Consider the following 193,436-nt stretch of genomic DNA (forward strand, 5'->3'; position numbering starts at 1 on the left):
AAACCGGTCATCACCGGCATGGAAATATCCGTCAACAAAATATCCACCGAGGTTTCCTGCAGGGCATCTAATGCCTTCTGCCCATTGCTGGCATGTCCGACAATTTCCAAACCCGCTTCGGCCCAATCAATAATGTCATACAACCCTTCAATAATGAAAGGCTCGTCGTCCACAAGAAAAACCCTAAACATCCTAACCCTCTTTTCCGTCGTCCATAGGCAGCCATATATCAACTACCGTTCCTTTACCAGGTTCACTATTTAATTGTAAGCCGAACCTGCTGCCGTAGAGCAGCTTTAGGCGTTGATTGATGCTCCGCAAGCCGAAGGATTCGCCTTCGGTTTCCTCTGCTTGTAAGAAGGACTCCAGCTCGCTCAAACGCTCTGGCGTAATACCATTTCCGTTGTCTTCCACTTGCACATGAAGGAAATCTTCCGTTTGTTTCACGCGAATATGAAGCTCATTATCGGTGCTTTCGCTTCGCAAGCCATGAACGATATAGTTCTCAATTACAGGCTGCAGCGACATTTTCATAATGCGTGTAGATGCCAGCTTCCGATCCCACTCGATCGAATACGTGAACTTGTCCTTATAGCGAATCTGGAACAGCTCGAGGTATAAGCGGCAAGCTTCAAGCTCATCCTTCAGTGTATAAATCTTTTTCTGCTGTACCAGGCTGCGGAATAACGCCGACAAGCTGTAAATCATTTCGCCAACGTCATGAGCCCCATGAGAGATAGCACGCATACGAATAACCTCGAGTGTATTGTATAAAAAGTGAGGATTGACGCGTGCTTGCAGAGCCGTTAACTCTGTATGCTTCTGCTTAATATCCGCCTTATACACCCTATCGATATATTGATTCAGCTCTTCGATCATCTCGTTGAAGCTGCGAGAAATTTGTCCCAGCTCGTCCTCTCGCACATCTGGAATCCGTACATTCAGATCACCTTGTTTGACCTTCCGCGTAAAGCGAATGATCTGATTGGTGCGTTTAGAGACATTCATCACAACAAGAGAAGGAATCAAGATCGCGAAAAAGATACAGACCGCACTAATCATAAAGATCGTGCTGCCGATTCGCCTTGAGGATGCTTCAAGTTCATTCTTCGGAATGATCCCGACGACAATAAAATCCCCTTTACTCTGCGTCAGCTTCGTCACATATCCGCTTTGATTCGAACCAATATTCTCGTATAACGAACTAACTTGATTCATATAAGGATAAGGCTTGCCGTAATATTGATCCGAAGAATCAAACAGGACGCCTCCATCCGGTGATAGAACGAGAATCGTTCCCTTTAACTCTTCCTTATCATTCAAGAGAATCTTCCAAATGCCGTCTGAGCTGAAGTACACAACCTGTTGTCCTATATTTTTCAAGGTTTGCTTGTCGTTGATGGGGGTCCTAATCGAGTACAGATGGTTATCCCATTGACCTGCGGCTTCACGGACCCATATATTCGGCAAGGTAACGCTCTTGTTATCAAGCGCCATGACTTCAGGAATGTAGGAGTGGGCTGCATTCGTAGGCACGATCTTCAATTGCCGGTTACGATCAAGCACATATAAGGTCATCTGATCCACACTGTAAAGCATCAGACTGCGAATATCTTCGTCATCTTCCACCCGATTTTTAAAATATTGCAGACCGGCATTCCACGTGCTGTTACCGCCTAAATTGTATTGCTCCAGACCATGCTGCACATACTCTTGGAAAGGGTGCTGCAGCATGAAAGAGATGCCCGCGGCAAGCGAGCTATCCCGATATAAGCCGAACACGATAGACTGCGCTGAATCGTATTTCCCCCCCAAATAATTGTTCACATTCGTCATTGCCTTCTTCTGTATATCCAGCTCTCGATTGATATTCGCTTGCGACATCGAATGGTACATGAAGTAAGAAAACGAAATAATCGTAATGACGGTAATCAATGAGAACAGGAGAAGCAGCTTCATAAACAAGTTATTTTTTAAGTAATTTCGGTACATCTTGCGGAACCCCATCCTGCCATCAACTCCTGCTGTTAATCGGGTACATTATAGCATATCAGCATCCACACATGAATTCGATCCGTTTTTGCGTGAATATCTCAAAAAACTACGACGGACCAAATTAGCGCACACAGCTAATGAAACGAAAATAGACGTTTAACGGATCTGGATGCCGTTAATTGCCTATTTGGGGCGATTATTCCGAACTAACGGACTTCAGCGCCGTTATTCGGTTTCAATTTATCCTATTTTCATCATTTGAAGGAGATTAAGGGCTGTTGAGTCCATTAGATGTTCAAATTCAATCATTTTCGTGGAATAACGTCGCTCCAGTCCTTTAGCCGGGAGAGAGGAATCTGACGTTGATTTCGTACCCACTTTTGCTCAACTGCTCCGAGAGTGTCTTGGGTCGAAGCTCGCGCATGTGCCCGAGAAGCTGGCAATATGCCTCTCAGCTGACCGGCCGTACTGTTTTAAGCGCGTTTTTCTCGCTTATTCGTACATCCTTGAACAATTAAGCGCGAAAAACGCGCTTACAGTTAGAGCTTCTCGGGTCGAAGCTCGCCCTCTTTGCCCGAGAAATTTTCTGCATTTCCATTACAATAAAAATGCCTAAACTGATAACTATCAGCCTAGGCATTGCATTTATTTACTTTGTTCGAGCTGCTTTACAGCATTACCGAAATGATCATTTACTTGAACAAGCGCATCCAAAGCTTTCTCGCGGCTTACGCCAAACATCAGCATCAGAATCGCGACTCTTGCATCTCCCTTAGCTTCCATTCCGACGCGGCGAGCCGTATCTTCATCTGTGCCAGTCGCCTCTTGAATAATCCGCACGGTACGATCCCTAAGTTTCTTATTCGTCGCCTGAACATTTACCATCAGATTGCCATAAACTTTGCCCATTTGAATCATCACAGTCGTCGAGATCATGTTGAGAACCATTTTTTGCGCTGTTCCCGCTTTTAATCTTGTCGACCCCGTAATAATCTCAGGTCCGACAGGCACCTCGATCGGATATTTCACAACAGCACTGAGCTGAGTATCCCGATTACAGCTTATGCCGATCGTCAATAGACCCAACCGGTTAGCCTCTCGTATAGCGCCGATTACATAGGGAGCGGTTCCACTTGCTGTAATACCGATGACTACGTCACCAGCACGTGCAACATCTGCTATCGCACGCACACCAGCTTCTTCATCATCTTCAGCGTTTTCTACAGCTGCACGAATGGCAATTTCTCCTCCAGCAATAATGCCGTTCACAAGCTCCGGCTCAACACCGAACGTAGGTGGGCATTCGGATGCATCTAGAACGCCGAGACGGCCACTGGTTCCAGCTCCAATGTAGAAAAGTCGGCCGCCGCGAGTCATTGCTTCGACCACCGCCTCAGCTGCATCAGAGATTTGCGGTAAAGCTCCGTTTACAGAGAGAGCTACCGTTTGGTCTTCTTCATTCATTAAAGTCACGATCTCCCGAACAGTAAGTCGGTCAAGGTGACTTGACTTTGCATTTCTCTGCTCGGTAACCGTTTGATTAACTTGTTGTACCATGTTACCTTGCCTCCTTTTTATCAATACGCTGCTTTGCGTCTATTTACGGAAGTTAAATGCTGCTATCCGTTGTTTCATTACTTCCGTTAATTCAAAGCCCCGTTCCTGCAAGGCAAGAAGGTAAGCTCCAATCACGGGTGGCCGTTCGAGCAGCCGGACATCGAACATGCCGGACTGTATCAACGGTGTTTGCATAAAGCGATGCTCGAACATTTGATCTGAAAATAAGCCGCCTGTTATCACAAGAGGGATTGTATTTTCCGCCAAATCATGGCTATCGCTTTCCTTCATTGGTTGTTGTTTCTCCATGGAAGTTATAACCGTATTTACGAGCTCTTCTAGCTCCTGAATCGCTTCTTCCACGAGCTTAACAGCAATCGGATCCTCATCGGCTGCAGCCTGCATGACGAGCTTGGATCCATCCGCAATCGCGGTCCGTACATTGTCATGGCCATAAATGGTGTTGATCAATTGCCCAGGATGCTGTAAGGACCAACGTTCAAGAACTAACCCTGTCAAAGCTGTAGGCTCTCCTCGGCCGTCATACGCCCGCATAACAGCCACAAGCGCTTTCCGCCCAAGATCAAACCCACTTCCTTCATCGCCGAGTAAATAGCCCCAGCCTCCGACTCTTACAAATCCGCCCGTCGCCGGATCGAATCCATACGCGATGGAGCCTGTGCCTGAAATGAGCGCAATGCCCTTCTGTCCCCATGTACCAGCAGCCAACGCGGTAACTGCATCATTGTGGACGGTGATCGGAACACCTTCCGGCAATTCGGTTTGGAGCCAGTCGCCGATCCGTTTCCGGTCTTCGGGGCGGTCACTCCCGGCCAACCCAAGGAAGATCCCACCTAATTGGGACATTTCTGTACCCGATTGGTCTAATACATCCCGGATGAGTGTGAGCAGAACACGCTGAACATCTTCCCATGGACGGGACTTCACACTGCTTGATTCACCGCGGCTTTCAGCCAAAATGTTACCTTCCGCATCGCCGAGAATACATACTGTTTTGGTCCCTCCGCCGTCAATCCCAATATAATTAGTTTCAGCCATATTATTTCACCGCTCCTGCCGTCATGCCTTCCATAAACTGTTTCGACGCTAGGAAAAACATGACAATCATTGGCACTGAAGCCAAGGTTAAGCCGGCAAATAGCATACTTAAATCTGTAGAGTACTGTCCGAACAGTGACAGCATGCCAACCGGTATCGTCTTTTTCATATCGTCTTGGATAAAAATCAGCGGGAAGAAGAAATCGTTCCACGCCATAATAAAATTCATAATCATGACCGTCCCCAGTGCAGGGCGAATAAGCGGCAGCAGAACGTGCCACATGACACCGAAATCCGAAGAACCATCAATGCGCGCTGCTTCCTCGAGCTCCTTCGGCAGCGTTCTAAAAAAGCCAGTTAAGATCAGGACAGCAAGCGGCATTCCGATCGCCGTATACACGCTAACAAGCGACCAAACGCTATTCAACAGGGCTAGCTTCTTCATTAATAGGAACAAGGGTACGATCCCAAGCTTAATTGGAATCATCATGCCTAAGAGGAAAAAGAAGAACAGCGCACCATTCCAACGGAACGGATATCGTGCAATATAAAATGAAGCCAAAACGCCAAACAGCAAGATCAAAGCTACGGAAACAACACTAACCACGACACTGTTCCAAAAATATGTTCCAAACGGAATTTGATGGATTAGCTTACTATATGCCGTAAACGATATAGAAGTCGGAAGCGACATCGGGTTTTTCAAAATCTGGATATTCGTCTTGAAAGAGGAGGTCAGCATCAGAAAGATCGGATACAAACTGACCAGTGCACCCAAGTACGCAGCAGCGTATTGGAGCCCCCGAACGGATTTGTTGGTTTTCATGGTGTGCCTCCTTTCTTAATGCTGTGACGATTGGTTCCTTGTGAAGTACAGGAACAACGCGGAAATGGTTGCGATAATGAAAAATAGTACGACTGCCAATGCCGAGCCCAGGCCTAATGCGACCGAATCGCCGCCAGACGAGCCGCCAAAAGCAATCCGATAAAAGAACACAGCAAGCGTGTCAGTGGAGTTGTAAGGTTCCCCTTGCGAACCTTCCATGGCATAGATAAGTTCGAACGCTTCGAATGCATGAATAAAGGTAAACACCGTAATGATGATTAATGACTGACTCATCATCGGCAGAATGATGGAACGGATCAGGCGGAAGCCTTTTACTCCGTCCAATCTCGCCGCTTCGATGACTTCTGTCGATATAGCGTGCAAACCTGCAAGAAATATCAACATGGAGAAGCCTATGCCAAACCAGCTGTTGACGATTGTAATGGATGTTAACGCATAAGCCGGATCCCCGAGCCAAGGCTTAGCCCACGAAACAAGACCGATCTTTTTGAGCAGCACATTGACAATACCATTGTTCGGGTTCAACATAAGTTTCCACAAAAAACCTACGACGATGACAGAAAGCAGCCTCGGTAAAAAGTAAGCCATTTTCAGAAAGTTCGAACCCTTAAGCTTGCTGTAAACCAGATAGGCAAGTACGAACGCAATCACGTTCTGAACAGCCATTTCAACAGCAAAATAATAAAGATTATGACCGAACGCATTCCAAAATAAATGGTTGAACGGTTCTTTTGTAAACAGGCTCACAAAGTTGCCCAGCCCCACAAACTCCCCGCGGGTGTGACCTTTCCAGTCATAAAAACTGTAACCGAAAGCCGAAAGGATCGGATAGATCACGAAGAGAATGTAAACGGCGAGGGCAGGAACCGGGAACAGATGAACTGCTCCCTTTTTCCACCAAGACGATTTTGCAAAGTTATTCATGTGCCCCCACCCCTCTTCTTAAACTGAATTATTTCTTAGGCTTGAACCATGTATCTGCACTCTTTTGAACTTCTTCCGCAACTTGCTCCGGAGTCAATTTGTTCAAATACATGCCTTGAATTGAGTTTTCTAAAGTGGCTTTGGTTGTAGGGTTGCCTGCATTGAAATAGACAACGGATGCGTAAGGCGTAGAAATCGTATCCGCATTCTTAGCAATTTTGGCTACAAGCGGATCTTTCGCCGCGACACCTGGGATTGTGCTTGGTTTCTGCAGTTCATTAACAGCTAGCGCTCCGAACTCTTTCGTTGTCAAAAACTCCATAAATTTCAGAGCTTCCGCCTTATGAGCAGATTTCGCATTCACTGAGAAAGATCCGTCTACCCAAGTTGTAACTGTTGCTTTGCCATCGGCTTTCATTGACGGTACTGGGAACACATCCATTTGCAGATCTGGATTCGTTTTCTTCATAACAGCATATTCCCAATCGCCCATGACCATCATGGCTGCTTGCTCGGAAACAAACATGTTTCTCATATCGTCCATCCCGATCCCTACATAATTATCAGGGAAGTACGGAGTCAAATCTTTGAGCATTTTAATCGAGCTTACATATTCCGGGCTTTTGAAATTCGCTTCGCCGGCAAGAATCTTCTTAATGAAATCAGTCCCGTAAACGGACGGTGCAAGTGTACCTTGGGTCAGGGATAGAATCCAACCTTCTTTTGAGCCGAAAGCAAATGGAGTCACTTTATTTTTCTTTAAAGTATCCGCCGTTTTCAACAACTCATCCCACGTTTTAGGCTCTGTGAGATTATACTTTTGGAAGATTTTCTTGTTGTAAAATACTTGTGTCGAACTGAATACAGTTGGAACGCCGTAGACTTTACCATCTGATCCTGTAGCAGCCAACAAAGTATCTTTCGAGAATACGTCCATTCCCTTGAGGCTTGTCAACGGCTCTAAATAACCGGCATCTGCTAACACAGCACCTGCCGCATAAGGACGAAGATGAATAATATCAGGGCCATTCCCACTTTGCAGACCTGTGTTAAGGGCAGTGTTATATTCCGTATTTTTTATCGGCTTGAAATCAATATCAATGTTCGGGTTGCTTTTCTTGAATTCAGCAATGATTTTAGCGTAAGCATCCGCATCTTCCGTACGCCAGCTTCCCATTGTCAACTTCACTTTTTCCTGAGGTGCTGCCGATGGTGTTGTACTAGCTCCACCAGGTGTCGTGCTAGGAGTTGCGGTATTGCTGTTGCTGCAAGCGACAAGCATGGAAGAAGCAGCGACCATAGTTAATAATGCCCCACTGAATAAACGTTTCATTTAGAAAGCCTCCCTTTAATGTTTACTTATATATTTTAACCTCATGATTGAAATGAGGACAAAACCGTTTCATGCAAAATTGGACGCAGCTCCCGGATCATGTTGTTTCGACCCAAATGAACCGCATTGGTAAGAAATATGACGCTGATGCCCTGTTCGGGGGCAACCCACAAGCTCGTTCCGGTAAAACCAGTATGACCGAAGCTACCCGTAGGCCAGCTTTCTCCGCAGCTCAGAACATTGGCGGGATCATGCTTGACTTCCCAGCCAAGTCCTCGGTCGCCTACGGGAGCAGCTGTGGTTTCTCGCATCAGCGATGGTGGAACAATATCCCAGCGTTCCGGTTGCAACCACCATGCCGCATAGCGGGCTAGGTCGTCCGCTGTTGCGAATAATCCCGCACTGCCGGTAACACCGCCGAGGTGGAAACTCTTTTCATCATGAACTTCGCCGATGATGTAAGCTCCATCTACCTGTTCGGTTGCAGCAATACGATCTTGAAGTTCGGGCCTGGGGTTAAAAACCGTATTCTGCATCTCAAGTGGATCGAATATTTGCTGCTTAACAAAACGATCCAACGGCTCGCCAGACACTCGTTCTACAATAATCCCTAGGAGGATCATACCGAGATCACTATACAGCTTTTCCTTACCTGGCTGAAATAAAAGCTCTTGCGCCAAAATTTCCTCGATTAGGTTAGGCCGAGCTGCTTTGCGCGGAAAATATGGCAAATCCGGCGGCAGCCCGGACGCATGCATCAAGAGATGACGCAGTGTGACTTGCGAATGGCGGAATGCAGGCAAGTAAGCCTGCACGGAGCTATCCATCGACAGTTTCCCTTTGGCCACTAGTACAAGAATTGCCGGAAGTGTAACGGTTACCTTCGTAAGGGATGCGATGTCAAACATTGTGTTCAAACGAATCGGATGTTCCTTTGTGCCGTCGGAGAATGATCCATATGCTTTTTGAAATCGCAAGCGGTTCGATACAGTAATGTCGAGCACAGCGCCGGGTAAGAGCCCCTCTCGCACCCATCCTTCTACCAAGCGGTCCACTTTATCCATTGCGTTTCCCCACCATGACGGCTTGTCTCGTCTTTTCTAGAGATTTGATACTTTCCTCATAATGGCGGCCAGCAATTCCGGCGTACAAAATATCGATCACATTCAGTTGAGAAATCCTCGAGGCCATCGCCCCGCTGCGAATGCTCTTCTCTAAGGTGCTTATAAACAACTGTATATCCGCAAGCTCCGCTACTGGATTAGCTCCAAACCGGGTCAGTGTAATGACAGAGGCACCGTTATTCTTAGCTACAGCGAGAGCACGAATCATGTCTTCGGTTTGGCCTGAATAGGAAATACCGAAAACTACGTCACCGGGAATTAGATTTGCTGCAATGGTTGCTTGAGCATCAAACCCGGTGCCAATTTCACACCAGCGATTAATACGCGTTAGCTTTTGCATGAAATCCTTCGCGATAACCGCCGATGCGCCTACACCGAAGACACCAACTTTTCTTGCGCTGCTCAGCGAATGAATGGCTTTTTCCACACTTTCCGGAGAAAGTACCGTTAATGTATCTTGGATAGAAACAATATTGTTATTGGAAACCGATTTAATGAGATCTACGATAGATCCGTCAGTGCGGATTTCTTGGTACGATTCTGCAGGTAGGGACGATTGTGATAAATCACCTGCGATCCTCAGCTTCAACTCTTGAAATCCTTTACAGTGAAGGGAGCGTGATAGCCTAACAATCGTCGCTTCACTTACGTCAGCAAACTCTGCCAGCTTCTGCACAGAAAGGCTGACTACCTGTTCAGGATGCTCCAAAATATATTGTGCAGCCCTGCGCTCCATCGGCTTTAAGCTCCCTATAGCCGCTTCTATACTTACTAATCCACCTTTTAACATGGGAGTCACCCTCTACGGTTCATCTATAGTTTTGAACTTGCATATCCTTATTATAGAGTTTTATTTCACTTTGTCTATATGTTTCTGAAATTTTATTTCACATTTTGCGTTAGGTTAGGTCCTGATCAATCAACCTGATAACTAAAAAAAAGATCAAGTCTCATTTGATTGAGGGCTTGATCTTATCTTTATCCGTTCACCATTGATACCGTCGATTTATTCTTCCAATCTTGCTATAGATTGAGGTGTCTTAAATCGGGATCCATCGTCATATATGCTAAATTGAGGTCATTCTATCCATAAGTTGGTGCAATAACACCCAGATCGGCAGCTCGCTTTTTCATCTCATGACCTTCAACCATATCGATCCATTCATTTCCTTTCACAGCAACTTGCCATTCGCGCCCTTCATACGAAATAACTCCTTCTACCGTTCGAACAGTCATACCGATAAACGACTTCAATTTTCCTTCACGGTCGGTTACAGCTCTTAAGCCATTTGGAAATTGAAGAGTTACCACACCGTTCCTATAAACCACTGATTCATCCTTCGTATTGACCAGTTCAAATGTAATACCGTCGATAACCCGACTGTAAGCAGTCCCATTCGCAATCTCTTCACCATGATCAACCGCATAAGGCAGCAGTCCTGTAAACCAAAGCTCATCATCTGGTCTAGGCATGATACCGCTCAAACGTTCAACGTAGTCCAACATACACAAAATCGCCGGTGAATAAGTCTCCGTGAAACCTTCCTCTCCTGTCCACGGACTTAGCGCTTGAGCGAATCGTGTCATTTTGTGAAATGCAGCCATTAACGGATATAACACATAGGTGAGTTCTACAAACCTTCCATGATGCTCAAAAGCATGCGGTGCACGGATTAAGCTAAGGAAATTGGATGGCCCTGCCCAGCTGTTATAACTGGAAAAAGGGTCAAATCTCGGATCGTCCATAGCCATCGACGTAAATGGGTATTTGGCAAAAAACTTTCGCGTATTCAACAAGTATTTGCGCAAAGCTTGATCAAAGAAGGCTCGATCTCCCACTTCACATGCGAGCACACGCAGAAGGACATCAGACTGTACACGAACATGCACATCATTTTTATCCAGATCATAAAAGAACTGATCCTTCTCATCAAAACAAAACTGGAACAAGCTGTTTAAGCTCATTTCCGCCTTTTCCCGCCAAAGCTCCCCACTCTCCTCGAGTTCTTCCGCAATTCTCGCTAGGTAGAGTCGCTGACAGTATACATTGGCCGTTAAGTCAGGCGCAACGAATGGCAAGATTGGGGAGTCCGGATTACAAATTCTTGCGTCATTACCATGGGGCGTATCCGGAACATGCCAAAAACGGGGGGATAAATCATGTCCCGTATCAAATGTGCAAAAGGCTTCCACTCCATTCGTTCCGCGTGTATTGCGATAGGTGTACAGCCAATCATCGTAACTCTGCATAGCTGTATACATTTTTCGTAAAAACGTCTTATCCTGCCCATTCAACTGATAGTGATTCCATACACTTCTAGCAAGCGGCGTCACCAACTGAATTTGTCTGTAAGAAGGACCTGAATCCGTGAGTTTATAAGGCATTAGACCATCTTCACGCTGGTAATCAGCAAATAATTCATAAGTCGATTGCGAAACAGAAGGAATGAAACGCGATAACAATTCAGCGTTAATCGTCCCCGTGCTTTCCAACCAGCATCCTAGATAAATACCACCTTCATGCAATATAGGCTTCTCTCCACCCGTCGGTACGACACAGTCCAATAGTTTACGCAGAGCCTCGTAGTACACGCCCTCCAATTTATCGGAAGATGCCGCAAACTTCACTCCCGACTGGTTCCATTCTGCAAGAACGGGGCCATCTGATTCCTTTTTTAAAGGGCCCATCCGCTCCTCCGTATGAATCCCACGCAGCTTGCTTAACAATGCTTCTTTCATATATCCGCCTCTTCTCTCTAGTTAGGAATACGTCTTTTGTCATCCAATTGAAAAGAAATAGACTGCCAATGGCAGCCTATTTCTCCCGACAAGCGGCTTTGTTATTAATTATTTTTATTTATTATTCGTTATTTGTTATTGTTGAAAATTTTTACGGTTCCGTTATAGAAATCCTCAACGCCCTTTTTCACATCTTTTTTACCAAAGCCAATTTCTTGCACAGTTGTTTCAATCAGTTTCGTATATTCCGTATTGCCTGGAGGGTTATAACTGATCGCAAACGGCTCTTTATTCGTCGCTGCCGAGACGCGGCTTGTGTAATCATAGATGATCTGCTCAACCGGGTTGGCATCCTTCTTCAGAAGATCACGCATTTTGGAAGTCACAGGAACACCACGATCATTACCCAAAATTTTCGCCGCGTCGGGATCATTGATCCAATAGTTCATGAGCATCGCAACCTCCTTTGGATGCTTTGTTTTCGCATAACCGGATAATCCTTGGCTCGATTCGAAAACAACACCGGTCCCTTTCGGTCCGCGAGGCAGTTGAACAAGTGCCAGTTTGTCTGGAATCAGGTTTTGATGAGCGCCCAACTGATTGGATGCGAGTAAGCTCATCGCTACTTTTCCGGTTACAACGAGTGATTTACTCGTATCTGACGGCGGATTGGATACTTGCAAAGCTGGTGTTACAACGCCGCCTGTTTTTGTCATCGTATTCCATAAATTGAACCACTCTTCCGCATCCTTCTGTTCAAAGCCTAGCTTAGCATTATCCATATCGTAGAGCTGCTTGCCTCTTTGTTTCAAATAAATATCCATGCCATCGACTGTAAAATTGTATGTCCCGAACACATCTTTACCGAGCTTATCCGTAATTTCTTTGCTGATTCGTCCATAATCGTCCCATGACCAACCATCTTGCGGAACAGGAATACCTGCTTTTTTGAACAACTCCGTATTAACGACAATACCACGTGCATTAGCTCCGGCGGAGACGTGTAGCAGCTTTCCTTTGAAGGTACCGTATTGGATCATCGATTTGTCCATATCGTTTAAATCAAGCTCTTTCCCCACGAATGGATCCAGTTCAAGCAGCACGTTTTTATTCGCATAATCGACTACGTTCCCTCCGAGGAAAAACGCATCTGGCGCAGTACCCGAAGCCAACTGCGTATTTAGTTTATCGAAATAACCTGAACTCGGGGCAAATTCACCGACAATTTTGATATTTGGGTTTTTCTCCTCGAACTTGCGAAGCGCTTCATTGGTACGATCTGCCCGTTTCTGGTCACCCCACCACATAATTCTTAGCTCTACCGGCTCTGCCTTTGCTACTTCTTTAGCTGTACCTGCAGCTGTTGCGTTTGGAGCGCTGCTGTTTCCCGTGCCGGTCCCTGAAGAACAAGCGGTTGTAATGGCCATCAACATGGCTAGTGTTGTTATCGCAAAACGTTTTTTCATCTGAAATCTCCCCCTGAACAAATATTAGAATTATTTAAGACCTGTGGTCGCAATACCTTCTAAAAAATACTTTTGGAAAGAAAGAAAAATCGTCATGATCGGAACTAGTGAAAGAACGGACATTGCGAGCAGCGCACCCCAATCGGATTCTCCCGAAGGATCAAATAACGAGCGAATACCGAGCTGAACGGTAAACAGCTTGATATTGTTGAGGTAAATCATTTGCGAAAAAAAGTCGTCCCATGTCCAGATGAACGTGAAAATAGCGGTTGTGATTAAAGCAGGAACAAGAAGCGGTAAAATGATGCGAAAATAAATCTGGCCTTGCCCGCAGCCATCAATGGTTGCGCTTTCGTCCAATTCCTTCGGAATTCCTCGAATGAACTGAACCATAAGTAAGATGAAGAACGAATCGTGTGCTAACCATTTCGGTACAATCAGCGGTAAATACGTGTTGATCCATTCAATCTTGTTATAAATAATGTATTGAGGAACCAAAGTGACATGGTACGGAAGCATAATGGTGACCAGCATAAGGCTAAACCAAAGCTTTTTGAATCTAAATTCTAGCCGTGCAAACGCATAGGCGGCAAAGGAGCATGTGATAATATTGCCTAGGACAGAGAGCACCGAGATTTGAGCTGAATTCAGGAAGAAACGCCCAAACGTTGTGCCCTGCAGCCCTTTCCAACCATTCATGTAATTGTCAAACGTCACTTTCTTGGGCCAAAGACTTGTATCTGAGAAAATCAATTGATTCGGCTTAAAGGAACTGCTAAGCAGCCATAAGACTGGATAGAGCATCAGCAAGCCAAAGGCGATAATCAACAGATGCTTCAGCAGCTTGGTGTAGTTCGTATTCGCAATCATCTGGTCATCCCCTTTCATCCTTGCCGTCCCCATAGAATACCCAATACTTCGATGTCACGAATACAATGGCTGTTAGCACACCGATTACGACCAGCATAATCCATGCAAGCGCTGAGGCGTATCCCATATCGAAAAAGGAAAACCCTTTCAGATACAAATACAAGGTGTAGAATAAGGTCGAGTTCACCGGTCCTCCGCGTCCATCTCCAATGACATAACCGGGTGTAAACACTTGGAACGAATTAATAATGCTCATCACTAGGTTGAAGAAAATGACCGGGGATAGCAGCGGAAGCGTAATTTGAAAAAACTGTCGTACTTTCCCTGCTCCATCTACTTGTGATGCTTCATAAAGATCAGCCGGCACCTGCTTAAGTCCTGCCAGAAAGATGACCATGGCCGATCCAAACTGCCATACAGACAAGGTAATGATCGTGGACATTATGTAATCAGGGTGAGCTACCCAAGCTGGGCCCTGAAGACCAAACCAACTTAAGAATTGATTGAATAATCCATCCCCATCGAATATTTTCCTCCAAACGATAGCAATCGCAACGCTCCCCCCAAGTAGGGATGGGATGTAATAAACCGTTCGATAAACCCCGAGTGCACGAATCCCTTTATTAAGCGCCAAGGCCACTATTAAAGCAAAAATAAGTCTTAGGGGCACAGATAATAGGGCATATTGAAAGGTAATCCCCATTGAGTGATAAAAGGAGTCATCTTCGTTAAAGATTTGCACATAATTGTCTAGTCCTAACCATCTGGGGGCATTTAACAAATTAAATTTCGTAAAGGATAGATACAGCGACCCCATCATAGGGCCCAATGTTAAGCAGAAAAAACCAACTAACCAAGGTAATAAAAATAAATAAGCTGTGCGATTTTGCCGCGAAAGGGCGGTTTTACTTAATGATGACATGAGAGCGCCCTCCTCCTTCGTGATCGATAGCGATGAATACTCATCACTCGTAAGATCATCATAAGGATTATAGGCGCTCCTTTGAATGCTATTTCTTCGGCTCTTGATTATCAATTTTTTCAGGTACTGTGAGACGCAGACGATAATCAGATGGCGGCATCCCATACATGCGTTTAAATTTAGAACTGAAGTAGCTGGCATTCGAAAAGCCTGTCAGTTCAGCGATATCCCATAAGCTCAGCATCGTTTCTTCAAGCAGTTGTACAGCTTTTGCCATTCGCACATCCGTGATGTATTGAATGAACGTTTTTCCGGCTTTGGCTTTGAACATTTCGGAAAAATACGAAGAATTATAATTAAAACGTTCGGCCAGCATAGTCAAATTAATATCGTACATATAGTTTTCATGAATGAATTGCTCTGCGGCTTGTATCATGGAAAGTTCATCTCCAACAGGATCATTGGCCGAGCTGACAATTTTATATGCCAGGTTATATAGAAATTGCTGTGCTTTAGCTGCCGTATCGAACCCCCATACTTGCTCGGGACGAATCCACAGCTGTTCTCCGTTATCCAAGTCAATACGGGTCGTATAAGCCAGCGTGTCCAGCATGAGATATAGCTGAAAAATAAGTTTAACGAATCTAGCCTGCGATGCTGCGAAAGCTTCATTCAATTCTTTGTGAATCGCCTGTTCGAAAGCAGCAAGCTCGCCACGAGCCAAATAACGCTGCATGACCTTATTCGTTTCCTCCGAGAGTGCAGCCTCCGGCGTTGATAGATTGTGCAGGGTTTGTGAATCTTTATTGCCCTTCAAGTTCCACTCCAAAAGTGAAGACAGATAACCATCCTTCCACTGATTAAGCCCAATAACCATTTTGCCGATGCTAATCACTGGCTGGTATCCCAAATGATCGGTCACGGCAATGCGAAGCGTATCGACCAAGTGATCTAGGTTTGTATGGGACGCCACAGCTATAAAATGCATTAATCCTGCATAGTTCGCATCGCGGAAGACTTGAATTTGACCCGGGATCATCTCTGCAACTTCCCTGCAAACCATTTCAAACGGCAGCCGCAGCTTGTCCGGCGAACGCTCCAATCGCCCCGCGCCACCAGTGCGTTCCATAAAACCAGCTGTAAGGAAACAAACACGGAATTCCTCCCAGGTATCCAATTGAAACAGCTTCGCCTTCTCCCTAATCGTTGCTTCCCGTGCCAATTCCTCTTTAACTAGGTGAACGATAAAATGCTCTTTCATTTCTTTATAATATTGCGAAAGCCGCCACGCCATCATAGCTTGCTGATCACGCTCGTTTCGCTGCGCATCGAGCTCATAAATTACCTTCAGCATAGCCTCTCTGAGTTCATCTTGCGTCACCGGCTTCAGCAAATAATCCCTTGCCTGATGACGAATAGCTGCCTTGGCATAATGAAAATCTTCATAGCCTGTAATGACGATCAGCCGTAAAGACGGATAGTGCTCATGACAAGCTTCCAAAAAGGATACCCCATCCATCAATGGCATGTTCATATCTGTAATCACGATGTCTACCGGATGATTCGTCAACCATGCAACAGCCTCTGCCCCGTTTCCCGCTTCCCCTACAATGGAAAGCCCGAGGCTTTCCCACTCTACTTTGAGCCTAAGTCCTTGCCGAATTTCAGGTTCATCATCGACTATGAGTACACTATACATCTATCATTCCTCCTTGCAGCGGCAAAATAAGTGCTATCTGGGTCCCATACTGCTTTGTGGAATCGATCTCAAAAGCAAACAACGGCCCATAATAAAGTTGGCATCTAGCTAAAACATTGCGTAATCCGATCTGCTGTGATCGGCTGTTCAATATTTGCTCAAACTGCGAGGTTAACGATTCCGTTCTCAGCTGCTGTACCAGCTCCTCTGGAATCCCGGGACCGTTATCCGCAACGGAAAGGATGAGTCGGTTATGTTCATGCCGTACCCGTATAATCACGTTAGCCTCAGCTTGTTCCCTAAAGCTGTACTTCACGGCATTTTCAATTAAAGGCTGCAAAATAAATTTAGGTATGACGCATTGACGCATATTATCGTCTTCTTCGACCGCAATTTGAAGCCGATCGGCAAATCGGATTTGCAAGATAGACACATAATGGCGAACATATTTCAGCTCTTCTTCCAGCGGTATCAGGTCGTCATTTATTTTCAATGAGAAGCGCATCATTTTCCCTAGAGATTCAATCACTCTCACCGTATCTTGTATGCGCTGCTGCATCGCCAGACTACTTAGCAATTCTAATGTATTAAATAGAAAATGAGGATTAATTTGCATCAATAATGCTTTATACTCTGCTTGCTGCCTAAGCAGCTTTAGTTCAAATTCCGTCGTAATATGGTGTCTTAACTGACTCACCATGTTCCTGAACGTTGTCGTCACATAGCCGACTTCATTCCGAACTCTTGCCTCGGCCGGAATCCGATTCTCAGCGGCGTGGAAATCGCCCATCTGCACATAACGCATCGCTGATGCGAGCCGAGAGAGCGGTTTGGAAATCCCATGCGAAAGCCATATAGCAGTAGCAATGGCTGCAACAAGTAATACGGATGCGAAGATAAGGATGTTCGTTCGAAGCTTGTACAGCTTTCCGTATAAATCAGCTTCAGGCACGATGCCAACCAGCAGCCAGTTATTGAGCTTCAGCTTTTTATAAACGAGAATGTCTTTGGCGCCATGCTCATTCTCTACATAGACCACCCCATTCTGGAGATGGTTCGCGCGGATCGCTTCCATTTGTTTCGCTGCCTCCGGATGGGAGGATGCATATTCCTGTTGACCCAAAACGGAATCTCCCTGCCCATCCAACAGGAAAATAGTGCCTTTCTCTCCAAGATGAATCCGACTTAGCGGTTCGAGAAAGAATTCGGATTTCACATTAACTTTCATCATGTTTTTGGATTTTGAGGGCTCAAACGTGCCAATGGGCAGCAATAAACTCAGCACGTCAAATGGCTTCGAACGTCTTACCTCAATCGGATCTTGATGAGCGGATACCCACTGGACTCCTCTTGTTTTAAAATGCTCATACCACTGCTCACTCTTGAACGATGTATCATTCATGATCTGATTATCCGCGGAGATCCACATCCCTTCTTGCCGATACACGGTGACCGACGATACAATCGAATAATTGTTCGTCGTCTGTGTCAAAAATTGGCTTAAATTAATGTTCGCGAGCATCTTTTCCCCGGCGGGCAAAGCAGGATCAGAGAGCGCAATGTCCCAACTTTTCGTTGTACTGCTGTTAAACACAATTGAGGAAACATCGTAGATTTGCACTAGTGCCATGTTGACGAAGGACCCATACTCGTCCATCTTTTCATAGGCTGACGACTCAATGTAGGAGCGAATAATTGAGCGGGATTCCGTAAAAAAAAGGTAAGACATTGTCCCGGTAGAAACGAGCAGTAAAACCACAAAACAAACAATCAATCGGTTTTTGAGCGAATAGAACATCGTGGACCCCCTCAGTCTGCACAACCATCGCTAGTTAATTACATCCATATAACGCCTAGAAGCTAGGGTTTGTCAACAAAAAACACATCCAATGAGGTGTCGAAGTTAATGTTCAAATTGTTATTTGCATAATCCTAGGAATAAAAGCGAATAATTCCTTTATTATGAAATGTTTCCGATTTGGCCTTAGATCATTTTACATTGAGGGGATTGGAAAATGGAACTAAAACAGGAACCCATCAGTACTTCCGTTTCCCAAAATCTAGAGAAATTATTGCAATATTTTAGTCAAAATGAATATCTGGTTGTCAGAAACATCACTACAAATGACGGTCAATCGTTAGCGTCTATTATTTACTTGAATATCCTTGTTGACGAAAACATCTTAAATCAACAAATCATCCGTAAAATGTCCGAAGATCTTCTTTACTGGAAGGGACCCGTTGATGATGCGATTACAGGATCGTTATACTCGTTAGGCGCAGTTAGACTTTTGCCAAATTTAGATGCGGTCGTGAGCATGATTACGGATGCAGGCTTCGTTATATTTGTTGAAGGTCGTTCAGAATCATACGGAATGATGTTGCCCGGATATGAAACACGCGCGATAGACGAACCAAAGCTTGAAGTCAACGTACGTGGGCCACGTGAGGGGTTCACCGAAGATTTGCAAATTAATTTGGGGATGGTTTATAGAAGACTGAAGACATCGGATTTGAAATCTAAATCCTATATTATTGGACGACGGAGTCAAACAAAAGTATCCGTCTTGTATCTCGATACTCAGGTTGATCATACCGTTCTAGAAAAATTGATGAGTAGACTCGATGCTATTGACTTGAATGTTCTAGGAGATAGCGCCCAAATAGAGGAATGGATTCAAGATAATACGTTCTCACCATTCCCGCAAATTCTAAATACGGAACGCCCCGATCGGATTGTTACCGCCTTGAACAGAGGGAAAATTGCGATCATCACCGATGGGACTCCGATAGCTTTAATTGCCCCCAGCTCATTTTTTGAAATGATGCATCCCAGCGAGGATCTTTACGAAAGGTTTTATTTTGCTAATTTTTTACGCTTAATACGGTTGATCACTCTGTTCACATCCTTGTTTGGGCCTTCTTTATATATCGCCTTAACTACCTTCCATCTGGAAATGGTCCCTACACCGCTAATGATGGCCTTCCTTTCTGCCAAAGCGGGGATCCCTTTTCCGAGTTTTATCGAAGCTTTCATCATGGAGGTGGCATTCGAGGTGCTGCGCGAAGCCAGCTTGCGGTTGCCTCGCGCTGTCGGCCAATCTGTCAGTATCGTAGGTGCACTCATCATCGGAGAAGCAGCGGTACAGTCGGGAATCGTTTCCCGTCCGGTTGTGATTGTAGTTGCCATGACAGGAATTGCTTCCTTTACAATTCCGTCTTTTAGTACAGCCATCGCTTTGCGAATGTTACGGTTTCCTCTCATGCTTCTTGCAGCTTCTACAGGTGTCTTTGGGCTCTCTTTGGGATTGTTCGCAATCCTTTTGCATCTATGTTCCTTACGGTTCTGTGGAGTACCGTTCTTAGAACCGGTCGATTCTGAAAGCTTAAGAAATACATTTAAGAAATTCATCCTCCTTCCGGCCCGATATCGAAGTTCCTCATCGTATAAGAGGAAATAAGATTATAAGGCAAAGGTGAAGGGGAAATTTATTTTTGGAATTGAAGGCGAGGGGTATGAAGAACGTTAAATGGTTTCTGGCTATGTGTTCAATCTTGTCACTATTAGTGGGCTGTTCACCTGATAATAAGGAAATCAGCGATATTGATTTAGTTATGGCAACTGGTATTGATTATGACAAGGAAAGCAATAAATATGTAATTACTATTTATTGTGTTTTACCCACATCGACAAGTACGGAGAAAACAGGTAAACAGTCGGAGTTGGTTGATAGTGCAGTTGGAGATTCGATAATGGACGCTGCAAGAAATATGCGTAACCGTGTAGGTAAATCCTTGGTATGGCAGCATAATAAATTCTTTATTATAGGTGAAGCTGCAGCACGTCATTCCCTCTATGATATCGTAGATTTCCTAACAAGGAACCGTCAAATCCGCATAACAGGTCACCTACTTGTTAGTGAGGGGAAAGCGGAGGATTTACTGAAAAGAAAATCCAATATTAGCGAACTAACTTCGAATGTGCTGCTAGGGATCGTCCGAAATGAAAAAGAGTGGGGCAAGAGCTACAGTCTAATGATACATAAAGTGGCCGACCGCTACAGTAATCCATACAGGGGCTTTGTTTTAGGCAAAATAATGACGTCACCAAAGACTGTTTCCTCTCCATCATCGCTGCTTTTAAATGGCGGAGCTGTTATTAACAAAGGGAAATTCGTTGACTGGCTGGATGGAAATGATGTGCGGGTTGTCCATTGGTTATCTGAGAAAAGTAAATGGAAAAACTATGAATTTACAGAATCATTGGAATTCAAATCCACGAAAGTGTCCTATTTTCTTCGAATCTCAAAAAGAGAAATTCACAGCGATTACGTCAATGGCAAACCAAAATTAGATGTCCAGTTGAATTTCAAAGCGACTTTGGGTGAAATGAATCAATATCTTGCACTGAGCGATCCGGTTATATTGGCTCAATTGGAACAAGTTACCTCCAAGCATTTGGAGAAAATCATTCATGATAGCTTAAAACATTTTCAACAAGATCTGAAAGTAGACCTACTTGGGGTTTCTGAATATTTCATCCAGCATCATCCAAAGGAATGGAAAAAGCTAAAAAAGGATTGGGATCATGTATATCCGACAATGTCAATTCCTGTTCATGTCAATGTAGAAATTGAAAAACTGGGCATGTCCCAAATCATAGGTGGCCGATAAATGCTTCTTAATAACTCGCTCTGCTTAATAGCTATTTGTTTGGGGCTGAAAGGATCTATTCGCTTATGGAAACAACAGACTAAAACAGATGCTATAGTTCTCCTGTTCTATTATCTCGTTATAATCGTCTATTTGAATCCCTTCATGGGTTTTTCAAAGCTTACCTTGGAGTCCTTAAACAAGATTATTTATGGTCCTGTCTCCGATTACATGATAGACCTATTAAAAGTACGAGTGGAGGAATGAAGATGACCGATTCTGAAAAAATCAATCATGGTCAATTGGGATTTCTCTGTTTTAGTTTTTTGTCTGGATTCTCAACCTTGTTTTTAATTGAGGCCAAGCTGGTCAAGCAGGATGTCTGGATTTCAAATCTTCTAGCTATTGTTTTTTCAATAGGAATATTATGGCTTCTATCCTATGTTCAATCGCAGCATCCTCAATTAAGTATGACGGAAGCTTGCGAAAAATTGTTGGGAAAATGGCTTGCCAAACTCGTACTTGTCATCTATCTTATCTATTTCCTTGATACAGGTGTGTTGGCTTATCGCGCAATATCTTGGTTCTATACGACGGCTATCCTTCCACACACCACCCCTAACTTTTTAATTTTACTCATTGTGTTGGTTAGTTCCTATTCCGTTTATTTAGGTTTAGGTACTTTAGTACGCACGGTTCAATTTATCCTACCGTTTTTCATTCTGTCCATCTGCATCGTCAGTTTGTTTATTCTGCGTGAAGTGGAAATTAATCCTTTCCTGCCCATGTTTCAAAGCAAATTATCCACAATCATTTACGGTGGGATGCTGTCTTTCGGTTTTCCATTTGGAAAATGCGTTGTCTTCGGTTTTCTTCTATCACGGGTAAAAAATACAAAAAAAACGTTCTCAAGTTTAACAACTGCAGTAGTTTTATCAGGTATTTATTTGTTACTGGCAAGTTATTTAACATTCGGTGCGCTTGGCATACATTTAACCAAATTGTCGGCGTTTCCCTATTTCACTTCCATACAATTAGTTAAATTCGGAGAATATATGGAAAGGATAGAAATTCTTATCATCGCAATTTGGACCATTTTCACTTTATTTGAACTTATTGTGCTTCACTACGTTTTTTTACTCGTGATCAAACAAATTTTCAAGATCAAAGAGACGAAACCTTTTATTTTACCTACTGGACTATTGTTCTATGTTTTGGCTCAGATTAGTTATACAAAGATGATGGATTTGGGAGCCTATGACTTTGAAATTCTTCCCTTCTCCTCACTAATCCCAACCTTAATCATACCTGTCCTTTTAGCTATTATAACTTGGGTAAGAACGCGGCAGGGTGCCGTGCAAGATCAAATGAGCCGAATATAGTACAGCAGATGGTCAAAATCATGCAAGTGGCAACTTATACATGGTTTTATCAAATAAACAATGAGATGGATAGTCAAAATTAACTTCAATGATCTATATCTTGTGATGCTGATCTACAGCAAAATCGATGCGGATATCCTCCTCTATTCACATTTGTATCTCTGTCTGTAACGATGTATTCATTCTTACAAACGAGTAAAAAGCAGTTTTATACGCTGAGCAAAGCTGTAATGATGTTTATCATCGTTGCAGATGCGAGGGGATGTGAAATCGTGTCTCTAACGATGTTTTTCATTCTTACAAACGAGTAAAATTGCAATTTGATACGCTGAGCGAAGCTGTAATGATGTTTTACATTCTTACAAACGAGTAAAAAGCAGTTTTATACGTTGAGCAAAGGCTGTAATGATGTTTTTCATCGTTACAGATGCGAGGGGATGTGAAATCGTGTCTGTAACGATGTTTTACATTATTACAAACGAGTAAAAAGCAGTTTTATACGCTGAGCAAAGCTGTAATGATGTTTTTCATCGTTACAGCTGCGAGGGGATGTGAAATCGTGTCTCTAACGATGTTTTACATTCTTACAAACGAGTAAAAAGCCGTTTTATACGCTGAGCAAAGGCTGTAATGATGTTTTTCATCGTTACAGATGCGAGGGGATGTGAAATCGTGTCTCTAACGATGTTTTACATTCTTACAAACGAGTAAAAAACAGTTTTATACGCTGAGCAAAGCTGTAATGATGTTTTTCATCGTTACAGATGCGCGGGGATGTGAAATCGTGTCTCTAACGATGTTTTTCATTCTTACAAACGAATAAAAAGCAGTTTTATACGCTGAGCAAAGCTGTAATGATGTTTTTCATCGTTACAGGCGCGAGGGAGAAGTGAAATCGTGTCTCTAACGATGTTTTACATTCTTCTATATTTTCTACACAAAAAGGATCTCCCAACTTCAAATTAAAATGAGCCTTCGCTAGCACACAACTAGCGAGGACTCATCCTTTCATTTGAAGCGATTCATTGAAAATAACGAAATGTCATACTCACTTTTGCCTGTCGTAATAAGTTGGGATAAGATTTCGCCGACTACACTACTGAATTTAAACCCATGTCCGGAAAATCCAGCGGCAAAGACAATATGCGGATACTCTGGATGTGCATCAATAATGAAATTTTCATCGGGAGTGAGGGTGTATGTACAGGTTTTACCCATGCGCAGTTCCGTATTGGCAAGAGGCATAAACCGGCTTAAAAACATTCGTAAGTCTTCTTCATCCTCCTGAAGTGCCCCAAACTCGGGAATGGCTTCATCCGGATGGATCCGAAGTCCCCCATCATGACGTCCTACCTTAAGACCAGCTCCCCCCATGCTGGGAAAACCGTAATAATGTCCCAAGGAGGTTTCAAACGTAAACGCAGGAAAGCGTTTCTCCCCGAATAAAAAGTCATCTGCTTCAAACCAGGCAAACGTCTTTCTTTTCGTAACAAGCGGTGGATGGATATTCATAAGAGGAAGCAGCTTAGAAGACCATGCCCCCGCTGTAACGATTAGAGCGCGTCCCTTATAACTTTCGTCGGCTGTTTGGACCGTCACCCCGTCAGAATCGATAGACAACTCTTGGACGGATGAATTCGTTAAAATGGTAACTTGATGACGTTCCAACAGTTCCCGATAAGCACGAATACATTCCTCGCTTTTAAGCACGCCTGAATTCGATTCGAAGCAGCCCACGTAGCCCTCTGGAAGCGAAATTCCAGGCCATAATGTATGGATTTTACTGGAATCCACGGTTTGCAGCGGAAGTGAATAGGCTTCGGAGCTAGAAACAACTTGTTGGATAAAGGTTGAATCACGAGTACCTACATTCAGCACCCCGGTTTGGTAGAACAGTTTTCTTCCCGACTCTCGCTCCAGATCGAACCAAAGCTTTTGTGCTCTGAGGGCTAACGGGACATAGCTCGTCCCTTCTCCATAGGCATGCCTGATGATACGGGTATCGCCATGATGTGCCCCGCGATCGTGCGGAGGGTTAAATGAATCCAGCAGTAAAACGCTCTTCCCTTCAAGGGTCAAATAATAGCCTGCAGCCATCCCCATCGAACCGGCACCAACAATAATTACGTCATAGTTCATCATTCCATCAATTCCCTCCAAATAAAGGTTCAACTCACAATACGGGCTCGAATGACATATGCTGCAGATTCATTGCCAGAATGGCTTATTTTTATATTCACTTTGTCCAATGAAGCTCTCCATGATAGTACGCAGAAGTCGCCCTTCTCTATCCATAGAGACTGATCTTCATTTATACTAAATCTAACTCGGCCCTCGGTACAATAAAAAGCTTCTGTCACTAGTGTAAATTCCACATCATTCTTGTGACAATCGATCTCCTGAGAAGTTCCTTCTTTGATCCATAAAGCTTCTAATTCTCCCCGGCATCCCGCCGCTGTGATGAGATTGAAGTCCGTTACCTTCCCCATACTCCGGGTGACCCATCCACCGCTGAAGCTCTCCTGCTCGTAAGGCTTTAATCCCACTTGATGTAATCCCTCATATTCTAGAATCACCTCTCCTTCAATAACCATTAGCTTTCTCCAAAAATCAGGAAGGCAGGTAAACAAAGAATGCTCATCTTGAATGCTGGCCGTGCTGATTCTCCATAAAAAATTCCGTTGATTATACTCCGCGTTTTCAGGATATATGGCTAGCTGCGTTGTCGTTCCACCTGACCAAGCGGACGTTATTTGCATATTCTTTTTAACGACTTTGATCGAATAAGACATATAGGCATCTCCTTGAAAATATTCCATAAGCGAATGAAAAAAAGGACCCGGAAATGCCAAGTCCCACCTACTAATCTGAACTATGCCTACTCTTACTTTATCATGTCAGCGTACCAAGAAAAATACGATCCTACCGCGTCGTTTTTGCGGATCAGCTTCTTTGTTCTATCCTTAACCTCTTCCGCATTGATGTATAAACGTGCGTACCCCGTATCCATGGCTGCTTGAGCAACGGCAGCCGCCACATTCGGAGCAATCATTGGATCAAATGGATTCGGAATCACATAGTCCCGATTTAACTTATGGGCTGGAACCAAACCGGCAATGGCATAAACAGCGGCTAGTTTCATGGCCTCATTAATCTCTCTAGCACGCACATCTAATACGCCGCGAAAAATGCCCGGAAACGCCAATACATTGTTGATCTGGTTGGGAAAATCGGAGCGTCCCGTGCCAACGATCGCAGCTCCAGCAGCTTTCGCTTCTTCCGGCATAATCTCCGGAACTGGATTCGCCAAGGCAAATATAATAGAATCACGGTTCATGGAGCTGACCATCTCTTTCGTAAGTGCCCCCGCAGCAGAAACTCCAATGAAAACATCGGCTCCTCTCACTGCATCGGTGAGCTTACCTGTTAGATGATCTTTATTCGTCATCCGTGCTATTTCCAGCTTGAACGGATTCATGCCTTCTTGTCTTTCTTCATGGATAATACCCTTCGTATCGCAAACGATGATATCCTTAGCACCCATATGGCCCAGAAGCTTCATGGCCGCTATGCCAGCTGCGCCTGCCCCGTTAATAACCACACGAATTTGGTCCATCGTTTTGTCGACTAATTGGAGAGCATTGATTAATCCGGCCGCAATGACAATAGCTGTACCATGCTGGTCATCATGGAAAACAGGAATAGCACATTCCTTTTTCAACCTCTCTTCAATTTCAAAACAATCCGGTGCAGCGATGTCTTCTAAATTAATACCGCCGAACGAAGGAGAAAGCTGTTTGACCGTTTCAATCACTTTCTCCTTTTCCAACGCATCTAAACAGATCGGAATCGCATCGACACCGGCAAATACTTTGAAAAGCAAAGCCTTTCCCTCCATCACCGGCATAGCCGCATGAGGACCGATATTTCCCAAACCGAGCACAGCCGTTCCATTGGTAACGACGGCAACCAGGTTTCCTTTCATCGTATAATCGTATACTTTATCTTCTTCCATACAAATGTCTTTACAAGGCTCTGCAACTCCCGGGGAGTAGGCAAGGCTCAAATCACGGACAGTGCCTACCGGAACCTTGGCAATAACCTCAAGCTTTCCGGCATACTTTTTATGCATGTGAAGTGCATCTTCACGTAAATTGTTCATGATTCATCACCTTCCAAGGCATTTTGATCAGAGCATTGATTAAATCCATCCGCGCCATTTTATCGCTTCCACCATTCGCTTTAAACCAACGATGTAGGCTGCCAATCTCATATCTACTTGCTTCTGCAAGGATAATTGATAGACGTTGTAAAAAGATTTTTTCAATATTTGTTGAAGCTTTTCATTCACTTCTTCTTCATTCCAATAATATCCCTGATTGTTTTGGACCCATTCAAAGTAAGATACGATTACCCCGCCTGAGCTAGCAAGCACGTCTGGAACGATCAGAACACCTTTATTTGTCAAAATTTCAGTAGCCTTCAACGTTGTCGGTCCGTTGGCCGCTTCTACCAAAATCTTCGCCTTAATATCGGAGGCATTGTCTTCGGTGATCTGGTTTTCAATCGCAGCTGGAACTAAAATATCACAATCTTGGATTAACAGCTCTTGGTTCGAGATGGCATTCGGGAACAAATTCGTCACCGTTCCGAAAGAATCACGCCGATCTAATAAATACTGCACGTCCAAGCCTTCAGGATCGTAGAGAGCCCCTTGAGCATCCGAAATGCCTACCACTTTGGCACCAGCCTCATGAAGGAACTGAGCAAGAAAGCTGCCTGCATTGCCAAAGCCTTGGATTATGACTCGTGCGCCCTCAATCGGAATCCCTGCGACATGAGCCGCTTCTCTTAGCAATAGCACCACGCCCATGGCAGTTGACGATTCTCTTCCAATCGATCCGCCTAAGACGAGCGGCTTGCCGGTAATAAAACCTGGCGAATCGAATTCCCGAATCCGGCTGTATTCATCCATCATCCACGCCATGATTTGTGAATTCGTGAACACGTCCGGCGCCGGAATATCCTTGGTCGGCCCGACCAGCTGGCTAATTGCCCGCACGTAACCACGGCTTAACCGTTCCAGCTCGCCGAAGGACAGCGTGCGCGGATCGCATTGGATTCCGCCTTTGCCTCCGCCGTACGGAAGATCGGCAATGCCGCATTTAATGGTCATCCACATGGAAAGAGCCTTCACTTCATCTTCGGTGACCCCGGGATGGAAGCGAATTCCGCCCTTGGTCGGTCCGACCGCATCATTATGCTGCGCACGATACCCTGTAAACACTTTCACAGAACCGTCGTCCATTTTCACAGGAATGCGTACAGTTAGCAACCGAAGTGGTTCCTTTAACAATTCGTATAAGGATTCTGCGCATCCCATTTTGTCGAGAGCAGCTTGGATAACAAGCTGCGTTCTGCTCAAAACATTCAAGCTTTCCGCCTGCATAGGCTTCTCTTTTACTTCCGTCGGAGCTTCCATGATGATCCCCCTTGAGTCTTCATACAGATTGTAACCCTTTAATGAATCCGTTTGCCGTCCGCGACTACCATTTTTCCTTGCTTGAATACGGAATGAACATGGTTGATCCCAAAGTGATATGGCAGATATGCCAAGTTATCAGCATTGAAAATAACAAGATCGGCCTGTTTACCCGCTTCCAAACTGCCAATTTCATCCGCTTTTCCGATCGCGTGAGCCGCATTGATGGTCACAGCCGTCAGAACTTCCTCCGGCGTCATCCCTAAATTCAAACAGCCCAGCGTCATGACGAGCTGCATAGATTCCGTTGGCGAGCTTCCCGGGTTATAATCCGTGGATAAAGCAACGGGAAGTCCCATTTCAATCATCCTACGCGCACGGGCGTGATGCTTTAGCCTTAAATTAAAGGAGGTAGCCGGCAGACAGACAGCAATGACGCCCGCCCGCTGCATCGCTTCCAATCCTTCATCTGATGCGGCGATCAAATGCTCGGCGGAGATACAACCCAGTTTGCCAGCAAGCTGCGCGCCACCCATTGGTTCGATTTCGTCCGCATGGATTTTCAAGCCGAAGCCCATCGCTTTTGCGGCCAACAGAATTTGCTCCGATTCTTCCACAGAAAATACGCCGTGCTCACAAAATACATCGCAAAATTCAGCAAGTCCCTGACGTTTCACTTCGGGGAGCATTTCTTCAATGATAAGCTGAACGAATTCTTGAGACCGGCCCTTATATTCTTCTGGCACCATATGAGCACCCATGAACGTAGACACCAAATCAACCGGATGTTCCTGATTGAGTTTGCGAGTGACCCTGAGCTGCTTAAGCTCATCATCCAGCGTTAGACCATATCCGCTCTTGGCTTCTGCTGTGGTAACCCCATAAGAAAGCATGGTATCCAAGCTTTTTTTCGCTTTTACGTACAACTCTTCTTCCGAAGCCTGACGGGTTGAACGGACTGTGCTGAGTATACCGCCGCCTTGAGCTAAAATTTCTAAATAAGAAGCACCTTTCAGCTTTAAGGCTAGTTCATTCTCACGAGAGCCGCCGTGAACCAAATGGGTATGAGGATCAATAAGTCCAGGGGTAACAAGCTTACCCTCAGCATCATGCTTCTGAGTTACCGGCCATTCACCGATTTGAGCCAAAACTTCTTCTTCCGTTCCCGCTGCAACAATGATACCGTCTTTGATTGCCACAGCTCCGCTTCGGACTGCTGCAACCTCAGACATTTCACCGCCTCGGCGCGGTTCCTGAGTTCCTTGCATGGTAATCAATGTACCAATATTGTGGATCAGCAGGTCAATTCGATTGTTCTCCATCGTTTCTCCCCCTCGAAATACAGCAAGCCCGAACGGGCTTGCTGCGAGTTATCATCATTCTTTTATATATTCAGAAACTTAGATACCCATCATCGGTACGCGAACGCCGCGTTCCTTCGCCGTTTGAATGGCAATGTCATAACCGGCATCTGCATGACGGATGACGCCCATTCCAGGGTCCGTGTTCAAAACGCGAGCTAATCTTTCGTCCGCTTCTTCGGAACCGTCCGCAACGACAACCATACCTGCGTGCAGGGAGTATCCCATGCCTACGCCGCCGCCATGATGGACGGAAACCCAGCTCGCACCGGATGCCGTATTCACTAGCGCATTTAATATCGCCCAGTCGCCAACAACATCGCTGCCGTCCTTCATCGACTCGGTCTCACGGTTTGGAGAAGCCACGGAACCGCAATCCAGATGATCACGTCCGATAACGATTGGCGCGGACAGTTCGCCATTGCGCACCATTTCGTTAATAGCCAGACCCATCTTGGCCCGTTCCCCGTAACCCAACCAGCAAATACGCGCTGGTAGACCTTGGAAAGCAACTTTCTCTCTTGCCAATTCGATCCATTTACGCAGATGCGCATTGTCTGGGAACAATTTCAAAGCAAGTTCATCGGTTTTATAGATATCCTCCGGATTACCGGACAGTGCCGCCCAACGAAACGGTCCTTTTCCTTCGCAGAAGAGCGGACGGATGTAAGCCGGAACAAATCCAGGGAAGTTAAAAGCGTCCTTAACCCCTTCATCAAGAGCTACTTGACGGATGTTGTTGCCATAATCAAATACGGTTGACCCCAGTTTTTGAAGATCAAGCATGGCCTGAACATGAGCAGCCATCGACTTTTTGGACAGCTTCACATACTGCGTCGGATCGTTTTTACGCAAGTCAGCCGCAGCTTCCAATGAATAACCGACCGGTATATAGCCGTTAAGCGGATCGTGAGCCGAGGTTTGATCGGTTACGAAATCAGGCACAATTCCCCGTTTCACAAATTCCGCGAAAACCTCTGCAGCGTTTCCTACTAGCCCAATAGCGAGCGCTTTTCCCTCAGCTTTCGCTTCGTTCGCAAGCTTCAACGCTTCATCCAGATCGTATACCATGACGTCGCAATAACGTGTGTCGATTCTGCGTTTAATACGGGTCGGATCTACATCTACACCAATAACGACGCCATCGTTCATCGTTACTGCGAGAGGTTGAGCGCCGCCCATACCGCCAAGTCCGGCCGTTAAAGTCAAAGTACCTCTTAATGTGCCTCCCGAATGCTGCCTAGCTGCCTCCGCGAAGGTCTCATAGGTTCCTTGCAAAATGCCTTGCGTACCGATATAAATCCAGCTGCCAGCCGTCATCTGGCCGTACATCATAAGACCCTGCTTATCGAGTTCATGGAACGTCTCCCAGTTGGCATAGGCCGGAACAATGACCGAGTTGGAGATGAGAACCCGCGGCGCATGCGAATGCGTTCTGAATACGCCAACCGGTTTCCCGGATTGTACAAGAAGCGTTTCATCCGCTTCCAGGTTCGTTAGACATTCTACGATCTTGTCATAAGACTCCCAGTTCCGCGCAGCCTTGCCGATTCCGCCATAGACGACGAGATCTTCCGGACGTTCGGCTACGTCAGGGTCCAGATTGTTCATCAACATACGCAGGACAGCTTCCTGCTGCCAACCTTTTGCCGTTAGCTTCGTTCCGTGTGCTGCTCGAATCGTACGTTTGACTTTTTGTTCCATGAATAGTCACTCCTCTATGTTGTGTTCGAATTAATCTCGTTTCATATAGCCCGTTAAGAAAGTCAAGATGACATGCAAAGCGGTCCTGACCGTCGCTCTGCGGGGATCTTGCATGGGATCCACACAAACAATATCAAAGCCTCGCACCTTGGGATGCTGTCCTAATAGGAATACCGCTTCCAACAACTGCCATGAGGTCATTCCGGCTGGAACGAGCGCTGGCACACCTGGTGCATAAGCTTGATCCAGTACATCCATATCAACGGTTACATAAATGGCATCTGTCCCGTCACCGGCAACCTCTAGCGCCTTTTCCACCAAAGCATCGATTCCTTCTTTGGCTACCTGACGTGCCGTATATTGGGTAATTCCTTGCGCCATGGCGTATTCATGATACGCTCTTGAATTGGCGAAGCTGTGAAGACCGATTTGCGCAATATGGCGACCTTCAACCGTGCCCGATTCGATCAACCCGCGGATTGGCGTTCCGTTGGAAGGACCTCCGTCCTCCAGATTCCGGACATCCATGTGGGAGTCAAGCTGAACGATACCCACCTTACCACCGACATGGTGTTTAAATGCTTTCACAGAGGGGCAAGTGATGGAATGATCGCCGCCAGCAATAATCGGGAACAAATGAGGCATTGCTGCATAAACGTTCTTCAGCCCTTGTTCGATATTGGCATGACAGCGCAGCAGATCCGTCACATGCATCTGAATATCTCCAAGATCACGTGCTTGCAATTCCTGCAAATCGACACCATGGTCGATACTGTACGTTGTCACATTTGCAAATAATTCCCGCAAGGCATTCGGTGTCATCGAAGCGCCTGAAATACTGATCGACGTCTTAGAAAGCGGAACTCCGATGAAACCGACTTGGACTTCTTCCACGCCTTCCCAACGGGTCAACCACTGGGATACCTTGGTCTCGAATCGATCCCGCCAATTGGAGTTTCGTACGAATTCCGGCGGATTCAGCAGTTCAATTTGTCTCAAAGCTGCTTCCCTCCTGTAGGTTGATGAAACAAAGATTGTTTGTTTCTATGACTCCATCATACTGAAAAATGGATCATCTGAATCTAGCCGAATTTGCGGAAAGGTAGCACAATATTACGGTTTACCCCGAAATTGAACATTTCGATGAAAACGCTTAAAAGCCAACCCCTGAGCGGATTGGCTTAAAGTGATTATATCTATAACACTAGCACTGGGCTGATGACCGATAGTCCGTCGGGCTGCACCCCATAATCATTTTGAATTTCCTTGCAAAATAGTTCGCATCCTGAAAGCCGACTCGCGCGGCAATCTCTTGCATGGTCAATTCCGTTTTCTCTAATAGATAAACGGCCTTCTCAATACGAACTTTATTTAGAAAATCGACAAAGCTTACACCCGCTTCTTTTTTGAATACATGGGCAAAATAATGGGTGCTTAAGTAACAATGCTGGGCAATTTCTTTTAATAGCATTTTGTCTTGATGATGCTCTCTTATATAGACAATAGCGGATCTCACAATGGGGGACACCTCTAAGGCATGATCGTCCGATACCTGCTTGGCCAGCTTCCTCCAGTATGCGCACAGCTTTTTAACAAATTTGTCATATCGAATGGTACTGTACAAGTCTTGAAGCATTCTCGCGTTTTCAGATAAAATTTCAGAAGCATTACCTCCTAAGTCGACAACCATTCTTGACAAAGAGAGTACTAGATCATAGGCTTCCGACTTAAATAGATCAATATTATGCTTATACGATTGGGAGAGACTTTCTAATAACTCGACCAAATAAGTGATTGAGCCTTCTTCATCACCAATCCGGACACGTGACAGCAATTCGATTTTCTCTTCATGGGTCACCGGCTTTGCGCGTTCTTCCTGAATGCTTCTTTGTCCTTCATATTGAAAAATCATCCGGTTTCCTTGAAAGAAACGGTCGATCAATGATTCTTTGGCTTCGCTGTAGGAAAGATGAAGCTTGTAAGGATCTTCATAATAAGTGCCTATCCCAGCTGAAACGGAAAAGCCCTTCGTATCGACGAAGTTTTGAATTTTCCGGACCATGCCATACGTAACTTGTTTATAAGACGCTTCTACAGGTTGAACCGATTGGAGATCCAATAATACGGCCAGTACACCTTCTCCAACCCATACCCACAGGAATGGTAAGGTGACACTCTCAAAAATGGCATTCACCAACACCTGCCCGATCTCAATACTCCATTGCAATGACTTGTCCAAGGCCAAATCAGTATAACGGTCGATGGACAAAACGATAACGACTTGGGGCCGCGGTTCGATGCCAAGCCGCTCACGCATTTCTTCATAATCCGCTTCATGGATTAACGTCCCGGAAATGAGAAGTTGCGAAAAGGAGGCTTGGGCCGTATCCAATTTCATTGTCTAATCACCTCCCCTATCTTAAAAAAGGAAGCCGTTTTGCTCTTAAACTTCAGAGAAAACTGCTTCCATGTTATTTTATTCTATTTCACCTATCATGTCTTCAACAACCTTTACGATGTCGCCCTCATGAATTTGATGATAGATCGTCACAATGTCCGGATAGAGAAATCGGTCTTCCTCCACCGTCGGCACTTTCGATCGTATCAGATTATATACTGCCGCAATTACCGGAGAAGGTTTCAACGGACGATGAAAATCAAGAGCTTGTACGGCCGTCATTAATTCAATCGCCAAAATATATGTCAATTTCTTCGAAATTTGATAGGCTTTCCTTGAAGCAGCATAGGCGAAGCTGACAACATCCTCTTGATTGGCGCAAGTGGGAACATTATCTACGGAGGCTGGGTGAGAAAGAATTCTAATCTCTCCCAACAGTCCTACAGCCGTATATTGCGGGATCATATATCCGCTGTTTAATCCTGGATTCTTCACTAAAAAACTAGGCAGCTCGCTCAGGTGATAGTTCACTAATCGGTCAATTCTTCTCTCTGCTATTTTTGCCAGATTAGCCATGGCTATACACATAATATCTGCCTGAATGCCAACATAGGTACCGTCGAAATTACCTCCCATTAGAGCAATTCCGTCATTGTCTTCGGGATAAATAACAGGATTATCGCTTACGGAGTTCAGCTCATTATGGATTGTAAAGGCTGCATCCTTCAGATTTTTTTTGGAAGCTCCATGTACTTGAGGAATGCATCGTAAACTTAACGCATCTTGCAATCGATAATCTTTATAGGTTTCAACAATTTCACTGCCTTTAAGGATTCGGATTATATTTTGTGCCGTCTTAGCCTGTTCCTCATGTTTTTTTAAAGAATGAAGTCTTGGATCAAAGGCGTGAATCGTTCCTTTCAAAGCTTCAAGTGACATGGCGCCAGCAATATCCGCGGTTTTTACCGCTTGAATGGCATTATATAGGGTTAGAATGGCCATTGCAGTAACGGAGGATGTCCCGCTGGTCAGTGCCAGTCCTTCTTTACAGCTTAAAGTCGTAGGTTTTAATCCTGCTCTTTCAAGCGCCTCACTGCCTGAGATGAGTTCTTCCTTGTACCATGCTTTGCCCTCCCCAATAAGCACCAATGCCATATGAGCTTCCGGAGAAAGATATCCAACGGATCCATCACCTGGAGCAAAAGGGGTGATTCCTTGATTCAATAGCGAAGCCACAAGCTCTAGCAGTTCCAACCGAACCCCGGAATAACCATGACCCAAATGAATGAGAATCATCAGTTGAATGGCTCTTACAACTTCTTTCTCTAGTGGATCCCCTACGGAAACGGCATGCGATCTAATAATGTTGCGCTGCAGGGTTTCGGCGTCTTCGGTTGAGATGATCTCTGTCACATTACTCCCAAAGCCAGTCGTAACGCCATAAATGATGCGGTTTTCGTTTAAAAATTTCTCAATAAGGTGTCTGGATTGCTTGACGCGATCGCAGAAGCTTTGTGAAAAGGATATTTTGGCCCCAAAACGGGCTACTGCGACAAATTCGGAAATTGAGATCGGATGATCGCCAAGAATCACTGTATTTATGTCTTTGGGATGAATGGGGGCAGTTGCAATTTCCATGAAAAACATCTCCTTTAAAACCAATACATACTATGCAATAGTTGTCGGTTAAATATGCATACAAGAGATGTCCGAAAGACATCTCTTGTCAAAGTTTGATTAATGATAATGGATGTCATCATCCAGAGCAAGTGATTTCGTCTCCGGCGCCCAAGCGATAGAAACGATAGTTCCGATTAGCAGAACTACGCTCATACCAATCATTGATGGGGTCAATCCCATGGAACTAACACTTACCGGTAATAGAAAAGTTCCGATGGCCGAACCGATTCGGCTTATTGCGGTAACAACACCAACACCAGATCCCCGAATTTCGGTGGGAAAGAGCTCGGCTGGATATACTAAGGTAAGATTGGAAGCGGCAGACATAACAAAAGTAAATAAACAAAATATTGAAATTGCCACGATATGTGAACCTGCTGGTAAAAGAGTAAGCGCAAGCAAGGAGACTGTAAGGATAATAAATGTGCTAATCGTAAAACTCCTACGTGTATATTTCTCTGTAAACCACAGACCGGCAACCGAACCGACAAGCAGGAATAAATTCAGAATGGTGTCCATCAAGAACGTCTCTTCAAATCCCATTTTAGCTAAAATATCCGGCAGGAACGTATAAATGGCGAAGTACGGAATGACTTGACATACATAAAAGAGACCGCCAAAAGCCGTACGTTTCCAAAGCTGTTTTTTGAAAAGATCTTGAAAGCGGTACGTTTTAGAGGTATGCTCCAAACGCGTTTCATCAAGCTCCGCAAGTGGTCCGATATGCTTCTTCACGATTTCCCTTGCTTCCTCCACACGTCCCATGCTAATGAGCCATCTAGGGGATTCAGGTGTTCCGATCCGCAACAGAAGAACGATTACTGCCGGGATAGCCGCACTAGCTAGCATCCACCGCCAGGAATCCGGGCCTGTCTTAAGCAGATAATAACCAACAATGTTGGAGACTACATAACCGACGGTCCACATGACATTTAAGAAAGAAAGTAAAAAGCCTCGATGCTTTCTAGGCGCGAACTCGGCAAGCAGCGTCGACCCGATTGCGTAATCGCCACCCAAAGCAAAACCGATCAATATACGCAGGATGAACAGAATCGTAGGATCTTGTACAAAAAATTGTAAGAAAGATGCTAAAGCAATGACTACGAAGTTACCAAGGAAGATTTTCTGTCTACCTATACGGTCAGATAATCCTCCGAGGAGCAGACTGCCGAAAAAAAGTCCGATCAACGCTGAACTTCCTATTAATCCGCTCCAAATCGGGCTAAGGTTCATTTGAGGTCCAATCAAAGTCAGAGCCATTCCTATAATACCAAGAGCATATCCATCAGAAAAATTAGAACCAAACGTAAGTGCTGTAATTTTCAGATGAAACTTATTAAGTGGCGCGTCATCAATCTTATAAGGTTTCATGGATAGTTGTACGGACATAGCAGTAACCCCCGTTTATGAAAATCGATTTTATAAATATCTTGACTACGCCCTCCGGAGGCAAGTAACCACTTTTAAACATGAATAAATGGTACATCCTTTCCTGCAATTTTATCAGGTTAAGTGTCAAGGCTCCTCCTTCTAAATGTCAATTAACTTAACAAAAAATGAATAAAATCATTAAATTGAATATTTATGTTAAGTTTATTAACACTAGAATACCTTCAAACCAGATGAATGGAACTAAACAATATTGCCAAACACTAGCACGATTTTACTTTCCAATTTAGAACCAAACTGATCTCATTATTTTTGATTGTGACTAATAATGTGATACATTCCATTCTCTTTCTTCGTTCCAAAGCGATTTGAAGCGATTTAAAGCGTTTTCAAATTACCGATTTTCCTTTGAAATCCGCTGTAGTAAATAAAGTATAATCGTTCATTATGGATTGCGCTCTAGATAATAATTCGGATTACTAGCACAATATTGCTGGAAAGAACTGCTACTGGAAAGGTATATGAAATGACTTGGAACTGCCATAATTCATTCAGCATACCCAATTTCACAATAAAAATAACCATACAGCAGTTGCTGAATGGTTATTTTTAAAACTTCAAATCACATTATCCCTTCTATTATCGGGATGACGAAGTCGCCGCTTGACGGGGAATCTCCAAGCTTGACTGCTCTTTTTTATTGCCAATGATAAGATGGAGCAGCATCATAAGCACGACTACTATAACCATTCCGCCAAATGCCAGAACGAAGCTGCCTGTAGCATCATGTATCCAACCAACAAAGATTGGACCCAAAGAGCCAATCACATACCCACCAGACTGATTCATCGCTGCCCAAGCACTCGCGGTTTCCGCATCACCTGTTTCTTCCAGCGGCAGCATCAAAACGATCGGAAACAGTCCGCCTGCACCAATCCCGAGTAGGCTGGCACAGAACCAGGGATTACCGTTTATCATGAAAAGAAGCAATCCTGCAAGCTGTAAAATAGCGCAGCCCAATAACCAGTACATCCGTTTAGGAAAGCGCGCAATAAGGATCGGCAGCACAAAACTGACCGGTATTTGAATAACCGTGAATAACGTCAGCATTCCCCCGGCAAATGCTTTATCGTACCCCATACTTTCAATTGCTGGAGCTAGCCAGGCTGTTAACGAATAAAAAATGACCGCCATAAAGCCAAAGAGCAGCGTTATGTTCCACGCTTTCTTATTTCTCCATGGGAGTTTAACCCCTTCTGACGTATTCTTTATTGCTGTTGAATTCGAATTAGAACGTGATGCATGTGCAGCCAGCCGCCACCATACTGGAAGTGCAACAATGGCGAATAAAGCCCATGATGCTAAGGAAGCGCGCCACGAATCTTGCATAAGATTCTGAATCGGCACGGATAATCCTGAGCTGAGAGCAGCCCCAATGACCATTGCTGAGGAATAAATGCCAACTAAGGATGATGCACGATCAGCGAAATATCGTTTAATAAATCCAGATAGCAAGGGTCCCGTTATCGCAATGCCTACCCCCGCCAGAAAAGCGGTAATCAACAGCAGCAACGAGGAAGCCGCGAAATAGCGAAGAATGGTGCCAACACCTATGAGCAAAAGAGACCAAGTCAATGTCCTCTCCAACCCCCACCGATTACTTATCTTAACAGCTGTAGGCGAGAATAGACCCATGCATAGTACCGGAATTGAGGTAAGAAGGCTGGCCAATGCCCCGTTGATTCCAAGATCTTTCCGCATCGTTTCCAACAATGGCGCAATCGATGAAATAGCCGGACGTAAATTAATGGAAGCAAGAAACAGTGCACAAACTAAATATCCAAATCTTAATTTCATCTTGTATTTCCCCTTACACTTTCATTTTGTACGTTCGAGCTGCGCTCAGTTACACTAGTGTAAAAGAAAACGAATAATTGATCAATATTATCATCCCTATTATAATCATAAGCAATACTTATGATATGTAGAGGTGAAAGGCTTGGAATTTCGTCAATTAGAATATTTTATCGCCGTATGCGAGGAATTGCACTTCACCAGGGCTGCAGAAAAAATAGGAATTTCACAGCCCGCATTAAGTCAACAAATACGCTCGCTAGAAGATGAATTAAACATTCCTTTGTTTGACCGTATTGGCAAGAAAATCGCGATTACGGAGGCAGGCTCCATTCTTCTTGAGCAAAGCCGTGATGTTTTGAGAAGTCTGAAAAACGTCAATGAGTTTATCGGTGAACTTCATAATTTACAGAGAGGCACATTAATCGTAGGTGTCTTACCCTCGGATTTGGATTACAGAATATCAAAGATGTTAATTGATTTTTACCACGAATTCCCTAAAATTAAGCTCAGAATCGTGTCTTCCGTTGAGATTGTTGAACAAGTACTGTCAAATGAAGTCGATATAGGCATTGGAATCATGCCTCAACCGGATGACCGATTGGTACGAATTCCTCTGTGCCGTGAAGAATATGTGCTAGCGGTTTCCGAGAACCACGTTTTGGCCGGTAGACCTTCTATTGATATCGACGAACTACGTCATATTGAAACCGTAATGCCTCCTAAAGGCATGATTGGCAGAGAGCTCGTAGACGATTTTTGCCGTGAGTATGGGTTTGAATTAACCACTATTATGGAAACCACCTCACCGACTTCCATTATTAATCTAATAAGGGCAAGCATTGGGGCGACCATCCTCCCACGTCCTTTAATCCAATCCATAAATGCACCGGATCTGAGATGCATTCACATTTCTAAAAAAGCGCCAAGCCGTAATATTGGGGTCATCCACCGGTCCGATCGGTTTCTTGGTCAAGCGGCTAAAGCCTTTATTCAGAAAGTGACTGAGCATTTTAGGCAGGAATAAACGGCTCCTATTCATACCGACATTATTTGGGTGTCTCATTGATATCCAAATGGAGCAGCCTTATGAATCCTTGTAAACATGTTGTGTGGCTTTTGTCACACTTTCGCTCCATTTTATACCTCAAATGTTCTGACCTTCCAGTGTCTTCTTTCCTCATAGACCTTCTCTGTTCTCTTCTCGGAACTCCCGTGGTGATAGACCGTTTATCTTGCGGAACAGCTTCGAAAAATAATGCAAAGACGAAAATCCGTGTTTGTCTGCGATCTCGGTGATGCTCAGATTCGTAAAGAGGAGATCATCCTTTGCCCGATTGATCCTGAATTGGATGACATACTGGGTTGGCGGCAATCCAGTTGCATCTTTGAACAAATCAAAAAAGTATCCACGGCTTATGTGCAGCTCTTTGTAATAGATTTCCAAAGGCTGCAGATTGCCTTGTACCAGATCCTGATCCAATCGTTCAAGCAACTTGGACATGCGGAGATTGGGAATATGCTCCTCTTTCAGGGCAAAAGTTAGAAAAAACTCGATAAACTGCTGGAAGCTGCTCTGAACCTTTAAACTGCGAACGTACGTCCGCCCATTTGTATAGTGATTTTCGGTATAAAACTTCTCGAATAAATCCATCCACAGCCGCAGCTTCTCCACCTTCACATGCTCAGGTAATGAATAAGGAAATGCAGGTCCGATCAGAGTAGGAACCAGCGTGGCTGGATCATAACAGATCATGCTTGGGTGGGTGAACTCGGCCCGACGGTCTACGTAGGACCAATCGAAATAACAGCAGATGTGCACCATCGGGTCTTTGCTGTCCGCAACCCAATGGTGAGACTGCCCTGCTGGTATGTACACGAGAGAGCCGGCTACCGTTTCATAAGTGCGACCTTCGGTGTGAATGACACCTCTTCCCTCGCTAATCAAATATAGGGAGGACGCATAACAGATCCGATTGTTGCTAGTCTGTCCTTTAGAGAATGGGTACCGGGTTGCATAGTACACATAAGGATGTAAGTCGGCGAAATCCATCCATGATCACCACCTTATTCGAAAAAATAAAATGCAATTGATATGACGATTGTACAAATAATTGACGATTTTGCAAATACAAAATATACCGAATACTGTAGTATTTCTAAGTAAGGACGAAGATTTCTAAGGAGGATTTAACATGTTAGATACCAAGTATTTGTTGACAGATGAGCAAATGATGCAATTTATTACCAAAGGATATCTGGTGCTTCAGAACGACATGCCTCATCAACTTCATTTGAGCATCATGAACCAGATCAATCACGTTATGCATAATGAAGGAAACCCTGGAAACAACATTCTGCCTCGTGTCCCGGACATTCAGCAGCTGTTCGATACGCCGATTGTCAAGGGAGCGTTAAGCAGTGTACTTGGCCCAGACTTTTACATGCATCCACATCGACACTGTCATTACAATCAACCGGGAAATCAGACGCCAGGTGGCGGAAAATGGCACAAAGACGGCTATTGGTCTTCCATGCGCAGTCATCGACCGTGGTGGGCGATGATTTTCTATTACACCCATGATATTACCGAAGATTTAGGGCCTACTGCGATCATGCCAGGCACCCAATACTACGAGAAATTTCTTGGCGACCAAGGTGAGACGCTGCTGCCCACAGGCAAAGCGGGTACTATGGTACTCGTTCATTTCGACTTGTGGCATAGAGCTTCGCTTAATGTATCAGAGCTAGATCGTTATATGCTTAAGTTTCAATTTCTCAGATTGAGCGCACCGGAGTTCCCAAGCTGGAATCATCAAAGCAGGGAGATGATTGTACCGGAAGGAACGCCCGCTATCCATATGAATTTATGGCAAGACGTATGGAATTGGCTTCGCGGAGAACCTACGTCCAAGCAGGTTGTCACGACAACGACCGAGGAGCGATTGTTGGCATTAAGGCAAGAACTTGAGTCAGAGAACCCGACCGATCGCGCGCGGGCGGCGGATGAATTGGGACAAATCGGTGTAGAAGCGGCTTCTTGCGCTCCCTCACTAGGGCTTCTATTAAAAGACCCGGTGGAAACGACCGCTTTGAATGCAGCCTATGCGCTTGGACAACTTGGAACTCAAGGGATCGAGATGCTGATCAAGCAAATAACGGAGGGGTCGAGCCTGACAGCGGAACGGGCCGCATACGGATTGCAAGGAGCAGGCACTGAGGCGATTCCTGCCCTTCTCCGCGTTATGAAACATGAGGATGAAAAGCGCAGAGCATTGGCGGTTTTCGTACTTGGGATGATAGGTTCCTCCGAAGGTGAAGTGGTACCCTCACTGATCTCAAGCTTGCAGGATCAGAGCGAGTGGGTTCGCCGAAATGCGGTAGAATCATTAGGTATGCTCAAGAATGCTGGTGAACAGGTTGTTGCGGCATTAGCGAAAGTATTGAAGGATTCTATACGATGTGAAACTGACGATGCTTCAGAATCAAATCTTACGGAATCGATAAAGTCGTATGTAGGCGATCAGCCATACATTACCAATAAAGTCGGATATACTGCAGCACTTTCACTGCTGCGCACTGGTAAGACTGGCGACGTGAAAGATGCAGTCCAATCCTTGGAGCAAGCGCTTTACAGCAAGGACCGTTACGTTAGAGCTTATGCAGCGGAAGCACTCACCCATCTGAGAACGGACGAAGCGGTTGATATCTTGATCCGATATTACCGCACTTCCCGCTGGTGTCCGGATACAAGTAAAGTTAGCACTTTTTAAGGGCCCGATTACTAACTGAATACGAAAGCGCGGCTGTCCTATAAGTGGGTAAATCTACTGGAGGACAGCCCTTTAAGTTCTTGGCCTGCCATTTGACGAAATGCAGTTTTTGCTGGATGATATTCTCATTTCAACAATAGGTATGAACCCTACATAATTGTGCACCAAATGTCGGATTCACACATTCAATTCCTGCTATTCTTTTGATAAAGGAGGTCAGATAAATGGATTTGCTTACAAACATGAATGGTGCTTTAAGGTACATTGAGGAAAACCTTGCGAACGATATTGATTTTAAAGAGGTAGCAAAAAGGGCTTTCTGTTCCGAGTACCATTTTAAAAGGATGTTTTCCTTCCTTGCAGGTATTTCGCTATCGGAATACATCCGCCGCAGACGTCTTACTCTTGCAGCATTTGAGCTTAAAGGCAGCAGCGTTAAGGTCATAGACATTGCTGTGAAATACGGGTACAACTCACCAGATTCTTTTGCAAGAGCTTTTCAAAATTTGCATGGTATTGCACCGTCAGAAGCCAGAAATAATGGCCATTTACTTAAAGCTTACCCGCCAATGACCTTCCAGTTATCCATCAAAGGAGGAAATGAAATGATCTATCGAATTGAAGAAAAAGAGGCATTTCGCATTGTTGGAATTAAGAAAAGAGTTCCTATCCAATTCAACGGGGTTAATTCGGAGATTGCTTCGATGTGGAAAAGCTTAGATAGCGAAACGATCAATAGCCTTAAGAACCTTTCTAATGTCGAACCTATGGGACTCCTTAGTGCATCCACAAACTTTTCTGAGGGCAGAATGGAGGAAAAAGGGGAGCTTGATCACTATATTGGCGTTGCAACAACGAAGGAGTGTCCAGATAACCTAACACAGCTTAATGTTTCTGCCTCAACATGGGCTGTATTCGAAGCAATCGGACCATTTCCTGATACGCTGCAAAATATATGGGGACGCATTTATTCCGAGTGGTTTCCATCCTCAAACTATGAAGCAATTGAAGGACCAGAAATCCTTTGGAATGAGAATAAAGATGTAACCTCACCAACTTTTAAAAGCGAAATATGGATACCGATTTTGAAAAAGTAATTACGGATTGAAGCAATGAAGGAAGGTTCTTTTTGAACCTAGCAACAAAGGAATTGCGCAGTTTCATAAATAAATGTAAAACAGAGCCCGCAACCCCGCGTGGCTCCGTTTATTTTGCGCCCCCTACTATTCTCAAGACTGTTGAAAATAACCGCTTCGGACCCTAGCGCATTGATTTTTATAAAGGCTTTTATTCAATTATTATTGCATATACAATACCTGGACCATGAACACCGATGGTTAAATCATTCTCAATATCAGCGGAACGACTGGGACCAGAGATAAATTGAATACCTGCGGGCAGAGTACCATTTCCTATTTTCAATTGGTTTCCTTCTATTTTTTAATTAAGCCTGCTCTAATGAGAAATGAAGCTTGATTTCCTTCTGAGCATCCTTGCTACTCCATTGCGCGAGACGATAGTTGCCATTTCGATTCGGCATCAACCCAGGAAGAAGCTCTAGTTCCACTTCATCCGATTCAACTTCAGGCTGAATAGTATAGACAGCATTCGAATATAAGACGAAAAGCTTATTCCCATCCACACGGATGACCGTCCCATCGGTTCCATTCGTCACGAGCACCGGAACCGTTACACCAATTGCGGATAATTCCGTATCCTCTGCAGCCTCCACCGACCATGCCGTTGTCACGCCTTCGCGTGCAATGCGATAAGATTCCGTGGTCGCCGCTATGCCTTCGATGCCAGGCCTTGGCAGCATATCAGCGACGGCTCGCAAATAGGTTGGGTGCAGTTCATCATCCGGTGAACGCAAATCCATGTCATTTAAAAGCTGAAGCCCCGTAGACTCGTAACGTATTTTGAATGAAAGCGCATCGCCATCTTCATCCCCACTTACAAGCAAGGCATTCCAATGCAGCTTTTCAGGATGGGTTGGCGCCCCTTCTTCATTCAAGGAATGAAACGTTTCGTGCTTTCTTCTGCCATAGTTAGCTAATCTGTGCCAGACTCCGTACGCATCCCTCCATGACAGGCCGATAGCTGCCGGCGTATGGGGACGCGGAATGATTTGTTTGGCCACAAAATAATTCAAGTGAATATTGCCGCTCAGCCCAGCTATCCCCATCGAGAGCGCCGTTTCCTCCAGATAATCCGCTTTGTGGAGCCGCACCCATCCGGTTGCGTCATGCCCCATTTGCGCAGCAGTATCCATTACGAGATGATAAGCTCCTTGCTGAGGCCTCGAAGTGGCATAGATCCGATTGAAGGATTTAATTAGCACCACATATCCGCCCAAATCCGCCGGTGTTGCCTTCTCGGAAATGCTATCGTCAGCACTTTCAAAGCACGAAGCAGCAATTTGAGCGGCATACAAGCTGTATGTCGAATAATAGGCATAGAACTCCCAACCGTTACGGAGACCGCTATCGAACCGATTTTTCAACAACCTAAATTGGGTGGGATCCTCTATCCAGCGCAGAATGGATTGTAGTGCTTTGCGTGCAGCTCGTTTAAAGATACCTGCCCATTCTTGATCTCCTTCTTTAGCATAAAGCGATGCTTCCCGTTCACACAGATTGGCAAAGGTCAGTTCATTCCAAATAATCTGGTTACTCCTGCCTCCGCAGCTCGTTCCCCCGGTGGTAGACTGCATAAACAGCATCGTTTGAGCACCTTTGCGAAGCTGCCTTTCTAGAAATGTCTTCCATTCGCCGTTATAACCGGCATCTATTAACCCGCTAAGCTGTTGACGCGCAGCCAAATCATAGGCGACCGGAATATTCGGATCGCGGTATAGCCCTTCACGCGTAAAACGCGGCATTTGCGGTTTCAAATACTTATCAATGAAAGCCATAGAGTCCGTGAACCCTTCATTTAGCCTCATCATTTCGCCATGCATGGCATATGTAGCCCAATTACGGATGGTACGGATGTCTGGAAAACTTCGTTGCGTTTGGCAATACGTGACCTCAGGCTCAACGTTGGACAAACTCGCTTTCCATGTATCTTTCCGTTCCGCAGTTACCATCGGCGCCAGTATCTGATACGCCCGAACCAGCATGTGCGTAGTGAAATCGGCATGGTCATCAGGGACTTTATTCTCACCCAAACAGGTACTGGCCCAATCCATCGCGAGCAAAATCTGTTCTTTGAGATCCTTGCAGCGATCGTTGGCTAGTAGAATAGCCCCGGCTTTTACAAATGCAGCGGTTGCATATTCGTGTTCTTTCCCATCGCCTGAATCCAGAACCCCCCCGTATTCACTTAAAAATGGGGCGAATTGACGAACTCGCGCTTCGGCAAAGTCCAAATATTTGTCACGAGTTATTCCGGTTTCTTCGAGATCATCTAACATGCCTTTTTGTTTAAACGCGTCGATGTCTTGCTGAATCGGGTTTACCCCGGATAAGCTTTCTAAATAGTCCAGTTCGTTGGCTGTAAACATGCTGTTCCTCCGATAATATGTCCTGTCATCTTAACTATCTCAATAGTCACCGGCAAAAAAGTTCTTCGTTTCCTTACCTTCTATTAAGCTATCTCACTCATTTCAAAACGAAACTCGGAAATGATCTCCCGTTCTACCTGGGTGCGATTCAACACGATTCGGTAAAATGGAGTTCCCGTTTTATATTGCGAATCCACGAAAATGTGCTCAATTTCCAATTCCCACTGCTCCGGATCGTATACCAACGTCACAGAGTTCATCTGTAAACGCCCGGAACCTGTTTCCTGAGGCTGCACGGAGCTTATGAAAACCTCCTGAAAGGATTCAGGTCTATTAGTAAAAAGGGCTTTATCCGTAATAATCAACTGCGGAGTCTCATTGATCGGACGCTTCCATATAAATTCACGTGTGAGGCCTTCCAATGAAAGGCACGCATAGGCTTTGGTTAAATCCATGACAATTTGAACGTTATCTTCAGATATTTGGCTGTATACAATCTCAGACCGATATGATTTTCCAAACCCTTGTCTACAGCCGTCAATAATCGGAACCGAATGTCCATGAGAACCTGCATTGATCATCTCGTATCGATAGCTTGGTTGGAAATACTGCTTGGTATACAGCCCTAACCCTAGATCCGCCAGTATGTTTTGACCATCGACATGTATAATAAAATGTCCCAAATCATTATGATTGTGTGGCTCTTCATTATGTCCGCCCTTGGCAGCAAAAGCAGTGGTTCCACCTCTCGAATCCCTTACTTTGGAGATTACCCATTGATTACCGGTAAAAATTTGCTCTTGAACCCTCTCATCACTACCCGTTGAGGCTAACGATTCCGTATGTGATGACGACCAAAGCATCAGTCTTGTTGAATCTAGCCAATTGCCCGGAACTGGCTTCAAATGGTACTCTTCATTAGGAAGCTGTAAAGATGGTACATACTGTTTTAACCGTTGAATAAGGCCTGTATTTAAGGTTACTTCGTCAGGTGAATCGGAGAAATTGACCACCTTGCCCCCAGTTAACATGCAAAATTGCGGGAACTGCGCGATTCGTTCGACCTTCTCTTCCGAAAGGAGAGAGATTTGCCCATGTGTTCGTTCTTTCAACAATTCTGCAAAATAGACAAAGTAAGAAAAACCAAACTGCCAATAAGCTGGTCCTTCTGGTGTCGCTCCTTGCTCGTCGAAGCCTGAGAAGTAATTTCTCAGCACCCCAATCACACGCCAAAGCATTCCTGCCAGCTTCTCACTATCTTCGATCATATAGATAGCTGTTGCCCCTATACTTGCTGAGCAAACTGCCGGCCAATTGTTTGTTTTCAATTCCCAGTTTTGCGGAGTTGGATTATTGAAATACACTTGAAATATACGCTTATCGATCTCTTCTTTCACTCGATGAACCACCCAGGGATGTAATCTTTCTTTGAGTAAATACACAGTTTCCGCTAAAGTGAATGCGGTCATACCTGACAAAAGGTCTACCGTTTCACGAGGTGGTGCTGGTTGATCCCAGATGCCGTTCGGGTAATCATTATGGTAAAGTCCAACATGCGCTGGTAAAACCCATGTATATTCGTTACATACGTTCCAGATGGTATTCTCTAATCCTGACTTCCATTCTTGCTTATCCTCTGTCATCGCAAGCATGCTGAACGCATGGATTCCTGCATACAAATGATCTCGCTGTGTCTGAAATACCGCTCTGTTTCCTGTATCACCAAATAAAGTAAACTCAGTAAAAAGCGGTGATCGGACAGGATTTTCAATCAATTCTGCTGCTTGTTTCTCCAGAGCACGCCAGAATTCCGAGTAGTTCACATCTTCCCTGATTCGTCTCCAATTATCAGAAGAAGTTGCTTCTGAATAAAGTGTACGGGGGAGATGTTGCGTCTCCTCCAACGCATTCTTAAGTTGCCGAAAAGTTAATTGCTGTAGCATCTCATTCATCCTTCCCGTAGAACAAGTAATGGGGGAAACTACATCATGCTATCCTCCATTTGTCATTGTACTTTACAAGGTCACCGCAAAGTTTTCCTAAACTGCACTAAATTGTTGTTTTTTCGCACATCTTGATAATCATGGATTAATTAATGAGACGGGGCTACCCAAAGTTCGGATAGCCCAAATTCTCATGAGTGATTCAGTTATGAACGGATTTAGTTAAGGCTATTTTGTAGAAAACTTGCATCCCTAAGCAAATAGGCTGCTGCTTCACTTGAAATATGCTTGCCGCTTTGCGCCTGCACTTCATTTATGAAGCTCTCCAAGTTACCTTTTTCCAGTTCTTTCTGTAAGCTATTCGCAATTCCCCCGTTATCTATCCAATTGTTATCGCTGAAGCGAGTTACCAATGCTTTTAAGGAATCGATCGTAGTGATGGTCTGGAATGTCACCGTCTCTTGGTGCGTATTCCCCGCTAGGTCACTCGATGTTACTGTAATCGTGTGTGAGCCAAGCGCTAACGAATAGAGCGGAATCGTTGTTCCATGCTGTAAAGTCTGTCCATCTAGTGTAACGGTTGTCTTGCTGTTATCCACGCCAGAAATATCATCGGTCACGGTTAATTGCAGCCTTAAATCCCCGGAATCACTGTAGCTATTGCCATCAATAGGCGAAGAGATGGTAACGCTAGGCGTATGTGCGTCCAGATTGAAAGAGATGCTCCGTGCTGTTTCTACGTTCCCCGCGTTGTCAACCGATCGAAACATGATGATATAGCTGCCGTCTTGATTGATGGTTACAGGTGCCTGGTAATCTTGCCAGTTAGCCCCTCCGTCAACACTGTATTCAATTGCGGCCACGCCTGACAAATGATCTTCCGCAGTAAGGCTTACAGTTACCTCATCTACATACCATCCGTTCTGTCCGCCAGGCTGTACTGCGTAGACTGCTGCTGTAATGACAGGTGCGGTTCTATCAATTTTGATAATAGTTGATTTCTGAGTTTCCTGATTGCCTGCAGCATCGATGCTGTAGTACGTGAGCTCATTCAAGCCCTCTTCATCAATTTGAACTGTATTTCCTTCTGCGAACGAACTACCATTTAGGCTGAAAAAGGTTTGCGTAACGCCACTACTTACATCCGTTGCTGTTAACTGAATCGTCTGTGCATCTTGATGCCAACCGCTCTGCGCATCATCGGTCGTCACAGGCGAAGTAATATCCAGTATGCGAACCGTCACTGTGGAGACATCTGAATTTACAACTCCATCGTTTACGATGAAACTAAATGTATCGGTGCCAATCACATCAGGGTTTGGCGTATACGTAAACTCTCCAGTTGACGGATTCGTAACCACGGCAGTTCCTTTTGTGCCATTGCTCACAATGCTGTAAGTCAGGGGATCACCGTTTGCATCGCTCGCAGATAAAGTGCCGCTAAACATGCTAGTTTGCGGCGTAGTCAACTCTGTACTTACGGCTACAGGTTTGATGTTAGCATCTTTGATACTGATATCATCAAAGTACACTGTATTCGTATTACCAGACCACTGATCTCCTAAAATAATCCGCTTAAAACTAGTCACGCCAGTTGGTGATGCAACGAGCTTGCCATCGATGTACATATCTACTTTTGTGCCTGATGTATAGTCCCATTTGAACTCATGCCAACCTGTGGTTCTCGTTACATTTGTTGCCGTATGAGTACCATCTAAACGAATTGCGTATTTCGTTGATGAAGTCGGGGTATTGACTTCAATGGCTCTAGCCGATACGTTATCATCCACAAATCCTGCAACTTGCATATTCGTCGCACTGGCATTGTCATAAAACCACATAGTCACTATTTTGTTGTAGCTGGTGTTGAATATTTGTTGAATCGCATCCATATCCTCATTAACGATAAAGCTATTGCTGCCGGAATGCTTAACAGCCGTACTGGTCGATGGTGTCCCCTTGCCTGGTACCACTACCCAATTATCCAATCCGTTTTCAAAACCTTCAAATGCGTTTAAGGATTGATAAACAGGAGCAGGAGTCGAGTTCTCTGCCAAACCAAACTCATCCACATAACCAGTCAATCCGCCGCCACCTGATTTTTTGGCATATATGGTCACACTAGTATCGCTTGGTCCTGTAGTAAAGGAAAAGTTGCTAGGACGGCTTGCTGTGCCCTTCGTAAAGGTTGTTGTAGTAATCATACTTGTCACTGCACCACTCGTAAGTCCACTAGCTCCAAGTTCAATGTAATCCGTAACTGGATTAACGGTAGAATCAAACAATGTAAAATCAGCAAAATAGCAATTTAGAGGAACCGTAGTATTTGTATTTGAAAACACTAAGTAAACATCTTGAACCCCTGTCACGTTAGCGAGTGCAATGGCATTTCTATAATGCCATTGACCTTTTTGTCCCGAAGTTGCGTCATCGGAAAGAGGATCCGTTGCGACCAGAGTACCACCGTTCAATGGGTCACCAATGTACATCTCAATCTTACCAGTACCAGAGGCAGCAACTGTACCAAAATATACTTTGTCGTACAAGGCCGCTCCGAAATCAACACCAGTAAACTTGAGGGTAGTTTTCGTTCCCGGAATCATGTAACCATTCATGCTGCGATATTTAACAGGAGTAACAGGATCACTTCCAGCAGCCAACGTAGTTGCTGCAACTCGTTTTCCCAACACTTTACCCCAAACACTTACATCATAGGTGGTGTTTGGTTTCAAACCTGTAACCGTTTGAGAAATCCCATCGCCTTCATTCAAAGCAACACCATAAACGCCGTCTCTTATCAAACCGCTAGCTCTGAAATCCCATCCATTATGTTCTACGATTTCTGGTGTATTCGTAGTAGTCCAACCAGTCAGATCACCAGTAGGAAAACCGGCATTTATCAACAACTGCTTATAAGGAATATTGTTTAGCTTGAAAGTCGGGTTGATGTTTGCCGCATTGTCAAAATCGTGGCCCGATTGCCATGTTACGCCGGGTTGAACCGCACCTCTTACAGGTGTAGCAGAAGTAAATCCGTCGGTAACACCGGGAATCACGACACTTCGTTGACTGTCTGGGTTTTTCAGTGCAAAATTTTTGTTGTCTGGATCTACAAACATAGCTTGAAGATTGGTTCTTGTATCTATGGTGTTGCCTTGTTCATAAGCACCACCTGAAGCCTGAGATTCAAATCCAGTATTCTCCAGTATATTGCCCATAAGTACGCTTCCATATGAGCCGATTCCATCCGCAGCGGAATCCCCCCACGTACCATAAGACTGACTATTCGTTTTGTATACTGTATTATTTAACAAAATCATCCGTTCATTGGGTGTGTTGATGAGCATACCTACTGAAACATTCCAAATGATGTTGTTATAAACCACGGCATCGAAACTCAAGTTATCAAAATAAATACCTTCTCCTGGACTATCATGCACGGTATTGTGATGAATCTCTGAACTGCCAAAATTGCTGTTCACAACATAAAAAATACCACCGTCATAGGAGATCTTCATCACGTCATAGATGTCGTTATACGCAATGACTGAGCTAGTGAACGCGCCGCCAATAGCAGCACGACCTCCCGCATGAATACTATTGTGGCTAATCAGATGATTGTACCCATTGACATTGATACCATCGGCATAGAGTCCATAACGGTTAAAATCATGAATATGATTGTTAATCACATTGTTGTCGTGGCCTTTGATAACGATTCCAAAGCCAAACATATTTTTCACTTCACTATCACGAATCGTGTTATGGTCACCATCCAATACTAAACCGGATACAAATCCCGCCAACGTTGTATCAACAGCAAAAGGCTTGTTGTAAGAATCCACCATTTCAACGGTCGCACCCTTGAGCATGTTGTTGCTGGATTTTGCAAAGTTGACACCAGCAGCCCGAATGTTAATTCCGCTGATGGTAATACCTGTACGACCGGCTAAGTCAAAAGCAAACTCTCTTTTCTTCGCCTCAATCTTACCGGTATTTGGATCCGCTCCGCCCGGAACAGCAACATACAATTTTTGGTTAGCAACGTCCTTATACCAAGTTGCTACTCCCGGTACACCAGCTACGCCGGTAATCGGATTTGCCACATCGTAGAGCAGTGCCTGATAGGAGTTTGTGAGGTATAGACCAAACCCGGGAGATGCGGTTTTGGGAAGGTAACCGGTGGTGTAAGGCCACTCAAAATTCAAGGTAGTACTACTGCCTGTAACCTTTCCGGTATAGATGACGAACCCATTCGCCACTGTTGCAACAAGCAGAGCATCTTTCCAAGCATCTGCTGATGTGCTATTAGGCAATGGATTTGCAGCGGCAAGAGCGACATTGTCCATCTGCAGATTGGCTCCCCCGTTGCTAATAGAACCGGAAATAGCCCCCGTTGATGAAAATTTGGCATACTTTGTTTTGTCGAACATCAGGCTGTCAGGAATATTGGGCCATCTAGCTTGACTCAGCGATGTATCATTTCCCGCTGAATCCGTGTAATAGACAATATTGCCATAACCGTTTTGGTAATCCCAAGACATTGGTGCCGAATAGATACCAGCATCTGCTGTAGGAGTCCATCCAGTGACCAAATCACCTCCGGACAAAGTAACATTGTCACCGTTGTAGTTCTGAAACGTCACTCCATCACTTTTAGGTGTAACTGTTTCACGGTAAATACCGGCCATAATTTCGACCTTGTCGCCAGATCCTGCAACTTCGGCAGCTTTTTGGATGGTCTTGAAAGCTCCCCCAATAGTCAAGCCGTTGTTGGCATCACTACCATTTGTTCCATCAACGTAGTAGCTTGTTACAGCTGCTGCAAAAGTCTTTACCGGCATTGATAAAATGGGTGCGCAACTCAAAAGTAAAGCCAACGATAAGGCAATCTTTTTGTGCATTTTCATTACAGTCCACTGATGCATAAATTTTACCTCCATTCGATTTAAATTACGGACTCACTTTTAAACACTTTTTAATAAATGTTAACGCTTTCAAAAAAGCTGTTTAAAAGAAGCCATTGCGTGCTGTAGAAACAAGCAATGACTCCCTTCTATGCATTTGGCCTTTCTTTTACTTCAAACTATTTCTTCGTCTTCAAGAATTCGTCAACTTGCTTTTGTAATTCAGCTGCTATTTTCTCTGAACCCGCTTTTTTCATTTTCTCAATAAATTCCTTGTATTTCGCGTCAGTATCAGTAACAGCTCCTGTTTCAATGATTTGCGTTGCTCCAGAACCCGCATACTCTTTCACAACGGCTTGAATCTGTGCAAGCTCCGTTTTGATTGAATCCAGATTAGGTTTATATCCTAGTAATGGAGAAATCGTTGCACCTGCATTCGTATCTTGCCAAATTTTCGTGAAATTCTCAGGGTTGGCTTGTGTTTCGAAACTATTTGCTGTATTACCAGAAGCCCAGTTCCATTGACCATATTTGGCATCTGAAGTCCCTTGGCCAGAGTAGCCAATTGTTTCAATTTTATTCTCGGAAATCTTCTTGAAATGCTTGCCTTCAATCCCCCATACAAGAAGGTTATACAGATCTTTCCCTTTCTTCGAATCTAATAAATTAAGAAGCTGCATCGCACGCTCTGGATTTTTGGAAGTTCTAGGGATAGCTAAATTGGTGGCATCGGACAAGTTGGAGATCACATACTTCTCTTCCATTGGAATGACCTGAACCGGGAAGCCATATCTTGTACTATCAATCTTCGATTGATCTTCAATGCTGCCAACCATTGTATGGAACCAAGCAATATTTCCGTCTGGCTTGCCTTCATCTTGACGTTGATTTTGCATGCTCAAAATATCTTTACGTATGTAACCTTTGGCATACCAATCTGCCATCGTTTTGATAAACAGCTGCTCTTGCTCGGTTTCATACACATTGACTACCTTTAAGCTTTTCGGATCTTTCAAATCACCAACCAACTTGAATGGTGTAGATAACATGTTGTGATGCTGCATACCTGGAAGATTAGCCGGGCTAAAGCCTTTGCGTAATTGGTTGTTCTGCTTCAACTTCTCTAGGTAACCTTCGATGACAGCGAAAGACTCTTTGGAAACGGGACCATTCTTATAAAAGGTTTCCTGTGCTAGTTTCGGATCGATGTATCCCTTATCGATAAACTCTTTCGGTACACGCATTGTTGGACGATTATCTACCGCTTGTTGATAGTTTGGAATTGCATACAATTTGCCGTTAACACGAGCACGGTCTAATACCCAAGCAGGAATCTCTTTTTTGATATCAGGTGCAAATTTATCAACTAGAGCATCCAACTCCATGTAAGATCCTTTGTTAACCTCACCAGGATAATCCAATGCATATCCTGTCCATGCAATGTCAATCGGCTCAGCCGCCGCTGCCATAAGCTTCCACTTATTAGCAAATTCCGATCCCGTAATCGGTTCGAATTCTACCTTCGTATTCGGTAATAACGTAGCTAAACGCTTATTAAACTCATCCCAAACCTCTTGAGAATCTGCTTGTTTGCCTGCACCGAATGTTACAACCTTCAATGTTACCGGCTTTGTTGCTTCTGTTGCTGCAGCACTTGATGTCGCATTAGTCGTTGAGGTTGGATTGTCAGTACTCGTTTTACCACATCCGGATAATATTAACGCGGTTGTCATACTAAGAACAATCGTCTTGCTAAAAACACTTTTAAGCGTTTTCATTTTTCTTTATCCCCTTTCAATCTGCTCAAATAGTATATTATACAACTCCGAAGCCAAGCAATAACTCCGGAATTGGTATAAACAGGTAATTACCCTTTTACAGCTCCAACTGTAAGACCTTTAGAGAAATATTTTTGGAAAAACGGGAAAACCATCAGAAGTGGTCCTGCAGCCACTATGGCCATTGCAAACCGTAGTGTTTCAGAAGGCAGCTTATATAGATTAATGTTGTCAATATTCGTGTCATACGTCATTGAATTTTTCAAGAAATCTATTTCAAGCAAGATTTTTTGCAACAGAAATTGTAGAGAGTAAAGCTTTGTATCGCGAATATAAATTAAGGATGTAAACCAATCATTCCATCGATCCAGTAGAACGAATAATCCGATGGTTGCAAGCGCTGGCTTAGACAGCGGCAAAATAATTTGCCAATATACTCGGAATTCACTGGCTCCATCCATTTTCGCTGATTCAACCAGCGCATCTGGCAAGCCTTGAAAGAATGTACGTAGAATAATGATATAAAAGGCATTCGCAAGGAACGGTAGAATATACACGAAAATCGTATTATTGATGTGTAAATACTGCGTAATTAGGATGTAGCTCGGTATCAATCCGCCTCCAAACAACATCGTGAAGAAAATGAACAAGACGATTGGTCTGCGAAGCTTAAAACTTTTTCGTGACAGCGCATAAGCGCAAGTCGACATGACGAGCAATCCAAGAACCATGCCAGCTACCGCTTGAACGGAAGTGGTTAAGTAGGCATATAAGATTTGCTGAGGATTCCCGAATATTAAACCATAGGCGGTTAGATCCCAGTCTTTAGGAATTAATTTGTAACCATACTTCAATACGGATTCCTCATTGGAGAAAGATACGGCGATAACCAGTAGAAAAGGAATGATAAACGCTAGACTAAATAATATCATGAACATGTGTATGAGCTTATTGCCTATATTGGCAGTGAATGACTTAGGCATTCTTTAACCGCCTCCTTCTTACTCTTTTGTATACGATTAGAATAAAGCATTTTCTGGCTTCAATTTGGTTACAATCCAGTTACTCATGAGAATCAAGATGAGTCCAACCACCGATTGGAACAACCCCACTGCAGCTGAGATCCCGAAATCTCCATTACGTAATCCACGATATACATAAGTGTCGATCACATCTGTTGTTGGATATAACACACCGATATCTCTTGGTATTTGATAAAACAATCCAAAGTCTCCTCTGAAAATATTACCGACAGCCAGAATGACAATGATGGTCAATACTGGGGTAAGTGAAGGAAGCGAGATGGCGAATATTTGCCTGAATTTACCTGCTCCATCAATTTTGGCCGCTTCAAACAATTCCGGATCGACACTCATTAAAGCCGCATAATAGATAATAGAGCTTAATCCAACTGTCTTCCAAATCTCGGCAGATACGATAATATAAGGCCAGTATTTCGCATTCGAGTACACATCAATCGGCTCAAAACCAAAAAATTGAAGCATTTGATTAAAATAACCTAATGTTGGATTGAATATCGCATAGGTCATGTACCCAATTAAGACCCAAGATAAAAATCGCGGCATGATCATCGATGTTTGATAAAATTTCAAGGCTATTTTCCCGCGAATTTCAAACAGCAATAGTGCAACCGTTACTGCCGCCATATTACCCAAAACGATGAAAATTGCACCATATCCTACTGTATTCCTAGTAATTCGCCAAGCATCCAAGGAAGTAAAAAAGAACTCGAAATTTTTAAACCCGATCCATGCGCTCCCGAAAATTCCATCACTATATTTATAGTCTTTAAATGCCAGAATCACCCCAACCATTGGTGTATAGTGAAAGACTAGGAAATATAGAATAGCCGGTAAGGTTAGGGCAAATAGGGCTATATTCTCTCTAACTAATCGTTTAAATGAATTACTCCCAAGTGACTTCGCAATTACTTTGCTTTTCATTTGATCTGGCGTGTTATGAATGACGGTGTCTTTCATCCTTCGTTCCCCCTTTGCTTAATTTAATTCTACGAAATAGGGGTATAACTGAATAGGGAGGCAAATTAAAGATACGGTTACGAAGTTGCGTAAATCGATAGGATAAAGGCACTAAAAGCAAGTAAAGTAACTTTTTTCAACCAATCCTTAAAATCCCCTAGAAAGACTCCTATAATGACGTATCATTGCGCTATAATGAAGTGACAACAGCGAGAGGATGGCGAATCATGTACAAGCTTATTCTGGTTGACGACGAAGAGATTGTACGCAGAGGGTTGAGATATTTCCTAGATTGGGAATCACTTGGGTTTCAGATCATTGCTGATTTCGAGGACGGTAAAGAGACGATTGAATATTTAAAAACCCATGAGGTTGACATCGTGCTAACCGATATTCGAATGGCTGAGATTAATGGTATCCAGTTAGCCAAGCATATTTATGAGAACTATCCGCAGATTCGAGTCATTATCATTAGTGGTTACAAAGATTTCGAATATGCCCAACAAGCCATTGCATATAATGTAGAGAATTATTTGTTAAAACCGACGAAATACGACGTAATCACAGATGTATTCCAGAACCTGAAGCTTAAGCTAGATCAACAGAAAAACGCTCATATCCACCAGCAACAGCAGTCTGTTCGCTTTGATGAGCTTCTCCCTCTATTGAAAGAGCAATTTTATACCGATCTGGTTATGGGCGCCTTACGGAATACGAATGAGCTTCATAAACGAATACAGTTATTATCCCTTTCCATAGATCCTGCCCATTGCTCTTGCGCTTTAATTGAATTGGAGCTATGTGAGCCGGAGAAGCTGACCATTAAGCCAGAAAAGTTAACCTATTCATTAAAAAGCATTTTCCTTGCTGAGAATGCAAATTTCTTGTATAAAGCCGTTTTCAATGAATATCAGGGGATGAAATTACTTGCTTTCCCAAACCATAATGCAGGCCAAGAGGAGCTTGGAAAGCAACTCGTTGTAGAGCTAAATCAAATTATCTCCCGAATCCGAAACAATTTTGACATCAAGATTCGTTATCACGTGACAGCCACATTCCATAACTTGGTTGAATTAGCACAATTTAGCGTACCGTTAAAACTGGTCTATGAAGAGACGCGAGGTAAAGAGCGGTTGGAGCCGATCGAATATGATAATCTCCTGGAGAAGTATAAGCTATTCATGGCGAATATAACGGACGGCCAAACAGAGGAAACCTTGAGCTTGCTTGACCGATTTATGGACGAGTTTCGTAATTTGCCAATCTCATTTGTGCATCGATTGATCATGGATCTGTTCGCTTTGGTATTTCGATACTATGCTGATCGCGGGCTGATAGGTAAAATACCTCATGAGACCGCTCACAATTACCATGCTGTCATTGAAATCAATAATTTGGAAGAAGTACGCAGGTGGGCCAAGCAATTCATCCGAGAGCTGATGGTGCTCAATGTAAATCCGAAAGAAACGAATGCGAATCTGATCGTCGAGGCAGCGCAGAAGTATATTTTACAGAACTTTCATCGGGATTTATCACTCGAAGAGGTGGCTAATCACGTATTCTTAAATCATATTTATTTTAGCCGAATCTTCAAGCAAGCCTTAGGTATCAATTATATTGATTATTTAACCCAATTGCGCATTCAAAAAGCGATTGATTTGTTAGAATCCCGTCAATATAAAATTCATGAGATTACTGAAAAAGTTGGCTATCTCAATAGTAAATACTTTACCCGCTTGTTCAAACAAACAACTGGTGTCAGTCCTAAGGATTATATTAGGCAAAAAAGCTTGCTTTCAAAAGGTGCTGAGCATGAAAACAAACCGTAATTTAATACAAGCTGTCCGAATGTACAAGTTTCAAAGTCTCTTTATCAAAAGTTTAATCCTGATATTTCTCTTAGTGATCGTTCCATTTACAGGTTTAAGCGTTGTGATGTATGTTCAAATGAATAAAGCCATTGAGACGGAAATAAGCGGCGTTAACATGAACGCCCTTTATCGCGTAAAGGACAGCATCGACACCATATTTAAACAGATGGATCGTGTTTCGCTAGAAATGATTTATCAAGATGATGTCGGTTCCTTCATGTTATCTCCTTCAGACTATAACAATAACAATCTTGCTGCCAAAATGCAGACAATCCATGACAAGATTTCGATGTACACACGTTCCTTTAAATACATGGATTCCCTTTACGTGTTTTCGGAGAAAAATACGTACATGCTTTCCAATCGATTTGACTCTCTTTTAACTGAATTTGATGACAAAACTTGGTATAACACCGTCTATCAGAAAATAGACAGCAATCGCTCTTATTTGGATCTACGTAAACGGAATGATACGTATCCATTCTACATTTCATTTACACGACCTGCTTATCTCTATGAGAATAAAATTGGGGCTGTCACCGCTAACATTGATATTGAAGAGCTTCGTAAATTTTTAAATCAAACCGGTGAGCAATTTGAAAACACATACATCTTGAGTGGAGATGTCGTCGTGTACAGCAATAATCGAAATGAATTTATGTCCAAGATCCATGACGTCGATCTCCTGAATCGTGCTGATGTCCTGTCGGATATTACTGCTCCTACTTCATTGATTAAAACCATTCATAACCAGAAATACATCATTTCTGTGCTCCCCTCAGGGGATAAACATTTGACCTATATCTCGTTGTTGCCTCTCAATAATTACGAGCAAAAGATGAAAGACTTACGTACATTTATGTATTTGTTCTTTGTAATCGGTGGTATCATCGTCTTGGCTGTTTCTTTATTGATCTCCATTAAAACGTTCTCACCCGTTAATCAAATCATGTCTATGATTGAGGACCAGGAAAAGTTAGAGCCTCTCATGGACTCCAATGAGAAAAGCAAATGGAACGAGGTACGAACCATCACCAGTTCGATCTTTCGAACCCTAGATGCGAAGAAAGGTCTCGAACAAGAGCTTCAGCTTCGTATGCATTCCTTACGGAAGGCTCAAACGATTGCCTTGCAAAATCAGACGACACCGCATTTCCTATACAATACCTTGGAAACGATTAAATACCTGGCCATCGAATTAACCAAAGGACACAACCCTGTTTCCAATATGGTAACAGCACTTTCGGATCTCTTACGTCGAAGTCTGGATACTGACCATCCATTGACCGATATTCGCGATGAAATCCAGCATGCCAAACAGTACGTGGAAATTATGCAAGCCAGATATCCGAACAAATTTGACGTCATATGGCAGATTCAAGAAAGTCTTCTTACTTGCCAAATCTTAAAAATTTCTATTCAACCATTATTGGAAAATGCTTTTCTGCACGGTATTATTCCTACCCGTATACCAGGACAGATTATTATTACGGGACTGCGTACGTCGGACGGGATCGTCATCACCGTTTCCGATAACGGGCAAGGGATTCCTGACACTCAGCTCGTTAGTCTTCAGCAAAAACTGGCCAGCGGGGTTAATTTAGAGGAAAAGCATATTGGTCTAAAAAACTTAAATCAACGGATTAAATTACTATTTGGCGATGAATACGGGGTGTTCGTTACAAGAAATCTACACAAAGGCACGGCGGTGTTCATTGTTATTCCGGAAAATAAAGACTTGCACGAAATCGTGTAAGTCGCTGAAACAGCAACAGCCGGTTAAGAGTCATTTGACTCCTAACCGGCTGTTGTCACATCATTCGCTCCATTTTTCGCCACAGCTGCTGCCCCTCTGGTGCTTCTTCCCATAGATCAAAATGAGGGTACATCACCTCATGCCAATTATCCGGTGAATGCTTTGTAGTCAACAAGACATGACGTTGTATTGGGCTCACCCTAGCAGGTAACTCATGATAAGAGAATAATAGTCGACCATGCATACCAATCATATACGTTTGATTAAAGCTGTTTGGTGACTCTGCTTGCTTCTGATAATGGTAATAGACATAGCTCGACACCATCTCTGGTTTCAATCTGGCTATCGAGCCTACTCGATCATCAATAGCATAATTTCCGCGCCAAGATTCGGCGTCTTCAGGTATTCCATCATGAAACACGTCGATCATGGGGATAGCCAATCTATGCAGCGTCTCACTTGCGTTGAAATTTGCATCAGGTTCAGTTGGCCACTTCTCCAGATATCGATCGAAGGAAACGGGCCAATCCCATGTTGAAGCACTCTGACCGCATACTGCCTCGGCATAGACACAAACATACATATCGCAGGTGAACACCGCGACATGCCTTAGACCTGCTGCGGCCCATTCTTCATGAAGTGTAGTTGCATTTTCCTTCACGATTTGCTTGAATTCTTTTGCCGTTCCTCTACGCGCTTGTGAGTAGAACAGTAGTCTTTGCACGCTGCTCCACTCTCCTAAATGCCCAAATAAAATACTTTAGTATTGTGCATGCGTACGTTCGCACGCTCCTTGTCGCTCCATTGATCAGGCAGCAGTAGTTCGAATAATTGAACAACATCGTGATAAGTGCCGGCCATTAAAGCTACAGGCCAGTCGCTGCCAAACATGATGCGGTTGGGACCGAATCGTTCTGCCGTGTGACGAATATATGGCACCAATCGCACGGGATTCATTCCATCTGCGGAAGTAATCATACCAGACCATTTACAATACACATTAAGAAATTCGGATAACTCATCGATGTATGCCGACCAAGGCTCGATTTCACCTGTACGAATAGGCGGACCACCTTGATGGTTAATAACCGCCTTTAAGTTAGGTACGGACTTTAAGCATTTAATTACATTTGGCATCTGATCTGGTCCGATGAGCAGGTCGATAGGAAAACCATCTTCTTCCAACATGCGAAGATGCACTATTAAACGATTTGGTACTTCCTCTTTGCACGGTTCGAAGACGGAACGGTCCAGCCTAATCCCAACAAATTTTGGGTTGTTACGTAAACGTCTATATTCGTCAACGAATGAATCTGCAAAAGGATCAAGCCAACCAACGACACCGAGGATTCGCTCATTTTTACCAGACAGTTCAAGTAAATACTCCGTCTCTGCCACTGTCGGTGCCGCCTGTACGGCGATAATTCCACGTAGACCATTAGCATCTGCAAGACCAAACAGATCCGATGGTACATAATTTTGATAAAGAACCGGATTACTCGGCTTAAGCCAATGATAATCGCCGCGCTCCAGCTTCCAGAAGTGGACATGGCTATCGATATAGGCATGGCTAACATCACTAGTAAATGATTGATGAATAGATGTCATGAATAACATACTCTCCTCATTCTTACTATTGTTGATTACGGCCTCGGATAAGCTTCGCCGTTCCCCCTGCCACTTCTGCACTCCACGGTGTCTCATAGGTCGGTTGATTCACATAACGCTTCATATGAAGTTTCAATTGAATTCCTGCTCCTGGAGCAAGGGTAACCGGTAACCATTTCCCATCGAGCTCTCCCTCGTCAACCTTCTGGCCGCTTTGATTAAAACTCTCCATATAGGTAAACTGGTGCTCACCGAAGCTGCCAGCTTGTACGATCAATTCACGTTCCTTGAACGCCGATAGGTTCACAAGCGTTAAGGTGACAAACTCATCACCAAGCGCTTCAACCAAAGCACCGATGTCCTCTGGAAGTCCACATCGTTTACGGTCAGCATCGAAATAACGCACTCTAGCATGTTGTAATCCACCGTGAGAAATGTGCATAGGAGCGCCAAGCATCATTTGCAGTAAACCTTCGAAATAGACAGGAGAATACTCCTGCCACTCATGAATACTGTAGGGATGATCCCAATCCCAGCTGGTTGGATCCCCCTTAGGAGAGCGAAGCTTCTCCAATTGAATCGCGATTAGCTCCAGATTTTGCTGTAAAATACGCTCTGGATAATCAGGAAATTGCCCTCGCATATATAAGTACCAAGGTACTGTATTTGCAATGTAATGCTTGGTTTCCTTGCGTGTAGCCGGATTTCTACCAGAAATCGTGGGCATATCAATCAACCGGAAATGATCTTCATAGGGAATCCGGTCTACACGTGCCGCATCTTCCTCAGCCATCGATATCGTCCATAAATAAATCGGGTAGGTTGGAACTTGGATTCGGTAGTCTGTCCAGCCGGAATCAAAATGCTTATTCGGAACATGCCATTTCCCATTAATTTCTTTGCCTAGATCCCAATTTCGGTCCAATTGCGAACGTGCCAAATCTAATTTGCTCCGATCACCAGAAAGAAGCACAGCGTTCATACCAGCATTGGTTAGCGGTTCGATGATGGACATGAATCCGTGCGGCCAACGGTAGCCGTAGTAACCTCCCCACCATTTACCATCGTTGTACTCACCTATGATATCGCTTAATCCGACGTTGTCTGGAATTAATCCGCCGTTACGAAGCGTACGCTCTTCCCACGCGGTCAAATAGTCCAATACCCACTGCCGATAAGATTCATCACCCGTATACATAAACGCATTGGTGATCAAGCCGGTTGCGTTCAAATTCAGCGGGACATCTCCCTTCGCTTTCCGTTCGTTCATTCTGGTAATGATTTCACCATAAATAGCATCGTCTGACCACTTGCACTTACCGCTGGCGAAGTCCACACCAGGAATATCCTCGAACGGTGCCAAATAATCATCGAGCACGCCTCTATGTGTTACCCAGTCCTCTTCCGTCATTTGGAAGCGCGGGCCTTTACTACCCGTAATTGGCGAGCGCATTAACTTTCGTTCTGCATCATAGTTCAGCACTTCCGGATTCTTTCCTGTATATAACTCGGCAAACTTGACCGCTCGCTGACTATTCTTCAGCAAATGCGGATCAGACAAGCCAAGGAAATAGAGATATAAGGAGCCCTCGCCATGGTGCATCCAGTCATAATAAGCATCAAATTCGTTATGAATCTGACCATATTCCGTCCATTGCCAAGTAATCGCATCATACATAAGGCGGGACAAGCGTAGAATCTCCTCATTGCCCCCGAGTGCATAAAGCAGGGATAAATTCATGAACGCTTCATAAGGATCATCCGACCCGTCCATCCCTGGCCAATCTTCACGCCAAACGATCGTTCCATCTTCCCGCGTATAACGACGTACATATTCAACCGCCGCCTCGTTCAGTGTATCAATTAACTTCCGCTCCGTAAGCGCCCAAGTTGGCGCTGTCCACGAATCTCGCGCATAGATGGCAGCGGAAGTAGACTTGGATTTGTTAATTGGTGTCATTGGATGCTCCCTCCTACCAGAATGTATCATGTACGCCGCGCAGCTTGCAGACTGCTTCAGCGAAGAAATAGTCGCCATAGATCATTGGGTTGTTAACATGTGCTTGTTTAGGACGGTTGGCAGTTCCCATCCGTAGAATCGCTTCCTCGTTCGGATCATCCCAGGCTGTGTATTTTTCATTTAATTTAAAAATCAGCTTCTCAGCAGCATTTCGATATAGCTCAGACTCGCACTTCGGCACCAACAAACTCAACTCCAGCATGCCGCTGGCTGCGCAAGCTGTCGCGCTTGAGTCCATTGCCATTCCTTCTTCCCAAGGGGCTCGGAAATCCCATGGCGGTAAACCATCTTTGGGAACATTGGCCAGGAAAAAATGCGCTGATCGCTTAGCTGCATCGATATAACGTTGATCTCCCGTGTAGCGTGCGCTTAGTGCCATGCCGTATAACGCCCATGCGGTTCCGCGGGACCATGCCGAATCCGGCGAATAGCCTTGTCCCCCTAGCGCTTCTTGTCTCTCTCCAGTCTCAGGATCGAAGCACACAATATGGTGAGAAGAGCCATCCGGACGAAGAAATTGACGTAACGTCGTATCCGCATGAAGAGCCGCCACGTGTTTAAAACGTGGATCGCCAGACTCCTCACTAGCCCAATATAGCAGCGGCAGATTCATCATGCAGTCAATGATCGCCCAACCAACCCGCTCCGGCTGGTTCCAGGCGCGAATAAACTGGCCTTTCGCATTGTAACGCCCAACCAGATGACTGGCTGCCGTCATGGCTCTCCGCTTCGAAATTTCACAACCAACCAGCTTATACTGCGCCACGGAAGATAAGCTCCACATAAACCCTACGTCATGATGCAGTGGGTAATAGTCGGTAAGTACCGGGTCCATTAAGGCCTCGATCTGTGCAGCTGTATCTTTGAGTTCTTCAACCTTATTCTCACGATACACCAGCCACATCAAGCCCGGCCAGAACCCATTCGTCCACCAATCTGCTTCTTCACTTTCATATTTTCCATTATATGATATATATGGAAATCCAACGCCAACTGACTGGCTCATTCGTTCCACTTTGCCGATGATTTTATCCCAAATTTCGTCTACCCACGGTGCACGTGATGCATCCGTTCCAATGCTTGCATTTACGTTAGACATTCTTCAACATCCCCCTATTACCATGTCATTGGCTGACCTGGAAATAAAATAAGCAGCCGATCCAATTCATCCTGAGGTAAGCCAACTCCATCACTATAGCTTGCATTAAGGGAAAGAGAGCGTAACGAAGTCGTTCCAGTTAATGTTACTGTAATGTCTGGACTAGAAAGGCTAAACCGCATAGCAGGCTCAATCAACCCTTTGGGCTCCGTCTTCCGTAAGAAGGCTATCTCTTGAATTCGACGCTCCGCTTCTTTCACTAGAGGCGAATCTTTCTTAATAAATGGCGCTGGATTATCCGCAAGAAGCCCCATTCCGAGAACGCTTCCATTAATAACGGATACGCCATGCTCTCGGGCAGTCGGCAGAAGCTCATCCATGGCCGAATAATCGATAAGCATGTAACGACAGAATGTCTGTACCGAGTCGATATGTCCTGAACGAACAAAGGGCAGCAGCAGCGCTGGATTAAAAGCATTTACTCCTATGGCTCGAACCTTCCCCTGCTCCTTCAGCTTCAGAAAGGCGGGAATGGTTTCGTTCATTCCTATTTCCGTGTTCAACTCCGAAAGTTCGTGCATTTGAATGAGATCCAGATAATCCGTCCCTAGGCGCTTAAGACTCTCCTCCACAGAACGAATCGTATTGTCGTACGAATAGGACTCCCCCCGCATAACAGCTTTGCTCGCAAGAAATACTTTCTCCCTCTTGCCTTGCAGCGCTTTCCCAATACGGCGTTCGCTTTCTCCTCTTCCATATAACGGTGCTGTATCGATAAAATTGATCCCTAGATCCAAGGCCCGATCGATCACCTCTGTTACTTGCTCATCTGTGACTGGACCGTAATCTCCGCCAAGCGGAGCACCCCCGAGACCTAGCTTTGATACCCGAGCTCCCGTTTTGCCAAATGTGGTGTATTCCACTATGTTCACATCCTTATTGTCTTAGTTAACAGATACCGATATTCCTATTATAATGCACAAAGTCATTATTTAGTTTTGCTGTATGACACCGAAATGTTGTTATTTTGCACAACCCATTGATGTTACATGGATTACGCATAGTAAAAAAACCTCTTTATTCACAAAAAGAGACATCGTCTCCTATTGTAATGAAGAGGTTAACTAATCAATGCAATTCGTTTCTTAACTTGCTTGGATTTACTCCGAAACGCGAATGAAATAATTTTGCGAAATGGTTGTAATTCTGAAAACCAACGTCTAATGAAACCTCTGAAGAAGATAATAGCAGCATTTCTACAACTAAATAGTAGACGATTTATTTTATTTAAACAATCAGCACCAAAAATAATCTTCGTAATAGCAGGATTACATGATAAATTAGCAAGATTATTACTTCATTCTACTTAAAATTCAACTTACACTATAGATTGTGAGATGGATGTCACTTACCATCCTATGACTTCGAGATAAGGGGTGAGAAACATGAACAATCAATTAGAAGTTCAAATGTCGTGGTGGGCGATGGATAATCTGGATATTTTTGAAGGAAATATATTGTCCGACGAAGAGAAAATAGCCTTAATCGCTAGCAATGGTTATGACGGCATTAATGGATTCCTTCCTTCACCCGAGAAAGCTGATTATTGGAAGCATCTTTTAGACAAGTATCACCTTTCGTTTAGTGTAAACGCTTACCCGAAATCGGTTGAAGATTTAGCTGATTTCCTATTAAGAGCAAAAGCCTTTGATGGTATTGGATTTATTAATGCACAAGTCATGCAACCATTCATGACAGGTCAATCTGCCATTCAGCTCTTGAAGGGGATTGAGCAACTGTCTAAAGATGCGGGAATTCCTGTTTTCATTGAAACACATAGGGGTACTATTACCCAAGATTTGATACGGACCGTTGAATACGTTAGAGAACTAAAGTCTCTACCTTTAACAATCGACTTTTCCCATTACATCGTCGCTGGGGAACTGCATACTGTTTCTCAACAAGCGGACGAGTTACTTCTTTCATTACTTTCGAACACTTCTAGCATACATACACGAATATCGAACGGAGAGCAAATACAAATTGACCCTGGTGAGGAACAAAATCATCCGATGTTCTCCCATTTTATGAAATGGTGGCAATTGGGAATGAAAAATTGGCTGCTTCAGGCTAGTACAAATGATGTATTCCCGGTCGTAATTGAACTAGGTCCTCCCCCTTATGCAATAACAACGAATGAAGCAAGCGGGAGAAACAAAGAGATTAGTGACCGATGGCAGCAGTCTCTGTACTTGCAGCGTGTAGTAAGAGATATATGGAACACGATCACACCCTGATTTTGAAGAAAAATCGATAATAGGAGGTTAATGAAAATGTCAGGAAACAGAGCTGTTGTCTACAGTAAGCCAGGTAGTGTAGAGGTTAGAAATACGGAATATCCAGATTTGGTTCTTAAGGACGGCCCAGGCGTTAATCCATTGAATGTGGGTCGCAAATGTGAGCATGGCGTTATTCTTAAAGTCGTGACAACTAATATTTGCGGTAGTGACCAACACATGGTTAGAGGTAGAACGACTGCACCATCAGGCCTCATTTTAGGTCATGAAATTACTGGTGAGGTTATTGAGGTTGGACGCGATGTGGAATTTATTAAAAAGGGGGATCTCGTCTCCGTTCCTTTCAATATTGCCTGCGGTCGTTGCCGGAGCTGTAAAGAACGGAATACAAACGTATGTCTAAATGTCAATCCGGATCGTCCAGGTTCCGCATATGGTTATGTCGATATGGGCGGTTGGGTTGGAGGACAATCGGAATATGTGATGGTGCCATATGCAGATTTCCAATTATTAAAGTTTCCGAATAAAGAGCAAGCGATGGAGAAAATCCTTGATCTAACCATGCTTTCTGATATTTTCCCAACGGGTTATCATGGTGCTGTTAGTGCAGGTGTGCGTCCTGGATCAACCGTATATGTTGCCGGCGCGGGACCAGTAGGTCTTGCAGCGGCTCACTCTGCTCAGTTACTGGGAGCGGCCGTTGTTATTGTCGGTGATTTAAATGCGGAACGACTTGCTCAGGCGAAAAGTTTTGGTTGTGAAACAGTTAATCTACGTGAAAATGGAGACTTAGCTGGCCAAATCGATCAAATATTGGGCTCACCTGAAGTGGATTCAGCTATTGATTGTGTAGGTTTTGAAGCTCATGGACATGGGAAATCTCATGGTGAAGCGCCAGCTACCGTGCTGAATTCAATTATGGAAGTAACACGCGCAGGAGGAAGCTTGGGAATTCCAGGGCTTTATGTGACTGGCGATCCAGGTGCTATTGACGAAGATTCAAAAATAGGTACACTAAAAATTCGTTTCGGACTGGGTTGGGCTAAATCCCATACCTTCGTTACTGGTCAGACACCTGTCATGAAATACCATAGAGATTTGATGATGGCTATTCTTAGCGGCAAAGCGCAAATTGCTAAAGCTGTAAATGCAACACTTATTTCATTGAATGATGCTCCCAAAGCCTATCAAGATTTTGATCGAGGCGTTTCGCGGAAATTTGTTATTGATCCACATGGCCTTGTTAAATAATTAATCCCAATGAACAAAGTGGGCAGGTATAATGGAAACTACCTTGCTGCACTTTGTTCATTTTTTTACTGTCTTCCACAATGAGTTTCAGCCTCTTCTGGTCTTATACATTTGCTATATGTTGGCTCATTTACATACCGTTCCACCGATACTGGTTCACCGTACGGAATCCAAATGGCACCAGCGTCCACACTATACTCCGTATCTGGCTCCATCTTACAAACTAGTCCAAAATACGAAAACGCTTTCCGTTTGAATGTTATGTGTGTATGCTTGCTGTACACTCATCCATTATTATCACCTCCTTTATCTTTGCTTATCGAAAATCCTGCTTTTTCAATTCACTAATATAATCTTTCATCCGTATTACTTTGCTCTCCAAACGCGACTTCTCCGCGGCGAATGCAATAAGATGGCTTTTAACGGAAACATCTGCACCGGTAAGTCCTTTTTCTTTACCCTCACTTTGAACTAGGCGTACGAAGTCTCGCATAATACCCGTATCTCCACCCCCATGCCCTTCCATGTCCACGTCAAGATTAATGACTTCTGTCTCCCGAGTTACGAAGCTAGTCACTTCAATGATGTTCTTCTCCATATCGCCTCTGATTTGGCCGTGTGTGCCCATCAGCTTCACCGATCTGCCACCTTCATAGGTAAAGGCACTCATCGTAAATGCGACTGTCACTTCATTAGCGAATTCCAAATTGACTACTTGGTGATCTACAACATTGTTATCGCAATGATAGACACATCTTCCATACGGGCCTTCCTTCAATTCACGAAGTACACCCTCGTCGCTCGTGTTATTACTGACAACCGTACGCAATACTTCTCCCACCCAATCATCTCGTTCAATATACATTTTGGGCGCATAATACGGGCATTCATCTTTCACGGGACAGCCGTCCAAGCAATACTTAGGCGCCCCCTCTGGCGCATTTTCTTTACGGAAATAGGTCAATGAGCCGAATGAAGAAACTTTCGTACAGTCCGAGTCGACAATCCATTGTAGAATATCCATGTCATGACAACTTTTTGCTAGAATCATCGGGCTCGAAACTTCCGAATCCCTCCAGTTGCCTCGTACAAAGCTGTGGGCTTGGTGACGATGCTCCACATTTTCCGTATGTTGAATCGAAATGAGTTTACCTATTTTTCCATCTGTAATCATTTTTTTAATCCTTGCAAAAAAATCCGTATAGCGAAGCACATGACAAATTGAAAATACACGTTGATATTTCTCAGCGTATTCACCCATGATGATGCATTCCAATGGATCCGGTGACATCGGTTTCTCTAAGAGAACATGATATCCTTTCTCCAATGCCTTCTTCGCAGGCTCGAAATGCATGTTATCCTGGGTGCAAATCAGAATGGCATCAGCCAGCTTTGGGCCTTCAAGGAGTTCTTCCCAGTTTGAAAAACAGTTGGCGTCTTGAATACAATGTGCTTTTTGAAAAAGCTCCCTTCGTTCAGGATCAGCTTCTGCAAAAGCAACGAATTGAAGTTCTTCCGGATTTTTTAATGCATAAGGAGCATACGCACCTGCCCCTCTTTGCCCAGCTCCAATTAATGCAGCAGTAACTTTCTTAATTTGATTTTTCTCCTTTTGCATAATGTAAGCGTTACCAAATTGATTTTTGAATCTCTTATTCCATATCATGCAGCTTCTCATTAGGTTGCAGGCTTCCTACGCCAAATAAGAAGGAAGCCTGCACTGGTGTAAATTATTTGTTTGTAGCTTTCCAAGCATCGAGTTGTTTTTGCTTTTCAGCGATAATCTTGTCTGAGCCAGCCTGTTTTAATTTATCAAGGAATTGCGGTAAGTACTTGTCAGGATCGATGGAACCAGAAGCTAAAGAATAATAAAGCTCAGCAATGACTGCATCGGTGTTCGCCTTCTCTGCCTTCACAGGTGTAAAGTCAAATACAAATCCTAACGCATTGGAAGGTGTGGCGTTTTTATTAAGATCTATCCACATTTGGGTAAACTTAGTATCGTTTCCTTTAGGATCACCTTCTGATAAATAAGAGAGTGTCATGTTACCGAATTCCCAAGGAGCGAAGATTTGGTAGCCCCCGTCTTTGTTCGTTTCAATTCGGTTATCAGCAACTTTCTTATAATGTTTACCGTCAACGCCCCAAACAAGCGTGTTGTAGACTTCTTTATCGGTGTTAAGCAGATTGAGGAACATCATGGCTCTCTCTTTGTTTGGCGAATTTGCAGAGATAGCAGTAATCGTCGCTGAAGCTTTGTCGGTTGTAAGCAGCGGCTTCACGAACTGGAAGTCATAGGACTGTATAGCTGGATTGAAGTTGGACATTCTTCCTGATGCTTCCATGCCAGCTTGCGCGAAAGCTACGGAGTCACTATCGATCTGACCCAATTCAAGCGCATATTTTCCAGCCTTCCGATCCGCTGAGGTTTCTTTTAATGTTGCAGCGTCTTTCTTTAAATATCCTTTGGTATACCAGTCTCTCATCATCGTTACATAGGCTTTGAATTCTGGCGTCTCATATTGATTAACAACCTTGCCTCCATCTTTTAAATAAAGATTTCCGGGAGTCTTAGGATCTCCTAAAGTCTCCATGCCAAACATTGGAGGTGCAGTAAGGAATGGATCGATCTGTTGGCTATATTCCCAAGGTATAAGATTAGGCTCGTTCTTCTTGACTGTTTCTAGGAAAGGTGTTAGGTCCGATAACTTGGTGACCGATTTCCAGTCAATTTTATATTTATCCGCTACTGACTTCTGTATTAAATAACCATACCCTGCCGTTGACTGTTGGAAGACAGGTACGCCATAAATATGTCCTTTTACTTTTACAGCATTCCAAAACATATCAGGAATCCCGCTCTTCATGGCGGGGTATTTAACAATCAAATCTTCTAATGGGGCATAAGCTCCATTTGCTACATTTTGAAAATAATTATTGAAATTACCTGCCGTCCAGACAAGATCGTATGGCTCGCCAGAAGCCATGGTGACTTTCATTTTCTCTTCGTAAGCACCCCAATCAATTAGCTTCAGGTGAACCTTGGCATTAATTTTCGGCTGGATAAGTTTATTTACGGCATCTTCTACGGTCTGCAAATCCTTCTGAGGTGAGTTAGGGAAGTAATAAGTAAGCTCAACTGGCGCTAATGGGGTTGCTGTTTGTTGAACCGCCGATTCCGTTGTTTTCGGTGCTGGAGTTGCAGATGTTGTTGTAGTATCCGTTTGTTTACCACATCCAACGAGTGCGATCGTGAAACCAAGACTTAGTACACCAAGTGTCTTTGCCTTCTTCTTCGTTCTGTTCATTGTCAGACCTCCATATTTGTTTATATATGCTAAATGGGCCCACGCCCAATAAAGCCACGCCTTAAGATTTCACTGCACCCAATGTAAGGCCCTTAACGAAATATTTCTGCAAATAAGGATATGCGAGAACGATCGGCCCCACTGAAATGATGCATGTTGCCATTCTGGCCGTCTCGTCGGGTTGGGCGGCTGCGGCTTTCGCAGTCAAAGCATTCCCTTGGAGGAACGCGATGTTGTTCATAATGGACTGAAGAAGAAACTGCAACGTATACAGCTTGCCGTTCTCAATGAATAATGCGGCAGTAAACCAATCATTCCAAAGAAAAACTGCTGTAAAAAGACCGATGGTTGCGAGCACTGGCGTCGATAAAGGAACGACGAGCTTGATAAAAGTATGAAACTCACCCGAACCATCAATTCTTGCAGACTCTATTATTGATTCTGGAATTGAGGCTTTAAAAAAATTCCTCATGATAAGAACATTGACCGATGAAACTAAGTAAGGTACGAAGAGCACATATAGCGAATCTTTCAGGTGAAGGTACTTTGAGAGCAGGATATACCAAGGTACTAATCCTCCGTTGAACAATAAGCAGAATACAACCAAGAAGGACACGATATGCCTATACTTCACTTCATTTCTTGAAAGGCTATATGCAAATAAAGACGAAATAATAAGATGCAATAGTGTACCTACGAGTGTAACGATGACGGTAACAAGGAAGGCTCTGATAATGGGTGAGTTTCCATTAAGTATGAATTGGTAAGCATTCAGACTAAGTTTCAAGGGAATGAGATGGTAGCCGAACTGGAATATAGACTGCTCATCGGATAACGAAATGGAAAGTACAACAAAGAGCGGGATCAGACATAGGGCGCAATACACCATAAAACATAAATTTATTATCGTGCTGGATACTGTAAATCGTTTGTTCATGCAATCATCCTCCTAAAACAGTGCGCTGTCACGATCATAGAGTCTGATCAAAAAGTTAGATGCAAGAACCAGGACAAATCCAACGCATGATTGGTACAATCCTACAGCGGAAGACATCCCGAAATCGCTCATACTTTTCAGAGATCTGTAAACATAGGTGTCGATTACATTTGTGGCACTGAACAGCACGCCTGACTCCTTGGGCAGGTTATAAAACAATCCCCAATCCCCAAATGCAGCGTAAAAGATTTTTCCAGCCTGAAGAAGCAGTAAAGTGAGCGTGATCGGTACTAGCATTGGAATGGTAATCTTGATGGCTTGTTGAAACTTGCTTGCCCCATCCATTTTCGCAGCTTCATAATACTCTCCGGAAATCCCTGCAATTCCTGCCGCAAAAATAACCGAGAAGTAGCCGATGTTCTTCCATACATAAGCCGCAGGTATAATAAACCGCCAATAGCTGGGTTCTGAATACCACAGAACAGGCTCAATCCCAAATACATTCAGAAAACTGTTTATTATTCCTTTGTCCATGCTTAGAAAAGAAAATAATAAATATTCTGCTACCACCCAAGACAAGAGATATGGAAGCAATATGATGCTTTTATAAGCTCCTGCAAGAAAGCGATTGCCTATTTCGTTTATCAGAATGGCAATGATGAGTGATAAACCAATTCCTAATATAATGAAGATTAAGTTATAGAAGATCGTATTGAATGTAATTTGAAAAATAGCATCCGATTTGAATAGAAACTTAAAATTCGTAAATCCAATCCATTTACTCTTGAAAATCCCTTTAATCGGATTATACTCTTCAAAAGCGATGACAACGCCGAACATAGGCAGGTAATACATGACAAGAATGTAGATCAGTCCGGGAAGCATCATAAAGTAAAATGTCTTATTCTTAACAAGTTCTCCTATTACAGGTATAGAGTGACGAACTTTTCCTCGTTTTTTGAATTTGTGTTGCAATGTAACATTACTCATTGGCATTCTCCTTAGGTAGGCAATCTAAATTATTTTGGTACCCCCATCATAAGTCTCGTCTATCCAAATTGAATACAATAAAAAGAGATAAAACTACAATTTTTAAATTTTGGATGGCTACAAAAATTAACAAAACTCTAAATAATAAACCTTTAACGGCTTTTTTATTGAGATATTTAGGTGGATATAATACATTTAATGTACGTAAGAGAACGAAAATACGAGACGAGGGTGGTCAGCATGAATAGCGTGGTCTCTAGAAGAAAGATAAGTATCTATAAAAAATTATTAATCTCATTTATTGCTATTATCACGTCTTTGATTTTGGCGCTCTCTTCATTGCTGTACTACAACTACACCACCTCAACCAGTGCTATGGTTAAAGGCATGAACGAAAACATCTTGTCCAAGATCAGCTACAGCTCGGTTTATATGGACAATCTCGCTAAGAATTTTTGCAAATCGCTGTCCCTCAACAACTACATCATTGCTTTTGCAAACAGTAACAATGAAGATATTCTAACTTTTGGCAACGCCATCAGGACTCTGGATGCGCTCACGATCCCCAACACGTACATTCATTCCGCTTATATCTATAATAGGAAGCTTGACACTTTCATTTCAGCGCCAGGCACATTTTATTACAGTTCCGAATTCTTTGACCAAGAAATTGTTCAAGCTTTACATGTGGCCGAGCAAAAGAAGCTACCGATTCTTTATCCCATTCCACGTAAAATCACAAATCCAAATGGCACCCAGACGAAACTCACAAATGTCTATACGTATATTTTGTTAGACACGAGTGACAATCAAGCAAACTTTAATAATGCAATCGTACTAAATGTTGATGCGGACTGGTTGAGATTGACGATCACTTCCTTGGATAATAAAATGAGCAGCGATGGCAATGAAATTATGGTTGTAGATGATAAAGGGGTCGTCATTAGCGAGTCGTCCCCAGATATGTTCATGGAAAATATTGCAGATCAAAACTACATGCATCAAATCCTTTCTTCAACAGCTCCTTCCGGCACGATCATTGATCAGCTTCATCAAAAAAAAGTGCTTGTCTCCTATGTATCTTCCGAGATATTAAGGTGGAAGTTTCTGAGTATTACACCGTATGAGACTGTTTTTTCCGCAGTGAGAAGAAACACCTATATCACCTTATTATTCTGTCTTATCGTACTACTCTTAGGCGTGTTCTTTGCCTTTCTCGCTTCAAGAAAGCTTTACCAGCCCATTGGTGCTCTCATCAATAAAACGAATGATTTGGAAACTATGCAGCGTGACAACACTCCCGTCCTAAAGAACGATTTCCTAAAAAAAGTGATAAACGGGCACGTTATTCTTTCCTCAGAGCGCATGGCTGCGAAAGAACAAGAGCTTCTTATTAATTTGAATTTTAGAAATAAGCTGTTTCTGTATCTATTAAAAATTGATTACTATCAAGATTTTGTAGCGAAGTACACGGATAAGGACCGATCGATTTACAAGTATGCTATTGCAAATGTAGCTGGAGAAGTTACTTCACAGCATTATAGTAATGAAGTGATCGATATTGGGGCCGACCAACTTGTCGTTCTGGTAGACCTTACCGATTCACCTGATCCTCCAGACATCTTGTATGAAACTTTTGAGAGCATCGTGGCTGACATTCAGAGCCATAGCCATCAGTACTTTGACTTATCCTTATCGGCATCGCTTGGCTATGTTGTAGATTCAGCAGAACATATCAAGCAGGTCTATGAAGAAACATTGGGCCTTTCCATGTACAGATTGAAATATGGGCACTCTAGCATTTTGACTCCAACACTATTGCAAGAAGTAAATGATGTTGCCTTTATGTTTCCGGCTGCAAAGGAAAAACAGCTTATAGACGCTCTTAAGCTAGGAAATGGTGAAACCGCAAAGGAATTATACCGAGACATGATTAGAACTATGGAGCATGCTTCTTACGGCAACATTATCAATTCTATTATTTATCTGAGTTACTCCCTCCACACTTCCATGAATCAGATCGTCGAAGGGTCACAATCGAAGCTTAATTCAATCTCCATTGATTTTCTTAAACATGTTACGGGGCTGGAGACATTGGATGAGCTCGAGCGATCATTTTTCAGTTTGTTCGATGACATTATTCATTTAAAAGAAGGTGCCAAAGACAAAAAGAAGAATGAGATCGTCAGCACAGTGGTAGACATGATTCAGAATATGTTTCCCGATAAGAATCTTTCCCTAAGTAGCTGCGCAGATGCGTTGTCCATCTCTTCTGTGTACCTCGGCAAGCTATTTCGGACTTCAACTGGTAAATCGGTAGCCGAATATATAACAACTGTACGTATGGAACATATGAAGCATTATTTAGAGCAGACTAACCTGCCTATTAACGATATTTTAGAGAAATGCGGCATTGAGAAGTCGAATTATTTTTATACGACCTTTAAAAAGCACTTCGGGGTTTCGCTGACAGAATACAGATTAAAGGATGTTAAAGTAAACCAAGACAGAAACACTTCCATTTAGTCGGTAAAGAGAACCAAAGAGCCATTGCTAACTCACACGTTAGGCAATGGCTCTCTTGCATTATATTAAATCTGTCTGCTTTATAGTTACACTGTATTACATGGAATTGTTGTTTTCTTGTCATGATTGATTAGGACATGTTACACTATTCTGAGCTAATCATCAGGAGGCAGCAGACGATGAAATTCTTACAAGATGTAGAATTACACGAAATCCCCTATCGCTTTAGCTATCGCAAGATAACGACAGAGAATTATAAAGGATTCTACCATTGCCATCAGGGGATGGAATTTTTATATGTGTATCAAGGCACTGGGCAAATTGTGGTGAATAGCAAAGTCTACACGATTCAGTCTGGCACCTTCCTCTACCTGCAACCATATCAATTACATCACATTCAAGTTGAAGTTCATCCGGATGCCCCATTCGAACGAACGATTATCTCCTTAGAGCCCTCTATATTTGAACCCTATTTTGCTTCATTTCCACACTTGAATGCTTATTTTCAGCATTTATGGAAAAAGGAACTCGAAGAGCAGGTGCTCCAACAAATTGATAATAATAGCTTTATCAGCCAATTATTTCAGCATCATCATGCAGGATTTTCCATATATCAGCACGATGCCAAACAGCAAAATTTCGCTTTACTCCTGCTGCAGATTTTTCAATTTCTCTATGCAAAAGGATTTGGAAATCCAATTGAAAATGGAAATGGATTTAATCCACATAGACAGCTTCGTTATTCTGAAAAAATCATGAATTGGCTAGAGGGGCATTATTCAGAAGAAATTTCACTCGATACGTTAGCGGATCATCTGCATATATCCAAATATTATGTTTCACGTATCTTTAAACAAGAAACCGGCGCTACGTTGATGGATTATATTCTCGCGAGACGAATCAGACAAGCCTGTCTATTTTTAATAACTAGCAACAAAGGGATTGAACAGATCAGCATTGAGGTGGGGATGAACAATTTCCCGTATTTCTGCCAGGCTTTCAAAAAGCTTGTAGGCACGACACCGATGAAATATAGAAAAAAACTACAACAGCATGATTGACGGACAACAATTCATATTTCTTTAGTCGTTTTTCAGAAAGCATTTCCAATCGACGTAATCGGTATAAAAATTTGATAAAGTGGAAAACTATTCCTTGTTGTTATTTTTAATAAAGGAGGTGTCACATGCCCAATCAAGATAATCAAGCAACAAAGGCAGAAGTACAGTCTACGGAGTTAAACAAAATGCCTGTCCCAGGTAAAGATGATACGGAATTTTCCGCAGAGGAAGCAGCAGAGGCATTTAAAGAAAATCAATCCTCCAGCAGCAGCTCACAAAATCAATGATCTTACTATGTCATGCGAAAAAAGCCCGGTTCCACTTGGACCGGGCTTTTCGTTTTCTATAAAATTATTTTTCGCAACAAATTGTCAGATTAATGACCAACCATTATTGGAATTTCTGCACCGTCCGTGGACTCGCCTTCCGACTTCTTGGGCTTTTGCAGCATAAGACCTAGCAATCCGCCGACAACCGCGATACCCAGCAGAACTAAGAACGTGTATCCAAAGGAAGAAGCATACAAGTCTAAATCCGGCTTCTGCTTACCTGATTCAACCATTAAATTTTTCATCTTCGTTGTAAAGATCGTCATCAAAATGGCGATAGCGAAGGACATCATAACTTGCTGTGCGGCGTTCGTTAGCGACGTTACACGCCCAACCAAATTCTGAGGTGCTGATTGGATCAAATGATTATTGAGAGGCATCATAAACAGTCCCATTCCCGCACCTAGCAGTGCAAGCGGCAGGATCACTGTACCTACACCTGAATCGCCAGAAATATTGGATAGTAACAAGGCTGAAATCGTTGTAAGAGCCATTCCCGCCAAGACAAGCGGACGCGCTCCGAAACGATCTGACAGTTTACCGCCAATTGGCATAAATAAACCGGAAGCCAGAGCTTGCGGAAGCATGATGAGCCCTGTCTTCAAAGGACTATAACCATGGGCCTGTTGTAAATATAGAGGGACAAGGAACATAGTTCCGAACATCGCAATCTGTGAAATCCATTGCACGATGATCCCTTTTGTAAAATTACCTGAGCGGAAAACGCGAAGCTCGAGCAGCGGATTCTCACGTCTTAACTCCACAATAACGAATAAAATAAGCGCTACAATACCGATTCCTGAGCCAATCAGCGTATCAGCATCCATCCAAGTGGATTTCCCGGTAATCGGGTCAATACCGCCATTAGAAACACCGTACACTAGCGCTGCAAAAGCAATTGGACCTAACAGCATGCCAAGTAAATCCAAGGATGCAACCGACTGCCGCCCAATATTCGGTAATGTACGGATTCCGAGGATAATACCGATGACACCGATAGGCAGGTTAATCAGGAAGATCCACTGCCAGCTGTGATATTCAACCAACCAGCCTGCAACGACAGGTCCTAGTGCCGGACCTAGCAAGATTGGAATCCCCATCATGCCCATAACTGCCCCTACTTTTCCCGGCGGCGACAGACGATAGATGAATGCCATAGCAATCGGTACCACAACACCGCCACCCAGGCCTTGGATGATACGGAAAGTAATCAGCATTTCAACCGAATTAGCCAGCGCACATAGGCCAGAACCGATCGTGAATAGACCTACCGAGATCAAGAAAATTTTCTTAGCGCCAAATCTGTCGGATAGCCAGCCCGCTAAAGGAATGACCGCGGCTTGTGCCAGTGCATATCCGATCACGGTCCATTGTACTAAGGACAAGTTCAATAGTTTAAATTCTTCCTGCAGCTTGGGAAGAGCAACGTTTACCGCCGTTCCGTCCAATATGACCATGAAAATCCCAACCACAATTGCTACCAAAGGCCCTAGTATGCTTCGCATTGAAAACGGGGCTTCTGTTGCTGCATTGTTATTACCTGAAGACATGTATTCCCTCCATCCGATTCAGCATCCTCTGCTGATCTCTCTTGTCTAATGCTAAATTTACGGACAATTGTCCGTTTCACAAATGATGCTATCGAAATATAGTTTATTTGTCAATAGGCTGGGAGATGTTCTCGGCACGGAGATAGCCTACGCGCTGATTCGGAACTTAGAAGATGATTTTCAGGCAACTTCGGTTTGGTTTGGCCTTCATTCTTGCTTCTATTATCTTTCCCGTCACCATTGTTGATGCAAACCAAATTACTCTCAAAACGTATATGCTTACATTCATTTGCTTATCCGTGAAATGTTGTATTTTGGAGACTGTCGATTGATTCACAACGGGTATTCACAACTCCAAAATGTGATTTTAGAGTCATTCAGCTTTCGTGAGGGCAGATGGGCAATAGTGATTACCAATGTTGTATTTTCTACAACAATTCACACGCCAAAAGGCTATTTTGCAACTTGAAGTTGCATTTCGTACAACATTTTGAGCAACATTTGTTGTGAAATGGTCTATATTGGGCCAAATTGTTGTACAATCTGCAACATCGAGGGGTGAAAGGCTGGATCTAGGCATCAATTGTTGCACTTTTTAGTCAATTTCATAATAAAAGTCCGATTTTTCCAAGTATGGATTCGGGAGAAAAGCAGTTGAATAAGAGCCTTTAGAGACTGCTATTTCTTCATTTCCAGCGTATTTTGTAAAAATAAGAGTCTGTAGAGGCTCTTATCCGTCAAGTAAAGTGTGAACTCGGGAGAAAAGCAATCGGATAAGAGCCTTTAGAGACTGCTATCTCTTCATTTTCACCGTATTATGTAAAAATAGAAGTCCCTAAAGACTCTTAACGTTCAAATGAAGTGTGGGATAAGAGCCTTTAGAGACTGCTATCTCTTCATTTTCACCGTATTATGTAAAAATAGAAGTCCCTAAAGACTCTTAACGTTCAAATGAAGTGTGGATTCGATAGAAATATCATCGGATAAACCTTAAGGAGCTAATTTCACTATTAAAGCACTATTTTCCCACAAGGCGCCATAAACATCGTACGAGCTATTGACATTCAAACCGATTACAGAATTCAGAAAGGGATTTAACCACTTAAATGCCCTGATTTCTAGTACTAAAACGGAGAATAACATGAAATTCTTGGCACCCAATGGATATCTTGGGTAGGTGACTGTTTTTGAATGCGCTATAAGTCCTTATGTAGCAAGGGTTGGAATTATGAAATTGATTCCTTTTTACAACATTATTCTACCGCGAATGAATGAATCGACGGTCTCTTTTGCACAACTTTAGGCAAGGTAATCCGCACTTTCCACAGAACTGTTTCAAAAAATACAACAATTCCAGCCAAAAGCAGCTCTAAAGCATGAAAAAAGGCTAAATTGGGGTAAGCTTAGACTTACCCCTTAATCACTCTAGCGCGCAAAAAAGGAGCTGCCGAAGCAGCTCCTTCCCGCTAAAGAATCAACTTAATAATCTTCGACTCCGCCGGTTCCAAGCGAACGCTTATGTCTCCTGATGACTGATTGGCGGTTCCCTCCCATAGATCATGCAGCTCATAAGTCGCATTTTTGGGCAGACCCATACGCTCGATGGATATACGTTTCTCAACCGTTTCATCTTTATTATAGTTAAACACAGCTATATAACAGTCGTCATCTGCCATTTGGAAAAAAACATCATCAGACGCCGCATCGGTATTTCCCTCAAGCGGAACAAAACTTCTTCCTGTCTTTGCAATTTTTAGAAGCTCCGCCCGGGTTAACCAGTCCTCTGCCCTGATTCTTGCTTCCTCCTTACGGAAATCGTCCCCCATCAGAAGAACCGTTCCGGCAATAAGGGAAGCGTTTAGACGACTCCTGCCTTCCTGAACCATCGTAGGTTCTTGGTTAAAGCTTTTGTACAGAACCGTATGGTCAGGATCATTGAAAGGATAGATGGTCCCATTCATCCACCAACCATATGTTAGTGAATTCAACATATACTCCGTATCTTTCAGTGTACCGAAAGCATCACATGAGATGCGCCTGCTATGGGCGTATTGATGTGGAAACATCGGCGCGATGGACAAGTTGATAAAGAATGGACGTCCGATAACCTTGGGATCAAGCCTATTCTTGATCAACGCCATGCCAAGGTTGTACGCTTGAAGCCCTGTACGCACTTCTTTATCGAAGTGCACGCCTTCCAAAGCACCGTGTCCAAGGAAGTCGAGTTTAATGTACTCGAACCCCCACCTGACAAACCGTTCAAGATGCCACTCCGTCCGCATCAGATTGCCAGGGTGCGTAGGATCAATCGCAAGTCCGCCGTCTAAATCGGGCAAAATTTGCCTTTGCTCATCACGCAGCAGGAGATCACGGTATGTATACTTACCGTCCGTGCCTTCCACAACCCGATCGAAATCGTTCCCCCAGAAGGCAAAAGGCGTCCAATAAATACCGGGCTTTTGTCCATTGTCGCGAACGTAACGCACAGCGTCTTCGAGCTGCTGCTGTGTTAAGTTCGTCCAGAAGGAATCAAAGTTAATATAAACTGTCCCCTGATGATGAAACCCGCCATCGTGCAAGCTTTTTAAGAAGTCCGACGTATGGGTGTAAAGCTCGTAATCGAGCTCTCCCCCTGCCGCCGACCAGCTATTCCATCCAAATGGAACGCCGTGTTCCCATTGAAGAGGTGGAGCTATCACAGCATTGGCTTTTCCGTATTCTTCTAGTCCGGTTCTGTAATCCGCATACATACCCACAAAGATACGCGGTGAAGCAATCGTTTTGCCGATCAGCGTACCGTGAGGAATGCTATCGCGCGTATACTCGCCTGCTGCTCCACCGTATACCTCCAGATGATGAATAGCCGCTCCTTCATGTCCGATCACTTTCAGACCGGTTTTCCATGTATCATGGGTAACCGAACCAACAACTAGCCCTTTTCTCGATGCAGGTTCGAAAATAGCCGTTACCTCATAGCTTTCCAGCTGGTTCGGCATGGCGGTTGATTCGTAACGTACCCACTTATCGTTATCGAAAGGCACCAACAACGCGCGCAGTTCCTCTGCCGCTATTTCCAAAGAAATCGCCGATGATCCCTTAGCTGCGTCCGCTGTCAATGGAGACATATAGTTTGTCTCCAATGCTTCCGATACACCCTCCATCTCAACCCGAACGAAAAAGTATGGCACTTTTTCATAAAGCCAAAACGTCTGCGTCATGACCGGAAGCAATTCAGCCGAATGAATCACAGAGAAGCGGCAGCCTGTACCGAAATCATCATGGATCATTTGAGTGCTGCTAGCGGCCAGTTTGTGCTCCGAATATTCGGTCGAAGCAACGTATTTGCCTCCTTCGATCCGCGCTGCGCTGTAAGCGCCGCTCAAGCAGCTACCGGAATCCCATTCATAATCGGTTAATCCGCTCGCCAGATCGACGATTATTCGGCATATCCCATTTTCTCCAACCACTTGCCCATTTAACTCTTGAATGGTAATCGTACTGGTTGTCATCATAATCCTGCTCCCTTCATGCCTATAGACATTTAAATGAAGAAGGAAGCCGGAACGGTGCCTCGGCTTCCTGATCTGCATCCTCTCTTATTTCCAAAGATCCATGCGTTTCTTGTAGTTGTCGTTAATGATTTTCTCCACTTTCTCATCGCCAGCTGCCTTCATATCGGCAAGCATTTTATCGAATAGAGCGGCTGCATCCGTATCGGACTTGGAGATGATGACTTTCGTAATCGTTTGGCTCATAATATCTGAAATTTTCTGGCTAACGAGCGCATCCGGGGTGCCGCCGGCAGGGCCGAGATTATCATAAGCCGATGTTTCCCACACCGTATCGGACAAGTTCTTCAGAGCCATCTGGTCGATCTCGCCACGCTGGTAACGGCCCGGCAAATCATACGGAGTACCGTCGGAGCCTTTACCGTTCTTCACGAACCAAGTCCATTTGCGAATACCTGTTTTCTTCGCGAAGTTATCCCAATCGTCTTTAAAGCCTTGAAGAACTTCCGGACGCGGCGTATGCTTGCCGTCCTTCATATCCCAGTGCACTCCCTCTATTCCCCACATCAGAAGGTATTGGCCTTCTTCGCTAGCTAGGAAGTCAATGAGTTTCATCGTTCTTTCTGGGTTTTTATTCGTTTTTGTGATCGCAATCGCATCCCAGCCTAGCGAGCTTTTTGGCCCTAATGTCGTTTTTGCCGGGTCAACGCCAGGTCCCACGAGCTTATACGGGTAGAGCTGCTTTTCAGGTCCGCCTGCTTTCTTAAGCACACCGTTAGGCGTTCCGAAATCCCAATAAGCGCCTGGTGATGCAAATACGAGTCCATTAGAAATTTTTTGCTCCCACGTTTGTTTCTTGTTGACTGGCCATTCCGGATCAATCAAACCCTCTCGGTACAGCTTATTCAAGTACATCAGCATGTCCTTATATTTCGGGTCCTTCACATCGTACTTCAGGGCTCCATTATCTTCGAAATAAGTCTTCATCCCCCACATGCCTTTAAACGTTCCGAGCACAGCGCCCATATTTTCACCGTTAAAGCTCATCGGGAATACATCTTTGCCGTCCGCTTTACCAAGCTTTGTTTTGAAATCCTTCAGCAGCGCCTCGAATTCATCTGCCGTGAACGGCTTTCCGCCTTCAGCTTTGTCCGGAGCAATCTCTTTAAGCCAATCCTTGCGCATATTCATGCCGAATACAGGCTCATTCTCCGGGCCGTACCAGTTAGAAAGATAGTAGTTTTTCCCGTCGGTAAACCGTGTCTTTTTCAAAGTGTCCCCATACATTTTCTGCACGTTGGGACCGTATTTCGCAATCAGATCATCCAGCGGAATAATCGCCCCTGCGGCGATGTACTTACTAACGATATCTCCTCCGCGGTCCATTAGCACAAGATCCGGCAAATCGCTGCTGGCGAGCATCAGATTCAGCTTTTCTGAAGGATTGCCCGTTGGCTGCTGAATTTCGATCGTAACACCTGTCCGTTTCGTTATTTCCTTGGCAACCTCGTTCGTGAAGGCGTCGCCTGTATTTTTATCAAAGAACGTCATTTTAATCGGTGTTATATCGTTTGCTTTACTATCGGTTGAGGCAGCTGGCTTAACGCTTGGCGAAGCCGTATTTTCTTTGGTAGAGCAACCAGCGATGACGGAACCCAAAAGAACCGTTGAAAGCAGTACGTTGAACGTTTTCTTGGTCTTGAACATGGATTAAAATCCCCCTTGACTAATTGTATTGAAAACAATCGATTACCTTTTATTGGATATTGTCCTATCCTCTGCGGATTGTGCTCTCAACCACCGCCTTTCAAGAATGAGAAAGCTGGATTAGGCTTTAACTGCTCCCACGGTCATACCTTTAACAAAATACTTTTGCAGGAACGGATATACAATGACAATGGGCAGTGTTGCGACGATCGTTGCAGCCATGCGGATCGAATCTGACGATACGGCGAGGCGTTTGGCGGAATCCGCCATCTGCTGCGCATCCGACACCATTGATGATGTCTGATACTGATTCAAAATTTTGACGAGAACGGCCTGCAGCGTCTTAAGTTCAGGCTTATAGGTGAATACATAGGAATCGAACCAAGAATTCCAATGGCCGATCGCCGTAAACAACCCAATCGTAGCAAGTACCGGAGTCGTCAGCGGCAATACGATCTTGATGAAAATTTGCAGATCGTTCGCGCCGTCCATCTTTGCAGATTCATCTAATTCCCCAGGAAGTTGCTGAATAAATGTACGTACCAATATCATAAAAAACACATTCATAAGACCTGGCGCAATATACACCCAGAAGGTATCTATCAGGTGAAGACTCTTTAAGATCATATAGTAAGGGATTAAGCCGCCGCCGAAATACATCGTAAAGATGAAGAAAAGTGTGATGAACTTCCCGCCGACCAAATCACGCTTGCTGAGCGGGTAAGAAAGCAGACTGATTACCAGAACGGCGAGGGGGGTGCCGATCAGTGTGCGTGCTAATGTCACTTTGACCCCATTGAGGATTTCTTGATCGGATAATATTTGCGTATAGCTTGTAAAGGAAAACTCCCTCGGCCAGAAATAAATGCCACCACGGATCGTATCATCTGCACTGTTTACAGACAGCACGAGAATGTTCCAGAAGGGGTAGAACGTTGCGATAAATACCAGAAGGAGGAACACATAAACGAACCCGGCGAAGACGATATCGCCACGCGATCTTGTTCTCATTCATACCCACCCTTTCCTATCTTTTCGTTTTAGAACAATGATTGTTGATTCATTCGCTTGGACAATGTATTAACGCTGATAACCAAAATGAAGGCAATGACCGATTTGAACAACCCAACCGCAGCGCCATAAGAGAACATGCCGTTCTGCAGTCCGTAGCGGTACGTATAGGTATCGATAACGTCAGAATATTTCAAGATGGTGTTGTTTTGCAACAAATACTGCTGATCGAAACCCGCGTTCAAGATACCGCCAATTGACAAAATAGCCAGAATTACGATCGTTGGGCGTAAAGACGGAAGTGTGACGTGAAACATTTGGCGCAATCGGCTGGCACCGTCAACTCTTGCTGCTTCATATAGTTCGGGATTAATAGCGGCAATTGCAGCCAAATACATGATTGCGTTAAATCCCATATCCTTCCACATATTGGAGACAGCAATGATCCCCCAGAAGTAATGGCCATTTTGGAAAAATTGTACCGGTTCCTCCGTGATGTGCAAAAGCATCAGTAACTTGTTGATCAGCCCCTGCGAGGATAGCAGCGTTATGATGATGTTTGCTGCTATGACCCAAGATATAAAGTGAGGCAGATACGATACCGTTTGTACCACTTTTTTGAATAAGCCGCTCTTCACCTCATTAATCATTAAGGCCAGCACAATCGGAGCCGGAAATCCAATCAACAGCGATAAGAAGCTCTGCGCAATCGTATTGCGCATGATGATATAAAAATCACCACTGGTAAAGAAGTATCGAAACCACTCGAAACCGACAAACTTGCTCGCAAAAAATTGGTGGATAAAGGAACCACCGCCGGGCGAGTAATTGATGAACGCCATGTACAAGCCGAACATCGGACCATATGAAAATAAGATGGTAGAGATGAAGGCGGGCAGGATCATTAAGTATAAATATTTTTGTCCTTTCATCCTTTTCAGTCGCGCTTCCATACGTATAACCCGCCTTTTCCAGGCTGCGGCGGCTTGTGCCGCTCAGTCACAACCAATCATTTTGTATACTCTCATTATAGGAATGAGCAGAAAACAATTCCATACAAGCATCTTCAGAAACGTATTCCAAATGAACGATCCTTTTGAGAAGTCATTGTTTATTTGAGTTATACGTTTTACAATAAATTTGAGTAATATCAGCGTTTGGAAAGGTGGGAACGCTTTCAATGTACAGTATACTGCTTGTAGACGATGAAAAAATGGAGCTCGAGATGCTGGCCGATTACGTTCGTTGGGGAGATATGGGCATTCGTGTTGCTGGAACGGCGAAGAACGGCAGAGAAGCGCTTCAGCGCATGGAAGAACTTCGACCTGATATCATATTAACGGACGTTCGTATGCCGATTATGGATGGACTGGAATTTAGCAGGCGGGCCAAACAAATCAATCGCAATGTCCAGATCGTATTCCTAAGTGGACACGATGAGTTTCAATATATTAAAGCAGCACTTTCCGTGGAAGCGATCGGCTATTTGTTGAAGCCCCTTGATATGGGAGAGCTACAGCAATTAATGGAGAAAGTCAAACAGAAATGCAAGGAATTCCGGATTTCTTCCCAAACCTCTGAAGTACTAAAAGAGACCTATCTGAAGGAGCTGGTCTTGGAAAGCAGTCCCATAGTTAGATCCCAATGGATTGATAAAATGTTACTACTGCCATCTATGATACCTTCGAGCGGTTTTTTTCAAATATTATATATAACAGTTGACCCATCCAGCAATTATGGTGTGGAGCTCGTGTCACTTATCCGCAATTTAACACAGGCGGAAATCCCCCGCTCCTTTCTCTGTCAAATCAAGGAAGGAACATTCGTACTTATCTGCAATAAGCTTGATACCTCGTCATTAGAACTTTGCCATGCTGCGGAGCAACTGATTCGGTATGTAAACGACAGCAACGACGCTATCCTTTCAATCGGCGTATCCGACGTTGGTATGGGTCTCGAAAGCCTATACGATTTATGTGCAGGCGCAAAACGAGCGAATGAAAGCAAATTTTATTACGGCTTGGGATCGTGTACAAAGGCCAATCAAGCTGTCGAGCCAGTCTTCAAAGAGGTGAACACTGAACCGGCAATTGTATCACTTTGTCATGCCATTTCACATTTGCAGGAATCTGCGGCTATCACCGTGATTCAAGACTTCTTTGATACTATGCGCACCTCGAAGGTCGACCGGGACCTGGTATGTTCAAGCTCGTTGCGGCTTATTACGGCCATTGAGCAGCATTTTGCCAATTTACTCGGGGGTGACTCCGTCAATTCGATGTATGTCGACGATTGGAAGCGTATCGCCAATTACTCCACCATAAATGAAATCGAAAATCACATCTTGGAGGTCTGCCATTCCATCCTTTCCCTAATGAAGGAAAAGGACAAGGACAAGAATCTTCATATCATTCATCAAATCGCAAACCTCATCGACCGCAGCTTCAGCAGACAGTTGACCATCGAGGATATCGCTAAACAGGTGTATCTGTCACCCAATTACGTGCGAACCATATTTAAAGATAAAACAGGAGAAACAATATTGGAATATTTGACCCGTGTACGGATTCATCATGCTGCTGAACTGCTTAAAGACAAATCCAAAAAAATCCATGAGATTGCTGCATCCGTTGGCTACGAAAACGTCTCTTATTTTTGCTCTGTGTTTCAGAAGTTCAAAGGAACGACACCCAACGAATACAGGAAAAAACTTTTATGATACAAGCACGATTGCCAATGCCACTCCGGTTTGTAGCCAAAACATTTCTTAATCTCAGTTTGCGCAGCAAGTTGTTCGCCGTCTTTTGCATCGTTTCGATCTTACCCTTATTGTTTTTCGTCAAATATTCCTATGACACGACCAAACGGGAACTAACGACGCAAATCTATACCAATATGATTGCAACGACAGATCAGCTTAACGCCAACTTGGAAACGAAGCTAGATTCCTATTCAAAAATATCCGCATCCATTTATTTGGATAATACGCTGCGGTTGCTGCTGACCAAAGATTACACCGAAAACAGTACTGACTACTTGGATTCGTACATTTACTTCAATAATGTGATTAATAATGTACTGGCAACTAATCCCGACATCCGTGCGGTATCCATCTACACGAGCAATACGACATTTCCTGCGGACAGCGTATATATTAAGCGAATTGATGCTGCGGCAAAAGCAACCAATTGGTACGAGTCAATCTCCCATTCTTACGGGAATGTGACTTACAGCGTATCCGCAACAACTACTGGCATTGAACCTGTATTCAAGCTGGCGCGTTTGCTCAATAATAACAGCCTTAACTTTCCTTACGGTATCCTTACCTTCGATATTGCCGAAGCCGACATTTATCGGCTTATGGAAAAGGAAGATAAACAAAAAGACATTTATATCGTTAACGAAAACGGAAATATCTTATCTAACCGCAACAAAGCGCTTCTGAACCAAAATATCGGCACACTAATCCCCGGTACTTTCGGTGAGAAAAACTCAGGAAGCTTCGATAGTATGTACAATGGAGAGAAATCGCTCGTCGTTTACAACACGATCAAGAATGGCTGGAAAACGATTTCTGTCATCCCTTACAAAAGCTTTATTACCAACGCTCAAATCGCCTCCAAGCGAATTCTAATCATTGCTTTGAGCAGCATAGCGATCTCCGTTGTTTTGATTTATATAACCGCACGGTTCTTCACCAAACGGATTGAATCCCTGCTTCAAGTTATCCGGCGGGTAGAACGGGAAGATTTCAATGTCAACATGACGTTTATGGGGCATGACGAAATTGGCCAGTTATCCTTTGCATTCCAAAAAATGACAGGTCGCCTGAAAGAACTGATTAATGAGGTCTACAAGAAGGAAATTTCGAAGAAAGAAGCGGAAATGAACATGCTGCAAGCCCAAATCAATCCGCACTTTTTATACAATACGCTGGCGTCTATCTCAGCATTAGCCGTTAAGCACAGAGATAACACCATTAATGAAATGGTCTCACACCTTGCCAAGTTTTACCGGATCTCTTTAAATAAAGGAAAAATGATATTGCCCATCAGTGAAGAAATCAAACTCACCAAGTATTACATCGCCATCCAACAGATTAGGTTCGAGGGACTGCTTCGGCTCCATTATACGATTGACGATTCCGTACTTGTTTATCAGACGGTTAAGCTGGCGTTACAGCCATTTGTCGAAAATGCCATCAATCATGCCGTGTGGGACGATGAAGTTGGAATTAATATCATCATCAAGGTGTACAAGGATGATCGTGATATTTATCTGGAAGTGATCGACGACGGGATGGGCATGCAGACTGAAACACTGGAACGTGCTCTGAGTAAAATCGACAACGTCTCGGGTTATGGGATTACCAATGTTGACCAGCGAATCAAATTAGCATTTGGCGACGAATACGGTGTTACGCTTTATAGTAAGTTCGGCATCGGGACGAAGGCGCAAATTCGTATTCCGCTGCACGGTATTAGTTCGTAAGCATGATCAGACTTGCAAAATAGCCTTTTGACGAGTGAATTGTTGCAGAAAATACAACATTGATAACTCCAATGGCCTTTCTACCTTCACAAAGCTGCCGAACCTCCTAGGCCAATTTGGAATCGCCATACCCTAACCCAATAAAAATAGGTAACTAAGTGGTTGTCCCATAAGTAGAAATCTACTTGCGATAGCCCCTTTTGCTCGATTGACCTTCTAGGACACTCGAATCGGATTCAGAACGAAATTCACATGTAAAAAGAACCTCCATCTCCCATGACTTTATTAGTGGAATTGGAGGTTCTTTTGTGTACATTTGGGACATCTCAATCATGCGAACACTTTTGGGAAAGCCCCATTTCCTTACAGCTATTTACTGGCATTTTGGATCAAGTAATCGATATCAGCGATGAGGATCGCAGAGAATTCTTTGGTGATCTTTTTGCCGGTTAAAGCTTCCACAAAGATGCGCAGCGCCTTTAATTGGCGGACAGTCACTTCTTTATTGTTGCTGCGAATAATCGTTTCCACTTTGGCAAGCAATTCCTTGCCTTTGTCTGAAATTGTGATCGAACCGTTCGCAACACCGATGTTGATGAGATCAATGAAATGATTGGCATCGATCTGTACCTGTAGCGTATACGTATTCGCTGTTACGTTGCCGGCCAGATCCGTCCCGGTAATCTCGATCACATGGTTTCCAACGGCTAAAGCCGCAGGGGCAGCATTGATTGGATTGCTCGTGATTTTCTTATCCAGTTGAACGGTGCTATTACTTATGCCGCTTAACGCATCCGTGATCTGAACAGTCAGGCTCAATGGATCTGTTTGCCAGACGGTTAATGGACCTGTTATTCGGACAACGGGTGCTGTGTGATCGATGCCGACAGTCACTTGCTTGGCTTCCTCCACATTGCCGTATCGATCCTTCGAACGATAATGAATGCTGTTAACGCCTTCCTCGGATAGTGTTACAGGTCCGTTAACCGTTATCCAATTTCCCCCGTTCAACTGATATTCAGTCAACAGGAGGCCGGTGCCTCCCGGTTGATCCGCTGCGTTGAATGTCATAATGATGTCTTTGTTGCTAAAAGTTCCGGAACCGCTGATCCCATCCAAGACGACGCTCGTCGTAGGAGGAATAGTATCAAGCTGAAGCTTAAACAGTTTAGACTCGGCCGGCTTCAGGGTTACGTTCAGCTTACCGCTCACCTTATCCTCGGCTCCTGACCATAAGTCTGTTCGCAGATAGTTACTGGTGCCATTCAATCCCGCACGGGTCAGATCGACGGACTTTGTCGAAGAGGAAGTACCGTTGTAATTGAAGACAGCCACATAATAAGTTCCATTGTCATTTAGTACGAACGTATCGGCCGCGCCCGCACCGGTGTTTCCTTCGACCGTTTGGAAAGCTTTGCCCATTAACGCGACACGGTTGACTTCTTTGTTCGTCAACAGTTCGTTCATGTAAGCTTGAGCGGTCACATTGTGAATGTCATCGGAATTCAAAAAGACTGTGCCGGAAATAACGGCAGAAGTTACTCTGCTGCGCGCTTCGTCCAAGGAACTGGCCCTCGACAACGCCATATGATCTGGGTCGGTGTAAGGGTAAATCGTACCATTCTGCCACCAGCCATAGGTGAGCGCGTTCAGCTCATATTCTGTCTCACTGATTTTGCCGTACACATCGCAAGAGATTCGACGGCTGTGTGCATATTGGCTGGGGAATAACGGCGCAATCGATTCGCTAATGAACATGCTGCCGCCTATGACACTGTTCACGTAGGCCATCCCTTGATTATAAGCTTGAATACCGGTGGTCACGGTTGGGTCGGCATGCTTCCCTTCCAAAGAACCGTGTGTTAAGAAATCCAATTTGATATAAGTGAAGCCTAAGGCCTTAAATTTGCCCAAATAGTAGTCCATTCGTGCTTTCGTTCCTGGATGAGTCAGATCAAGCGCATAGGCGCCGTCCAGAGTAGGCAATATTTTCCCAGTGCTATCCTTCAATACAATATCTCCGTACGTATATTGATTGTTTGTACCCTCAACAGTCTGACTCATATTATTGCCCCAGTAAACGAAAGGCGCCCAATAAATACCAGCTTGCTGACCATTTTGACGGATTGTTGCCACCGCATTCTGCAGCTGGGTATCCGTTAAATTGTCCCAATAGGAATCCAAGTTAATGTAGAGTGCACCTTTGTTGTTAAAATTATTGTTTTGAAGGTGCGTCTTAAAGTAATTCGACGTATCTATTACATCTTGGTAGGTGAGATTGCTGCCGTAGGCCCCCCAACTGTTCCAGCCTACCGGAACTTCTTGGGCAACAGAGCCGTGGAAGCTTAAAGGCGGAGTGAACACGGCGTTCGCACGTCCGTATTCCTCGAGACCGGCACGGTAATCCGCAAAATAGCCGACAAACACGGTTGGTGATGTTAATTCAGTACCAGAAATGCTTCCGTGAGCCTCGACGTCGTGCGTAATGTTGGAGGATGCTCCGCCATACACCGTGAGGTTGTTCAATTTATTATTAAATCCGTTCCATGCAATACCCGTCTTCCAAGTATCATGAGTGACGGAGCCGATCACGAGACCATTCCGATTCGTGTTATCATAAATAGCCGTTACCTCATACCCCGTATTCGAAGTGTTGATCGATTGGGCCTTATACCGAATCCAGTTATCATTATCAAATGGGACAAATAGCGCTCTGTTATCCGCATTGCTACCAATATCCACACCGCCACTATTGGTCACAATGATAGGCGCTATGTTATTCGTCGTCATGGATGAAGTGTTAACCGCTTTTAATTGAGTCAGGAAGAAGCTCTTTCCTTCATACACGGTATAAATCTGATGAAGCGCAGGTTTACCAGGCGATTCATTGATGACGGTAAAACGAAGTCCTGTACCAAAGCCGTCATGAACCGGGACAATTGCAGCATCCGATAAGGTATGACTGGTATAACTCTTGCTGGTGACGAGCTCGCCCAATTGTAAGCTGCCGTATACGCCTTTTACAATCTTGGCGTCCTTCCAGGAATAATCCGCCAGACCGCTGTCAGTATGGTACGAAATGGTAGTCTCACCGTTCGAAAAAGTCACGCCATACGTATAATGCGTTACGGTGATGGAACCGTACTGTTTCGACTCGCCGGGATCGCCAAGGCTGCCGCCGACGTTATCGTCCTCGCCAGGATTCGGTTCAATCTTCGGACCGACCACGATTTTATCCAAATCCGGGGAGTAGCCGTTGCCGTCAGCAAACTGGATCGTATTGCTGCCAGCCACTAAAGCTAAAGGTATAACGAACGTATTCACCGTGTTCCAGTCGGATGTTTTCGGAAAATCATACGTTTCAGCGGCTCCTCCGTTAACACTGACTTGTACAGAACGAGGATCGCCGGAAATATAAGAAACGGTTACTTGATAATTTCCGGTTGAACCCACCTCAACCCCATTAAATTGCAGGGAGCTGCCTTGATATAAATTGCCGACTTTTTTGCCTTCGGAACAGCTGATGCAGTTCGAAATGCTTGCTTTGCCTGCAAGTGTATTAGCGGAAGCTTCTGCTTCATAGGTAACGATTTTGGGCGACACTGCGATCTTATCGATATCAGGGGCGTACGCATTGCCGTCAGACAAGAGGATCGTGTTGCTGCCCGCCGCTAAAGAAAGATCAACGTCAAACGTGCCGACCGTATTCCAATCCGTCGTTTTCGGCAGATCATACAATTCGGCCGCCCCTCCGTTCGCACTGATTTGAACGGATCTGGGATCGCCAGAGATATAGTACAGTTTCACCGTGTAGTTACCGGGAGCATTCACTTGGATTTGATTGAATTGCAACGAGCTTCCTTGATACAAATTGCCGACTTTCTTGCCTCCTGAACACGTGCCGCAATTGGACACGGAAGCTTTGCCAGCAAGCATATTTACAGCAGACTCAGCCTCGTAATTTTGTGCGAATGTCGGGGGTGTTTCGCTTCCGCCACCTCCTCCGGGATTCGAAGTTACTGTAGGCGCTATTACGATCTTGTCAATGTCCGGAGAATACCAATTTCCGTCGTCGAACACGATTGCATTCGTACCGGCATTTAATTGAAGCGTGACATCAAAGGTGCCGACCGTGCTCCAATCAGCCGTTTTGGGAAAATCGATATTTTCCGCACTCCCTCCATTTACACGGATGTTCACCGAACGAGGATCGCCGGAAATGTAAGAAACCGACACCTTGTAGCTTCCAGCTTCGCTTACGGTAATTCCGTTGAATTGCAGCGAGCTGCCTTGATAGAGGCCACCTACCTTCTTTCCTCCCGAGCATACGGTGCATTCGGCCGCTGACGCGTTACCGCTCAAAACATTAACCGGTGCTTCCGCTTCGTAGGTTTGGCTTTCCGCATACGCTGTTTGAACGCCAATACCCGCGTTGGAGGAGACCGTCATAAACAAAAGCATGAACAAAGCTACCCATTTCGCAATCCTTTCTCGCATAAAATCTCTCCTTGTCAAATGTAATTACATTCATCTCCATTATAGGAATGAACTCTAAGAGATCTCTACACGATTATTTTCAGAAATATAACGATAATTAACGGTCTTTGTAAATCGCCAGCAAAAAAAGACCCACAGCAACGGGCTGAGGGTCTAATTTTTGAGTCCATTGGGGAATTGTTCAAGTAGTTCTTGCTTGAGAAATTGGTAAAGCTTCGAGCTTGCCTGTTTCAATGGAAATTCCGAAGGTTTGGAGAGAATGCCGAAAGTCATGTCTATAAGACTGCCGCTCATAGGCCGTATCGTTGTTCCTGTAGGAACTGGTTTCAAAACAATCTCTGGCACAAGAGCAATACCTAATCCGCTTTCTACATAATATTTCAAAGCTGTCATACTGCCAATCTCCATAGTGTCTATTGGATTGTTCCCTGATTCATGCAATACCATTTCAAGTTTTCTGCGGTACGGACAGGTTGCTGATGTGATAAGCAGACGATGTCCCCGAATATCATCCGGCGCTATAACCGCTTTTTGGGCAAGCGGATGGTTCTCCTGCATCAAGACCGCAAACTTTTCCTTAAATAAAGGTTCAAAATAGAGCTCGGAACCCAGGTCCGGTGCCGAACAAAGAGCCAAGTCAATATCCCCATTGAGAAGCCGCTCGCTTAATGTTGGCGTGTTTGCAAATTCCACAGAGATACGGATTTTCGGAAATTGTGATAAAAACCTCTCTAAGATACCAGGTATTCGATAACTGGCAGTTGGCTCCGTCACCCCTAAACGGATATTCCCCCTTTCGCCTAATTGCAAATCCGACAAGTTCGTTTGTAATTGCTCTATATTCTTTACAATTTGCAAACTCTGTTCATAGAACAGTCTCCCGGCTTCTGTTAACTTGATTTTTTTTCCGCGTTCGATGAGCTGAATGCCCAAGTCGGATTCAAGCTTTTGAATTTGCATCGTAACGGTGGATTGAACATAATTCATTTCATCAGCTGCACGAATAAAACTACCGTGCTTTACAATCAATTGAAACGTTTTTAATGTTTTAAGATCCATCGAAGTACCCCTAGCTCCAAGTTCAATTTTTTTGAACATATCGATCAATTAATTCAATTATACAAATTCAAATTGGCCATATACAATCATTAATATCATAGTGTAGCAAAAGGAGATGGGCTAATTATGGATTTAAAAGACAAAGTGGCTCTTGTAACTGGCGGTGGTACAGGGATCGGAAGGGCTATTAGCCTTGCACTTGCTGAGCGGGGGGCAACTGTCGCGGTGAACTATTCGGCCTCTAAAGCCGATGCGGAAGAAACAGCACAAATCATCCATACAAAAGGTGGCCGCGCCATAGCCATTAGGGCCGATGTTTCTCAAGACAAAGAAGTCAGGAAAATGGTGGATATATTGGTTCAACAATTTGGGACGATTGATTTGCTTGTGAATAATGCCAGCATTACTCGGCATATCCCATTTGATGATCTGGAAGCGGCAACAGAAGAAGTATGGGATGAGCTTTATGATGTTAATGTCAAAGGTATGTATTTCTGCGCTAGAGCTGTTGCCCCATTCATGAAAATGAATAAACAAGGAGCGATTGTCAATCTCGGCAGTATAGCGGGACAAACAGGATTAGGCTCCTCTCTTCCATACGCTGTATCTAAAGCGGCAGTTCACGGACTTACGAAATCGTTAGCACGCGCCTTAGCTCCAAATATTAAAGTCAACTGCGTTGCACCGGGAGCCGTCGCGACAAGATGGTGGACTGGAAGAGAAGAACAAATGAACAGGTTAGCGCCTAATCTTCTACTGCAGCGTATTTCCACACCTGAAGATATTGCTAAATTTATCTGTGCAGCCTTGGAACAAGAAGCAATGACAGGTCAAATCATTACAGTTGATAGCGGACAAACGTTATAATCAAGATTTTGTATTCCAAGAGCCGTAGCTTATTTCTTGATTAACTTAAAGTCATCATAATGAAACCCCGGCGCTACAACACAGGAGACAAAAACAGGCTCGGTTCCTAGCGGTTTTGCCGTCTGCCAAACGTTGGCCGGAACTAAGGCTTGTGGACACTGTCCATTGATCACATCTGGTCCGAGAATGATCTCTTGTGTTTCCTCAGGCTTGTCTTTTGTACCTCCGAGTGTTAATAACAATGGACTACCTGAATGCCAAAGCCAAAGTTCATCCGATAATACAGTATGCCACTCTGAAAACTCTTCTGGATGAAGCACAAAATAAATGGAAGTAGCCGCGTAGCGAGAACCTGTGTACGCTTCTTTAAGCACCTCTTTTGGAATTTCGAAGGAAGCTTTCCAAAGCTCCTTGTACCATCCGCCTTCACGATGAGGCTTTAAATCTAGTGCTGCAACTAAAGGTGATAAGGATTTTGTAATCATATGGTTTCTCTCTCTCTCTCTTCTATTTCTTTCTATATAAAATTCCTATTATATTATACACTTATAACCGGTAGGTATGGCCAGCAAAAATGCAAAGTTCTTTTCAGTTCTATACTTCCTCCATCTTACCCATAATCACCCCACCTGCAGAGGGACTTTTTTTCCTGAGGAAAAATGTGAGTGGTACTGCTATGACAACAAGTACCGTGCCGATTATAAACAAGTCCTGTATGCTATGGGAGAGTGCGCGCGAGGCCGCTTGACTATCATTAGCTCCTGATTGTCCCATATAACTAAGGGTTCTGGAAGAAAGAATGGTACTGAAAAGGCTGACAGAAAGCGCAGCGGTTCCTTGACGGATCCAGTTCATGAGTGCCGACGCTTGACCTGACGATTGCGACGGTATGGCGGACATACCGGCATTTGTTACGGGCATATTGCTCATAGCGATTCCAACGTAACGAATGGCAATCCAGGTAACGATGAAGATTGTACTAGAAGTCATGCTTAATCGGGACATAGCCCACGTAGCCACAGCCATCAGTATAACGCCGGACAGGACCAAACGGAATGGCCCCACCTTGTTATACACTTTCCCGACCAGTGAAGAAACAAGCGCCATTGCCAGTGTTCCCGGCAGCATGACAAGACCGGTGTGGAGTGTGGATTCATGTTGAATTTTTTGCAGGTAAATCGGGATAAGAAAAGTTCCTGCATATAGAGAAATTGTAATGGTGCAATTCAAAATTAAACTGTAGGTGAACCGTGGTATTTTGAATAAGCGCAAATGAAGTAGTGGTTCGTTTGACTTAAGCGAACGCATAACAAAGTAAGCAATCATGATAATGCCCACAAGCATAAGCAATATCGTTTTCCATGATGTCCACCCCCAGCTATGACTTTGGCTAAAGGATGTAAGCAGCGAGCTCGTTCCGATGATGACTGTAAGGAATCCGATGAAGTCCAAGGACAAGCCTTTCCCCAGCCGATAGTACGGAATAAAACGCTGAGTGACGATCATGGCTATGATCCCGATCGGAACGTTCATGAGGAATAGGGCTTTCCAGCCATAAGATTCCGTTAACCAGCCCCCGAGCGTTGGGCCGAATGCCGGTGCCAGCATGGCAGAAACGGTCCAAAGGCTGATTGCACTGGCTTGCTTCTCTTTTGGAATTACCTGATAAATAATCGTCATCGTAGTGGGCATAATGATACCGCTAAAGAGCCCCTGAAGAATTCGAAACGCGATAAGCGATTCCATATTCCATGCGAAAATGCAAAGTAAGGAGGTTAGTGTAAATCCGCCTAATGCGTAGACATACAGCCGTTTGTAGCTTAATTTATCCCCGATGAATCCAATGACAGGAGCAATAACACCTGTTGCCAGCATGAATCCAGACATCATCCATTGAACGGTATTCAGCGGAGCATTAAAATCGTCCATGAAAACGGGCAGCGCCACATTAATGGTAGTCGTGCTCAAGGCCGCCATGAAATTCCCAAAAAATACAGCAAAAACAATACGCCAGAATGGTTTCTGTATTGAGTCACTACTCTCCACTTCTTTTCCTCCAACTTGCCGCTGTACGTTCTATCCTTTCCTTTAGCATCCTTATAAAATGGACTGGAAGGAATACCGAATAACATCCCCCCTGCTGATTATTCCGACAAGAACGCCTTGGTTTAGAACCGGCAGTTTTTTAATTCGTTTTTTACCCAATATGGCAGCAATTTGCTCAATATCCTCATCCGAATCTACGGTAAAAACCTTCTTTCGGGCGATTTTCATCACATTCAAAGGAAGCAATCTACGAACTCTTTCGTGGAACTCTTCATTGTCTCCCTTGATGACGGCCGTATAAAAATATGAACCGAAGACATGGTCATCGTGCTTGCCGATAAAACGCATAATATCCCCATCACTAATGTAAGCAACCACTTCATTCCGGTCATTAACGACGGGAAGCCCACTGATTCTGTGCTTAATAAACTTTTCAATCACGTCGCGTACAGAATCGCCTTCCTTTACTTTGTAGACTTGACGAACCATGATTTCATTTGCCTTAATGACGGTTCCCCTCCAGTTTAGAAATTGCCTTCTGTTCAAATAAGTTGTATGATGAAACTATATACTTGCATTATACAACTATATGATGCGAAGTCAATCCATATTCAGTCCGTATGTTCGAAGATATTCAAAACATACCGGGTATGTTACGATAAAAGTAATGAAGTTGTATAAAGAAATGAAAACGAGGTAACCTATGACGAAACATCCTGCCGAAACCATTGAGCTTGAATTAACCATTCTTATGCGCCGGTTTATGGCCGCAACTACCAATAAAAAAGTTGGAAATCTGGATCGTTCAGCCTATCTTTTACTTCATCAAATCTCTTCACAGGGATCTGCTGGTGTCAAAGCCTTGGCAGAGGAATTTCATCTGGATATCTCGACAATCAGCCGACAATCGGCCGCTTTGGAACAAAAAGGCTATGTATACCGGATTCTAGATCCCCAGGATGGACGTGCCTATTCCCTACAAATCACGGAAAGCGGGGCCAAAGAACTGGCTTCAAACAAACAGGCTCGATTCGAACGAGTAGCGGAGCTATTGCAAGAATGGTCTTTGGAAGATCAGCAAATGTTCGGAGAACTTTTGAGTAAGTTTAATCGCACTTTTATTTAGACCCTTCTCTATTGACCATTTGCATCAATAAATTGCTTTGTATTCTTTTATGTGATATGATGACCTTATAAAACGTGTTAACATAAATTCACATATTGAAAAGGTGATCATTTGTGTAATGGTACCTTTTTCAATGTGTGATTTTTTTATCTAAAAAAACATGTTAAATAACTATTTGGAGGTAATTGATTATGGAAACAGGAACAGTAAAATGGTTTAACGCAGAGAAAGGCTTTGGCTTTATTGAAGTGGAGGGCGGAAATGACGTATTCGTGCATTTCTCCGCGATTCAAGGTGATGGTTTCAAATCACTTGACGAAGGACAACGTGTTGAATTTAATGTAGCTCAAGGCAACCGCGGACCTCAAGCCGAAAATGTTGTAAAACTGTAATACACAGATACAGTAAACTGTCCTTAACAAGTGTTAAGGGCAGTTTTTTTAATCTAAGGAGGATAACTATGTATTTTCGAAGAAAATCGTTAGAGGATCTCCCTCAGGAAAACACTAAAATCTGGGCTTGCAAGGAAGAAGATTGTAAGGGTTGGATTCGGGACAATTTTGCGTTTGAGTACGTTCCCACTTGCCACCTTTGCCTCTCTCCCATGATTAGCAGCGTGAAGATGCTACCTCTGATTGCCAACTCCAACATAGATATGAAGTCCCTTAATAAAGGCAGACTGATCTCGTAGACGGTTCCATATTGAAATATATCTTGTGTTTCATCCAGATTTTTTATTCTAGATCTCGTTAACTTCGGTAGAATAACAAAAAGGCTGGTTCCTGTTGCGAACAGGAACCAGCTTTTTCCGTTGTATGATGAGATCAACTTACTTGTTGGTTATTCCACGTTGTGATAAACCTGCTGCACATCCTCTAAATCTTCCAAAGCATCAATCAATTTGTCGAATTGGGCTTGTCCTTCTTCTGATAAAGTGATGCTGTTCTGCGCTAACATCGTCAGTTCAGCAATGGCAAACTCCGTGATTCCGGCCTTTTTGAATGATTCTTGAACAGCATGGAACTGCTCCGGATCCGCGTAAACCATAACGATGTCATCTTCTTCAGCAATGTCACGAACGTCTACATCTGCTTCAAGAAAAATTTCCATGATGTCATCGATGCTCTTGCCTTCAATACCGATGACAGCAGTGGCATCGAACATGTAAGCGACTGAGCCGTTTACACCCATATTGCCGCCATTTTTACTGAATGCTGCACGTACGCTTGAAGCTGTACGGTTCACGTTATTCGTTAGTGCGTCCACTATGACCATCGCACCGTTTGGTCCGAAGCCCTCGTAACGAAGCTCCTCATAAATTTCATCCGAGCTGCCTTTTGCTTTATCAATGGCACGATCAATAATTGCTTTCGGCACATTATAAGTTTTTGCCCGTTCGAGCACAACTTTCAGAGCACGATTCGCTTCAGGATCCGGTTCACCCTTCCGTGCTGCTACATAAATTTCAAGGCCGAACTTAGCGTAAATTCGACTTGTATTTGCATCTTTAGAAGCTTTCTTCTCTTTAATGTTATTCCACTTACGGCCCACGATTGATCCCACTTTCTATTTTTATTTCATTAATATAATAACCGATTTTCATTCTAAATGGAAAAAAAGTTGCATCATAATTCCCGTACTAACATTTTTCGTTGTCGTTTTCACGCCAATTTGTTCGGTGGCGCTCGAATAAGTGCGGTTTTCGTGCTTACTTAGCACGCACGCGCGGGACAAACTGCTGAGAAGTCGATTTTCGGCTTCTCAGGCTCTAATGACGAGCTTTAGCTTGCCGAACCGTAAGGAAAGGGCTATCCTCGACCGATTCCCTTCGGATTCGGAGGATAGCCCTCGAAGATGGTTCACATATAGACTTACTTTACTGCTGAAAAACAACCGTCGGATTGGAAAAGATATCGTACACGCTTTCCTTGTGTGTCCCCCCGTAGTATCTCGTCGCAATTCAACGCATTGTGTTGCTTAATACCCGCGTTCCGATTTGAAATATTCTTTGTTGAAACTCCATCTGTCTATATCATATTGCTGGGATTTCAGAAGGCACCTTCAAGTGTGTTACATCGATCCCTTTTTCATCGCGCGCTTTTAAGTCTTTTAGAAACTCAAGGAAGCCATAACGAGGTTTCCAACCAATTGCCTTTTCAGCTTCAGAAAGGTCATGTTGTTCCACTTGCTCAGGCAATTCGATCTCGTATTTATTAAGCAAATGAATGGCGCCAGGAACCTGTGTCTCACACCACTCTGGACCATATTTTCTAAAGTCTTGGATTACTTCTATCGGCATGCCGTGATTCGTATGAACAATTGTACGAAAAAGCCCCACTCTCTTCTCCAAAACTGCCTTGACAGAAGCAACTGTAGCTTCAGCAACATCCCTTCTATCCACACCATTACGAAGCAAACGTGCCCCGAACTCTAAATACGGGCGAGGTATGAACTCATGGTAACGAAGCATGGCTATCGATGCACCGGTCATTTCATGATAAGTCTTACATAGATCTTCCCCAATAACTTTGCTAACGCCATAGACTGACCACCAACCATATGCCATTGAAGAAGCATATACAATAGATTGAATCCCCGCTTGCCTGCAGGCTTCCAGAACATGGAATGTTCCATCCACATTTACAGCAAAAATCGTTTCATCGCTTACGGGTGGATTATGCGCGCAATGCCATGCTGCTAGATGAACAACAGCATCCATTCCATTTACCGCTGAACGCACATCACCAGGGGATCTCGTGTCACACCTAACGAATTCAATTTCTCTCAAATCGTCAGCACTTGGAGGCATAACGTCTGCCATCCTAACCGAAAAGCCTGCTTGAATTAATGCTCTGCAAACAGCTTGTCCACCATTGCCGGCAGCACCGGTAACCAGAACTTTCATGTTTTTACGCCACCTAACTTCGTATTTAGGTTATCTATTCGTCATCCTTAATGATACACCTGCAATTGGATGAAATTTCAGTTCCATCCTTTAGCGATAACCGGTTTCTTTTTATTATTCAAAACCCTACCTAATAAACTCAATTTCTTTTTTCGTTTGAGAGCGAGTTTAACACCTTCAATTAGTAGTATTGATCTCAATTCGTCGCGACGATTGAGCGTGTGTAACCTCTTTATGAACTGCTTGTCCATATTGACCATCCTCTCAAGTGTCAGTAAATGAGTAGCATGACTTCTTATTCTGTTATATATACATTATAAGCTTGCATTGGATAAAATGTTTGTCACATTATAGATGAGTACTGCGCTTATTTTGTCGACAAGTATCGACGGTCGGCATTGGTGGTGTGTATGCTTTGTCAGCATTTTCAAGCAACCACTTTGCAAAGGATTTATGCTCTTGAATCAATTAATAACTGTCGTCTTCCCTGGACCACTAGCACCTGTCACTAAAAACAACGGTATTTTTCCGTCCATGCTTCTTCCCCTAATGAGATAAAAGCAGCCAATCCATATTGGACGGCTGCCTTTGTCTTTCACTTAAATTTCATTCCACAATTTTCTTAAGTTATTCATGCCTATCCGCGAACCGACTTCACAGTCTTCCATCCCTTCGAATTCTACGGTTACATAGCCGTCATAGCCCGTATTTTTGATCAGCTTTATGATTTCTCTGATCTCGATGTCCCCATGGCCGACGATTGCGCCCCTTAAATAATTTCCGTTTGTAGTCCGGAACCAATTGCCTTCTCCCGGGTCTTGATAGTACGGTCTGAAGTAAAAATCTTTAAAATGGATTAAGGAAGCGTAAGGCAGATTTTTGCGCACGCCGACAAGCGGGGGTTCGTCTACGCACATAAAATTACCTACATCCAATGTCGTTTTAAAATTGGGGCAATTCACTTCGGCTAGGACGCGCTGCACCCGATCGCTCGCCTGCACGGAGAAACCGTGATTTTCAATCGTTGTCGTAATGCCGTAGTTTGCCGCATAGTCGGCAATAATTCGGCTTCCACGAACGATAAGCGGTAAACTGTTTTCAAAGTACTCGATTGTCATTTTCTCCGGAGGCAGTGTAAAGGCCGTAACATCATGGCGCATATGCCTCATGCCCAATCGATGCACAAGATCAACGTGCTGCTTGACGCGGTCCATCTCATCTTCGAACGCTTCCTCCGTCTCCTGTACGAAGTTAGCAGGAATCGAATAATTCGATAAATCGATACCGACCGATCTCGCCTTATCTCTGAGCGCATCCGCTAGCTCCAGATTATCCACAAGCGTATAGCCATACGGAACAAGTTCCAGATGCTCGCCGCCGTTGTCTTTTACCCACTGAACAACATCCAGAATTGTCATTTTTTCCGACTTCAACGCCTGCAGCAAACTGTAAGAACTAAGCCCGATTTTCATCTTCATACCTCCAAGTATTCATCGATTAACGTTCAAACTTCGAATCAGCTTACCGAGTAAGCGGCAAATTTGCGTACAATCGGCGTCGCTGCGCACTCGGTAAACCGGACTCTCAGTTCGCTTGTCTTTACCGCTGTAAATCTATCGATTTTCTTGTGACCAATGGCGCTTCCTTTTACAAGCTCCACCCACTCGCCGTTACGCTGCGCTTCAAGCACATATTCCCGTACCCGTTCGCCTTGTGCGATGTCTTCCATAATAATAACATGATCGACGGATTGCTCACCCTGCAATTGAAGCGTTATTTCCATGCCTCCTCCTGTTGTAACGGCAAGCGGAGCGTCAAACCGGCGACGGATTTCATCGCCTAGTTCGATTACGCGCTGCACGTCCACTTCCGGCAGTAAACCGCGGTCATCAGGGGCAACGTTTAACAACAGTGTCGCGCCATGCCCCACAGAGCGGTAGTAAAGATCCATCAAGTGTTCCAAGCTGTGCAGGCTGATCTCGTCGTCAGGATGCCAAAACCAATGGCGTTTGCGGATCGGTACATCGCACTCCGCAGGCACCCATGAGGTAGTGCCTTCCATCCAAGTAAGCATGTCGCTCGTGAACATACTCTCTCGCGCACTCTCCGCTGTATTCCAGCATGGGTATGGGGCAACGCCGTCTTCGTTTCCAACCCAACGAATTGTCGGCTGCCCCATATTGAACACCATCGCATCCGGTTGGTACTTTGTGACAAGTCCGATAATTCTCTGCCAGTCGTACTCCCGGCCCTGAGAACCTGCCCCATCAAACCATACCTCGACAAGCGGACCGTATTGTGTCAACAGCTCGGTCAATTGTTCCGCATAGAAATCGTCGTATGCCGCTTTGTCCGAATAGCACGGCTCATGACGGTCCCAAGGCGACAAGTACAAACCGAACAGCAAGCCTTCCTCCCGGCAGGCATCCGACACTTCGCGGACAACGTCCCCTTGTCCATCTTTCCATGGGCTCGACTTGACCGAATAATCGGTCGTCTTCGTTGGCCATAAGCAGAACCCGTCATGATGCTTGGCAGTCAAAACAAAATATTTAAACCCAGCCAGCTTTGCTGTCCTCACCCACTGGCGCGCATCCAGCTGCGTTGGATTGAACTTAAGCGGTGAGTCTGTTCCCTCTCCCCATTCCTGATCGCAAAACGTGTTCATGCCAAAATGACAAAACATACCCAGCTCCAAGTCCTGCCAGGCCATCTGCTGCAGGGTCGGTTTCGCTAAAACGTCAATATCCATGAATGAGCCACACTCGCTTCCTTTAATTTGTATGATCATCGCCTTAGTTATAGCAGTCAGAAATCGCATAGTTCCGCCATCAGATCAGATCCGAAGGCGGAACATAAGGAAGCTCTAGTATTACTTTTTGGCAATTGCCTTTTGATAGATTTCGATATACTTGCCTAGCTGCAAGCCGTCAAAACCTTTTACATAGCTATCCCAATCTTTCTCAATGTCCTTGCTGCCCGTAATGAACTGCGCCATGTTGGACTTAATGTAATCGCGGATTGTCGTTTTCAGTTGGGCTGCCACTTCCGCATCTTCCAATGCAATGAACACGCTGGACGGATACATCATCTTCGATTGGAAAGGTTCATATTTCGCCGATTCACGCTTCAGTCGAACTTCGTATGCGCCTTCAGCAAACGGATCCTGAAGAGCTGCCCACGAATCGCGGTATTGGAACGTGCGGAGAGACGGACCGATCTGTTCCCAACCATCATTGTGCGTCGTTTTGGTATCAGTTATCGGAATAATCGCATATTTCGCCGGTTTGCCGTTCATATCCAGCTCGCCGTCCTTCGCTTTGCGCCATCCTTGGCCTTCCGGACCGCGCTCTTCAAGTACGATCGCTTCTTCTGTGTATAAATAGTCGGCCAAACGGATTGCAGCAATTTGCTGTTCTTTCGTCGCTTTATTCGTAATCGCCATCTGCGAACTGCCCACTCCCGCATAATACCCTGCTTGCTGCACACCGTTCGGTCCTTTGAGCGGAGGAACGGTTACATACTCTTTATGGCGCGGGTGCTTTTCGTCCGGCGAATGAGCGTAACTGATCAAAGCTGTAGTAATGCCTCCCATCACATTGGCGTCCTGGCGGTTGCCGAGCTGCTGAATCGCATCGGAATTTTGTGTAAATGACGCTGGATCGATCAATCCTTCCTTATATAACTTGTTCAGGTACAACAATCCCTGCTTCCATTCTGCCTTGTTGGCGGATAAATCCACTTTGCCGTCCTTCAACTGGAGGAACGTACCGCTGTCTTTGTCCACCTGGTCGTCGATAATGAACGAGTTCATCAAAAAGGAGGCGATGTTGCCTGCCCACATGTCGTCGGAACCTGTAAGCGGAATTTCATCTTTTTTGCCATTACCGTTCGGATCTTTTTCCTTAAATGCTTTCATCACTTCATAAAACTCATCCGTCGTTGTCGGCATTTTCAGTCCGAGCTTATCCAGCCATGACTGGTTTATCCACAGCTTCTGGGCGTAGTTGCAGTGATAGCACTCGTTAATTTGCGGAAGCGCATAAATGTTGCCATCCGGCGCCGTGATGGAGCTCTTCAGATAAGGCAGATCGGCCATCGCTTTCTTGAAGTTCGGCGCGTATTTATCAATCAAATCGTTCAGCGGAATAAACACGCCCTGCTTGCCGTACTTCATCTGCTCATCTTTGGTCAAGGACCCATGTAAAATCACTTCCGGATAATCACCGCTTGCCAGCATCAGTTGTTTGCGGTCGTTAAGCGCTTTGTCAGGTACTAGGTCCCATTTAATTTGAATGTTCGTCTTGTCCTGAACGTATTTCGTAAATGTATTGGTCTCCATATTCTCGATGCTGGCGAGCTGAGGTGCAAACATTTTAATCGTCATCGGTTTCTTTACAATTGGGTATTGCCCTACAGGTGAGAACACATCGGTCGCGACAGGCGCGCTGGTTGAAGGTGTGTTTGCCGCAGGCGTACCTGATTCTGTGCTGCAAGCGCACAAAACGAGCGAAAAGCTTAATGCTACCCCCATCGTACCCGTGTAAGCTTTATTCCATTTTTTCATATAGACGACTCCTCCCATTTTATCGAACCCTGTCATTTGAATCTAAAGGAAGTAATCTAAGCTGCAAGACTAACGTACCACCACCTTTCAAGTTAATTGAGCTGTTTGGCCGCCATAGCGTTACCCTTTCAATGAACCGATCATGACGCCCTTAACAAAATGCTTCTGCACGAACGGATAGATGATCAGCACGGGGGCACTCGCAACAACGATAAGCGAATACTTGAGCAAGTCCTTCAGCCCCTGTTGAGCCAACATTTGATCCACTTTGGACACCATGGTCGCATCAATTGTGTTCAGAATCAGAATGTTGCGCAGCACGATTTGCAAAGGGAACAAATTCGGCGATTTCAGGAAAATCAAGGCATCGAAATAAGCGTTCCAATGGCCGACTGCATACATCAGCATTAGCACAGCCAGAATCGGTTTGGAAAGCGGAAGCACGATACTGGTAATGAACCGGATGTCGCTGCAGCCGTCGAGTTCCGCAGCTTCGGCGATCTCATCGGGAATCGTTGTCTGGAAAAAGGTGCGGGCAACAATAACCTGAAACACCGCCATCGCCCCTGGTAAAATCATCGCCCAGCGAGAATCGAGCAAATGCAGGTTTTTCACGACTAGATAGAAAGGGATAAGCCCTCCGTCAAACATCATCGTGATGACCAGGAGTACCATAATAAAATTGCGGCCGTAGAACGTTTTTCTGGCCAGCGGATAAGCAAGCATAACTGTCAATGCAACGTTGACAGCCGTACCGGCGACTGCATAAATCAGCGAATTCATGTAACCGGATACGATTTGCGGATTGCGGAACACCGCTTTATAGCCCTCTAGCGTAAACTCGACTGGAAACAGCCACACCTTACCGGATACAACAGCTTGCGGCGAGCTAAATGATGAGCTGATGATGAATATGAGCGGGAAAAGGACGACGATCAGCACAACAGTTAATAGCATGTAGATGCCGAGCAGAAACAACCGATCGCCCTGCGATTCCCGAATCGTTGTCGATTTTAGCATAAATGATCCTCCTTACTGTGGACTGACGCTCCTGAATTGTGCGCAACATCGGGTTCTAGCGACTCCGTCCGTTACCACAAGCTCGAATTGGACAGCTTCTTGGCTATGTAGTTGACACCTACGAGAAGAATCAGGTTGACGACTGAGTTAAAGAAGCCGATTGCTGCTGAAAAGCTAAAGCTGGAGCTAAGCAGACCCACCTTGTACACATAGGTTGAAATGACTTCCGACGTGCTGACGTTGAGTGGATTTTGCATCAAATATATTTTTTCGAAGCCAAGCTTCATAATGTTGCCTAAATTCAAAATAAGCAGAATGACGGAAACTGGGATCAGACTTGGGATATCGATATTAATGATCTTTTGAGGCCTCGACGCGCCATCCACTTTTGCCGATTCATACAGTTCAGGGTTAACGCCTGACAGAGCCGCTATATAAATGATGGCACCGTAGCCCGTATACTGCCATACATCCGACCAGACATAGATCGATTTGAACAAGCTGGGGATGCCCATGAAGTTTGTGTTATCCACGCCGAGCATTTGCAGAAACTTGCTGATGATTCCGACGTTCGGCGACAGTGTTACGATGAGAATGGACACCATGATAACCGTTGAAATAAAGTAAGGCGCGTAAGTGACCATCTGCACGCTCTTTTTGAAAAATCCGTTGCGTATTTCATTCAAAGCCAGCGCCAGTAGGATCGGGGCCGGAAAGCCGACAAGCAGACCGTACATACTGATGCCGAGCGTGTTTTTCATATACATCCAAAAATTCGGCGATTCGAAAAATTGTTCAAAATATTTCAAACCGACCCAGGGGCTTCCCCAAATACCTTTGATGACGTTGTAGTCTTTGAAAGCAATGACAACACCAGCCATAGGAATGTACTTAAAAATAACCAAATAAAGAAGCGGAAGCAATACAACCAAATATAACTGCCAGTGACGCTTCATTTTTTTCCCAACGATGTTTAAAGATGACTTGCTGCCGGGCACTGCCGTTTTATGCTGATTGCTGTTGTTTGGAGGTATGGACGTCCTTAACTCCTTTTGGATGATTGACATTAGCTCCTTCTCCTTTCGTCTGATCTGATGGCGCTTTTCATATCTTAATACTAGAGTGCGATAGCAGGATGCTGCAAGAAACAAGAATCGTGTCCCTAACCTTTTTCGCATAGCCTGAAAATACGCGCAGCTCCGGTTAATAGCCGGAGCTGCTGCTTGATAACCATTATTAAACTGATGGGTGAACAAGCTCTGCAAACTCTTTTCTACCACTTAACCAATTTCACCCAGTTGCCTACGTGCCGCTTCCTCGCGGAATTCGCTAGGGGAGCTGCCAACCACTTTCTTAAACGCGCGGCTGAATGAAATCGCACTCGTATAACCGACCTGTTCGGCTACCTCCTGCATGGAAGCTTGTGATTCCGTAAGGAGACGCTGCGCAACCTGCATGCGAATATCGATCAGGAAGTCGACGAACTTCTGTCCGGTCTCTTCCTTAAACAGCTTACTTACATATTTGGCATTGATGTTGAAGTTTGAACTGAGATAATCGAGCGACATATTCGGATTGGCGTATTGCTCTTCGATGAATTTCCGCATATCGCGAATCGTAGCTGCATGCAGACGCTGCTCCTGCGCTTCCTGCAACACGGTGCCCAGACTATTCAGCAAAGCCAAAGTCTCTTCCCGCATTTGTTCGAGAGAATGGCAAAGATCAACGGTTTCGCTTAGTTTCGGCAAACCGTCTCGTGCCCATATGTCTTGAAACTCTTTTGTCATTCCCGCCATTTCCCGACCCAAATAGTAAATGAAATAATTCATCAGATTCGTAATCTCGTCCTTCGTCAACAGCCCCTGTTTCATTTCGCCAAACAGCTCGTCGAACTTCGTCTTCCAGTCTTCGTCGAGCAGTCTGAACGACTGGACAATGGAGCGAATCGCGTTAAGATGCGAGAACACTTCTGCTTGGCCGTGATTTGCGATGTGCTTGCTTGTAATGAGACGGTTTTCCCCTAGCACAATTTTGTGTTTCAGTGCCGTAAGCGCCTCTTTGTATGAATTTGCAACATCGGAAAGTTGTACAACCTGCTCGCCGATACCGATAGTTACCGTAAACTTAAGGTTATCCTGTGTCCACAGACGAACACTCTCAAAAAGCTCGAGAATCACAGAATGCTCGCTGGCCTCCTCTTCGCCCTCAAGGAAGACCATAACGCTAAGCTGAGACGCGGAAGTCCACTCTGCCCACAGCTCGAGTCCATGCTTGGGGGCAAGTTCCTGAATGACGCTGCGAAGCGCGAATTTAAGGAGATTCTGGTCTATGCGCGAGTATTGGCGGCAAAAGTCGTTGTATTTATCCATTTCGATCACAAGCACCACTTGTCCGTCGGAAGGGCGCGGAAGCTGCAGACTGCTCGTTTCTTCCATCCATTCGTCGATCGTTAAGCCCGTACCGCCTTCAATGAGTTGATGGAACAAGTACCTCGTTCGAAGATGCATGTCCTCTTTGTGCTTTTGCTGATACTGATTAGATTGCTCAATAATATTAACGAGCGCAGACTCGATGAACGAGAACTCATCCCCACCCTCCTTGGACACACTGCCTGACAGCGGAAGACGGTAACCTCGAATACGCGCAACAATCTGCTCAAGCGGTTTCGAATTGCGTCTGGTCACATAAACTAACCATATGAATCCAAATACAATCATCGCGATCCCGATAATAAACCACACGTTATACAGCGAGGAGACGATATGAAACACCTTGCCGTTGACAAGTCCGCTTTGAAAGGACCATCCCGTATAGCTCGATACATAATTAGAGAATATCCTCGCTTGTCCCTTAGAGTTCGAATCTTTAAACAAATCTTTGCCTGAAGCATCCTGAACCCCGATAAAGCTTGCTTTCGAATCGTACAGGTCGGCGATATTTTTTTGCAAAGAATCGGTCGCCACGTTAACAACGATCATTCCTTTCTCGCTCGTTATGAACGGCGCCCCCCGAACAAGACTAACAACAGGCTTACTGCCTTTCACCGTAAACTGTTCAAAGTCTCTAACACCCGACCAGTGTTTGGACAACTGCGGAACCATGGCTCGTTTAATGAACGGTTCATCCTTATAATTGCTGAGTTGATCGCTTGTCGCATTGCTGAGAACGAAATTGTCTTCAAAACGCACCAAATAGATCGAATCGATAATTGGATAGGAAGAGATCATTTCCTGCATTTTTTTAACCGCACTTATGTTTATGTAAACGTTATCTTTTGCATCATTATTAAAGAAATCAATCAATTGCTTATTATTAATCGATTCGGTCATCACCATATTGTCAATCGCTTTCAGGGAGGTATCAATCAGACGCATCGCCTGCAGTGACAACATTTTGTTGGCGTTCAGCGCCTCCTTCCGGCTTTGCTCGCTGAGCAGCTGAAAAAATACGAAAAACGTAAACGTGACCACGATAAAAAAGATAGGTACATACGAAAGCAGCAGCCGATGAAATAACGTTTTTCCCATGTTCAGCCTCCAATTTAGAATACCTGCTACTGTTTATTTCTTTATTCAGAGGTTATTCCCTTCGAACTTATTAAAACTAAATGAAAAAGTCAGACTTCATAGAATTATACGGCCGTTAGCTAAACAGCAAAAATGACCCACAGCAATGGGCTGAGGGTCTGAGGTTTATATATTTAAACCATTCGTCGTTTAGTCTCTATTTAGAAACATGTTCGGCAAACAAATCCACGTATTGGAACAGAAATCCGTGACCGGAATCCAGATAAATAATCAGTTGTGCATTAGGAATGCATTGGGAAACAATACTGTTTCTGCTGTTGCTCCACTTTGTTTAAATGGATTCATGATCTATCTTCTCCCCGGAGATTAATTTTATCCAAAAGATGATTTTTATTTAAATCTTAGGCCATTTGTGGTTTTCTCAATGTCGATCTGAGATAACCAATTGCGCAACCGATGGATAGGATTACAACTATCGTTAGACCCCAATAGATATTGCTATAAGCACTCGCTTGAGGGATGTTCTTCTGCCAAACAAGGGCACTTGCTGTCATAGCAACACCAAAGGCACCGCTAAAAAATTGGAGAAGTTGAAATAGACCGAGTCCTGATCCAATCTGCGATGGCAGCAGTATTCTAGACATTTCATTAGATACACTGCTATTCAAAATAGTGATACTAACGCTCATAAGCATATAAATCAACATGATCGAAACAAATGAAGTTCCTTCGAACAAGGCGAACAAAATGACAGAAGCGAGAAGGAACAAGGGTAAAAATCTGATAATCGTGTTGTTTCCGCGCGCATCAATGATACGGCCAACCCGTCGGGATACGAACACGGCTAATATCGAGCCCGGAAAAATGACAAGACCGGCTTGAATTGCACTTAGGCCATACTGTTTAACAAGGATCTGCGGCATTAGGAATAGTGTAGCAAAGCTACAAAGATACGCTGCTATCCCCACAGCTCCTAGAATGAGAAAAGACCGATTCAAGAATAGTGATGGGAGTACGAAAGGCTCTTTAACCGATCGAATGCGGACGATAAATAAGGCAAGAGCGACAAGTCCGAACATCAACATGATCCATGAGTGGTTGGTTAAGAAAAGCAGAAGTCCTGTCGTTCCAACGCCAATAAATAGTGCGCCTAGGGCATCAAAAGACCCTTTACGCGGCTCCTCCTTCGGAATGAGAACTACAAAGAAAGGCACTAACAGTAAAGTAACTGCAGTTACGACGAACAAAATATGCCAACCTAGGTATTGGACAATGGCTCCGCCGACGACTGGACCTAAGCCAAGGCCTAGCGATATGGAAGACATAATCAGAGCCATTGCTTTACCCCGCCGCTCAACCGGAACATACCGGGAAATCAAGTTTAGGGACAAGGCAGGGATTGAACCTGCTCCAGATGCTTGCAGAATGCGGACGATTAGCAGCATGATGAAATTGTTACTGAACAATCCAGCGATTGCCGCAAGGCTGAGAAATAATATTCCTATAATAAAGAGCCTTCGGATTGGAATGAAGTCAGCTAATCGGCTATACGTTATGGATGCCATCGCGAAAACAATAGAGTAACCCGTCACGATCCACGAGGTAGATGAAGCAGACAGATGAAAATCTTTTGAAACAGCAGGTAAAGCCAAATTAAACATCATCGTGTTCATGATGACGAGTACGATCGCTATACCGAGTAGAAGGGTAACCACACCTTCTTTCATAACACCCTGATCTTTCACATCGATAGAAGTATTCTTTATTTTAAACATCTTTTGTTTACCCCTTCCCAAAGCTTCCCCAAAATTCTTTAGTTCTAATTTTCCCACTGTGGTGGATTTAAATAATTTTTCTATTCAATTATTCATAAGTACCCTCCATTTGAATTTGATTTCAATTCCTAATAATTATTAAAGAACGACCATTCTCAAATAGACAGAGAGATAATCGTTATCGGCTGCGTTATCTAAGCACAACTATACGCCATTTAAGAATGAACAGTCAAATATAATATTTGGATATGAGGATATACCCTTGGTTTTTCGAAGTCGTAATGAATAATATTCAAAGTAAACTGGCTATTCATTTTGACTAACCGTTCTTAAATTACTATACTATCCTTAAGGAGGTTATCCTATGCCCAGACCAAAAGAATTTGATCAAGAACTCGCTTTAGATAAAGCCATGGAGCTATTTTGGCAGCAAGGCTACGAAAGAACTTCTATTCAAGACCTTGTGGAAAAGACGGGTGTTCACCGCGGAAGCCTGTATGATACGTTCGGAGACAAAAATCAATTTTTCTTGACCTGCCTGGATCGGTTCCGTCAAGTTTCCAACCATAGACTTTTTTCTATCTTAGAGGAATCCGGTTCTCCTAAAGAGGTGCTTGCCCATTTCTTTGATAAGGTGATCGACAGTGCCTTGAGGAGCGAAACGCAGCGAAGGGGATGTTTTATTGCAAATACGGCCATGGAGCTTGCAGCAATCGATCCCGGCATCGCCAGTAGGGTTGAAGCTTATAACCTCGATATGGAGTCTCGATTTTACCAATTTCTATTGAAGGCGCAAAAACAGGGTGGTATGAAATTCCACCATACGCTACGCGAGCTTTCACGGTTTTTGGTTAATACGCGCAACGGCCTTTATGTACTAGGCAAAACCGCTTCAGATCGGCAATCTCTGCAGGATGTTGTGAAAGTAGCCTTATCTATTTTGTGAATCGATAAAGCCAAATATAAGTTTCTAATATTAATAAGAACCTAAGAGCCCCAATAAAAAAATGATAGGAATGATGCCAGGGTATAAACGGAAGAGCTGTCCCGAGGAACAACTCTTTGTTATGGTTGCACTTCGTGTTCAAGCAGACTCTCATACGTACTAGACTCAACGGATGTCTTGTGCGCTAGCCACATCGCTTGGCTAAGACTTCATAATCTTCTCCTGCTTCTTATTTTCCGGGATCGGAGCAGGCTCTGAACTTTGGTCGTTCGCGGTAAGATCGATGCCGTAGTCCTTGGCGAACACCATAAAGGTATCAACAAGAACGTTCTCGGCGTGTTCGTCGAGCTGGAATACCCGGGCACCACGGAGACGATTCCGATCTGCGCCGGGCAAACCGTAAGCACCGAAGCCCGTGCTTCCGGCATAGCCCAGCAACACGCCGTAGTAGTTGCCGTGATACGTATTGACGTGATCATGGCCGCAAAAGATGCCCTTGACATCGCCTCTGGCCTGAATTGCTGAAAACATGCCACTATTGATCGGACCGGGGCATTCATCTTCATTCCGTTCCCCCACAATCTGGTGCTTGCCGACGGCCCTTGCATGGTCAGCCTCGGACCTTCCGTCCACGCTTGCGTACCACATGAATCGGTGCTCCCAGAGAGGGATATGAATGAACATAAGCGAAGGCACTTTATAACCCTGTTTCTCCTCCAGCTTTTTGGAGGTTTCGTAATACCACGCTACTTGATCGAACCGCAGCCAGTCCCAGACCGGATATCCTTCGAAGTCTTGCCCAGCTATCGTATGAGGCGCATACCTTCCACTATCCAGCAGCCAGAGGTTGAAGGCCGCCTTCGACCCTTTGGAGGACTGGATCAACAGATTGATATTTCCCGTCCCGGTAATCCCTCGTTCTCCGGGCTGGTTCACATTGTGTTTGTACGCCATATAAAATTGCAGCATATCCTCTTCGCCCAGACCAGCGCTCGGAGTCGAGTCTTCGTCGTGATTCCCGAAGGTTACAGCCCACTTGATTCCGCGCTGCTCCATTGGCTGGGCAATGTTGTTCATTGCCTGCTTCATCTCTATCGCCGTATTGCAGCCCGAGCTAATGTTGTCACCGTTAAGGACGACAAAATCCGGCTTTTCAGCGTCAAGCACTTTCTCCATCAGCTCCACAGTCCGCCGATCGATATGCTCGTCGTCCTGCATGTCGTTGAACTGGACAATTTTGAACTTTCCGTCGTTGTTGAATTGCAGCTTCACATTGTCGTTGGTTGCGGCTTGTACCTTTCCTCCGCCAAACAATTTGGCGGGAACACCCGCCGATCCGAGAGTGATAGCCAGCGCACCCGCCCCACCGACTTTAATAAAATCCCTCCTGCTCATGCTCTTACTTGTCTCATCAAGGCTCATCGAACAGATACCTCCTACTATTTATTGAGATAACCACACTCCCAATCTATCTAAAAAATGTGTGATGTGTATTAATTCGATCTAAAGGTTATGTAAATCTATTAATCCATGACATATAACTCGACTAATCAAGATGTACATGCCGCAGTTACATAGGTTCCGTAACCTGGACCCCAAACCACAAACCAAATAAATTCTTATGGTTTGTTGAGATTGGTTTTCTTCGCCGACACTCATCATGCCGCTAAACTACAAAAAGGCCACCGATGCACCGGCAGCCTTCCTTCATTTTTACTACACAATTCTATATGTCTTTATTCAACATCATTTCGAGAATAAGCTTATCAATCTCAGATGTTGCTTCATTACCTATACGGCAAAAGTTGTCTATCGTTTTCTCTGCTTCATTTTCGATAAATCCATTCGTCGAGGAAATAGTCATCCCTTTTGATGCGAGAAGCGCAGATTGTACCGCTGCACTCGTACAGGTCGCTACTTTCATAGCGCAGCCGCCTTTTGCTCCATCGCACATCATCCCGGATACATTACCGAGCATGTTTTGGATCGCCGCTTTAATCTCCGTTTTCCCTCCACCAAGCAGATAGGTAATGCCGCAGCTTGCACCCGTACCGGATACGGTGACCCCACATAATGCGGATAATCGCCCAAACTTGGACTTGATATGAATGGTGATTAAATGGCTTAGCGCAACGGCACGAATGAGTTTCTCCTCAGAGGCGCCAAGCTTTTCTGCCGCCGCTACAACAGGATTCGTCGCTGCAATGCCTTGGTTTCCGCTTCCCGAATTTGCCATAACCGGCATCGAGGATCCCGCCATGCGAGCATCCGATCCAGCTGCTGAAAGAGCCATAGCATGAGAGATTAAATCGTCGGACAGAATACCTTTTTGCACATTTTCTTTAATCGTTTTACCGACTTCGAGACCGTACGCATGTTCCAAACCATCTAATCCTGCTTTACGGTTTAGCTCAATACTTTGCTTGACCAAACCGAGGTCCGCAAGATCCACCGTGTTCACGAAATCCACAATCGAATCAATCGTTAGCTCGCTTCGATCTTCTTTGGAACTCTTAAAACTCGCGTTGGCACAGCCTCCCATGTCAACGATCTGCCCGTCTACTTCTATCAATGTTATATTCGTATGATTATCCGTAATAACAACCTTCGCGTACCTTTTCTCTGCTTCAATAATAACCTCAATATATAATTTCTTTGGTGTATCGGCGAGATGGACAACAGAAATCCCTCGTTCCACCATATTCTGCGCCACTGAAATATCTTCGGGCTTAATATCGGCAAGCACTTCTAGCTGCTTCTCCGCATTACCGGCAACTGCACCTAACGCAGCGACAAAATCGATCCCTGTCAGGCCAGTACCGGGTATACCAACTGCAAGTGCATTCTTGATTATACCTGCGCTTGCATAAACCGTAATTTTATCAATAGTGCCATCCACATAAGTCCTAGCCTTCGCCGCAGCTAAGGCAATCGCTACCGGCTCTGTGCAGCCAAGAGCAACAACGAGCTCGTTTTGCAGTATGCTAATGAATGTATTCGTCCTCATGATGACCTCCCCTAACACCGAAAGGCACCAAAAGACCTTCGAATGATTCTTAAAATATACTATAGTTGCTTCGCGTAGTTCAACACGTACATTTTGAGAAAATTTGGCAGATAAAGAAAATCCGCCATTTAGGCGGATATCATCGGACCATATTCTTTTTACTCGGCAGCAGGGAACATTCCGGTAGAAATGGCAATACGGTTCCAAGCATTAATCGTATTGATCGCCATGATAAGCGTCACATATTCCTTTTCATCAAAATGCTCCCGCACTTTCTCATAAACGGCTTGTGGTACACCATTCTCCGAGATTCGGGTCACGGTTTCTGTCAACTCCAGCAATGCTCTTTCTTTGTCGGAATAAAAGGGAGCTTCGCGCCATGCAGTGAGTAAATTAATCCTTTGCTGTGTTTCACCCATGTTCCGCAGATCCCTTGTATGCATGTCGATGCAATAAGCGCAACCGTTGATTTGTGACGCTCTTATTTTGATAAGCTCATATAACTTTGCATCTAAACCGCTTGTTTTAATAAAACCTTCCAGCTTCAGCATCGTTTGCAATGCTTCTGGATTTACTTTGTTATACGTTAATCTAACTTCCATTTGAATCTCCTCCGTAACGATTAATTTAGGTTTGCCTCTATAAGACAAATAAGTCCTGAGATTTGTGACAATTCAGCACGGAAGAAATATGTTGAAGTTTATCAGGATTCAAAATCTGAAAAACCTGATTGGCTTGCAACCGTTTCTCATCCATATCAAAACAAATAACCATGTCAGCGATTTGATCCTTTACGAGAACAAGTCCGGTTTGACCGTTGATGAGAATAGGCTTCCATTGCCCCTTCAGCGAGCCTTTTGCTGCAATACCTTCGAAGAGGCTCAGAATACGTTGCTTGCCGAATATGGTATTGAGAGCTGTTCGTCTTTTTCCACCGCCATCAGATATCAGCACGGCATCATCGGTTAGCAAGGAGACAAAATCTTTAAAGTTCCCCGTATGGACAGCATGCATAAATTTCTTTACAAGCGGCTCTGAATCCCCGATTCCTCCAACATTCCGCTCCTTTGCATGGTTGACTTTCACTTTTGCTCGACTATAGATTTTACGGCAATTGATTTCAGTTTTATTTAGCATGTCTGCGACCTCTGCGTACTCATAGCCAAGCACTTCTCTTAGCACGAACACAGCTCTCTCCACAGATGATAATTCTTGCAGCAATACAAGGAAAGCATAAGAAATGGTTTCATCTTGAACGATTTGTCCCATGGGATCATCGTTGTTTGCCATCATCAGCGGCTCGGGCAGCCAAGAACCAACGTAAATTTCTCTTTGCTTGCGAGCCGATTTCAAGTAATTCAGGCAGCGGTTGGTCATCATTTTGACTAAATAAGATTTCAGGTTGCTGATGTTATCCGAATCTAACGTTTGCAGGGAGGTAAACAGATCCTGCATCATATCTTCCGCGTCTGACACAGAGCCTAGCATCCGGTAAGCCACTGAGAATAGTAAATGCTTATACGTGCGATAAATCGTTTCGAAGTCCATAAACTAAATATCTCCAATCTTGTATTAAAAAATGTATGTCGCAAAAAAGCGTCCAGAAACATCTCAACTTCCTTAGCATAGCGCGGTCCGTTCGTAAAATCTATCCTTTCGGCGCCGCCGCGTGCGGCAAACTGATTCACGGTAGAGGGGAAACGTTACATGCTTGTCACGCTCGGATGAGACAAGACTTTGTCTCACTCCCTAATCGACAAAGCCTGTACTCCCCTTAAGTAGTGGAGCTTCCCCGACTTTAGTACAGCTACCATAACCGTCGGCGGTCCGTTTTCGTAGAAGCTCAAAGAAGCTACAATAAAGACATAAGAACGAAGCAGACATACAAAATGCTTATATTTGAGAGGAGACTTATATAATGAACAAATTATTCAGATCCACTACAGACAGTAAATTAACCGGCCTTTGCGGAGGTATTGCAGAATGGCTCGGAGTTAATCCAACCATCATTCGCCTAATCGTAGTTTTTTCTGCTCTATGCAGCTTTGGAACCGTCACACTGCTTTACTTCATCGGCTCTATCCTTGTTCCGAAAATGCCTTATAGCCATATATAATACTAGAAAAGCAAAAAATCCAGCCCTATTAAGTATAACGGGTTGGATTTTTTGCTTTAATTATTGAATAGTTGTTATCGGTGAAATTTCAACCCCAATATCTGTCCCTTGTAACATGGAAGTTATTTTTTTAATGTCGTAAGACAGCACTCTATCTTTTTCCAAGAACGGTACCTGTTCGCGGCACTTGGCATAAATCCACTTTGTCCCTTTGCCCAGATACTCGGGATTACGATAATCAATAGCTTGAGAAGCACATAAAAGCTCAATAGCGATAACGGAGTAAGCATTTTCTACAATTTGCTTCGCTTTTCTGGCCCCGATCGTCCCCATACTTACGTGATCCTCTTGATTGCCTGAAGATGGAATGGAATCGACACTAGCTGGATGAGCCAAAGATTTATTTTCGGAAACCACTGAAGCAGCAGCATATTGGGCAATCATAAACCCGGATTGAAGACCTCCATGTTTTGTCAAAAAGGGAGGTAGATCACCATTTAACTGCGGATTGACTAAGCGCTCGATCCTTCTCTCGGATATGTTGGCCAATTCTGACATACAGATGGATAAAAAGTCCATAGCCAATGCGATCGGTTGCCCATGAAAATTGCCGCCCGAAATTACCCTCTCCTGCTCCTCAAATATGAGTGGATTATCAGTGACTGAATTTATCTCCACCTCAATTTTTTCCAATACATAAGAAATCGCATCACGGCTTGCTCCATGAACCTGCGGTATACAGCGAAGGGAATACGCATCCTGCACTCTTAATTCTCCTTGATTTGTCATCAATTGGCTTCCCATTGTCAGTCTTTTTATATTTTCGGCAACCTGCAGTTGGCCTTTATGTGGTCTAATTTCATGCGTTTGCGCATCGAAAGCGTCCCTGATTCCCAATAATGCTTCACAACTCAGAGCTCCCGTCGCATCCGCCCATTTCGCCAAATTCAAAGCGTCATAACAGGCTATTGCCCCGACCGCGGTCATGACCTGGGTTCCATTTATTAACGCAAGTCCTTCTTTAGCTTCTAAAGATATCGGTTGAATGCCCGCCATTTTCATAGCCACTCCGCCATCTAGACGCCGACCTTTGTAAACCGCCTCACCTTCTCCAAATATGACTAAAGCTACATGCGACAATGGAGCCAAATCGCCACTGGCACCGAGCGAACCTTTCTCTGGCACGACCGGAACGACATCCTTATTCAGCATCTCGATCATCGTTTGGACAACCTCAAGCCGGATGCCCGAGTAACCTAACGAAAGCGATTTGATTCGAAGCAGCATAATCGCCCTAACGACTTCTACTGGCAATGCTTGCCCTATTCCGCAAGCATGACTGCGAATGAGATTTTCCTGGAGCTCTTTTGTATCTTCACTTGAAATATAAGTATCACTGAATTTACCAAATCCGGTAGTAAGTCCATAAACCGTTTTTTTCTCTCGAAGAAGCTTTTCCACATAACTTCTGCTGCGATTCATTTTTTCCACACTTGTATGGTTCAAAGCTACCTTAGCCTTGTTTCGAGAGACTTCAATTACATCTTTTAATGTTAGTGTTATTCCGCTACCTACTATGATTTCTGTCTTCAATGTCTGCATCATGATCTCTCCTCGTATGAAAATATAAAAAAGGAGCCAATACCAAATAAGGTATCGGCTCCTAAATCACTAAAATTACTAATAGCCTGGTTTATTATTAAATTCACTTCCATTGTTTCATGTGCAAAGAATGGTCATTCATCACTAAATAGCTAAATATGATTAAATCCATAGCCAAAGGCTTCATGCTCAAAACCCTTTTTAGGAGCACCAATGGTTCCGTAAATAGATACCGCGATCCACTCGCCGCTTTGCTCAGAGGATTCTCCTAACTTACCGCGAACAATGGAGAATGTCAGCCCTACGGTCCGTAATATATCACCGAACTGTACCATACCTCTGCCAACACCTTGAAGAGCTTCAATGATAGCGTGGTATAAAGCGTGCACTTCGTGATAAATATCTTTATTAATAATTAGATTGTTTTTAGCCGTCGTTTCTATGGCTGCGATAACTTTGTTTAAATCCATCGCTCCAACTTTACCTACAACGTATCGATAGCCTTTTTCTTTCAACTCATTTTCAACAGCTTCATTCCATGAATGATCCCTTAAAACGGCTAATAACATAGACAATTTACCGATCGGAAAAGATGTCTTTTCTGGACTCGTCATTGGATCGCCTCCTAAAAATATTATTTTATACTTTTTGGATCCAAAGCATCGCTTAATGCAATATTAGATAACGTTTACATTTGATGAATTAGCGTGGATGACAAACCTGATCTTTGATTGTCTGTTGCTTTTATTACAATAAAAAACAAAAAAAGATCGCGTTAAAAGTAAGTAGATACTTACGTATCCTTATTACTTTAGCCCGGATCTTCTAAATAACTAATTGCTAAACGACTGAACTGTATAATGAAATATAACATGGTGATTAGTGGATGTCAACAAGAAGAGAATCTATATTAAGCAGCTTTAGGGGCTGGTTCTTTAACAGTACTACGCGCTGGGAGAAACCAGAGGAGCACAACAACAAGAGCCGCTGTTATAAATACAACTGAACCCACTATGGAAACAGAAATAGCGTGTGCAAATTGTTGTTTCAATGGTAACTCTGATCGGTTTACGGTCTCAAAGACCGTAATAAGAATAGCTAAACCCATCGAACAACCCGTTTGTTGTGCGACATTGATAAGACCTGACGCGGCACCCGAATCGCGTGAATCAACATCAGACAGACCAAAAGATGTTAATGGTTGAAATACCATCCCAGCGCCCATCCCCATGATGATCAACGGAACGAAGATTTGCGGAAAGAATTGTGAATCTACTGAGATTTGGCTCAACCAGCTCGTACCTATAATCGCAATGATCAAACCGGCAATTAGCACTTTTAAATTTCCAAACCGGGTTACCAACCAAGGCATAAGATACATCATCCCGAACTGCACACTCGTAAAAGGCAGAAATGCGAGCCCAGCTTCAAAAGAACTAAAACCAAGAACGTTTTGTAAAAATTGCGGGATAAAGAAAAACAATGAAAAATTGCCACACAAAAACAGGAACCTTCCGAGATATGCCCCTGACCGCTGACGGCTCGAAAACAAACGAAGCGGTGTAATGGGTTGTTTCGCACGAGCTTCGATAAACACAAATGCCACTAACAATATAACACCAACAATAAGTGAAATTAATGTCTCTATATTACCCCAGCCATGAGCTGCCGCTTGTACAAAACCAAATACCAGTGCAGTAATTCCGATTACAGATGTCAATGCCCCCATTATATCAAAGCGCCCCGAGTTTTTCTCCGTCTCCTTTAAATATCGTGGCACCATAATGAGCAGGGCAATTCCAATGGGTACGTTGATAAACATCCCTACGCGCCAAGAAATTAAGTCCGTCAGTACTCCGCCAAGGATGAGTCCAATACTGCCGCCTGCTCCTGATACAGCACTGTATATGGCGATCGCTTTCGTACGTTCTTTGGCTTCTACAAAGGTCACCGACAATAATGCGAGCGTAGATGGTGTTGCTATTGCTGCCGCAAGGCCTTGTAATGCACGAGTAATGATCAGAAATTCCGCTGATTGAGCTAATCCAACCATTATTGAGGCAAGCGTAAATAATGCAATACCAACACTAAACATTCTCCTTCTCCCCAAGATATCCCCCGCCCGGGCACCTAACAATAAGAAACCCCCAAAGGCCAAAATATATGCATTTTGTAACCATGTCAAACTGGTTGTCGATATATGAAGTGTACGACCGATTTCAGGCAGCGCCGTTACCATGATGGATGAATCGAGTACAACCATAAGTTGACATGCAATGATAATAGTTAAAATAATTTGTTTAGACTGGTGCATTCAGTTCGCCTCTCCTTCTCAAATGCTTGATTTGAACTATAGCACACAATATTTCTAAAGTAAACATTTTATATGTATTTTGTCTATTTTGTTTTTATTGTAAAATTTGTAGGAAGGACTTTTAGCATACAAAAAGACCTGCTTGATATTTCTCATCAGCAGGTCTTCACTTTATCCATATAGTTTATTGAGAACGAAGCAAAGTAAATTGTTTGGCAAGATAAAGCGGCGTATACGGCATATCCTTACGAAGCCAAGCTACGATTGTACCGATCAAGGCTGAAGATCCGTACCAAATGGCAATATCCTTTTGAATACCTACTGTAGAAAGGAAGGATTCGTTCCCCATTCTCTCTACTCTTGCGGTTACCAATTCCGTCAGCAGCTTTAACAACCGCTCCGTAAAGATCGGGGTACGTTTCGACGCGAGAATAACTTTATAAAATTTAGCATGTTCGGCAATATGTTCAAGCAAGTTCACAAGTAGCGGCCAATCCTCTTCTTCTGTGGAATTCTGATTCCCAGGCGCACAGTTCAAAATTCCATTAATGTCCCCGATCATATCATCCGCCATCTTCTCCAGCATATCCGGAATGTCCCGATAATGAAGATAAAAGGTAACTCGGTTGATGGTAGCGCGTTCTGCGATGCGATTTACCGAAATTTTCTCGATATCCATTTCCTGAAGCAATTCCACAAAAGCGTCTTTAAGCAATTGACGTGTGCGGAGTATGCGGGGATCGGTGCGGGATGTTCTATTATTCATATATCCCTTTCTTTTCCTTTATTTAGCAAGTTACATCTATTTTATATTATGTAAATTATATTACAAACTGTAAATTTAGTCCACGTTAGACCCATCCTCTTCCATGTCCCTCGGGATTGCTCCAAACGCGAAAAAAAGGGTTGAGCCGGTAAGCTACAATTTCCGGAATTTACGTCGTATTTTTTCAAGATAAACTACAAAAAAGATTTCAATGTATACTAAATTACACTTCGTCAAAGTTTGTCGCTTGTAAACAACATGTTTCTGGATATAATTTAATTTACAGTTTGTTTATTATATAACATATTGTAAATTTATTTGATAGACATGAAAGGATGAACTAAGTTGAGTAAAGGTTTAGAATCAAAAAGCAGTTCGATAAAAAAGGGACCGATCTTGTTCATTATGATTTTGGGTGCCTTTCTTGCGACGCTAAATCAAACGGTCATGAGTGTTGCCGTTCCGGAATTAATGGTTGATTTTAACATTTCGGCTGCAACTGCCCAGTGGCTGACAACAGGCTACATGTTGGTTAACGGTGTTCTGATTCCGATCACAGCGTTTTTAATGCAGCGGTTTACTACACGTGAGCTTTTTCAAACTTCGATGTGGATTTTCCTTGCCGGAACGATCATATCGGCCATCGCAACCGACTTTCCCGTTTTGCTGACTGGGCGTCTGATTCAGGCAGCCGGTGCCGGGATTATTATGCCGCTGCTCATGAATGTTATTTTAACGCTATTCCCTCCCAATAAGAGAGGAGCCGCCATGGGCTTGGTCGGGTTCGCCATTATTTTCGCACCTGCGATCGGACCTACTCTTGCCGGTTATATTCTGGAAAATTATCCTTGGGAGACCATGTTTTACGGCATGATTCCGTTTACTATCATTGTTATCATTTGCGGCTATGTTTATCTAAAAAACGTGTCGGAGCGAGTCTACGCCAAAATTGACCTTACCAGCGTCGCCCTTTCCACCGTCGGATTCGGTGTCCTGCTGTACGGCTTCAGCCGAGCCGGCAGCCAAAGTTGGTCAAGTGCGGAGGTGCTTGTATCTATTATTGCGGGAATCCTTGCCCTCGTCTTGTTTACTTGGCGGCAAATCGTTTCTCAAAATCCGCTTCTCGATCTCCGAGCCTTCAAATACAACATGTTCTCCTTAACTACCATCATTAATATCGCAGTTACCATTGTGATGTATGCGGATATGATGCTGCTTCCGCTGTACCTTCAGAATGCCCGTGGCTTTACTGCTCTTGAGTCCGGCTTGCTGATGCTCCCCGGCTCGCTCCTGATGGGCTTCATGATGCCGATCACCGGGAGGCTGTTCGATCGGTTCGGCGCGAAATGGCTTTCCATCGTTGGAATGGCCATTACGATCGCCACTACCATTGGCTTTATTAACTTAACGGACTCAACCAGCTATACCTATTTGGTCCTCATGTCTACGGGGCGCCGCTTCGGCATGGCCATGCTCCTTATGCCTATTACCACAGCAGGTTTAAATCAGTTGCCAGCCAGACTTAATGCGCATGGTACAGCTATTTCCAATACCATCAAGCAAGTGGCCGGAGCCGTAGGTACTTCTTTGCTCGTGACCGTGATGACGAATCGTACCAAAACTCATCTTCAGGAAATAATGGCGACAGGCGGGGCAGATGGGGCAACGCAAAAGCACATGATTATGGAAGCATCCATTCAGGGTATTAATGATGCATATCTCGTTATTGTTGGGATCGGCCTCATCGGATTACTGCTTTCCTTCTTTATCAAACATGTTGCAGAAACCTCAGAGGAAAAGTCCATAGTAAATGTGATAAAGGCAACTGTCAAAGAAGCCTAAAGAATTTTGAAATTGAAAATTAAGGAGAGAGAAATTGTAAAATCGGAATGGATAGTGCTGTTATCATCAGGTAAGTATTCGCTTCCCTGTGTACTTCGTCCGTAATCAGGTTAGTCTTCAGAAGACAGTAAGAGATCAACAACAAAGGAGCTTGCCGCGGCAAGCTCCTTTATCTGTTTATATAGAGGATTTCGAAAGATACTCACTCTTTATATACCTATAAGACCTTAATCTTCCTTCTTCTCTAACCCAAGCATCTATGGATTTTGGTCTTGTTGGACTATTCTAATAAAAAATTAAAGGAAAAGTAAAGGTAACGAAAGCTGCCCAAAGTCCGTAGACCGGCAAATACTTAGTGACGGCATCTTGGATGTTGGAAGGTCCGGTTTTGTTTTGTAGAAAACGCATATAGGCGATCATAATCCAAATTAGATTGGCCCAGATCAGTATGTTTACTCCTAGAACAGCAAGTCTGTTGGGAGTAATCCCATAAGAAGAAAGCCTGAACACGATGGCTGATAAAGCCACACTGTCAATGATAAGAGCAAGAACAATTAGGCCAAAATTTATAAAATCAGAAATGTTCTTTTTCTCGTCTGTGCCGCTTTCGGTAATGGAGAATATGGTGATAGCCAATACACTAAGGAGTATTCCGTTGAAGGATAGGAGGAAATTGCGGTCCAAGAATGGATTTTTCCCGACCCAAATAACCGTAATAAGATAGACCAACAATGTTGCCATTACAAGAGGACTAAAAATTTTGGCTATATATGGTGCTATATTTTTAGCAAGTTTAAGGTTCCTTGATACCAAGTATGTAGCCACAATAGCGAGAGCGGCAGCACCAAATAATACGACATTTTTAAAATAGAATTCAGATATATCCATGCCGACAAATCTAAATAACTGCATAGTTAAACCTGTTAGCAGCATTCCGCTAATTGCCATGCTGGCGTAGAGTATGCAAAATTCCCCATTAAATTTAAGATAGGCTAATCTTAGCCTGCCTCTGCCATATTCATTTCCTGTAAAGGCAAGCCCTACTAATACCCATAAGAATATGGGTAGGTGTATATAAGCCAGGATAATGCTATCTTTATGCTCTAATGGTAAAATATTTAGAAAAAAACCGGAGATTAGAAATGACGATGCTAAGGTGTACAGAACCTTTTTTTTCGGGGTATTATTGGTTATAAAAAAGATAGCGATAAAGGGAAGGATTCCAAAAACAAGGTTAATTGGAGCTATTTCTTGCTGTTCAACAAAATGGAAAAGTATCCTTGTGCTAATCCCGGACAGAATTGCTAAAATCCCCATGGATAAGAAATCTTTCTGAAACAAGGAAGCTTTTTCTGTATGTACCGTCTCCTTGAAATGCAATCTTTCATACCAAACGGCAAGAATCTTCGAATCTGGGTTCTGTTCCCAGGCGTAGGAGAATGATTTTTTAAAAGCTTCGGGTTCTTTTCTAAACATTCTCTCCAGCTCATGGGGGTCAGCCATATTTTCAATAATCAGATTGTTAATGTCCAAGGTTATACCTCCCCCTAATATTCGTCACTTTTGTATTCTAAAATATCGCCAGGCTGACATTCTAAAGCCTTACAAATCGCCTCTAAAGTGGATAATCGAATCGCTTTTGCCTTACCGTTTTTCAATATAGAAAGGTTAGCCATTGTGATTCCAACCCTCTCCGAAAGTTCTGTTACGCTCATTTTCCTTTTAGCCAACATCACATCAATATTGATAATAATTGCCATGTTATTCACCTCAGACCGTTAAGTCATTTTCTGATTTTATATCTATGGCATTTTTTAAAAGCCTTTGGAGAACAGCAGCAAAAACAGCAATCACCATGGAGGCAAAAATCATAACCAGTCCGATTACTATGATACCTGGGGCATCGTCTTTCTCCGCAATGAGATAAAAGAGCGGCATGCCTACAACATACAAGCTACTGATTGTGATTGCACAGTATTTTATATTCTTTAAAGCTCGTATAGATAATTCCGAGAAAGCTGTGTTCTTGTCAATATAGCTTAAAAGTTTAAAAGCTTGATACAGAGCAAAGTAAAAAGGTATCGCCGTTGCATACAAATCAATTAAAAAGAGATATTTTATATAAGCAATATCTGGATACAATTCTACAGCAAAATTCCCTATCTCAGGCACTAAAAATATGCACAAAGCAAGAACAGGAATTCCAATAAGAATAACAGCTATCTTTAAAAAGAGTGTTGTTCCTCGTTTCATAAAAAGCACCTCACTTATTTAATATTAAGTTGACTTTACCATACGATTTATCGTTTTACAATAAAATATTATTGTTTCAACTAACCTCACGTTTGACGAGGCTGCCCAACATTCCCGGCAGCCTCGTGTCCCGTTATTTGATTTCTTCGGTTTTGTTTTTTTCGGTAAGAAAGTAAAGCAAAGCTAAAAGAGGCAAGACGACTCCAATAATAGAGGCAAAATTCCAGCCCCCGTATGCATAAGACCAACCGCCCAAAGATGAACCAATGGCTCCGCCAACGAAGAAAATAGACATAAAAAGCCCGTTAAGACGCCCTCTTGCTTCCCTTCCCAATGAATAAATGACACGCTGTCCAAGTACAAGATTTCCCGACACGGCCATATCAAGTGTAATCGCGGAAAGAAAGAGCAGTATGAGAGCAAAAGTTGAATGGCTTTGAAATAGATAGATTAGCAAAAAAGACAAGACGGCAATGATCATGGCCAGCCCGGTTAACCATTTGCTCCATCCTTTATCCGCTAATCTCCCGGCAATCGGCGCAGCTACCGCACCACCCACACCTACTAAAGCAAATAATGCAATACCTTGTTGTGACATTCCGAAATCATTCGCTAATCTTAAAGGAACCACCGTCCAAAAAAGGCTAAAAGCTCCAAATAAACAAGCTTGATATAGGGCACGGCGTCGCAATGCAGGCGTTTGTTTTAAAAGGCTGCCTAAAGAGACAATTAGTTTACCGTAGGTTACCGATGGGGTAGGCCTGCGCTCGGGAAGAATACGCGACAATAGAACCGTCAATAGCGTGACAACAATCGCCGACAAAACAAATACGGCTTGCCATCCCCAGATGCTCGTTAACAAGCTTGCCACCGGCCGTGCAAACATAATCCCGAGCAAGAGGCCGCTCATCACATTTCCGACTACTCGGCCGCGCTGCTCTTCAGACGCTAAATAGGTAGCATAAGGCACCAATATTTGGGCTACCACAGATCCAATTCCAATAAACAGAGACGCGGTCAAGAATAACGGCGCATTGGGGGCGAATGCGGCAGCTAGCAAGGCACCGACTGTAACCATTAGCGATACTACCGTGAGGCGCCGATTTTCAATAATGTCGATGAGCGGTACGATAAACAGCAGCCCAACAACATAACCGATTTGTGTTAAAGTGACAATAAATCCTGCTGCTGTGGAAGAAATGCCCGTAGAGACACTGATAGGTCCTACAAGGGTTTGAGCATAATAAAGATTGGCAACGATAAGACCGCAAGCGGCTGCCAACAGAAACATCATCCAACCTGAAATCCGGTTGCCTTTCATCACTTGTTCACTTTGCATGATAATCCTCCTCGTAATTGAATTTCTGAGTGTTCTGCAGCACCTATCTTTTAAGCACTGCCATTATAAAATAGATACTAGACGTATAGTTCAATAATTATAACCAAATAATATACTGAACGTATAGTTTTGTAAATGGTCAATTTCATTTTATTTTTATTTAAAAATCAGTATACTAAACGTATAGTTTATATTTTCTAGTTTATTTATGCGAAAGGGGAGGATTCTGGTGCAGGGCAAAAGAGGACGGCCACGTAATGTTGAAACGCAAAACTCTATCCTTTCCGCTTCCTATGATTTATTATTGGAAAATGGCTTTGGAGCAGTTACAGTAGAAAAAATTGCTGATCGTGCCAAGGTTAGCAAAGCCACGATTTATAAATGGTGGCCTAACAAGGCTGCTGTGGTGATGGATGGATTTCTATATGCCGCCTCGGCAAGACTGCCCGTGCCTGACACGGGAACAGTACTCGATGATATTCTGGTTCATGCCACAAATTTAACCCGGTTTTTGGCAAGTCGGGAGGGTAAAATCATTACGGAGTTATTAGGCGAAGGGCAGTTTGATGCAGGATTGGCGGAGGCATATCGGACGCGATACTTCCAACCTCGCCGGCTTGAGGCAAGGCGTCTTATGGAACAGGGGGTTCAGCGCGGGGAATTGAAGAAAAATCTCGATATCGAATTAAGCACGGATCTCATTTACGGACCGATTTTCTATCGCTTACTGGTAACTGGTGAAAAATTGGACGATTCCTACGTGCAACATCTTGTAAATAATGTATTCGAAGGGATCCGCTAAATCTGAAGCCTCTCAGGGGACTGCCCAAATGCTTAAGGAGGCTGCCGATCCATTGATTTCGGGAGCCTTTCACTCCCCTTTAAAGTAGTGAATAGCTGGATAAGGTCTGGCAAATAAAAAAGACCAGCCCATTAGGCCAGTCTTTACATTTATGAAAGCTTCTTTCCAGCAGCATATTCGGCAGATATCTTCTTAAACACCTCATAGCTGCGCTTGGCGCAATCCGAAATCACAATCGGATGAAATCCTGTCACTTCTGCGTATAACGTATCGTGAAGCGGCTCGGCCCAATAGGCCGGAAGCTTATCAGCCCCTAGCTTAGCTCCCATAATCGACCCAACAGTAGCTCCGTTGCAATCGGTATCCCAACCGCCTAGAACCGCTGTCGTAATAGCCAGCTCAAAATCGTCCTTAGCAAAGATCAGCGACGCAGCAACTAAGGCTGCATTATTATTGGTATGGACACAATGATAGTGCTTGAATGCTTCCCAGATCCGATCGACTAAATCCAATTGGTCAACAGCACTGCGCGCAATTTCTACGGCTTGTCGAATATCGTGAGCTAGTCGGCTATCTCTAGGAATTTCACTAAGTCCAATTTCTACAATACGTCCATTATCGGTTTCGTTAAAAGCCGCTGCAATCATGGCTGCCACAAACATTTCCCCATAAATACCGTTCTTCACATGGGAAAAGGAAGCGTCCCGCCAAGCTAATTCAGCTGCCAGTTCTGGATTTCCCGCCGCGCCGTAGGCAAAGCCATCGGCTCTGATTTGAGCTCCAATCCACTCCCGATACGGATTTAACCAGGTTCGCACCCATTCACTCTTCTGTGCCCAGTCCTCCGTTTTTTCACCTTGCATATGGGAGGTTACCTGAGCGAAATTCAAATAAGATTGCGTCTCAGCTGTACACACTTGCTGATAGCTCAGATACTTATGCCATAGCTTGCCAATATCCCAGCTATCAAAATCTAATCCTTTTTCCTCTAAAAGAATTAAGCCTAACACGGTATAACGAATATCATCGTCGGATTCCATAAACTGAATATGTTCTTTCCAGCTTTTCTGACACCATTCATTCACTTTCAAATCGTACTGGGCTGACGCCCGCGAACTCCCTGGGGTATATCCCCGAATGGGCCAAGCATCTGCCCCTTTGAACCAGAGCTCAATATTTTTCCAGCCTGCTCTTCCTCCGCTGCCATCCATAAATTGACGGTTCTCAAACGGTTTCCCCAAGGCACACCCTATACTCCGGCCGAGCCACGCACCTTGAAATTGATTGAGCCATTCAGTTTCAGATTTATCCGCCGTTAGTTTTCGCGGTCCTTCTGGCCGCATGGCAAGTATACTAGGCAAATCTGAAGGCTCTCGATATGGGAAATTACCACTAATTTCAAGCTCCATCAACTGATGATATACCGCCATCAGCTTCGTTTCATCCTCTCCAGCTGTGGCCCATTTGTCATGAAACCCGCTTACATCGCAGCCTTCTTCTCCCCTTTGTATAATTTCCAAATGTACAATATCCTTTAATCGCTCCCAGCCAGCCATCGTAAAACCACCTTTAATGTAAGATTTTAAGCTGATTATACGGATTTAGCTCTAGCGAATCTTCTCAATTTCCTTCATAATTCTCAAAATAATTGCTTAACGCCAAATTGTTTACGGTATTCTTGAGGCGACATACCAACAACAGAGTTAAAGGCTCGATAGAAGGACGCCAAGCTCTGAAACCCGCTGGAAAAACTAATGTTTGCGATACTATCAAGGTTAGTGACAAGTTGTTTCCTTGCTTCGCTAATGCGCAGCTGTGTAATATAATTCAAAAAGCTGCTGCCTGTGTGCTCCTTAAACAAGCGGCTTGTCCGCGCACTGCTCCAGCCTAGATGAGCAGCAACATCTGTAAGCTGAAGAGGCTCAAGAAACCGTTCTTTGACAAATATCATCATTTCTTTGATCTCACGCTGTGACTTGGACATCTTTAGCCATTGCTCGTTGCTAAAAGCAGTCCTGTAATGGCGAAGCAGTGTAACACCCAGCTCCAGCAATTTGCATCGGGAAATCGTAATATAACCCTCAGCTTTCGCGTTCAGCTCCTCATAAATCTGTTGAATTAATGACCCTATTTTTTGGGCAAGCGATGTCCCAGCTGCTATATGATTCTCAAATCTCTCAGAGCGATAAGCAAATGGCAGCAATAATCTTTCATCTTCTTCAAGGAAGAGACTAGGATCAAAATTAACAAAAATATATCGGCTCGGATCATGCTGAGCGGATTGTGCAATATGCAGCTCCGTATTATTGACAATAAATACATCACCTTTGCTAACCTTATACTGCTTATTTTCAAAAACAAATTGCCCTTTGCCTTCCAAGCAATAGCCCATTTCCAAGCTGGAATGAAAATGAAGAGGCTGCAGATACGGTTTGGGACACCAAAGATAAGCATTAATTGGAATTAGATTGTCATATTCTATTTTCTGCTTCATTTAGTTTCAGTCCACCTTCGAAATTATGATAGCTATATTTTACCATTAGCAAAAACTGTTTAGTCTAACTTTACAAGAGCTAATTTCCCCTCAAACAGCAAAAGCGCCCTGTAGTTCCCGCACCCTCGCTGTAATAACACTTTTTGCTAGAATAGCGGCTTGACGTTCCCTTATCTCCGCGTGAGGCAGCTGGGATAACTCCTCGATCGCTCCATAACAGATATAGGCAAGCTAAATGTGCTTATTGCCGCCAACTTTGCGGTATTTCGCGAGATAAGACCACAGTGCGTGCTTATCTGCTGCATTTCCTAACTTACTAGACTCAAGAACGCACAATAAGCACTCGTACCTTGCTAATGCCTCCATTGCCGCAGCCATTCGAACAAATAAGCACGTTCAGCTATCTTATTCTCAGCGAACGCATCGACTACACCCACGAGAGGATCGAATTTCATGGCGAATCCGTAACTCTTGACATATACTAATTTGACCAATAATCTTCATGTTAGAAATGAGGGATCACCATAATTAAACTGGACGATACCATTAAGCGAAAAATAAAAGGGAAGAAACGGATTGGCTCTGGTGGAACGCGAATTGTGTACGATTTAGGAAACGGTTATGTTATAAAGATTGCCAAATCGAAAAAAGGGATTAATTGTAACCGTATTGAAGTAAATATTTATTATTCCTTATTAGAACCGATTAAAAAATATGTAGCTAAGATTAAAGAGTACCATAAAGAATATCACTGGATTGCCATGAAAAAATATGATCGTAAATTCCCAGTTTCTTCAAACTATAAACTAAAACTTATGAAATTGGTAAAAACGTTTCGGGCAAATGGAATTATTCCTTCAAAAGGAATACGTCACTATTATAAACCATATGCACCGAATATCCGGTTAAAGCGGGGTGGCCAGATCGTGATCATTGATTATGGAGGGTTTAAATATGCCCGTAAATAAAAAAATATCAGCGGATCTGGATCGGTCTTGTACCATGCTACAGCGAAAGTACTGGTAAACGAAATCCCTCGGAAACTCGCAAAGGAAACAAATCTCTCCGATCGGCACTTCTTGAAGCTTCACAATCCGTATGCAGATCTGACAATTATCTCGGAGCTCTTTACAGACTAATCGCAGCACGAAACAGTAACAATCGCTGCTCCCGACGCCTTATGATAACTCGATCATATTAAAATACTAGACGCAGCCTTTTGAAAAACGTCATAGCTGCGCCTAGTTTCTTATTGCCATTTTCAGTTCTGCTATATGAGATTTTCAGGAAGTTATCTATTTCAGTAGATAATGACCTGCGTCACCACTTTTTCCGTCTACATGCCTATTTATTTATATTAAGGATGCATACCCAATCAAGTAATTATAGACATACGTATCTATGTATCAGTGTAAATGAACTCATGGCATGAGTCAGAAAGGGGAAAAAAGATCCCATGCAGCCTGAGGAAGAGACGAAACAGAGAATATTGGAGACTTATGGGCTTCCTATAGTGTTTGTTCCCAATGGTGCACTGTTGAATGAAGCGGTTCGGTTCTATGCGGAAGATAGAGAATTTTGCTATACCTTTAGCCAGGAACAAGTTGGGATGACCTTCTTTGAGTTGGATCCTAAACTATCGTTTATTCATAAACCTAGTCTGGCTATGCGTTTTTTGAATGCCCGTTCCGACGTGACCCCTGAAGGAACATCACCTGAAACAGGACGCGGTAGTGATCCTAATGAACTTTACTCGAATCTCCCCATCTTTCGGGAAGTCATCTACCGGCAGATGTGGCCTAGCATTGATGTGGTATTTCAAGGACACGAAGGGAATATGAAATATGATGTGATGCTGCAGCCGGGTGCCCGGATGGAGGATATTCGGTTCATCTGTGAGGGGGCAGACGAGATCCGGATCGATGATGCCGGTAATTTGTTAATCATTACCCCCTTCGGGACGTTCATGGACCTCAAACCGATGGGTTATCAGAAAAAGGATCACATCCAAAACCCAGTCGATTACCAGTTTGTAATTAGAGCCGAAGCGGATGGAAGCCAAAGCATTGGATTTGAGATGACCGAAGGCTATCATACAGGTTATTCCTTGGTGGGTAACGCAGACGCGACTGAAGACATTAATTCCTCCAATTTCCCCATCGAGCCCGGTACCTTTCCTACTACTTTAGGCGGTATTCAAGAAGAATTTATTACAATACGGAGAATTACCTGCCCCGTAATGCAAGGACCAACGGGACTTCTAGGGGAACCCGGACCTCTCAGTTTACCAGAACCTCAGATAACCCAAGAAATGGAAGACTACGCAGGGCCTCCTGAATCGCAAGGATTACAATGTGAGCCTGGACCTTTCGGGTCGCCTGGTTCTCGAACGCATAAAAAACGAAAACGAATAAGTAAAACGAATAAAATAACATGCACCCAATCTCTGAGAACGGATATTGTTTCATTAGACAAACATATAAAAAAAATGATTCAAGGAAAAAACATTATCGGTTTGGGTTCAAGACGAGTTGTATATGATCTGGGTAATGGGTACGTTCTAAAGGTAGCTAAGTCCAAATATGGGGTAAAAAGTAACAAGAAAGAAGTAACGATATGCATGACATCTCCAACCGATATAAAAAAACATCTTGGGCACATACTAAAGCACGATGATAGATACAATTGGATAATAATGAAAAACTATAAAACAAATTTTCGGAGAAATAAGGAAAACATGAAAAAATTCTTGGATATGAAAGGGAAATTTAGGAAAAATCGAATAATTCCTTATGAGATTTCAGGTCGTGATGGACCCAATTATCAAAACCTGCGTCTAAATTCTGACGGGGAGATCATTGTGATTGACTATGGAAATTTTAAGTATCAATATTAATTGTTGCTTATTTACAAAATATAGCGTTTTGTTCAACTGACAGGAGCGATTGTTGAAATATATACCAGTCAATGTCACCACACCCATCCGCAGTGCTTACAAAATTTTTCCTTGGTCGCCACTTTAACGAGGCCTATTTGTGGTAGATTTTGTAACTTATTAGCGCTGTTGAATAGAATAACAAGACACCTTTTGACGGGAGGGGAACATTGTTACATGAAGAAGATTAATAAAATGAAAGTTATCGGGGTAGGTAAGTGGCGAGTAGCATATGATTTGGGTAATCGCCGTGTAATAAAAGTTGCTAAATCAAAAAATGGGAGATCAAGCAACAAGCAAGAAGTAATTGTATATAAATCAGCTCCATCTAGGATCAAAAAACACCTTGGAACAATCACAACTTATGGGTATGGCTATCACATTTTAGTAATGAAAAAGTACAAAAGGAAGTTTCCCAGATCCAAAAAATATAAGAGAAAACTAATCGCTTTGAGAAGGAAATTCATGAGGAATGGAATCATTCCTCATGATCTTAATTCTAATAACATACGTTTAAAAAATGATGGACGAATCGTTTTTATTGATTATGGGAATTTTCAAAAACACCGCAAAAAGTGATATGCACACGTATTTTTACATTCTGGGAGGAGATATCGTGAGCCAAAGAAAGCGGGGAATATCGATCATCACGTGTACGAATAGGCCAAGTTTTATTGGTAATGTTTTGTCAAATTATAAAAGACAGCGTTACCCGATAAAAGAATTAATTATCGTATTAAATAAAAGCGGTATGAAATTATCCAAGTACCGAAAAAAAACAAAGGACCATAAACATGTTTCCGTTTACAAGAGGCCGGAAAAAGTCTCTTTGGGTGAGTGTCTAAATTACGCAATAAAACGGACAAAGCACCCCTATATTGCAAAATTCGATGATGATGACTACTACTCCAAATATTATTTGACTGAGCAGATAAAGGCGATGCGTCGTACGAAAGCGCACGTTGTGGGAAAAAGAGCTTATCTGGCTTTTATCAAAAGGAAAAATCTGCTCATCCTCCACTCAGCCAAAAAACAACATAAATACGTAAAATGGGTGACTGGTGGAACCATTTTTTTTAAAAGGCGTGTTTTTAATAAAGTCCGATTTCCAAACGTTTCACTAAACGAAGATGTGATCTTTGCAAAGAGATGCAGGATTAATCATTTTAAAGTGTACTCCTCAAGTCCTTACAATTATGTAATGATCCGCAGAAAAAACAAAAAAGGCCACACATGGAAAGCCAGTGACGACCATCTTCTTTCAAGAAGCAAAATAGTTGCAAAAACCAGGGATTTCCGAAAAAGGGTCACCCGAGCAAAATAAGATATTTCAAATCAATCTAACACATGTACCAAATTCCCACATTCCATGACGACAATCCCCCTTTATTTCGGCGCTCCACCCTTTTTAAAAAATGAATAACAAGGAGCAGCTGCTACCGTAGACTGCTCCTTGTTTTGTTCAACTAACTTAAATAAAATAATTATTTATTAGCTGTTCTGTTGACATCCTCAATGATATTAGTTCGTTAAGGGCTTTCTTTAGCATGTCATTTTTTCCCTTCATGATAGTTTTCCCATAATGGGCCGATGTATTTTTCTAATGTTTTAACAATACCATCTCTTTGGCTTTCTTTGACATTTCCAATGTCATTTGCAATATCATTTCTAACTCGTATGAGCACAAATAAAGGTGGTAAGTCAGTCTCACGGAAAGCCTTAATCATGGATTCTTCTTGTGGTGTAATATCCATAAAGCATTCTCTTCCTTTCCAGTTTGAATGGAAATCCTGTTATCTCCATAACTTCCCCAAATCTTCAGTTGCACCCTCTCCTTCTGCTCAACATAATCTTATTCTAAACCCTGACGTAAGTGTTAAGGTCAAGCGAAAATAAGTGATGATTAAATGTTAAATGTTCCATTTCACAATGCCAAATCTGATCGGGACCATGGACCATGTTCTTCTCACTCGTTGGGAATGGGATGAAGTATTCGTTGAAAATAAAGTTCCTGACTCGTCTCAAAGTCAATCGGCGCAATGCCTTCCGCTTTCCACACCGTGCCTCTTTGCGTATGATATGAAACTGGCAATCTGAATGGACATGCTATTTATGGGTATAATTAGATAAAATCAATTTTAGAGGAGATGTATATGAGCACATTATATGAGAAGTTTGGCGGCGAAGAGACAATTGCTAAAGTGGTGGACTACTTCTATGATTTAGTTTTAGCAGATGAGACTGTTAAACACTTTTTTGAACATACAGATATGGAAAAACAACGAAAACATCAAACGAAATTTATAAGCTATGCGTTAGGTGGACCTAACCAGTACTCTGGCGGTGCTATGTCAAAAGTACACGAAGGAATGGATTTGCAACCTCCCCACTTCGATGCTATTGTTAAACATCTTCATACTGCTCTTGTACATTTTGGTGTAAGTGAAGTTGATATTAGTAAGGCATTAGATAAAGTAGAGTCCTTGCGAGGAGATATCCTTTATAAATAAAATGGATGGGAAAGGGTTGCCGCTGATGAAGAAATAGTGTTGAACGTCGGAAGCGTCGGGCAGCCATTTGATGGGTTTACTCTGGCCTCCTATTCAGCCAAAAGTTCAACGCAGTGCCAGCCACGGATTTAAATTCTAAGTTGTAAAAAATAGCCCCTGGTGAAGGAAATTCACACCAAGGGCTTATACCGCCGTTCTATCTATAACATAATCCGACCATTCCTTATGAAAGAAAGGATCGGCTGCTGAATCGCGAAACTTAATTTTTGATTCATATGGCTCCCTCCCGACTTAGTTTAATCCAAAAAACTAAAGCCTCCGCGCCGCTATGCGCCATCACATGTCCAAAAATGACATCAACACCGGCTTGTTCGCATGCTTTTCCAATTTTTGAATACATTTAAGTATTCGATAAACAGGAGGACACAAGTCATGTCACAACACGGGCAATCGTTCATGAGAGGTACGCTGGTCTTGTCTGTCGCTGCTTTCATCAACCGTATTCTCGGTTTTATCAGCGGCATGTATATCGCTCGCGTACTGGGCGCAGAGGGAATCGGCATCTTGATGATGGCGCATCCGCTCGTCCCGCTCGTCATTACGATTACGGAGCTTGGATTGCCGGTGGCAATCTCAAAGTTGGTCGCAGAGGCCCACGCTCGCGGCGAACGGATGAAAGTGAGGCGTATCCTGCATGTCTCGCTCGCTGTCACGGGTGTCTTGAGCGTAGCGCTCACGACCATATCGTTACTTGGATCTGAGTGGATCGCATCCATTCTGCTAAGCGACCAACGCGCTTATTACGCGATGCTGGCGATTACGCCGATCGCGCCGATCGTCGCTGTCTCCGCCGTATTAAAGGGATATTTCCGCGGCATGCAGCAGATGAAGACCATAGCCGCTTCCGATGTGCTGGAGTATACGGTGCAAATTGCCTGTGTACTTACGCTGGTCCACCTGATGCTGCCTTACGGCGTCGCTTATGCGGCTGCCGGAGCAATGGCTGCCTCTGTTGTCAGCGAAGCGATCAGCCTCCTTTTCCTGGTGGCAAGCTACAAGCTATACGGTGAATCAAAGATACCGGGCGAAACTTGGGCAAGCCACTTGAAACAAGGAAGAAGTACACTCGGCGAGCTGCTGCAGATCGGACTGCCGACGACCGTGCACGGTGTCATTCATTCGTTATACAGCACCTTCCAGCCGCTTCTTATTACAACCAGCCTGGCGCTGGCCGGCATCGGCACGGCGTTAGCCACGAAACAATTCGGCCAGCTGGCCGGCTATGCGTTTCCGTTGCTGTTCATGCCAAGCTTTATCACGCAGTCCTTGTCCACCGCTCTCATTCCAGCGATTGGCGAGGCAGCGGCGAACAAGAACAGTCTGCTCATACATGAGCGGATGAATCAGGCTATGATCTTGGGACTCCTGATCGGCGCGCCGGCGACCGTTATCCTGTACGAGTGGGCAACTCCACTAACGGCACTTGTCTATAATGCGCCGGAAGCAGGATTGCTTCTGAAAATACTGGCGCCGATGTTTTTCCTGCATTATTTCGACGCTCCGCTTCATGCGATTCTGCTCGGGCTCGGCCGTGCGAAAGCTACGCTGTGGAATTACTTAATAGCCACCGTATTCAAGGGTATCTCGATCTTCGTGTTCGGCAGCCAATTTGGTATTATTGGCGTTGCCTACGGCATCGGTATCGGCATTGTGATGCAAACACTGCTGAACTTCTATTCCATCTCAAGCTCGATCGGATTTTATTGGAGTGTTCGTCCTTATGTCAAGGTTGGGATCTGCATGATGCTGATGGTGATATGCGGACACTGGACCTATAACTATGTTGCCAGCCATGGTATGCCGCAGTTATGGTGCGTAATCACTTCAATCGTCTGTTCCTTGTTTCTCTATTTCGCCGCACTCGTATTGACGGGTACGTTGAATTGGAAAAGTAGCCGCCACAGATTTTCGATTCCATGGTAAGTTTACTTGAAAAGAAAAAAGCAGCCATGATCGGCTGCTTTTTCGCTGTCGGTTTATAGCGTAGAGGTATCCAGCGTCCCGGCTTTAGCCATTACGGACCGTTAATCGGAAATATTGGGGCCGTTATCCACGTCCGGCGATCCATAAATTGGATTCAGCCATGAGCGGAGGCCATCGTGTCAATCTTTAGGTCCTCTCCCAACCGTCTGCGCTCCCGTACTTCTGTCACATTCACATCTATGCCATCTCTTCCGCCCCACGCTCGGCACTTAAGCCATTTTCCTGAACCCATGCCCACATAGCCGCAAAAATAGGCTGCAGATTCCACCCTCGCTCAGTTAGCTCATATTCGACGTGCAGGGGCACACCGGGGTACTGCGTGCGCGTTATAATCCCCTTTTCCTCCAGCACCCGCAGTCGATCCGTCAACGTCTTCGGACTAATCGGGTGTAGCTTTCGCCGCAGATCTCCAAATCGCTTGGTGCCAACAAACAACTCTAGCAGAAGAGGGAGGGTCCACTTACCATCCAAGATTTCCATCAAAGGATCAATGGCTTCGATACAAGAGCGATCCAACATTGACGTTTCCTCCATAGTTCATTTTTTGAAACTACTGCACTTTATTGTAACTACTTTTCAAATATACCACAGTGTTGTAGTCTTATTGAAGAGCCGAAACACAAAGTTCTACGCCATATCGATATTAACCCCTGAGTAGTGCGCGCAACCGGGGCGCTCAATCGATATTAACAGGACTTTGAATCACATCAATAATCTGAATATTCAGATATATATTCCATGAATTTATACGATGCTTGAAACAATTGGCAGATTGGAGGCATACATGCAAAGACCGTTTGATGTAGATGCATCGGAGTATCCGTTCAAGGACCACTGGATGCCTTATCGCGATGGCATGATTCATTACGTTGACGAGGGGCAGGGGCCTGTCATTCTTCTCCTACACGGAAACCCCACCTGGTCGTATCTTTACCGGAACGTCATCAAAGAATTGAGCGGCGAATGCCGTCTGATTGCATTGGATTACCCGGGACTCGGGATGTCACGAGCTCCTTCCGATTATGGCTATACGCCGAAGGAGCATTCTGAGGCTGTCACCGAATTCATCCGGCGAATGAATCTCAAGGACTTCGTACTAGTAGTCCAAGATTGGGGAGGCCCGATCGGATTCAACTACGCTGTAAGGCACCGTGAGAACCTGCGCGGAATTGTCGTGATGAATACCTGGGCATGGCCAGCCACGCTCCCTGCGATGAAGCTATTCTCGTTTGCCATGGGCGGATGGCCCTTCGGATATTGGCTGCAGACAAGGCGAAACTTCTTCGCCAAGAAGATTGTCCCGCATGGGATCTATCATTCCGAGAAAATCACGGATATCTTGAGAAAGGCCTACACCGATCCATTCCCAACCCCAAAATCCCGGAAACCGACTTGGGTATTCCCAAGGCAGATCCGAAAAGCGCGTCCGTGGCTCGCGGAAATCGAGGCGAAACTGCCGGTTCTTTCCAATTTGCCAGCACAGATTCTGTGGGGGATGAAGGATAGCGCGGGCTTTCCACCCGAAGAGATGGCTAAATGGCAAGGTTATTTGAAATTGAACGAAACCGAGTCGTTAGACGATGCCTCCCACTACGTGCAGGAAGATCGGCCGGACCGGGTGGTCGCATCCATCCGCAGAGTCCTTGAGCGGACATCGCAGCAATCAAGAAAGCTAGGCTGAAATATAATCATCATTTATTTTCATCGACTATTAGGAGGCTATCCAATGAAAACAATTCTATGGGCAACACTAACAGGCAATGGTAACTACGCGCAATCGAGTCCGAATAATCCCCCAAAAAAGGAAGCACTCGGCGATTTTGCGGCACATGCTCAAGCAGCTGGGAATTTCATTGTCGGTAGGCGTACATTTGAAGGGATGCAGGCGAGCGGTGGCGGGAGTGCTTTTGCCAGCATGGATATCGTCGTCGTATCGGCAAGCGTGAAAGAAATTCACGGTGTGACGGTTGTCGGCTCACCGCTCGAAGCCTTGAACTACCTGCAGGATAAAGGCTATCAAACCGCCCTCATCTCGGGGGGCGCAGACCTTCACAATGCTTTTCTGGGTCAAGGGCTTGTTGACGAGCTCATATTCAATATCGCGCCGGTACTAGAAGGGAAAGGACTCAATCTATTGATTGACACGGAGAAGTACCAATACAAGGAAATGGAATTGTTGAACTTCAAACCACTCGGCAGCGGCGTCGTTCAATTGCACTATGCGATTGGTCATTAAAACGGCAGCCAGGTAGATCGCACCAAACGTATGAGTGGGGCAATTGAGCAATGATCTGGACGGGTATTAATAAACAAAGGCGTTCATGATGACCCTTTCGCTCCATTTGGAGGGTTCAAACAGTCAGGACTTGGACGGGATTCTGGGGTATATGGTTTAGAAGAACATGTTGAACCTAAAGCAATTTTGGGGTATTGAGGAATAAAGTCTTTTATTACTGAAAATACCATTACTCGTATTCGGAGTAATGGTATTTTCAGCCTGAACTTTTTTCAATTTTTGACCAGTTCTCTCTTCTTTTCTGAGATGCCTTGAGTAACCGAAGCAAGAAAGATTACACTGATCAAAATCGTGATGATTAGAAAAACGGATCGAATGGAACCTAGAGAAAATAAAGTTTGAATGCCATTAGTAATCAGCGGTGAAATAAACTGACCAATGTTGGCAAATCCAGTCATTAGCATAACCGCTAGAGTCATCTGTGCGATCGGATTAATTTAATGACATGTTTCCGTGTGACCGGTATGCCAGTAGCTGCGCTAAAACACATTGTCGATTTAGCTCTTCAAGGCGATTCAACCATTTCGGAAAGAAGAGCGATACTGGAAAAGCATAAGGAGGAACTAAAAAAACAGCAATTGGAGTTGGATCGCGCTTTTGAAGCTGTAAACTATAAATTATCGAAATACGACTCAATTCAAAACGGAAAGTCAGACTCGAGTTCAGAATTCACTATGAACCCTTAATCGGAAGATATCCTGTTAAGGCTAAGAAATAGCCTTTGTCAAAAAAAGAGCGCCTCAGTATGATGGGTTTGTCCACGGGTTCGAAACCCAACACCATCAAGGAGGCGCTCTTATTATGAAGTTTAAAGTATCAAAATTGAATTTGCTTTTAGCAAGTGGAATACCTTTATTCACTTTGAAAGGCTGCCGGCATGAACGGCAGCCTTTGCTCACATAACGGACAGCATTGTCCGGATACTCATGTGTTTACACGAGAAATTGATAATATTCTGAAGAGCTGGGGATGAGGGTGGCAAACGACTGAAACGAACGATACAACTCAGCGATTACGCGATGACCCATCCAATCGGATGGAAGCAAAGACACCGGGAGCATGGGATCCCTAAGGCTAATCTCGCTGATAATCTCTCCAACATGCAAATAAAGGACAAACAGCTCTAAGGGATCCATCCTGCCCCTGATTTCTTTATTCAAAGCCGGCACGAATTCGTCTTGATACCATTGCCACTTCTCCTGATGCAAGCGATGGATGTCGGCTAGAGGCCAAATGTTGGCTGCCCGCTCAGGGGTAATATCACGAAACAAAATCGACGCTTCCGAGATAGTGACGTATTCATCCATGGAGGCCGCATGAATCAATGACAAAAGCTGCTTTCTGTAATCCCAAGGAGAGACATATACGCCTTTATATAGTTGACCGAAGCCAAGCTGCAGCAGCTGCAAACGGAATTGATCCCTTCTTTGCCTCTCTGGCTCCGGTACCTCGAAGTGCACAAAATACCATTTGCGGTTCCAATCCACATCGTATTGCCGCGGTTTCCGGTTCACGAAGGATAAAAACTGCTCCCCTTTGTCCATTATGGAATACAGGGAACGCTCTTCTGCGTGAATATACTTTTCTTTCTTCATTCGTGATAGAACGTTCCTGATTGACTGCTCCTTATAGCCGCGTTTCGTATAAATTTGTACTAATTCTTTAGCATGCATGCAACGCTTTTTTGTCAGCAGGAAAAGTATCTGCTTCTCGATTGACAGCATTCGGTTTTTGATCCCCTTCCAGAATACTTGCTATCCTCATATTACAGTAATTTGACAAAAAAAGAAATAAAGAATATACTCACGTTATCGTCAAACGAATAATAAATAGTATATGGAGGAAGAAAAAATGAACCTTATTTTTCACGGACACTCTTGCATTCAGATCTCGGATGGAGAGCGCTCGATCATCATCGATCCGTTCCTGAGCGGCAATCCCGTTGCCAAAGCGAAAGCCGAGGACATTCAAGTTCAATACATCTTTCTTACACACGGACACACGGATCACACCGCTGATGCGGAAGCTATCGCCAGAGCTAACGATGCAACCATTATCGCTACCTTTGAGCTCGCTACCTATTACTCTTGGAAGGGCTTGAAGACGATCGGAATGAACATCGGAGGAACTGTGGACTTGGGATTTGCCAAAGCAAAGCTTGTTCACGCATTCCACAGCTCTTCAATTATAGCGGACGATTCCCAAAGCATCGTCTATGCAGGCATGCCGGGCGGATTTGTCATGGATTGGAACGGAGTTACACTTTATCATGCCGGCGACACCTCCTTGTTCGGAGATATGAAAATGATCGGCGAGCTCCACGATATTGATTACGCGGTACTGCCGATCGGGGATTTTTACACAATGGGACCTAAGGATGCCCTGATTGCAGCAATGTGGCTGCAAGCAAAGAACGTGATCCCTGTTCATCACAGCACATTCCCAGGCATCGTACAAGATTCTGCTGCTTTCACCGCACAGCTGAAGGAGCAAGGAATCGAAGGCTTCGCTCTCCAGCCAGGAGAACAGCTTACACTTGTAAAATAAAGTGGGTGTCAACGCAATACATATCGACCATGACATCTCATTCTGACGTCACGCTTGAAGCAACGTGTAATTTGAGCAAGGTACTGACTTCGGCGCCGGAAAGCGCTGCAACTCGGGCAGCACAAGCTGAACTTGCAATAGTACGGACACAAGTTCGAGTCGAAGGCTGCGAAGCCCACGCCGGGCTCAAGATTAAAGAAATCTGCTATTTACCAAAAACTCACTCAGACTGATTTTTGAGATGTTTCCCAAATGAAATAGAGACGCAGCGGCACACTTAGACGAGAAAATATTGTCTTAATCTGCCGCTGTTTTAACTATCGGTGTCTGATGTTTCAAGAACAAAACAAATTGGAAGAGGTCTGAGTAGTTGGTTGTTATTAAAGCATTGACGCATCTTCATTAATCTTTAACTAGCAAGTTTTTGCTTTGTAGAACTAAATATATAATTTCTTAATGATATAGATGCCCCACTCAATATTAACGATAAAAATCCCACCAATACTACGTATTGGGTACCTAATTCTGATATAAATAACCCGCCTACAACTGCACCCAATGTTGTTCCTACGTTACAGGAAGAAATAAATAATCCATTGGCAAAATCAGGTGCTTCGGGAGCTGCAGACGCAATTAAATATTGATTAATGTTTGCCATTATCCCTCCGGCCAATATTCCCCAAATTAAAGTTAAAATTTCCATAGGTACGATAAACTGTCCTGTAAAGAATAAAATCATGTAAACAGCACCCAATAACAATGGAAAAGATACTACAGACTTAATTGCACTATGAGTAAGTAACTTTCCTGCGACAATATTCCCAATAATATTGGCTCCACCGAAGAATAATAACGTTAAACTTATGGTATTCGGAGACATATTCGTTACTGTTTTCAGATATTCAGCAAGATAACTATATACTCCGAATATAGCTGAATTTAATAAAATGACAGTCACGATGGAAAGCCATACAATAGATTTTTTTAACACGGAAAATTGTGTACCATAAGAAAGTCTTTCTTCAACAGGTATAGATGGTACAAAAATCAATGTAGCAATGAAAACAATAAAATTAACAATAGCAAAGAATGCCATCGCCATTTCATACGAAACGGCACTATCAATAAAACTTGCGATCGGTACGCCGGCTACCATACCAGCAGATACTCCTATAAATACTTTAGAAACAGCTTTTGGAGCTTCTTCTTTACTTACTGAGGAAGCAGCAACTGTAAATGCCAAAGAACAATAAATTGGATGAAAAAAGGCCGGAATTATACGAGCAATTAATAGAATGGTAAAGTTAGATGTAAATATGGATACAATGTTTCCCAAAACGAAAACACCTAATACAAGTAACATGACCTTCTTACGATTTATCCTAGTAAACAATAACGGCAACGTTGGTCCAGACACAGCAATAGTAAGAGCAAAAAGACTTACAAGCAAACCTGCTTTTGATATGCTGACATTAAAGTGATCAGCAATGGAAGGCAATAACCCAATAACGCCCATTTCCGTATTTAAGATACCGAAAACACCGATGGTTAATATCAGTATCAGTAAATTCTTTTGTTTCTCCATAATCCCCCACCTTTATCACCTTTGATTTCTGCAGCTAACAATTATCGCCAAATAATCCCTGATAAAGTTCAAAAGAGAATCTTCTCCGCCCCATCCAAATGGGTAATATATGAAGAGCTTGTAACCCATATTTTCCTTAATGGAAGCCTGTACACCATAGACAACAATAAACACCATTGCCAATAACATGAAGACCAGCATCAATCCTCGAGTTTGAAGCTTTTCATCCTATCTAAAGTGAACCTATAATCATCCCGCAGAGGGTTTCGTCAAGCTTTCCATCTTTGTATATCACAAGAGTAACAACGGTTCCATCAGGGAGCGGTTTGCCGTTTTTTGCCGCCTCAATCGCTTCCCGGCTTGTATATAGCGGCTCTGTGATATTCCTCGTTTTATTGTAGAATAAAGCACTCCATGCTCAATGTTATACAATATGTCATTTTTGTTGCTTCCACATGCGGAGAATATAGAAACTGTTACCGCCAAACTGAGAAAGAGCCATAAAAATCTTTTCAACCGTATTCCTCCGTTCATGTTAAAATAAAGACTACGATTGATGTATTCTCGACATCTGTCTATAATCTATACAATTAACAAAAAAAATACAAGGCATAAAGCTCGTTAATTTAATCAGTTTTGATGTGTAAACAACAAGTCAACAAAAATTGTCGACTATCTAAAGAAAGGTATGGTGTTAATAAAATGGCAACAGTGGATAGAAGAATATTAAGAACTCAAGAAGCAATAAAAAAAGGATTTCTTGAATTGATGTCAGAAAAAAATTTCGATAGCATTACTATTCAGGATATTTCTGACAGAGCAAATATTAACCGTGCAACTGTTTATCTTCATTACTTAGATAAATTTGATCTTCTGGATAAGATTATAGAAGAACATATCAATAACATGAGTAATTTTTGTGAGTCGGAAACTGAAATGGATTGGATTGAATCCACTGTACATTGCATGGAATATCTTGAAAGTAATTATTTGTTTTTTTCGACGATGTTGGCGAGTGGAGGAGCTCCGTATTTCCGCAGTCGGTTTGTTCAACATAATATTGAAGCGTTCAAAAAAGACGTGGATATAACAAAAGGCAAAAATTCGGGTCAAAACGAAGATGTAATTGCCGAATTTGTTGCAAATGCTTACGTAGGTGTAGTGGAATGGTGGATAAAAAACGGCATGCCTTATTCACCTCGTATTCTTGCTGAACAAGTAGGAGAATTGTTAGATAGAATTTTATAACTGATTGGACACTCAATAAGGAGCAGTTCACCTGGCAATGCTCTATAACTATCCTCCCGTTAGCGCAATAACGGCTACCCCGCGGCAGCCGTTTTGGTTTTTATCTCTCACGAGCAAATTACTGGCATGCGGTTGAGAGGATTGATTCAAGATTTTGTGGTGGACGACCAGTCCGTTTCTCAATGTCTCCCTTTAAACCGGAAACTTCACGCCGATTAGATCTTCACTTAACTCCCAGAGTTGCTCAGCAAATTCGGGATTAGTAGCCCAAGGCCTTACGCCTGGAGGTTGCGGACTATCTGCCGGAACTGCCCTAGCAATATCGACATTCTCGCAATAGACACCTCCCATTCCATCCAACTGCTTGTTTACGGCACACCAGACGATCGTAGCTGCCCCTTCTTCTATTGTCTTAAACTCCTCATTATATTCATTAAGAACTCGCTTTCCATTCTCGTCCATTGCTCCCATTGCCCGCATTTCTTCATCGGATAAATTACGTGACAAATCGGTTACGATGGTTCCTGGATGTACCGAAAAAGCCCTGATGCCATAACTTATCCCTTTCTTATCTAACTCGATTGCAAATAGCGCATTAGCCGTTTTGGACTGCCCGTAAGCTTTCCATTTGTCATACTCGCGTATCTCAAAATTGGGGTCATTGAAGTCTATTCCACTGATCCGATGGCCTCTGGAAGAAACAGATACGACTCTTGCACCCTTTGCCTTAGTTAAGGCTGGCCAAAGACGCGCCGTTAATTGAAAATGCCCCAAATGGTTCGTTGCAAATTGGGACTCAAAGCCGCGTTTGTCTCGTGCAAGCGGTGAGGCCATAATACCTGCGCTATTGATAAGAATATGCAAGGGACGATTCGAGTTAAGAAAGCGCTGCGCGAAAGCATCTATGGAAGCAGGATCTAAAAGATCCATTGTTTCCAGTTCAGCCCCCGGAATACGCGAGACGGAAGCTCGCGCCTTTTCCGGTGTGCGTGCAGGTATAATAACCGTTGCACCGGATTCGGCCAGAACACGAGCTGTCTCAAGACCGAGGCCCGAATAGCCACCCGTCACAATGGCGACTTTGCCTCTTAAATCCTCCCCGCCTAATGCCTCCAGCGCCGTTGTTCGTGGTCCAAAACCTGAATGAATGGGCGCCTGAATGGTTAGTTCATTATTCCTAATCCTTTGCATTTACAATTCCTCCATCAATTTAGTTTTTTATAAGTTTTCCTGTTTTTATATTTTGAAAGTGATTCAGTTTATAATTTAAGATATCTAAAGTAGCATGTATTTCAGTTAATTGAGACTCCACTTGCTTCTTATGCGCATCGAGTATGTTGATACAGATGGGGGAAGTAGGTGGATCTTCTCGTAATATCGGATTGTGTCTTGACTCAATCCCACTTTTCGAGAAACTTCTGCAATCGTAAATGTGGGTTCCATATCTAGCCTCCTTTTGCTTGATTTCAAGCATATTACTTGGAGTATACTCCATGTCAAGCGCTTGATTTTAAGGACTTGGCCTATCTTATTACGCTTCAAGTTCTAAGATAAATATGAAATACCAGTCAGAGACTCCGATACGTCCCACAACCGTTTAGTAATCTGTGGGTTATAAAGGTTAAGCACGGAATTATCAATTTTGGGGTAGCCTTTGTTTCCACCTTTTCCATCCGGACCGATGTATTCACCGCCTTTGAGCATTGGATAAGTTGCTGCATACAGAGTTGGTAAAGACCCCATTGCCGCTGATTGTGTTCCTATAAGTTTCACCACTATTTTCATTAGGGGGCTTGCTTGTTTGCCGGATCCAAGCGAGTACAGATTGGTATTTGCTCTGCCAGGGTGACTGCCCAAACTGATGGTCGTTGAACCGCTTGCCTTCAGTCGTACATTCAGCTCTTGGGCAAATAATAAATTGGCCAGCTTGCTCTGACCATAGAATTTCACCTTGTTGTAGCCTTTGCTGCCATCTAGATTATCAAAATTAATTTTGGCGCCCTTTATAGCGGTGCTGCTTAGCGTAATAACACGAGATGATGGGACATGACTCATCATAGGTAACAAAAGTCCTGTAAGTGCGAAATGACCGAGATGATTACTGCCGAACTGGAGTTCAAAACCGTCCTTGGTTTTTGTAAACGGCGGGATCATGACGCCAGCGTTGTTGATTAGCAAAGTGAGTGAATCATAAGTTTGCTGATACTCATGGACAAAATTGCGGACGCTGGCAAGATCGCTAAGATCCAGCTTCATCAGGTTTAGTGCTGCGCTAGGATACTCCTTCTTAATTTGTCTGGCGACCTCTTCTCCTTTTTCTAAATTCCGGATAGCAAAAACCACTTCTGCCCCTTTTGCCGCAAAAGCCAGAGCAGTTTCATAACCGATTCCGCTGCTCGCGCCTGTAATCACAACCCGATTGCCTCGCTGATCTGGCATTTGATCAGTTGTCCATTTAATTCCCATAACCAATACCTCCTAATTTGATTGATATCTCTCGTATCTCGGTTATAACCGTGCGTATAAGCCACGGATGAAATGTTGATGATATGTCCCGATTTCTGTTCCCTCGCCATTTTGGGCCAATAACTTAGCCGTAGCTTCTCCTATTCCACTGGATGCTCCGGTAATAATGATTACCTTAGATTTTAAATTTTCCATTCTTTATCGCCCCTTAAAGGAAATGTATTAACTTACTGATACAACTCATAATACGACAGTCTTTTCACATAACGTTTATTATTCAACTCTTGTTGATTATTTATCTGTCGTTGATTATTATTATATAGAGAAGATAAGTTAATTCAATCGCTAATAAAGGCACTTTTGTTCCATATACAACAATCAGAATAAAAATGTTCATTAACAAGAGGAGGCATATAAAGAATGAGTACGACAACCAAAATAGATAGACGAATCGCAAGAACAAAGGAAGCCATTAACAAGGCGTTTCTGGAACTGTTTTCCGAAAAAGAACTCGAACAAATCACAATTAATGATATTTCTGAACGGGCAAATGTAAACCGCGGAACCATCTACCTTCACTACACGGATAAATATGACCTGCTTAATTCCTGCATAGATGACCATTTAAGCAAAATGTTCCTATCATGCGCACCAAACGAATTTATTCAAGACAAAATAGATCTAATCAGTGAGCTAAAGCCCGTATTTACTTATTTCGAGGAGAATTTCTTATTCTTTTCTTCTATGCTTTCTAATAATAGGGCCTCTGTATTCCGGGAACGTATGCTGCAGATCGTTGCAGCTAACGTAAAAGAGAAGATAGATAAGCAGGAAATTACTCAGGGACTGGATATGGAATTGATTACACGATTTATGGCTTCAGCTTTTGTCGGTACAGTGGAATGGTGGATTCTAAATAACATGCCACATTCACCTCAAATTATGGCAGAGCAAGTATGGAGATTATTTGAAAAGAATGATATATACAAGGTCGGCTCATCTGCGCCAACGTAACCCATCTTAAACCTTAGAGTGCACTTTAAGTCAACCACAATATGTAAAAAAGTCTTGAGCAAACCGTTGATGGTTCACGCAAGACCCTTTTCTTTTTAAGATTGAAATAATGTTTGTAGAGGCAGTTTAACGATGAATTTAGCCTCCTGCAAATTGCATGTTTTTTATTAATGGTACTTTTAACGATAATTGCCTGCAAAACCGTTTCTTCCTCAGCATTTTCAACAAGAAAGCACATGAACAGCATCTTCTACACATACTTTTCATATGAAGGAATATGAGCGGTAACGAAAGGAAGTTGACATCATGGTGCAGTATAAAAAAATGAATATCGATGGATTAGAAATATTTTTTCGTGAAGCCGGGTATTCGTACAATCCGACCATTATCCTTCTTCATGGATTTCCAAGTTCCTCCCATATGTTCAGAAATCTCATTCCTCAACTGGCAGACAGATTCCATGTCATCGCTCCTGATTACCCTGGATTTGGATATAGCAGCATGCCATCAACGGGAGACTATCCGTACACTTTCGAGAATTTATCCCTAGTGATTGAAAAGCTAATCGCTAAGCTCTACATTTCTCGCTATATATTGTATGTCCATGATTATGGAGGACCTATCGGATTCAGATTGGCTATCCGCAATCCAACGCAGATTCTTGGTTTCGTTATTCAGAATGCGGTAGCTGATGAGAAAGGGCTAGGGAAACCATTCGATCTCTTCAAAGCACTTTGGGCTAACCGAAACCCAGTAACAGAAGCGGCTTTTTCCGAGCTTGTAACATTTGATTTTACAAAAAAACAATATTTAACTGGTGTGTGTCAACCCTACCTGATTAGCCCTGATGGATATATGATGGACCAGTCTTTACTAAACCGACCTGGAAACAACCAAATCCAACTAGAGCTAGGCTATGATTATAGAAAAAATGTAGAAGAGTACCCTGTTTGGCAACAATACTTGAGAACCTATCAACCTCCTACGCTCATAGCTTGGGGAAAAAACGATTTTATTTTTACGTTGGAGGGTGCTCATGCCTTTAGTAATCAACTCATTCCTATTCAAACTTATTTCTTATGCGGCGGACATTTTGTATTGGAGGAACAAAGCTGGCATGTTTCCGAGCTAATTAAAAGCTTTTTCGGTCGCCTATACATTTATCCGCCTTATTCGTCCAACTACATAGAAAAATATCGGTAATGCAATGATATTTATAGGGAAGACGTATTTGATCCACACTTGAGTGGCATATTCCATCGCATATACGGAATTCGAAGGAATGAACGATAACAAAAGGAGGCTTCCTGCGACAGGTACTATTAGTCTCTTCCATTTCGTTATATGGAATAGTTGTGCTATGCCATAGCTGTTCACAAACAAATAAAGGGACATTTTTACGAATACAGCAAAAATCCATACAAATATAATCCATACATCCATGTTTTGAATAAACTCTAGAAATGCTATGAATCGAACCATACTGAAATAGGGATAATGGAGTTCTCCTCCTAATTGAGTTCCAAATGTTGTTACAATCATTACCGCTGTGATAACTCCTATGAGAGATGGCAAAAGTATGGCTAGCAATATCGGTTTCAGTGCACGGTCCGGCTTCGTTAAGAAAGGGAAGAGCATCATGATTAAAATCGACTCTCCAAGAAACGAGGCATTGGTTATGGAGCCTTTTAGAATATTAATCGCCCCTGAATCAAAATAGACAGGCAAAAGAAGTTTAGGATGCACATTAGACAGATTCAATAAAAGGGTTATGATAATGCCCAATAAAAATAAAGGGCCCACAATTTCACTGAAACGAGCTATCGCTTCAACGCTGCCTTTATAGTTGATATAACTCATAGCCACAACGAAGACCAATGAAATAACCCACCATGGCGTATTGTGAAAGAGCACACTTTGAATGGAATCCGACACATCCCTCAGAATCACAGCAGCTACTGTATACCAACCAATGAAATATAATAAGCAAATGAATCTACCAATCCATTTCCCCAGTAATAGCTGACTAAATTCAACAATAGTCAAATTTGTGTGACGGAAGCTTACCTTTAAAGCTACGAAAGTGCTTGTTAAGCCTATAACAGCAGCCACCAATAAAGAAATCCAGGCATCTTGCCTGACAGTGCGAATGGCCGGTGAAATCGTCAGCCAAATCGTCATACTGATTTCTACCGTTAACAGCAGCCAAAATAATTGCCAGTTAGAAATCTTCATAATGGCTCCTTTCTACAAATCCAGCGACTTCCCTATATTCCCAGTACTTCTTATTTTCAGACGTACATCCACTATGACGGAGGCAAGAGGAAATTCCTGATCCCAACGATTTTTTATTGATTTCCATACAATCGGATGCTCTTCATGCAATACTTCTCCGAAACCAAATACATCTTGACCATAATTCTCTTGCACTTTTTTTATCATTTTTTCGATGTGTTCTTTTGTTTTTTTATTTATTTCATGCTCAATTCCAGGTAATTGATTTGCTGAAGAGGGGTTGGTTCTTGTCGTATTCTCCAATATTCGTCCATTCCCAGTTAGTTTAACCACAAAATTAAGTTTACCATCGCTAATTTCGGACGTGATATGACTCCTTAAGTTAGATTCGTAGATCGAGTAAATACCGTGTTCCATATCAACCGTAATATATCGATCACGCTGAACTCCCTTTATCCAAAACATATCCATGGAGTCAATTTGCCCAAGAGTACCAACCATTTCTAGATTCTTATTATACATAGCTGCTTTTTGGATTATAAAAGTATTTCTCTCCTTCTTATTCACTTCGATTACCGGCATACTCGGTCTGATTCCGTCTCTAGTTGAGTCTACGATTAGATCACGAAGTACAGTATCACCAACGCGACAGTACTTGTCCTGATCCACAGCAGCTACAGCCGAGAAAGGGTTAAACGGACTACTCACTTCCAGAGCATCCTTGCCCTCTCCACCCTGTACCATGAAAACATCTGTCCGCAAGCGTGTATCAGGATTTCTAACAAATTGGTCAATTGCATTCTTTATTCCAGAACGAGCCATTTTTTCACCAAAAAATATAGTTCTTCGATGTCCGACAAAAATTCTGCGCGGCAATTTTTCTTGAATATTTTGAAGAGTTTCAATCAAACTTTTTCCCGTTGCCGAAACCACAATCGTAGCCTTCTCTTTTTCACTTTTACTTCCCCCAGTGCTTCTAAATTGTGAAGGAATGGCAATTTGAGCACTCACTTTGAATGAACCGTCCTCATTGAGGTCGATGGAACTCCCGATCCAGAACGCATAGTCGTTAATTTCAGTTCGATCCCAACAGCCTGTCAAGAAGATAACAATAAACAATAATGGGCAGCTCAAATTGAAAGTTCTCATAGTACATCTCCCCATTCTCATTAGGTTTAGATCACATAAATGGGATATTACTTCTTGAATCTATGGTGCATACGGATGAGGGTGTCCTTCCACTGCTTTCTGGTAAAAGGAGCGATTGGCTTCAAATAGGGTACACCAAACGAATTTAACGTTACGAGATGAATAAGAATAAAAACAATACCCATGGCTACACCGTAAATGCCCAGAAGACCGCCTGCAATAAGCATGGGGAATCGAAGAAGTCTGAACGGGAGCGCCAAACTGTATCTCGGGAAGGCAAAGGATGCAATTCCTGTTCCAGCAACAATCATGACAATGGGTGCGGATATGAAGCCGGCTTGAACAGCAGCCTCACCGATGACTAGCGCACCTACGATACTTACAGCTGAGCCAATTGCTTTAGGAAGTCTCAAACCGGCTTCACGCAGTCCTTCGAACATCATTTCCATGAGAAGAGTTTCTACAACCGTCGGGAAGGGTAGTCCTTCTCTGGATGCCGCAATGCTCATCATGAGATTAAGCGGAATCATTTGAGGATGAAACGTAGTAAGCGCTACATAGATGGAAGGCAGAAAAATGGACAGGAAAACCAATAAGATACGTAGGCATCTTACGGCGGACACATAAATAAATCTTTCGTAATGATCCTCAGCGGATTGAAACCCAGACCAGAATGTCATTGGGATGATTAAGGCATTTGGAGATCCGTCTACGATTAGTGCTACTTTCCCTTCCATCAAACTTGCTGCAACAGTATCCGGACGTTCGGTATTTAGAATTTGTGGGAACACAGACATAGGATGATCTTCTATGAATTCTTCCACATATGCAGAATCAAATATCCGATCCGTATGAATGTTATTAATTCGCTTCCTTGCTTCTGCTAAAACTTCAGGGATCACATACCCTTCCATATAAACTAGAACCATTGGTGTTTTAGTGGTAGTACCTATTTCATACGCTTGAAATTTAAGCTGTGTGCTTTTAATTTTTCTTCGGATAAGGCTAGTATTGGTACGTAGAGACTCGGTAAAGCCTTCTCTAGGTCCTCGAATTGAAGCTTCAGTGGTTGGCTCTTCCACAGATCTTTGTTTATAATCACTCAGTTCTGCTAGAAATCCAAAGGATTGGCCTTCTAGAAGAATAACTACTTTTCCCTCGAGAACACCTTCCGTAACCTCAGATAGATCTACTATTTCTTTATACTTAAATGCCAAATCATCCCTATTGGTCGAATTCAAGGATGAAATGGATGGAATCAAGACCTGTTCCAATAATTTGGCATCAATCAAACCATCGGTGTATACAACCAAACAATTTAAAGATGCTGGGCTTTGTAAGGCTCGAATTTGAATATCTGAACAATTGCGAAACTCATATTTGAGCTGATCTTCATTCTCAGAGAGGACCTGGCTTATCGGAAGATTCGTTTGTGGCGAAGTAGTTGAAGTAATCAAGCTGTTCCACTCCTCACTATGATATCTTTATCGTCTCCGCCTTATGGAAATAATATGCATTGGATAACGGTTCTCAGCAGCTGTTGGGTATCTACCTATAGAAAAAAAAGCACAAAATCGACAATCATGTCGTTTGAGCTTTTGGTAAGAATTACAATTTGGAAGGCAAGAAAAAGAACTGTCCCTTTTTAAATTAAAAATCCTGAGCATGCTTGAAATCCAGCAGGACTTCAAACGACTGACCAGAATAAAAAATATCCTGTGCGACCACTGGGCCGCACGGGATAGCTTTGCTTGCAACGTTATTTCTTGAATGATTTATCGTAGGATTGCTGCATAATTTCCAGATAGCGTTTCAGATTTAATTTATTCAAGCCAGTTACATACGCATCCCAGTCCTTATTTAAATCTTTCGAACCAGTAACGAACTGCAGCGCATTCTGGTCAATGTAATTTTTGATGTTCGTCTTCAGCATTGCCGCTTCATCGGCCGTGGTTGGATCGATCCAGATGGCCCAATGTGGAAACACATCTTTGGGTTGCTTAGAATCATATAGATGGGTTGCTTCCTGTAATCGACGCTCGTAGCCTGTCGTGTCATAAATGTCGGTAGCTGCAATCCACCCGTCTCGGAATGCTTTAGGTTGGAAATATTGCGCCATTGGGCTCCAAGACGAGTTGTGGGGAGTTTCACCTGTTAGAGTAGGAATCGTAGCCAATATGGAAGCGACTCCCTTCTCAACTGGAACATCAGTATCCTTTGGTTTTCTCCAGTCTTTGCCTTCTTCCCCGAAGTGACCACGGATTTGACCTTCTTGCGTGAATAAATAGTCGACTAATTTAATCGCAGCGATTTGCGCATCTTTGCTCGCTTTATTCGTCAGAACGAAGGTAGCGCCGGGATCACTCGGGTAATTGTAAGTTGCATAAGCTCCGTTTGGTCCAGCCAACGGTGGAACTGCATCATAAGTTTTAGAGTTATCCGATCCACCAGTAACGAAAATATAAGGATGCATGCCAGCGCCAGCGCCCAATATTTGCGCTTCGGCATTATCGCCGATTTTCTTAAAGGCCGCAGCATTTTGCGTAAACGCCCCTTTATCGATGAGGCCTTCATCATACATCGACTTAACGAATTGCAGGCCTTGCTTCCATTCTGCTTTATTAGCCGCCATATCCACTTTCCCGTTGTTCAAAAGCAGATACGTTTTATCGTCGTTATAGATGAAACCATTCATAAAATACGGAATAATATGAACGCCATAATCCTCGATTGAACCGCTCAACGGCACTTCGTCCGCTTTCCCGTTGCCGTTCGGGTCCTTCGACTTAAATGCTTGCAATACTTTTTTATATTCGTCCAGCGTTTTTGGCATCTGGAGATTTAGCTTTTTCAACCAGCTGGAATTGATCCACATTTTATTCGGATAGGAACAGTGGTAGCATTCGATCAATTGCGTCAATCCATAAATTTTGCCGTCCGGCGCGGTATTCATGGCCTTAAAGTACGGGAATTTGTCCATCGCCGCTTTCACGTTAGGTGCATATTTATTGATCAGGTCGTCAAGCGGTAGAATAACACCCTGCTGCGAGTAGCGTAGAATATCCGTCTGTGAAAATTTATCAACCCACGGTATCAGCATGTAGAGGTCCGGGTAGTCTCCGCTTGCAAGAGATATTTGTCGTTTCTCGGCCGCACCGTCGAAAGGAACCGTCTGCCATTGAAATTTAATATTAAACTTCTCTTCAACTAATTTCGAGAAGCTGTTTGTCGCTAAATCTGTATTCGCGTCTTGTTGTGCGAAAATTTTGATTGCTACCGAACTGTTGCTTCCCACCGCTTTTGGTGAATCCTTGGCGTCCGGAGTATTCTTATCAGAATCAGTTGGGGATGAACAAGCCGCGAGAACTAGACTGATAGCAAGCAACATTATCATTAGGAATGGTACTGTTTTTTTCAAATTCGCCCTCTCCCTTTCATTGTCAAGTGGTAACCCCTGCATGTTCCATTTTTGAAATTAAACACTTCTACTTCCTGTTTGATTGCCCTGCATCACCTCCTCTAATTTATTCACAGACTCCCATTTATCCTTTCACAGAGCCAATCAGCATCCCTTTTACGAAATACCGCTGCACGAAAGGATAAATGACCAAAACGGGCAAGCTTGCTACAACAATGAGTGAGTATTTGGTCAAATCAGCAAACTGTTGTCTCCTCAGCTGTTCCGCTGCATCGATGTTGCTCGAAGCCGCCGAATTAAGAATCAAAATGCTGCGAAGGATCAATTGAAGTGGATAAAGGCTTTGTGATTTCAAATAAATTAATGCATCAAAGTAAGCATTCCATTGTCCAATCGCATACATTAAGATCAGCACTGCGATGATAGGCTTGGAAAGCGGGAGCACAACGCTCCACAGAAAGCGTAAATCGGTGCATCCGTCTATTTCGCTCGCTTCCGCCAGCTCTTCGGGAATCGATGACTGAAAGAACGTCCTGGCAATAATGATTTGCCATACCCAGATCGCTTGAGGGATGAGCAGAGCCCACCTTGTATCGAGCAGCCCGAGCTGTTTGACGACCAAATAAGTAGGGATCAAACCGCCGGAAAACAACATGGTAAACGTGATGAAAATCATAAGCGCATTGCGGCCGAAAAATGACCTTCGCGATAAAGGATAAGCCAAAACGACCGTTAACGTAACGCTAATCAAGGTGCCCATCAAGGCGTAAAACAGCGAGTTCCCGTAGCCTTTCAGTACTTGCGGATTGCTCAAGACGACCCTGTATCCGTCGAGTGTTATATCCACCGGCCATAACCAGACTCGTCCCGATGAAACCGCGAGCGGACTGCTTAACGACGAGCTAACAATGAATATTAACGGATAAAGAACTACGATAAGCGCGATAACTAGAAATACATACACGCCCGCAAGGAATAACCGATCCCCATTCGATTCACGAATGCTGCGCCCATACCCAAGCATGTCGACGCCTCCTTTCTCTTTTACCAAAGACTCGAACTGGAAATTCTTTTTGCGAGCGAGTTAACCAGCAAAAGCAAAATCAGGTTGACAACGGAATTGAACAAACCAACAGCCGTAGCGAAGCTGAAGTTCGCATTCAACAACCCGATCTTATACACGTAGGTGGCGATAATTTCGGACGTTTCCAGATTAAGCGGATTTTGCAATAAATAAATTTTCTCGAACCCGACGGACATAATGTTGCCTACACTTAAGATCAAAATAATGACAGCCGTTGGCATAATGCCGGGAATATCGATATGGATTATCTTCTGAAATCTGGAAGCCCCGTCGACTTTAGCTGCCTCGTACAGCGATTGATCAACCCCAGCAAGTGCGGCCAAATAGATAACAGCTGAGTATCCCGCACCCTGCCAAACGTCCGACCATACATAGACGCTACGGAACATATTGGGTATACCGAGGAAGTTGATCGTTTCCAGTCCGAAGCTTTGCAAAATAATGTTGATAACCCCCAATCTCGGGGAGAGAAGCAGCATAATCATCGAAACCATGACAACCGTTGAAATGAAGTAAGGTGCATAGGTAACGAGTTGGACCGCCCTTTTGAAAATCCCGTTCCGGATTTCATTCAGTGCCAAAGCTAACAGGATGGGAAGTGGAAACCCGATGACGATCTGATACAGACTGAGGAACAGTGTGTTCTTCATCAGAACCCAAAATTGCGGATTGTTGAAAAACAGATGGAAATGCTTGAACCCGGCCCAAGGGCTCGCCCAAATCCCTTTGACGACGCTGTAATCCTTGAATGCAATAACGGCGTTCAGCATCGGGATGTATTTGAAAATAATAAAATAAAGAACGGCTGGTAGGATGAGTAAATAAAACTGCCAATGCTTCCGGAAGCTCTTATTCGCTTCTGTCCAAATTTTAGACTTCTTCGTAGTACTCGGAGCACGTGCCTCTCTGACCGTTACTGTTTTCAAAACAATCCCTCCTAATTTGGTAGCGCTTTCTATATGTCTACAAGACCACATTTGCCACTACACCGTAAAGGTACACCTCAAAATGAAGGGTACACCTGTCTTTTAGCTGGAAGGTACACTTCCTTCTAACGGGGACATTACTAAATGAAACATCAAACGACGGATTCAATGGAACCCGCCGTTTACGTAATTATCTTCATTCAGCTGTAAATGTTATGAGGGTTCTCTAACAGCATATAAACAATTAATTTACGGTTTTTCGGTAAATGCTAGGCGAGACACCCGATACACGCTTGAACGCTCTCCGAAACGCGTGTGCGCTATTATAGCCGACATGCTGCGAAATTTCATCAATCGTATGCTCGCTGTTGAAGAGAAGATCAGTCGCATTTTTAATGCGGATCTTCTCTAGGTAGTCCGATAGATTCTCGCCAGTTTGCTCCTTAAATAACTGCGAAATGTATTTCTCCGGGAGTTCAACAGCTACCGAAATCCGATAAAGATTTAAATCAGATTCAGGATAATGACTATCCAGGAAGGTCACAATTTTGCTAATTATTTCTCCAGTGCTATCTTCTTTTTTCTTCAACACCCTATTGCAGAACGCCTCAAGTAGCCCCAGAATTTCATTACGGAAGCGGTCCAAGCTTGTTGATAACTGTAATTGCTCCACGCGGGATTTCAACCCTTCCGATACGGCTTGATCCGTAAACGGGCTATGCAGCAGCAACTTAAAGAAAGTCCCTTTTAATTCGCCGAATAATTGCTGAACCATCTCCGCTGATAACTGCCTTTCCGAGAAATTCTGCTCCAGCAGCTGTTCAAAAATGCGATGAACCTCTTGAAGTTCGCCGATTTTAGCGGCATTCATGATCCGTAGCTCCATATCAATTGGATAATAATACGTTGTTGATTCCTTGATCACATCCTGATACCAAATTGTTTTTGCTTCTTCAATCAGAACTGAGTAATCAAGCGCTTGTCTCGCTTCTTCAAATGAACGACTGCTGTCGGAGAGCGCCTGGAAGCTGCTGCCGATCGCAACTGTAATTTGAATCCGATACTCCGCCTTTACATAATCCCGAAGCTGGTCAAACACGGCTGCAAGCTCATTTGCCTCCGAAGAGTGGACCGCTTCGCCGAAAGTGATCAAAATAGCCATTTTATCCAAATCTATATCGGTTACATTCAGTTGAAATACACCCTCAACCTCATGAAGAAACTTTTTCATTAGTAATCTGGCTGCATTCAGCTCGTGAATAATTTCTTTACTGACTAGACCGCTGTAGCCGTTAATTCGGATGATCGCTACATAACCGGCATCTCCTTTCAAATTCATGTTAGGTAGTGAATACATTAATGTCCGCACTTCCTGGAGGGAGTCAAACTCTCCCTTCAGGAGCCGCTTAACAAAAGCATCCTCCAATAAGGGTTGCTGGCGTTTTAGCTCCTCCTCGAGTGACTTTTGACTTGCTAGTAAATTAGAGATGTTTCCTTGCAGAAAATCATATTCATTCTTTCCTTTGTAACCGGCTAGATTGGCTTGGTCCCAAAAGACCGTGACAATCCGGTTTATCGGAGCACTGTTCCTGTAAGCAAATAACAATGCGGCCACAATCCCTAGCAATAATGTAGAAGCGGTTATCGTCCACGTCACCTTTGCGATGAACGCCGACTGCCTCATGACGGTGTTTTTTGGCAAACCAACGACGTATACCCACCCATTATAGGTTGATTTTGAGGAAATGAGCAGCGTTTTGTCTTCAACTAAGGTGTTGGTTGAACCTTTGCCGATAAGATCCGGTATATTTAGTGCTTTTATTTGCGAATCCTCGATGCCGACTCTAGCAATAGTATTACCTTCCTTATCACATATATAGGCCCAGCCCCCATATTGTTCCGGTACACGATGCAGCATTTTGGCAATTTCACTTTCGTCAATCAAGATGACAGCCGTTCCAAGCGAATGCTGAAAGGTATCAAAGGGAATCGACTGCAAATACGTGATCACGTTTGTTTTTTTTCCATTATTGATGAACGGTTGCGACGGCAAGGTCTCTCTGCGATGAATTTTCCCCAGAATTTCCTGTTTCCACTGGCTGCGTTCCATATTCTGATAATGGTACAAATCAAAGTAATCATCAGGACGCACAAAAACACCAGAGGGTGTAAAAATAACTTGATAATTGTTCAAATAAATGTAGAAATCTTCTAGGAAGTTATTGGTCAAGCTATATGCCGAGGTATTGCGCCAAGATTTCCAAAGTGCGTAAACATTGAAATAATCCACATCCACCTGCTCGTTCAGCAAATAATTCAGGTCTTGGTCCAGTGAAAGCTGCCTTGTGATATTTTCAACCTCTTCCATTCTTCTGTCTAAAATGTCCTTGCTCTGGTTCAGCAGCATCGCGCTCGCCTCAAGTGAATTGGTTTTAATAATGTCCGAGGAAACAAAATAGGAGATGAACCCTGTAAGCATCGGGATAAGCAAGATGAGCACATAAGAAATAAGGAAGCTTCTGAAAATGGGGGAATGCTTGAATTTCAGATTAAACTTCAGCTTCAACACGGATTATTCACCTCAATTGGCATATATGACCAGAATTTATTTAATGCAAACGCTTTCAATTTTGGCTATTATAAAACGAAAACGAGGCATTGTCTGTCGAAATAAGGCATTTTCCCAAAAATGAAGCGGTATCTGTACGGATAATAAAAAAACCCCGGCGTTTGCCGGGGGAATCACTTCCATTTATCAAATGGTGATGTTCATTCTGGTTAGTGAACGTTCAAACGAGACATCGATGTGATCATCACCCGTGACGTAACGCCATAGCTTTGCCCGCATGACATGATCGAACCTTGCCTCATTTCCTTGCCATTGCTCATAGCCTCTATCCAGGATCGCCGTAACCTCCGGATCCCTATACCCATCGGTGTTAAACAACGCGCGCTGCTGCTGCCCGGGACGTAACCGTAGCTTAAACACGAATCGCGTCTTATCCGTAGAATTAGGCTGAGCGCAGTGCCAGATGCCTTGGTGAACGAAAAACATCGTTCCGGCTCTGGACACCATCTTTTTCTGACCTTTAATGTTTTTATATCGGCCGATACTAGACGTATTAACTCTACGCAGATGAGAACCTGGAAGAACAAGCGTTGGTCCCATCTCCTCTGGGGCATCGTGGGCAAAATAGAAGGCTTGAATGTCAAAGCCGTAATCTCTTGTATCAATGATGGAATCCGCATGCCATTCTTGCGCTTTGCTGTGCTGGGGTTTTACTACATGCAAGTAAGAATGATCATAGATCGAATACTCGCCAACTAAACTTTGAATTATTCCTTTGACTTGAGGCAGCGCGAACACCTTCTGGATGTATTGAGACTGGTTCCAATATAAGTGCCCGGGGATGTTTTCCAGCCGCTGCTCTTCATCAACAAGCTCATTCCACTCCTGAGGCACGAGATCCTCCACCAGCAAGTACCCGTCTGTTACGAATTTGGCCATTTGTTTGGCCGATAGTAAGTGCTCTTTTCCTATGAGTTTCATTGGACAGCAACTCTCCTCTCCAAGACGTACTCGTATGGCAGATGCCCAGATTCGTGCTCGTTCCCCCGTAAATAAACAGGCAATGCTGCTAATTGAATGACGAACCATCCGTCTCTCATTGCATGAAGCACGGATGGATAGGGTGGTTCTTGCTGATCCCCGGTATTCATCTGCCTTTGGCTCTCTGGAAGCGAACCATCATACAGCGCCCAAGCAACTGTTGAAGATTCTAAATCAGGCATGGCTAGGTGTAGGATTAGAATTTGTTGTCTTAGCTCCGACATTTTCGATACCCTCCTTTTACAACCTCTACCATCAAAAAAACATACTTTGCTTTCTTATGTAAAGGTACACTTAAACCAGCAGCGTACATTAGGCTAGGACACATCATTCCGATCGTACCTATGGAGATCCTCGAAGCTCGAAACAACGCAAAATCATATAATATGACTTTATAATGTCATGTTATAAGGTGTATGCTACCAAGAGAGGTGAAGCATATGTCGTTGAGCAGACATTTTGAAATCGTTTATATGTTACTCCATAAGAAAAAAGTGACTGCTGATGAATTGGCAAAGCATTTTGAGGTTTCCAAACGAACGATATTTCGGGATATAGATGCCTTAAGCGCAGCCGGGATACCCATCTACAGCAGCAGAGGCAAGGGTGGCGGAATATCATTGATGGAGGGTTATGTCTTAAACACCTCTTTACTGTCCGAGCAGGAACAAGGTGATATCTTAATGGCCCTTCAGAGTGTGGCTGCCGCTACCATCCCACAGGTAGAAGAAGTGCTGAACAAATTAAGTAGGCTGTTTAAAAAAGACATGGGTAACTGGATCGAGGTGGATTTTTCCCCATGGGGAAGCCAAGACAGCCAGAGACAGCTATTTTCTCTCATACGCAACGCAATAATCACGAATCGTATTATAAAGTTCCGCTACTATAACGTCGCCGGGAAACAGAGCTATCGCAGCATCGAACCTGCCAAGCTCTTGTTTAAAGATAAATCCTGGTATGTGGAAGGTCACTGTTTACATACCGAAAGTCATCGTGTGTTTAAGATTAGCCGAATGAAGGATATTGAAGTTACCGAAACTAGTTATGAGCCAAGAACGGTGGTAACGTCTGCAGATACAAAGCAAAACAACTTATTTCATACAATCGAAGTGACTCTTCGAATTTCTGCTCAAGGTGCTCACCGAGTGTACGACGAATTTGCTGAGAAAACGATTACTCAGGAGGAAAACGGCTCTTTTACCGTCACGGCACAATTTCCTGTAGGTAATTGGCTGGACAGTTATCTGCTATCCTTTGGCCCCCTCCTTACAGAGGTTAGCCCCGAACAAGTACGTACAAGACTATTGTCTCATCTAGAAACAATGAAAAAAAATTTAAATGATCCTTTTAAAACATGACACGATGTAGTCATATTATGACTGCTATGATGAGTTTGTAGTTATCTCTCACAACATACTCACCATAGGAGGTTGAAGGATCAATGAATCCACATAGAACCATGCCAGCAGCAGTAGAAACTTACTTTACATCAGCGAACAAAACCCAGCTTGAGGCTTTTACTTCCGCTTTTGATAAAGATGCGTTGATCTTGGATAACCATCGCGAAATCAAAGGTATGAATGCCATAAAATCATGGTGTGAAGCAGAAATAATAGGGCCGAATGTCACCTTCGAGATCGTGGATACGGATTACACGAATAATTACATTGTCGTAACTGCAAAAGTAAACGGGGACTTTGACAAATCGAATCTTCCCGACCCACTCCTTCTTAAACATCAATTCCTAGTAAACAACGATAAAATTAAAGAACTCATTATTACACTTCCATAAAGTAATTTAAAAATAAGAAGGATGGAAAAACGTATATGCCCGCTTATGTTGTTTTTATACGGGAACAGAGTTTTGATCAAAGTGAACTCCTACGCTATTCTCAGTTGGCACCGGCAGGTTTGGCCGGGCATTCCGTCAAACCTCTTGCCATGTATGGCACACACCAGATTCTAGAGGGACCCGAGATTGAAGGGCTGGCCATCTTGGAATTTCCCACTTTTGAGGAAGCACAAGATTGGTACACTAGTCCAGCCTATCAAAAAGCCCTAAAGCATCGACTTCGCGGAGGTCGGTACCGAGGTGTCATTGTCAAAGGTATACAAGGTTCCCAAGACAAGTTAACTCAGAACGGGGATACCTAGAAGTATTTTCAGCAAAAAAGTGAAAATCAGGAGGAAATATTCGCATGAGTTTTCAATTAGAAAGCATTTTAAGTGAATTTAAAGGCAAAAAAGCCTTGGTCACAGGCGGTACTAAAGGAATGGGCGAGGCCATTGCTAAGAGACTTACGGCTGCAGGTGCTACCGTAATAACTACGGCTCGAACTACTCCAGTTCATTTAGAAAATCCAGACCTGTTTATTCCCGCCGATATTAGTTCGCCTGAAGGTGTAGATAAAGTGGTGAACGGTGTTCTTGAGCGCCTAGGCGGTGTAGATATTCTTGTCAACAATGTTGGAGGCTCGTCAGCCCCATCAGGCGGAGCTCTTATTTTGACGGACGAACATTGGCAGCAAACTTTTAACGCCAATCTGTTCGCTTCCGTCCGTTTAGACCGTGGGCTGCTACCGGCTATGGTGGAAAAGGGGTTCGGTGTTATTATTCATATTTCATCCATTCAACGTCGCTTACCTCTGTACGATGCAACGTTGGCTTATGCTGCGGCCAAAGCAGCTTTAACCACTTACAGCAAAGGATTATCCAAGCAGTTTTCGCCTCAAGGCATTCGTATTAATACAGTTGCGCCAGGTTTTATCGAAACGAATGCAGCACAAAGGTTGATTGATCGGATTGCTGAGACGACAGGCGACCGAGAAAGTGCATTAAAGCAACTGATGGACTCGTTGGGAGGAATTCCAATTGGTCGTCCAGGACTACCAGAAGAAGTCGCTGAGCTTGTTGCTTTTCTGGTATCCGACCGAGCCGGTTCCATTACAGGAAGTGAATATACTATTGATGGTGGAACAGTTCCAACCGTTTAAAAGTCAATTTAAATACGTTTCTAAATAATATAGAACTAGTCAAATGATTAAAATCAATAGGCCCGAATTAGCATAAATTAAGCTAATGGGCCTATTTTATAGGTAGAGATTACGATAGTTTTATTGAATTGTCTCGTCCTCTTCATGCTCATCGTATTTGTTAATATGAGCTGTCATGGCCTCTACTGCTTCATTCACATTCGTTGTTGCAGGAACTTCTTTTACCTCATCCTCGGTTTTATCTAGAAAATTTGCTTGATCTACTTTAATTGCATCTAAGCTGTTGCTCATAAAAATCCTCCAATTTTAAGTTTATTCTTCAAATCCAAAACCGACCCCATGACTACCTAAGTTGTACCACTTGCACGTAGAAACTTATTTGAAATCATACTTCAAACGAAGTCCTTAATTCCATCTCTATCAGTTGAATCTCAATGGTATTATATAAATTTACAATTTCTATCAAGTCGTTGATTTCTTTTAGTATTTTAATGATATAAATAAAGTGATTTTGCAAATCGAGAATTAAGTTATTAATTATTTGGTTTTCAGTTATCTCGATTTTTTGTAAATGTTGCTCAAGTGTAAGTTCTTCTTTCGCTTCAGATACCATTAAAATCCTTGGTTCTACATTTTTTAATTCAATTAAAGGATCAAGTTCATTTGCTAATTCTATATAAGTTTCACTTAATTTTTTTCGAGAACTATTAATAATTTGATGCTTATTAATATTATTATTATTATTTGATTCGACTAAGGTCCACCAGCCTAGGGTAAGCAAAATGCTTATTATACATACCAAAAGAAAGGGGAAAGTAAACATTTTATTTACTTTATTTACTTCCTTTCTTAAATCTTTTTTTAAAAGGGAGGCATTAGGATAAACGCCTCCCTTTTATTTATTGTAATTTATTATTAGTTTGGTTATTATTGCTAAAATTTTGATTTTGACCTTGAATAGATTGTTGATTAAGTTGGTTCGTTTGTTGTTGTGATTGCTGAACCAATTGCTGCATTTGGTTTAACATTTGAAATGATTGAACTGTTTGGTTAGCTTGTGTTAAAGTTTGTGTTGCTTGCTGGATGGATTGTTGTAATTGTTGTAATGATTGTTTTTGTTGATTTTGAATTTGAGTACTAAATTGATTCATCTGACTCACAAGTTGCCCAAGTTGTTGGTTTTGAGGACTATTTGTAGTTCCCGCGTTTTGCTGTTGTGAATTTTGAACTTGGGTTAATATCATTTACATTTGGCTTAATTGATTTTCTAAAGGAGTTAATTCATTTGCGATTTCCATTTTGACCGTATCCGCAATTTCATCTGCAATTCCCACTTTTGTAAGTTATTCTGTCTTTAAAGTAATGAATTATACGGACGTTTTTTAGTTATAAAAATTCCCAATGAACTCACTGATTATGTAATGATCCTTCTTTTTACTTATCCTTATCATCATTTTTATTATCTTTTTTGTCCTCTACTTTATTAGCACTTTCATCTTTACCATTTATTTTTTCAACTTCTTTATCGGTCTTTTTGGCTTCTTGTTTATCTTTTTGTTTCTCTGAATCATCAGATGAACTTTTGGAGCTCTCATTTTTCACCTTTGTTTTTGGATTTGCATTACAGCCAGTAAATGATATCGCAAGAGTTAATATACTCAGAGTAGCAATAATCCTCTTTAATTTAGGCAATTCTGTTTTCGCTCCTTCAATGGTAATATAATCACACTTCGCCTACTCAACATTCGTTACAGATTTATTATCTCTATTCTTCTGCGTCATTCTTAAGTGTCAATCAGTATCGAGGTTAAATTTCAAGGTGCTTCTCTCACTTAATACATTGTGTTATACTAGAATACTGTTTCAATCCATCCCAATTGCCCCATATGCATTCTCGGCACTTCTTAGGTTGTCTAGGTTTTATTTCAATGCTCATATATACCCCCCTAGCTTGATTCCAGTTTACAACAAATGTTAATTTATCCTATCATTTCATAAGTATACTATGATACAAAAAGTGCCCTAGGAACGATTTCTTTTGAGTCCTGCCGACCTTATAAACGAATAAAAAACCGAATTTTGGACTGGGCCATTGAATTGCACTGTAATTCAATTTCTTTCTGAGAAATATCACCTTTTAGAGCGGAATCTCCTCCTGTGAAAAATGGATGCGGTTTACAATAATGTCCCCATTGAAGTAACTTTTTATCATATTCAACCCGCCCTTAGTTGAATGGTAAAAAAGAGACCCACAGCAACGGGCTGAGGGTCGTCATACGCCATTCGAAATCAAGACAGGCACCTCGACAATTCGTTCATCAGGCAGCTGCCTTATAGCTCCCCGATTGCGGACGTTCAAAATATCCACGCTTTGGGTGTCCCCGCGATGCAAAGCAAGTGCGATGTCGACGGGGTGCTCCCAACTGTCATGATGGAAAAGGTCGGCCCAATCCCGCTCCTTTTTAGCAACAGCTTGGAGCTCTTCAAGCCTGCGCTTACGTTCCTCTTCTGAGCCGTAATATGGTGGTGTCGTGGTGTAATGAATATCATCTTGCATAGGTATTCAGCATGATGATCCACAGCCCCCGCTACAATGGCTCCGTAAATTTCAAGCCAACGGCGCATGACATGAAGCACCCTATGTTTGCCTTCACTTTGCGCAGACCAGTCTCCTTCTCGAAGATAAGCTGTAAGTGAATTATGAAAGATCCGGCCTTAAAAAGAAAAAAACCGCACAGTATCAAGGCTTCGCGGGTTATTGAATGACGTAACTTTTTTGTTTTTTTCTGAAAATCGGCTTATCAACAACTACATAAATGAATCTGTTCTTCGGATGGAGAAATGCCCAGTTCCCGGCTAAGCACCGAACATAATCGGTATACAGACCAGAATTAATTATAAAACGGAGCCCGCAAAACCTGCCGGACTCCGTTATTGTTGATTAAGAATTGTTTAGAATTTGTTGTGTGCCGCGGTGAAATTACTGTTTTGTCTCAGAATTTGTTAGAAAAAAATATATGGTTTTCGTCAAGCCGCCTCTTTCGACCCTTTTTTCACTAAAAGGAAGTAAGACAGCATCGCTGCGGCGCTAGTGGATAAAATAATGACACCCAGCGGAACAGCCGTGTCTTCCCCGGCAATACCGACTAGCGGAGAAACGACCGCACCGAGCAAAAATGGAATGACGCCCATCAGCGCAGCCGCACTGCCCGCCATATGCCCCTGGCTCTCCATTGCAAGTGGGAAAGCTGCCGTGGATGTAATACCGATCGCCGCTACAAAGAAAACGAGCGGAATCACAAGTGCGTACAGGGGCCCGTGGAAAATAGCCACCAGTAAGACGACAATGCTGGCTGCGCCGGCAAGCCATAGACCGAACAGCAAGAAGGCTTGCTCCGACACACGGTGAGCCATCCGACCAACCAACTGCGAGCCGATGATCAAAGTGATGCCATTCGAACCGAACAACATTGCAAATACCGTAGGGGAAACCCCGTAAATATTTTGATAAATAAAAGGTGTTCCGGAAACGTATGCGAAGACCCCCGCGATCATGACCCCCTGCGCGAGCATGTAGCCCGTAAATGAGCGGTCTCGCAAAAGCGATCTATAGTTTCGTAGTTGTTGAACAAAATTGCTGGGACTGCGACGCTCGACAGGCAAGGTCTCTTGAAGTCTCCATTTTGTCATTGCAAGGAGGAATGTCCCCAGTAGAGCCAAAGCAATAAAGACGCCGATCCAGCTCGTGAGCGCTAGAACTCCACTTCCCGTTACAGGCGCCACAAGCGGGCCCAAATTTCCGACAAGTAAGAGCAGCGAGAAAAATTTGGTGAGTTCGTGGCCGCTAAACAAGTCGCGTGCGATTGCACGGGAAATGACAATGCCTGCCGAAGCAACAAACCCCTGTATTAGCCGTGAAAGGATCAGCAGCCAAATACTTGGCGAGACCGCACAAGCTATGGATGCCACAACATATATAGCCATGGAAATTAGCAATGGCTTGCGCCTGCCATAGACGTCGCTGAGCGAACCCATGACCAGTTGGCCGATACCCAGTCCGAGTAAACATGCGGTCAGACTGAGCTGGACGAGGGATGCTGTCGTACCGAATTGTTCTACAATCTGAGGAAAGGCCGGTAAATACATATCGATGGTAAAAGGCCCGAGTGTCGAAAATAAACCTAACAGCAGCGCTAGTCTAACGGCATGCTGATTGTTCTTGTTGGTCATCGTATAATGTTCTCCTCTTTCTTCATTCCATATCCGGAACTCTTATCTGTTTTTTGTTACACCTTAGCACAACTGTATAGTTATTGACAACAGTTACTTTTGACATGATAAAAGCAAAAAGCAGCCGCTCTAGGAGTTCCCTGTATCAGCTGCTTCTCATTAGTTTGCTAAAAAAGGTCGCTAAAACTGTTCGGCAAACGTTGTTACATTCTGGAAGCATAAAAGGTTGCTTTCCCCAATTTGCAAAAACACAGTTGCATTTGTTTGCATTAATGCAATCATTCTTTGCTTCAAAATAAACATTATCAACAGTATCTACAAAAGGTATCAATCGAATCGCCTGTAAAAAGTTCTGCGAAGAATATAAAAAATAGCCCTAGCCCGTTAAGGCCCAGAGCTTCAACTCAATTAAGCGTCTAGAAAATCTATGAACTTCACACCCCATGTTCTGTTAAACATAACGCGCGAAGGAATATTGGCGGGATGGTTTCTGGATACATGGTTCCGTCATTATAGGGAATTCCAATCATTTCTTAACATGCCATATACAATGTGATCAATGTAATGGTCATATAACCATTCGGCTTCACGGATTCGACCTTCATTAGTAAACCCTAATTTCTCTGGAATCGCCCTGCTTTTTAGGTTGTTAAGCCCACATCTTATTTCAACTCTGTTTAACCCTAATTCGTTAAAGCTATAATCAACTAATCTTTTGCAAGATTTTGTAATGATTCCATTACCCTGAAATTTTTCGCCTAGCCAATAACCAATACTGGTTTTTTTATTAGCCCAATCAATAGAGTGATAACCGATACATCCTACGATTTCCCCTTTAAACCATATGCCTGTATTGAATCCATTGTTAGAAGCATGTTGATTTTGACAGAATTGTATAAAGGATTTCGTATATTCGACACTTAGAGTCCCATCAACCCAGGGCAACCATTCTCTAAGGTAACCTCTAGAATCATCCGTTAATGCAAATAATTTTTCTGAATCGTCTTGTTCGAGTAATTTAAGCATCTTATCATCGTCAATTTCTAAGAGCATTTTATTCCTCTCCCCAATATCCATTTAATGTAATTATATCAAATAATATTGAAGGTTATAAACTTCTTTTTATTTACATTACTGCTCATTACAACAATGAACATCAAAAAGGAGCTGATCTTGCGGCAGGTCCCACACTATCGTTCTCCCTTAGCGTAATTCGAAATCACCCGATACGAAAGACGATTTCATTCCCAGTCGATTTATCTTATGGAGAATTGAACTCATTAAAGACAAAATCCATGCCTGAAATATCATCAGGTAATGCTGGCGATACGACGTAGTTAAATGATAAATGCACTGAACTACCTCCACCACTATCCATTCGACAATGTATGTTTCCCCTAGATACAATTCAAAATGTTTTGTTTTATTCAACTTTAACGACTGGTCACTCATTACATCCCAATCAATATTAAAGGTTATTACACTTGCGTTACTGTACTGCCGCATAGAGGTCACGGTATAGAAAAACTCTTCTTGTTCCTTGAATTTCAGAATGGGGACATTTTTTCTGAATCCAAGAGGTTCAACTATCGGTTTATAATGCTCTTCATTTCTCAGAACATGGAAAACTGATTTCAAATAATCCTCGTAGAGGTCAAAGGGAATTGCCCATTTCTCAATATACTCGAATTTCGGATAACCTTGATTATTGCTCGAAATTTCTTTGCGTTGTTTTAACAATTCGCAAATTTGCTTCTTGAGTGTCTTCATCGCTTCTGTACTCCAAAATATCACCTGGCTGACAATCCAAAGTCTTACATATCGCTTCTAATGTTGAAAAACGAACCGCTTTAGCTTTCCCATTTTTCAGAATGGAAAGATTCGCCATTGTAATTCCAACCCTCTCCGAAAGTTCTGTTACGCTCATTTTCCTTTTTGCCAACATCACATCAACATTGATGATAATCGCCATGATATTCACCTCAGATCGTTAAATCATTTTCTGATTTTATGTTAATAGCTTCTTGTAAAAGTCTTTGGAGAACAGCAGCAAAAACAGCGATCACTATAGAGGCGAAAATAATGACCAATCCGATTGGTATGAAACTTGGAGGGTCAACTCTTTTCCCCATGAAATAGTAGAGTGGCATACCTAGCAGGTACAAGGTACTGATCGTGATGGCACAGTATTTTATATTTTTTAAAGCCTTTACCGATAATTCCGAGAACGCTTGGTTCTTATCAATATAGCTTAAAAGTTTAAAAGCTTGATACAGAGCAAAGTAAAAAGGTATCGCTGCTGCGTACATATCGATTAAAACGAGAGATTTCATATAAGCAATATCTGGATACAATTCTCCAGCAAAATTCCCGATCTTAGGCACCAAAAATATGCACAATGCAAGAACTGGGATTCCTATAAAAATAACAGCTAGCTTTAAAAAGAGTGTCGTAACATGTTTCATAAAAAGCACCTCGTTTATTAAATTTTACCGAAACGTTAATCATTTTCTGGTTTTAATTCAAGGATGCTTTTTAATGGCTTTTTTGAAGTGCATCCACAATTAATTACCTTTAAGAAAGTGGTTGAACCTCGTTTAACATTCATTTAAAACACCTCCACTTATTTATTGACAACATGATTTTAGCATGTAATTTATCGTTTTTCAATAAATTTCTATTGTTTTATATTATATTATCATTGAAATATCCTTTTAATTTTGACAAATAAAAAAAAGCATTTCTCATTACAAAGAAATGCTCTTACTTTAAAATGTTAAATTTACAACTGGTTCAACAAAACTCCCGTTAGCGTGGAAAAGGCAGCCGATCTATCTAGCGGCTGCCGTCATGTCATTTTTCAACTATCGTTCTCCGTGCCAATCATTCTCCAGATTAAAAAGTGTCAATCCGCGAGTCGGTGTTTGTTATGTTCCAACGAATGAAGACGTAGCGCTATGAGGCCTGTTTCTCGTTCGATAAGCTAAAGACCAACATTGAAGCAATGAAGAGCCCAATACAGATAGGTGTGTATCCGAAGAGGTTGAGCCAATAGAAAATAGTTTTAGGATCTGCTCCTATACCAAATACCCAAACAATACCCGCAAGACTCCGTAAGAAAAGCCCTGTAGAAAGCAATAACAATCCAGATTTAAGAAGCCTGTCAGGTATAAGATTGTTAAACTTTCCAAGAAACCGTATTTTCGCCAACACGATAATTGTTGCGGTAAACAAGAGTAATGCAAGTGGAATGACAACCCATGGTCCAAACGATACATCTGCATTAAGGACTGCATGTGAAAGCGTTTTGGCATTAGCAGCAGGCCAAGTACTTCCTGTGGCCCAGTAAAGATGAACCAATCCATCTACCATGAGCACTGTTGCCAGAATGACTCCAGATCGCAACTTCGTTTCAAACCTCATTTTCCAATTCTCCAATAACTGATTTCAATGATTTCCTATACTCACCACGATAAAAAAAACCAAGTGATCCCCCATATACGAAATGGCCTAAGAGATTGATCATGACCCACATAACTCCATAATCTACACCTATGAAAGAAGGTTCAAACAATAAGCCATCTACAATCAGCCAAAGAAAGATTATCCCATAAAGTAAACCCGTCCATATGGATCGTTTTGGAATGAAACGAGCATATATATAGGAGAAGATTACTCCCCCAGCTAAAAACACAACATATCCTGCAATTCGTATAACCAAGGGGGATTGCAACATGAACATTTGTCCGATTCCAACTGCGACATCCAAACTATGGTGTAAAAACAAGTCTGTTAGGCGGTAAAATATCTCCATTAACAAGGTAGCAAGAAAGCCATTTCGTAAAACCTGAATCAATGAAACATTTTTTAAGACCCAAGCCATTAACATTTTCCTTTCTGTATTTAGTTTTGTTAACGTTCAGCCAAAATCCCATAGAAGAAAGTGTCTGACATTTGTTTAGCGAGTGTGTCGATGTCACGCTCATTTGTGAGAATTATACGGTAAGTAAATCGATCCAACATGGCAATAAAACCTTCTGCAGCGACCTCTATAAATAAGGAACTTCGTATAAGGCCTACTTCTTGATAATGTTTGAAAATTGAAGCCATCATTTCAATCATCACAAGTCGGAATTCTTCTCCTTGCTCCGATTGGTAAAAAGCGACTTTTGTCAGGTTTGGATCAGATGCGAAAAATTGAAATAGATGGGACAAGCCTACTTGAATTCTTTGCGGTACCTCATCATGAGGCAACTTGGCAATTTCGTAGGTTCTCTCAACAAAAGGAATTAACTGTTTACGGAAGTGGCTAATCAACTCCTGAAATATTGCTTCTTTGTTTTTGAAGTATAAATAAAATGACGGTTGAGTGAGGTTAACGTTTGATACAATTGTGCTGATTTTAGCTTCATGGTACCCTCGCTCAGCAAATTCCTTTGCAGCTGATTGTAAAAGTCGTTGTTTGGTGAGTTCACCTTTTGACAATTTATTCGAATTCATTAACAACCTCCTGATAAAACATTTTGTTACTTTGTATTAATATTACTATAGAATAACATTACTCACAAGTATCTTTTGGAAATTTCTTCTGCAAATATGAATCAGCTCAAAAGATTCCTTGGTATTTATCCCATCATGATTGCTGCTCAATTAATCCAGATCAATGAACTCATTACTGTACTCTACCAGTGGAAAAAGCAGCCGATTTTTGCAACGGCTGCCTCCATGTCCATATTGAGCTATTGGTCGTACTTATCCATTACTTCAGTGACTTTAAGGATGCCTCATTGTTTATATGGATCCAAGGGAGATCGAACCACTGACCTCATTGCTACCAGCGATGCGCAATCCCAGCCGAGCTATGCCCCCCACGTTATCAACGTTCTCTTATTTTTCTGGAAGGATTTCCATCGACTACGGATTAGTACATAACGATACCGATACCATCCTTCCAAGATATCATGTTTCTAAACGTAAAATTATTTCATTGACTGCTCTATTCTCCCGTTTTTAGCTCGGATTCCTTAATTTCCTTCACTCCTTGCACGATTTTCTCCTTGAGAATCTCAGGTAGTGAATAAACGACCGGTGCCGAAGGAATGTCGAATTTCAGATGGGAGTGAGGAATTTCCGTAAGCAAAGTACCTACCGGATTGCCTTGCCTGTCACGGATCACGTTCCAAAATATTCTCGATCTGTTATCTTCCGTGCCCCATTTCTCAAGGGAGTTTCTGAAAATCAAGCACTTGGCGATGACGAAATCGTTCTCCTCAAGCTTCTCCATCGCACTATAACCGGCACTTTCCAGTTCTTCGAATATGGCCGGCATCAGACCGTCCAAATAAAGGCCGTAGGCAGCATCTTCTATTTCAGCAAAAGCTGCCGTCAAGTCCTTATGCATCGCCTCGTACAAGGGCTTCCATTCGGACTCAATATAACGGTTGGCCGCCTCACCCATTTCTTTTATTGTCATGTCTTGGCGGAAATTCGGGAACTGTTTATTCATACACTTTCGCCTCCTTTTCATCATTGCAAATAAATTGTACAACATACAAGCAAATTGAAAGGTTTATCGAATAATAAGAAGGAGAATCTTATAAATTTCCAGAAAACCTTACAAGTAACTTTAATTCTGATTTTTTAGGGGGAGATCGCAATTTGAAAATGCGTCCCAAAAAAATGGCAGCAACATTCATGATTAGCCCCAGCACCTTACGTAACTATGAAGCCAATGGCCTCATCCCTCCTGCGGAAAGATCAGTGAACGGCTATCGTTTTTATTCGGACCTGCATGCAGCTTACTTGGCATGTATTCAAACCTTGGCCCCGGCATTCGGGATGGAAGTGACAACTGAGGTGCTTCATTATCTTCAGCTGGACAAGACACATAACGCTTTGTGGGCCATCAGGGAAAAGGAAATCGTTTTATACGACGATAAAAAGAGATTGGAGAGGTTGATCGAGGATATTCGAATACAAGCGATTGAAAATATATCTCCATATGCCAAAGAGCGCTTTACCATCAATGAAGTATCCGAGTTGACGAAAATACCTAAATCAACGATCCGTTATTGGGAAAAAGCAGGTTATGTAGCAGCGGACCGAGATCCTGAAAACCATTATCGTTGTTACGATGGAGGTCATCTGCAAAAAATGAGATTGATCCAAGTGCTGCAAAACTCCGTTTATTCAGAGGAAACCGTGAAATATAAGCAATCGATTGCCGCCACCGAACATGGGGATCTGCAAAGTATCATGAAGCTGGCCGAGAATATCCGGACTTACCTTGATAAGAGGATCGAGTCTCAAATGTGTGGAATATCAAGGTTATACAAATTAATTCAATTGATAAAACCACCGATCTAACCCCGTCGGAAATCAAACATTAGAAACAGAGGGATTAATATGCACCTCATTTTATGTTTATCCCTCGATAAAGTCGTGCAAATCCTGAAATACAAAATAACCTTAATTCTTCATTGTGCGAGAAATTGTTTCCCTTTAAATAAAAATGTGAAATACGATTCTTCGGGCACCCACCCCGAAGAATTTCTTTCCACGTCCATTATGATTTATGTGCATATTTAAATCCTCCATAATCAATGACCACGATCTGTTTGCTTCCTTTCAATCGTAAGTGCTTCAGGCGCAGGTTAGGAGCATACGGATTATAATAACGACCTATCCTCTTTGATGGAATGATTCCTTGATCCAACAATTTTTTAACCAATTGCATAAGTTGCCGTTTATATATCAAAGAATCGGAAGGAAATTTTTGAATGTATTTTTTCATGATTAACCAGCGGTAAACCTTATCGTAATTGATAATCGGTGCAAGATATTTTTTAATTACGTTCGACGATGACTGGTATAAGGTTACTTCCATTTTGTTGCAACGGATCCCTTTTTGAGACTTAGCTATTTTTATAACATAGCCGTTACCTAAATCGTAAACAACGCGCGTTGCGCCGGATCCAATAAATTTTTTCCTTCTTATCATCCTTTTCATGTAGTCATTCATTTTAATCAAGGTGGCATCCTACTCATTTCATCAATGTGATATCCAACTGTTCTTGCGGATTCTAATGACAATATATTATAAAGGATCAGATTGGTTTTGGACTTAACGGGAAATTGGGTACCTGTTACCAGTGTTGGGCTGCGGAAAAATAAAGAATTGATGATACTTCCCCGCACTAACTGTAACGGCAAGTTTTTGGGCCATCCTTTGCGGGATGGCCCTTTCTTTGAGCGCTTTCTTCAACTAAAGTTCAAGGTTGAGATCGGGGAACGCGGCAGCATCCATATCGTGTATTGATGCATTCCGAAATCGAATTCTGAAGGAAGCCAAAAAAATATTAAAACACTACTGACATACTGTTGTCAGTAATGTTTTTTATAATCGGAGTAAGTAATCGTAAAGGAGTGGGAGATAAATGCGAAGTATTTTGGCCCAAAATGATATGATAAGGTATTGTATCATTTGTTATAGGAAGGATGGTATCTCATGAATTTTGCTTCTGTACGCATCATTACCGACGACGTGGATCGTCTCGTCGAGTTCTATGAGAAAGTCATGGGTGTTTCGGCGGAACGCCCCGCGCCCGTCTTTGCCGAATTCGTTGTGCCGTCGTGCACCCTGGCGATCGGCCACTCCCAGACGGTGCAACTGTTCGGCGCTGGTTCCGCAGTGGCGGCCGACAATCACACTGTCATCATCGAGTTCCGCGTCCACGATGTCGATGCCGAATACGAGCGCTTGAAGCCGTTTGTTGGCGAGTGGGTAAAGGAACCAACTACGATGCCGTGGGGGAACCGCGCTGTGCTGTTTCGCGATCCCGACGGCAACCTGGTTAACCTCTTCGCGCCAGTGACCGAGGAAGCGATCAAACGGTTCAGCGGTAGGCGTTGACGGACAGTTGAAGTGAGTGTGGCGAATTTCGTAATTAGTAATTTTACTGAGCGCTTCATAGGAAGAGACCATAGCAACGAGCTATGGTCTCTTCATTTTATCTAGGTTCTTCATTATTTATTGAGAAATGGATCTATTTCGCGACCCTCGCTGATGCTGGCAGCCTATTTGTAATTGTGCTATCGTTCGCCGTCAGCGTAATGAGGGGTGAGTTCTAATCAATTCCAAAAACCAACATCACCAGTTTCATACAATATTTCACCTTTTTTATTCGTTGCCCGAATAGTAATAGGCATCTTCAAAATGTTTTCGACCAACGAGTACCATATCGAATATTCGCCATTATTAATAATTTGAGCTGTCTTATCTCCCTCACGAATTAAAAGAATCTGAGTTATTTCTGGATCTTTAACAACTCCATAAAGCATATGAATATTAAATTTTTGGTTTTCTGAACCATGCCAGCTTAAGACTTGATCTGTAAACATTGGACTTATATTTATATATTCACTTAATTCATATCCACGAATTTTCTTCTGTAGTAAAACAACACCTAATTCTGACCTATTATTTTTATAAAATGCCATTGTCCGCTCTCTGTCAGTATGTATATGTATTAATTCACTATAGCCCGAATCAGATTCTGAAATTACTTTTCCAATTTGATCATACAGAGGTTTATTTTATTGAATTAACCATATCAAAAAAATGATCGAAATAAAAAAGACAACGACGAGCGGAATATAAATTTTATTTATCTTCATTTTTCCTCCTCTAACAAAAAAATGGTACTTAATTTATATTCGCAGAACGACATCATATCACCTTTTTCTGTAATGGCTTATTCAACTAAGTAGAGTAAAGGGCTGGGGATTCCAGCCCCTCCTCATCAAACCGTACGTGCGGTTTTCCCGCATACGGCTTTCCGACGTTCTTCACCCAGGGCAGTACGGATTCCCCATGTACTTACAGTTTTCAAGCCTGAACGCTGAAGCAGCAGATGCATCTCACTCCAAATTAGCCTGTGCTTCTTGTGCTTCTTATTCCAGAAAAGCCTCATTCTCCTAAGGATGTACCAGTCTACCTTGGCTAGGAAGCCATTGGACTTCTTCCGATCTGCATCCAGATGAGCGTAATAGTTACGCAATCCCTGAATCATCGGATTAAGTTTTTCCACCATCAATTTTAGTGACCATTGGAGTCGGCCTCTTGGAGACGTTTCTTCTTTCACGCGCAGACGCATCTTCTTCATCGCTTTCTTTGATGGAAAACTTCGAAGTCTATACATAACTCCGCTTTTATGAAGATACGGCATTTTTCGATGGTGAAAACCAAGGAAGTCAAACCCGTCCTCGTTCTTCCAAAGACGTACTAACTTCGACTTGCTAGTATTCATGGTTAGTTCCAGTTTCCCAAAGATGGACTTAAGGATTCGAATTGATTCGAGTGCCTGCGGTTTGAACCTGCATAGAATGACTAGATCATCAGCATACCTAACCAGTTTTCCAAGATGAGAAAACCGCTTTTCCCAAATAGTATCAAGGTAGTTCAGATAGATATTGGCGAGTAACGGAGATATCACTCCGCCCTGCAGACTTCCGATTTCCGTTTTGTGCCAAATCCCTTCCTTCATTACACCTGCTTCAAGCCATTGCCTGATTAATTTCAGGATGCGCTTGTCACAGATACGCTCTTCTACCAGTCTCAATAGTTTGCTATGCAAGATGTTATCGAAATAGCCCGTAATATCTACGTCGACTACCCAATTAACAATTCCCCCATTGACGCTATCCCGAATACATTTGATGGCATGGTGTGCCGACCTCTTCGGGCGAAATCCATAAGAGCAATCTTTAAAATCCGCCTCAAAGATACCTTCGATCACCATTTTTGTTGCCATCTGTACAGTTCGGTCTCTGATCGTCGGAATTCCTAAGGGACGAGTTTTTCCGTCCGGTTTAGGTATCTCCTTCCGCTTCACAGGGGATGGCTTGTATGTCCCGTCCGCCAGCTGCTGTCTGATTTCTTCGATAAAGGTTTCTTCTCCGTATGCTTGAACGATGGACTCAATTGTTTGTCCATCTACACCGGCACTGCCTCGATTCTTCTTCACCCGCATCCATGCTTCTCGCAGGACGTCTTTCCGGAATATTTTATCGTACAGAGCATGAAACTTGCGTTTAGGGTTGGCCTTAGCCGCAAGATAGAGGGTATTTTGGAGTCGTCAAGCGTTTTCATTGGTGGCGTTAGCCGTATGTTCGGCATTCACTTGCTCTTACCTCCTCAAATTCCCATGAACGAAGTGGGGTATTGCCTTTCGGCGCCCTTCCCTCCCCGGGGTTATGTTGTCCACCGGATCCACGGTAGTATGGCCCCCTCCGACTCCCTTCCCGCAGCTCGCCACTTCACCTTTGGGGCTTATAGGTCTACCGTTTACGAAATAGAAACTTCGTGCGGGGGAGGGTCTCCCTAGTTCCAGATACAACTTTCTCTACATGCCGATCCCCTTACACCGGAGGGTTCTTCCGCGCTGCGGTTCCAAGATCTTTGCGCGTTCTATGGCCTTCGCCGGGGCAGACGTGGCTCGGCTCCCTCTTGTCCCTTTCGGGTTCAGTTTCACGATGCGGTAGGATTCACTTTATTACGGCCTGCAGATTTGCTTCATCACGATAATTCGTGACTTTTCACAGGGCTTCAGCCGTTGGATTTCGCCAACGTCTGCCTGCTAGCTACGAGGCGGCTTGGTCCTTACCCCGACTGAACTTGCATCAGTTAGTTGTACCTAGCTTGGCTAGGCGCGCCCTGCCCGTTACTTGAACAGGCTGCCGAACAAAGCTGGCAGCCTTTATTATTGTTGCTATAGTTCCTCGTTAAATGAGTTCGTTAGAAGTAATCTGTTACTTCAGTGGTACATAATTTGAATCATGGTAGAAATTTCAAAAAAAATCTTTCCAAGCGATTTCGGTAGTTTCACTGCGGTAGGCTTTGTACCATACATTGTCAATTGAATAAGTGCTTCCAGGTCCTGAAAGAATGGAATGCCTAACACCCTTTTCATCAATGAGGGTTATTGATGATCCGCCTGTGAAAGCAGGCACAGGCAGGATTTTTTTTGCGAAATTTAATGGATTCCATGGCTCCTTGATACTTGGCTTTCAATGACTTACCATCCGTTTCGTAGAACTTTCCATTGCATTTACTTAACAATGAATCAAAACAGTTCACTGAAATAGCTCAGTAATTTAAAGTGAGTCCACAAGCATTATTTATTCGTTTAGGTAAGATTGGTGTTATTTAAATTATGAGTTAGCGCAAAAAAGAGGCAATCTTTTTAGATTGTCTCTTTTTTTACACTTTAATTTTAGGCTCTGTTATTCTATATTGTTGATTCTCAACCAAAAGAAAGACCGCCTCATGATAAGGCGGTTAATTGAACTATCGTGCCCGTTAGCTCAACTCAACACCAAAATCCATCAATTGGTTGTTCCTTATATATGTAATTATTTTTTTGCACTCTTCCCTTACTCTTGCTGTTCCTATTTCATTCATAAACCAAGTATCTCTTCTTGTATCTTCGTCATTGACTGGACAAAATGTATAAGAAATTGAATCGGGCAGAAATGTCATCATGGTTAGATGGCAACGCCGCATATGATAAGCAGTTGTAACAATCAAAATTCTTTGAACATTAGCTAATCCCATACTGCTCTCCAATACTTCTGAAGAAAATAAAACATTTTCTTTTGTATACTTAGATAATGGTTCGATCAAGATATCCTCTTTAGGAATGCCTTGTTTTATTGCTTCTTCTCTCATCATTTTTGCCTCAACATCATTTTGACCATCCCATTGCATCCCACCTGAAAACAAGATTCTTGGAGCACGTTTTTGTTTGTATAGCTTAATTGCTTCAGGGACTCGATATATTAAAGATTTTTGGCTTCCAAACACAAAAATAACATCGCCTTTAGAACCATCATCCACCAGATTATTAAATAATATCGAGTCAATATGATTTTGAAGAAGGTTCTCAGGATCGAACTGCGAGATCAGCAATTTAATCCCTCCATTACTTTTTCCTTTTATTGTAACACAAACCTAGCACCTGAATCGCATTGCGTTATCCTGCCCTTAGCTTAACGTCACCCAGCCAAAAAGCATGCTACTGATCTTTGACAGAATCTCGGCGGTTTTACAATTTCCTTTCCAACAAATGACTGGATGTCCATGTTAGAAAACGTTGCTTATTAACCTAAAATCGTGGTTTTGCGTCATGTTTAGTCACATGGTACAAGCAAAACAACATATATAATATACGAGGCGTTATTTGTTTGAAGGAGGAAGGTAATTATGGCTTGGAAACCAAGAAAAGTCGCTATTGTCGGGATGGGATTAGTTGGTTCAAACTGTGCTTACGCCATAATCAATCAATCCGTTTGCGAAGAATTAATGCTTATTAATCGCACACCAGAATACGCATTGGCCCAAGCATTAGACCTGTCTCACTGCATGGACTTCACTCACTCGCGAACCCAAGTATTTGCGGGCAATTACGATCAATGTGGGGATGTGGACGTTGTGATTCTGACACCCGGGGCAAGCATGAACAAAGATCAAAATCGTCTTGATCTTATGGAATCTTCCATTCATATCATGAAGGATATCATTCAACCGATCATGCAAAGCGGGTTTAACGGAATCTTCCTTGTCGCCACAAATCCTGTAGACATCATTACATATACTGTATGGAAACTATCCAGTCTTCCACGAAATCGTGTGATCGGAACAGGCACCTCCATCGATTGTTCACGGCTGAAAAAGATCTTATCCGAAATCTTTCCAGTCGAACCGAAGAGCGTACAAGGGTATGTAATGGGCGAACATGGTGAATCCCAGTTCGTGGCTTGGTCACACGTAACTATTGGCGGTAAACCGTTGCATCAGATCATAAGCCAGCATCCGCATCGATTCGGTCTCGTCGATCTTGACCAATTGGAGCAACGGACCAAACTGGCGGGATGGGAAATATTCAACCTTAAAGGATCCACTTCTTTTGGTATCGGCAATGCATTGGCTTTCATCACTCGATCTTTATTAAACGACGATCACAAGATTATCGCCGTGTCCGCGATCTTAGATGGAGAATACGGTGAGAGAAACGTATGTGTTGGCGTTCCGGCCATCATATCTCGAGATGGCGTTAAGGAAGTAGTTGAGCTACATCTCGATAATATGGAACAAGAGAAATTTCGTTACTCCTGCAGCGTAATTCGTAAGCACCTTCTTCAAGCGTCTATGATCGGCAGTTTGTGATGCCCACAACGGAACAACAAGGGAATCCAATCCAACCCCAAGTCCAAAACTTCGAATCCGGTGTCAACACATACACCGACTGCATACAGTGATTTCTTCTGGAGTTGGATTCCATGCATGTTGTGCATCACTAAACATTTTCCGCCTCCCCTTCGCTTTCATTAAACTCTCGTATCCCGTTAACTCTTTTAACAGAAGGATTGCTTAATAGAGGAATGTAGTCCTCCATTTTCATATTCATTGGGAACCAATGTATGAATTCAGTTAATGCTGGTGCCTGCCCCAAACTACTGATATTTTTCAGGCCTTTCATGCTTTCCAGAAGAATTTTTCTCAACCTAGGTAAGCCGCTCAATACGGGTAGTACCTCTACATTGGTAAGCGATTGAATGAAAAGGTATTGCAGACCAGTTAGGGTGGAAATGAATTTCTTTCTCGTTTGTAACCCGTGGTTTAAATTAATTTTTTAGTCAGAATGATTTCCATCGGCTCATTTTCGAGTAATAAACATCCAGCATCCCTATATCCTAAATTTCTGTAGAAGTGCTGTGCCTCTTCATTAGCCTGAGTAGACGTCATAACCAATTTAAAGCCATTTTGTTTCATTTCATCTTCCCATAATAGGACAACTTGCTTGCCTACACCCTTGCCTCGATATAGTTCGTCAACCCAAATCATATTCATGAAGGGTGTGTTATCCCAGAAATATCCGTACCTCATCCATCCAATATTACTTTCATCTTGGTTCCGTAGTATGTATATTTCTTTTTTCTTTATTTTTGGCAATATTAAGTTCTCTAAAATATGATGGTCACGTTCTCGTATGTATCCATAGTCTGAATCAGTTGCAACAACTATCTTCATCTTTCCTCCCCTTGATGCCAGTAATGGATCCATCACGATTAACTGAGAACCTCGACAGTAAATCCACCGGGGGCTTTGACATAGAAAGTCCAAGCATGTGACCTTTGTGGTGGCTCCACCTTAAACCCATCATCCTTCAAGCGTTGATTGATCTCGTTAACCCGATCCTCGCTCTCCTGAATGAAGCCGATATGAAAGGTGTTGGGATAGCTGACTTGATCACCTTTCATCAAGGTAAGCACTAACCCGCTGTCGTCAAATAGTACAGCGAATGAATTACCACGCGTATTCCGGATTTGTAATTCGAAATATTTCTCCAAGAACTCACTAGCCGCTTTAACGTCGTTGACCGTGAGATTGAGATGATTTAGTTTCATAAACTACACTTCCTCTTCTTAGTGATTTATTCCATAAAGATTATTGTCTTTTACATAGCTAAAAATTTGATTTTAATATCCATATTTTAACACAATGTTATGCTAATCTGTTTAATGAAGAAAGAGGAGCTACATCTCACAGCAAGCTCCTCTACTATCTTATCCGTTAGTAATTAATCTCTTCTGCCCGTTCAATGACGGACTAAGAGATCTTCATCATTTTACTTAAAAAATAGCTCCTTCGGGAATGAGATAATGTTCTTGTCACCTGACAACTTATGACGGTTCCGTAATACTCATGGAGAAGATCATTGGAGATAACAAAGAAGTAATGATAGCGACCACAATGACAGCATCTTGAATTTCCTTGTTAATGACTCCCAATCTCATGCCGATCGATGCCGCAACAACGATTAGTGTCATACGTGACGAGAGCAAAAATCCACCTGCCAGAGCTCTCCTCATGCCTAGAATCGGTCCGAGACACATCATCGGGAGAACTTTAACGATATAGGCTGTAGATAGAAGAAGGGGAACCCAACCTAACGCCTCAGGGGATCTCACAAACTCTGATATATTAAAACGGAATCCGACCATGACGAAGAAAATAGGAATAATCAAGCCGTAGCCTATTCCTTCTAACTGCTCCTTAAACGGATGATGATCATGAAGATGAAAACTCGCTAAAAGAAACCCCGCCAAAAAACTACCTAGAATAGCCTCTGACCCTGTCATATCAGTAATGATTCCATATAGGCCGAGAACAGCCAGTAGCCCCTGCAATCGGACCACGGAATTCTTGTGGAATTCCTTATGCCAAAATGAGGTTTTCCTCAGTCTGAATATGGCTTGATAGATAATTACGGATAAAGGCAGAAGCAAACCTACGGAAGCCTGACGCCACGTAAATCCAATATGGTAGGATCCTCCAATGATGGAGAGGATGATCATTGTGATGAGATCGGCGAGAATTGCGGACGTTAGAAGCAGTTGGCCATACTGGCTTTTGATGACTCTCGTTTCCTTGAGGACCGGCATCACAATCCCGAGTGAGGTTGTCAAAAGAATAAGCATAATCATCCAGGACTTTATTGAGGGTTCTATTTGGTGAATTCTTGTACCTAACAGAAAAGCCAACAAAGCGCTCCCCACAAAGACTAACAATCCGATAATAAGAGGGTTTTGACGGACATTCGCTCCTTTTTGATAACGAAGGAATTTAAAATCTATCTCCATACCTGACAAGAACATTAAATAATAAAGTCCAAACTCACTAAGACCGTCCAGCCATTTCATTTGCTCCTGATGAAACAACCCTCTACCGTAGTAGGAAAGTAGTATCCCTAAAATCAAATAGGCCAAGACCGAAGGAATCCGGATAACTTTCATTCTGCTAAGCAGCATTTGCACGACAAATATACTTAGATACAACCAAAAAAGAGGTATTAAAGCACCATGTCCCATAATAATCAGTCCCCCATCCCTTATTAGGGTATGCTAGTCCGATTCGTAATTATAACTATCTGCATCCACTTTTGATCTTATATTGCCTAGGATATTCGGACTCATTGTTCAGACCGTTGGCTTAACGCCCAGATGCACATCTATACAAAAATAATTAATTTGTAAACATGTTAAAAGGAGCTGCCTCGGCAGCTCCTTCATAGTTAGTATATAGTTATTTATTCAACTATTGTTTCCGTTAGCGGATAGAATTATATTACCGTTAAAATTTGATTTTTATGATGGTTGTCGTGATCGTTAAATTCGTGAATGATATAAAGTAAGGAATAGGGTGTGCCAGTGTGCGGGCAAGTTTCTACTCCGTTCACGGTAACATGTTTAGAAACAACGTCTCTATTGGCTAACAGTATTTCAACCAGTTGAAGACGGGTTAGCTTAAATTCATCGAGCAGGCGATCTTTAGAAATTCCCGATCTGGCATATTCATAAGCTATTTTGTTAAATGAATCGAAATCCGGAAATACCATTTCTTCACCATTTTTAATCGTTGGTATAATCGTCGAGATGAGATAAGTATCCCAATTTTTAAGATGCGAAATAATTTCTCCTATTGATGCTTTTCTTTCAGCGATAGGTTGTAACCAAATGCTCCCGTCTACATCATGTAAGGTATCCGTCCACTCTGTAAATTCTTTATACCGAAGAATCGTACTTTCACCCAAGCTAATCATATTGGAATCTCCATTTCATCTTGGAATAATAACCCATTTCTATGATACCGAATATACGTTCGTTTGTGAAGGTGTAATATTTAACTATACTGCCCTATACTTCAGCAAAATAGGGACCGTCAGACTGCTCGGCAGCTCCGTCCCTGTTTCCTCAATTAATTCACGTATAATCGCAGCTTTTAGGCTTAAATCCTTTTCTTCAATGTTTTCGATGTTTTATGAACCAATAGTAATTTATCCCCTTGGCATACTATAGCTCCAACGCTTTACGGACGGTAATGGGAAACAATCCCATATAATTCAATGTCATACTCGTTATTTGTAATAATAGTCTTATTTAATGATGTGGGTAGGTTAAGGTTATTCTGAAAAACAAAAAAACCGTTTCTTAGTAAATAGAATTGCCTATTTACGAAAGAAACGGTTTTTACATTTTTCTCAAGGAAGCGGCGACGTCCCCTGTCCAGCTTCTCCTTTTCGGGATCCGCCATCAGTTCTGAACTCCTCGATTGTCTCGGGTCCGCCTTCTTTTCGCCTTAATTATAGACTACTTAATAACGACGTATTCCAAGTTAACCAGCTTGGCGTAGGTCACGATTTGGTCTGTCGTCAGGTTCAAGGAAACGACCGTATGGTGGCCGCCACCATTCTCTATCCAGGCTCTCACACCATCCTGGAAGTTCGGCTTCACGCTCCAGAGTACACGAGCTACAGGAAGCTTCGGTGCCGGAACCGTCGGCTCGAAAGCGGAAACTTCGTTGATCAACAATTTATAATGAGTGCCGAAGTCCGCCATGGATACGACGACGCCTTCTCCGGCTTTACCGTCGAATACCAGACGCGCTGGATCTTCTTTACCGCCGATTCCAAGTGGGGAAACAATGATTTTGGGCTTGTTGCTTGCCAAGGATGGATCTACCTCGAGCATATGGGATTGCAGGATCGCTTCCTGACCAGCCGCCATCTCGTAAGTGTAATCCTCCATAAAGCCTGTATTTTGATTGTGGCTCATCACTTTCAGCAAGCGAGCAAGCGCGGCCGTCTTCCAGTCGCCCTCGCCAGCAAAGCCGTAGCCCTGTGCCATCAGACGTTGAACAGCAAGACCAGGAAGCTGTTTCATTCCATGTAAATCTTCGAAGTTCGTCGTAAAGGCATTATAACCTTTCTCATCCAAGAAACGTTTGATGGCAATTTCATAGCTCGCTTGGATTCTGACGCTCGCTTCCCAGGCTTCTTTACTGTTCGTGCCGTAATCGAATTCGTAGAGCTCCGCATACTGGCCCATCAGATCATCAATTTCTTGCTCTGTAACGGCATTCACGTATTGCACGAGGTCGCCGATGCCGAAGTAGTCCACGGTCCATCCGAATTGAATTTGGGCCTCGACCTTGTCCCCTTCTGTTACGCCAACGTTGCGCATGTTGTCGCCGAAACGGGCGACTTTGATGTTGAAGCTTTCGTTATAGGCAACCGCTACGTCCATCCAATCCGCAATCTGCTGCTGCACTTCCGGACGTTCCCAGTAGCCTACGACGATTTTATTTTGTTTCTTCAGACGGGCATTAATGAAGCCGTATTCGCGATCGCCGTGAGCGGCTTGGTTCAGGTTCATGAAGTCCATGTCAATCGTTGCCCAAGGAATGCTTTCATTGAACTGGGTTGCCAAGTGAAGCAGAGGCTTCGTCAGCAGTTTTGTACCGCGAATCCACATTTTTGCAGGCGAGAACGTATGCATCCATGTGATGACACCCGCCACTTCATCGCGATAGTTGACCTCTTTCATGATGCTTGTAATTTTATCCGCGCTTATTGCCAGGTCCTGCAAGACAAGCGGATAAGGGAGCACACCGCTATTATTCAAGGCATCCGTCATCGTCTGCGCGTGAGCTTTCACTTCAGCCAGCGCTTCTTCCCCGTACAGATGTTGCGAACCTACGACGAACCAAAATTGTTTAGCTGCTGTTTTTGACAACTTAATCATCCTCTTTTCTGTATTTAAGAATATGTAAGGCTATTACTTCTGCCCGTAGTAGGCATCTTTCCCGTGTTTCCGAAGATAGTGTTTATCTAGAATGCCTTGAGGCAGTTCTTTTGCAAAATGATTCAATTGCCTTGCATACAAATTCATTTTGCAAACTTCCTCCAGCACGACACTGTTCACAACCGCCGACTTCACGTCTTTCCCCCAAGTAAACGGCGCATGTCCTTGGAGCAGGACGGCCGGGATTGCCATAACATCCAGTCCGAGCTTCTCGAACGTCTCGATGATGACGTGACCCGTCTCGGCTTCGTAGCCCCGGTCAACCTCCTCTTGGTTCAAGAAGCGCGCGCAAGGGACGGCGCCATAGAAGGTGTCCGCATGCGTCGTTCCCATGACGGGTACATCCAATCCCGCTTGCGCCCAGATGGTTGCCCAGGTCGAGTGGGTATGCACGATGCCGCCGATTTGCGGATAGTGTTTGTACAACACGGCGTGGGTCGCGGTATCGGAGGAAGGTCTCAGCTCTCCCTCGACCACATTACCGTCGAGATCCACGACTACCATGTCGCTCGCTTTCATCTTTTCATAGCTGACTCCGCTCGGTTTGATCACGAACAGACCGCTTTCCCGATCGATGGCGCTCGCATTACCCCAAGTAAATTTTACGAGTCCGTGCTTCGGCAAATCCAGATTCGCTTGATATACCTCTTCTTTCAGTTGTTCTAACAACTTTAGTCCCTCCCGTTCTCTAGCAGATGGTCTACTGCGGCCTGTTCGATGGTGAGCCCTGCTTGGTATCGTTTGATGAATGCTTGGAACCCTTTTACATCCGCTCTATCCGGAGCAATCTCCTGCCCTTCGACATCTTTAAAGACCTTCTGCTCGAGGAAGTTATCCAGGCTCTCTTCTTGATCCTTGTTGATCATATATGAAGCCAGAAGCGCCATGCCCCATGCCCCGCCTTCGCCGGCCGTGGACATGACCGAGATTGGTACGTTCAGCGCGCCCGCTAAGATTTTTTGTCCGACGACAGGAGTCTTGAATAGGCCGCCATGAGCCAAAATGCTGTCAATGGCCACTTTTTCATTTTCGGTCAAAATGTCCATTCCGAGCTTCAATGCTCCGAAAGCAGTAAATAAGTGCGTTCGCATGAAATTAGCCAGATTAAAGTTGCTTTCTGGCGAGCGAACGAACAACGGCCGGCCTTTGTCGATTCCCGTAATATTCTCGCCCGAGAGATAACCGTAGCTAAGCAAACCCCCGCCATCCGGGTCGGCTTCCAATGCCTTATTCAACAGCACGCTGAACAATTTGCCGGAATCTACGCCGTATCCCATAGCTTCGGAGAATTCACGGAACAATCCCATCCAAGCGTTGAGATCGCTGGAGCAGTTGTTGGCATGCACCATGCCGACCGGACTGCCGTTCGGCGTCGTGACCATATCGATCTCCGGATAAACCTTGGATAATTCTTTCTCCAATACAATCATCGCAAAAACGGAAGTGCCCACAGAAATGTTACCTGTACGCTTCCTGACGCTATTCGTCGCAACCATGCCTGTGCCGGCATCACCTTCCGGAGGACATAACGGAATACCCGGCTGCAGATCCCCGGCCGGGTCCAGAATGCCGGCTCCCGCCCCTGTTAGTTCGCCAACTTGCTCGCCGGAGAGATATACTTTAGGAAGAAGATCCTCAAGCTTCCACAGATAGCCTTTGGCTGCGATAAGTTCATCGAATTGCTTAACCATCGATGGATGGTAATTACGGCTTGCTTCATCAATAGGGAAGATGCCGGAAGCATCTCCGATGCCGATCGCTTTATTCCCGGTCAGCAGCCAGTGAATATATCCAGCCAGCGTCGTTATGAAATCAATGCGAGGCACATGTTCCTCTTGATTTAATATCGCTTGGAACAAATGAGCGATACTCCAGCGCTCGGGGATATTAAATTGGAACAAGTCCGTTAATTCCCTAGCTGCCGCGCCGGTTGTTGCGTTGCGCCAAGTCCGAAACGGCACCAGCAGCTCACCCGTACTGTCGAATGCCATATAACCGTGCATCATAGCGGAAAACCCGATCGAGCCCACGGTCCGAAGGGTTGCCCCGTAATTCCGTTCCACTTCCTGCTTCATTTCACGATAAGCGGTTTGGAGGCCTTTAATAATATCCTCCTGGTTGTACGTCCAATATCCGTCTTTCAACAAATTTTCCCACTCATAGCTTCCCGATGCGATGGTCTCGAAACGACGATCGATCAACACCGCTTTGATCCGCGTAGATCCGAATTCGATACCTAGCGAAGTTTCACCCTTGGTTATCGCTTCTTTCAAGTCTACATGATTCATAATCACGTATCTCCCCTCTCTATTCGTGGCTTAAACCCAAACGATTGCGAATCGTATAATAGCCTGATTCCGATCGAACCGGTCACTCGATGAGATAAACGGAAGATTCGATCGAAAGAAGGCGCTTTCTCTTACTGACAGTTTTAGTATATTTTCTGTACGTACATTTGTCAATATAGTCTAATAGTTATACTAACATAAGCTGCAATTCCACCCCTGTTCATCTCACCATAGTATCTTTCTAAGGATAAGAATCGAACTTGTACCATTGAGATCATAAACAAATATGACTTCATTTGCATTCCATGCGATTTATGTTAGAATGTGTACGTACAACTTATTGAACAACGATGAAAGAAGTGGATTTCATGAAGCCAAAGTACCAGATCATCATAGATGAGATTAAAAGTTATATCCTCTCGGGAACTTACAAAGCAGGCGAGAAAATCCCTTCGGAATTCGCTTTGCAGGAGGACTACAACGTTAGCCGGCAGACGGTTAGAAAGGCTATTCTGGAGTTATCGAACGAGGGTTTCCTAAGAAGCGAGAAAGGATCCGGCACGTACGTTAGCACCCAATACCGGTCCAGAACGAGTGGGAAAACCATGAATAAAACGATTGGTGTCATCACGACCTATATCTCGGATTACATCTTTCCCTCCATTATCCGCGGCATTGAAAGCCGATTAAATGAAGATAACTATTCCTTGCTGTTAGCCAGTACAAATAACGATATCTCCCAAGAAAAAAAGGCGTTAGAAATGATGCTGTCCTACGGCGTAGATGGACTGATTATAGAACCTACCAGAAGCAATGTATACAACCCCAATATCGCTTACTACCTGTCTTTTAAGGAGCAGGAGGTTCCGTTCACGATGATCAATGCCTATTATGAAGAGTTGGAGGTTCCTTTCTTCTGTCTAGATGACGTGCAGTCCAGCTATCTAGCAACTCGGGAGCTGATTGCCAAAGGACATACCCAGATCGGCATCATCGCGAAAATGGATGATTTGCAAGGGAAGTATAGAATGAAGGGATTTATCAAGGCTCTTGGGGAAGCCAAATTACGGTTCCAGCAAGAGCATGTACTTTCTTTCGATACGGCGACGAAGTCGGACCTGTCCGCTAACTTGGAAGTGTATCTGAACGACAATCGGGATGACTTAACTGCGCTTGTTTGTTACAACGACGAGGTAGGCTTGGAAGTCGTACATGTCTGCAGAAAACTGGGTATCTCCATTCCAGACGAGCTATCCATCATTGGCCAGGACAATTCATATATCGCCAAAAACGCGAATATCAAACTAACGACGCTGACCCACCCCCAAGAACAAATGGGACGCGACGCAGCGGACTGGGTCATTAAGAATTTACAAGGCAAAAAAGACTTGCCCACCAACACCTACTACCAGCCCGTATTCATTGAGGGCGAAACCGTAAAAGCGATCGAAGTGGAATAGTCATGGACTGTGTTATTACTTATGGTACGGTTCTCCTCGATTGATCTTCAACAAAACTGCCCGTCCCTCGGTTTTAAGGGTTTATCTCACATATACTCACTCATTCGCAGGATTTTGACACCTTGGTTTGCAGATGTTGTTCAGGAGAGCGCTCATCAGATG

163 protein-coding genes and 2 pseudogenes (1 of these 165 running past the window's edge) are annotated in these 193,436 nt (G+C 43.4%); 46 read left to right on the top strand and 119 right to left on the bottom strand.

All coding sequences use genetic code 11. The features are described from left to right. The 15 genes from ASG85_RS31470 to ASG85_RS31540 form a co-directional block, all read right to left on the bottom strand. Positions 1-191, bottom strand: the start of a protein-coding gene (locus tag ASG85_RS31470) for a response regulator transcription factor (protein WP_057306672.1). The gene continues 1,330 nt to the left of window position 1, outside the view; only the first 191 of its 1,521 coding nucleotides appear in the window; the start codon lies at positions 189-191; its stop codon lies beyond the left edge, outside the window. Position 192: 1 nt separating this feature from the next. After that, on the bottom strand, positions 193-2,007 hold the full coding sequence (locus tag ASG85_RS31475) for a sensor histidine kinase (RefSeq protein ID WP_057306673.1): 1,815 nt from the start codon (positions 2,005-2,007) through the stop codon (positions 193-195). A gap of 633 nt (positions 2,008-2,640) precedes the next feature. After that, positions 2,641-3,552, bottom strand: a complete 912-nt coding sequence (gene murQ, locus ASG85_RS31480; protein ID WP_057306674.1) for an N-acetylmuramic acid 6-phosphate etherase — start codon at positions 3,550-3,552, stop codon at positions 2,641-2,643. A 39-nt stretch (positions 3,553-3,591) separates the two neighbouring features. Then, the gene (locus tag ASG85_RS31485) at positions 3,592-4,611 is read right to left on the bottom strand and encodes an N-acetylglucosamine kinase (RefSeq protein ID WP_057306675.1); all 1,020 of its coding nucleotides are present in this window, start codon (positions 4,609-4,611) and stop codon (positions 3,592-3,594) included. 1 nt (position 4,612) lies between these two features. After that, positions 4,613-5,437 carry a carbohydrate ABC transporter permease gene (locus tag ASG85_RS31490; protein ID WP_057306676.1) on the bottom strand — a complete coding sequence of 275 codons (825 nt, stop codon included), beginning with the start codon at positions 5,435-5,437 and terminating at the stop codon, positions 4,613-4,615. A 15-nt stretch (positions 5,438-5,452) separates the two neighbouring features. Further along, positions 5,453-6,382, bottom strand: a complete 930-nt coding sequence (locus tag ASG85_RS31495) for a carbohydrate ABC transporter permease (protein WP_057306677.1) — start codon at positions 6,380-6,382, stop codon at positions 5,453-5,455. A gap of 28 nt (positions 6,383-6,410) precedes the next feature. After that, the gene (locus tag ASG85_RS31500) at positions 6,411-7,715 is read right to left on the bottom strand and encodes an ABC transporter substrate-binding protein (RefSeq protein ID WP_057306678.1); all 1,305 of its coding nucleotides are present in this window, start codon (positions 7,713-7,715) and stop codon (positions 6,411-6,413) included. Positions 7,716-7,756: 41 nt separating this feature from the next. Continuing rightward, positions 7,757-8,779 carry a serine hydrolase domain-containing protein gene (locus ASG85_RS31505; RefSeq protein ID WP_063860441.1) on the bottom strand — a complete coding sequence of 341 codons (1,023 nt, stop codon included), beginning with the start codon at positions 8,777-8,779 and terminating at the stop codon, positions 7,757-7,759. Next, positions 8,772-9,629: a MurR/RpiR family transcriptional regulator gene (locus ASG85_RS31510; protein ID WP_057306679.1), complete on the bottom strand. Its 858-nt coding sequence runs from the start codon at positions 9,627-9,629 to the stop codon at positions 8,772-8,774. The genes ASG85_RS31505 and ASG85_RS31510 overlap by 8 nt, the downstream gene beginning before the upstream one ends. Positions 9,630-9,922: 293 nt before the next feature. After that, the gene (locus ASG85_RS31515; protein ID WP_057306680.1) at positions 9,923-11,578 is read right to left on the bottom strand and encodes an MGH1-like glycoside hydrolase domain-containing protein; all 1,656 of its coding nucleotides are present in this window, start codon (positions 11,576-11,578) and stop codon (positions 9,923-9,925) included. A 128-nt stretch (positions 11,579-11,706) separates the two neighbouring features. Further along, on the bottom strand, positions 11,707-13,044 hold the full coding sequence (locus tag ASG85_RS31520; protein ID WP_057306681.1) for an ABC transporter substrate-binding protein: 1,338 nt from the start codon (positions 13,042-13,044) through the stop codon (positions 11,707-11,709). Positions 13,045-13,074: 30 nt separating this feature from the next. Further along, positions 13,075-13,914, bottom strand: coding sequence for a carbohydrate ABC transporter permease (locus ASG85_RS31525; protein ID WP_057307080.1), 840 nt, complete (start codon positions 13,912-13,914; stop codon positions 13,075-13,077). A 4-nt stretch (positions 13,915-13,918) separates the two neighbouring features. After that, on the bottom strand, positions 13,919-14,836 hold the full coding sequence (locus ASG85_RS31530) for a carbohydrate ABC transporter permease (protein WP_057306682.1): 918 nt from the start codon (positions 14,834-14,836) through the stop codon (positions 13,919-13,921). Between the two features lie 88 nt (positions 14,837-14,924). Next, complete coding sequence (locus ASG85_RS31535) at positions 14,925-16,535, bottom strand: response regulator transcription factor (protein ID WP_057306683.1); 1,611 nt, start codon at positions 16,533-16,535, stop codon at positions 14,925-14,927. Further along, positions 16,528-18,333, bottom strand: a complete 1,806-nt coding sequence (locus ASG85_RS31540) for a sensor histidine kinase (protein ID WP_057306684.1) — start codon at positions 18,331-18,333, stop codon at positions 16,528-16,530. Before ASG85_RS31540 ends, ASG85_RS31535 begins: the two co-directional genes overlap by 8 nt. Before the next feature lie 217 nt (positions 18,334-18,550). Between ASG85_RS31540 and ASG85_RS31545 the strand changes: the two genes are divergently transcribed. From ASG85_RS31545 to ASG85_RS31560, 3 genes are all read left to right on the top strand, one after another. Beyond that, entirely contained in the window at positions 18,551-19,996 is a 1,446-nt protein-coding gene (locus ASG85_RS31545) for a spore germination protein (protein WP_057306685.1), read from the top strand. Positions 19,997-20,051: 55 nt separating this feature from the next. Beyond that, positions 20,052-21,209 (top strand): Ger(x)C family spore germination protein, encoded by a 1,158-nt coding sequence (locus ASG85_RS31550; protein ID WP_156390230.1) that lies wholly within the window; start codon positions 20,052-20,054, stop codon positions 21,207-21,209. A gap of 248 nt (positions 21,210-21,457) precedes the next feature. Continuing rightward, positions 21,458-22,570, top strand: a complete 1,113-nt coding sequence (locus tag ASG85_RS31560) for a GerAB/ArcD/ProY family transporter (RefSeq protein WP_057306688.1) — start codon at positions 21,458-21,460, stop codon at positions 22,568-22,570. Between the two features lie 1,008 nt (positions 22,571-23,578). On the opposite strand, the gene solA is transcribed toward ASG85_RS31560, so the two are convergent. The 11 genes from solA to ASG85_RS31615 form a co-directional block, all read right to left on the bottom strand. Beyond that, positions 23,579-24,712 (bottom strand): N-methyl-L-tryptophan oxidase, encoded by a 1,134-nt coding sequence (gene solA, locus ASG85_RS31565; protein WP_057306689.1) that lies wholly within the window; start codon positions 24,710-24,712, stop codon positions 23,579-23,581. 26 nt (positions 24,713-24,738) lie between these two features. Beyond that, on the bottom strand, positions 24,739-25,362 hold the full coding sequence (locus tag ASG85_RS31570) for a HutD family protein (RefSeq protein ID WP_162251333.1): 624 nt from the start codon (positions 25,360-25,362) through the stop codon (positions 24,739-24,741). 92 nt (positions 25,363-25,454) lie between these two features. Continuing rightward, on the bottom strand, positions 25,455-26,732 hold the full coding sequence (locus tag ASG85_RS31575; protein WP_060648864.1) for an NADP-dependent malic enzyme: 1,278 nt from the start codon (positions 26,730-26,732) through the stop codon (positions 25,455-25,457). A gap of 39 nt (positions 26,733-26,771) precedes the next feature. After that, positions 26,772-28,052 (bottom strand): Glu/Leu/Phe/Val family dehydrogenase, encoded by a 1,281-nt coding sequence (locus ASG85_RS31580; RefSeq protein WP_057306692.1) that lies wholly within the window; start codon positions 28,050-28,052, stop codon positions 26,772-26,774. A gap of 38 nt (positions 28,053-28,090) precedes the next feature. Beyond that, the gene (gene hutI, locus ASG85_RS31585; RefSeq protein WP_057306693.1) at positions 28,091-29,374 is read right to left on the bottom strand and encodes an imidazolonepropionase; all 1,284 of its coding nucleotides are present in this window, start codon (positions 29,372-29,374) and stop codon (positions 28,091-28,093) included. Between the two features lie 78 nt (positions 29,375-29,452). Beyond that, positions 29,453-31,117, bottom strand: a complete 1,665-nt coding sequence (gene hutU, locus ASG85_RS31590; RefSeq protein ID WP_057306694.1) for a urocanate hydratase — start codon at positions 31,115-31,117, stop codon at positions 29,453-29,455. A 30-nt stretch (positions 31,118-31,147) separates the two neighbouring features. Further along, positions 31,148-32,116: an agmatinase family protein gene (locus tag ASG85_RS31595; RefSeq protein WP_057306695.1), complete on the bottom strand. Its 969-nt coding sequence runs from the start codon at positions 32,114-32,116 to the stop codon at positions 31,148-31,150. 205 nt (positions 32,117-32,321) lie between these two features. Continuing rightward, positions 32,322-33,515: a helix-turn-helix domain-containing protein gene (locus tag ASG85_RS31600; RefSeq protein ID WP_057306696.1), complete on the bottom strand. Its 1,194-nt coding sequence runs from the start codon at positions 33,513-33,515 to the stop codon at positions 32,322-32,324. Between the two features lie 78 nt (positions 33,516-33,593). Beyond that, complete coding sequence (gene hutH / locus ASG85_RS31605; protein ID WP_057306697.1) at positions 33,594-35,153, bottom strand: histidine ammonia-lyase; 1,560 nt, start codon at positions 35,151-35,153, stop codon at positions 33,594-33,596. 99 nt (positions 35,154-35,252) lie between these two features. Continuing rightward, positions 35,253-36,584, bottom strand: coding sequence for an MFS transporter (locus ASG85_RS31610; protein ID WP_057306698.1), 1,332 nt, complete (start codon positions 36,582-36,584; stop codon positions 35,253-35,255). 639 nt (positions 36,585-37,223) lie between these two features. Then, positions 37,224-38,441, bottom strand: coding sequence for a CynX/NimT family MFS transporter (locus ASG85_RS31615; protein WP_060648865.1), 1,218 nt, complete (start codon positions 38,439-38,441; stop codon positions 37,224-37,226). A 133-nt stretch (positions 38,442-38,574) separates the two neighbouring features. Between ASG85_RS31615 and ASG85_RS31620 the strand changes: the two genes are divergently transcribed. Continuing rightward, complete coding sequence (locus ASG85_RS31620) at positions 38,575-39,465, top strand: LysR family transcriptional regulator (RefSeq protein ID WP_235549430.1); 891 nt, start codon at positions 38,575-38,577, stop codon at positions 39,463-39,465. A gap of 153 nt (positions 39,466-39,618) precedes the next feature. On the opposite strand, the gene ASG85_RS31625 is transcribed toward ASG85_RS31620, so the two are convergent. Then, positions 39,619-40,491: an AraC family transcriptional regulator gene (locus ASG85_RS31625; protein WP_057306701.1), complete on the bottom strand. Its 873-nt coding sequence runs from the start codon at positions 40,489-40,491 to the stop codon at positions 39,619-39,621. Positions 40,492-40,633: 142 nt separating this feature from the next. Between ASG85_RS31625 and ASG85_RS31630 the strand changes: the two genes are divergently transcribed. Together ASG85_RS31630 and ASG85_RS31635 are read left to right on the top strand one after the other, a co-directional pair. Further along, the gene (locus ASG85_RS31630) at positions 40,634-42,211 is read left to right on the top strand and encodes a HEAT repeat domain-containing protein (RefSeq protein WP_060648866.1); all 1,578 of its coding nucleotides are present in this window, start codon (positions 40,634-40,636) and stop codon (positions 42,209-42,211) included. 224 nt (positions 42,212-42,435) lie between these two features. Then, positions 42,436-43,308, top strand: a complete 873-nt coding sequence (locus ASG85_RS31635; RefSeq protein WP_060648867.1) for an AraC family transcriptional regulator — start codon at positions 42,436-42,438, stop codon at positions 43,306-43,308. Positions 43,309-43,498: 190 nt separating this feature from the next. Here ASG85_RS31635 and ASG85_RS37400 read toward each other — a convergent pair. The 7 genes and pseudogenes from ASG85_RS37400 to ASG85_RS31665 all read right to left on the bottom strand — a co-directional run. Further along, positions 43,499-43,624, bottom strand: a pseudogene (locus tag ASG85_RS37400) (LUD domain-containing protein); the annotation flags it as partial. A 31-nt stretch (positions 43,625-43,655) separates the two neighbouring features. Continuing rightward, positions 43,656-45,716 carry a hypothetical protein gene (locus ASG85_RS31640; RefSeq protein ID WP_060648868.1) on the bottom strand — a complete coding sequence of 687 codons (2,061 nt, stop codon included), beginning with the start codon at positions 45,714-45,716 and terminating at the stop codon, positions 43,656-43,658. A gap of 83 nt (positions 45,717-45,799) precedes the next feature. Further along, on the bottom strand, positions 45,800-47,659 hold the full coding sequence (locus tag ASG85_RS31645; protein WP_060648869.1) for a heparinase II/III family protein: 1,860 nt from the start codon (positions 47,657-47,659) through the stop codon (positions 45,800-45,802). A 218-nt stretch (positions 47,660-47,877) separates the two neighbouring features. Further along, positions 47,878-52,587 (bottom strand): OmpL47-type beta-barrel domain-containing protein, encoded by a 4,710-nt coding sequence (locus ASG85_RS31650; RefSeq protein WP_060648870.1) that lies wholly within the window; start codon positions 52,585-52,587, stop codon positions 47,878-47,880. A 158-nt stretch (positions 52,588-52,745) separates the two neighbouring features. Continuing rightward, a complete protein-coding gene (locus ASG85_RS31655) occupies positions 52,746-54,344 on the bottom strand; it encodes an ABC transporter substrate-binding protein (protein WP_060648871.1) in 1,599 nt (532 codons plus the stop codon). A gap of 89 nt (positions 54,345-54,433) precedes the next feature. After that, on the bottom strand, positions 54,434-55,327 hold the full coding sequence (locus ASG85_RS31660) for a carbohydrate ABC transporter permease (protein WP_057306708.1): 894 nt from the start codon (positions 55,325-55,327) through the stop codon (positions 54,434-54,436). A 36-nt stretch (positions 55,328-55,363) separates the two neighbouring features. Beyond that, positions 55,364-56,344 carry an ABC transporter permease gene (locus ASG85_RS31665; RefSeq protein ID WP_235549431.1) on the bottom strand — a complete coding sequence of 327 codons (981 nt, stop codon included), beginning with the start codon at positions 56,342-56,344 and terminating at the stop codon, positions 55,364-55,366. Between the two features lie 227 nt (positions 56,345-56,571). Between ASG85_RS31665 and ASG85_RS31670 the strand changes: the two genes are divergently transcribed. Both ASG85_RS31670 and ASG85_RS31675 read left to right on the top strand, forming a co-directional pair. Beyond that, positions 56,572-58,173 carry a response regulator gene (locus ASG85_RS31670; protein WP_060648872.1) on the top strand — a complete coding sequence of 534 codons (1,602 nt, stop codon included), beginning with the start codon at positions 56,572-56,574 and terminating at the stop codon, positions 58,171-58,173. After that, the gene (locus ASG85_RS31675; RefSeq protein ID WP_057306710.1) at positions 58,157-59,971 is read left to right on the top strand and encodes a sensor histidine kinase; all 1,815 of its coding nucleotides are present in this window, start codon (positions 58,157-58,159) and stop codon (positions 59,969-59,971) included. Before ASG85_RS31670 ends, ASG85_RS31675 begins: the two co-directional genes overlap by 17 nt. A gap of 55 nt (positions 59,972-60,026) precedes the next feature. Here ASG85_RS31675 and ASG85_RS31680 read toward each other — a convergent pair whose 3' ends face one another. Genes ASG85_RS31680 through ASG85_RS31700 form a run of 5 tightly spaced genes read right to left on the bottom strand, consistent with a single transcriptional unit; the run spans position 60,027 to position 65,621 of the window. Next, positions 60,027-60,695, bottom strand: a complete 669-nt coding sequence (locus ASG85_RS31680) for a hypothetical protein (RefSeq protein ID WP_057306711.1) — start codon at positions 60,693-60,695, stop codon at positions 60,027-60,029. A 14-nt stretch (positions 60,696-60,709) separates the two neighbouring features. Further along, positions 60,710-61,579: an amidohydrolase family protein gene (locus ASG85_RS31685; RefSeq protein WP_057306712.1), complete on the bottom strand. Its 870-nt coding sequence runs from the start codon at positions 61,577-61,579 to the stop codon at positions 60,710-60,712. Positions 61,580-61,604: 25 nt separating this feature from the next. Further along, the gene (locus tag ASG85_RS31690; RefSeq protein WP_057306713.1) at positions 61,605-63,539 is read right to left on the bottom strand and encodes a hypothetical protein; all 1,935 of its coding nucleotides are present in this window, start codon (positions 63,537-63,539) and stop codon (positions 61,605-61,607) included. Positions 63,540-63,552: 13 nt separating this feature from the next. Next, the gene (locus ASG85_RS31695) at positions 63,553-64,698 is read right to left on the bottom strand and encodes a glycoside hydrolase family 88 protein (protein WP_060648873.1); all 1,146 of its coding nucleotides are present in this window, start codon (positions 64,696-64,698) and stop codon (positions 63,553-63,555) included. 17 nt (positions 64,699-64,715) lie between these two features. Then, positions 64,716-65,621, bottom strand: coding sequence for an aldo/keto reductase (locus ASG85_RS31700; protein ID WP_060648874.1), 906 nt, complete (start codon positions 65,619-65,621; stop codon positions 64,716-64,718). A 522-nt stretch (positions 65,622-66,143) separates the two neighbouring features. On the opposite strand from ASG85_RS31700, the gene ASG85_RS31705 reads away from it, so the two are divergent. Continuing rightward, positions 66,144-66,995, top strand: a complete 852-nt coding sequence (locus tag ASG85_RS31705) for a sugar phosphate isomerase/epimerase family protein (RefSeq protein ID WP_235550265.1) — start codon at positions 66,144-66,146, stop codon at positions 66,993-66,995. A 36-nt stretch (positions 66,996-67,031) separates the two neighbouring features. Then, a complete protein-coding gene (fdhA, locus tag ASG85_RS31710; RefSeq protein ID WP_057306716.1) occupies positions 67,032-68,246 on the top strand; it encodes a formaldehyde dehydrogenase, glutathione-independent in 1,215 nt (404 codons plus the stop codon). Between the two features lie 316 nt (positions 68,247-68,562). Here fdhA and ASG85_RS31715 read toward each other — a convergent pair whose 3' ends face one another. The 4 genes from ASG85_RS31715 to ASG85_RS31730 form a co-directional block, all read right to left on the bottom strand. Further along, complete coding sequence (locus tag ASG85_RS31715) at positions 68,563-69,912, bottom strand: Gfo/Idh/MocA family oxidoreductase (protein ID WP_321166619.1); 1,350 nt, start codon at positions 69,910-69,912, stop codon at positions 68,563-68,565. Positions 69,913-69,976: 64 nt separating this feature from the next. After that, complete coding sequence (locus ASG85_RS31720) at positions 69,977-71,554, bottom strand: ABC transporter substrate-binding protein (RefSeq protein ID WP_057306717.1); 1,578 nt, start codon at positions 71,552-71,554, stop codon at positions 69,977-69,979. A gap of 61 nt (positions 71,555-71,615) precedes the next feature. Next, on the bottom strand, positions 71,616-72,491 hold the full coding sequence (locus ASG85_RS31725) for a carbohydrate ABC transporter permease (protein WP_057306718.1): 876 nt from the start codon (positions 72,489-72,491) through the stop codon (positions 71,616-71,618). Positions 72,492-72,503: 12 nt separating this feature from the next. Continuing rightward, positions 72,504-73,481: an ABC transporter permease gene (locus ASG85_RS31730; protein ID WP_082562538.1), complete on the bottom strand. Its 978-nt coding sequence runs from the start codon at positions 73,479-73,481 to the stop codon at positions 72,504-72,506. 240 nt (positions 73,482-73,721) lie between these two features. Here ASG85_RS31730 and ASG85_RS31735 point away from each other — a divergent pair, with 240 nt between their 5' ends. From ASG85_RS31735 to ASG85_RS38790, 3 genes are all read left to right on the top strand, one after another. Further along, positions 73,722-76,007: a helix-turn-helix domain-containing protein gene (locus ASG85_RS31735; RefSeq protein WP_060648875.1), complete on the top strand. Its 2,286-nt coding sequence runs from the start codon at positions 73,722-73,724 to the stop codon at positions 76,005-76,007. A 179-nt stretch (positions 76,008-76,186) separates the two neighbouring features. Then, positions 76,187-77,068 carry an AraC family transcriptional regulator gene (locus ASG85_RS31740; RefSeq protein ID WP_057306720.1) on the top strand — a complete coding sequence of 294 codons (882 nt, stop codon included), beginning with the start codon at positions 76,187-76,189 and terminating at the stop codon, positions 77,066-77,068. A gap of 125 nt (positions 77,069-77,193) precedes the next feature. After that, positions 77,194-77,355, top strand: coding sequence for a hypothetical protein (locus ASG85_RS38790; protein ID WP_164484193.1), 162 nt, complete (start codon positions 77,194-77,196; stop codon positions 77,353-77,355). Positions 77,356-77,444: 89 nt separating this feature from the next. On the opposite strand, the gene ASG85_RS31745 is transcribed toward ASG85_RS38790, so the two are convergent. The 5 genes from ASG85_RS31745 to ASG85_RS31765 form a co-directional block, all read right to left on the bottom strand. Then, positions 77,445-78,947, bottom strand: coding sequence for an MDR family MFS transporter (locus ASG85_RS31745; RefSeq protein ID WP_057306721.1), 1,503 nt, complete (start codon positions 78,945-78,947; stop codon positions 77,445-77,447). Positions 78,948-80,413: 1,466 nt separating this feature from the next. Beyond that, a complete protein-coding gene (locus ASG85_RS31750) occupies positions 80,414-82,459 on the bottom strand; it encodes an alpha-galactosidase (protein ID WP_060648876.1) in 2,046 nt (681 codons plus the stop codon). 84 nt (positions 82,460-82,543) lie between these two features. Beyond that, positions 82,544-84,163, bottom strand: coding sequence for an extracellular solute-binding protein (locus ASG85_RS31755; protein WP_060648877.1), 1,620 nt, complete (start codon positions 84,161-84,163; stop codon positions 82,544-82,546). A gap of 120 nt (positions 84,164-84,283) precedes the next feature. Continuing rightward, a complete protein-coding gene (locus tag ASG85_RS31760; RefSeq protein WP_060648878.1) occupies positions 84,284-85,174 on the bottom strand; it encodes a carbohydrate ABC transporter permease in 891 nt (296 codons plus the stop codon). A gap of 29 nt (positions 85,175-85,203) precedes the next feature. Next, on the bottom strand, positions 85,204-86,127 hold the full coding sequence (locus ASG85_RS31765; protein ID WP_057306725.1) for an ABC transporter permease: 924 nt from the start codon (positions 86,125-86,127) through the stop codon (positions 85,204-85,206). Between the two features lie 227 nt (positions 86,128-86,354). Between ASG85_RS31765 and ASG85_RS31770 the strand changes: the two genes are divergently transcribed. Together ASG85_RS31770 and ASG85_RS31775 are read left to right on the top strand one after the other, a co-directional pair. Next, positions 86,355-87,893, top strand: coding sequence for a response regulator transcription factor (locus ASG85_RS31770; RefSeq protein WP_060648879.1), 1,539 nt, complete (start codon positions 86,355-86,357; stop codon positions 87,891-87,893). Beyond that, a complete protein-coding gene (locus ASG85_RS31775) occupies positions 87,890-89,665 on the top strand; it encodes a sensor histidine kinase (RefSeq protein WP_060648880.1) in 1,776 nt (591 codons plus the stop codon). The genes ASG85_RS31770 and ASG85_RS31775 overlap by 4 nt, the downstream gene beginning before the upstream one ends. Before the next feature lie 369 nt (positions 89,666-90,034). Here the strand turns inward: ASG85_RS31775 and ASG85_RS31780 are convergent, their stop codons facing one another. Then, a complete protein-coding gene (locus ASG85_RS31780; RefSeq protein ID WP_060648881.1) occupies positions 90,035-94,162 on the bottom strand; it encodes an OmpL47-type beta-barrel domain-containing protein in 4,128 nt (1,375 codons plus the stop codon). Positions 94,163-94,315: 153 nt separating this feature from the next. Beyond that, positions 94,316-95,221, bottom strand: a complete 906-nt coding sequence (locus ASG85_RS31785) for a LysR family transcriptional regulator (RefSeq protein ID WP_060648882.1) — start codon at positions 95,219-95,221, stop codon at positions 94,316-94,318. 126 nt (positions 95,222-95,347) lie between these two features. Here ASG85_RS31785 and ASG85_RS31790 point away from each other — a divergent pair, with 126 nt between their 5' ends. Beyond that, a complete protein-coding gene (locus tag ASG85_RS31790) occupies positions 95,348-96,088 on the top strand; it encodes an SDR family NAD(P)-dependent oxidoreductase (protein ID WP_057306731.1) in 741 nt (246 codons plus the stop codon). A 29-nt stretch (positions 96,089-96,117) separates the two neighbouring features. Here the strand turns inward: ASG85_RS31790 and ASG85_RS31795 are convergent, their stop codons facing one another. The 3 genes from ASG85_RS31795 to ASG85_RS31805 all read right to left on the bottom strand — a co-directional run bounded on the left by ASG85_RS31795 (position 96,118) and on the right by ASG85_RS31805 (position 98,641). Continuing rightward, positions 96,118-96,570, bottom strand: coding sequence for a cupin domain-containing protein (locus ASG85_RS31795; protein ID WP_060648963.1), 453 nt, complete (start codon positions 96,568-96,570; stop codon positions 96,118-96,120). A 112-nt stretch (positions 96,571-96,682) separates the two neighbouring features. Continuing rightward, positions 96,683-98,134 (bottom strand): MDR family MFS transporter, encoded by a 1,452-nt coding sequence (locus tag ASG85_RS31800; protein WP_060648883.1) that lies wholly within the window; start codon positions 98,132-98,134, stop codon positions 96,683-96,685. A 51-nt stretch (positions 98,135-98,185) separates the two neighbouring features. Continuing rightward, positions 98,186-98,641 (bottom strand): CBS domain-containing protein, encoded by a 456-nt coding sequence (locus ASG85_RS31805; RefSeq protein ID WP_057307087.1) that lies wholly within the window; start codon positions 98,639-98,641, stop codon positions 98,186-98,188. 196 nt (positions 98,642-98,837) lie between these two features. On the opposite strand from ASG85_RS31805, the gene ASG85_RS31810 reads away from it, so the two are divergent. The 3 genes from ASG85_RS31810 (at position 98,838) to ASG85_RS31820 (ending at position 99,951) form a co-directional block, all read left to right on the top strand. Further along, positions 98,838-99,260, top strand: a complete 423-nt coding sequence (locus ASG85_RS31810; RefSeq protein WP_057306732.1) for a MarR family winged helix-turn-helix transcriptional regulator — start codon at positions 98,838-98,840, stop codon at positions 99,258-99,260. 191 nt (positions 99,261-99,451) lie between these two features. Further along, entirely contained in the window at positions 99,452-99,652 is a 201-nt protein-coding gene (locus tag ASG85_RS31815) for a cold-shock protein (protein ID WP_028553508.1), read from the top strand. 68 nt (positions 99,653-99,720) lie between these two features. Next, positions 99,721-99,951, top strand: coding sequence for a cold-shock protein (locus tag ASG85_RS31820; protein WP_057306733.1), 231 nt, complete (start codon positions 99,721-99,723; stop codon positions 99,949-99,951). A gap of 149 nt (positions 99,952-100,100) precedes the next feature. Here the strand turns inward: ASG85_RS31820 and ASG85_RS31825 are convergent, their stop codons facing one another. From ASG85_RS31825 to ASG85_RS31865, 9 genes are all read right to left on the bottom strand, one after another. Next, a complete protein-coding gene (locus ASG85_RS31825; RefSeq protein ID WP_060648884.1) occupies positions 100,101-100,811 on the bottom strand; it encodes a YebC/PmpR family DNA-binding transcriptional regulator in 711 nt (236 codons plus the stop codon). A 481-nt stretch (positions 100,812-101,292) separates the two neighbouring features. After that, positions 101,293-102,165 carry an NAD-dependent epimerase/dehydratase family protein gene (locus tag ASG85_RS31830; RefSeq protein WP_060648885.1) on the bottom strand — a complete coding sequence of 291 codons (873 nt, stop codon included), beginning with the start codon at positions 102,163-102,165 and terminating at the stop codon, positions 101,293-101,295. A 599-nt stretch (positions 102,166-102,764) separates the two neighbouring features. Further along, on the bottom strand, positions 102,765-103,637 hold the full coding sequence (locus tag ASG85_RS31835) for a sugar phosphate isomerase/epimerase family protein (protein WP_060648886.1): 873 nt from the start codon (positions 103,635-103,637) through the stop codon (positions 102,765-102,767). Between the two features lie 44 nt (positions 103,638-103,681). Further along, the gene (locus ASG85_RS31840) at positions 103,682-104,917 is read right to left on the bottom strand and encodes an alpha-L-fucosidase (RefSeq protein WP_200961727.1); all 1,236 of its coding nucleotides are present in this window, start codon (positions 104,915-104,917) and stop codon (positions 103,682-103,684) included. 120 nt (positions 104,918-105,037) lie between these two features. Continuing rightward, positions 105,038-106,732, bottom strand: a complete 1,695-nt coding sequence (locus tag ASG85_RS31845) for an ABC transporter substrate-binding protein (protein ID WP_060648887.1) — start codon at positions 106,730-106,732, stop codon at positions 105,038-105,040. A 120-nt stretch (positions 106,733-106,852) separates the two neighbouring features. Continuing rightward, on the bottom strand, positions 106,853-107,752 hold the full coding sequence (locus tag ASG85_RS31850) for a carbohydrate ABC transporter permease (protein WP_060648888.1): 900 nt from the start codon (positions 107,750-107,752) through the stop codon (positions 106,853-106,855). 71 nt (positions 107,753-107,823) lie between these two features. Continuing rightward, the gene (locus tag ASG85_RS31855) at positions 107,824-108,708 is read right to left on the bottom strand and encodes an ABC transporter permease (RefSeq protein ID WP_235549457.1); all 885 of its coding nucleotides are present in this window, start codon (positions 108,706-108,708) and stop codon (positions 107,824-107,826) included. A gap of 324 nt (positions 108,709-109,032) precedes the next feature. Further along, positions 109,033-111,279 (bottom strand): helix-turn-helix domain-containing protein, encoded by a 2,247-nt coding sequence (locus ASG85_RS31860; RefSeq protein WP_060648889.1) that lies wholly within the window; start codon positions 111,277-111,279, stop codon positions 109,033-109,035. A 401-nt stretch (positions 111,280-111,680) separates the two neighbouring features. Next, positions 111,681-113,054: an MFS transporter gene (locus ASG85_RS31865; RefSeq protein WP_060648890.1), complete on the bottom strand. Its 1,374-nt coding sequence runs from the start codon at positions 113,052-113,054 to the stop codon at positions 111,681-111,683. 364 nt (positions 113,055-113,418) lie between these two features. On the opposite strand from ASG85_RS31865, the gene ASG85_RS31870 reads away from it, so the two are divergent. After that, positions 113,419-114,000: a TetR/AcrR family transcriptional regulator gene (locus ASG85_RS31870; RefSeq protein WP_057306742.1), complete on the top strand. Its 582-nt coding sequence runs from the start codon at positions 113,419-113,421 to the stop codon at positions 113,998-114,000. A 201-nt stretch (positions 114,001-114,201) separates the two neighbouring features. Here the strand turns inward: ASG85_RS31870 and ASG85_RS31875 are convergent, their stop codons facing one another. The 4 genes from ASG85_RS31875 to ASG85_RS31890 form a co-directional block, all read right to left on the bottom strand. Beyond that, on the bottom strand, positions 114,202-115,422 hold the full coding sequence (locus ASG85_RS31875) for a metallophosphoesterase (protein WP_057306743.1): 1,221 nt from the start codon (positions 115,420-115,422) through the stop codon (positions 114,202-114,204). 304 nt (positions 115,423-115,726) lie between these two features. Then, positions 115,727-117,007, bottom strand: coding sequence for a serine dehydratase subunit alpha family protein (locus tag ASG85_RS31880; RefSeq protein ID WP_057306744.1), 1,281 nt, complete (start codon positions 117,005-117,007; stop codon positions 115,727-115,729). 158 nt (positions 117,008-117,165) lie between these two features. Next, positions 117,166-117,609: a carboxymuconolactone decarboxylase family protein gene (locus tag ASG85_RS31885; RefSeq protein WP_057306745.1), complete on the bottom strand. Its 444-nt coding sequence runs from the start codon at positions 117,607-117,609 to the stop codon at positions 117,166-117,168. 37 nt (positions 117,610-117,646) lie between these two features. Then, on the bottom strand, positions 117,647-118,555 hold the full coding sequence (locus ASG85_RS31890) for an RNA polymerase sigma-70 factor (RefSeq protein ID WP_060648891.1): 909 nt from the start codon (positions 118,553-118,555) through the stop codon (positions 117,647-117,649). A gap of 370 nt (positions 118,556-118,925) precedes the next feature. On the opposite strand from ASG85_RS31890, the gene ASG85_RS31895 reads away from it, so the two are divergent. Continuing rightward, positions 118,926-119,123 carry a PspC domain-containing protein gene (locus ASG85_RS31895; RefSeq protein ID WP_057306747.1) on the top strand — a complete coding sequence of 66 codons (198 nt, stop codon included), beginning with the start codon at positions 118,926-118,928 and terminating at the stop codon, positions 119,121-119,123. 60 nt (positions 119,124-119,183) lie between these two features. Here ASG85_RS31895 and hutH (ASG85_RS31900) read toward each other — a convergent pair whose 3' ends face one another. From hutH (ASG85_RS31900) to ASG85_RS31915, 4 genes are all read right to left on the bottom strand, one after another. Further along, entirely contained in the window at positions 119,184-120,725 is a 1,542-nt protein-coding gene (hutH, locus tag ASG85_RS31900; RefSeq protein WP_156396956.1) for a histidine ammonia-lyase, read from the bottom strand. Positions 120,726-120,877: 152 nt separating this feature from the next. Continuing rightward, the gene (gene hutP / locus ASG85_RS31905) at positions 120,878-121,339 is read right to left on the bottom strand and encodes a hut operon transcriptional regulator HutP (protein WP_057306748.1); all 462 of its coding nucleotides are present in this window, start codon (positions 121,337-121,339) and stop codon (positions 120,878-120,880) included. 296 nt (positions 121,340-121,635) lie between these two features. Further along, positions 121,636-123,039: an MFS transporter gene (locus ASG85_RS31910; protein WP_060648892.1), complete on the bottom strand. Its 1,404-nt coding sequence runs from the start codon at positions 123,037-123,039 to the stop codon at positions 121,636-121,638. Positions 123,040-123,223: 184 nt separating this feature from the next. Next, positions 123,224-123,805 (bottom strand): TetR/AcrR family transcriptional regulator, encoded by a 582-nt coding sequence (locus tag ASG85_RS31915; protein WP_057306750.1) that lies wholly within the window; start codon positions 123,803-123,805, stop codon positions 123,224-123,226. Positions 123,806-124,210: 405 nt separating this feature from the next. Between ASG85_RS31915 and ASG85_RS31920 the strand changes: the two genes are divergently transcribed. After that, positions 124,211-125,647 carry a DHA2 family efflux MFS transporter permease subunit gene (locus tag ASG85_RS31920; protein WP_082588321.1) on the top strand — a complete coding sequence of 479 codons (1,437 nt, stop codon included), beginning with the start codon at positions 124,211-124,213 and terminating at the stop codon, positions 125,645-125,647. Positions 125,648-125,932: 285 nt separating this feature from the next. Here ASG85_RS31920 and ASG85_RS31925 read toward each other — a convergent pair whose 3' ends face one another. From ASG85_RS31925 to ASG85_RS31940, 4 genes are all read right to left on the bottom strand, one after another. After that, the gene (locus ASG85_RS31925; protein WP_060648894.1) at positions 125,933-127,180 is read right to left on the bottom strand and encodes a DUF4153 domain-containing protein; all 1,248 of its coding nucleotides are present in this window, start codon (positions 127,178-127,180) and stop codon (positions 125,933-125,935) included. Between the two features lie 14 nt (positions 127,181-127,194). Then, entirely contained in the window at positions 127,195-127,407 is a 213-nt protein-coding gene (locus ASG85_RS31930) for a helix-turn-helix domain-containing protein (RefSeq protein WP_060648895.1), read from the bottom strand. A 10-nt stretch (positions 127,408-127,417) separates the two neighbouring features. After that, entirely contained in the window at positions 127,418-127,900 is a 483-nt protein-coding gene (locus tag ASG85_RS31935; RefSeq protein ID WP_057306754.1) for a DUF2975 domain-containing protein, read from the bottom strand. A gap of 133 nt (positions 127,901-128,033) precedes the next feature. Beyond that, positions 128,034-129,239 carry an MFS transporter gene (locus ASG85_RS31940; protein ID WP_060648896.1) on the bottom strand — a complete coding sequence of 402 codons (1,206 nt, stop codon included), beginning with the start codon at positions 129,237-129,239 and terminating at the stop codon, positions 128,034-128,036. A gap of 229 nt (positions 129,240-129,468) precedes the next feature. Here ASG85_RS31940 and ASG85_RS31945 point away from each other — a divergent pair, with 229 nt between their 5' ends. Beyond that, the gene (locus tag ASG85_RS31945; protein WP_060648897.1) at positions 129,469-130,041 is read left to right on the top strand and encodes a TetR/AcrR family transcriptional regulator; all 573 of its coding nucleotides are present in this window, start codon (positions 129,469-129,471) and stop codon (positions 130,039-130,041) included. A gap of 149 nt (positions 130,042-130,190) precedes the next feature. Here ASG85_RS31945 and ASG85_RS31950 read toward each other — a convergent pair whose 3' ends face one another. Both ASG85_RS31950 and ASG85_RS31955 read right to left on the bottom strand, forming a co-directional pair. Beyond that, the gene (locus tag ASG85_RS31950; RefSeq protein WP_060648898.1) at positions 130,191-131,597 is read right to left on the bottom strand and encodes an ADP-ribosylglycohydrolase family protein; all 1,407 of its coding nucleotides are present in this window, start codon (positions 131,595-131,597) and stop codon (positions 130,191-130,193) included. An 83-nt stretch (positions 131,598-131,680) separates the two neighbouring features. Beyond that, a complete protein-coding gene (locus tag ASG85_RS31955; RefSeq protein ID WP_060648899.1) occupies positions 131,681-132,535 on the bottom strand; it encodes an AraC family transcriptional regulator in 855 nt (284 codons plus the stop codon). Between the two features lie 599 nt (positions 132,536-133,134). On the opposite strand from ASG85_RS31955, the gene ASG85_RS31960 reads away from it, so the two are divergent. The 5 genes from ASG85_RS31960 to ASG85_RS31975 all read left to right on the top strand — a co-directional run bounded on the left by ASG85_RS31960 (position 133,135) and on the right by ASG85_RS31975 (position 136,794). Beyond that, the gene (locus ASG85_RS31960) at positions 133,135-133,503 is read left to right on the top strand and encodes a hypothetical protein (RefSeq protein WP_060648900.1); all 369 of its coding nucleotides are present in this window, start codon (positions 133,135-133,137) and stop codon (positions 133,501-133,503) included. Between the two features lie 20 nt (positions 133,504-133,523). Continuing rightward, the gene (locus ASG85_RS37405) at positions 133,524-133,736 is read left to right on the top strand and encodes an IS110 family transposase (RefSeq protein ID WP_235550268.1); all 213 of its coding nucleotides are present in this window, start codon (positions 133,524-133,526) and stop codon (positions 133,734-133,736) included. A gap of 255 nt (positions 133,737-133,991) precedes the next feature. Further along, on the top strand, positions 133,992-135,431 hold the full coding sequence (locus tag ASG85_RS31965) for a hypothetical protein (protein WP_060648901.1): 1,440 nt from the start codon (positions 133,992-133,994) through the stop codon (positions 135,429-135,431). 216 nt (positions 135,432-135,647) lie between these two features. Further along, entirely contained in the window at positions 135,648-136,049 is a 402-nt protein-coding gene (locus tag ASG85_RS31970) for a hypothetical protein (RefSeq protein WP_060648902.1), read from the top strand. A gap of 37 nt (positions 136,050-136,086) precedes the next feature. Then, on the top strand, positions 136,087-136,794 hold the full coding sequence (locus tag ASG85_RS31975) for a glycosyltransferase (RefSeq protein WP_235549435.1): 708 nt from the start codon (positions 136,087-136,089) through the stop codon (positions 136,792-136,794). Positions 136,795-137,020: 226 nt separating this feature from the next. Here ASG85_RS31975 and ASG85_RS31980 read toward each other — a convergent pair whose 3' ends face one another. Next, positions 137,021-137,224, bottom strand: coding sequence for a hypothetical protein (locus ASG85_RS31980; protein ID WP_057306763.1), 204 nt, complete (start codon positions 137,222-137,224; stop codon positions 137,021-137,023). 399 nt (positions 137,225-137,623) lie between these two features. Here ASG85_RS31980 and ASG85_RS31985 point away from each other — a divergent pair, with 399 nt between their 5' ends. Together ASG85_RS31985 and spoVB are read left to right on the top strand one after the other, a co-directional pair. Beyond that, complete coding sequence (locus tag ASG85_RS31985; protein WP_057306764.1) at positions 137,624-137,980, top strand: group I truncated hemoglobin; 357 nt, start codon at positions 137,624-137,626, stop codon at positions 137,978-137,980. A 432-nt stretch (positions 137,981-138,412) separates the two neighbouring features. Next, positions 138,413-139,963, top strand: coding sequence for a stage V sporulation protein B (spoVB, locus tag ASG85_RS31990; RefSeq protein WP_060648903.1), 1,551 nt, complete (start codon positions 138,413-138,415; stop codon positions 139,961-139,963). 237 nt (positions 139,964-140,200) lie between these two features. On the opposite strand, the gene ASG85_RS31995 is transcribed toward spoVB, so the two are convergent. Next, a complete protein-coding gene (locus tag ASG85_RS31995; RefSeq protein WP_057306766.1) occupies positions 140,201-140,542 on the bottom strand; it encodes a winged helix-turn-helix transcriptional regulator in 342 nt (113 codons plus the stop codon). Positions 140,543-140,807: 265 nt separating this feature from the next. On the opposite strand from ASG85_RS31995, the gene ASG85_RS32000 reads away from it, so the two are divergent. The 3 genes from ASG85_RS32000 (at position 140,808) to ASG85_RS38370 (ending at position 142,457) form a co-directional block, all read left to right on the top strand. Continuing rightward, a complete protein-coding gene (locus tag ASG85_RS32000) occupies positions 140,808-141,704 on the top strand; it encodes an alpha/beta fold hydrolase (protein WP_060648904.1) in 897 nt (298 codons plus the stop codon). A 45-nt stretch (positions 141,705-141,749) separates the two neighbouring features. Further along, positions 141,750-142,259 (top strand): dihydrofolate reductase family protein, encoded by a 510-nt coding sequence (locus tag ASG85_RS32005; RefSeq protein WP_060648905.1) that lies wholly within the window; start codon positions 141,750-141,752, stop codon positions 142,257-142,259. Positions 142,260-142,328: 69 nt separating this feature from the next. Beyond that, positions 142,329-142,457 carry an aldehyde dehydrogenase family protein gene (locus ASG85_RS38370; RefSeq protein WP_156396959.1) on the top strand — a complete coding sequence of 43 codons (129 nt, stop codon included), beginning with the start codon at positions 142,329-142,331 and terminating at the stop codon, positions 142,455-142,457. Positions 142,458-143,251: 794 nt separating this feature from the next. Here the strand turns inward: ASG85_RS38370 and ASG85_RS32020 are convergent. Further along, the gene (locus ASG85_RS32020) at positions 143,252-144,043 is read right to left on the bottom strand and encodes a PaaX family transcriptional regulator C-terminal domain-containing protein (RefSeq protein ID WP_060648908.1); all 792 of its coding nucleotides are present in this window, start codon (positions 144,041-144,043) and stop codon (positions 143,252-143,254) included. Between the two features lie 127 nt (positions 144,044-144,170). Here ASG85_RS32020 and ASG85_RS32025 point away from each other — a divergent pair, with 127 nt between their 5' ends. After that, the gene (locus ASG85_RS32025) at positions 144,171-144,866 is read left to right on the top strand and encodes a metal-dependent hydrolase (protein ID WP_060648909.1); all 696 of its coding nucleotides are present in this window, start codon (positions 144,171-144,173) and stop codon (positions 144,864-144,866) included. 409 nt (positions 144,867-145,275) lie between these two features. On the opposite strand, the gene ASG85_RS32030 is transcribed toward ASG85_RS32025, so the two are convergent. Next, positions 145,276-146,451: an MFS transporter gene (locus ASG85_RS32030; protein WP_060648910.1), complete on the bottom strand. Its 1,176-nt coding sequence runs from the start codon at positions 146,449-146,451 to the stop codon at positions 145,276-145,278. A gap of 702 nt (positions 146,452-147,153) precedes the next feature. On the opposite strand from ASG85_RS32030, the gene ASG85_RS32040 reads away from it, so the two are divergent. Further along, positions 147,154-147,699 (top strand): TetR-like C-terminal domain-containing protein, encoded by a 546-nt coding sequence (locus tag ASG85_RS32040; RefSeq protein WP_060648912.1) that lies wholly within the window; start codon positions 147,154-147,156, stop codon positions 147,697-147,699. A gap of 192 nt (positions 147,700-147,891) precedes the next feature. Here the strand turns inward: ASG85_RS32040 and ASG85_RS32045 are convergent, their stop codons facing one another. The 4 genes and pseudogenes from ASG85_RS32045 to ASG85_RS38380 form a co-directional block, all read right to left on the bottom strand. Continuing rightward, positions 147,892-148,890, bottom strand: a complete 999-nt coding sequence (locus tag ASG85_RS32045; protein WP_060648913.1) for an oxidoreductase — start codon at positions 148,888-148,890, stop codon at positions 147,892-147,894. A 105-nt stretch (positions 148,891-148,995) separates the two neighbouring features. Then, the gene (locus tag ASG85_RS39490; protein WP_156396951.1) at positions 148,996-149,142 is read right to left on the bottom strand and encodes a MerR family DNA-binding transcriptional regulator; all 147 of its coding nucleotides are present in this window, start codon (positions 149,140-149,142) and stop codon (positions 148,996-148,998) included. A 102-nt stretch (positions 149,143-149,244) separates the two neighbouring features. Continuing rightward, complete coding sequence (locus ASG85_RS32055; RefSeq protein ID WP_060648915.1) at positions 149,245-150,165, bottom strand: oxidoreductase; 921 nt, start codon at positions 150,163-150,165, stop codon at positions 149,245-149,247. A gap of 104 nt (positions 150,166-150,269) precedes the next feature. Beyond that, positions 150,270-150,360, bottom strand: a pseudogene (locus ASG85_RS38380) (oxidoreductase); the annotation flags it as partial. 225 nt (positions 150,361-150,585) lie between these two features. On the opposite strand from ASG85_RS38380, the gene ASG85_RS32060 reads away from it, so the two are divergent. Together ASG85_RS32060 and ASG85_RS32065 are read left to right on the top strand one after the other, a co-directional pair. After that, positions 150,586-151,179, top strand: coding sequence for a TetR/AcrR family transcriptional regulator (locus tag ASG85_RS32060; RefSeq protein ID WP_060648916.1), 594 nt, complete (start codon positions 150,586-150,588; stop codon positions 151,177-151,179). A 306-nt stretch (positions 151,180-151,485) separates the two neighbouring features. Continuing rightward, the gene (locus tag ASG85_RS32065) at positions 151,486-152,382 is read left to right on the top strand and encodes an alpha/beta fold hydrolase (protein ID WP_060648917.1); all 897 of its coding nucleotides are present in this window, start codon (positions 151,486-151,488) and stop codon (positions 152,380-152,382) included. Here ASG85_RS32065 and ASG85_RS32070 read toward each other — a convergent pair. The 9 genes from ASG85_RS32070 to ASG85_RS38675 all read right to left on the bottom strand — a co-directional run bounded on the left by ASG85_RS32070 (position 152,332) and on the right by ASG85_RS38675 (position 163,825). Next, positions 152,332-153,414: a GerAB/ArcD/ProY family transporter gene (locus tag ASG85_RS32070; protein ID WP_060648918.1), complete on the bottom strand. Its 1,083-nt coding sequence runs from the start codon at positions 153,412-153,414 to the stop codon at positions 152,332-152,334. The two genes, ASG85_RS32065 and ASG85_RS32070, sit on opposite strands and share 51 nt — an antisense overlap. Before the next feature lie 12 nt (positions 153,415-153,426). Then, the gene (locus tag ASG85_RS32075; protein WP_060648919.1) at positions 153,427-154,563 is read right to left on the bottom strand and encodes a Ger(x)C family spore germination protein; all 1,137 of its coding nucleotides are present in this window, start codon (positions 154,561-154,563) and stop codon (positions 153,427-153,429) included. Between the two features lie 47 nt (positions 154,564-154,610). After that, positions 154,611-156,020, bottom strand: coding sequence for a spore germination protein (locus ASG85_RS32080; protein WP_235550266.1), 1,410 nt, complete (start codon positions 156,018-156,020; stop codon positions 154,611-154,613). Positions 156,021-156,322: 302 nt separating this feature from the next. Further along, on the bottom strand, positions 156,323-157,981 hold the full coding sequence (locus tag ASG85_RS32085; RefSeq protein WP_060648920.1) for an extracellular solute-binding protein: 1,659 nt from the start codon (positions 157,979-157,981) through the stop codon (positions 156,323-156,325). 124 nt (positions 157,982-158,105) lie between these two features. Beyond that, entirely contained in the window at positions 158,106-159,005 is a 900-nt protein-coding gene (locus ASG85_RS32090) for a carbohydrate ABC transporter permease (RefSeq protein ID WP_060648921.1), read from the bottom strand. A 20-nt stretch (positions 159,006-159,025) separates the two neighbouring features. Beyond that, the gene (locus ASG85_RS32095) at positions 159,026-159,880 is read right to left on the bottom strand and encodes an ABC transporter permease (RefSeq protein WP_057307092.1); all 855 of its coding nucleotides are present in this window, start codon (positions 159,878-159,880) and stop codon (positions 159,026-159,028) included. Positions 159,881-160,235: 355 nt separating this feature from the next. Beyond that, positions 160,236-162,560: a helix-turn-helix domain-containing protein gene (locus ASG85_RS32100; RefSeq protein WP_060648922.1), complete on the bottom strand. Its 2,325-nt coding sequence runs from the start codon at positions 162,558-162,560 to the stop codon at positions 160,236-160,238. A 186-nt stretch (positions 162,561-162,746) separates the two neighbouring features. Next, positions 162,747-163,541: a phytanoyl-CoA dioxygenase family protein gene (locus ASG85_RS32105; protein WP_060648923.1), complete on the bottom strand. Its 795-nt coding sequence runs from the start codon at positions 163,539-163,541 to the stop codon at positions 162,747-162,749. Continuing rightward, positions 163,538-163,825 (bottom strand): hypothetical protein, encoded by a 288-nt coding sequence (locus tag ASG85_RS38675; RefSeq protein ID WP_057306788.1) that lies wholly within the window; start codon positions 163,823-163,825, stop codon positions 163,538-163,540. The genes ASG85_RS32105 and ASG85_RS38675 overlap by 4 nt, the downstream gene beginning before the upstream one ends. Positions 163,826-164,041: 216 nt before the next feature. On the opposite strand from ASG85_RS38675, the gene ASG85_RS32115 reads away from it, so the two are divergent. The 4 genes from ASG85_RS32115 (at position 164,042) to ASG85_RS32130 (ending at position 166,594) form a co-directional block, all read left to right on the top strand. Continuing rightward, the gene (locus ASG85_RS32115; RefSeq protein ID WP_060648924.1) at positions 164,042-164,959 is read left to right on the top strand and encodes a helix-turn-helix transcriptional regulator; all 918 of its coding nucleotides are present in this window, start codon (positions 164,042-164,044) and stop codon (positions 164,957-164,959) included. Positions 164,960-165,042: 83 nt separating this feature from the next. Further along, on the top strand, positions 165,043-165,393 hold the full coding sequence (locus ASG85_RS32120; protein ID WP_060648925.1) for a nuclear transport factor 2 family protein: 351 nt from the start codon (positions 165,043-165,045) through the stop codon (positions 165,391-165,393). A 35-nt stretch (positions 165,394-165,428) separates the two neighbouring features. Further along, positions 165,429-165,755 carry a DUF1330 domain-containing protein gene (locus ASG85_RS32125; RefSeq protein ID WP_060648926.1) on the top strand — a complete coding sequence of 109 codons (327 nt, stop codon included), beginning with the start codon at positions 165,429-165,431 and terminating at the stop codon, positions 165,753-165,755. A gap of 44 nt (positions 165,756-165,799) precedes the next feature. After that, positions 165,800-166,594, top strand: coding sequence for an SDR family oxidoreductase (locus ASG85_RS32130; RefSeq protein WP_060648927.1), 795 nt, complete (start codon positions 165,800-165,802; stop codon positions 166,592-166,594). A gap of 120 nt (positions 166,595-166,714) precedes the next feature. On the opposite strand, the gene ASG85_RS38795 is transcribed toward ASG85_RS32130, so the two are convergent. The 12 genes from ASG85_RS38795 to ASG85_RS32190 all read right to left on the bottom strand — a co-directional run bounded on the left by ASG85_RS38795 (position 166,715) and on the right by ASG85_RS32190 (position 175,324). Continuing rightward, on the bottom strand, positions 166,715-166,885 hold the full coding sequence (locus ASG85_RS38795) for a hypothetical protein (RefSeq protein ID WP_164484195.1): 171 nt from the start codon (positions 166,883-166,885) through the stop codon (positions 166,715-166,717). Positions 166,886-166,979: 94 nt separating this feature from the next. Further along, positions 166,980-167,417 (bottom strand): hypothetical protein, encoded by a 438-nt coding sequence (locus ASG85_RS32135; protein ID WP_060648928.1) that lies wholly within the window; start codon positions 167,415-167,417, stop codon positions 166,980-166,982. Positions 167,418-167,493: 76 nt separating this feature from the next. After that, a complete protein-coding gene (locus ASG85_RS32140; RefSeq protein WP_060648929.1) occupies positions 167,494-167,838 on the bottom strand; it encodes a hypothetical protein in 345 nt (114 codons plus the stop codon). A gap of 190 nt (positions 167,839-168,028) precedes the next feature. Beyond that, positions 168,029-168,286 (bottom strand): hypothetical protein, encoded by a 258-nt coding sequence (locus tag ASG85_RS32145; RefSeq protein WP_060648930.1) that lies wholly within the window; start codon positions 168,284-168,286, stop codon positions 168,029-168,031. A 580-nt stretch (positions 168,287-168,866) separates the two neighbouring features. Then, the gene (locus tag ASG85_RS32150; RefSeq protein WP_060648931.1) at positions 168,867-169,151 is read right to left on the bottom strand and encodes a hypothetical protein; all 285 of its coding nucleotides are present in this window, start codon (positions 169,149-169,151) and stop codon (positions 168,867-168,869) included. 470 nt (positions 169,152-169,621) lie between these two features. Next, positions 169,622-170,824 (bottom strand): multidrug effflux MFS transporter, encoded by a 1,203-nt coding sequence (locus ASG85_RS32155; protein WP_060648932.1) that lies wholly within the window; start codon positions 170,822-170,824, stop codon positions 169,622-169,624. 510 nt (positions 170,825-171,334) lie between these two features. Continuing rightward, positions 171,335-171,877 (bottom strand): GNAT family N-acetyltransferase, encoded by a 543-nt coding sequence (locus tag ASG85_RS32160; RefSeq protein WP_060648933.1) that lies wholly within the window; start codon positions 171,875-171,877, stop codon positions 171,335-171,337. A 652-nt stretch (positions 171,878-172,529) separates the two neighbouring features. After that, positions 172,530-172,796, bottom strand: coding sequence for a helix-turn-helix domain-containing protein (locus ASG85_RS32170; RefSeq protein ID WP_060648934.1), 267 nt, complete (start codon positions 172,794-172,796; stop codon positions 172,530-172,532). Between the two features lie 10 nt (positions 172,797-172,806). After that, on the bottom strand, positions 172,807-173,289 hold the full coding sequence (locus ASG85_RS32175) for a DUF2975 domain-containing protein (protein WP_060648935.1): 483 nt from the start codon (positions 173,287-173,289) through the stop codon (positions 172,807-172,809). 490 nt (positions 173,290-173,779) lie between these two features. Further along, on the bottom strand, positions 173,780-174,247 hold the full coding sequence (locus tag ASG85_RS32180; RefSeq protein ID WP_060648936.1) for a DUF3995 domain-containing protein: 468 nt from the start codon (positions 174,245-174,247) through the stop codon (positions 173,780-173,782). After that, positions 174,237-174,707, bottom strand: a complete 471-nt coding sequence (locus ASG85_RS32185) for a DUF6789 family protein (protein ID WP_060648937.1) — start codon at positions 174,705-174,707, stop codon at positions 174,237-174,239. Before ASG85_RS32185 ends, ASG85_RS32180 begins: the two co-directional genes overlap by 11 nt. 29 nt (positions 174,708-174,736) lie before the next feature. Further along, complete coding sequence (locus tag ASG85_RS32190; RefSeq protein ID WP_060648938.1) at positions 174,737-175,324, bottom strand: TetR/AcrR family transcriptional regulator; 588 nt, start codon at positions 175,322-175,324, stop codon at positions 174,737-174,739. A gap of 96 nt (positions 175,325-175,420) precedes the next feature. Here ASG85_RS32190 and ASG85_RS32195 point away from each other — a divergent pair, with 96 nt between their 5' ends. Beyond that, a complete protein-coding gene (locus ASG85_RS32195; RefSeq protein WP_060648939.1) occupies positions 175,421-175,756 on the top strand; it encodes a hypothetical protein in 336 nt (111 codons plus the stop codon). Between the two features lie 64 nt (positions 175,757-175,820). Here ASG85_RS32195 and ASG85_RS32200 read toward each other — a convergent pair whose 3' ends face one another. After that, positions 175,821-176,330 carry a DUF6022 family protein gene (locus tag ASG85_RS32200; RefSeq protein WP_060648940.1) on the bottom strand — a complete coding sequence of 170 codons (510 nt, stop codon included), beginning with the start codon at positions 176,328-176,330 and terminating at the stop codon, positions 175,821-175,823. Positions 176,331-176,488: 158 nt separating this feature from the next. On the opposite strand from ASG85_RS32200, the gene ASG85_RS32205 reads away from it, so the two are divergent. Continuing rightward, positions 176,489-177,190: a MerR family DNA-binding transcriptional regulator gene (locus ASG85_RS32205; protein WP_060648967.1), complete on the top strand. Its 702-nt coding sequence runs from the start codon at positions 176,489-176,491 to the stop codon at positions 177,188-177,190. A gap of 199 nt (positions 177,191-177,389) precedes the next feature. Here the strand turns inward: ASG85_RS32205 and ASG85_RS32210 are convergent, their stop codons facing one another. After that, a complete protein-coding gene (locus ASG85_RS32210; protein ID WP_060648941.1) occupies positions 177,390-177,854 on the bottom strand; it encodes a hypothetical protein in 465 nt (154 codons plus the stop codon). Positions 177,855-178,331: 477 nt separating this feature from the next. On the opposite strand from ASG85_RS32210, the gene ASG85_RS32220 reads away from it, so the two are divergent. After that, positions 178,332-178,736, top strand: a complete 405-nt coding sequence (locus ASG85_RS32220; protein WP_060648943.1) for a VOC family protein — start codon at positions 178,332-178,334, stop codon at positions 178,734-178,736. A gap of 218 nt (positions 178,737-178,954) precedes the next feature. Here ASG85_RS32220 and ASG85_RS32225 read toward each other — a convergent pair whose 3' ends face one another. The 3 genes from ASG85_RS32225 to ASG85_RS32235 all read right to left on the bottom strand — a co-directional run bounded on the left by ASG85_RS32225 (position 178,955) and on the right by ASG85_RS32235 (position 182,792). After that, on the bottom strand, positions 178,955-179,323 hold the full coding sequence (locus tag ASG85_RS32225) for a hypothetical protein (protein ID WP_060648944.1): 369 nt from the start codon (positions 179,321-179,323) through the stop codon (positions 178,955-178,957). A gap of 302 nt (positions 179,324-179,625) precedes the next feature. Next, entirely contained in the window at positions 179,626-180,900 is a 1,275-nt protein-coding gene (ltrA, locus tag ASG85_RS32230) for a group II intron reverse transcriptase/maturase (RefSeq protein WP_156396954.1), read from the bottom strand. Positions 180,901-182,183: 1,283 nt separating this feature from the next. Further along, positions 182,184-182,792, bottom strand: a complete 609-nt coding sequence (locus ASG85_RS32235) for a YdcF family protein (RefSeq protein WP_060648945.1) — start codon at positions 182,790-182,792, stop codon at positions 182,184-182,186. Positions 182,793-183,086: 294 nt separating this feature from the next. Here ASG85_RS32235 and ASG85_RS32240 point away from each other — a divergent pair, with 294 nt between their 5' ends. Further along, positions 183,087-184,049, top strand: coding sequence for an L-lactate dehydrogenase (locus ASG85_RS32240; RefSeq protein WP_060648946.1), 963 nt, complete (start codon positions 183,087-183,089; stop codon positions 184,047-184,049). Positions 184,050-184,179: 130 nt separating this feature from the next. On the opposite strand, the gene ASG85_RS32245 is transcribed toward ASG85_RS32240, so the two are convergent. From ASG85_RS32245 to ASG85_RS32285, 9 genes are all read right to left on the bottom strand, one after another. Continuing rightward, the gene (locus tag ASG85_RS32245) at positions 184,180-184,404 is read right to left on the bottom strand and encodes a hypothetical protein (protein ID WP_057306815.1); all 225 of its coding nucleotides are present in this window, start codon (positions 184,402-184,404) and stop codon (positions 184,180-184,182) included. Between the two features lie 98 nt (positions 184,405-184,502). Beyond that, positions 184,503-184,913 (bottom strand): GNAT family N-acetyltransferase, encoded by a 411-nt coding sequence (locus tag ASG85_RS32250; protein WP_057306816.1) that lies wholly within the window; start codon positions 184,911-184,913, stop codon positions 184,503-184,505. 38 nt (positions 184,914-184,951) lie between these two features. Beyond that, positions 184,952-185,290, bottom strand: a complete 339-nt coding sequence (locus ASG85_RS32255; protein WP_060648947.1) for a VOC family protein — start codon at positions 185,288-185,290, stop codon at positions 184,952-184,954. 276 nt (positions 185,291-185,566) lie between these two features. Further along, the gene (locus tag ASG85_RS32260; RefSeq protein WP_060648948.1) at positions 185,567-186,754 is read right to left on the bottom strand and encodes a cation:proton antiporter; all 1,188 of its coding nucleotides are present in this window, start codon (positions 186,752-186,754) and stop codon (positions 185,567-185,569) included. 251 nt (positions 186,755-187,005) lie between these two features. Then, entirely contained in the window at positions 187,006-187,485 is a 480-nt protein-coding gene (locus ASG85_RS32265) for a hypothetical protein (protein ID WP_082588319.1), read from the bottom strand. Positions 187,486-187,751: 266 nt separating this feature from the next. Then, positions 187,752-187,976: a hypothetical protein gene (locus ASG85_RS32270; RefSeq protein ID WP_060648949.1), complete on the bottom strand. Its 225-nt coding sequence runs from the start codon at positions 187,974-187,976 to the stop codon at positions 187,752-187,754. A gap of 56 nt (positions 187,977-188,032) precedes the next feature. Beyond that, positions 188,033-189,457: an L-arabinose isomerase gene (gene araA / locus ASG85_RS32275; protein ID WP_235549439.1), complete on the bottom strand. Its 1,425-nt coding sequence runs from the start codon at positions 189,455-189,457 to the stop codon at positions 188,033-188,035. Between the two features lie 42 nt (positions 189,458-189,499). Continuing rightward, on the bottom strand, positions 189,500-190,195 hold the full coding sequence (locus ASG85_RS32280; protein ID WP_057306820.1) for an L-ribulose-5-phosphate 4-epimerase: 696 nt from the start codon (positions 190,193-190,195) through the stop codon (positions 189,500-189,502). A 2-nt stretch (positions 190,196-190,197) separates the two neighbouring features. Then, the gene (locus ASG85_RS32285; RefSeq protein WP_060648950.1) at positions 190,198-191,814 is read right to left on the bottom strand and encodes a xylulokinase; all 1,617 of its coding nucleotides are present in this window, start codon (positions 191,812-191,814) and stop codon (positions 190,198-190,200) included. A gap of 368 nt (positions 191,815-192,182) precedes the next feature. Here ASG85_RS32285 and ASG85_RS32290 point away from each other — a divergent pair, with 368 nt between their 5' ends. Further along, positions 192,183-193,274, top strand: a complete 1,092-nt coding sequence (locus ASG85_RS32290) for a GntR family transcriptional regulator (RefSeq protein WP_057306822.1) — start codon at positions 192,183-192,185, stop codon at positions 193,272-193,274. The last annotated feature ends 162 nt before the right edge of the window (positions 193,275-193,436 follow it).

Origin of the sequence: Paenibacillus sp. Soil724D2 (assembly GCF_001427935.1) — a bacterium.
GTDB lineage: Bacteria > Bacillota > Bacilli > Paenibacillales > NBRC-103111 > Paenibacillus_E.

Bases quoted from the DNA above. Each gene is read 5' to 3' on its own strand.
- ASG85_RS31770 (WP_060648879.1), top strand. From the start codon at position 86,355: ATGTACAGTATACTGCTTGTAGACGATGAAAAAATGGAGCTCGAGATG.
- ASG85_RS31835 (WP_060648886.1), bottom strand. From the start codon at position 103,637: ATGAAAATCGGGCTTAGTTCTTACAGTTTGCTGCAGGCGTTGAAGTCG.
- ASG85_RS32120 (WP_060648925.1), top strand. From the start codon at position 165,043: ATGAATCCACATAGAACCATGCCAGCAGCAGTAGAAACTTACTTTACA.
- ASG85_RS31475 (WP_057306673.1), bottom strand. From the start codon at position 2,007: ATGGGGTTCCGCAAGATGTACCGAAATTACTTAAAAAATAACTTGTTT.
- ASG85_RS32075 (WP_060648919.1), bottom strand. From the start codon at position 154,563: ATGAGAACTTTCAATTTGAGCTGCCCATTATTGTTTATTGTTATCTTC.
- ASG85_RS31660 (WP_057306708.1), bottom strand. From the start codon at position 55,327: ATGCCTAAGTCATTCACTGCCAATATAGGCAATAAGCTCATACACATG.
- ASG85_RS32005 (WP_060648905.1), top strand. From the start codon at position 141,750: ATGAAAACAATTCTATGGGCAACACTAACAGGCAATGGTAACTACGCG.
- ASG85_RS31530 (WP_057306682.1), bottom strand. From the start codon at position 14,836: ATGTCATCATTAAGTAAAACCGCCCTTTCGCGGCAAAATCGCACAGCT.
- ASG85_RS32175 (WP_060648935.1), bottom strand. From the start codon at position 173,289: ATGAAACATGTTACGACACTCTTTTTAAAGCTAGCTGTTATTTTTATA.
- ASG85_RS38790 (WP_164484193.1), top strand. From the start codon at position 77,194: ATGCCCAATCAAGATAATCAAGCAACAAAGGCAGAAGTACAGTCTACG.
- ASG85_RS32020 (WP_060648908.1), bottom strand. From the start codon at position 144,043: ATGCTGTCAATCGAGAAGCAGATACTTTTCCTGCTGACAAAAAAGCGT.
- ASG85_RS32130 (WP_060648927.1), top strand. From the start codon at position 165,800: ATGAGTTTTCAATTAGAAAGCATTTTAAGTGAATTTAAAGGCAAAAAA.
- ASG85_RS31720 (WP_057306717.1), bottom strand. From the start codon at position 71,554: ATGAACAGAACGAAGAAGAAGGCAAAGACACTTGGTGTACTAAGTCTT.
- ASG85_RS32125 (WP_060648926.1), top strand. From the start codon at position 165,429: ATGCCCGCTTATGTTGTTTTTATACGGGAACAGAGTTTTGATCAAAGT.
- ASG85_RS31935 (WP_057306754.1), bottom strand. From the start codon at position 127,900: ATGAAACGAGGAACAACACTCTTTTTAAAGATAGCTGTTATTCTTATT.
- ASG85_RS31840 (WP_200961727.1), bottom strand. From the start codon at position 104,917: ATGGATATTGACGTTTTAGCGAAACCGACCCTGCAGCAGATGGCCTGG.
- ASG85_RS31995 (WP_057306766.1), bottom strand. From the start codon at position 140,542: ATGTTGGATCGCTCTTGTATCGAAGCCATTGATCCTTTGATGGAAATC.
- ASG85_RS32220 (WP_060648943.1), top strand. From the start codon at position 178,332: ATGAATTTTGCTTCTGTACGCATCATTACCGACGACGTGGATCGTCTC.
- ASG85_RS31890 (WP_060648891.1), bottom strand. From the start codon at position 118,555: ATGGACTTCGAAACGATTTATCGCACGTATAAGCATTTACTATTCTCA.
- ASG85_RS31640 (WP_060648868.1), bottom strand. From the start codon at position 45,716: ATGTTTACAGCCAACGAACTGGACTATTTAGAAAGCTTATCCGGGGTA.
- ASG85_RS31785 (WP_060648882.1), bottom strand. From the start codon at position 95,221: ATGGATCTTAAAACATTAAAAACGTTTCAATTGATTGTAAAGCACGGT.
- spoVB (WP_060648903.1), top strand. From the start codon at position 138,413: ATGTCACAACACGGGCAATCGTTCATGAGAGGTACGCTGGTCTTGTCT.
- ASG85_RS32140 (WP_060648929.1), bottom strand. From the start codon at position 167,838: ATGATATTAACCCAAGTTCAAAATTCACAACAGCAAAACGCGGGAACT.
- ASG85_RS31745 (WP_057306721.1), bottom strand. From the start codon at position 78,947: ATGTCTTCAGGTAATAACAATGCAGCAACAGAAGCCCCGTTTTCAATG.
- ASG85_RS31505 (WP_063860441.1), bottom strand. From the start codon at position 8,779: ATGGATAAAGTGGACCGCTTGGTAGAAGGATGGGTGCGAGAGGGGCTC.
- ASG85_RS31610 (WP_057306698.1), bottom strand. From the start codon at position 36,584: ATGTCCGTACAACTATCCATGAAACCTTATAAGATTGATGACGCGCCA.
- ASG85_RS31775 (WP_060648880.1), top strand. From the start codon at position 87,890: ATGATACAAGCACGATTGCCAATGCCACTCCGGTTTGTAGCCAAAACA.
- ASG85_RS31810 (WP_057306732.1), top strand. From the start codon at position 98,838: ATGACGAAACATCCTGCCGAAACCATTGAGCTTGAATTAACCATTCTT.
- ASG85_RS32180 (WP_060648936.1), bottom strand. From the start codon at position 174,247: ATGAGGTTTGAAACGAAGTTGCGATCTGGAGTCATTCTGGCAACAGTG.
- ASG85_RS32040 (WP_060648912.1), top strand. From the start codon at position 147,154: ATGGCAACAGTGGATAGAAGAATATTAAGAACTCAAGAAGCAATAAAA.
- ASG85_RS32065 (WP_060648917.1), top strand. From the start codon at position 151,486: ATGGTGCAGTATAAAAAAATGAATATCGATGGATTAGAAATATTTTTT.
- ASG85_RS32045 (WP_060648913.1), bottom strand. From the start codon at position 148,890: ATGCAAAGGATTAGGAATAATGAACTAACCATTCAGGCGCCCATTCAT.
- ASG85_RS31790 (WP_057306731.1), top strand. From the start codon at position 95,348: ATGGATTTAAAAGACAAAGTGGCTCTTGTAACTGGCGGTGGTACAGGG.
- ASG85_RS32270 (WP_060648949.1), bottom strand. From the start codon at position 187,976: ATGGCGGATCCCGAAAAGGAGAAGCTGGACAGGGGACGTCGCCGCTTC.
- ASG85_RS31950 (WP_060648898.1), bottom strand. From the start codon at position 131,597: ATGGCTGGCTGGGAGCGATTAAAGGATATTGTACATTTGGAAATTATA.
- ASG85_RS31955 (WP_060648899.1), bottom strand. From the start codon at position 132,535: ATGAAGCAGAAAATAGAATATGACAATCTAATTCCAATTAATGCTTAT.
- ASG85_RS31865 (WP_060648890.1), bottom strand. From the start codon at position 113,054: ATGTTTAAAATAAAGAATACTTCTATCGATGTGAAAGATCAGGGTGTT.
- ASG85_RS31645 (WP_060648869.1), bottom strand. From the start codon at position 47,659: ATGCTACAGCAATTAACTTTTCGGCAACTTAAGAATGCGTTGGAGGAG.
- ASG85_RS31650 (WP_060648870.1), bottom strand. From the start codon at position 52,587: ATGCATCAGTGGACTGTAATGAAAATGCACAAAAAGATTGCCTTATCG.
- fdhA (WP_057306716.1), top strand. From the start codon at position 67,032: ATGTCAGGAAACAGAGCTGTTGTCTACAGTAAGCCAGGTAGTGTAGAG.
- ASG85_RS31760 (WP_060648878.1), bottom strand. From the start codon at position 85,174: ATGAGAACAAGATCGCGTGGCGATATCGTCTTCGCCGGGTTCGTTTAT.
- ASG85_RS31655 (WP_060648871.1), bottom strand. From the start codon at position 54,344: ATGAAAACGCTTAAAAGTGTTTTTAGCAAGACGATTGTTCTTAGTATG.
- ASG85_RS32225 (WP_060648944.1), bottom strand. From the start codon at position 179,323: ATGGCATTTTATAAAAATAATAGGTCAGAATTAGGTGTTGTTTTACTA.
- hutU (WP_057306694.1), bottom strand. From the start codon at position 31,117: ATGGAACAAAAAGTCAAACGTACGATTCGAGCAGCACACGGAACGAAG.
- ASG85_RS32055 (WP_060648915.1), bottom strand. From the start codon at position 150,165: ATGGGAATTAAATGGACAACTGATCAAATGCCAGATCAGCGAGGCAAT.
- ASG85_RS31510 (WP_057306679.1), bottom strand. From the start codon at position 9,629: ATGTTAAAAGGTGGATTAGTAAGTATAGAAGCGGCTATAGGGAGCTTA.
- ASG85_RS31545 (WP_057306685.1), top strand. From the start codon at position 18,551: ATGGAACTAAAACAGGAACCCATCAGTACTTCCGTTTCCCAAAATCTA.
- ASG85_RS31570 (WP_162251333.1), bottom strand. From the start codon at position 25,362: ATGTCTTATTCGATCAAAGTCGTTAAAAAGAATATGCAAATAACGTCC.
- hutH (WP_156396956.1), bottom strand. From the start codon at position 120,725: ATGCAGACATTGAAGACAGAAATCATAGTAGGTAGCGGAATAACACTA.
- ASG85_RS31985 (WP_057306764.1), top strand. From the start codon at position 137,624: ATGAGCACATTATATGAGAAGTTTGGCGGCGAAGAGACAATTGCTAAA.
- ASG85_RS31815 (WP_028553508.1), top strand. From the start codon at position 99,452: ATGGAAACAGGAACAGTAAAATGGTTTAACGCAGAGAAAGGCTTTGGC.
- ASG85_RS31830 (WP_060648885.1), bottom strand. From the start codon at position 102,165: ATGAAAGTTCTGGTTACCGGTGCTGCCGGCAATGGTGGACAAGCTGTT.
- ASG85_RS32205 (WP_060648967.1), top strand. From the start codon at position 176,489: ATGCGTCCCAAAAAAATGGCAGCAACATTCATGATTAGCCCCAGCACC.
- ASG85_RS31670 (WP_060648872.1), top strand. From the start codon at position 56,572: ATGTACAAGCTTATTCTGGTTGACGACGAAGAGATTGTACGCAGAGGG.
- ASG85_RS32250 (WP_057306816.1), bottom strand. From the start codon at position 184,913: ATGAAGATAGTTGTTGCAACTGATTCAGACTATGGATACATACGAGAA.
- hutP (WP_057306748.1), bottom strand. From the start codon at position 121,339: ATGACGAGTCCAGAAAAGACATCTTTTCCGATCGGTAAATTGTCTATG.
- ASG85_RS31705 (WP_235550265.1), top strand. From the start codon at position 66,144: ATGAACAATCAATTAGAAGTTCAAATGTCGTGGTGGGCGATGGATAAT.
- solA (WP_057306689.1), bottom strand. From the start codon at position 24,712: ATGATGAACTATGACGTAATTATTGTTGGTGCCGGTTCGATGGGGATG.
- ASG85_RS31765 (WP_057306725.1), bottom strand. From the start codon at position 86,127: ATGGAAGCGCGACTGAAAAGGATGAAAGGACAAAAATATTTATACTTA.
- ASG85_RS31600 (WP_057306696.1), bottom strand. From the start codon at position 33,515: ATGAAATTGGATACGGCCCAAGCCTCCTTTTCGCAACTTCTCATTTCC.
- ASG85_RS31895 (WP_057306747.1), top strand. From the start codon at position 118,926: ATGAACAAATTATTCAGATCCACTACAGACAGTAAATTAACCGGCCTT.
- hutH (WP_057306697.1), bottom strand. From the start codon at position 35,153: ATGGAAATTGCAACTGCCCCCATTCATCCCAAAGACATAAATACAGTG.
- ASG85_RS32195 (WP_060648939.1), top strand. From the start codon at position 175,421: ATGAATCAGCTCAAAAGATTCCTTGGTATTTATCCCATCATGATTGCT.
- ASG85_RS32200 (WP_060648940.1), bottom strand. From the start codon at position 176,330: ATGAATAAACAGTTCCCGAATTTCCGCCAAGACATGACAATAAAAGAA.
- ASG85_RS31540 (WP_057306684.1), bottom strand. From the start codon at position 18,333: ATGTTCTATTCGCTCAAAAACCGATTGATTGTTTGTTTTGTGGTTTTA.
- ASG85_RS31740 (WP_057306720.1), top strand. From the start codon at position 76,187: ATGAAATTCTTACAAGATGTAGAATTACACGAAATCCCCTATCGCTTT.
- ASG85_RS32105 (WP_060648923.1), bottom strand. From the start codon at position 163,541: ATGAAACTCATAGGAAAAGAGCACTTACTATCGGCCAAACAAATGGCC.
- ASG85_RS31860 (WP_060648889.1), bottom strand. From the start codon at position 111,279: ATGGGAAAAACGTTATTTCATCGGCTGCTGCTTTCGTATGTACCTATC.
- ASG85_RS32190 (WP_060648938.1), bottom strand. From the start codon at position 175,324: ATGAATTCGAATAAATTGTCAAAAGGTGAACTCACCAAACAACGACTT.
- ASG85_RS32030 (WP_060648910.1), bottom strand. From the start codon at position 146,451: ATGGAGAAACAAAAGAATTTACTGATACTGATATTAACCATCGGTGTT.
- ASG85_RS31850 (WP_060648888.1), bottom strand. From the start codon at position 107,752: ATGCTAAAATCGACAACGATTCGGGAATCGCAGGGCGATCGGTTGTTT.
- ASG85_RS31500 (WP_057306678.1), bottom strand. From the start codon at position 7,715: ATGAAACGTTTATTCAGTGGGGCATTATTAACTATGGTCGCTGCTTCT.
- ASG85_RS31965 (WP_060648901.1), top strand. From the start codon at position 133,992: ATGCAGCCTGAGGAAGAGACGAAACAGAGAATATTGGAGACTTATGGG.
- ASG85_RS32000 (WP_060648904.1), top strand. From the start codon at position 140,808: ATGCAAAGACCGTTTGATGTAGATGCATCGGAGTATCCGTTCAAGGAC.
- ASG85_RS31820 (WP_057306733.1), top strand. From the start codon at position 99,721: ATGTATTTTCGAAGAAAATCGTTAGAGGATCTCCCTCAGGAAAACACT.
- ASG85_RS39490 (WP_156396951.1), bottom strand. From the start codon at position 149,142: ATGGAACCCACATTTACGATTGCAGAAGTTTCTCGAAAAGTGGGATTG.
- ASG85_RS31885 (WP_057306745.1), bottom strand. From the start codon at position 117,609: ATGGAAGTTAGATTAACGTATAACAAAGTAAATCCAGAAGCATTGCAA.
- ASG85_RS31560 (WP_057306688.1), top strand. From the start codon at position 21,458: ATGACCGATTCTGAAAAAATCAATCATGGTCAATTGGGATTTCTCTGT.
- ASG85_RS31755 (WP_060648877.1), bottom strand. From the start codon at position 84,163: ATGTTCAAGACCAAGAAAACGTTCAACGTACTGCTTTCAACGGTTCTT.
- ASG85_RS32025 (WP_060648909.1), top strand. From the start codon at position 144,171: ATGAACCTTATTTTTCACGGACACTCTTGCATTCAGATCTCGGATGGA.
- ASG85_RS31715 (WP_321166619.1), bottom strand. From the start codon at position 69,912: ATGATATGGAATAAGAGATTCAAAAATCAATTTGGTAACGCTTACATT.
- ASG85_RS31875 (WP_057306743.1), bottom strand. From the start codon at position 115,422: ATGAGCCTTGATGAGACAAGTAAGAGCATGAGCAGGAGGGATTTTATT.
- ASG85_RS31520 (WP_057306681.1), bottom strand. From the start codon at position 13,044: ATGAAAAAACGTTTTGCGATAACAACACTAGCCATGTTGATGGCCATT.
- ASG85_RS31725 (WP_057306718.1), bottom strand. From the start codon at position 72,491: ATGAACAAACGATTTACAGTATCCAGCACGATAATAAATTTATGTTTT.
- ASG85_RS32070 (WP_060648918.1), bottom strand. From the start codon at position 153,414: ATGAAGATTTCTAACTGGCAATTATTTTGGCTGCTGTTAACGGTAGAA.
- ASG85_RS31525 (WP_057307080.1), bottom strand. From the start codon at position 13,914: ATGATTGCGAATACGAACTACACCAAGCTGCTGAAGCATCTGTTGATT.
- ASG85_RS31675 (WP_057306710.1), top strand. From the start codon at position 58,157: ATGAAAACAAACCGTAATTTAATACAAGCTGTCCGAATGTACAAGTTT.
- ASG85_RS32285 (WP_060648950.1), bottom strand. From the start codon at position 191,814: ATGAATCATGTAGACTTGAAAGAAGCGATAACCAAGGGTGAAACTTCG.
- ASG85_RS31490 (WP_057306676.1), bottom strand. From the start codon at position 5,437: ATGAAAACCAACAAATCCGTTCGGGGGCTCCAATACGCTGCTGCGTAC.
- ASG85_RS31690 (WP_057306713.1), bottom strand. From the start codon at position 63,539: ATGACACCAATTAACAAATCCAAGTCTACTTCCGCTGCCATCTATGCG.
- ASG85_RS32185 (WP_060648937.1), bottom strand. From the start codon at position 174,707: ATGGCTTGGGTCTTAAAAAATGTTTCATTGATTCAGGTTTTACGAAAT.
- ASG85_RS31625 (WP_057306701.1), bottom strand. From the start codon at position 40,491: ATGGATTTCGCCGACTTACATCCTTATGTGTACTATGCAACCCGGTAC.
- ASG85_RS32150 (WP_060648931.1), bottom strand. From the start codon at position 169,151: ATGCAAGATGATATTCATTACACCACGACACCACCATATTACGGCTCA.
- ASG85_RS31630 (WP_060648866.1), top strand. From the start codon at position 40,634: ATGTTAGATACCAAGTATTTGTTGACAGATGAGCAAATGATGCAATTT.
- ASG85_RS32170 (WP_060648934.1), bottom strand. From the start codon at position 172,796: ATGGCGATTATCATCAATGTTGATGTGATGTTGGCAAAAAGGAAAATG.
- ASG85_RS32290 (WP_057306822.1), top strand. From the start codon at position 192,183: ATGAAGCCAAAGTACCAGATCATCATAGATGAGATTAAAAGTTATATC.
- ASG85_RS32255 (WP_060648947.1), bottom strand. From the start codon at position 185,290: ATGAAACTAAATCATCTCAATCTCACGGTCAACGACGTTAAAGCGGCT.
- ASG85_RS31665 (WP_235549431.1), bottom strand. From the start codon at position 56,344: ATGAAAGACACCGTCATTCATAACACGCCAGATCAAATGAAAAGCAAA.
- ASG85_RS32240 (WP_060648946.1), top strand. From the start codon at position 183,087: ATGGCTTGGAAACCAAGAAAAGTCGCTATTGTCGGGATGGGATTAGTT.
- ASG85_RS32155 (WP_060648932.1), bottom strand. From the start codon at position 170,824: ATGACCAACAAGAACAATCAGCATGCCGTTAGACTAGCGCTGCTGTTA.
- ASG85_RS31930 (WP_060648895.1), bottom strand. From the start codon at position 127,407: ATGGCAATTATTATCAATATTGATGTGATGTTGGCTAAAAGGAAAATG.
- ASG85_RS31635 (WP_060648867.1), top strand. From the start codon at position 42,436: ATGGATTTGCTTACAAACATGAATGGTGCTTTAAGGTACATTGAGGAA.
- ASG85_RS31485 (WP_057306675.1), bottom strand. From the start codon at position 4,611: ATGGCTGAAACTAATTATATTGGGATTGACGGCGGAGGGACCAAAACA.
- ASG85_RS31735 (WP_060648875.1), top strand. From the start codon at position 73,722: ATGAATAGCGTGGTCTCTAGAAGAAAGATAAGTATCTATAAAAAATTA.
- ASG85_RS31915 (WP_057306750.1), bottom strand. From the start codon at position 123,805: ATGAATAATAGAACATCCCGCACCGATCCCCGCATACTCCGCACACGT.
- ASG85_RS31980 (WP_057306763.1), bottom strand. From the start codon at position 137,224: ATGGATATTACACCACAAGAAGAATCCATGATTAAGGCTTTCCGTGAG.
- ASG85_RS31845 (WP_060648887.1), bottom strand. From the start codon at position 106,732: ATGAAAAAATGGAATAAAGCTTACACGGGTACGATGGGGGTAGCATTA.
- ASG85_RS32260 (WP_060648948.1), bottom strand. From the start codon at position 186,754: ATGGGACATGGTGCTTTAATACCTCTTTTTTGGTTGTATCTAAGTATA.
- ASG85_RS31515 (WP_057306680.1), bottom strand. From the start codon at position 11,578: ATGAAAGAAGCATTGTTAAGCAAGCTGCGTGGGATTCATACGGAGGAG.
- ASG85_RS31880 (WP_057306744.1), bottom strand. From the start codon at position 117,007: ATGAGGACGAATACATTCATTAGCATACTGCAAAACGAGCTCGTTGTT.
- ASG85_RS31535 (WP_057306683.1), bottom strand. From the start codon at position 16,535: ATGTATAGTGTACTCATAGTCGATGATGAACCTGAAATTCGGCAAGGA.
- ASG85_RS32060 (WP_060648916.1), top strand. From the start codon at position 150,586: ATGAGTACGACAACCAAAATAGATAGACGAATCGCAAGAACAAAGGAA.
- ASG85_RS31940 (WP_060648896.1), bottom strand. From the start codon at position 129,239: ATGCAAAGTGAACAAGTGATGAAAGGCAACCGGATTTCAGGTTGGATG.
- ASG85_RS31910 (WP_060648892.1), bottom strand. From the start codon at position 123,039: ATGCACCAGTCTAAACAAATTATTTTAACTATTATCATTGCATGTCAA.
- ASG85_RS31750 (WP_060648876.1), bottom strand. From the start codon at position 82,459: ATGATGACAACCAGTACGATTACCATTCAAGAGTTAAATGGGCAAGTG.
- ASG85_RS31550 (WP_156390230.1), top strand. From the start codon at position 20,052: ATGAAGAACGTTAAATGGTTTCTGGCTATGTGTTCAATCTTGTCACTA.
- ASG85_RS31695 (WP_060648873.1), bottom strand. From the start codon at position 64,698: ATGTCTAACGTAAATGCAAGCATTGGAACGGATGCATCACGTGCACCG.
- ASG85_RS32115 (WP_060648924.1), top strand. From the start codon at position 164,042: ATGTCGTTGAGCAGACATTTTGAAATCGTTTATATGTTACTCCATAAG.
- ASG85_RS38675 (WP_057306788.1), bottom strand. From the start codon at position 163,825: ATGTCGGAGCTAAGACAACAAATTCTAATCCTACACCTAGCCATGCCT.
- ASG85_RS32160 (WP_060648933.1), bottom strand. From the start codon at position 171,877: ATGCTCTTAGAAATTGACGATGATAAGATGCTTAAATTACTCGAACAA.
- hutI (WP_057306693.1), bottom strand. From the start codon at position 29,374: ATGGAGAACAATCGAATTGACCTGCTGATCCACAATATTGGTACATTG.
- ASG85_RS31870 (WP_057306742.1), top strand. From the start codon at position 113,419: ATGCCCAGACCAAAAGAATTTGATCAAGAACTCGCTTTAGATAAAGCC.
- ASG85_RS31920 (WP_082588321.1), top strand. From the start codon at position 124,211: ATGATTTTGGGTGCCTTTCTTGCGACGCTAAATCAAACGGTCATGAGT.
- ASG85_RS31495 (WP_057306677.1), bottom strand. From the start codon at position 6,382: ATGAATAACTTTGCAAAATCGTCTTGGTGGAAAAAGGGAGCAGTTCAT.
- ASG85_RS31970 (WP_060648902.1), top strand. From the start codon at position 135,648: ATGAAGAAGATTAATAAAATGAAAGTTATCGGGGTAGGTAAGTGGCGA.
- ASG85_RS32090 (WP_060648921.1), bottom strand. From the start codon at position 159,005: ATGCTTGGGTATGGGCGCAGCATTCGTGAATCGAATGGGGATCGGTTA.
- ASG85_RS31615 (WP_060648865.1), bottom strand. From the start codon at position 38,441: ATGAAATTAAGATTTGGATATTTAGTTTGTGCACTGTTTCTTGCTTCC.
- ASG85_RS32135 (WP_060648928.1), bottom strand. From the start codon at position 167,417: ATGTTTACTTTCCCCTTTCTTTTGGTATGTATAATAAGCATTTTGCTT.
- ASG85_RS38795 (WP_164484195.1), bottom strand. From the start codon at position 166,885: ATGAGCAACAGCTTAGATGCAATTAAAGTAGATCAAGCAAATTTTCTA.
- ASG85_RS31575 (WP_060648864.1), bottom strand. From the start codon at position 26,732: ATGAACAATTTACGTGAAGATGCACTTCACATGCATAAAAAGTATGCC.
- ASG85_RS31580 (WP_057306692.1), bottom strand. From the start codon at position 28,052: ATGGAAGCTCCGACGGAAGTAAAAGAGAAGCCTATGCAGGCGGAAAGC.
- ASG85_RS31730 (WP_082562538.1), bottom strand. From the start codon at position 73,481: ATGAGTAATGTTACATTGCAACACAAATTCAAAAAACGAGGAAAAGTT.
- murQ (WP_057306674.1), bottom strand. From the start codon at position 3,552: ATGGTACAACAAGTTAATCAAACGGTTACCGAGCAGAGAAATGCAAAG.
- ASG85_RS31780 (WP_060648881.1), bottom strand. From the start codon at position 94,162: ATGCGAGAAAGGATTGCGAAATGGGTAGCTTTGTTCATGCTTTTGTTT.
- ASG85_RS31685 (WP_057306712.1), bottom strand. From the start codon at position 61,579: ATGACATCTATTCATCAATCATTTACTAGTGATGTTAGCCATGCCTAT.
- ASG85_RS31855 (WP_235549457.1), bottom strand. From the start codon at position 108,708: ATGAAGCGTCACTGGCAGTTATATTTGGTTGTATTGCTTCCGCTTCTT.
- ASG85_RS32265 (WP_082588319.1), bottom strand. From the start codon at position 187,485: ATGATTAGCTTGGGTGAAAGTACGATTCTTCGGTATAAAGAATTTACA.